Source organism: Aeromonas australiensis (genome assembly GCF_000819725.1).
GTDB lineage: Bacteria > Pseudomonadota > Gammaproteobacteria > Enterobacterales > Aeromonadaceae > Aeromonas > Aeromonas australiensis.
In genome coordinates this window covers 57672-262963 of record NZ_CDDH01000062.1, presented here as the reverse complement: position 1 = coordinate 262963, position 205292 = coordinate 57672, and the positions used below count along the sequence as shown (strand labels likewise).

Sequence of the window (205292 nt, the reverse complement as noted above, 5' to 3'; positions counted from 1 at the left end):
CGACCTTTCGACCTTTCGACAAGCAAGGGCCGCGCACCTGATATATGCAGAGCGTGAGCGAGCATTAGAAAAGTGACAGCTGCTCTCCCGGGCGGATAAATCCCTCCAGCCTGAGCTGAATATGGCGTTTGCCAAGCCCGAGGCGCCTGCTGATGAGGCGAAAGCGCTGGGCCAGCAGATCGGCAAAATGCCCCTCACCGCGCATGCGGGTTCCGAAGGCGGTACTGTTGAGCCCGCCACCGCGGCTGGCTCGCAACTGATTCAAAATAGCCTCCTTCTGGCCCGGATAGTGGGTATCGAGCCAGTCCCCAAATAGCGGCGCCAGTTCGTGGGGTAACCGCAGCAGGATGTAATCGGCGCAGCTGGCACCCGCCTCTGTGGCCGATTTGATGATCTGCTCCAGCTCCGGCTCATTGAGCCGCGGGATCATGGGGGCGGCCAATACCCCCACCTGCACGCCAGCACTGGCCAGCTTCTCGATCACTTTCAAGCGGCCGGCACCCGTGCTGGCGCGGGGCTCCAGCTGTCGGCGCAGGGTTTCATTCAAGGTCGTCACCGACACCATTACCTGACAGAGTCCCTCGCTTGCCAGCTCGGTCAACAGATCGAGGTCGCGCAAGATCATGGCGCTCTTGGTAATGAGTCCGACCGGATGGCGGTGGGCCAGCATCACTGCCAGCAACTGGCGGGTCAGGCCATAGCGCTGCTCGATGGGTTGATAGGGGTCGGTATTGGCGCCAATGAAGATGGTCTGTGGCTGATAGGCCGGTTTGGCAAACTCCCGGCGCAACAGCTCGGCTGCATTGCGTTTGGCAAACAGCTTGCTCTCGAAATCGAGGCCAGGAGAGAGCTCCAGATAGGCGTGACTGGGTCGGGAATAGCAGTAGATGCAGCCATGTTCACACCCCTGGTAGGGGTTGATGGAGCGACCAAAGGGAACATCTGGCGAGCTGTTGTAGCTGATAATGCTGCGTGCATCGATCTCCCGCACCTCGGTGCCGGGTAAAGAGGGGGTAAAGGCGGCATTCCAATCGGACGATTGCCAGCCATCATCGACCGACTCGACAAGGGGGCCGCTAAAACGGTGATCGATATTGTAGGGGCTGCCTCGTCCTGCCATGGTGCTTACCGATACTGTTTATATATACAGTTATTTTGCAGGTGCCCCGGATCAATGACAACAACTGCTGATCGAGCGGGTGCAAAAAGGGTTGGCACAGGGATCTGTTGCTTGATCGCAGCGCTACATTTCGTTTACATAGGTGAAATGAGAACTGGATCACGGAAATCATCATGAGCCCCACCACTTCCCGCTGGTTGTTTATCGGTCTGCTTGCCCTGGTTATCTGGCGTCTGCTTCCGCTCTCCACCGAGCAGGAGATGGCTGCTGCCAACCGTGCCTGGCGTACCGGTCACTTCGATGAGGCGACCCGGATCTGGTCGCCACTTGCCGAACAAGGGTTGCCAAGGGCGCAGGCTCTCATGGGCTGGAGCCATGAAGTGGGGCAGGGGAGCCAGCAGGATATCCATCAGGCCATCAGCCTCTATCGCCAGTCGGCGCAGGCAGGGGATCCCTTCGGCCAATACCGGCTGGCAGAGCTCTATCTGCGCGGTGTTGGGGTCAAGCGTGATCTGCGCCAAGCCTTTCACTGGATGGATCAGGCTGCCCGTAATGGCGATGTCCCGGCCATGCTGAAAGTCGGCGTGCTTCATCTGATGGGGGTCAGCGGCAGGGTCGATCTGCCTCAGGCAAAACAGTGGCTCTATCAGGCGGCGCAAAAGGGCAATAAGTTGGCGCTGCAGGTGCTAGAGGAGCTGAAGCGAGCCGAGGAGGGCAGCAGTCGCTTTGACTTCAATTGGCAATCACTGCTTGGTGAATAGTCGGCAAGCGACTCATTTGGCTGTAGAAATTATCTGCAAATCCGATACAGCGCGCCCGACTTCTGGTAGCATGGCCCCGTTTTGGCTTGGTTTGTCACGTTAGACATGCGTTTTACCTGTCAGGCCGTCTTCGCAAAGTGCTGTGGAGAACCAGAACATCACCTTTTTTTGAATCTCTTTTCCATCCCGCATGTGACCTTTGGTAGGGGTCACCACTGTATAAGGAAACACATAATGCCAATCATTACTCTGCCTGACGGCAGCCAACGTCAATTTGCCCACTCTGTTTCCGTCATGGATGTGGCCGCGGACATCGGTCCTGGTCTCGCCAAGGCGTGCATTGCCGGTCGGGTAAACGGTGAACTGGTGGATGCATGCGAGCTGATCGAAGCCGATGCTTCCCTGGCCATTATCACCGCCAAAGACGAAGAAGGTCTGGACATCCTGCGCCACTCCTGCGCCCACTTGCTGGGTCACGCCATCAAGCAACTTTGGCCCCAGACCAAGATGGCCATCGGTCCTGTCATCGACAACGGCTTCTACTATGACGTTGATCTTGACCGTACCCTGACCGATGAAGATCTGGCTGCCCTGGAAGAGCGCATGCTGGCGCTGGTAGCCAAGGATTACGACGTCATCAAGAAGAAAGTCTCCTGGCAAGAGGCGCGCGATGTATTCGCGACGCGCGGTGAGTCTTACAAGGTCGAAATCCTGGATCAGAACATTGCTCGTGATGACCAACCAGGTCTCTATCATCACGAAGAGTACATCGACATGTGTCGCGGCCCGCACGTGCCCAACATGCGTCACTGCCACCACTTCAAGCTGCTGAAAATGTCCGGCGCTTACTGGCGTGGTGACTCCAACAACAAGATGCTGCAACGTATCTACGGTACCGCCTGGGCTGACAAGAAGCAGCTCAAGGCCTATCTGCAGCGTCTGGAAGAGGCCGCCAAGCGCGACCACCGCAAGATCGGCAAGCAGCTCGACCTGTATCACATGCAGGAAGAAGCGCCGGGGATGGTGTTCTGGCACAACGATGGCTGGACCATCTTCCGCGAGCTGGAAACCTTTATCCGTGGCAAGCTCAAAGAGTACGACTATCAGGAAGTGAAAGGTCCCTTCATGATGGATCGTGTCCTGTGGGAGCGTTCTGGTCACTGGGATAAGTATGCCCAGGCCATGTTTACTACTCAGTCCGAGAATCGTGAATACGCCATCAAGCCAATGAACTGCCCGGGTCACGTGCAGATCTTCAATCAGGGTTTGAAGTCCTACCGCGATCTGCCGCTGCGTATGGCAGAGTTTGGCTCCTGCCACCGTAACGAACCGTCAGGCTCCCTGCACGGCCTGATGCGGGTGCGTGGCTTTACTCAGGATGACGCCCACATCTTCTGCACCGAAGAGCAGGTCATGGAAGAGGTATCAGCCTGTATTCGTATGGTCTATGACGTTTACGGTACCTTTGGCTTCGAGAATATCGTGGTCAAGCTCTCCACTCGTCCGGAGCAACGAATTGGCTCCGATGAGATCTGGGATCGTGCCGAAAAAGCGCTGGCCGAAGCGCTGGAGCTCAACGGTCTGAAGTACGATCTGCAGCCGGGTGAAGGGGCCTTCTACGGTCCCAAGATTGAATTTACCCTGCATGATTGCCTTGATCGTGCGTGGCAATGTGGTACCGTGCAGCTCGACTTTGCCCTGCCTGGTCGTCTGGGTGCCACTTATGTGGGCGAAAACAACGAGCGCCATGTCCCCGTGATGATCCACCGTGCGATTCTGGGCTCTATCGAGCGTTTCATCGGTATTCTGACCGAAGAGTACGCAGGTCTGTTCCCGACCTGGTTGGCACCGACTCAGGCTGTGGTCATGAATATCACGGATAATCAGGCCGATTATGCGGTGAAAGTAGCCAAAGCATTGAATGATGCGGGTCTTCGCGCAAAAGCGGACTTGAGAAATGAGAAAATTGGCTTTAAAATCCGCGAGCATACTTTGAAGCGAGTACCTTTCATGCTGGTCTGCGGCGATAAAGAAGTTGAAGCCGGTAAGATTGCAGTACGGACTCGTAAAGGGGCTGACCTGGGCACTTATCCTGTTGAAGAGTTCATCGCTCTATTGACCCAGGAAGTTCAGACCCGCGGACAAAAGAAAGTGGAGGAATAAGCTATAAAAGGCGGAAAAAAACTGGGCAAGCAACCGCAAGCCCGCGCTCACCGGATCAATGAAGAGATCCGTCTGAAAGAAGTTCGTCTGACTGGGCTGGATGGTGAAGCCATTGGCATCACCTCCATTCAGGATGCATTGAACTTGGCCGCAGAGGCCGGAGTTGATCTGGTCGAGATCAGTCCAAATGCTGAGCCGCCCGTTTGCCGGATCATGGATTACGGTAAATTCCTCTACGAAAAGAGCAAGACCACCAAAGAACAGAAGAAAAAGCAGAAAGTCGTCCAGGTCAAGGAGATCAAATTCCGTCCTGGCACCGACGAAGGCGACTATCAGGTAAAACTACGCAACCTGGTTCGCTTTCTGGAAGACGGGGACAAGGCTAAGGTCACCCTGCGCTTCCGTGGTCGTGAAATGGCCCACCAGGATCTTGGTATCAAGGTTCTCGAGCGCGTCAAGAATGACCTGGAAGAGCTGGCCGTAGTCGAATCGTTCCCGAAAGTCGAAGGCCGTCAAGCTGTGATGGTTCTCGCACCTAAGAAGAAATCTTAAGGCCCACAAGAAATTGACTCATGGGGCTAGCTCCATGAGTCGGTTCGCCTTGCGATTTTGTTGTCACTCACAATGCGGAGTATGAAATGCCGAAGATGAAAACCAACCGGGGCGCCGCAAAGCGCTTCAAGAAGACTGGCTCAGGTCGCTTCAAGTGCAAGCACAACCACCTGCGTCACATCCTGACCAAGAAGAGCAGTAAGCGTAAGCGTCAGCTGGGACCTAAGTTCTTTGTTTCCGCTGCCGACCACAAACGTGTTGTCGCTTGTCTGCCGTACGCATAAGGGGGGATGTGAAAAATGCCAAGAGTTAAACGTGGTGTGACTGCTCGTGCTCGTCACAAGAAAGTAATGAAAGCCGCCAAGGGTTACTACGGCGCCCGTTCCCGTGTTTACCGCGTAGCGGTACAAGCGGTAACCAAAGCTGGTCAGTATGCCTACCGTGACCGTCGCCAGAAAAAGCGTCAGTTCCGTCAGCTGTGGATTGCGCGTATCAACGCTGCAGCCCGTCAGAACGGCCTGTCCTACAGCCGTCTGATCAACGGTCTGAAGAAGGCTTCTATCGAGATCGATCGCAAGATCCTGTCCGATATCGCCGTTCACGACAAAATGGCTTTCACCGCCCTGGTTGAAAAAGCTAAAGCAGCTCTGGTTTAATCCAGTCCTGTTATAAATGCTAAAAGGAGGCTTAGGCCTCCTTTTTTGTATCTGTCATACACGGTATTACATAACTTCTCTCTCTCGTCCATATTCTGTCCGCTGTTTTACGCGCGCGACATATTTCCCCACACAAGGTGATATGTGCTAGTTGACCTCTGCTACAAACAGGTTGATATGCCAACAAACCAATTGCTTGTGCCACTATTTCAATAGTAGCTGTGAGCCGATGAGACTCGCTTGATATAACAAAATGATTTGTAGGGAGAAAAGCCCACCTTAACTATGGTCAGCGAAGGGGCTTTTTTTGTATTATTCCCCTCTTGACCTTATTTAGCCTAAAGGCTCCTGTACCGGGAGTGGTGACGAGGAAGACATGCAACAGCTTGAAGAAGTAGTCGGCCAAGCCAGAGCCGAAATTGAGGGCGTAAACGATATCGCAGCCCTTGACGAAATCCGGGTCAAATATCTGGGTAAAAAGGGCTTTTTTACCGAGCAGATGAAGGGCCTGGGTGCCTTGTCTGCCGAAGAGCGTCCCGCCGCGGGCGCCGTGATTAACCAGGCCAAACAACAGGTTCAAGAGGCGCTGAACGAGCGTCGTGAAGCGCTCGAAGTCGCCGTGCTGAACCAGAAGCTGGCTGCCGAGACCATCGACATCAGCCTCCCGGGCCGCCGCATCGATAATGGCGGTCTGCATCCGGTGACCCGCACCATCGAGCGCATCGAGCGCCTGTTTGGCGAGATGGGCTTCAAGGTTGCCCGTGGCCCCGAGATTGAAGATGGCTTCCACAACTTCGATGCCCTGAACATCCCGGCCCATCACCCGGCGCGTACCGATCACGATACCTTCTACTTCAATCCTGATCTGATGCTGCGTACCCACACCTCGGGCGTGCAGATCCGCACCATGCAGCAGCAACAGCCGCCGATCCGTATCATTGCACCGGGCCGTGTCTATCGTAACGACTATGACATGACCCACACCCCGATGTTCCATCAGGTCGAAGGTTTGCTGGTTGACGAGCATGCCAGCTTTACCGAGCTCAAGGGCATTCTGCACGATTTCCTGCGCAACTACTTCGAGGAAGACCTGACCATTCGCTTCCGTCCCTCCTACTTCCCGTTCACCGAGCCGAGCGCCGAAGTGGACGTGATGGGCAAGAACGGTAAGTGGCTGGAAGTGCTGGGCTGCGGCATGGTGCACCCGAACGTACTGCGTTCCGTTGGCATTGATCCGGAAAAATACTCCGGCTTTGCCTTTGGCATGGGCGTTGAGCGCCTGACTATGCTGCGTTACGGGGTCAATGACCTGCGTGCCTTCTTTGAAAACGACCTGCGCTTCCTCAAGCAGTTCAAGTAAGGGCGAGAGAACATGAAATTCAGTAAATCCTGGGTGATGGAGTGGGTCCGCACCGAGTTGAGTGACAACGCGTTGGCCGAGCAGATCACCATGGCCGGTCTGGAAGTGGACGCTGTGGAAGCGGTGGCTGGCCAGTTCAACAATGTGGTTGTGGGTGAAGTGGTCGAGTGCGCCCAGCATCCGGACGCCGACAAGCTGCGGGTGACCAAGGTCAACGTGGGCGAGGCCGAGCTGTTGGATATCGTCTGCGGTGCGCCGAACTGCCGTCAGGGCTTGAAAGTATGTGTGGCCAAAGTAGGGGCGACCCTGCCGGGTGATTTCACCATCAAGAAAGCCAAGCTGCGTGGCCAGCCGTCTCACGGCATGCTCTGCTCCTTCAGTGAGCTGGGTATTGACGTTGAAGCCGATGGCATCATCGAGCTGCCGGCCGATGCCCCCATCGGCACCGATATTCGTGACTACCTCAATCTGAACGACGTCTCCATCGACGTTGATCTGACTCCGAACCGTGCCGACTGCCTCGGCATCGCCGGTCTGGCCCGTGAAATCGGCGTGCTCAACAGCGTCGACGTGGTCGAGCCGACCTGGGTGCCAGCCGTTGCCACCATTGATGCAACTTTCCCGATCCGGGTTGAAGCGCCGGCGGATTGCCCCCGTTATCTGGGGCGCGTCATCAAGGGGCTGAACCTCAAGGCCCAGAGCCCGCTCTGGATGCAAGAGAAGCTGCGCCGTGGCGGCATTCGCTCCATCGATGCCATCGTCGATATCACCAACTACCTGCTGCTGGAATACGGTCAGCCGATGCACGCCTTCGATCTGGCTACCCTGGAAGGGGAGCTGGTGGTGCGTCGCGCTCATAGCGATGAGCCGATGACCCTGCTCGACGGCAATGAAGTGAAGCTCAAAGAGACCACCCTGGTGATTGCTGATGCCAAAGGCCCTGCCTGTATGGCCGGTATCTTCGGCGGCAACCGCACCGGTGTATCCGAGACCACTACCGACATCTTGCTGGAGTGCGCCTTCTTCGCACCGCTCTCCATCACCGGCCGTGCCCGTGCCTACGGTCTGCACACCGACTCCTCCCACCGCTTCGAGCGTGGGGTGGATCCCGAGCTGCAAGCCAAAGTGATAGACCGTGCAACTCGTCTGCTGCTGGACATCTGTGGCGGTGAAGCGGGTCCGGTCATCGAGGTCAAATCCGATGCCCATCTGCCGAAAGCGGCCCCCATCAAGCTACGTCGTGCCAAGCTCGACAAGGTGATCGGTATCAGCGTGGCGGATGCTCAGGTGGTCGAGATCCTGACCCGCCTCGGCATGCAAGTCACTGTGGATGCTGACGGTTGGACTGCGCTGGCGCCCTCCTGGCGTTTCGATATCGCCATCGAGGAAGATCTCATCGAGGAAGTGGCCCGCATCTACGGCTACAACAACATCCCGAACCTCAAACCCGCTGCCTCTCTGGCGATGGTTGAGCAGGCTGAAGGGCAGGTGACCCTGAAGCGGGTGCGTGACCTGCTGGTTGACCGCGGTTTCCAGGAAGCGATCACCTACAGCTTTGTCGATCCCAAGACCCAGCAGACCCTGTTCCCCCAGAGCGATGCCATCGTGCTGCCGAACCCGATCTCGGTCGAGATGTCCGCCATGCGTGTCTCTCTGTTCCCGGGTCTGGTGCAAGCCGTGGTTTACAACCAGAATCGTCAGCAGCCTCGGGTGCGCCTGTTTGAGCAGGGACTGCGTTTCATCAAGGATGAAAGCGCCGAGAACGGCATCCGTCAGGAGCCGATGCTGGCCGGTATCATCACCGGCAACCAGGGTGATGAGCACTGGGACATCAAAACTCGAGCAGCAGACTTCTTTGATCTGAAAGGGGATCTGGAAGCCGTGCTGGACTTGACCGCCGAAGGGGCCACTTTTAGCTTCGAGCGTACCGAGCACAGTGCCCTGCACCCGGGCCAGAGCGCAGCCATCCTGCGTAATGGCGAGGTGATCGGCCACATCGGCGTGATCCACCCAAGCCTCGAGAAGAAGCTGGGTCTCAAGAGCCGCGCGGTGATGTTCGAACTGGAGCTGGACAAGCTGACCCCGGCCAAGGTGCCGGTAGCTGCCGAGGTTTCCAAGTTCCCGGCCAACCGTCGCGATATCGCGGTGGTGGTAGATGTTGCGGTTCTGGCAGGCGACGTCCTGGCAGTAATTAAAAAAGTTGGCGGAAATCAGGTAGTTGGAATAAACTTGTTTGACGTATACCAGGGTGCTGGTATGGCCGAGGACAAGAAGAGCCTGGCCATCAGCCTTGTACTGCAAGATACCCAGCGCACCCTGGAGGAGAAAGAGATTGCCGAGACCGTAGACAACGTCGTGCGGGCCCTTGGTGAAGAGTTGAATGCATCCTTGAGGGATTGATCTATGGCGCTTACCAAAGCCGACATTGCAGAGCACCTGTTCACCCAGCTGGGGATGAGCAAGCGTGAAGCCAAAGATATGGTGGAAGCCTTCTTTGAGGAGATCAGACAAGCGCTTGAGCGTGGTGAACAAGTCAAGATCTCGGGCTTCGGTAACTTCGATCTTCGCGAGAAGAATCAGCGTCCCGGACGCAACCCCAAGACGGGCGAGGATATTCCTATCAGCGCCCGTCGGGTGGTGACCTTCCGGCCTGGCCAGAAGCTCAAGGCCAGGGTAGAAAATGTTGAACCCAACGAGTGATAAAAAGCCAGGCAGATGCCTGGCTTTTGTTTTCAGATGACCAAATTTCCCGTTTTTTTTCTGGGTGCGTTGCTGGCACAGCCGTTGCTTGCCAAGTCTTTGCAGACCACAGTGCTGCCCCTAGCGCCGGCGACCCAAGCCTATGTGAATTCACTGAGCCAGCTTTCGCTCTGCTATCCTGCGACGCTTCCGCCACCATACCTGATGGCCGAGGGGGGACTGCTCAAGGATCGCCTCGCCCGGTTGCAGGAGCTGTTTCCGGTCCCGCTGGTGCTCAAAGAGCTGCCCGATTGGCAGACATTGCGCACTGGGCTCACAGAGGGGGACTGCGACATCATTCCCTATGTCGGAACCCGCAAGAAGGCAGTGGATGGCATGCGGTTAAGCCGTCCGATGATGGAGACCGATGCCGCCATCCTCTACAAAGGCGAGGATCTTAAACAGGCCCGCTTTTTGGTCTACTCGGTGGCAGACTCTGCCCGTCTGCTCCATGAGCTCTATCCTCATGCGCGCATTATTCCCCTAAAAAGCGGAGAGAAGCTCTACGATGCGCTGCAGAGCGGTAAGGGGGATGCCTATCTGGGGGACTATCTGCAACTGCGCTATCTGATGCGCGAGTATCCTGCCGATGGTTTGCGCCTGCGCCGCCTGTCTGGTGACGACAGGATCATCAGCTATCGCCTGATGATGCGTGATCAGCCACAGTTGGCCAACCTGGTGGACATCCTGATCCGTTATATGCCTGCCGGTACCATTTATACCGATCTGGCCCGTTACCTCGATCAGGGGGCGCTCTATGTCAATCAGCCTCATTTCAGCGATACCGAACAGGCCTGGTTATCCGGCCGCGGGCGCACCATTCGCCTGGTGGTCAATCCAGAGCTGATGCCCTATAGCGGCGTCAACGAGCTGGGGGAGGCGAAGGGGTGGAGTACTGATGTGCTGCGCTGGGTCACTCAGGAGACCGGCCTGAGATTTCAGCTGGTGCCCACTGCCAGCAAGGCGGAGGCAGTAGAGAAGCTGCGCCGCGGTGAAGCGGAGATGATGGCCGGTTTACCGGAATCCCCCGCACTGACGGATGAATTTATCTTCAGCCGGACCATCTCCATCAACCGGTTTGCCTTGGTCAGTAAACGCAAGCTGGTCGACGATCACATCAGCCAGCTCAAGCGGCAGCGTATTCTGGTGCCGGGATCCCTCTACGATCCCTCTTTGCTCGCCCTGCTTGGGGATCAGGAGTGGCTTCGTACCGACGACCTCGAGCAAGGGCTTGCGGCGATCAAACAGGGCAAGGCTGACGCCATGTTGAGCGAGCTTTATCAGCTGCAGTACCCCCAGCGCACCAACTTGCTGGAAGGGCTCAATATCGAGGAGCTGGAAGATCGCTTTGGACTTGGCTTTGCCATCAACAAGAGTCAGACCCTGCTGGCCGGGGTGATGGATCGCAATCTGATGGCCCTGACCAATACCCGGGTCGATGAGCTTAATCAGCGCTGGCGTCGCTTGTTCGTGGTACAGCAGCCCGGCGTGAGTTACGCCGCCTGGTTTGGCTCCATCGCCATGGCATTACTGATCAGCGGTATCGTCATCGGCGGGATCTGGCGCTCTCGCCAGCAACTGGCACGGGAGGTGGCCCAGCGTCACGCCGCCGAACAGGCGCTTGCCCTCGAGAGCGAGCTGCGGGAAACCATGTTTCAGGCACTGCCGGTGCCCGTCTATCTGCGTGACAGTCAGGGCAAGGTGATCAAAGCCAACAAGCAGGGAAGACGGCTGGCCTTGCGCCACACAGAGCAACTGATGCTGCCGCCGGTGCAAGCCCAGAAGAGCGAAGGGGAGTTGGTGCTGGGGGAGCAGATCTTTGCTTATGCCCAGCATCCGCTGCGGCTGGACAAGCAGGCGCCAGCGACCGATCTTATCGCCCTGTCGGATATTAGCGTGCTGCGCGAGCAGGCCCGCTTTCTGCGACAGGCAGAGCGCCGTCTGCGTGCCCTGACCAATACGGTACCCGGTGTGGTGCTGCAATTCATGTTCGAACGAAGAGGAGAAGGGGGCATCGAGTTTATCAGCCGGGGCTGTTACGAGCTGCTGGGGTTGGCTAGTCAGCAGATCCGACGTGAACCCCAGCGGGTGCTGACCATGCTGGATCGCGAGGATCGCCGCCGGGTGCGGCGCGACATGCTCGCCATGCTGCAGGCAGGCAACCCCTTTGCATACACCATGCGTTATCACCATCCGACCAAGGGTCTGCGCTGGTTGCAGCTCTATGGCCGTGGCCGCAGTCAACCGCAGGGTTGGCGCATCTATGCGGTGATGCAGGATGTCACCGACCGGGTCGAACAGGAGCAGGCATTACAACACTCCCATGAGCAGGCGCAACAGGCAGTGCAGGCCAAGGGGCGCTTTCTGGCCGCCATCAGCCACGAGATCCGCACGCCGATGAACGCCATGCTCGGCTTGCTGGAGTGGCTGGCCAGCACTCCTTTGTCGAGAGAGCAAGACTCTGCGCTGGCACGGGTGCGTCAGGCGGGGGATGAGTTGCTCGGCCTGCTCAACGATGTGCTCGACTTTAGCCGCAACGAAAACAGCAAACTCTCCCTCTCGCCCCAGCCCACCGATTTCACCGAGCTGTGCGAACAGGTGGCGGCGGTGCACTGGGCCAAGGCACGGGCCAAAGGATTGCAACTGCGCTTGCAGCTGGATCCGGCTCAGCCAGCCCTGCAGACCCTCGACCCTCACCGGGTACGGCAAGTGCTCCACAACCTGCTCTCCAATGCCATCAAGTTCAGCCTGCGTGGGGAAGTGGTGCTGTGGGCCGAGGTGGTCGCATCGACCTTGCGCTTTGGTGTGGATGATCAGGGACCGGGGATCACCGCCAAGATGCGTACCACGCTCTTTATGCCGTTCGAGCAGTTTGCCATTGAAGGGCAACTGCGGGCGCCGGGCACAGGTCTTGGTCTGGCGATCTGCAAGCAGCTGATCGAGCAGATGGGGGGTCTTATCGATGTCGAGGGGCGCGCCGGTGGTGGTAGCCGCTTCTATTGCGAGTTGCCCCTGAAGCGGGTGCAGCAGGAGCCGGACTGGCAGCCCAATGTGCGGCAGCTGTCGCTCTCTTTACCCCACGATGAGGCGCAGGCACTCTCGCCCTGGCTCAGTCGATTGGGGATCGCCACCGTCAGCAACGCCGTTGAGATGCTGCAAGCGGAGGTGGACGAGAAGGGGCTCTACTATTGGGCCTGGCAAGGGGAGTCCTGGGTGCCCGGGACCATCATCACCCTGCTGCAGCCACGCTTGACCCCGGATCAACCGGTCGCCGGCACCCAGCCCGGGCTTGGCATGCGGGTACTGCTGGTTGAAGATCACGATGTCAATCGCGAGCTGATCAGCCTGCAACTGGGGCAACTTGGTGCCAGCGTCGTCACTGCCGCCAACGGGCAGCTGGCGCTGGAGATGCTGGTGCGCCAAGAGGTGGACGTTGTGCTGACAGACCTGCAGATGCCGGTGATGAACGGGGCCGAGCTGTGCAGGCAATTGCGCCAATCCGCCCGTTGGGCCCGTCTGCCGGTCTATGTGATCACCGCAGATCTCAGTGATCAGGCGGCAAGGGAGCTGCAATCCTGCGGTTGCGATGGCCATCTGGACAAGCCGGTCGCCCTCAAGGAGCTGGCGACCTTGCTGCGTCATATTGCCAGAAAAGGGAGCAATAGCGTTGCCCCGACACCGGTGGCCTCGCTGCTGACCGATGAACTGGCCGCCCTTTATCTGAAGGCTACCCGTGATGATTTGGCCGAACTTGAGCGCTGCAGCACAGAAGAAGATGAAGTTGGCGTGAATGCTGCTTTACACAAGTTAAAGGGGGCCGCCAGAATGGTAGGGGCGACGACGCTGGTGGCGGTCATTGAAGAGTGGCAACAGGCGCCCCATCCGATGCTGCAAGCCAGATTGAACCGGGCTCTGGATGAGTTCAGCCAGCAGTTTTCAAAGAGGGCTCAAGATGATCATCACTGATGAAGAGTTACTGGCGTTGCTCGATTCGGAAGAGCATGAGGCGGCAGGATTTTGCCCCATTGTGCTCTATGCCCTCGACAGCACCGCCCATGAATTGGCCTGCACCATGACATTGCCCCCCTATGTCACGCTGCACCGCACCCGACCGGATGCCTGCTGGCAGTGGGAAGGGCTGTTTGCGGCAGGTGCCATTGCCCTTTACGACCCCGCGGCTCATCAACAGGCGGACTACTTCCCCCAGTTGCAGCAGCATGAGGGAATTTACGCGATTGGCGAGGATTGGCTGGGAGGGCTTGCCGCCAGTTACCGTAACTGGTGCAACTGGCTGGCGGCTAACAAGGTGCTGCTGCTCGAGGATCACCCGTTTCAGGGGATGCAACTGCAACAGACCATCGCCGAGCTGGGGCTCTCCTGTCAGTGGGTGCAGGATGAATCGGCCTGCCTTGCGGCATTGTCGGCGGGGGATATCAGCCTGCTGGTGTGCGATCTCAGCCTAGTGGAGCAAGATGCCATCAGTTTGCTGATGAACCAGCCCCAGTTGCAGGAGGCCGGGCTGCCCATCGTGCTGCTTTCGGCCCATGAGCAGACGCTGATCGATGGTGCCCGCCGCCTGCTGCACGATGCCGGTTTCAATATTCTGGCGGCGCTGGCCAAGCCGCTTGATTGCGACGAGCTGCTCAGGTTGCTGCGTCGACTCTATCTGGGCCCGCTGCGTCAGCAGCGCTTGAGCGGCCAGCGCCGCTCCATCCGCCGGTGGCAGGGGGAGGTGCAGGGTCAGCTTGGGCTGCTTTCCAGTCCCGCGACCCCTCATCCGGTCTGGCTGGCGGTAACGGGTTTGCCCAGCCGCTGGGAGGCGCTCAAGGAGTGGCTGGCAGAGCAGTCGCGCGCCCCATCCGAACTGACCCTGCTGATCCACCGTCGAGACCACCTGCTCGGCAATGCCGATCGTTTCGCGCTGGTGCTGCAAGCCAGTTTGGCGGGGAGCAAGCTGGCGCTGCTGCTCGATAACAGCCAGCATCTGCCATTCGATTTGCTGGAGCGTTTGCCGCTGCAAGCCTTGCTGCTGGGGCAGGGGATCTTGCCGGAGATGGAGTCCTTGACCGGTGACTCCCTGCTGGGACGTTTTATGACCCGGGTCAGGGAGCTGGGGATCGCCATCTATCTGGATGACCCCTACAACCTGCTCGATGCCGAGGTATGGCGAGAGCACGGTATCGCGGGGCGCTGGTAATTATGCCGCGTTATCTCTGCTGGCCACTGAATCGGGAGCGACTTGCCAAAGGATTGGCTGGCTGGCCCCATCCGACTTCCCGGACCGGGTTGCCACTGGCGATGCAGGTCTCCGAGGTGCCTTGCCTGCTGCGCGAGCTGCATGGTGTGGCGCCTGCCCGCATGCTGGCCGCCTATGATGCGCTCAGTGAAGAGAGCATCTATCTGCGCTTTATGCGCCCGAAACGGACACCCTCTGCAGATCAGACCGCGCAATTTCTCAATTATGATCCAGAGACTCAAATATCATTGCTGCTGACCGACCAGGAGGGGGTACCGCTGGCACAAGCCCAATCAATCCGCCGCCGTCACCCGCAACGAGCAGAGTTCTCCTGCATCGTGGCGGATCATTTCCAGCACAAGGGGGCGGGGCGCCGCATTCTGCTGGCGCTGGCACTGCTGGCTCGTGCAGAGGGGATCCGGGAGTGGACCGCGGAAGTGTTGGCCCAGAACCGGCCCATGCTGACCCTGCTCAAGCGCCTTGGCTTGCCGCTGTCCATGGTGACCGGGCGGGAGATGGTCTTTGTCAGGCTGGATCTGACCGTGCTCGATGAGTGGCTGCCTGGACAACCGAACGGGCCTTTTAAGACCAAGGACGAATAGTGACACTTTTTTCCCTGTGCTAAGGTCACATCTATTGTGCGGGGATAGACGGAGCAGCTTATGGCGCACTCATATAAACATATCGTGATCCTGACCGGAGCCGGGATATCAGCAGAATCCGGCATCAAGACCTTTCGTGCCTGCGACGGCTTGTGGGAAGAGCACAAGGTTGAGGACGTGGCGACCCCTGAAGGGTATGCCAGGGATCCCGAACTGGTGCAGCGCTTTTATAACTCTCGCCGCAAACAGCTGCAACAGCCTCAGGTGCACCCCAATCCGGCCCACTATGCGCTGGCCCGTCTTGAGCGGCTGCTGCCCGGTACGGTGACGCTGGTGACCCAGAACATCGACAATCTCCACGAGAGCGCAGGCAGCAAGAATCTAATCCATATGCATGGCGAGCTGCTCAAGGCCCGCTGCCCGGAGTCCGGTCAGGTGATCGAATGGCGCGGTGATCTCCATCAGGACGAACTCTGCTCCTGCTGCCAGTTCCCTCAACCGATGCGTCCCCATGTGGTCTGGTTTGGCGAGATGCCGCTCGGGCTGGATCGCATCTACAACGCGCTGGCCCAGTGCGATCTCTTTATCTCCATCGGCACCTCTGGCGCCGTCTATCCTGCTGCCGGTTTTGTCCATGAGGCAGGCCTCAACGGGGCGCATACCATCGAGCTCAATCTCGAGCCGAGCGAGGTGGGCAGCCAGTTTGACGAAAAACGCTATGGTCCCGCTTCTCTGCTGGTACCCGCCTATGTCGATGAGTTACTGGAGGTGTGCGGTATCCATCAACCGAAGCAGGTCGAGGGGCACAACTGGATGGAGATGCGCGAACGCTAGGGACTTGGCATAGAGGAAAAGCAGAAGGCGACGCGGTGAGTCGCCGTTTTGTTGCACGTTGCTTTTTTCCGGTAGCGGGTGTCCGTTACGGTTGTACGGGCTGGGGCGCGCAGGATTGTCTGATCACCAGATCCGGATCGACGGTGATCAGGTGGTTCTCCACCGCTTCGCCGTTGATCCGCGCCAACAGGCGGGTGACGGCGAGGCGACCCAGCTCCTCTTTGGGCTGGTTGACGGTGGTGAGCGGCGGCGACATAAATTCGGCCAGCGCCACATTGTCATAGCCGACGATGGAGATATCCCGCGGGATCACTAGCCCCGCCTGATGGGCGGTACTGATGGCCCCCATCGCCATCATGTCGTTGCAGACAAAGAGGGCGGTGGGGCGCTCGGGCAATGCCAGCAGACGGGTCATCGCCTGATGGCCGCTGGCGCAATCAAAGTCCCCCTCCTGGATCCAGTCAGGATTGATGGTGAGCCCCGCCTGCTGCAACGCCTGTTCAAAGCCAGCCTGGCGCTGGTTGGCGGGGGCGCGGCTGTGGGGGCCTGTGATACAACCGATGGCGGTATGGCCCAGCTCAATCAGATGGCGGGTTGCGAGATAACCGCCGTGGAAGGAGTTATCGGCGATAAGATCCACATCCTCGCTGACCAGCCCCCAATCCATCACCACCACCGGCAGGCTCTTGAGCCAGTCGAGCTGGTTGAACACCTCTTGTTGTCCCTCGCTGCACATGATGAGCAGGCCATCGACCCGCTTGCGCAGCATCATCTTGAGGTAGGAGAGGGCGGTTTCCGCCTGCCCCTCGGTGTTGCCCAGCATCAGGTTGTAGCCCTGCTCGAAGCAGTAACGCTCCACCCCGCGCACCACCTCGGCAAAGAAGGGGTTGCTGGAGGTGGTGACCAGCATGCCGATACTGTTGGTCTCTTTGACCTTGAGGCTGCGGGCCACCAGACTCGGGGCGTAGTTTAGCTCGCGCATGGCGGTGAAGACCCGCTCCCGGGTCTCCTCGGCCACAAAGCGGGTCTCGTTGATGACATGGGAGACGGTGGTGGTAGAGACCCCCGCCAGCGCGGCCACCTCCTTGATATTGGCCATCAGTGCCCCTGCGCAGTCTGCTCAAGCAGGAAGGTGTCGACCTCCTGCTTGCTCGGGATAGAGCTCTGGGCACCGAAGCGGGTGACGGAGAGCGCCGCCGCCCCGTGGGCAAAGCGCACCGCGCTGTGGAAATCGGCTCCGGCAAGTTCCGCCGCCAGCAGGGCGCCGTTGAAGGTATCGCCCGCGGCTGTGGTATCCACCGCCTTGACCCGAAAGCCCGGGATCAGCTGCTGCTGGGCGTTGCTGCAATAGACCCCCTGCGACCCCAGGGTGATCATCACGTCCGCAATCCCCATCTGGTGGAAGCGGGCGGCCGCCTCGCGGGCGCTCGCTTCATCGGTGACTTTGACGCCGGTCAGCAGCTCCGCTTCGGTCTGGTTAGGGGTGATAAGGTCGACCAGCGCCAGCAGCTCGCTTGAGAGTGGGCGGGCGGGAGCGGGGTTGAGCACCACCCGGGTGCCGTGGGCGCGAGCCAGCCGTGCAGCTTCATGGACGCTTTCGAGCGGCACTTCCAGCTGCAACAGCAGGGTGTGGGCGTCGGCGATCATCGCTTCGTGGTTTTTCACCACGGCCGGGGTGATGGCCCCGTTGGCTTCGGCGGAGATACCTATGCTGTTCTCCCCCTCATCACTCACATAAATGATGGCGATGCCGGTCGGGAGCTTGGGATCGAGCTCGACGGCGCTCACATCGATGCCATCTTTGGCAAAGCCGCTTTTCATCTGGTGGCCGATGGCGTCATCACCGATCCGGGCGATAAAAGAGACTGCGGCGCCGAGGCGGGCGGCGGCCACCGCCTGATTGGCCCCCTTGCCACCCGGCACCACCTGATAGCTGTGACCGGTCAGGGTTTCACCCGGGCGAGGAAAGTGGGGAACGCGCAGTACATGGTCTGCATTGACACTGCCCAGAACGACGAGACGATTCATGTTGATTACTCCTGATGCATCTTGGCTTGAGCACAGAGATTGAGTGAGCACAAGCCGGGAGGCACCGAAATGGCAGAGAACAGGGGAGGCGAGCCTCCCCTTGGGTACTTATTCGCTGATGACTTGCAGCGGAACCGGAATGGATTGCTCGACCGGCTGACCTTTAAGCACCTGGTCGGCGGTCTCGACGCCGATGGCACCGATCAGGGCCGGTTGCTGGGCCACGGTGGCGGCCAGTTTGCCACGGGAAACAGCGGCTTTGCCATCGTCAGTGCCGTCGAAGCCGACGATCATCACCTCTTTACCTGCTGCCTGTACTGCGCGGATAGCACCCAGTGCCATTTCATCGTTCTGGGCGAACACCGCCTGCACGGTTGGATGAGCCGCCAGCAGGTTTTCCATGACGTTCAGCCCCTTGGTGCGGTCAAAGTCGGCAGGCTGGGAAGCGAGTACCAGCAGCTTGTTGGCGGCTACGGCCAGAGCAAACCCTTCGCCGCGGTCACGGGCGGCGGAGGTACCGGCAATCCCTTCCAGCTGGATCACCTTGGCGCCGGTACCCAACTTCTCGGTGATGAAGTCACCGGCCAGTTTGCCACCCGCCACGTTGTCGGAGGCGATATGGGCTTTCACCTCACCCTGCGCGGCGCCGCGGTCCAGGGTCAGTACCGGGATGCTGGCGCGGTTGGCCAGACGAATGGCGTTGCCAACCGCTTCGGAATCGGTGGGGTTGATCAGGATGGCGCCGACCTTGCGCACGGTGAGATCTTCCACGTTGGAGAGCTCTTTGGCCGGGTCATTCTGGGAATCCAGTACCACCAGCTCATAGCCAAGCTCCTTGGCTTTGGCTTCGGCCCCCTCTTTCATGGTGACGAAGAAGGGGTTATTGAGGGTGGAGACCACCATGGCCAGGGTTTGATCGGCAGCCTGGGCGGTGCCCAGCACGGACATGATGGCGGCAGCGAGCAGGGTATTGAGCTTTTTCATCGTTTCATTCCTTGTGTGTGACTTGTCTTATTAACGATTGCTTTTGTTATCGATCATCACGGCAAGCAAGATCACGCTCGCCTTGGCGATCATCTGGTAATAGGAGCTGACATCGAGCAGGTTGAGGGCGTTGTTGAGAAAACCGATGATCAGTGCACCGATCAGGGTCCCCATGATACGCCCCTTGCCCCCCATCAGGCTGGTACCACCCAGCACCACCGCCGCGATGGCATCCAGTTCATACCCCATGCCGGCGGTCGGCTGGGCGGAGGAGAGGCGAGAGGTAACGATAAGCCCTGCCAGTGCCGCCAGCGCGCCGCACAGACCATACACCGCCAGCTTCACCCGATCCACATTGATACCGGAGAGGCGGGTAGCCGATTCGTTGCCACCCAGGGCGTAGATGTAGCGACCCAGACGAGTGTGGTTGAGCATGAACCAGGCGAGCAGGAAGACGATGGCCATTAGCCAGATGGGCACCGGCAGACCGAACAGGTAACCGGTACCGAGCCAGGCGAAGTGATCGGCGCCGTCACTGAAACCGGTGGAGATGGGGCGCCCCTCGGTATAGACCATGGTGACACCGCGCAGGGCGGTCATGGTGACCAGGGTGGCGATAAAGGCTTGCACTTTGCCCTTGGCAATAATGAGACCGCTGATACTGCCCAGCAGGGCGCCGGCGCCCAGAGTGAGGGGCACCACCAGCCAGATCGGCAGCTCCATGGCCACCATGGTGGCGGCCAGCGCACCGCACAGGGCCAGTACCGAGCCGACCGACAGATCAATACCGGCGGTGAGGATAACCAGCGTCATACCGACCGCCATGATGGCGTTGACCGAGGTCTGACGCAGAATGTTGAGCAGGTTGTCGGCGGTGAAGAAGTTGGGGCTCAGGAAGGAGACCACACCAATCAGGACCAGCAGCGCGACCAGGGATTTGTTCTCGATCCACCACGCCTTGCTCATGACGCCACGGCGGGAAAGGGTTTGGGTTGTCATTGGGATGCCTCTTGCTCTGCTTGCCACTGTTTACCGACTGCCGCCGCCATCAGTTTCTCCTGATTGGCATCGCGGGTGTTGAACTCTGCGCTGATGCGCCCTTCGTGCATCACCATGATGCGATCACTCATGCCGAGCACTTCCGGCATCTCGGAGGAGACCAGAATGATGCTCATCCCCTCCTTCTTGAACTGGTTGATCAGCTGATAAATTTCCTTCTTCGCCCCCACGTCGACGCCGCGGGTCGGCTCGTCGAGGATCAGCACCTTGGGCCGGGTCAGCAGCCCCTTGGCGATGGCTACTTTCTGCTGGTTGCCGCCGGAGAGCAGCTTTATCAGCTGATCCTGACTCGGGGTCTTGATGTTGAACAGGCGCACATAGTCGCTCACCGCCTGCCGTTCGGCCTTGCCATCGATCTTGCCGTTGCTGATGAACTCGTCGAGGGCGCACAGACTCATGTTCTCGCGCACCGACAGCTCCAGCACCAGCCCATCGCCTTTTCGATCTTCGGAGATATAGGCGATGCCTGCGGCCAGACCATCCGCCGGGCTTTTGGGCACCAGTGCATGACCGTCCAATGCCACTTCACCGGCGCTGATGGGGCTGGCGCCGTAGATCAGCTTCATCAGCTCGGTACGGCCGGAACCCATCAGGCCGCTAAAGCCCAGAATCTCCCCCTGACGCAGGGAGAAGCTCACCCCGCGCACGCCGGGACCGGCCAGCTCTTTCACCTGCAGGCTGACGGGGCCGAGCTCGCGCTCAAGGCGCGGGTACTGCTCTTCCAGCCGGCGGCCCACCATCATCTCGATGATCTTGTCTTCATCCAGATCGCTTACCGCCTGCTCGCCAATCCACTTGCCATCGCGCAGCACAGTGACCCGATCGCAGATCTCGAAGATCTCCTTGAGGCGGTGGGAGATATAGACGATGCCGCAGCCTTGTTCGCGCAGCTCGCGGATAACCTTGAACAGCTGCTCGGTCTCGGTATCGGTCAGCGCATCGGTCGGCTCGTCCATGATGATGACGCTGGCATCGAACGACAGCGCCTTGGCGATCTCCACCATCTGCTGTTCGCCGATGGAGAGCTCCCCGAGTCGGGTATCCGGCCCGTGCTTGACGCCAAGTCGTGCCAGCAGGCCGCTTGCCCGCTCGCGCAGCTGTTTGTGGTCGATGCTGCCAAAACGGGTACGGGGCTCGCGACCGAGGAAGATGTTGGCGGCAATCGACAACTCCGGCAGCAGGTTCAGCTCCTGGTGGATGATGCTGATCCCCTGATCCTGAGAGTCGCGGGGGCCCTTGAAGTGGACCGACTGACCGCGGTAGCTGACGCTGCCCGCATCGGCCTGATAGATGCCGGTCAGCACCTTCATCAGGGTGGATTTGCCGGCGCCATTTTCACCGAGCAGGGCCATCACCTGGCCCGGATAGACCCGCAGACCCGCTTCGTCGAGGGCGCGCACACCGGGGAAGGTCTTGACGATCCCGGTCAGCTCCAGAATGGGTGAGAGGGGGGAGGTTGTGCTCATTTGCAGCTTCCTTGAAGAGGCCTTCTTTGAAGAATTCAGAACGCCACACCGGCGCAGAGGATCAGGTTGGCGTAGGGAGTCACCTCGCCGCTGCGTACGATCGCCTTGCTCTGGCGGGAGCGGGTTTTGAACTCCTCATGCAGGCAGTATTCGATGGCGATGGGCTTGCCCTGGGTGGCTGCGTGAGCCTCAAGCTGATCGACCAGCGCCTGATGGGCGGCCGGGCTGATCTGCTTGATCTCGCTTGCCATGATCGCTTTCTCCACCACCAGATCGGTGAGCAGGGCGGTTAACACGGTTTCAAGACTGGGCGTTCCCGCCATCAGCGCCAGATCGATCCGCTCCGGACCTGCCGCAATGGGCAAGCCTGCATCGCAGACGGTGATCTCGTCGGTGTGGCCCATCTGTGCCACCAGAGCACTCAGGGGAGCATTGAGCAGTACGCCTCGTTTCATACAGCACCTCATCAGGCCTTGGCCCGTCAATCTGTGAACCGCTAGGCAACCGGTTACGCAACCGGTTGCGTCATGACGCAAAGATAGGCTTTTTACCGGGGAAGGGCTACGGCAAAACCACGGAAATGTGAAAACGATCTCAAAGCCAGAAGAAAGCAGACCTTTGGCTTAACGGCTGTCAATTGGGTTGGCAAGGGGCAGGTGAGCAGCTATAGCGTGAAAGCGGGTGCAGATAGCGAGGGAGGAGCAGGGCTCTGTGTCGGTGGCGTATGCGGTGATCCCCAGAGGATCTGTGCTATGACAACCACCTGGATGGATCATTGACGTAGGCCATGACGACCTGTTCAACGGCGGCAGCCGTTCGTCAACACTGACACATAGCCCCGTCTGTTAGGCTTTAACCAGCGGATTGGGCAGGGGGCATTTGTGCGGCTTCGCTACTCTTCGATATCCAGCAACACCAGAATGGCGCTGTCGCCGCCCCATTCGCGGGGGGCCTGATGGAAGGCGCGCACATTGGGGTGCTGGGCCAGCCAGCTGGGAATGCGCTGCTTGAGAATATGTTTGCCGATGCCGTGCATCACCGAGGCGACGTGAATGTTCTCTTTTTGGCAGAGGGTGAGCAGGGCGGCTAGCTCCTGTTTTGCCTGCTGCTGGTTCATACCGTGCAGATCGAGATAGATCTCCGGCGGATAAATGCCCCGCTTGAGCTTTTTCAGCTCAAATTTTGACACATCTTCCCGCACGTAACGGGTCGGCCCATCGTCCTCGAGATAGGGTTGATACTCATCGCTGAAATAGTGGTCAACCCCAAGCTTTTCGCGGCTTTCGCGCAATTCTCGTTTCTGCTTGACCGGGCGTAACTCGGCCCTTATGGTATCTTGCTTGATTTTCCGGGTACCTTTTATCGCATCGCGGAACAGCAGGGTTTCCTCGTCTGTCGGTGAGGGCGTTTTTTTCATCAGATGCTCATGTATTAGGTATGCGTCTTTGCCCGTAAGGTCGTCTGCGGGGCTCGGGCCGGATATTACTCGACTTGGAGGTGGATTTGGACAAGATATTTATCGATGAGGTGGTTGCCGAGATGCACACCATCCAGGACATGTTGCGTTGGGCCATGAGTCGTTTCAACGACGCCGGGATTTTTTACGGTCATGGCACCGACAACGCCTGGGATGAGGCTGTGCAACTGGTGCTGCCCGCCTTGCATCTGCCACCGGATGTAGACCCGGCCATGCGCCACTCCCGTCTGACTAGCAGTGAACGTCACCGTCTTGCGGAGCTGATCATTCGCCGTGTTCAGGAGCGCGTCCCAGCCGCCTATCTGACCAACAAGGCTTGGTATGCCGGTTGGGAGTTCTACGTGGACGAGCGGGTGCTCATTCCCCGTTCCCCCATCGCCGAGATGGTGGCCAACCGCTTCGCCCCCTTCCTCAACCATGAACCGACCCGGATCATGGACCTGTGCACCGGCTCCGGCTGTATCGCCATCATCATGGCCCACGAGTTCCCGGAAGCGGAAGTGGATGCCATCGACATCAGCATCGATGCACTGAACGTGGCCGAGCGCAATATCAACGATCACGGGCTGGAGCAGCAGGTCATTCCGATCCGCTCCGATCTGTTCCGCGATCTGCCCGCAGGCGACAAGTACGATCTCATCGTCTCCAACCCGCCCTATGTGGACTCCGCAGATATGTCGGATCTGCCGGATGAATTCCGTCACGAGCCCGAGCTGGCGCTGGCCTCCGGCTCTGACGGCCTCAAGCTGACCAAGCGTCTGCTGGCCCATGCCGCCGACTTCCTCAAGGATAACGGCGTGCTGGTGGTCGAAGTGGGCAACAGCATGATCCATCTGGAAGCCCAGTTCCCCGAGATCCCCTTTACTTGGGTTGAATTCGAAAACGGCGGTCACGGCGTCTTTGTAATGACCCGTGACGAGCTGATGCAGTATCAGGATCATTTCGCCATCTACAAGAACTAAGCAGGAGCGCGCATGGCAGGGAACAGTTTTGGTCAACTCTTTCGGGTCACTACCTTTGGCGAGAGCCACGGCCTGGCGCTGGGCGCCGTGGTCGATGGTTGCCCGCCTGGGCTCGCGATAAGCGAAGCGGATCTGCAGGGAGACTTGGATCGGCGCAAGCCGGGCACTTCTCGCTACACCACGCCGCGCCGCGAGCCGGATGAGGTGAAGATCCTCTCCGGGGTGTTTGAGGGCAAGACCACCGGCACTTCCATCGGGCTGCTCATCGAGAACACCGATCAGCGCTCCAAGGATTACTCCGAGATCAAGGATCTGTTCCGGCCGGGTCACGCTGACTACACCTATCACCAGAAGTATGGTCAGCGCGACTATCGCGGCGGTGGTCGCTCCTCGGCACGCGAAACCGCAATGCGGGTGGCGGCGGGGGCCATTGCCAAGAAGTACCTCAAACAGGCGCACGGCATCGAGATCACCGGTTTCCTCTCCCAGCTCGGCCCCATCAAGGCCGAGGCGTTTGACGCGGCGCAGATCGAGCAGAACCCTTTCTTCTTCCCTGATGGGGGCAAGCTGGAAGCGCTCGATCAATACATGCGTGACCTGAAAAAAGAGGGCAACAGCATTGGCGCCAAGGTGCAGGTCATCGCGCGCAATGTGCCGGTGGGCCTGGGTGAGCCGGTGTTTGACCGCCTCGATGCCGACATCGCCCACGCCATGATGGGCATCAATGCGGTGAAAGGGGTGGAGATCGGTGACGGCTTTGCGGTGGTGGAGCAAAAAGGCTCCGAGCATCGTGACGAGATGACCCCGGCAGGCTTTGCCAGCAACCATGCGGGCGGCATTCTGGGTGGGATCTCGTCAGGTCAGGATATCGTGGTAAGCATGGCGCTCAAACCGACGTCCAGCATCACTGTGCCGGGCAAGACCATCAATACCGAAGGCGAGGCTATCGAGATGATCACCAAAGGGCGTCACGACCCTTGCGTTGGTATCCGCGCCGTGCCCATTGCCGAAGCCATGCTGGCGCTGGTGTTGATGGATCACCTGCTGCGCCATCGCGCCCAGAACCAGGGGGTGTTGACCCATACCCCGCAGCTACGCTGATCGCTGTTGCTGCTTATCGGCTGATCGCCCCCTGTTTGGGGAACAAGTTCGACAATACCAAAAAGGCGACCTTCGGGTCGCCTTTGCTATTTCAGGTGATGGCTTATCCCGTCAATGCTTGCGGTGGGTGCGGGTCAACAGATCCGCGGCGCCCGGATCGGCATTGAGGCGACACCTGGGGGGCGAGAACGTGTTGTGGGGGTTGGGCAAGGCATAAATGGCCTCGTTGATTTTGAGGATCTGTTCTTCGCTTACGCTGTTTTTGGCAAACATCAGACTGACCGGCTGGTGGTGCAGCAACAGCTGGCAGCGGATAAACCCTTCGGCCCCCAGTTGAGCCAGCCGGTAGCGGGCGTATTGCCACTCCATGATGATGCCATCGAGGCGGCGAGCCAGCAGCAGATCGATCATCCGCTCATCGGCGTTGTATTCGGTTGCCATTTTAAGCGCCGGGCAGCTATCCATCTGATGCATGGGGCGGGTGCCGCGCAGTTTGCCAATGTTGAGCCCCTTGCTGTGACACAGTTTGGACAAGGTATCGAGAGGCTTCCAGCGATCCTGATGGCCGGGGATCGGGTCATTGCTCAACAGCACATAGGCGCTTTGGCGATAGGGTGCCGAGAAGCGGGCATAGCCCTGGCGCTCCGGCAGGGGCAGGGCGGCCATCGCCACATCCAGCTGATCGTGTTCCACCAGATGCAGTGCCCGCGCCCAGGGCAGCTCGCGAAACTTGGGGGTAAAACCCGCCTGGGTGAGGATCTGGCGGGTCAGGCTGACATCCAGCCCCTCCAGTTCGCCCTGGCTGCCGATCTGGCTGAAGGGGGGCCAATGGCTCCAGGCCACGGTCAGGGTCTGACTTGCTTGCAGAGCAGGGCTCAGCAGAAACATCAGCAGGCAGAGCCTAGCCTGCCAGCTGCCGCGAGGACGATATGGCTTGGTCATGGTTAACCCTCATTATTGTGTGCTATCCCGTGCTGTTGCCCCGCGATCCATGCCTGCGAGGGCTGATATTGTGTTGCCAGATAATAGTGTGGTGCGTGCGACATCAATCCACGGGATTATTCGGGGGGCTGGAGGGTTTTTTTCTGTTCGTGCTGGGAGGAGCATCACATTTTTCTCGTTTATCCCGGGCAACTCCGTTAGACTGCGCCTCTATTCTTTCCCCTTTGCTCTGCTCCCCGGGGAAATCGTTGTTTTCTCAATAGGCCCAGATCTTGTGAGATGGCATCGGCTCAGCAGAGGAGCCCCACCACAAATCCCCGGCGCCACTATCCCTAGCAGGTAACTATGAGTTTTACTTCCCTCGGTCTGGCCGAACCCTTGTTGCGTGCCGTTGCCGAACAAGGCTACGACACCCCGTCTCCCATTCAGCAGCAAGCGATCCCCGCCGTTCTGGCTGGCCGCGATCTGATGGCGGCGGCCCAAACAGGGACCGGCAAGACCGCAGGCTTTACCCTGCCGATGCTGCAACGTCTGATGGAGAGCAAGCGCAAGGTTTCTCCGAACCGCATTCGTGCGCTGGTGCTGACCCCGACTCGCGAGCTGGCCGCCCAGGTGGGCGAGAGCGTGCGTAACTACGGCAAACACCTGCCGATGCGCAGCCACGTGGTCTTTGGCGGCGTCAGCATCAATCCGCAGATGATGGCGACTCGCCGTGGTCTGGACGTGCTGGTGGCCTGTCCCGGCCGCCTGATGGATCTCTACAACCAGAACGCCGTCAAGTTCGACGAGGTTGAGATCCTGGTACTGGACGAAGCTGATCGCATGCTCGACATGGGCTTTATCCGTGACATCCGCCGCATCTTGACCCTGCTGCCGAAGAAGCGCCAGAATCTGCTCTTCTCCGCCACCTTCGCCGATGAAATTCGCGAGCTGGCCACCGGCCTTTTGGACAACCCGGCGGTGATCGAAGTGACCCCGCGCAACAGCACTGCCGAGCGTATCGAGCAGCTGGTGCATCCATGTGACAAGGCCAACAAAATTGCCCTGCTGAGCCACCTTATCTCCAGCAACAACTGGCAGCAGGTGCTGGTCTTTACCCGTACCAAACACATCGCCAACCGGGTTGCCGAGAAGCTGGAAAAAGATGGCATCAGCGCCGCCGCCATCCACGGCAACAAGAGCCAGGGCGCCCGTACCCGCGCGCTGGCCGGTTTCAAGGATGGCAGTGTGCGGGTGATGGTGGCGACCGACATCGCGGCCCGTGGCCTTGATATCGACAAGCTGCCGCAAGTAGTGAACTTCGAGCTGCCCAACGTGGCGGAAGATTACGTTCACCGTATCGGCCGTACCGGTCGTGCAGGTGCTGCCGGTCACGCCATCTCCCTGGTTGCTGCCGATGAAGGCAAGCTTATCAAGGCGATCGAGCGCCTGACCAAGCAGAACATCCCCTGCGAGCAGGTGGCCGGTTTTGAAGCCTCCCGTGAGACGCTCGATAACATAAGCCGTGGTATCGGCGCGCCGCTTCGCAAAGAGCCCCGCGATCCGAGCGAGCAGCGCCGTGCGCCGCGTCCGCAAGGTCAAGGCCAGCGTCAGGGGGCCGGTCGTTCCGCCTCCAATGGCAATGCAGGTGGTGCCCGTACCGGTAACGGTGGCAAGCCCAAGCCGCAAGGTGGTCAGCGTCCGGCTGATGGCGCGGGCAAACCGGCTCAGGCCCGTCGCCCACGTCGTTCAACCCACAACCAGTAAACGGCTCGGGAGCTTGACTCCCCAGCTATGCGGTTGACTGAAAAAGCCCTGCCAATCTGGCAGGGCTTTTTGTTTTTTCAGCCATGTAATCGGCACTGTGTGGTGCTGCGAGAACCGCGTTAGATGGCCGAAAAATACTGCTGTTGCATCGCCAGCCAGCGGCCGTTATTAATAAACGCCAGCTGTACCTTGAGCAGGGCCGAAATTTCCGCCCGATGCTTTTTATCGAGGTAGAGAAAGACCTGCTCTTTGGCAATCTTCTGCCAAGGTGCGGCCAGTGCAGGCTGAGAGGCGGCGCGCATCTTGATGATCCAGTCCACTTTTCCTCTGTGCAGTTGGGCAAGTCCCTGTTTCTCATCGTTCAACCAGATGATCTGATAGCTGCCGAGGTTGCGTTCACACCACTGGATGCCACGCAGGCAGCCAATCACGGCCCCTTTGGCGGGGGGCCAGTTGGGGTTATCCCGTGGCTTGCCATAAATCGCGGCTTCCGAGATGGGGGCTCCGATCTGCAGCAAGTGGGGATGGGTCTGATCAAAGCCCTTGATCCGGGCCATATCACCATCGACAGCATTGTCTGTCTCAATCAACTTTTCGCAGCGGGCATAGGTGCAGGGGACCAACTTAAAATCGATGCCAGCGCGGCCAAACCAGTCATGAATAAAAGGGCGCAATATCGCGGTGTGCTCGACCGCTGCCGCCAGCTTTAGCGGGGTTGCGTGGGCAACAGGGGTCAGCCCGACAAACAGTAACCAGCCAATCCACTTCATATCGCACTCCTGAATCGGGCTTATTTAAGCAGAACTGTGGCGATGATCCGTGCAGTGAAGAATAGCCGATGGGGATGGCAGCCAGACCGCTTCGCCAGCTATTCGTGACGGTTGAGTCAGGAGAGCTACGCCGTGATCAGGATATGGGTTGCGCTCACCAGGATCACAGTGAAGGTCAGTCCTATTCCTGCCACCTGATAATGGAAGTTCTCTGGTGTGCGGCTGATCCCAAAAACGACCAAGCTACAGGGTGAGCAGGGCTACGCAAGCAGGCAGTATGGTCCTGGTATCTGGCTCCCGGTGTGATGATGTCGAGTGGTTGGTGTTGAGGCTTGGCATCTTAATGGCTTGCCTTGATGGCTGTCGTAAATGGCCGTAGCACGACCGTCATCTATTCACTCGCCATTGGCCAAGCGCAGGCGCAAAGCAAACAGCCCTGCCGAGGTGGCAGGGCTGTTTGTTGACCGTGTTGATGGTGGGTAGCGTCCCGTCATGACCCCTCGTAAGGGAGGGAGGAGTGGTGCAGCACGATGCGCACCTTGCCATCATCTCCTTTCTTGAAACCCCAGGTCTTGTCGACCGTAGTCTCCTTGTTATCGCGATCCACCAGATGCACCTTGCCCATGGTCAGCGCCATGTCGCCGTTGATATAGACGGCGGCATTGTCATAGCGATAGCTCTGCCAGTTTTTCAGGGCAAAGCCGCTATCGGCCGGATAGGCGCTGTTGTTGCCGACAAAGTAGGCCAGCGCCCCCTCGCGGGTGGTGCGAAAGGTCTGCTCGCCACCGGCGAGGGTGGGTTTGAACAGCACCGGCCCCTGCTGGTAGCCATAAGCGCTGTCGAGTACCGCCTCGGCTGTGGCTTTGGCGCGCTTAATCCCACCGGCGCGATAGTCATCGCTTATCTTGATAAGCGCCGCGCCCCAACCATCCTGCGCGGCCTTGATCTCCGCCTCGGTGATATTGTTGTTGGCGATTTCGGCGGCGCTAAGTGCGCCGCTGGCGGCAAGCAGGACGAGGGCAAGGGTGCTCTTCTTGAGGTGCAACATCATTGTTTTCAAACTCCTGATAGCGATAAACGAGCGGGCAGTGTAGCGAAGGGGCATGAACGGTTTTTGAACTGACTATTCAGGGTTAGGTAGTAAACAGGTCGGTATATAGCTGAAGGTTTGGGTGTCTATTTGGTAAGGGCCGCTGCCTGAATGAATGGTGATGGCTGTATCCAACGCATTTTTGACCAACAAAAAGCCCCGCCAAACTGATTGGCGGGGCTTTTGCACTTTTGCTATTTGAAGTGGAGCATTGAATGGCGGCAAGGATCAGAGGGCCGGCAGTAGCCCCATGCTGACGCTCACCTGCACACCGACGATCAGTACGCCCATCGCGGCGGCCACTCCCAGCGCCACTACGCCACCCGGGGCGCGGTAGTGGTGGACAGGCGCCTGCTTGCGGCTCTGCCATACCAGCGCCACCGGCAGCAGCACCGCGAGGATCGCCAATGCAATGGCGGCGTAGCCCAGCGCCATGATAAAGCCCTGCGGGAAGTAGAGGGCAAACAGCAGCGGCGGAACAAAGGTGATAAGACCGGTCTGGCTGCGGCCCTGCCAGTTGTCCTTGCGGCGGGTCACCTTGGCCATAAAGTCAAAAAGCCCAAGCGTCACCCCGAGGAAGGAGGTGGCGAGTGCCAGATCGGCAAACAGGTGCATCGCCTGATTAAATGCAGGCCAGCTCACCAGCTTGCCGACATTGGCCAGCAGGCTGTCCAGCGCGCCGCCGGTTTGCAGCAGGGATTGCTGGCCGAGCAGACCGAGGATCGCCACCTGCCACAGCACATAGAGGATCAGCGGCAGGGCAGAGCCCCAGACAAACACCCGGCGCAGCTGCTTGGGACAGTCACCGAGGTAGAGCATCACGCTCGGAATGGAGCCGTGAAAGCCGAACGAGGTGAAGATGACCGGCAGGCCCGCCAGCAGCAAGCCCTGACCAAGCGGCATCGAGAGCAGATGCTGCCCTTCGGTGCGCGGCAGCAGCAGCGCCAGCACAGCTACCATGATCACCAATTTGACGGTGAACATCAGCCGGTTGAGGTAATCCACCGAGCGGGTGCCGACACAGACCATGCCGCCAAACAGCAAGGTAAAGGCCCAGGCAGCTTGCTCCTGGGTAAGCGCCATGCCCGTATCGGCCAGTGCTTGTGCCAGCAGGCTGCTGCCCCCGCTGATGTAGGCGGAGGCCAGCGAGTAGAACAGCATCAGGATGCAGAAGGAGGCGATGCGTTTGCCCCAGGGGCCGAGCAGATGATCCGCCAACTGGTGCAGGTACCACTTGCCGGTGTTAAGGCTGGCCTCTACTTGCAGCATGGCGGTGAAGGCCATCAGGGCCCACAAGCCGACCATCAGCATCAGGGTGGCGGGGCCGCCGAGGGAAGAGGAGGCAAGCGGCAGGGCCAGCATGCCGGCGCCTATGGTGGTGCCGGCAATCAACAGGGTACAACCCAGGGTTTTGGTATTCATGTTATCCATCCGAGCGTAGTGGTGTCAGTGCAAACAGGCGATGTCAGCAGTGGCGTCAACAAGAGGGGGCCAATTGGCGTTATCAGCAGGCGCCTCCGGGGATTGGGCCGGAGGCTAGCAATATCGGAATGGAAACATCTGTACCTGAAACCTGTCAGTTGTAAAAGATGGTTGCCACGTTAGCGGATCAAAATAGCGGAAACAACCCCTTTTATCCTGATCTTGTGCTGGCTTGTGGCAATAAGTGGAAATAAATGATGACAGTGGTAGCTAAGTGCTGAAAAAAGCGCCTGGCTAGGGGCCCCATCTAGGTAAACCGGTCAGGGGGGAGGTAACCCAGATAGGTGCTCTGGGAGTGCCATGTTGCGGCGCAGGTATCGAGTTAGGGAACACAAAGGGGCCATCGGCCAGTCGGTTGTTTGGCAAGAGGAGTCGCGAAAGCATGCGGGTGGGTTGTGGGGAGTAACAATAAGGCTGCCCAGTTCTGGCTGCCTTATTGTCATCTGTTCGCTTTACCCACTCATTGACAACAAGCGGGGCCTGCGATGGAGCGGGTTAACGGCGGCGCTTGAGGGTGCGGCTTACATAGTGCAGCCCGCTCTGGTATTCGCCGTTCACTGCCTTGAGTGCCAGCGCCAGCGCCTGGCTAGCGAGTGCATCGTGCTGCTGGGGCAGGGAGTTGATGCCAAAGGGGAGGAAGTCGAGCAGCCGATCGTCGCCAAAAGTGGCCATGGCGAGCTGGCTCATATCGGTCTCTTGTTCCAGCAGGTAGTCGAGCACCCCCTCCATCAGGATATAGGAAGTAGTGATCAGCGCTTCGGGCAGCTGACCCAGCTGCTGGTGCAGATGTTTGATCAGGCGATACCCCTCAAGGCGGGAGAAGTGATCCCCCTCGCACAGGTGGCGAGTCGCACAGTGGCTGGCGATGGCCTGTTCGAAACCGGCTTTGCGCTCTTGACTGATCGTCAGTGCCGGCAGCGCGGTGATCAAGGCGATGTGGCGCAGGTTAGGGGTGAGCAGGGAGCTGGTGAGATCAAAGCTCGCCTTCTGGTTTTCACTGGCGACGGTGACAAACTTGTCGGCGGCCATCGCCCGGTCGATGGCGAGGATCTGGCTGCCTTGCCCCTGCAATTTGCCGTAGAAGGGGTCGTCCGGCGGCAGGCAACTGGCCACCAGCAGAGCGTCCACATGGCGGCTTACCAGCATATGGGCCAGCTCTTTCTCAGTGTCGGGATCATCTTCCGAGCAGACGATAAGCAGCTGATAGCCCTGTGTCCGCGCCCCCTGTTCCAGCCGTTTGGCCAGCTTGGCGTAACTGGCGTTTTCAAGGTCGGGCAGGATAAAGCCGAGAGTCCTGGTCTGGCCACCACGCAGGGAGGCGGCGCGGCTGTCCGGCTGGTAGTTGTGGGCGGTGACCACGGCCATCACCTTGTCGCGGGTGGCTTGACTGATGCGGTATTGGTCGGCCTTGCCATTGATCACATAGCTGGCCGTGGTGCGCGAGACACCGGCGAGGGCGGCGATTTCATCCAGTTTCATCATATTGGCTCTGTTTGAGTTGCTAGGCCCACGGGCACTGCCGGGTGAGGGCATCGAAAAGTGTGCGCGGGATCATATCATTGAAAACCACGCTTTGTGGGGGCTTGATCAATTTGCTGAAACGATTCAGTCTGAATGTAAGTGAAACGATTCAGCTTGTCAGCAATGAAGATACCCAGTGGCCTGAAAATCGGGCCCGGATCACAGTGAGTTGCGATAGGGTGCATTGTCGATTGACGAGTGACTCGAATGTTCAATTGTGTTGGCCCGGCACGGCCGGAACCTGATGGAGAGTGGTTATGTTGAAGTTGGTGCGAGAGCAGATCTTGCTGGGACAGTCGGTAGTGACCAAGGCCGAGGCGATTGCCCTGCTGGCAGGCAAGCTGGCCGAGGCCGGTCTGGTGGAAGCAGGCTATGTGGATGGGATGCTGGCCCGCGAGGCGCAACACGCCACCTACCTTGGCAGCGGCATCGCCATTCCCCACGGCACCACCGATACCCGCCATCTGGTGAAGCGTACCGGTGTCATGGTGGCCCAGTTCCCCCAGGGTATCGAGTGGGATGAGGGGCAGATCGCCTATGTCGCCATCGGTATCGCCGCCAAGTCCGACGAGCATCTTGGCATCTTGCGCCAGCTCACCCATGTGCTGGGTGACGAGCAGGCGGCAGCCCAGCTCAAAGAGGCCACCGATGCCGACACCATCATCAATATCCTGACCTGCGCCACTGCTGCGAAAGAGGTGCAATACCTGACCCTGGCCGACTTCCCGGCCGATGATCGCGACCAGCTGCTGCTGGGGGCGGCCGCCCGCGCCAAATCGGCGGGCTGGGGCGATGCCGCCATGGTGAGCGCCCTGCTGGCAAGTGAACCGGCCTATCTGGGCGAGGGCATCTGGCTGGCTCGGGCCAATGTTCAGCAAACAGCATCGGGCCAGACCGGTTGGGTGCTGGCCACTCCGAGCTGCACGCTGAACGCAGGGGAGCAACCGGTCAGCGCCCTGCTGTTGCTGTGCGCCGCCGATAGCGGCTATCTGCTGCAACTGGAGAATCTGGCCAAACTGGCGGCTGCCGGTCAACTTGCCACGCTGGCGGGCGGCGAGGGGCTGGCCATGCTGCAAGCGGGCCCCGCGAGCGGTCTTTCCGACACCTTCACCATCATCAACCCCCACGGCCTGCATGCCCGTCCCGGCGCCATGCTGGTCAAGGTGGCCAAAGAGTTTGAATCGGACATCCGGGTTGCCAATCTGGATGGCAGCGGCGAAGCGGTCTCCGCCAAGAGCCTGATGAAGGTGATCGGCCTTGGGGTCAAGTGCGGTCACCGTCTGGCATTTCGCGCCGAAGGGGTGGATGCCGAAGCCGCCCTCAAGGGGATCGGTGAGGCGATCGCCGCAGGTCTCGGCGAGGGGGCGCATTGATGAAGATTGTTACCATTACCCTCAACCCCGCCCTGGATCTCACCACTCGTCTCGAGGCAATGAGCCTTGGCGAGGTGAATCTGGTGAGCGAGGCTTCCTTACGCGCCGCGGGCAAGGGGATCAACGTCGCCATGGTACTCAGGGATCTGGGCCGCGAGGTGGACGTCACCGGCTGGCTGGGCGCTGATAATGAGCAGAGTTTTGTCTCTCTGTTTGCCGAGCGGGCGCTGGATGATCACTTTGTCCGCGTGGCGGGCAGCACCCGCATCAACGTCAAGATCTCCGAGCTGTCTGGTCGGGTCACCGATCTCAATCTGCCGGGGCTCACCATCCAACAAGGGGAAGTGAGTGCGCTGGAACAGGTCATCGACGAGTTGGCTGCGCATGCTGAGTGGTTCGTGCTGGCGGGCAGCCTGCCCAAAGGGGTTGCCCCCGATTACTGCGCTCAACTTATTCGCCTGCTCAAGGCCAAGGGCAAGCAGGTGATCTTCGATTGCAGCGGCGCGGCGTTAAGCGAAGGGATCAAGGCGGCGCCGACCCTGGTCAAACCCAATCTGGAGGAGCTCGGCCAGTGGGCGGGTCGCCCCATCAAGACGCTGAGCGAGCAGGCCGAGTGTGCCCGCGCGCTGCAGGCAAGCGGGATCCCCAACGTGGTCATCTCCAACGGCGCCGATGGCCTGATCTGGTTTGCCCCGGATGCCGTCTGGCAAGCCATTCCACCGCGGATGCAGGTGGTCAGCACCGTGGGTGCTGGCGATTCTCTGGTGGCAGGTCTCGCCCATGGTCTCAGCCTTGGCTGGGCGCCGGAGCAGACCCTGCGGCTGGCTACCGCCGTCTCTGCACTGGCGGTCAGTCAGGTGGCGGTCGGTTTTAACGATATCAATGTGCTCAACCCCTTACTTGAACAGGTGCGCGTACAGCCTCTGGATGAGCTGGCACCGGTTCAATGCCATACCCCCTCAATGGAAAACTCAGGAGATGCCCAATGAAAGCAATTCTGGTTACGGCTTGCCCGGCGGGCATAGCCACCAGCTTTCTCGCTGCCAAACGGATAGAACAGCAGGCCAAACTGGCTGGCTGGGAGCTCACCCTCGATGTCGGCTCCAGCGTGCAACCCCGCCAGGTGCCGAGCAAGGAGCAGATTGCCGCCGTCGACCTGGTGCTGGTTGTTGCCAGCGCTCCGGTGGATCTAGCCGCCTATGACGGCAAGCGGGTCTATCAGGGCAGCATGGATCTTGCCCTGCAGGATCCGGCTGCCTTGCTGGAGGCCGCAACCAGCGGTGCCAGCCTCTATCGTCATCAAGCCGCGCCCGCAGCAGCTAAACCCACCGCCGCTGGCAAGCGCATCGTCGCAGTCACCGCATGCCCGACCGGGGTGGCTCACACCTTTATGTCGGCGGAAGCCCTGGAGACCATGGCCAAGCAGCTGGGTTATCAGATCCGCGTCGAGACCCAAGGCTCGGTCGGTGCCCAGAACGCCCTGACCGCCGAGGAGATTGCATCTGCCGATCTGGTGTTCCTCGCCACCGATATCGAAGTGGACATGGCCCGTTTCGATGGCAAGCCGGTCTATCGCACCAGCACGGGGGCGGCGCTCAAGAAAACCCGTGCCGAGCTCGACAAGGCCTGGACCGAGGCGAAAACCTATCGCCACAGCGGCGCCAGCCAAGCCAAGAAAGAGGAAAAAGCGGGCCCCTACAAGCATCTGCTGACCGGTGTCTCCTTTATGCTTCCCATGGTGGTGGCGGGCGGCCTTATCATCGCGCTCTCCTTTATCTTCGGGATCGAGGCGTTCAAAGAGGAGGGGACGCTGGCTGCGGCCCTGATGCAGATCGGTGGCGGCTCCGCCTTTGCCCTGATGATCCCGGTGCTGGCCGGTTACATTGCCTACTCCATCGCCGATCGTCCGGGCCTCGCTCCCGGTATGATAGGCGGTATGCTGGCAAGCTCCCTGGGCGCCGGTTTCCTTGGCGGTATCGTGGCCGGTTTCCTGGCCGGTTACAGCGCCAAGTACCTGAGCGACAAGGTGCGCCTGCCGGTGACCCTGGAAGCGCTCAAGCCCATCCTGATCATTCCGCTCTTTGCCAGCCTTTTTACCGGTCTGGTGATGATCTACGTGGTGGGTGGCCCGGTGGCCGGCATCATGAATGCCATGACCGAGTTCCTCAACAACATGGGCTCTGCCAACGCCGTGCTGCTGGGTGTGATCATCGGCGCCATGATGTGCTTTGACATGGGTGGCCCGGTCAACAAGGCGGCCTATGCGTTCGGTGTCGGCCTGCTGGCCTCCAAAACCTACGCCCCCATGGCCGCTGTAATGGCCGCGGGTATGGTACCGGCACTGGGGATGGGGATTGCCACCTTCCTGGCCCGCACCAAGTTCATCAAAGCGGAGCAGGAAGCGGGCAAGGCCTCCTTCGTACTGGGACTGTGCTTTATCTCCGAGGGGGCCATTCCGTTTGCCGCCAAGGATCCGATGCGGGTTATCCCGGCCTGCATGGTCGGTGGCGCCCTGACCGGTGCGCTCTCCATGCTGTTCGGCTGTGAGCTGATGGCACCCCACGGCGGCCTGTTCGTTCTGTTCATTCCGCACGCCATCAGCAACGTCATGATGTATATCCTGGCCATTGCCGCAGGCTCGCTGCTGACCGGTGTGGCTTACGCCATGCTCAAGCGCGGTGAAGAGCAGGCCAAGCTGGCAACAGCCTGATAGTTCGTTCTCAATCACAGAAGATGTTCAATGCCGCCCGGTTGCAAAGCCAGGCGGCATTTTTATATACCTTTTAAACAGGCTCGTTGAGCAGCGGTTACTGAGCTCTCGTGTATCAGGGCCTGCGTCTGACTCAGTATCAACACTTAATTTTATGGGGAAGGGCCGTGTCGTGCATAGATTGTGCTGCCGCTAGGATAGGGGAGGAGCTGGCTAGCTCCCGGAAAGCAAATCTATAGCAATCGACAGTTACCTATATGTGCATCTGTGTGGATGCAACCTGAGTTGATCATCAGTTGAACAAGACCTGAGGCAGGTTTGCTATATAACAAACCTCCTCAATTCTGCGAAAGGGGAGTGTTCAGGTTTCTGTATAACCCAATGTCCTGATTGGCCTGTATGCAAGGACCAGAGAGTTCCATATCAAATAGATCTTGCGGCCCATTGCAAACCGTCATCTATACAACTACTTGTATGCCAACAAACAATATTTTAAACAGAAAAAATCAATTGGCTTCATGCTGAACATAGGAGCTTAAGGTTGGCTTGCTCTGTTAGGTGAAAAAGTAAACATGAGTTAACCCTGTGTTCGGTGATAGAGAGATAACAAAACGGTTTTGCCGAGCATAGGCATTCATGTGTCTGCGGGGAAGCGAGAAATAAAAAAGCCACACCGGTTGGTGTGGCTTTTGTTTAGGGGGTCAACCCGGCTTGCTTAGGGGCGACCGGCCGGGCAGGTGGCCACGTTGACGGCGGCAGTGCTGCCACCGTGACGACCTGACGTGTTCACCTCGTTACGTACCAGCGGTGGGTAGTTAACCGGCTCACGGGCTGGCAGGGCTGGGGCTTCGGCAGGGGTTGCCATCGGTGCGGATGCCTTGCGGGCACGCGCCAGCAAACCAGCACCGTGCGCTACCTGCTTGGCGACGACCGGAGTCTCTTCCACCACAACGGCAGCGACAACTGCCGGGGTTTCGACAACAGCAGCGGCTGGCAGCTCGACTGGGGTGGAGACCGGTGCAGCTTCCGCAACAGGCGCTGTTACAGCAGGCACTTCAACAACCGGTGCGGTTTCAACCACTTCAGCGCTAGCCACGTCGGCAACCGGAGCTGCAACAACGGCCACTTCCGGCTCTGCTGCAATCACGACCTCAGCGACAGCTTCAATAACCGGGCTTGCGGCCACATCAGCTTGGGTTGCTTCAACCTGGACAGTGGCCTGCTCGGCTGCTTCTTCAGCAACGGCTTCGACAACCACATGCTCGGTCAGAGCTGCAGAAGCTTGCAGGGCTGCCGCAACGGCTTCAGCGCTCGGGATAGTCACAACGGGTACCACCGGCTCTTCAACCTGCGCTTTGGCAATATCTGCCTGGGCTGCGGTGGTCAGAGTGGTGGTATCTTGCTGTTCTTCCTCACGCTGGCTGCGGACATCATCGTTGATCCGCTTGCGACGCTGGCCTTCGATACGCTGGCTGCGTGGCGTGCGGCGTGAACGGCGCTGGCCTTCACTCTGCTCTTCCTGCTCGTTACCCGGGGTTGCATCGATAACTGTAGCTTGCGCGGGTACTTCGTCAACCGGCAGGGCAGGGGTGTCAGCTGCGGCGACATCGACGCGGATCTGCTTGCGCAGTTGGCGACGTTCGCGGCGCTCGGCCACTTTCTGCTCTTTCTCCTGACGTGGCTGGGCGACAGCTGCATCAACGGCGTCTACCGCGTCAACAACGACTTCAGCACGGGGCTCACGGGGGGCGCGAGGTTCACGGGCCGGACGTGGTGCACGCTCTTGACGAGGTTCGCGAGGCTCGCGCTCCTGACGGGGTTCACGTTCCATGCGCTGTTCGCCACGAGCTTCACGCTCCTGACGCGGCTCGCGCTCTTTGCGGGGACGGCGATTACGGTTTTCACCGGCTTCGCGGTTGCCACCTTCACGCTTCTCGCCAGCTTCCGCATTGTTGCGGTTGCCACGATTGTCATCACGACGAGGACGCTGACCACGGCCGCGACCTTCTTCACGCTGGTGACGTTGACCTTCATCCTTGCGCGCTTCACGAGCCGCAGGTTTTTCGGCGGGCGCTTTCACGTCGGCAGGGGCTGCATCGCTGCTGAACAGGCCGGTAATGCCTTTGATCAGCTTGCTGAAGAAACCGGCTTCGGCAGGGGCCGCAGCAACGGGCGCCGCCGGCTGTTGCGGTGCAACAGGGGCCGGTTGTGCCGGTTGGGCGAAGCCTTGCAGCAGCGGTTGCTCGCGCTCGATCACCTGAGCTTGCTTCGGTTGGTAAACCGGCTTGGCAATCTCGGTTTTCAGCTCATAGCTGGCCGCTTCCGGGATCTCGTTCTGACGAATGCGAGTCACTTCGTAGTGCGGGGTTTCCAGATGCTGGTTCGGAATGATGTAAACACGCACATCATTGCGCTGCTCCAGACTGGCGATGGCGGCACGCTTCTCGTTAAGCAGATAGGCGGCAACATCCACCGGCACCTGACCGTGAACCTGCTCGGTGTTGTCCTTCATCGCCTCTTCTTCGATGAGACGCAGGATGGACAGGGCGAGGGATTCGTTGTCACGGATCACCCCTTGACCCTGGCAACGGGGGCAGATGTGGCTACTTGACTCGTTGAGGGAAGGGCGCAGGCGCTGGCGAGACATCTCCAGCAGACCGAAACGGGAGATCCGGCCCAGCTGGATGCGGGCCCTGTCCTGATGTACCGCTTCACGCAGACGGTTTTCCACTTCGCGCTGATGGCGAACCGGGGTCATGTCGATGAAGTCGATAACGATCAGGCCACCCAAGTCGCGCAGACGCAATTGACGGGCAATTTCGTCGGCCGCTTCCAGGTTGGTTTGCAGCGCCGTCTCTTCGATATCGCCGCCCTTGGTGGCGCGGGAGGAGTTGATATCGATGGAGGTCAGTGCTTCGGTCGGGTCGATCACTATGCTGCCACCGGAGGGGAGGCGTACTTCGCGCTGGAAGGCTGATTCGATCTGGCTCTCAATCTGGAAGTGGTTGAACAGGGCAACTTCACCCTTGTACAGCTTCACACGGTTGAGGAAATCGGGACGTACCAGCTCGATATGGGCCTTGGCGCGTTCGAAAATCACCGGATTGTCGATCAGGATCTCGCCCACATCGCGACGCAGATAGTCACGAATGGCACGCACGATGACGTTGCTTTCCTGGTGGATCAGCACCGGCGCGGCGCGCTCCTGGGAGGCCTTGTGGATGGAGTCCCAGTGGTTGAGCAGAACGTTCAGATCCCACTCCAACTCTTCCGGCGACTTGCCCACACCGGCGGTGCGCACGATCAGGCCCATGCCTTCCGGCACGGTCAATCCACTCAGGGCTTCTTTCAGTTCAGTCCGCTCATCACCCTCGATGCGGCGGGAGATACCACCGGCACGGGGGTTGTTGGGCATCAGTACCAGGTAGCTACCTGCCAGGCTGATAAAGGTGGTGAGGGCTGCACCCTTGGTGCCACGCTCTTCCTTGTCGATCTGGACGATAACTTCCTGACCTTCGCGGACCACTTCTTTGATGTTGGGACGACCCTGATAGGAGTAACCGGAGGGGAAGTAATTGCGGGCGATCTCCTTCAACGGCAGGAAACCGTGGCGCTCAGCGCCGTAGTCGACAAAAGCAGCTTCAAGGCTGGGTTCTACACGGGTGATCTTACCCTTGTAAATGTTCGCTTTTTTCTGCTCGTGTCCCGGACTTTCAATATCCAAATCGTAGAGCTGTTGTCCGTCAACCAGCGCTACGCGCAACTCCTCTTCTTGAGTTGCGTTGATAAGCATTCTTTTCATTGAGTTCTCATTATTGTGTCATTTTGATTTCCTCCATCTGGGTCCTGCCGGCGCCGGCCTCGGGTCTTCAGCATACTGGGGCAACCTCCCGGTTGGGGTATGCATGAGGCGCAAACTAAGGGCGCTCTGGTCATTCCTTCTCGAGAAGGAATGAATAAGGAGGCCGAAATGGAGACAAATAAACGGTGATGTTTGTGTTCTCCATGCGTTGTACCTCGCACCCGGGAACCGTCATGTTCTTCTAGACACGGTGTATCGGGATTGGGTGGCATACTTTTTGGCCACTTAGTACAAGGCTTGAACACAATGACAAAACCTTGTTTATTATCCCATTTAAACCTCTTTTATAGCAAGGCGCCATTTTTCAACAAACCAGCAGCCAAGGGGCGCTGGCAGTGGTAAAATCCGCGCCATGACACAGATACAACAACAAGTGCAGCTGCTCACCATCGAAGCTGAGCATGACGGGCAGCGCATCGACAATTTTCTCAAGACTCAGCTAAAGGGCGTCCCCAAGAGCCTGATCTATCGCATCCTTCGCAAAGGTGAAGTGCGGGTAAACAAAAAGCGCATCAAACCGGAGTACAAACTCTGCGCGGGTGATGAGGTGCGGGTACCCCCCGTGCGCGTTGCCGAGAAGAATGAGCTACCTTCGGCAAACCTCGGTGTTATCCAGCGTCTGGAGAGCCAGATCCTGTTCGAAGACGATGCCATGATCGTGCTGAACAAGCCCTCCGGCATGGCAGTACACGGCGGCAGCGGCCTGAGCTTTGGCGTGATTGAAGGGCTGCGAGCCCTGCGTCCGGAAGCCCGTTTCCTCGAATTGGTTCATCGACTGGATCGCGACACCTCTGGTGTATTGCTGGTTGCAAAGAAACGCAGCGCCCTGCGCAGCTTGCATGAGCAGTTACGCGTCAAGACCATGCGCAAGCAGTATCTGGCGCTGGTGCGTGGCAAGTGGCAGGCTCACGTCAAGGTGGTCAATGCGCCGCTGCGCAAGAACGACCTGCAATCCGGTGAACGGGTGGTGCGGGTCAGCGCCGATGGCAAGCCCTCCGAAACCCGGTTCCGTATCGTACGTCAATTTGCCGAAGCGACCCTGGTCGAGTGCAGCCCCATCACCGGTCGTACCCACCAGATCCGCGTGCACACCCTGCATGCCGGTCACCCGATCGCCTGCGACGATAAGTACGGTGAAGCGGCGTTTGACGAGAAAATGCGCAGCCAAGGTCTGAAACGGCTCTTTTTGCATGCCTGGAAGCTCAGCTTCACCCATCCGGCAGATGGCCGCGAGATGCAAGTAGAGGCGCCGCTGGCTCCTGAGCTCGACAACTTCCTCAACGGCCTGCCCCGCTGATACGCCTGGCGCGCTATAAATATCATGCGGGAGCGTCGGCTCCCGCTTTACACCTACCGCCTATCCTCAAGGTTTAGGGAAGGGCGATACCATGCATCGCCAGTAGTTCGATCAGCCCGATCAGTGGCAGACCGATCAAGGCGTTAGGATCGCGCCCCTCCAGCCCCTTGAATAGCACGATTCCCATTCCTTCGCATTTGAAGCTACCGGCACAATCGAGGGGTAATTCAGCCTCTACATAACGGCGAATGGCAGCTTCATCGAGGTTGCGAAAATGGACGGTGAAGGGTTCCACCAGTTGATGAGCTTCACCGGTTGCGGCATCCATTACGCACAGGCCGGTATAGAAGGTGACGCTGCGGCCCTGGGCAGCCATCAGCTGGGCGATGGCATTGTCGATGGTGCCCGGTTTGCCGAGGATGTGGCCATTGCACATACACACCTGATCAGAACCGATGATCAAACCGTGATCACGCTGTTGGGCGATGGCAGCTGCCTTGGCGCGTGCCAATCTGGCCACCAGCGCGTCAGCTGATTCTCCAGCCAGCGGACGCTCATCAACATCGGGGGCGGCACATTCAAAGGGGAGGCCAAGTTTCTCTAGCAGGGCTTGGCGATAGCGAGAAGTTGAGGCGAGGATCAGATTCTGTGGCATAATCAGGTACCGATGAAAGCGAGTACCGGCATTTTAAGGACTTGTGACGTTAAAATCATCGGCGGTAAGGACTTTTTCCTTTGACTATCAGTTGTTGGACCTATATTATTCGCGCCCTATGCAAAAGGTGAAGTTGCCCGTTAAGGTTGATCCAGTCCGTAGTGCCTTGAAGCTGCTCGATTACATCGGGATAGTGGAAAAGTTGCAGATGCCCAGGCTGGAGGAATCAACCGCTGGCTTGCAGAGTGATATCGATGTATCACTGCACTTTGGCAAAGATGTCCAGAAGTTGACCGTTATGAAAGGCACTGCCCATGCCAAGGTTGACCTGGTTTGCCAACGTTGCGGAGAGACATTCGAACACCTCTGTGAAGCTGAATTTATCTACACTCCGCTGTTCGAAAGAACAAACGAGGAAGAACTGCCGGAAGCTTATGAGCCCATTGAGTTGGATGAAAACGGCGAGATAGATCTTCATCAAATCCTGGAGGATGAACTCATCCTCTCGTTGCCTCAAGAGGCAATGCATTCTCTGGATGCATGCCCCAGAGGAAACATGGAGATGACCTGGGGTGAAATCGAACCTGCTGATGAGCGGCCGAATCCCTTCGCAGTTCTTGAAGAGCTTAAACGTAAGTGAATTTAGGAGTTAGCCTACAATGGCCGTACAACAGAACCGTAAAACCCGTGCCAAGCGTGGCATGCGTCGTTCCCACGATGCGCTGACCACCGCTGCCCTGACTGTTGATCAGACCAGTGGCGAAATTCATCGTCGTCACCACGTGACTGCCGATGGTTTCTACCGCGGTAAAAAGGTAATCGCTTAAGGATTGCCTTTGTCTACGCAAACTGTCGCGCTAGACATCATGGGGGGAGATATTGGCCCCTCGGAAACAGTGCCTGCCGCCGTGCAGGCACTGTCTCTTTTACCCCAGCTAAAACTGATCCTGGTCGGCGACCAGCACCAGACCTCCTCTTTACTGCAGCAACATGGCTTGCTCAATCATCCCCGCGTTCGTTTTGTACATGCATCCCAGGTGGTTGGCATGGGCGACAAGCCGATCGTGGCGTTGCGAACACTGAAAGACTCCTCCATGCGGGTGGTACTCAATCTGGTGAAAGCCGGTGAGGCTGATGCCTGCGTCAGTGCCGGCAATACCGGTGCGCTGATGGCGATGGCTAAATGCGTACTCAAATCCCTACCTGGAGTCGACCGACCCGCCCTTATCAAGGCCTTACCCACACTCACCGGTAAACGAACAGTGATGCTGGATCTCGGCGCCAATGTCAGTTGTGATGCCGATACCTTGTTGCAATTTGCTGTGATGGGGGCGGTTGTGGCTGAAAAGGTAGAAGGCATCCCCTCTCCCCGTGTAGCTCTTCTCAACATCGGCGAGGAGGAGATCAAGGGCAATGACCTGGTGCGCCACAGCGCCGAATTGTTGCGCCAGTGCCATGCTCTCAACTATGTCGGTTTCATCGAAGGGGATCGCATCTTCAGCGGCGAATGCGACGTGATCGTCTGCGACGGCTTTGTCGGTAATGTTGCCCTCAAGACGGCGGAGGGAGTGGTGCGGATGATGGCCAAGTTGGCCGGATATCCCCGCAAGAAACGCACTTTTCTTGGCCGGATCGCCGGATTTATGTTCAAACGGCGCTTTTCTTACCTGAACCCCGACCAGTATAACGGGGCAAGTCTGTTAGGATTGCGCGGCATTGTGGTAAAAAGTCATGGGCGGGCCGAACGGCGCGCTTTGTGTAATGCGATCCTGCTGGCCGCACAAGAGGCCAAACATCAACTTCCACTGCAAATAGCAGATCGCCTTGAAGCTGTCTTCTCTGACAGGGATCTATAAGAACTCTATGCATAGCAAAATTCTGGGTACTGGCAGCTACCTGCCGAGTTCAGTGCGTACCAACGCCGAGCTTGAACAGATGGTTGAAACCAGTGATGAGTGGATCGTGGAGCGCACCGGTATTCGTGAGCGCCGTATTGCCGGAGCTGACGAAACCGTTGCCACCCTCTCTTACCAGGCCGCCCTGCGCGCCCTGGATGCAGCGGGTCTGACCGCTGCTGATCTCGATATGATAGTGCTGGCCACCACCAGCGCTGAAAATGCCTTCCCGGCTGCCGCCTGCGAGCTGCAGGGGCTGCTCGGCGTACCGGGCATTCCTGCCTTTGATGTGGCAGCGGCCTGCGCAGGTTTCACCTATGCGCTCTCCATTGCCGATCAGTTCGTCAAATCCGGCGCCGCTCGCCATGTGCTGGTCGTCGGGGCCGATGTGCTCTCCCGCATGTGCGATCCGCAAGATCGCGGCACCATCATCCTGTTTGGTGACGGGGCAGGGGCTGTGATTGTCGGTGCCAGCGAGACCCCGGGCATCCTCTCTACCCATCTCCATGCCGATGGCCGTTATGGCGAGCTGCTCAAGCTGCCGCACCCTCGTCGCGGCATGCCGGGTGCCGAGCTCGAAGCCTACATGTATATGAAGGGCAACGATGTCTTCAAGGTCGCGGTCACCCGTCTGAGCGAGATCGTCACCGAAACCTTGGCCGCTGCTGGCATTGAGCCGAGCGAGCTGGACTGGCTGGTGCCCCATCAAGCCAACTTCCGCATCATCAGTGCTACCGCCAAGAAGCTGGGTATGAGCCTCGATAAAGTGGTGCTGACCCTCGACAAGCACGGCAATACCTCTGCCGCTTCCGTTCCGATCGCCTTCGACGAAGGGGTGCGGGATGGCCGGATCAAACCGGGCCAGCTGGTACTGCTGGAAGCCTTTGGCGGCGGTTTTGCCTGGGGCTCGGCGCTGGTTCGCCTTTGATCTTCGGCGGGATGGTGTCTCCATCATCCCGTCACCGATTTCATTTTTGTCTTATCTAAAAGGAATCAATGATGACCCAATTTGCCATTGCCTTCCCGGGACAAGGTTCCCAGTCCGTTGGCATGCTGGCCGAGCTGGCCGAACAACATGCCGTGATCAAGGAGACCTTCGCCGAGGCGAGCCAGGTGCTGGGTTATGACCTGTTTGCCCTGGTGATGGATGGTCCGGTTGACGATCTGAACAAAACCTGGCGCACCCAGCCAGCGCTGCTGACTGCCTCTGTCGCCCTGTGGCGCCTGTGGCAACAGCAGGGTGGGGCAACCCCTGCCGTGATGGCGGGTCACAGCCTGGGTGAGTACTCTGCGCTGGTTTGCAGCGGCGCACTCGATTTTGCCGATGCGGTCAAACTGGTCGAGCTGCGTGGTCTGGCCATGCAGGAAGCGGTACCGGAAGGGACCGGCGCCATGGCGGCCATCATCGGTCTGGATAACGAATCCATCGCTGCCAACTGCGAAAAAGCGGCAGAAGGGCAGGTGGTCTCTCCGGTCAACTTCAACTCCCCGGGCCAGGTGGTTATCGCCGGTCACAAAGAGGCCGTTGAGCGTGCCAACGTGCTGATGAAAGAGTCTGGCGCCAAGCGTGCGCTGCCGCTGCCGGTCTCCGTGCCGTCCCACTGCGCGCTGATGAAACCTGCCGCAGAAAAACTGGCAGCTGCGCTGGACGGGATCGAGATCAAGGTTCCAACCATCGCGGTCATCAATAATGTCGACGTATCCTGTGAACAGGATCCGGCCGCCATCAAGCAAGCGCTGGTACGTCAGCTGTTCAGCCCGGTTCGTTGGACCGAGACTGTCGAGCGGATGGCCAATGAGGGGGTTACCCTCGAGATCGAGATGGGACCGGGCAAAGTGTTGACCGGGCTCGCCAAGCGCATTGACAAGCGCGTGGAAGGTATTCACGCCAATGATGCCGCCTCTTTCGAGCAGGCGCTGGCCCAGATCAAGTAACAGGAGCAAGTGATGAGCTTTACCGATAAGGTTGTGTTGGTGACCGGTGCCAGTCGTGGCATCGGTCGTGCGATTGCCGAAACATTCGTAGCCCGTGGCGCGAAAGTGGTCGGTACAGCGACCAGCGAGAGCGGAGCCGAGGCGATCAGCGCCTATCTTGGTGAGAATGGGTGTGGCATGGCGCTGAACGTGACCAGCCAGGAATCCATCGAAGCCGTCTTTGCCGCCATCAAGGCGCGCTTTGGCGACATCGACATCCTGATCAACAACGCAGGGATCACCCGTGACAACCTGTTGATGCGGATGAAAGATGACGAGTGGAACGAGATCATCGATACCAATCTAACCTCCCTTTATCGTCTGAGCAAACCTGTGTTGCGTGCCATGATGAAGAAACGTCACGGTCGCATCATCAGCATTGGCTCCGTGGTCGGCACCATGGGCAATGCCGGTCAGGTCAACTATGCTGCTGCCAAGGCTGGGCTGGTTGGTTTTACCAAATCGTTGGCGCGGGAAGTCGCTTCACGCGGCATTACCGTGAACGCAGTTGCCCCCGGTTTTATCGAAACTGATATGACTAAGGCACTCAACGAGGAGCAGCGTGCCGGCATCATGAGTCAGGTGCCTGCCGCCCGTTTGGGTGATCCAAAAGAAATTGCCGCAGCTGTGGTATTCTTGGCTTCTGATGAAGCAGCCTATATCACCGGCGAAACCCTGCATGTTAATGGCGGGATGTACATGGTGTAATCAATTTGTCGTGAGTTCTGTTCAAATTTGCGATAGTACGCCGAAGTTTGGCACATTTCGTGGTTTGACCAGCGGCAAGCTACTTGCAAACTCACGTCAATTGAATAAACTACCCCAACCAGACGCAAATAGCGTATTTTTAAAGGAAAATTCAGGTCATGAGCAACATCGAAGAACGCGTAAAGAAAATCATCATCGAACAACTGGGTGTTAAAGAGGAAGACGTTAAGAACGCTGCCTCCTTCGTCGACGACCTGGGCGCTGACTCTTTGGATACCGTTGAACTGGTAATGGCGCTGGAAGAAGAATTCGATACCGAAATTCCTGATGAAGAAGCCGAGAAGATCACCACTGTTCAGGCGGCTATCGACTACATCACCGCTAATCAGGAATAAGTTCCTGTTCTGAAAGAAGCGGCCCAAGGGCCGCTTCTTTTGTATTTGTTCCTTTTCAAAACACCTCTCGGAGACTACCTCAGTGTCAAAACGCAGAGTCGTGGTGACCGGCTTGGGGATGCTTTCCCCGGTGGGTAACACTGCCGAATCCAGCTGGCAAGCACTGCTCAACGGGCAGAGCGGCATTTCCCTTATCGAACACTTTGATACCAGCGAGTTTGCAACCCGCTTCGCAGGTCTGGTCAAGGATTTCGATCCCGAGCAGTACGGTATCAACCGTAAAGACGCTCGCAAGATGGACCTCTTCATTCAATACGGCATCGCGGCCGGTATGCAGGCGCTTGATGATTCCGGCCTTGTCATCAATGAAGAGAATGCCGAACGTGTCGGCGTAGCGATTGGCTCCGGTATCGGCGGTTTGGGTCTGATTGAACAGAACCACGAAAGCTTGGTCAACGGCGGCCCGCGCAAGATCAGCCCGTTCTTCGTTCCGTCCACCATCATCAATATGGTGTCCGGTCATCTCTCCATCATCAAGGGACTGCAAGGTCCGAACATCGCCGTGACGACCGCCTGTACCACAGGTACCCATGCCATCGGCATGGCGGGTCGGATGATCGCTTACGGTGATGCCGATGTGATGGTAGCCGGCGGTGCCGAGAAGGCCTCCACTGCGATGGGGATGGGTGGCTTTGCTGCAGCCAAGGCACTCTCCAACCGCAACGACGAGCCACAGAAGGCGAGCCGTCCGTGGGACAAGGATCGCGATGGTTTCGTACTGGGTGACGGTGCCGGGGTCCTGGTACTGGAAGAGTACGAACACGCCAAGGCCCGTGGCGCCAAGATCTATGCCGAGCTGGTTGGTTTTGGCATGAGCGGCGATGCTTACCACATGACCGCACCTCCCGCTGATGGTAACGGTGGCGCCCGCGCCATGAAAAATGCCATCAAGGATGCCGGCATTGCTCCCGAGCAGATTGGCTATATCAATGCGCACGGTACCTCCACCCCGCTGGGTGATGTGGCTGAGCTGCGTGGCATGAAGTCGGTGTTTGGCGAGCACACCAAATCACTGATGGTGAGCTCTACAAAGTCGATGACCGGCCACCTGCTGGGCGCCGCCGGTGCCATCGAGGCGATCATCACAGTGTTGGCCCTGCGTGATCAGGTGGCTCCGCCCACCATCAACCTGGACAATCCGGATGAAGAGTGCGATCTGGATCTGGTGCCCCACGTGGCCAAGCCGGGCAGTTTTGAGTACGCCCTTTCCAACTCCTTTGGTTTTGGCGGCACCAATGGCTCCCTGATCTTCAAACGCGTATAATTTGCCGCAGGGCATAGAGACAGGCCCGATACTGCCGGTATCGGGCTTTTTTTATCGGAGGGATCCCTTTGCTTATCAATGGCATGAAGCTTGATACTATCTCGGCCCATGATAGGGGGCTGGCCTATGGTGATGGTCACTTCACCACCATGGCGGTCAGGGAGGGTCGTGTGTTGCAGTGGCCTGCCCATCTAGCACGACTGCAACAGGCGAATAAGCGGTTGGGAATGGTTGAACCGGACTGGGATCTCTTGACCCGGGAGATCGAAGAGATGGTGGCCGAGCAGCCACAATGCGTGGCCAAGGTGATCCTGACCCGCGGCGAGGGGGGGCGGGGCTATGATGGTAGCGGATGTCGGCACACGACCCGGATTGTCAGCCTGGCGCCATTTCCTACCCACTATGGCCAGTGGCAACAGCAGGGTATCGAGATGGTGGTGTGCCGCCAGCGGATCGGTGATGCGCCCATGCTGGCCGGACTTAAAACCTTGAATCGTCTGGAGCAGGTATTGCTGAAGAGCGAACTTGTCAGCCGAAATGCAGTCGAAGGGATAGTACTTAACAGTCGCGGTTTTCTGCTTGAAGGGGTCAGTGCCAATCTGTTTTGGCGTCGGGGCAAGACGGTGTTTACGCCCGATCTCGCCCGTGGCGGTGTCGATGGCATCATGCGCCGTCAGGTACTGGCGATGCTAAAACAGATGAGTATTGAGTTGCGTGTGCTGGAGGCTCCGTTAGAGTCACTCTGGCAAGCAGAAGAGGTATGGCTCACCAATACTCTGATGGGAGTGGTGCCGGTCAATGGCATCGAGGATATTCAATACCCCACAGCGGTAATGAGTCGTCGTTTACAGGAGCGTTTGGTCATTGAAGTTTAATCGGCTTTACACCCTGCTCGCGGGGGCGGCACTGACAGTTGCCGTCGCCGGGGGCTATGTACACTACAAATGGCAACAGGTGGAGACGCTCACCAACAAAGGGCCGACCCGACTCTTTACGGTGGAGAAGGGCGCCCATGCGGCGCGCCTGATCGCCGAATTGGGGGATGGAGAGCCCAGCCCTTGGGCGGTAAGGCTCTGGCTACGCGGTCATCCCGAACTGGTGGCCATCAAATCGGGTACCTATGAGGTCAAGGAAGGGGCCCCCCTTAAAGAGAGCCTTTCTCTGTTCGCCTCAGGCAAGGAGTTTCACTTCACCCTCACCTTCGTAGAAGGCTCCCGTTTCGAGGATTGGCAAAAGCAGCTCTCCAGCGCCCCTTATCTTGAACGGTTGACCATCGAGCAATCTGAAGCCGACCTGGCGCATGAGCTCGGTATCGAGAATGGCAAGCTGGAAGGATGGTTCCTGCCTGAAACTTACGCCTATACCACCCATGCCAGCGATATCTCGATCTTGCGTCGAGCACATCAAGATATGCAGAGCTATCTGCAGCAGAGTTGGGACAAGCGTCAGGCCAACCTGCCTTACAAAACCCCCTATGAAGCGCTGATCATGGCCTCTATCATCGAAAAAGAGACCGGGTTACCTGAAGAGCGAGCACAGATAGCCTCAGTATTTGTCAACCGCTTGCGTCTGGGTATGAAGCTGCAAACCGATCCTACCGTGATCTACGGTGTGAAGGATCGCTATGATGGCAATATTCGCCGCAGCGATCTGACCGACAAGAACCCCTACAATACCTATGTGATAGATGGTCTGCCGCCCACGCCAATCGCTATGCCGGGCAAGGCCTCCATCGATGCGGCGCTGAACCCCAAGTCGACCGACTATCTCTATTTTGTTGCCAAAGGTGGCGGTGCCCACTATTTCTCCAAGACCCTCGACGAACATAATCGGGCGGTTCGCGAATACATATTGAAGAAACCCTAATGTCTAAATTTATTGTGATCGAAGGATTGGAAGGGGCAGGGAAGAGCTCAGCTGTTCGTTATGTGACTGACTATCTCCAACGCCACGGCATCGACCAGATCGAGTGTACCCGTGAGCCGGGGGGGACGCCGCTGGCTGAGCGGATGCGGGCCATCGTCAAAGAGGTGCACGAAGAGCGCCTCACGATCGAGGCCGAACTGTTGCTGATGTATGCCTCCCGGGTGCAACTGGTGGAGACCCGCATCAAGCCGGCACTGGCCAACGGTCTCTGGGTGGTGGGGGATCGCCACGATCTCTCTTCCCAGGCCTATCAGGGCGGTGGTCGTGGCATCGATGCCAACCTCATCGGTGCCATCAAGCAGGCGGTGCTCGGCAATTTCAAGCCGGATCTCACCCTCTATCTCGATATCGATCCTGCCCTTGGCTTGCAGCGCGCGCGCCATCGCGGCGAGCTGGATCGCATCGAGCTGGAGCAGCTGAGCTTCTTCGAACGTACCCGCAGCCGGTATCTCGAGCTGGCCGCCAAGGATGACACCATAGTGGTGATCGATGCGGCGCAAACGCCGGAACAGGTCAAAGCGGCCATCGAGCGTGCATTGGATCACTATCTGTCGAACGAGCCGCTATGTATCCCTGGCTGATCCCCGACTGGCATGCCCTGAGCCAGACTGCCCAGTCCGGTCGTCTCGGCCACGCCTGGTTGTTGCTCGGCGATCCCGGTCTTGGCAAAGAACAGCTGGCCGAGCGGCTGGCACGTTTGCACCTTTGTCAGCAACCGGATCGCGGAGAGCCGTGCGGTCAATGCCACTCTTGCCAACTGTTTGACAAGGGCAACCACCCGGATCTTGGCACCATCACCCGCGACAGCAAGACCATCGGAGTCGAGGCCATTCGCGAGATCTGCACCCGGCTGCAGGGCTCTGCCCAGCTTGGTCGCGGCAAGGTGGTGATTATTCCTGATGCGGAGCGGATGACCGAATCGGCGGCCAACGCCCTGCTGAAAACCCTGGAAGAGCCGGCTGGCGACAGCTTGCTGTTGCTGATTGCCTCCCAGGTGTCCCGACTGCTCCCAACCATTCTCAGTCGCTGTCACAAACATGTCTGTCAGTTGCCTGCGGAAGGGGAAACAGTACGCTGGTTGGCTGAGCAGGGTCATCAGGCCACTCTGGCTCAGGTGCGGATCTGTCAGGGGGCCCCGCTGCGGGTACTCGACTATATCGAGCAGCAACAGGATGGTACTCGCCGCGAACTGCTGGAACAGTTTGTCGCCCTGAGTCAAAGTCCGGTCAAGGCGACGGCACTGTGCAGCCAGCTTGGTCAGGAGACGCAGGTCAGGTTGCACTGGTTGCAGCTCTTCTTGTGCGATGCCCTGAAAACCCAGGCTGGCTGTGGTCACCATCAGCTGGCAATGCCTGATCTGGCCATCTTGAGTCAACGGTTGGCGGAGCAGCACGCCAGCGAAAAACTGCTGGCGGCAGAACAAGATCTGGTTGCCCTGAAAGCGGCATGTCAGCCGGGTCAGCTCTCCAATCCCACCATCCATTTGATGAACTGGCTCAGTCGCTGGTTATAAGTACCGACAAGCAGAAAGGTTTATATGTTACTCGTTGATTCCCATTGTCATCTCGATCGCCTCAGCTATGGCAGCAAGCAGATCAGCATGGCCGATGTGCTGGCCAAGGCTGCAAAACTGGACGTGGGATATTTTCTCTGTGTCAGTGTGACTCAGGCACAGTTCCCGACCATGCTCGAGGCGATCGCTCCCTATCCCCAGGTGTTTGCCTCTTGCGGGGTACACCCGCTCAATCAGGAACCCGGTGTCGATGCCGAGTTGCTGCTCAAGCAAGCTGCCGATCCACGAGTGGTGGCCATCGGCGAGACCGGGCTCGACTACTTCTACTCACCCGAGAACAAGGAAGTTCAGCAAGCCTCTTTCCGCGAACATATCCGGGTTGCTCGCGCGCTGAACAAGCCCCTGATCATCCATACCCGCGATGCTCAACAAGATACCTTGCAGATCATGCGTGAAGAGGGAGCTGATCAGGTTGGCGGTGTGCTGCACTGCTTCACCGAATCCCTCGAAATGGCACAAGCCGCGATGGCGATGGGGTTCTATATCTCCATCTCCGGCATCGCCACCTTCAAAAATGCGTCTGCACTGCAAGAGGTGGTCAAGGCTCTGCCCCTCGACAGATTACTGGTCGAGACCGACTCGCCCTATCTTGCACCCGTGCCGCATCGGGGGAGGGAGAACGAGCCCGCCTTTGTGCGAGACGTCGCCCAGTTTATTGCCGACCTGCGCCATATTCCGCTTAATGAATTGGCAGAAGCCACCAGCCGAAATTTCTTTGAACTGTTCAAACTGGCGAAAAAATAACAAATAAGCCCCGTTGAACGGGGCTTTTTATATTTCAAATACCAAGCTTATTACCCACCAAAATATCGCCCTTGCACCTTGTTATCTCTCACGCTCAGGCGAGTTTAACTCGTTCCTCCATACAAACGGGCTGAATGATATTCTTGATGTCTCGTTTATCCTAACGTGGCTAAAGGGTATAAAAACAGCATGCTATAAGTATCGATAATATTCATTATCGATACTTGATGTGTGGGGAAGATCCTGTAAGATCCTCTCAAACTTCATATGAATCATAGAGTTCCGTGGCATATCCAACCTTTTCCAATCCAGCACACCAGTCATTACAGACTGTTTTCGATGCGCAGTTAAATAGCCGGGCTCGCCGTTTTTTGCGCAGTGCAAAAGCGGATTCCACCCTCAATGCCTATCAGGCGGACACCCGTATTTTTGTCTTCTGGTGCCAATTGCACGGGCTGGACCCATTGCAAACAACTCATCATGACATTATGAATTTTCTCGCTGATCAGGCTGACGGCGTATTGGCCGACTGGATTTGGCTCGATAAAGAAGAGGGAAAGGGAGAACTGCGTAATGGCGAGCCTCGAAAACCGGCAACTCTGGTGAGACGGCTGGCGGGGATCCGCTATGCCTTCAAGCAGAAAGGGATCCATCCCATGCCCACCGAACATCCCGAAATCAAGGAGATGATGCGCGGCATTGTCAGGTTGGGGGATAACCGCAAGCGCAAAACCGGCGCCCTGACGTTGCAGCCATTGACCCAGGTACTCGATGGCATCGACACCCATGATCTGGCGGGCTTGCGTGATCACACCCTGCTACTGCTGATGTTCAGTGGCGCTTTGCGCCGTTCGGAAGCGGCCCGAATCGAGGTCAGTGATCTCGATTTTGTGGGGAAGGGGATCCGCCTTCGCCTCAAACCGAGCAAGCATCAGCTCCATGAAACCGAGATAGCCTTGATCCCGGGCAAGCACCATTGCCCCGTCTCGGCACTGCAAAAGTGGCTACACAAAAGCCGGATCAGCGAGGGGGCGCTATTTCGGCGCATGAATCGTTGGGGGCAACTGATGGCTGAACCACTCGGTCCCCAGGGCATTAACCTGATGATCAAGCGGCGAACCGGCCAAACCATCGACGATCTCTACGTCAGTGGCCACAGCCTGCGGCGCGGATTTATCACCTCGGCGGTGACTGCCGGCAAGCCGATGAACAAGATCATTGAAGTGACGCGCCACAAGGATATGCGGACCCTGCAGGAGTACTTCGATGATGCCCACAAATTCTCCGATCATGCGCTCGACGGCTTGCTGTGATACGACTGCGCCACTGCATTATTTATGTTAAATGATATCCTATTGATCTAATGATATATTTGTCGCACAGTCAATAGTCCAAGGTGAGAGGGCACTCTTCCAACTGAAGACAGTATCCGGTGAGAGATAACAGATAGAGAAATGGACGATAGCAAGGAGATATGAGCCAAGAAATGAGAGTGCGTGAAGAGCAAGAGGCGAGCCCGCAAAACAATGCCGAGCGGCAGCGCCAACACGTAAAACGCAAGCAGGAGACCCATACCCGATTGCAGTGCTGGATCAGCAATCGCCACACCGAGCGATTGGCCGCGTTGGGACTCCATCTCGAAGACAGTCAGGCATCACTCATCGAGCAGGCGATCGATCTGCTCTACCAACATGAGCTGGGTAGAGAACCCCAGTTTGAAAACAGAGTCGCCACACAGCTCGAAGAGACTGTTGAATAGAGCCAAGAGTGAAGTAACTGCGATAGGTGAAGAGATAAAAAAAGCCAGGTACGAATTCCTTGTACCTGGCATAGGGGAATTGGCTCCTTGCAGAGCCGTGCGCTAACTGGTGTTCGGATTGCCTTAAGCTTAGACAAGGCTCAAGGCTTTTCAAGATCCGCAGAAAAGTTCAACCAGAGTGTGGGTATTTCAGACTCGTTCAAGTGCCTATGCACCGAACAGCCCACTATGCATTGAACAGATTGTTGTCACGCACCAGCTCGCGGGGGAGGGCATTCTTGACCCGACTACCCACCCATTTCCCCATGCCCAGGGTATGCCCCTGATAGCGGACGATCACCTCGCCAACGCCCGCATCCTGTTCTGGCCAGACGTCCCGCCCCATCATGAATTCCCGCGCATTGGCGCTATCCAACTCAACTATCCCCTTGCTCGCTTTATCGCCATAGGCTAGTGCCCACTCATGAGTGAGGCGATAGCCTTTCTTGAAGGTCTCGGCCAACTTGATGCCAATGCGATCGAAGCGCAGCTTGCCTTGCAGCTGATCAAACCGCTGGGGGAACAGCCAGATCTCGTCATTGCGACCAAACAGCTGACCCGGGGGAGCCACGCCAAAGTTGGCTTCAATCTCGCGCAACATGGGCTCGGCCTCTTTGGTTGGAAGCGGCGCAAAGGGGAATTTACCCAGCTTGCCTGGCTTGAACATGGTGTTGGGTACCGAGTGATGCTTGCGCAATCTGGCGACGAAAAAGCCCTCACTGTCGAAGATCTGGGGCCAAACGTGCAGGTATCCTTCGGGTGTACAGGCCTGCTCTGCATGGGGGAACAGGTCGGCCAGCGAGTCAACACTCAAGGCGTCGCCAAACTTCTCCAGCAAGGATTGGCAGACCGCCTGATTCTCCTGTTCACTCAAGGTGCAGGTGGAATAGACCAGTACGCCACCCGGTTTCAAGGCATGGAAAGCGCTCTCCAGTAACCCTTGTTGCACCGCCGCAATCTCATCGATGCTCTCGATGCTCCAGTTGCGCAATGCATCTTCATCCTTGCGCACAGTCCCTTCACCGGAGCAGGGGGCATCGAGCAGGATGGCGTCGAAGGTCTCCGGCAACCACTGGCCAAATACCTTGGCGTCAAAGTGAGTCATCCCCACATTGGTCACGCCGCAGCGCTGGATATTGGCGCTAAGCACTTTCAACCGACTGCTGGAGAACTCGTTGGCAACCAGCATCCCCTGATTGTTCATCAGGGCCGCTATCTGGGTAGTCTTGGAGCCGGGGGCCGCCGCCGCATCCAACAAGATGCCATCCGCTTTGATCTTGTCGCTGGCAAACAGCGCCGTCACCGGCAGCATGGAGCTCGCTTCCTGAATGTAAAAAAGCCCGCTCAAATGCTCGGCGGTGTTGCCAAGGGGCACTGTTTCATCGCTGCGGGTCAGCCAGAAGCCGGTATCACACCAGGGCACGGGGTCGAGCTGCCAACCCAGTGGCTCCATCAGGGCGACGAAGTCGGAGACGGCTATCTTCAAGGTATTGACCCGAATGCTGCGGCGCAGCGGACGTCGACAACTGGCCACAAACTCATCCATCGAGAGATGGGCCGGCATGATGGCCGCAATGTGGCGTAAAAAGTAATCGGGAAGGAAGGTGTTGTCGTGCACTGTGCCGTCTCGTTGACCGAAAAAGAGGGGCGATATCCTATCACAAGGCTAGGAATATTCTGAATCTGAACACCGTCAACAGGCTCCGGAATATAAAAAAGCCCGGCGCGAGGCCGGGCTTGGATGAGATGAGATGAGCAAAGGGTTGGATCAGGGCTGAATGCGTGGGCTCCACGCCAACCACGCTTTCTCGGCTTTGCTGTAGAGCGGATAACTGTGGCCGGCTTTGACGGTCGGCCCCATCTCTTTCTCCGGGGTATTGAAGGCGATGCCGCCAGCCAGTAGGCTCTGCACGGTTTCAACCTCAATGGTACCGCCAGTCAGGCCAATATCCGCTTTGACCCCGGAGACATTCCAGAAGCGCGAGTTGGCCCGCACCAGATGGGCATACTCCTTGTCCACACTGACATCGATCACCACCTCGCTGCCATCCCGAGCCAGCGCCACCTTGGTGACACTGCCCACCACCATCTTGCGAAACAGCAAGGGGCTACCGACGCTCAGGCCATTGACGGAAGGGCTCTTGAGGGTGAGCGCCAAACCCACTGGGTCGACCTGACTCAAGGGGAAACGATCTTTTTCTGCTCCCTTGCCGGGGAGCGCCTCTACAAATGCCCCCTTGAACAGGGTATCGAGGTGAGCAACCCCTCCCAGACCCAGCTTGGCCTGCACCAGGGTAAAGCGAGCACCGGATTGCAGGAAGCGCGCAGCATAGTGACCATCGAGCTCGGCCTTGAAGATCACCTGACCCAAAGAGGGCTCCAGTTCGATCTCTGCAATCTTGCCGATATCGACCCCACGATAGCGGATCGGGCTGCCGATCCCGAGCCCCGGATTGCTCTCTGCCACCAGTGACAGCAGGCGTACCTTGGCCTTGGCTTGCTCCCTGGAATCGAACAGTTGATGACTGCTGCGGCCATTGGCTAACCGATCGAACTCGATGGCACCGCGCAACAGGGTCGCCAGATTACCGACCTTGACCTTGACACCATCTATCCCGACCCGGGTATCAATGGCCGCTTTCTTCCAGAATTGCGGTTGTTGGGCGAGGAGGGGAGCATAGACCCCATCAATCTCGAGTTCGATCTCGACCCCCACTTTGGCGGCACGCAACTGCTTGACCTTGCCCGCCTCCAGCCCCAGGTAGAGCACAGGTGAACCAATGCCGATGCCATCGGCCTGGTCTGCTTTGAGCAACCAGCGTTGTGGTTTGGCATCACGGGTACCGAGCAATGCCAGCTCCTGACTTGGGTAAAGACGATTAATTCGCTCGCCACTGCTGACTTGCAGCAGCTTGACCCCACCCGCCAACCAGGTACTTGCCGGGCTGCTCTCAACCTTGATGCCACTCAGATCAGCGTCTATCCGCAGCGGGGTAGCGCGATAGAAGCGGGCACGATTGAGCAGGTGACCGTAGTTCGGCGCCATCACCAGCTCGACACTGGCATTGCCGCGCGCATCCAGGGTCAGCTGGCTGATGCGGCCAACCTGCAATCCCTTATACCAGACCGGCGCATCCTGATTGAGCCCCGCCAGATCGTCAGCCTGCAGCGTCACCTTGGTGCCGCTCTGCGGGGCACGATCGGTCAGGGTCATCTTGTTGGCGGGTTTTCCAGCCACATAGTCAAGACGAATGGCAGGACCAGAGAGCAGTCGCTCGGCATGCTGCACGCCGGTCGCGGAGAGGGAGACGCTCTCCCACACCAGCTGACTCGTGTCGGTGATGCGATAGGCCTGCTCCGGATTGATCAGCGCCGTGACCACGCGCCCTTTGTCGGTGAGATGAATGGGGTCGATACGACCAATCTCGATCCCTTCATAGAGGATGGCCATCCCCTCTTTAACCGGAAGATCACCAGCCACAATGTCGATACGGGTGCCACGCGCAGCTTCCGCCAGCCCTTTATAGAGGACGAAGGTCTGTCCCTTCTCCGGCTCCGCTGAATCTTTGGGCGAGTCAAAGGCAATGCCGCCGCTCAGGATGGAGGTGAGGCTGCCAGCCTCGACGCTCACCCCGGCCAGACTGAAGGTGCCCTTGATGCCACTGATGTTCCAGAAGCGGGTATCGGCTTTGACCAGATGTTCAAAACGCGGCTCGATCACCAGATCCAGAATGACGTTCTGGTTGTCTTGACCCAGGCGAGTATTGATGACGCTGCCCACCTCGATACCGCGGAAATAGAGCTTGGATCCGATCCCCACCGAGCCCAGCGAATCGGCGGTCAGGTGCAGCATTCGCCCCTGAGCCTGATAACCGGGAGGAGGGCCCTCCAGCGCATCAAAGGTCTCCTCCAGCGGATTGCTTTCACGCCCCGGCTGCACATTGATGTAGTTACCGGAGACCAGGGTATCGAGGCCGGAGATCTCGGTGAGCGACGCCTTGGGACTCACCAGCCAGAAGTCGGACCCTTTGCGGATCAGCGTTCTGGCACGGCTGTCAATCTTGGCCATCACCGCAATCTTGCGGCCATCTTCAGCCAGCTCCAGCTCCTGTACCACGCCGATGGCCACCCCCTGATAACGTATCTGGGTTTTGCCCGGCAAGATGCCGTTGCCCTGGGCGAAGTTGATCTGGATAAGTTGGCCACGGCTCAATACCTGTTGATAGAGAAAGCCACCGGCCAGCAGCAGGGCTATCAGGGGGAGCAACCAGACCGGCGATAACCAGCGACGTTTTTCAATGACGGGTTCAGCCCCGATCATACCGACTCCTTATTGGCTGGATTAAACAGCACATCAGACAAAAACAGAGAATGCATCAACGGGCCGCCTTGTCCCACAGTAAACGGGTATCGAGCATGCGGGCCGACATCATGGTCAGCACCACCACACCGGCAAAAGCAGTGGCACCGGGACCTGCGCTGACACTCAGCAGCACCCCCCGGTCAACCAGCGCCACCATCAGCGAAATCACAAACAGATCCAGCATCGACCAGCGGCCGATAAAATCGATCACCCGATACATCACCAGCTGGCGCTTGCGCCGCACCGGTTTGGCTCGCTGCAGTTGCCAGCAGATCCAGCCCAGCCCCAAAATTTTGCCCACTGGCACCAATATGCTGGCGGTGAGGACAATGGTGGCAATCCCCCCCATCTTGCTGCGATAGAGCATCATGATACCGCTGAAGATGGTATCTGACTGCAGCAGCCCCTTGTTGTAGAAATGAGTGATGGGGAGCAGGTTGGCAGGTAGCAGCATAAAGGTAGCCAGCGTCAGCAAGCCCCATGACCAGGCAAGGGAGTGGGGAGTCCGTACCTGAAGGGTGTTACCGCAGCGAGGACAGACTGCGTGGTAGCGGTAGCGCACCAGCAAGCCACAGGTATGGCAACCGCACAGTCCCATCTCACGGGCGCTGCTCATGTTCTTGCTCCTTTAACGGGATCTGCGCCCAGTAAGGGGCGGGGTCAAACAGGATCAGCAGGGTCATGTTGAGCAACATCAGAATGCCCAGGCTCAACAAGCCGCCACCGAGACGCACGTCGGCAATATCGACCAGTTTGAACAGGGCAACCAGCAGGCTGGCGATATAGACCTCCAGCATGGCCCAGTGGCGAAACACCTCGACCGCTTTCAAGGTAGGGGCAAGGATATGCCAGCGCTTGGCCAGACCCGAGGCCAACGCAAAAATCCCCGCCAATAACCCTACCGGCGCCAGCACGGCGCTCCAGAGCACCAAAGAGGCCACGAAAAACTCACCCTCGCCAAACAGCACCAGGATCCCGCGTAGCAGGTCGGCATCGGAGTTGACGCCTGCCAGACGCAGATAGATCAGCGGCTCCAAAAACGCGGAGGGCAGCAGCAGAAAACCTGTGATGGTCAGGGCCATCAATTGGGAGGGACGAAAGGCATAACGACCATAGAGATGCTGGTGACAACGTGGGCAGTGGGCATGGCGACGCAGCGGCAGTGCTTTGCGCTGGATCAGCAAGTCGCACGCCGGACAGACAATCACGGAACTGGGCTCCATCATACAATTCAACCTGTTGAAGGAATTGGTGAAATTTACCCTAAAACCGGTTTCCTGTCTTGCCTGCGGCCGGAATGTTACGAAAGTATAATTGACGTTAACGTAAACGTGATATTAGATAGCCAGACTAGACAGGTGAAAGGAGTCATGATGTCCAGTTTGTCCCCCTCGGCAGGCCTGCGCTTTCGCACCGCCCTTGCCAACGAAAAGCCACTACAGATCGTCGGCACCATCAATGCCTATATGGCGCTGATGGCCGAGCGCAGCGGTTTTCAAGCGCTTTACCTTTCCGGCGCCGGGGTGGCCAATGCCTCCTACGGCTTGCCGGATCTCGGCATAACCTCCTTGAGCGACGTGCTGATCGATGCCGAGCGGATCACTGCGGCAACCCGGGTGCCGCTGCTGGTCGATATCGATACCGGCTGGGGCGGGGCATTCAATATCGCCCGCACCATCCGCGCGTTCGAGCGGGCCGGAGTGGCGGCCGTGCACATGGAAGATCAGGTGGCCCAGAAACGCTGCGGTCATCGCCCCAACAAGGCGGTGGTGTCGCTGGAGGAGATGTGCGATCGCATCAAGGCGGCGGTGGATGCCCGCGAAAATAGCGACTTTGTCATCATGGCGCGCACCGATGCACTGGCGGTGGAGGGAATTGGCCCGGCGCTGGAACGCGCCGCCGCCTATGTCGCCGCCGGGGCTGACATGATCTTCGCCGAAGCGGTCACCGAACTCGGTCAGTATGATCGGTTCAAGCAGGCGGCCAAAGTGCCGATCCTCGCCAACATGACCGAATTTGGCAAAACCGAGCTGTTTGACAAAGAACAACTGGCCGCCCACGGGGTCGACATGGTGCTCTACCCCTTGAGTGCCAACCGCGCAGCCAATCAGGCCGCCCTCAACGTCTATCACCATATTCGCCAGGATGGCCATCAGCGCGCCGTCGTGGAGACCATGCAGACCCGGGAGTCACTCTACGACTTCCTCGGTTATCACCACTACGAGCAGACACTGGATCGTCTGTTTTCAGCCAAGGAATAGGAGGCAGCTTATGGGACAGCAAAAACCGTTGGGCGGGGCAGGGTTGCGCGGTCAAAGCGCAGGGGAGACCAGTATCTGCACCGTGGGCAAGAGCGGCACCGGCCTGACCTATCGCGGTTATGACATCAAGGAGCTGGCCGACAGCGCCCAGTTTGAAGAGGTCGCCTATCTACTGCTCAAGGGGGAGTTGCCCGATGAGCAGCAGCTTGACACCTATAAGCGCGAACTGCGCCGCCTGCGCACCTTGCCTCAGCCGCTGCTGGAGGTGCTGGAGCGCATTCCCGCCGATGCCCACCCCATGGATGTGCTGCGCACCGGCTGCTCCATGCTCGGCGATCTGGAGCCGGAAGATGGTTTCGAGCATGAGCATGAAGTGGCGGATCGGCTGCTGGCCGCCTTTCCGGGCATTCTGATCTACTGGTACAAGTTCAGCCATGAAGGTATTCGTATCGCCCTCGACAGCGACGAGGAGTGTATCGGTGGCCATTTCCTCGCACTGCTGCACCAGAAGGCACCGAGCGAGCTGGAGCGCCAGGTAATGCATGTCTCCCTCATCCTCTACGCCGAGCATGAGTTCAACGCCTCCACCTTTGCGGCGCGAGTCTGCGCCTCGACGCTCTCTGACATGTTCTCCTGCATCACTGCCGCCATCGGCACCTTGCGCGGACCGCTCCATGGCGGTGCCAACGAGGCGGCCATGGCGATGATCGAACATTGGCAGGATGAAACGCAGGCAAGGCGCGAACTGCTGGCCAAGCTGGCGGCCAAGGAGAAGATCATGGGCTTTGGCCACGCCATCTACCGCACTTCTGATCCGCGCAACGTCATCATCAAGGAGTGGTCGGCCAAGCTTGCCGAAGCGGTGGGCGATGACAGGCTCTATCGCGTCTCCTGCGAGGCGGAGCAGGTGATGTGGGAAGAAAAAGAGCTCTTTCCCAACGCCGACTTCTTCCATGCCAGCGCTTATCACTACATGGGGATCCCGACCAAGCTGTTCACCCCCATCTTCGTCTGCTCGCGGGTCACCGGCTGGTGCGCCCACGTGATGGAGCAGCGCGAGCACAACCGGATCATCCGCCCGAGCGCCGATTATGTCGGCCCGGCCCCCCGTCACTTTGTCTCTCTACAACAACGATAAGGAAATCACGATGTCCGCCAACGTCGACGTCAACCACAGACCCGAGCCCGATCAGGTGCTGGTCGATATTGCCGATTATGTCTGCAACCACCCCATTACCAGCCAGGCAGCCCTCGACACTGCCCGCTACTGCCTGATGGACACCCTTGGCTGTGGCCTGCTGGCTTTGCGCTTCCCCGAGTGTACCAAGCACCTTGGCCCCATCGTCCCCGGCACGCTCGTGCCACATGGTGCTCGAGTGCCCGGTACCCAGCTCTGCCTCGATCCGGTCAAGGCAGCCTGGGATATCGGCGCCATCATCCGCTGGCTCGATTACAACGACACCTGGCTGGCCGCCGAGTGGGGTCACCCCTCCGACAATCTGGGGGGCATTCTGGCCACTGCCGACTGGCTCTCCCGTACTCGCGTGGCCGAAGGCAAGGCGCCGCTCACCATGAGCGATGTGCTGGTGGCCATGGTCAAAGCCCACGAAATTCAGGGGGTGCTGGCGCTGGAGAACTCCTTCAACCGGGTCGGTCTCGATCATGTGGTGCTGGTCAAGGTCGCCAGCACCGCCGTGGTGACCCATATGCTGGGTGGCACCCGCGAGCAGGTGATCGATGCGGTTTCCCAGGCCTGGGTAGATGGCCAGAGCCTGCGTACCTACCGCCATGCCCCCAATGCGGGGTCGCGCAAGAGCTGGGCGGCAGGGGATGCCACCTCTCGCGCGGTGCGCCTCGCCCTTATCACCATGAGCGGCGAGATGGGCTATCCCGGCGTACTGAGCGCGCCCAAGTGGGGTTTCTACGACGTGCTGTTCAAGGGCAACCAGTTCGCCCTGCATCAGGGGTACGGCAGCTATGTGATGGAGAACGTGCTGTTCAAGATCTCCTATCCCGCCGAGTTCCACGCCCAGACCGCGGTGGAGTGCGCCATGAAGCTGCACGAGCAGGTGAAGGGACGGCTGGAGGAGATCGACCGTATCGAGCTCACCACCCATGAGTCGGCCATTCGCATCATCAGCAAGGTCGGCGCCCTCAATAACCCGGCCGATCGGGATCACTGCCTGCAGTACATGGTGGCGGTGCCACTTATCTTCGGGCGCCTCATTGCCGAGGATTACGAGGATGACGTGGCGGCCGATCCCCGCATCGATGAGCTGCGTGGCAAGATGGTGGTACAAGAGGATAAGCGCTACAGCCGCGAATATCTGGAGGCGGACAAGCGCTCCATTGCCAATGCCATCCAGATCTTCTTCAAGGACGGCACTCACACGCCGAAGGTGGAGGTGGAGTACCCGGTCGGCCATCGTCGCCGGCGGGAGGAGGGGATCCCGCTGCTGGTGGAGAAATTCCAGCACAATCTGGCCACCCGCTTCCCGACCAAACGGGTCAGCAACATCCTCGCCCTCTGCCAGGATGGGCCACGGCTTGCCGCCACCCCGGTGCACACCTTTATGGATCTGCTGGTGATCTGACCGCTCTTATATTGGCCAATATATCAAACGAAAAGCGGGCCACTCGGCCCGCTTTGTTATTCTGGCAATTATCCTTCACCGCAGCATTAGGTCAGCACACTGCTGTCGCCATTAAAGAGCGCCGTCATGATGGCGAGCTCGCGACTGGCGATGGTCTCGAGAAAGTCACTGGCACGCCCCATTTGATGACACACCTGATAACCACGCTCGACAAAAGAGAAGAGCTCGCCCAGCCCGGCCAGATGAGCGGGCCCGGATACCAGCTTGAGAGTTGTCCCCAGTAATGGTTTTCTCGCCAACCTGTCCAGCGTCATCCCCAATTCGCTTACCAAGGCGATTTGTTGTTCCCGGCGCGCCTGTTCACCTACGGCGCGATAAGCGATGGCGTAGTGCTCAGCGGTGATAGGGTTGATCCCGCCAATACGGCGCAATGCCACCACCATCAGGTAGTCCAACTCCTCGGAGAGGGCATCGAGCTCTATCGCCTGTGCCAATACTTTGTGGCCGGACTCTGGCAGCAAGCGCTCGGCGGTCGGCATCACCCGCATCACATCAGCATCCCGACGTGCAGTGTCGCCGGGGCCGTAGAGGTCAGTCAGGAAAAAACGGGCGGCAGGGCCATAACGTTCGCTGCTCAGCAGATCCTTATGGGTACGACCAAGCCGATCAGCCTGCCACTGACGTAACGTGTCACGATCATGCATATCTTGTGGATGAGTACGGATCTGCTCGCGCAAGGCAGCCACCCGATTAAGCTGGCGATATAGTCTGCCAAGGGTTGTTTCGTCATTGGGGGGGAAGGACTGGTGGGTCATCGACAACACTCTGATCTGGGGCTAAGGCCTGTCACATGCCATGAAAAATGAAAGGCTGTATGAAAAAGCAGCGCTTTACTGCTCTGCCAAGCGCCAGTGTAGCCTGAAAAAGGGGTCGGGATACACTGGCTGATGCAGCGTCGTCCCCTTGGTTAGCTTCTCTGTTAAGTTAGTCCCATTTATCACAACCCCTCTTTCACTTGTTGTGAACATGTGTTTAATATCAATAGATATTTCATGAACCAGAGTAAGCACCATGTTTCTATACGATTCTCTTGCTGGCAGCAGCTCACTTTCGACCATTCAGGTAAGCCGCCAGCACCCCCTGGGGCTCGCTGGCGTGCGGCTGGCAGCAGAAGCCCTCGCTCTGGATATGAGTGAACGTTATCAACTTGCCTGCGAGTGGTTAGACGAAGAGGAAACCGAACTGCTGTTTCGTGGGGCAGGTGTACAGGGTACGCTGACGCTGGATGAAGATACTCTGCAACTTGATGTACGCCTGGGTTTGTTATTACTGCCGATGCGCAATGTACTTGAACAGGAGATCCTGGATTATGTGGCACACCATTTACCGTGCCCCACCTCGACCTAAGTCATCCAGTACGACCACCTTTAATTTGTAGCAACGGATGCCGGTATTTGGGCGGCATATTTACAGACATCGCCAAGCTGCTCATTAAATGAACTGACTGATACATTTTAGATATTTAAGAAGAGCACCATCTTCTTTTTATATATTGCAGAGCACTCTTTTTAGTATTTTTTCATATCGCTTGTCGTTACTTGGTCATCAATAAAAAATAGCGGTCAGCGAGGATTCATGTTGTAGGGAAACGAGCATGCCATTAAACGAATTTATTTCATGTGTTGACACCGCCTGGCTACGGATGGACAGGCCAAATAATCTGATGCAAATCATCGGCGTGCTGATGTTTGAGGGGGATCTTGACGAGGCCAGGCTGATAAATGGTTTGCGCCATACCATCTCGGTGCAACCCCGCTTCCACCAGCGAGCGGTACTGGAAGGGGGAAGCTACTACTGGCGTCATGATCCGGACTTCGATCTCGACCAGCATCTGAAACGGGTGATCCTGCCGGGTAAGGCTGGCAAGATCGAACTGGAGAAGCTGGTGGCCGACCTTGCCTCGACGCCGCTCAACCACCAGCGCCCCCTGTGGGACATGCACCTGACCGACACCTCGTTGGGCGGCCAGGCATTGGTAGTGCGTATCCATCACGCCATGGGGGATGGTTTCTCTCTGGTGCGAGCCATGCTCACCATGATGGACAACACCCCGGAGGGGGTTGCACGGCGTCCATCCGTTGACTCTCAGGTTGATGACAACAACGAGGAGGAAGAGGAGTGTCACCATGGTAGCCGTCTGGTGCGGGCAGGCCTCAAACTGACCGGCACCCTCTTCTCTAAATATGTCGAGGTCGTCACTCATCCCACCAAAGCGGTGGAATACCTCAAGACCGGCCGCGATGTGGCCAGCGAACTTTGCAACATCGCGACCCTGGGTGATGACTCAGCTTCCCGCCTCAAGGGCAAGACGGGGAGCAGCAAGCGAGTCGCGTGGTCAGAACAGATCCCGCTGCCCGACATCAAGGCTGTGGGCAAGGTGCTGGGTTGCTCGGTCAACGACCTGTTGATTGCGGCCACGGCCGGTGCGTTTCGTCACTACCTGCAAAGCAGGGGGGATGAGGTAGACAATATCCAGATCCGGGCGCTGGTGCCGGTCAATATGCGCGCATCAGATGATAATGGCGCCCTTGGCAATCGCTTCGGGCTGGTGGCCCTGGACCTTCCCATCGATATCGAACATCCGCTGCAGCGACTCTATGCAGTGCGCGACAGAATGCAGGCACTGCGCAGTTCGTTGCAGCCTATCGTGGTACTCAATCTGTTACACGCCCTGGGCATGGCCCCCAAAGCGGTGCAGCAACAAGCGGTCGACCTGCTCGCAGCCAAAGCCAGCGCGGTGATAACCAATGTGCCCGGCCCGCAGCAGACCCTCTATCTGGCTGGCGCCAAGCTGCGGCAGCCGCTGTTCTGGGTGCCGCAGTCTGGAGATATCGGTGTGGGCGTCTCGATCCTCTCTTACGATCACAAGGTGCAACTCGGCCTTATCACCGACAAGAAGCTGGTGCCGGACCCTGATCAGGTAGTGGATCGCTTCGCAGTTGAGTTTGAACAACTGCTGTTGATGGTGTTACTGGAGCCTGAGCTGCTATTCGATCCGACAGGGCTGGACGCGCTGCTGGCATCATAAGGTAAGGGCAGAGAATGAATGAGGCCAACCCGCGGGTTGGCCTCTTGTTTTACTCCCTCTAAGTGGCAGGAGTGGCGGTTAATCTTCCAGCTCTTCCCGTGCCGCCTCGACATCGAGGCGCTCCATGGCATCCATCGGTTCGCACGCGGCCGCTTCGGCATAAAGCGCTTCGGCCGCTTTCAGGCGGCTCTTGCCGTGTAGCATCACCTGAGCATTGGCATACTCCATGCGGGCGATGGCGGAGTCGGGGATCAGCGCCAGCGCCTCCTTGAAGTGACGTTCTGACTCCTCTTTCTTGGCGCCATAGGTCAGGCTGCCGATCATGGCTCCCAGCTTGTCAATAATCTCGGCATGCCAGGCACCGAACGCGATATGGGCTTCCGCGTGGTCGGGTTCGATCTCCAGCGCCTTCTCGAGGCTTACCTTGATCTTGTCACCAATCCCTTGCGACAGCGCCTTGGAGATGGAAATCACCTGGCTATAACGACCCAGCGCCAGAGCATGGAAATACCAGGCATTGGCATTGTCAGGCTGACGCTTTTGCAATTTCTCGGCATGAGTGGCCGCCCGCTCGAAGGCGGCACGCTTGGCATACTTCTCTTCCAGCAAGTAACTGGCGTGGATCACCAGTGCCTTGTTCGCCACGTTCAGACCTGCCTCACCGGCGGCTTCACCAAGGGCAACCGCTTGGGCAAAATCCCCGGCATGGTAGGCTCGCCATGCATCCTGAACCTGCTCATTGTCAGGCCAAGGCTCCGCATCCCCCTGATGGAGTCGATCCCAGTTGTCCGCCAGCTTCTGGCCAGCATAGTCATAGGCCGCATCGGCGTAGGGGAAGGGGACAAATTCGAGTTGTGAAGTGGTCATGCTTGTTCTCCCTTTAGCATGTGAATCAAACCTTGTCGGTATAGTGGTGGGCGAGTGCGCCCAGATGAGTGCGGGCATCAGCCCGCAAATAGGGTGCAACCAGTTGCATGACCTGAAAGACGCCGAGGGCGATATCGGCGTCCGCCTTGGGATGCAGTGCCCGCTGGTAAGAGATCCAGAATGTGCCCACCAGCGCGATATTGGCGGCCAGGGTGTGTAACTGAGCTGCGCTGCCCGCCATCAAGCCCACCGCCTGCAGATGGTTGCAGATAGTCTCGGCGGTCTGCTCTTTACGACGCAGCAGGGCGGAAAAACGCTGTTCGACCTGATGATAACTGCTCATCAGGGTGGCAATGTCGTAGTAGAGAAATCGATAATGCCAGATGGCTTCAAACATCAGGTGAAGGAACAACCAGATATCTTCAGCCTCATCGGAAGGGGTGTTCACGGCGTCCAGCAAGCGGTCCATCTGCTGCTCAAACTCGCTGAACAGCGCATTAACTATCTCTTCCTTGTTGTGAAAGTGGTAGTAGAGGTTTCCCTGGCTTATCTCCATCTCGGCCGCAATGGCCGAGGTGGTGACGCTGGGCTCGCCCAACCGGTTGAAGCAGGCGAGGGCGGTGGTCAGAATGCGCTCCCGGGTACGGCGTTTGGGTTTGCGATCCATGCTACTCCTTTGGTGACGAACGACGAACGCCGTGGCGATAACGATTGATAAGCCAGTCTTGCAGCTGCGCCAATGACTTGTCGAGCGCCGCGACAGTGTTGTGGCGCGGCGTCAGCAAGGTGCGTTCCGGGTCACAGAGCGCCGTCAGATTAAGCTCGAAGCCATGTTTTGCCAGAATCGGCGCCAGCTCGTGGCGGCGTTGCCAGAGATCGTGGCGGGTGTGCTGAAAAGCGTGTTCACAGAGCCGACGGCGATCCCGATAGCTGAACACATTGGTGAAAAACATCTCGCTGTCAGCAGAAGAGGGTTCGAAGAGTAGTGCATCGGCTTGCGGATATTGGTGCCGATATCGATCCATTCCCACGTGCATCCGTGAGTGAATGATGGCGCGGAAGGTCTGTGCCAATACCACGGGCAGGCCGCTCTCTACCAGACTGGCCTGTTCACCGGCCGCCATGGCTGCATCAAAGGGAACCAGCGGGTTGATACAAAACACCAAATCTGCACCCTCCTCCAGCGCAACCGAGGCATGCAACGTCTTGATCAAGGCGCCATCCACGTAGTAACGACCATTGATCAGGGAGGGGGGGAAGAGTCCCGGCAATGCCGCCGAAGCCTGGACTGCCGCCGAGATGGGGATATCATCCAGCCCGGGGCTGCCAAATGCGACCGGATGTCCGGTATCCAGCTCGGTCGCCACAACAAAGAGTCGGCTGTTCAGCTGGCGAAAATCGTTGCTGCGACCCGGGCGGGAAAAAAACTCGGTCAGGATGCGATCCACCCCACGATTGTCAAACAACCCGGTCGGGATCGCCTTGGATAACCCCTGCAATGACTCAAACAGGCTGCGCTTCCAGGGCGCCATCAAATAGCCCACCATACACTCCAGCGCCAGTGGCGGGATCGATGTCAGCCGAGTCATATATTCACGAAATGCCGGGCGCAGCAGAGTGGCAGGGTCAAATATATCGCCAGAGTCATCACTGAGCAGGATCCGCACCAGCTTTTCTGCCGAAAAACCGTTGGCCAGCGCAGAAGCAATCACCGCCCCGGAGCTGACGCCAACATAGATATCGGCCTGCTCAAGGTGCAGGCCCGTGATACTGTCGGAGAGGGCGGCACAGGCACCGATCTCGTAGATGCCTCCCAGCGGTCCTCCGCCAGCAAGGGCGATTGCTACTGTACTCATAGAGCCTCCTCCCTATCCATAGAAAACCGGCCCAGCGCTGGGCATGGGCCGGTGATGATCACTTTTTATCATTAAGGGGTTACGGCAGAACGCTCTCGGCCTTTTCTTTCACCTCTTTGACCGCTTCTTCTGCCGCGGAGAGCAGGTCAGTGGCCTGCTCGACTACCGCTTCTTTAACTTGCGCGGTAACCGGAGCCTTCTTGACCGGGGCTTTCTTTACCGGCGCTCTTTTCGGCGCTGCCGGTTTGGCTTCCGCCACCGGGGTCTCTTCTTCCTGTGCATCGAGCAGTTGTTGCACGACATCGGTCAGCTCGGCCATGCGTTTGGACAGCTTGTCGATATCTTTACGGGTGGGGATCCCCAGGCTGGCAACTGCACGAGCAACGCGATCTTCAAAAACCTGCTCCAGGCGTCCCCAGGTACCAGCCGTCTTGTCTGCCACCGCGGCAATTTTCTCATCTGCGCTCTGGCGAGTTTTGGCTTGCAGCGCTTCGCCTTCCTGCACCAGTGCTTCAAAAATTTTGCCGCCCTCTTCCTGCGCCTTGGCATAGGCACCCAAACCGGCCAGCCAGATCTGTTGGGTGGACTCCTTGATGGTGGAGGTGAGTTGGTTGTCGGTCACTGAACCTGCCAGCGCTTTCAATTTTTTAGCCATGATCTTCTCCTTGAATAACGACAGATAACGTAATGACGACAACATCACTGCATACGGGTTGTGGCATTACTGATTTTCAATTTGAGTCTAGGGGGAAAAAATAGAGGGTTCTACCTAATAACGGAACTACCAGACTGCTGAAATCAGGGGTGGCTCACGAACCGATAATTGCATTGTAAATTGCCATGTGAATCGTGATATATCTAACAGTAAGTAACAGCCAAATAAGTAACAGGACTTACTTTATGAACTATTTCATTACAGGCGCAAGTGGCTTTATCGGGCGTAGATTGGTCAAAAAATTATTCCAACAGCATCCCGACTGTACCGTCTATTTTTTGATGCGCCCTTCTCATCAAGATAAATTGCCAGCACTGTTTGCGTTCTGGAACGTTGATGAATCCCGTGCCGTACCCGTGTTTGGTGATATGACCCTGCCATTACTGGGTGTGTCGTCCGATAAGCAAGAGCAGCTGGTTGGCAAGATCGATCACTTCTTTCACCTTGCCGCCATCTATGACCTCAACGCCAAGGCTGGTCTGCAGCAGCAAGTCAATACCGAGGGCACCCGTCATACGGTGCAACTGGCCGAGCACATTGGCGCTCGCCAGTTTCATCACTGCAGTTCCATTGCCGCCGCGGGTCTGTTCGATGGTCTGTTTCGCGAGGATATGTTTGATGAAGCCGAGCACCTCGACATGCCTTATTTCCAGACCAAACACGAAGCGGAAGGGATCGTCCGCAACGAGTGCACCATTCCGTGGCGGGTCTACCGCCCGGGGATTGTGGTGGGTGACGCCAACACTGGCGAGATGGACAAGATCGACGGCCCCTACTACTTCTTCAAGACTATCCAGAAGCTGCGCCGTCTGCTGCCGCCCTGGATGCCAGCCATCGGGGTGGAAGGGGGCCGTATCAACATTGTGCCGGTCAACTTCGTGGTCGATGCCATGGTGCATATCGCCCATCAGGAGGGAGAGGAGCACAAAACCTTCCACCTGACCGACCCCAACCCGATGCGGGTTGGCGATATGCTGAGCACCTTCTCCCGCGCCGCCCACGCGCCAGAGCCGGCGATCCGCATCAATGCATCCCTTTTTAACTTTATTCCCCGCCACCTGACGGCCATGTTGATGACCATGGCCCCCGTGCGCCGTATCCGCGATGCCGCCATCGCCGATCTGGGGCTGCCCAAGGATGTGTTCCGCCTTATCAGTTATCCCACCCGTTTCGACAATCGCGAAACCCAGCGGGTACTGAAAGGGACAGGCATCGAAGTGCCGCCACTGCACAGTTACGCCTGGCGGTTGTGGGATTACTGGGAGCGTCACCTCGACCCGGAGCTCTTCATCGATCGCTCCCTGCGTGGTCGGGTCGAGGGCAAGGTGGTGCTGGTGACCGGCGCCACTTCCGGCATTGGCCGAGCCACAGCACGCAAGTTGGCAGGGGCGGGGGCCCATGTCATCACCATCGCACGTGATGAACAAAAGATTGCCGAAACCAAGGCGGAGTTTGCCGAGCTGGGGCTGACCATCGAGATCTATCAGGGGGATCTGGCTAATCTGGCGCAAGCCGAGGAGGTGACGACCCGCATCGTAGCCGATCACGGCGGCGTCGATATTCTGGTCAACAATGCCGGTCGCTCCATCCGTCGCTCCATCGAAGACTCCTTTGATCGCTTTCACGATCTGGAGCGCACCATGCAGCTCAACTACTTTGGTGCACTCAAGGTGATCATGGGGGTACTGCCCACCATGATCGAGAAGAAGCGGGGCCACATCATCAATATCTCCTCCATCGGGGTACTGACCAATGCGCCGCGTTTCTCAGCCTATGTGGCCTCCAAATCGGCACTCGATGCCTGGGTGCGTACCGCCGCCTCCGAGTTTGCCGATAAAGGGGTGAGCTTCTCCATCATCAATATGCCGCTGGTGAAAACGCCGATGGTCGCACCGACCAAGGTGTATGAACAGGTACCGATGATGACACCGGAAGAGGCGGCCGATCTGGTGTGCGACACCATCATCAACAAGCATGTTCGTCTGGCGACCCGGCTCGGGGTCTTTGGTCAGGTGATCCATGCGCTGGCACCGCGGGTTGCTCAGGTGATCATGAACACCAGCTTCCGCACTTTTGCCGACCCCAAGGATGGTGACAAATCCAAGGCGACCGCCGATCAGGTTGCCGTCTCCACCCTCATCAAAGGCATTCACTTCTAACCGGGTGATGGGATAAAGCGATCAGCAGGGGCCTGAGCAATCAGGCCCCTGTTTTATTTGGAATAGCAGTTGAAGAACGATTAATGAGGGTCAGACTCGGGACAGCAGATCAAGCAGTAGGTCGGTAGTACGACGGGAGTAGAGCAAAGAGAGATGGCCAATGGCAGGCAACTCGATATCTTCCATCCCAGCCAGACGCTGACGCTCCTGCGGCATCACCACATTGTCGTGGCTGGTGCGCACCGAGATGCCGGGCACGCAAAGCGGCACCGAAGCGAAACGCTGCAACCAGCCGGAACCGGGCTCCATCTCACGGGCATTGGCCCCAAGGCCAAGGGCGGCCAGCTGACTGCCCTGATGGGGGGTCGCCAGGGTGATCAGGCGCGCGACCTTGTCACCACCATGGATAGCAAGATAGTCGCGGCAGACCAGCCCCCCCATACTGTGACCGACCAGCACCAGCTGGTCAGCCCCGGTCTGCGCCAGCACATCGTCAATCCGGGTGGCCAGCAGCGGCACCATCTCATCAATATGACCAAACGGCGGCATCAAGGTAATGGTGGCGACCACATGGCCTGCGGCCTCCAGTCTGGTACGCTGGGTACGCCAGATCCCGCGACTGCAACCGTAGCCATGCACCAGTAATACGGGGCGTACACATGGGCGCAGCCGATCGGATGCCATCAAAACAGGCTCGAACGGAAGCAACCAGGTAAAGGTATAGAGGTAGGCCAGCATCTCCTGAGCCATCATCTTCACCCGACGCTTGGCGCCGATGGCCGGGGAGGGGTAGAAACGGGTAAACAGCCAGCTGCCGAGCACTACCAGACAGCGCAGCCCTAGCAGGGTAAACAGCACAAACAGCAGGGTCAGCAACCAGGGAAGGCCCACGATAAGATGGGCGATGCTCCCAAGGAGCAGCACCTCTACCATCAGCAGGATAAACAGGTGTCGCACTATCGTCATATGACCATGATCCGACCAGTCAGAGGTGGAAGTCAAATGACACTTTTAGACAGCTTGATCCAGCGCCGATTTTATCGCGCCCCCGCGATCGCGTTTTCACTGAGGTTATTTGCAATACTGTATATCCATACATATACTCTATCTATCATCACCGAGAGGAGGCCATCATGGCTGTCGAGATCAAATATGTGGTTGTTCGTGGGGGAGTGGAAAAAATGACCTTTGCCAGCAAAAAAGAGGCCGATGCCTATGACAAACTGCTGGATACGGCCGACGAGTTGATGACCCTGTTGGCCGGCGCTCCGATCGAGCTGGCTCCAGAGCAGCAAGAGAGTCTGGCATTCTACCTGGCAGAGCAGCGTGATGTGCTGCAAACCCTGCTGCGCGGCGGCAAGGTTCAGGCAGGCACGAAAGAGGAAGAGGCTTCAGCAGCCAAGCGCAAGGAGAAGCCGCTCAAACAGGTGGCCTGATTGCACAGAACTGCTATTTCTCGGGATAAACAGCTCAATGCATTCACTTCATTTGCATTTAAAACCATTTTTACGGCTATTTACCCCGAGAATTTTTTAACAAGCGTGCATATCCACTGCATAAATTAATCGTGTGCTGACAGGGCGACGTCAGCCAAACCAACAAGCGAGTAACGAGCAAATGAAGAGGGCATCAGTCGCCCAGCTGACCCCTTTAGCCTCAATCAAACAGCAAGATAGCGCGAAAACACCAACATAAGCCGCAATTATGCATCACGAGCCCTTCTCTATCGTCTTGGCTCACAGGCTCATATCGATTCATCTCATCAGCAACAAGCAACACCATGACTCAACACTCATTATCCTTGCCGCCGGCCATGCCGCTGTTTGACAGCCTGGTTTATTTGGAAGCCGGCAACCCGCAAGTCAATCAATACCTTGCCAACCTCAGCCTCAACGATGTGCCCGATGCCGGGCTGGTGTACGAACTGGCAGTCGACTGGCTGCTGGAGCAGCGTCACAGCGAAAACAACTACAAAACCTATCGCAGCGAACTGACCACCTTTTTGCACTGGTGCTTTCGCGAGGCGGCCATTAGCCCCAAAGATCTCACGCGCCGCATTATGATCCGCTATCTCGACTACTGTCAGGCTCCTCCCGAGGCCTTGATCGCCTATCGCAACGTGGCGCAATTTGTGCTCGACAAGGAGTGGGGGGCGCGCTTGCCCAATCCACAATGGCGTCCGTTTCTGGGCAAACGGGAGCTGGGCCGAACCTTGCCATATCGCCTGAGCGAGCAGGCGATGAAGACCAAGCTCGCTATCTTGTCGGCCTTCTTCCAGTTCCTGATCCAGGAGGAGTACATGGACAGGAATCCCGCCCTGCTACTGCAACGGGTCAAACGACCACAACAGCAGGAGGCCGATGAGCAGGTCCAGGCCTTCAGCGAGTTGCAGTGGTCATATGTGATGCAAGCCGCCGATACCTTGGCTAACGAAAATCCGCAGCAACACGAGCGCAGCCGTTTTCTCACCATTTTGATGTATGCGTGCTATCTGCGGATCTCGGAGGTTGCTGCCAGGCCGGGCTTTACACCTGTGATGGGGCAGTTCAGGCGGGATCGCAAAACCGGCGTCTGGGGCTACTTTATTCCGCAAAGCAAAGGGGGTAAACGGCGTACCGTGGCGGTATCCCAAGCGCTGTTGGCGGCACTCGAACGCTACCGCCGTTTCCTCGGTCTCTCTCCCTTGCCGACACCGGATGAACAGACACCGCTGTTCGTTCGCCATAAAGCGGCAGCCCACGGCCGCGAGCAGGGTGAGCTAAACGCCAACCTGGGAATTCGCCAGCTACGGGATTTGATCATGGTGATCATCGGCAAGGGGGCTGAATTGGCTGAACAGGATGGATTTGCCCAGGATGCGGCCGAAATGCGGCAACTCTCTCCCCATGCGATCCGCCACACCGGGATTACCCATGACATCAACCTGCACGGGCGGCCGCTCTCCCACGTACAAGCCGATGCAGGACATGACAGCATCGACACCACTTCGAAATACCTGCACACCAGCAACAGTGAACGACATGAGAGCGCCCAGCAAAAGCCGCTGGACAGATTAAGTAACGAAGTGAGAGATGACATTCCTAAAGATTCACGATAAGTGAGACATTACCCTGAACTTTACTGTTCATCTTTAGAACAATCCTTGAGTCATTAATGTCTCATCCAAGCAGGTGCGGTTATTTTTACTGATCCGGGATGGCAATCGGTTCAAGGAACCATGGAGTAGTCAGGAACCAGTGCCTGACCAGCACCCCATGCCAAAATGAAAGCGCCGGTTGGGCCGCCTGATTTAATTGATTCGCGTACCACAAGGCCTTTATCGCCAGATAGGGGCCTTGTTCAATTCCATTGATTTGTCACCAATATTCCAGCCCCTTGCTCCTTGTGATTGCCTTAATACACTGGTCACAGGGGAGGGGACTCTCATAGCGAAATCCCTGCGGGCAATCGTCATTATTCTGTGGTGAACAACGATCACCCCAGCCATATCACATGCCAGTAAATCTATCAGGGCGACAGCTGTTCAAGCCCTCCGGGTAGTAATACGGGGGGAATTCCCAGACAGCCATGCTCACACCAGCCACAGGGGAGGGGGGTTATCTCTCACAAGAAGGTTTTTGTCAGTAAAGGCTTGGTTTGCAAGCAATAGCCACAATATCCGTATGGAGCATGCCGCTCAATAGAGAATCTGACTCGAGGTATCGTGATGCAGCTAGAGGAATTTGTTCAATCGGCTATTCAACAAATAGCCAGAGGCGTATCCAATGCGTCTGATGATGTTGCCAGCCTGGGAGGGCGAGTGAACCCTCATGATCACATTGCATCATCATCAAGATCTCCACGTCTTACCAATATAGATTTTGATGTTGCGCTTGTTGTAACTGAGAGTCAGCAATCAGAAGCAGGGGCTAGGCTGTCAGTGATCAACGTTTTGAGCCTTGGTGGAAAGACCCAAGGGAACGACGTATATCAGCAAACTAGCAGGGTAAAGTTCACTGTTGCCGTAGAGCTACCAAAGGATTCAAGTGTCCGAGAAGAGCAAGGTGCTGCTTTACAGATCCCAAGGACTGTAACCGGTTGGTAATGGAGCTTTTCTCATTAGATGCCGATAAACACGGTTATCGGCATCTGTAAAAACGACAAGGTAACGTGACATGGCAAAAGCTAAAAGACAGCCCGACATTATCTATCGTGAGATGATGACTGAAGCGCTCTATCGTCTAGGTTCCGCTGATAAGCTAATGAAAAATAGCAATAATTTTCAAGATAGAGTTCAGGTTGACAGTGCGATTTTGCAGATGCGAAAAGCAATGGAGGCCATTGCTTTTTCTTCAATTGCGCCCAGTGAAAAGCGTTATGAAGACCTTCATAGACATAAAGAAAAGAAAATTGGCGATCACTACCATGCCCAAAAGATCATGACCTCGTTAGCTGCGATCAACCCTGATTTTTATCCAATACCAGTTGTCCCAGCAATTCGTCAGCCAGATGGAAGCTTGCATTTTGGTCGCAAAACAACTGGGTATATGACGAGAAAACGCTTTGAAAACTTCTACGCCCGGCTCGGTAAATATCTGCACACGATAAACCCTTGGGGCAAGGATCCGCAGCTTCATCAGTTGTGCAATGACTTGCCTGCAGCAATCGATGCCGTATACGAGTTGCTGGATCTGCACTTTGCAGTTATCCACATTGAAGAACCAGCCTCAACGCAAATATGGTTCGTTGATGCAAAGCGTGACGGCACAGTAGCTATGACGATAGCAATGGCTGACGGTCGATGTGTGATTCATCCGTCTTGATTGATACCCCTCACGCATGACTGCGCATAATGCATATTATGTTAAATGGCGTATCTTGTTTCCTGTTACCACTTATTGAACTGTGTATAATGGCAACAATTGATCCTATCTTCGACCGGATGTCTTAAGTGGCTGAATTAACATCAGAACAATTAAAACCCGCTTTTGCGATTGAACAGTTCCCCAAGCTCAGTGAGCTTGAGCCCATCCCCTTTGCGGCGCTGCAGCCCAGAGCCATTTCCGGTATCAAGCGTCTGGCCAGTTTTGATGGTGACTGCCCGGTTATGCTGCTTAACGGTTTTCCCGGTGCCGATTACGAAGCTGTCTGTCGTACCCTGATTGCAGACTCCAACGGCAAGGATGGCGACCTGTTCGATCTCTGCTATACCGAGAACCTCAACAATCCGTTCAAGCCTATCTGGTTACGGCTGCAACCCGGTACTGGCGTTGAGTTCTGCGAAATGGTTGGCGAGCTGCTCAAGCTGTTGAGCCACCATCTCGATGCCGAGCGTGTCGTGACCCGCATCATGCGCAAGCAGAACAATGACCCGAAGATCGATGATTTCCTCTCTGACCTGGCCGCCCATGTTGCACTGGGTCTGGAGTTCCAGCATCCGGTGCTGATCAATTTGCTGATCCATCATGAAGATCAGGAAGCCCCCGTTGTGTATGGGCGCGATCTGAACTGGGACACCCTGTTCGGCTCCATCAACTATCAAACCGAGCAAGGCTCGGTGTATGCAAATCAGCACCTTTTGGAGCCAGGCCTGCTACGCCAAGCCAATGGCGGCTACCTGATTTTACAGCTCGATGAACTGCTGGATCAGCCCCACCTCTGGTTCAAGCTGAAAAATGCCATGCAAAAAGGCGAGCTTGACTGGAACGCCTATCAGGAAGGGAAAACCCTGACCCCCTTCTTTGCCCCCGAAGCAACCCCCATCAAACTCAAGCTGATCCTGGTAGGTGATCGACTGGATGTGGCCGAGTTCCAGATGCTGGATCGGGATATGTCCGAGCGCATCTTCCTGCGTGCCGATCTGGTGTCAGAAGTGAATATTGAAGAGGATTTGCAGGAATTTCTGCAGTATCTGGCCTGGGTTCGTCAGCGCTGGAACTTGCTGGATTTCACCCCGGCAGCCCTCACCGCCCTGTGCCGTCACGCCAGTCGTCTCTGTGATCACCAGGAGTGGCTGTCACTCTCCGAGGTGCAGTTGGCCGCCATCATGCGGATGGCTGACAGTCTGGCTCGTGAGCTGGAGGCGGCAGAGGTCACCGATGAGCATATTCGTGGCGCACTGGAGGAGCAGGATTATCGTCTCAACTATCTGGTTGAGCAATCCGATCAGGGGGTTATCGATGGCCAGATCCTGTTGCAAACCGATGGTGAGGAGATTGGCCAGATCAACGGCCTGTCAGTTATCCAGGTATCCGGTCATCCGTATGATTTTGGTGAACCGGTACGCCTGACCGCCACTGTTCATCTTGGTGATGGCGATGTAGCGGATATCGAGCGTAAAGCCGAGCTGGCTGGTCATATCCACGCCAAGGCGATGATGATTATCCATGGTTATCTCTCCAACAAATTTGGCGCAGAGAACCCCTCCCCCTTGTCGGCCAATCTGGTGTTTGAACAGTCTTATCACGAGATTGATGGTGACAGCGCCTCTCTGACCGGCTTGTGTGCCCTGCTCTCTGCCCTCGCCCGCCAGCCCATCTATCAACACTTCGCCGTCACCGGCGCGGTCGATCAGTTTGGCAATGTGCAGGCGGTGGGTGGCGTCAACGAGAAGATTGAAGGCTTCTTCCGGGTGTGCAAGATCCATGGTCTGAGCGGCAAACAGGGCGTCTTGCTGCCCGGCACCAACGCCCAGCAGCTCAATCTGTCGGATGAGGTTATCGCAGCAGTTGACGCGGGCCAGTTCCATATCCACCCAGTGGACCATGTGGAAGAGGCCATTGAGCTGTTGACCGGCTGTGTAGCCGGTGAACCCGATATGCCCGATACCCTGTTTGGCCGCATTCAGGAGCGTCTGGATGAACTCAATGGCACCGCGGCAAAGGTCGGTCTGTTCCGTTCTGTACTGGATCGCCTGTTTAATAGACAGTAACAAAGTGATCGGAGTTGTTTAGCGAACAGGTGTACGCTAAATTGGCTCCGCTTTGATCCATTTGAAGGAAATACCGCGTGACCGTAGACAATACCACCATGGAAGCCCGCCTTTCCCTGTGCGAACAGGGCAAGAACTCTTTTAGCCGTGAAGAGCTGCTGGCTTGCAGCCGTGGCGAACTGTTTGGCGAGGGTAACAGTCAGCTGCCCGCCCCCAACATGTTGATGATGGACCGCATCGTCAAGATCAATGACAACGGCGGTGAGCACGGCAAGGGCGAGATCCTGGCAGAGCTCGACATTACGCCAGATCTCTGGTTCTTCGATTGCCACTTCCCGGGTGATCCCGTAATGCCTGGCTGTCTCGGTCTGGACGCCATGTGGCAACTGGTTGGTTTTTTCCTTGGCTGGAAAGGCGGTCCCGGCAAGGGCCGTGCGCTGGGTGTCGGTGAAGTGAAATTCACCGGCCAGATCCTGCCGACGGCCAAGAAAGTGACCTACAAGATCACCTTCAAGCGAGTTATCAACCGCAAGTTGGTGATGGGCATTGCCGATGGGGTGGTCGAAGTCGATGGTCGTCCTATCTACAGTGCCACCGATCTGAAAGTCGGCCTGTTCCAAGATACCACCGCATTCTGATCTCTCTGATGAGTGGTAACACAGCATTAACGCAAAGGGGCCACAACGGCCCCTTTCCTTTTGTAATGAGTGTGATGAAGTAACTTACTTCATGAAGAGGCCTGAGCCCCGCCCTTCCATGGCTTCTCGCCAACCACCAAGCCAGTGCCCTCGGGCATCCAGACATTGATACGGACATGCTTCTTTCTGTTTGCCAACCACGCCAGCCTGATAACCACGAGCACGCGCTCTTTCCAGACGGTCCCGCTTCTGTCTCTTCATCATCTACGACCCTCTTCGTGGAACAAAAAAAGCGACCAATTTTTCATCGGTCGCTTTCATCTTTACTCCTGCGAGCGCACCGGGTCAAACAAAAATTTCCACCCTAACCGGGCTATGTGACACAAGGCACTGAACTGGATTAAGTTTTAATTACAGGGAACTTACTCCTGATTTTTGAGTCCTTCCAGCTCTTCCCAACGAGCAAACGCCTGCTCCAGCGCGGCTTCAGCGGCGTTGAGCGCATCCAGTTTCGGCTGGGTTTTATCTGCCGGCAGCGAGAAGAACCCAGGCTGGTTGATCTCGCTTTGCAGCGCATCCAGCTCGGCTTCCAGCTGCTCAAGACGAGCAGGCAACCCTTCCAGCTCAAGCTGCAGTTTGTAGGAGAGCTTCTTGCTCTTCTTCGGCGCTTCTGGCGCGGTGGAGACGACCGGCTCGGGCGCCTTGCCCGTTGCGCTCTTGGCCTGCTGCTGGGCACTCTGTTGTTCGCGGGTCGCCATCATGTCGGCGTAGCCCCCCACGTAATCACTGATCCGCCCATCCCCTTCAAACAGCCAGCAACCGGTCACTGTATTGTCGATGAAGCGACGATCGTGACTGACCAGCAGCAGGGTACCGGGGTAGTCGGCCAGCAGCTCTTCCAGCAGCTCCAGGGTTTCTACGTCCAGATCGTTGGTCGGTTCATCGAGGATCAGCAGGTTGCTGGGTTTGAGGAACAGCTTGGCCAGCAGCAGACGGTTCTTCTCACCACCAGAGAGGGCTTTGACCGGTGTACGGGCCCGCTTGGGCTCAAACAAGAAGTCCTGCAGATAACCGAGGATATGACGGGAGCGACCACGCACCATCACCTCCTGCTTGCCCTCCCCGACGTTGTCCACCACGGTCTGCTCGGGATCGAGTTGTTCGCGGTACTGATCGAAATAGGCCACTTCCAGATTGGTGCCCTGACGGACCGAGCCACGAGTCGCCTCAAGCTGGCCAAGCAGCAGCTTGATCAGGGTCGACTTGCCACAGCCATTGGGGCCGACCAGCGCAATCTTGTCACCGCGCAGCACCTGCAGATCCAGCCCCTGGAACAGGGTACGATCGGCAAAATCGAGCCCCAACCCTTCGGCTTCAAATACCAACTTGCCGGAGCGACCTGCCTCATCCAGTTGCAATTTGGCCTTACCCTGCAGCTCTCGGCGTTGGGTCCGCTCCATCCGCATCGCCTTGAGAGCACGTACTCGCCCTTCGTTACGGGTACGGCGGGCCTTGATCCCCTGGCGTACCCATACCTCTTCCTGGGCCAGCTTGCGGTCAAACTCGGCATTTTTCAGCTCCTCGACCCGCAGCCACTCCTCTTTCCCCTGCAGGTACTCGTCATAGTTACCGGGCCAGGAGGTGATCACTCCGCGATCGAGATCGATGATCCGGGTCGCCAGCTTGTGGATGAACTCCCGGTCGTGAGAGATAAAGACGATGGCGCCGCGAAAGTCCTTGAGGAACTCTTCCAGCCAGTTGATGGCTTCGATATCGAGGTGGTTGGTCGGTTCGTCCAGCAGTAGCAGGTCGGGGTCACAGGCCAGCGCACGGGCCAGCGCCACTTTACGTAGCCAGCCACCGGAGAGGCTGTCGAGGGTCACGTCGGGATCCAGCCCCAACAGGGTCAGCACCTGAGTGATACGAGTCTCGAACTGCCAGCCGTTCTGGTAGTCGAGCTGCTCTTGCAGCTCGCTCATCTTGCGAATATTGGCATCTGACGGATCGCTCGCCAGCTCCATGGAGATGTGATGATACTGCTTGAGCAGCTCCCCCACCCCCGCCAGCCCTTCTGCGGCATAGTCAAACACCGTCAGCTCGCTGGAAGCAGGCGGGTCCTGCTCAAGGCGGGTCACTTTCAAATCTTGTTGTAGCACCAGACGACCGTCGTCCAGCGGCAATTCGCTGGCAATGACCTTCATCAGGGTGGACTTGCCCGCCCCGTTGCGGCCAACCAGACAGAGGCGCTCGCCCCGCTCGATGGTCAATTCGGCATTGTCGAGCAGCGGGAAATCACTGAACGACAGAGAGGCGCCGTGCAATGTTAAAAGAGCCATGTGTGTTCCTTATTTCATATGAAAAAAACGGGCAGCAGACTGGGTCTGCCCCCGTTTTATCGTCAAATCACGCTCACCCCTGACGGGCGACCCACCCCTTGAGTTCGGCCAGCGTGAAGGGCCAGCCCAGCTCGCGGCCCGCCTCGTCACACAGCACCGGAATGCGCACCCGATAGGCGGCAAGCCACTGCTCATCGTCCATGATGTCACACTGGCGGGTGGTGGCGGCAAAGCCAGCCTCCTCCACCAGCGCCCACGCCTGCTCGCACAGGTGGCAGCCGTCGGTGTGAAACAGGGTCAGCATCACGCCTCACCTTGCTCCGGTGCATGGGTGATGATCCAGCAGTTGTGGATGTGCTGGTTGCGCTCGAAATCCTTCGGCCGCGTCTTCTGGGTGATGTTTTGGGCCTTGAGACCAGTGGCCTCGAGACCGGCCAGATCCATCTTGAAGTGACGCTTGTTGTTGGAGAAAACCAGAGTGCCGTCCGCCGCCAGCAGGCGCTTCAGATGCTGCATCAGCAACAGGTGATCGCGCTGTACATCGAAGCTCTCGTCCATCCGCTTGGAGTTGGAGAAGGTGGGCGGATCGATAAAGATGAGGTCGTACTGTTCATCGGCTTCAGACAACCACTTCAGGCAGTCAGCCTGGACAAACTTGTGCTGACGGCCCACCAGCGAGTTGAGGCGCATGTTGTCCTGTGCCCAGTTGAGGTAGGTGTGGGACATGTCGACTGTGGTGGTTTCGCTGGCACCGCCAAGACCTGCATGCACGGTGGCACTGCCGGTATAGGCAAACAGGTTCAGGAAGCGCTTGCCCTTGGCCATCTGACCCAGCATACGGCGAGTCTGACGGTGATCGAGGAACAGGCCGGTATCCAGATAGTCGTAGAGGTTGACCCACAAACGGGCACCGTACTCCTGGACTTCCATTCTCTGCTGCTCTGAGTTCAGCTTCTGATACTGCTGTTTGCCTTCCTGACGCTCACGCACCTTCAGGATCACCTTCTCGCCGTCCATGCCGGTCACCTTGATGGCGGCCTGAACCATGTCGAGCAGACGCTGACGGGTCTTCTGGGCGGGGATGTCCTTGGGCGCGGCATACTCCTGCACTACCAGATAGTCCTGATAGCGGTCGATGGCGGCGTTGTATTCCGGCAAGTCGGCATCGTAGATGCGATAGCAATCAAGATTCTCTTTCTTGGCCCATTTCTCGAGGGTTTTCAGATTCTTGCGCAGACGGTTGGCAAAGTCCTGTGCCACCTCTTTTTGCGAGGCCACGGAGTCCAGTGCAATCTGGTAGTTGCGCAGCTGACACTCGAGGGCGCCGTTGAACAGACGATATTGCTTGTCGGCGCGCAGGCGCAGACAGCTAAGCAGCTCGGGGGATGCGGACAGAATGGAGACTTTCCAACCCTGGAAGCTGCGACGCAGAGCATCACCAAGGGCCTGATGCACTTCCAGCAGCGCCGGGAACTCGCCAAGACGCTCGCCATAAGGCGGGTTGGAGATGAGCATACCGACCTGACGGGCCTCCCCTTGAGCTTCTTCCCCTTCAACAGGGGCAGAGATCGGCAGCGGGTTTTCCAGCTTGGTGACGTCGGCCTGCTTGAAGGTGATGAGATGGGCCACACCGGCCGCTTTGGCGTTATCACGGGCTTTGAGCAGCACACGCTGGTCGGCATCACAACCAAACAGTTTGACTTCGCAACGCTGCATGCCACGTTTGGCGCGCACTTGCGCTTCCATCATCAGGCTTTGCCACAGCTCGCTATCGTGCTGCAGCCAGCGATCGAACCCGAAGCGCTCGCGGCGCAGCGCCGGTGCCATGTCGGCGGCGATAAAGGCCGCTTCAATCAGCAAGGTACCGGAACCACACATGGGGTCCATCATGGGCTCACCGGCCCAGCCGCTACGGGCAATCATGGCGCAGGCCAGGTTCTCTTTGAGCGGTGCTTCACCTGTGCCCTGACGATAGAAACGCTGGTGCAGCGCCGGGCCTGACAAGTCCAGCGTGATATTGGCCTTGCCCTTGCCCAAGTGCGCCATGATGCGAATATCCGGCGACTTCTTGTCCACGTCAGGACGCACGTGACCGCGCTTGGTGAAGCGGTCGACGATGGCATCCTTGATCTTCAGGGCGCCATATTGGGTATTGCGAATGGCAGGGTTGGTACCGGTAAAGTCCACCGCGATGGTAGAGGTACCGGAGAAGTGTTCTTCCCAGGGGATGGTGTGGGCACCGAGATAGAGATCCAGATCGTCGTTCATCTGGAATTCGGAGAGCACCAGCACGATACGGGAGGCAAAACGGCTCCACAGGCAGGCTTTGTAACCCACCGCCAGTTCGCCTTTGAAATGGACGCCGGCCACGGTCTCACGGACCTGCTCTGCGCCAAGATTGGTCAGCTCGTCGGCCAACAGGTTTTCCAGCCCCTTGGGGCAGGTTGCAAAAAATTCTTTCATCACGCTCACGGGGAACCCATAAAAATAGTGCCGCATTATACCTCATCAGGCGGGCTGGAGCATGCAAAAGTCGGCGCAAACAACAGGATGGAAACAGATTGATAGGTGGCGAAAAGGTAAAAGGCCCCATGACTAGCCGATGGCGAGATCATGGGGCCAGACATCATTTAGCGGATCACTTCATGCGAGCCTTAAAACGGGGATTGCTTTTGCAAATCACGAACAATTTGCCCCGACGACGCACCAACTGACAATCGGGATGACGTGCCCGTGCGGACTTAAGTGAACAGACAACCTGCATTCAGGACTCCTTCTTGCTTGAAAATGCGCCAAAGCGCTTGTTGAAACGGGCCACACTTCCCTCGCTCGATACCTGCTTCTGCTTGCCGGTATAAAAGGTGTGCGACTGGCTGGAAACATCAAGGGGCACATAGGGATACTCCTTCCCGTCTTGCCACGTATAGCGGCGATCGCTCTTGATGGTTGAGCCGACCAGGAAAAAGGCATCTGCTGCTGTGTCATGGAACAGCACCAAACGATAATCAGGATGAATATGAGGCTTCATGGCAACTCCATTCTGTTATGTTATAACACAACATAAATGAGAATAGCTCTCGTTTCAAGCATAAAATGTCGTATGCAGGCAAGCGCAACAGTGAGTGATGTGTTGATAGTGAGGTGGATGCACTACGCAAGCAGAGAGAAACAAGAGGGAGGCACCATGCTTGCAGCAAGAAACGGCAAGATACTGTGTGGGTCAGAACACAAGATGGAAGTTGATCTAGCAAGCCTCAACAGAGGCGTTATCAAAACCATGAACATCAATGAGAATGAGCAATATGTTCGCAGGTCAATGAAGCATCAGAAACGAGGCACTATTGAGGAGGCAACAGTAAAAACAGGGAGCGGTGTAATCACAGAGATAAAACGATTGATGAAAATATATCAACTGACCTGACGATATTGCTCGGTCACGGTAATACGCGGCTTCATCCGGTTATTCATTACCTTGATCACCCCGAAGCGCGGCAAGGTTTTACTGGTAGTCAACACCAGATCGGCGGTGAGGTTCAAACAGACGCTAGCCTGATCCCCTGCCTCAATCACCATAAATTCGCCGTTGCCGTGCGGTGTATTCATCCAGACCAAATCACCGTTTTGCGGCATCACCAGCGGATGCTGTTCGCTAAAAAACCAGCTTTGCGGCATCAGGGGTTTATAAAAGCGACTGACCGCGATGGCATTGAGCACCAGCTGAACCTGATGGGGGATACTCCAGTCCAGTTCGGCTGCTTTATCCAGCAACTGATAATAGAGGGCGGCATCATCGACACAAAAAGGCTGAGTCGCAAACGAGCTGGGGACAAGTTGTCGCCCTTTATACTCGGTCGCAAATAACATGTTATCAGACAGGTCCAACATCAGACGGTCACTCTGGGCATCATAGTGCCATTGCCAGCTATCGGTCGGTTGGATAAACATGGGGAGCCCTTACTTGACATTTCCTCTATTGACTTTATTCCATGTAGATAAAATCAGCAACGTCAAATAAAGGGCGCCCCCCTATTTCTTATATATTGGTAACGATCTCTTTGACCAAACCGGGTCCTTTATAAATAAAACCGCTATAAATTTGCACCAGACTGGCACCGGCAGCCAATTTTTCACGAGCAGCCATGGCACTGTCGATACCACCCACGCCGATAATTGGCAGGGCACCATGGAGTGCCTTGGCCAGCTGGCGGATCACCTCGGTACTCTTGTGTTGCAACGGCCGGCCACTCAGGCCACCCGCTTCACCGGCATGGGGCATGTCATAAATCATGTCACGCTCCAGGGTGGTATTGGTCGCAATCACGCCATCAATGCCATTCTTTATCAAGGACGCGGCAACCTGATTAATTTCATCCACGCTCAAATCCGGGGCAATTTTAACCGCTAGCGGCACATACTTTTTATATTGGGCGGCCAGCTCTTGCTGACGTACCTTGAGGGCGGCCAGCAATTCATCCAGCGCCTCGCCATATTGCAACGAACGCAAACCCGGAGTGTTGGGGGAAGAGATATTGACGGCAATATAACCGGCGTGATCATAAACCTTGTCCATGCAGATCAGGTAATCATCCTTGCCCTGTTCGATGGGAGTGTCTTTGTTTTTGCCGATATTAATGCCGATGACCCCCTGATATTTGGCCTCTTTTACCTTGGCCACCAGATGATCCACCCCCTTGTTGTTGAATCCCATGCGGTTGATGATCCCCTCTGCCGGAATAACCCGGAACAGGCGAGGCTTGTCATTACCGCTCTGGGGTCTGGGGGTGACGGTACCGACCTCGATAAAACCAAATCCCATGGCACCCAGCGCGTCGATGCACTCACCATCTTTATCCAGACCGGCCGCCAATCCCACCGGATTGGCAAAAGAAAGCCCCATAACTGTGACGGGGCGTTTCGGCAAATGCTGGCGGAAGAAACAATCGAGTGGCGTACCGAGAAGGCGGGGCAAATATTTCATGGAGAGATCGTGCGCCTGTTCCGGATTGAGCTTGAACAGGAAATGCCTGGCGATGGGGTACAACATCTGTGCTCCTTAAAAAAACCCCGGCAACTGGCCGGGGCTTTGGGTGTTATGCCGATGTGCTGCCTGAATCTGGCAATTAAAGTGATCGGCAATTCAACTGGAGCAGGTTCAACTCGCGCAAGGCCACCGAGAACTTGGCGAACTCGTGGGTACTGGTGGTCTTGAAGTCGGCCAACATGTGGGTCCAACGGGACAAGAGTTGCTCATGCTCCGAAATCCAGTCGGCCAGTATGGTAGCGCATTCTCCCTCTCCTTTGCACCCTTGCAGTACCACAGAAGTGAGACTGCGTTGCTGCCAGTCAAGATCTTCGCGGAAGGAGGCCCGCGCCATCGCCTGCCAGTGGTTGCCCACCGGCTGATGGTTGATCTGATCGAGGAACCAGTGCAGATCCAGCTTGGCGCCGAGGCGATAGTAGACATTGGCGGCGCGCAGGATGTCAGTCTTGTGCTCCGCGGCAATCTGCGCCAGATCGAGGCAGGAGAAAAGGCTGCTCATATGGGCGACCTGACGGGCAATAGCCTCGGGCACCCCTTTTTCCATCCATTTGGCAACGCCCTGGCGATGCTCGGCCACTTCGCTCTCGTCCATCACCTCATAGAGGTGTGCGCCGAGGGTCTCGAACGCCGGACGGAAGAAGGCGATGTTGTCGCTGATGCTCCAGCTGCGATTGCGGGCACGCAGGAACCAGCGGGTGGCGCGGCGCACGATGCGGCGGCTGTAGAACATCAGTTCAAGCTGAGTCTGTGCATCCACCAGGTTGTCGCACCCTTCGATATCGCGCCACAGCTGGTTCATGCCAAACACTTCGCGGGCCATGGCAAAGCAGCAGGCCACTTCCGCCACCGAGGCGCCGGTCTCATCCTTCATCCGGCTGGCAAAGTTGAGCCCCATGTCGTTGACCAGCATATTGGCCACCCGGGTCGCGATGATCTCGCCGCGCAATGGGTGCTGGGCCAGTGCCGCACCGAACTGCTGCTGCAGCTTGGCCGGGAAACTGGTCACCAGCATGTTGGCAAGGAAGGGTTCATCGGTCACCTCCGGGCAGTTGAGCTGCTCTTTCAGCACCATCTTGCCGTAGGCCACCAGCACCGCCAGTTCGGGGCGGGTCAGTCCCAGCCCTGCCGCCATCCGCTCGGAGAGATCCTCATCAGAGGGCAGGAACTCCAGCGCCCGATCGAGCTTACCTTCCCGCTCCAGTCCATGAATAAAGCGCTGCTGCTCTTTTAGTTGTTCAGCACCGCGGAAGCTGGTGACCGAAATGGACTGGGACTGGCGATAGGCGTTGGTGATGACAATCTGCGCCACGTCGTCGGTCATCTCATAGAGCATCTGGTTACGCTGCTTGAGAGTCAGATCGCCAGCTGCCACCAACTGGTTGAGCAGGATCTTGATATTCACCTCGTTGTCGGAGCAGTCCACCCCGCCCACGTTGTCGGTGAAGTCGGTGTTGATGTGACCGCCCTGACTGGCGTACTCCACCCGACCCAGCTGGGTAAAGCCGAGGTTGCCCCCCTCGCCCACGATGCGGGCCCGCAGATCGCGGCCATTGACCCGCAATGCGTCGTTGCTGCGATCGCCCACCTCGGCGTCGCTCTCGCGCGCACTTTTCACATAGGTACCGATGCCACCGTTCCACAGCAGATCGACGTTGAGGCAGAGCAGCGCCTTGATCAACTCGTTCGGCGCCATGCTTGCCTTATCGCTACCGAGCAAGGTTTGGATCTCTGGAGTGAGCTTGATGGACTTGGCGGAGCGCAGGAAGATACCGCCCCCTTGTGAGATCAGCTCCCGGTTGTAGTCATCCCAGCTGGAGCCCGGCAGATCGAAAAGACGCTGGCGCTCGACAAAGCTCTTGGCCGCATCCGGGGTCGGGTCAATGAAGATATGCATGTGGTTGAACGCGCCCACCAGCCGGGTGTGCTCGGAGAGCAGCATGCCGTTGCCGAACACGTCCCCCGCCATGTCGCCAATCCCGACGCAGGTGAAGTCAGTGGTCTGGCAGTTGACGCCGATCTCACGAAAATGCCGCTTGACCGACTCCCAGGCCCCACGGGCGGTGATGCCCATCTTCTTGTGGTCGTAACCGACCGAGCCGCCGGAGGCAAACGCATCGCCCAGCCAGTGGCCATATTCGAGGCTTATTTCGTTGGCGATGTCGGAGAAGGTAGCCGTGCCCTTGTCCGCGGCCACCACCAGGTAGTAGTCATCCTCGTCGTGACGCACCACGGATTTGGGCGGGATCACCTCGCCGCCGATGATGTTGTCAGTCACATCGAGCAGACCGCGGATAAACAGGCGATAACAGGCCTTGCCCTCCTCCTGGATAACGGCGCGAGGCGCCCCCAACGGCATCTGCTTGCAGTAGAAACCGCCCTTGGCGCCGACCGGCACGATCACGGTATTCTTCACCTGCTGGGCTTTGACCAGACCCAGCACTTCGGTACGGAAGTCCTCCTTGCGATCGGACCAGCGCAGGCCGCCACGGGCCACCTTGCCCCAGCGCAAATGCACCCCTTCCACCCGAGGCGAATAGACGAAGATCTCGAATTTTGGCAGCGGCAGCGGCATGTCGGTGATGCTGGAGGGCGCCAGCTTGAAGGAGATATAGGGCTTGATGTTGCCTGCCTTGTCCAGCTGGTAGTAGTTGGTGCGCAGGGTAGCGTCGATCATCTCCACATAGCGGCGGATGATGCGATCATCATCCAGGTTGGCGACCTGATCCAGCTTGGCGGCGAGTTGCTCGTGCAGCTTGGCGGATGCCTTGGCATCTTGCGATGGCACCTTGGCATCCTGCTTGCCGGCCGGATCGAGGCGCTGTTCAAACAGGGTAAACAGCAACTGGGCGATGTCGGGGTAGCGGGTAAGCGTCTCTTCGATATAGGACTGACTGAAGGAGACGCCGGTCTGACGCATATATTTTCCATAGGCGCGCAGTACCGAGACCTGACGACCGGTGAGACCGGCACCCAATACCAGTCGGTTGAAGCCGTCATCTTCCAGCTGCTTGTTCCAGATGGCGGCAAACGCCTGCTGGAAGCGCTGCTGGTTCTGCTCCATGTCAAACGGCTGATCACCGTGCAGCAGCATGGAAAAGTCGAGGATCCAGAATATCTCGCCTGCCGAGGTGCGGACCTGATAAGGGGTCTCGCCAATGACGCGCAGCCCCATGTTTTCCAGCATCGGTAATACGTCGGAAAGATGAATGGGCTCGGTGCGGTGGAACAGCTTGAGCCGCACCCGGCGATCGTTCTCCTCCTCCTGGGCGCGGTAGAACAGCATGCCCAGCGGATCGGCTTCGCTCAGGTTATCGAGTGCCATGATGTCGGCCACAGCAGAGCCCGGCAGCACATCCTCCTTGTAGGCACGCGGGAATGCGCAGTTAAAGCGACGACGCAGGTCGTTGCCTCGGGCCTCGCCATAGTGGGAGAGCAACACGGAGTCGAGTCTGTCGTCCCAGCTGCGGGCCGCTTCAATCAGGTTGTTCTGTACTTCGTTCACATCCACATCCACGTTGTTGTTGTTGACCCGCACTATGTAGTGGGTCCGCGCCAGTACGCCCTCGGTGAAGTAGACGTTGAACTCCACCTCCTCGCTGCTGCCAAAATAGTTCTGCAAAATTTGCTGAGTCTTGATCCGCAGCGCCGTGTTGTAGCGCTCCTTGGTGACATAGACCATGCAGGAGAAGAAGCGACCGTACACATCCCGGCGCACAAACAGCCGCAACATGTCGCGCTCCTGCATCTCCAGTACGCCAAGACCGGTGGCCAGCAGCTCCTCTTCACGAGCCTGGATCAGCTCGTCGCGAGGATAGGTTTCCAGCACATTCAGCAACGCCTTGTAGGCATGGGAGCCCTTTTCGTGACCGGAAGCGGCCATGATGCGCTCAAGGCGATGGCTGATGAGCGGGATCTGGGTCGCGCTGGTGTTGTAGATGGAAGAGGCGTAGAGGCCGATGAAGCGATCTTCCCCGATCACCTTGCCCTGATCATCGAAGCGTTTGATGCCGATGTAGTCCACATAGGCAGGACGGTGCACCCTGGACTTGCTGTTGGATTTGGTGAGGATCAGCAGGGAGGGGCTCAGGGCGGCATGACGAGCGCTGGCCGGCATGTTGCCAAGGCGCTGACCTTGGTCCTTGATGGAGTTCTTCATCAATCCCAGGCTGGACTCGGGCTGTGGCAGGATCTCGTGATCACCCTCCACCGCCCTGACGTCGTAACGGCGATAGCCCATCAGGGTGAAGTTGTGGGTAGCCACCCATTTGAGGAAGGCGACGCAGGAGGCTACCTCCTCGTTACTCACGGGCTGCTTGCGCTTGGGCAGCTCGTCGATGATCTCATTGAGCTTGGCCAGCATCGGCTGCCAATCACCGACTGCCAGCGCCACTTCACCTGCGACCGAATGGAGCTCTGCTGCCAACGCCGCCATCTGCTCCTCGCTGGTGAGGTGATCGATCTCGATCAGGAAGGCGGTTTCAACCGAAGTCTGCCCATCGGTGTTGTCGAGCTCCAAAATGGCACCAATTTTGCCATCGGCACCACGAATGAGGTGCAACGGTTGATGCAGCATCATGTGAGCGGTGATATTGAGTCGCTTGAGCGCCATCCGGATGGAGTCCACCAGGAAGGGCGAGTCCTGCAGGATCACCTCGACGATGGTGTGGGGCGATTGCCAGCCGTGACGGGTCAGTTCGGGATTATAGACCCGGATGTAGGGGTCGGTGCCGGTGCGCTGATTGAGAGCATTCCACAGGCTCAGGGCCGCGCCATAGAGATCGCTGTCATTGCGATCGTGCAGATCGGAGCTCGCCATGTTGCCATAAAACTTGGCAACGAAGCGCTCGACCAGAGAGGCGCTGTTTGTGGGTAACTTCTGATGGATCAGGCTGAGAACGTTTTCGAGCAGAACTGAGGTAGGGGCGTCTTTCAATGCCATTTTTATATTCCTTATCGGACGACATTAACCACCGACGCAGAGGCAACCACCCTGGTTACCCGCTGGTGCAGAGTTGTTGCGAAGTGTAATGGCTGGGATAAGGGAAGGCGAGGAAAGGTGCTAACGAGATGTTAAAAACAAGGTGCAGATCACGGCTTAAACTGTGAGAAATTTTGCAAATAACCAATAATACAGAAATTCCCACTACCTTTGTGCCAGTTTGCCGGATAGATAGTGACGCAAAGCAGATAAACAGTCGGTAATCTGTTCGATTTTTGTTAATTTATGCGTTCGAGACTGATAAAGCGGTAATCGTCCTGAGTTTTCAGCCGAAAATAGCCATGCACACCATTCATGGTCACAAAGGGCCGTATTTTTTCTATGCCAAGCTCCAGGGTCAATCCCTGTTCGCTGCGCACCACCAGCCGTCTGGCGTGGCCCTGATACATCAGCATCACCTCATCGCAGCTCAATGAGAGCCTAAAAGTAAACTGCTTCACCCCTGCTCCTGATCAGACGTCACATTGCACAATGGGGGCAGGTGCATTCACGCCCCTGCCCCGTCGACACTTACTGCTGCAGCGCCTTGCTGACCTTCTCGAACAGATCCCGTGCCAGCCCCTCAAGGTTGGCAAGACGGCTCAGTTCGGCGCGGATCAGCGCCTTGCGCCCCTCATCCAGTCGCTTGAACTGAATAAGCGGGGTGATAAGGCGGGAGGCGACCTGCGGATTGACCTCGTTGAGCTCGATCAAGAGATCGGTCAGGAAGCGGTAACCGCTGCCATCCACCGCATGGAACTGCACCTGATTGCTCATGGCAAAGCTGCCGATCAACGCCCGCAGCCGGTTCGGGTTGCGAATGCTGAAGGTGGGGTGATTCATCGCCTGCTTCACTTCGCTAAGCACATCGGCAGCCGGTTTACTGCCGATCAGCCGCAGCCAGTTGTCCAGCACCAGCCCATCCTTGGCCCACTTGCCTTCAAAATCGGCCAGCAGTTCAGCGCGACAAGGTAGCAGATACATGTTGGCCACCTGCAGTGCCGCCAGGGTGTCGGTCATATTGTCGGCAGCCCCATACTGCTGACGTACCAGCATATCGGCGCTACCAACATCGAGGGCGGCCAGATAGCCGAGTACCACCCCCTTGAGCGCACGCTTGGCCATATCCTCATGCGCCACCTGATAGTGTTGCAGCAGCAGGCTGTCATACAGGGGGAGCAGTCGCTCGCCAAAGGTTTGTGCCAGCGAGGTGGTGATCTCGTTGCGCACCTGATGAATGGCATCGATATCAGCCACCTCGAACAGCTCGGCCAGGGTCGCTTCACCTGGCAGCGCCAGGATCTCCGCCTTGAGGGCCAAATCGAGATCGCTGTCGTCCAGAATGGCGACGAATGCGGCCAGCAGGGTTTGGGAGAGCTCAACCCCCTGCCCGTGCTGTACTCGCGCCACCCCGTCGATGACCGCCTTGTTGATCAGCATCTGGGCCGCATCCCAGCGGGCAAACTCGTTGCGGGCAAAGCGCATCAGGAAGGCGAGCGCTTCATCGCTGTAGTCATAGTGCAGCTTGACCGGCGCGGAGAAGTCCCGAAGCAGAGAAGGAACCGGTTTGACGGGCACTTGATCAAATTCGAAAGTCTGCTCCGCTTCCAGCACATCGAGCACGTTGCCGATGGCCTTGCCCTGATACTGCAACGGGATGACGGCACCCTGCTCGTCATAGAGCTCGATATCGAGGGGAATGTGCAGCGGCAGCTTCTGGGGTTGATCCTGAGTCGGTGGAGTATGTTGGCTTACATGGAGTCGATAGATACCGCTGGTAACATCATACTCGTCGGTCACGGTCAGCTCGGGGGTGCCGGACTGGCTGTACCAGCGGCGGAAACGGCCGAGATCCACACCGGAAGCATCCTCCATCGCCTGTACGAAATCATCGCAGGTGGCGGCCGAGCCATCGTGACGCTCGACGTAGAGACGCATACCGGCCTGGAAGGCATCTTCACCCAGCAGGGTGTGCATCATTCGGATCACTTCTGAGCCCTTCTCGTAGACGGTCAGGGTGTAGAAGTTGTTCATCTCGATCACCACATCCGGGCGGATCGGGTGTGCCATGGGGCCGGCATCCTCGGCAAACTGCGGGCCGCGCACGGTACGCACGTTGTTGATGCGATTGACGCCACGGGAGCCCAGATCAGAGGAGAACTCCTGATCCCGGAATACTGTCAGCCCCTCTTTCAGGCTGAGCTGGAACCAGTCTCGACAGGTGATGCGGTTGCCGGTCCAGTTATGGAAATATTCGTGACCGATCACCCGTTCGATACCGTGGTAATCGCTGTCGGTGGCGGTGGCCGGATTGGCCAGCACGAACTTGGAGTTAAAGATGTTGAGCCCCTTGTTCTCCATGGCGCCCATGTTGAAGAAGTCCACCGCAACGATCATGTAGATGTCGAGATCATACTCGAGGCCGAAACGCTGCTCGTCCCAACCCATGGAGTTGATGAGGCTCTCCATGGCGAAACCGGCTCTGTCCAGGTTGCCCTTGTCGACGAAGATCTCGAGGGTCACTTTGCGGCCGCTACGGGTAGCGTAGCTACCTCGCTCCACATCGAAGTCCCCGGCCACCAGCGCAAACAGGTAGCTGGGTTTGGGGAAGGGATCCTGCCACTGCACGAAGTGACGGCCATCGCCCAGATCGCCACTGTCGACCTTGTTGCCATTGGAGAGCAAATAGGGGTATTTGGTCTTGTCTGCCGTGATCCGGGTGCTGTAACGGGCCAGAATATCCGGCCGATCCATGTAATAGGTAATACGGCGAAATCCTTCTGCTTCACACTGGGTGCAGTAGGCATCGCCAGACTTGTAAAGCCCCTCCAGCGCGGTGTTGGCGGCTGGATCCAACAGGGTGACGATGGTCAGCACACATTCGGCCGGCAGATTGAATAGGGTCAGGCTGCTCTCGCCCTGCTCGTAGTGGTCACAGGGAATGCCATCAATGGCAACGCTCTTGAGGCTTAGTTGCTCGCCATCCAGTACCAGTGGCGCATTGTGTTCACCATTGCGGCGAATGCGGGTAATGGCGGTAACCTGAGTCAGCGGCTCCTGCAGTTGGAAATCGAGATCGATGGTGTCGATCCAGTAAAACGGCGCCCGGTAATCCTGGCGATATTTGGCCGTCATGGCCTGAGAGTGATCGGTCATTATTGTCTGCTTCCACGCTTGTTAAAGGCGTGAATGAGGCTGTCATAACCAACTGATGGGGTCAAACTATTTGGATATCACCAGATACGCCAGACAAAAGAAAGGGCGACCGAAGTCGCCCTTGTGCATGAGGGGTTGCCTTGTCAGCTGCGCTTGCTGGCCTTGGCCAGATCCGCCGTGATATTGGCTGCTTCGATAAGGTACTCATCGGGGGCTTCAAAATCAGCGGGCAGTTCATCCAGACTCTTCACCACCGGCTTGCCAAGACGTGTCAGCCGCTCATTGGTCCGTTTGAGCGCTTTCTCATCTTGTTTCGCCTGCTCTGCAACACGCTCCGCTTCGTTGAGAGAGACCGATTTCCTGTTCTTGTCTGCCTTGTAGTCAGCAATATCCTGCATCACATAGGCAAACTCGGGATCCTTGGCGATCCGGGCATCGTGTGCCGACTGCAACTTGGGCAGCAGGCTGGCGAAGTTGCCGAGTGTCTGGTAGTTAGCGGAGGCAATCTTGTCCCACGGCAACGCATTGAACTCACGGCTCTCGCCCGTCTCTTCCGGGGCGACCGGTGTCGGGAAGCTGATATCCGGCGCAACGCCCTTGTTTTGGGTGCTGCCACCGTTAATCCGGTAAAACTTGGCGATAGTGTACTGGACGTGACCCAGCGACTGCTCGTAGAAGTCGTACACCTTGGCCAAGCTGCGATGTTGCTGCACCGTCCCCTTGCCAAACGAATTCTCGCCGAGGATCAGGGCGCGGCCATAATCTTGCATGGCTGCAGCAAAGATCTCGGACGCCGAGGCACTGTATCTGTCGATCAGCACCGACATGGGGCCACCGTAATAGACGTTGCCATCATCATCGCCATTGACCGTGATACGGCCCATATGATCTCGAATTTGCACCACAGGCCCACTGGCAAAGAAGAGACCGCTCAAGGCAGATGCTTCGGTCAGGGCGCCACCGCCGTTACCGCGCAGATCGATGATGAGACCCTCGATCTTCTTCTTGTTCAGGCTGGAGAGCTCCTTGATCACGTCCTCGTGCAGATTGACATAGAAACTCGGGATCTCGATGACACCAATCTTCTTGCCTTCAGCGGTGACCACCTTGGACTTGGCGGCCCGATCTTCCAGGCGCACCTTGTCACGGGTCAGCTCGATCTGCTCGGTCTTGGCGGTTGCGCCCTTACCACGCTGGATCTCCAGCTTGACCTTGCTCCCCTTGGGCCCCTTGATGAGCTCGACCACGTCATCAAGACGCCAGCCAATCACATCGACAATCTTGCCATCTTCCTGCCCTACCCCGGTGATCTTGTCATCGGGTTTGAGGTGGTTGGATTTGGCAGCCGGGCCACCGGGCACCAGAGAACGGATGACCGTGAAGTCATCTTCCGCCTGCAACACGGCGCCGATCCCCTCTAGCGAGAGGTTCATCTCGGTGTTGAATCGATCGGCACTGCGCGGTGAGAGGTAACTGGTGTGCGGTTCAATGGCGCGCGAGAAGGCGTTCATAAAGAGCTGGAAGACATCTTCGCTCTCGGTCTGGGACATCCGCTTGATGGCGTTGTTGTAACGCTTGCCAAGCAGTACCTTGATCTCGGGCCACTCCTTGCCGCTGAGCTTGAGGCTCAGAGCATCGAACTTGACTCGCTGACGCCACAGCTCGTTGAGCTCAGCTTCATCTTTGGGCCAGGCAGCCCCTTCCCGATCAAACTGATAACTGTCGGTCTGGGTAAAATCGAAAGGAGTATCAAGCAGTTTGAGGGCGTATTCGAACCGCTCATAACGCCGCTGCTGACTCAGGTTGAACATCTCGTAGGCGGGTGCCAGACGGCCTCTCTCGAGGTCGCTGTCAAAACCGTTACGGTACTTGTCAAAACGGCTGATATCAGAGGCCAAAAACAGGTTGCGGCTATAGTCCAGATTCTCCAGATATTTATCGAAAATCACGGAGGAAAAGGCATCGTCCAGCTTGAACTGTTTGTAGTGCGAGCGGGTAAACAGATTGGTAATTCGCTTGCTGGCCGTAGCATGTTGACTCTCTTGAGCCAACACAGGCAAATCACTCTCTTTGAGCACCGGCTCGATGGCCTGTGCAAGCCCGGCAAGCGCCAGGCTACAGGCAACGAGGGAAAAACGAATTACGCCATGCTTCAACATGTGTCTCCTTAGAGAACCAGGTGCTCTGATTTGACCCGCACCATCATGCCGGTCTGCAGCTGGACCTGAACATCATCCTTGGTTACTTCCTTGATCGTTGCCGGAACCGGGAATTTACCCATCACGACGCGCACATCCTGACCCACTTTAAGCGTAGCGGCATCCACTTTAACCAGCGGAGCATCAGCGACCGGCGCCTTGGCAGCAGCCTTTGGCTTGGCAGCAACATCCGCTTTCTCAGTTTTGCGCACAGCAGGACGACGGGGCTTCTTGGCCTTCTCATCCTTCTCTTTAGTATTGGTACGACGGCTGGCGAATACACGCTCTTTGCTCTCTTTCAGAGCTTGCTTGGCGTGCTCGATGTGCTCTTCGGTCAGCAGTTCGCCCGGGTTGCCGTCCAGATCAACGCGAGCCTGGCCAGCTTTGAGACCATGCAGGTAACGCCAACTGGAGGTGTATTGACGCAGTGCGGAACGCAGCATGGTCTTGGAGACTCTGGCATCGTCAGCAAGACGCTCGGCCAAATCCTGGAAGATGCCAATCTTGAGCGGCTTGGCCTCTCCTTCAGCAACGAAGCAGGCCGGAAATTTCTCGACCAGGTAGGCAACGATCTCTTTACTGTTCTTCAGCTTCTCAGTGTTTTCCATGTATAACCTTGGCTTTCATATAAACGCACGGGCACGTCCCGAGCACAACAAAGGCCCCATTATAGAGAGCTTGGGGCCTTTTGCGAACCATATAGCAATGACTTAAAGCATGCTTTCCAAAATTTGCACCGTTTCTTCAAGACCAATTCGGTCTTCTTGGTCGAAACGATTAAAAATTGGGCTGTCGATATCGAGCACCCCGATGATCTCGCCACCGCGGCGCAGCGGGATCACGATTTCCGAGTTGCTGGCGCCATCGCAAGCGATGTGGCCATCAAACTGGTGAACATCGTCAATGAGCTGAGTTCTCCCCTCAGCCACAGCAGTGCCGCACACGCCACGACCGACCGGGATACGCACGCAGGCCGGCTTACCCTGAAACGGTCCCAGTACCAGGGTCTCACCCTGCAACAGATAAAAACCGACCCAGTTGATCTCTGTCAGCTCCTGGTTAAGCAGGGCGGACAGGTTGGCCAGATTGGCAATCAGATCGGTTTCCCCCTCGAGCAGCGCCTTGGCCTGCTGGTTGAGGGTGCGATAAAACGGTTGTTTTTCAATCATAATAAAATGCACTTCACTCCCTGATGGTTTGGGGAAGGTAACGCCTGGCCGGGAAATTTCAAATATTTTTTCCACTCCCCCAGCCCCTGGTACCGTTATTCTCGGGCAACGGAAAGCGCCAATTGCTGGCGTTGACCATTACTCCACTCGATATTTAACAACCAGATCATGACGGGTGATGTACAGCTCCCCACCTGGGTCACCCCCTGCCACTGTCCGTCTATTTCTTCAAATCTCACCGGAATAGTACCCATAAACATATCTTTGCCTTCGAGTGTTCCTTTCAGCGGCTTGATGGCCGGATCGCCTCCACTAATAGTGATGACAAAGTCATGTTCGGCGCGCAACGGTAACTCCTTGATGGCGACCGTCAGCAGCTTGTCACCAATCAGCGCGTTACAGCGGGTGTGGGAAAGATCACAAATCTGATCTTTTTTCTGGCCAGCAGGGATGCTGTTATCGGCGGAAAACCAGGTGCGATAAGCGACCAGCGCCAATAACAGCGTCAATACCAGTACGAGGTGCAAAACTTTACGTGCGGTAAGTCTCTCTTTCATCAAAAACAGCCCAATTAAGATGCAATTAAAATAGTTTTTTGTGATCTCGAACAAGGTAAAAAATGGCCATTGCGAGACCGCGCGGAGCCAAATATATCACTGTTTATACTGTTATTTTACCTGTCAGTTCAGTATCATCCCCATGAAGTTTTCATTTAGCCATCTTTTGCTTTTCCTTTCGTTAACAGGTGTTAACAAATGGTTGGCGGTGGCTGATGAAGCCAGTCCGGTAATCCGGATACAAAACCAAACAACAGCAGCATCGGAAGCGGAATATAACGATGAGCCATACAACTAACCATCCTGAGTACAACTACACCGTTGTTCGCCAGTTTACCGTCATGACGATTGTCTGGGGAATTGTCGGCATGTCGGTTGGCGTACTGATCGCAGCCCAGTTGATCTGGCCTGCCCTCAACTTCGAGACCCCCTGGCTGACTTACAGTCGTCTGCGGCCCCTCCATACCAACGCGGTGATTTTCGCCTTCGGCGTCAGTGCACTGATGGCCACCTCCTTCTACGTGGTGCAGCGCACCTGCCAGACCCGGCTGTTTGGCGGTCCGCTGGCCTCCTTCGTCTTCTGGGGATGGCAAGCGATCATCCTCTCAGCGGCGATCTCGCTGCCGATGGGATTCACCTCCGCCAAGGAGTACGCCGAGCTGGAGTGGCCAATCGACATCGCCATCACCGTGGTGTGGGTCGCCTATGCCGTGGTGTTTTTCGGCACTCTGGTCAAACGGACCACTTCCCACATCTATGTGGCTAACTGGTTCTTCGGTGCCTTCATTATTACTGTTGCAGTGCTGCATATCGTTAACAACATGGCAGTGCCGCTCTCGGGTATGAAGTCCTACTCCATGTACTCCGGCGCCATGGACGCCATGGTGCAGTGGTGGTATGGCCACAACGCGGTAGGCTTCCTGCTGACAGCCGGTTTCCTCGGCATGATGTACTACTTCGTACCGAAACAGGCAGGCCGCCCGGTCTACTCCTATCGTCTTTCCATCGTACACTTCTGGGCGCTGATCTCCCTCTATATCTGGGCCGGTCCGCACCACCTGCACTACACTGCGCTGCCTGACTGGGCACAGTCACTGGGCATGGTGATGTCCCTGATCCTGTTCGTGCCCTCCTGGGGCGGCATGATCAACGGCATCATGACCCTCTCCGGCGCCTGGCACAAACTGCGTTACGACCCCATCCTGCGCTTCCTGATCGTCTCTCTCTCTTTCTACGGCATGTCGACTTTCGAAGGCCCGATGATGGCGATCAAAACCGTTAACGCGCTCTCTCACTACACCGACTGGACCGTCGGTCACGTGCACTCCGGTGCGCTGGGCTGGGTTGCCATGGTCTCTATCGGTGCTGTTTATCACCTGATCCCGAACCTGTTCAATCAGGGGCGCATGTACAGCATCAAGCTCATCAACGTTCACTTCTGGCTGGCCACCGTGGGCACCGTACTCTACATCGTTGCGATGTGGATTTCCGGTGTGATGCAGGGTCTGATGTGGCGTGCAGTCAACGATGACGGCACCCTGACCTACAGCTTCGTAGAAGCACTGCAGGCGTCGTATCCCTTCTACTTCGTGCGCTTCCTGGGTGGCTGCTTCTTTGTCACCGGTATGTTGCTGATGGCTTATAACGCCTATCGCACCATCACTGCGCCCAAAGGTTCCCTGGAACCTGTCGCACAGCCAGCATGATTGAAGAGGTCAAGCCATGAGTAACAATAACCGTCACGAAATATTTGAAAAAAGCGTTCCCATGCTGGTGGTCGGCATCATCTTCGCCATCAGTCTGGGGGGCCTGGTTGAAATCACCCCGCTGTTCTTCCAGAAACAGACCACTGAGCCAGTGGAGGGACTCAAACCCTATACTGCCCTGCAGATGGAAGGACGCGACATCTTCATTCGCGAAGGCTGCTCCAACTGCCACAGCCAGATGATCCGTCCATTCCGGGCCGAAACCGAACGTTACGGCCACTACTCGGTCGCCGGTGAAAGCGTGTGGGAGCACCCCTTCCTGTGGGGATCCAAGCGCACGGGCCCAGACTTGGCTCGCGTAGGTGGCCGTTACTCTGATGAGTGGCACAAGGTCCACCTGATCAACCCGCGCGATGTGGTGCCAGAGTCAAACATGCCGGCCTATCCCTGGCTCGACACCACTGTGCTGAGCGGCGAACTGACCGGCCAGAAGCTGGCGCTGTTCCGCGATCACTTCGGTGTGCCTTATACCGATGCCGACATTCAGGGAGCCAGCGAGGCGGTTAAAGGCAAGACCGAACTCGATGCACTGGTGGCCTATCTGCAATCACTGGGTCATGCCCTGAAATAAGGAGTCGGGATATGGATTACGGCACATTTCGCGGCCTGTATACCCTGCTGTTGATCGCCATCATGGTTGGCATCATCGTCTGGGCCTACAGCAAACGCCGCAAGACCTCGTTCGACGAGGCCGCCAATCTGGTGTTTGCCGATGATGAGCCATCCGGTGCTGATAAAAAGAACGCAGGAGCGAAACCATAATGAGCACTCTGTTTAGTATTTTTGTAACCGTCATCACGCTGGGGACCATTCTCGGCTGCTTCTTGCTGCTCATTTGGTGCCGCAAGGACAAGATGGGCGTTGAAGAAGGCCAGTCAATGGGCCACTCCTTTGATGGCATCGAAGAACTCAACAACCCGCTGCCGAAGTGGTGGACCTATATGTTCCTCTTCTTCATCGTCACCGGTCTGATCTACCTGATTGCGTTTCCCGGCCTTGGCAACTTTAAAGGTTTGCTTGGCTGGCAGAGTTCCAATCAGGATGTGCGCTCGCTGGCAGAATCCAAAGCGGCGACCGAGTCGGCCAAGGCAGAAGGTCGCGCGGTGGAGTATGACCGCGAGGTTGCCAAGGCTGATGAGATTTATGGCGCCAAGTTCCGTGAACTCACCTATGAAGCGGACGGCAAAACCTACAAGGAGATCACCGAAATAGCCAAGGATCCCGAGGCTCTGAAAGTGGGTCAGCGTCTGTTCCTGCAGAACTGTTCCCAGTGCCACGGCTCCGATGCCCGAGGTGGCCGCGGGTTCCCGAATCTGACCGACAGCGAATGGCTGTGGGGCGGAGAGCCAGCTCAAATCAAGACCACCATCATGGATGGGCGTCAGGGTATCATGGCTGCCTGGGGCGAGATCCTCGGCAAGGATGGCGTTCAGGAAGTGGCCTCCTATGTGTTGAGCCTCTCTGGTCGCACGGTCAATCTGGTGGAAGCCAAAAAAGGTGAAGCCCGCTTTGTTATATGTGCCGCCTGCCACGGAGCCGACGGCAAGGGTAACGTGGCATTGGGAGCCCCTGATCTGACGAACAACATCTGGCTATATGGTGGTTCTCGTGAGGCGGTGGTGCAGACCATCACCCATGGCCGTCATGGTGTAATGCCAGCATGGAAAGACATTCTGGGGGAGGACAAGGTACACCTGTTGGCCTCCTACGTTTACAGCTTGTCTCATCAACAGTCAGCTAAATAAGGTTCACCCATAACCTTGTAACGTGTGATAAACACGTGATTACACAGCAAAAAGCCTCGACACCTCGAGGCTTTTTGTTATCTTGTGTTGCGTAAAAACCACCCTCTTTGTTAATTATTCGCTTCATGGCAGTAGCAATCATGACCCAAACCATATTCAAACCCTGGTATCGTCAATTCTGGCCCTGGTTTCTCATCGCCCTCCCCACCGCAGCTGTCATTGGTAGCGTCGCTACCGCCATTATCGCCAGCAAGGATGGGGTCAATCTGGTGGCCGAGGACTATTACAAACAAGGGAAAGAGATCAATCAGGACCTAAGCAAGTTTGATCGGGCCGAAGCCCTCAATGTCCGCTTTGTGCTGGAGGTTGACGGCAACCAGCTGACCCTTAAACCCATCAGCGGCGATATTCCCGCAGGACAAGCTCTCTATCTCTCCCTGTTCCACCCAACCCTTGCCGGACGGGACAGCGAACACCTGATCACCGCAGATGCCAGTGGCACCTACCGTTTCCATTTCGAACAGCCCATCGCAGGAAAGTGGCATGTTCGGGTCGATGCTTTTAATCACGAGTGGCGGTTACAAGAGACCGTCCAGCTGCCCACCCAGGCCCCTGTTGAACTCGATCCTAAAGGACGCTAAGCCATGACCGGCTGTTCTCACTGCGGCGAGCCAACTCTCGCCAACGCCACCGACTGCTCGCATCCCTCATTCAGGGAGCCATAAACCATGACCCCTTGCTTTCACTGTAGCGAGCCGGTACCCGCCAATAGTGGCTATTGCCTCGAGATAAAAGGGATTGTGCGCCCCATGTGCTGCCCCGGTTGTCAGGCGGTGGCGGAAACCATCATGGCGTGCGGCCTCGCCAGTTACTACGATCACCGCACCGCTCCCGGCACCAAGGGGGACCTGGTACCCGAAGAGCTGGCGGCCCTCACCCACTACGACCTGGCCGAGATACAGCAGGAGTTTGTTACCGAGCGTGGCACTGGTCGCGAGATCACACGTGAAATCCAGCTGACGGTCGAGGGGCTCACCTGCGCCGCCTGTGCTTGGCTTATCGAACGCCACCTGATGACCTTGGGCGGACTGCGCTACATCAACGTCAACACCACCACCCACAGAGCCCGTATCAAATGGGATCCTGACCGACTTTCGCTGAGCGAGATCCTCAAGGGATTTGCCAAGATCGGCTATCGTGCCTATCCGTTCCAGACCCACAGTCAGGAGGCACTCTACGCCAAAGAGGTACGCAGCTATATGTTCCGGCTGGCGCTGGCGGGGCTGGGCTCAATGCAGGTGATGATGTGTGCCGTCGCACTCTATATGGATTTCTTCATCAGTGTGGAGGAGGAGTTCATGGTCTATTTCAAGTGGATCAGCCTGTTGCTCTCCACCCCTATCATGATCTACTCGGCACAGCCTTTCTACATGGGTGCCTGGCGCAGTCTTAAACAGGGCCATCTGTCGATGGATGTCTCTGTATCGCTGGCTCTGATCGGGGCGTTTGTCGCCTCGATGTGGGCCACCGTGTTCAACACGGGTGAGGTCTATTACGACTCCATCACCATGTTTGTCTTCTTTCTGTTGTTGGGGCGTTTTCTCGAGTTACGGGCCCGGCGCAAGGCCTCGGAGTCGAGCTCAAATCTGGCGCGGTTGGTGCCCATCATGGCGACCCGACTTGATGAAGATGGCGAGCATGAGGTAGCGGCCAAGACCTTGCAGGTCGGCGATCGGGTACGGGTGCTGGCAGGCGCCACCTTGCCGGCAGACGGCATCATTGTGCAAGGACAAGCCAGCCTTAATGAATCCATGCTGACCGGTGAACAGCTGCCCCTGCTCAAGCAGACCGGCGATCAGGTCTATGCCGGCACCATCAATACGGATGCCCCCCTCGAGATACGGGTCAGCCATACCATCGGGGAATCACGTCTGTCCCAGATTATGCGGCTGCAGGATCACGCCCTCGACGATAAACCGGCCATTGCCGAAATGGCGGACGTACTTTCCCGCCACTTCATTCTGGTGCTGCTCTTTATTGCCGCCGGAGTATGGACTTTCTGGCACTTTCATCAACCGGAACAGGCATTCTGGGTTACCCTGGCCGTACTGGTCGCTACTTGTCCTTGCGCCCTCTCGCTAGCCACCCCAACAGCCCTCACCTCGGCCACCGCGCACCTGACGCGAACAGGCATACTGCTGCGCCGGGGACATGTGCTGGATATCCTGACCAAAGCCAATCGCATTGTGATGGACAAGACCGGCACCCTGACCACAGGCGACATCAGTCTGACCGGCATCACCGCCTTGGCTGACGTCAGGGAGGATCGTTGCCTCGCTATTGCCCGGGCACTGGAAGTGCAATCCGAACATCCGATTGCCCGCGCCTTCCTGCTGCCCGCAGGCAGCGTTGAGGTTCTGCCTTCAGCACGCGAAATCACGCCAGTTATCGGTCACGGCGTCACCGGGCTGGTGGATGGTGTGCGTTACCGCATCGGCAGTGCCCGCTGGCTTGGCCTTGATCCGGCGCAAGAGCGTGGTCCAGGTCTGGCGATCTATCTGGCCAACGAACAGCAGATCTTGGCCCGTTTCAATCTGGAAGATACCCTGCGCCCCGATGCCAAGGCACTGATCGCAGCATTCAAGGAGGCTGGTCTGCAAACCACAGTACTCACCGGCGACAGCTCCCTGCAGGCAGATGAGATTGCCCGCGAGCTGGGGGTCGATGAGCTGGTCAAAGGGGTCTCACCGGATGGCAAGCTGGCCTACCTCAAAGCCCTGGAAGCTGACGGGGATATCAGCATCATGGTGGGCGATGGCATCAACGACGCTCCGGTTCTAGCCGGTGCTCACGCCTCGTTCGCCATGGCAGGAGGCACCGATCTGGCCAAAAACAGCGCTGATGCCATTCTGCTGGCTGACGATCTCTCTCGTCTCCTGTCTGCGCGCACGCTGGCACTGCGGACCCGCAAGATCATCAAGGAGAACTTTGCCTGGTCTATCGGCTATAACCTGCTGGTGTTGCCACTGGCCGCCAGCGGTTGGTTGCCTCCTTACCTGGCTGCGGCGGGTATGTCACTCAGTTCACTTATCGTGGTGACCAACTCCATGCGTCTCAACCGATGAGACAGGCCGCGGAAAATCGCTGAACATGTGGCCTGCCTCCGATGCAGGCCACATTTCTCACTGATAGCAGCTGGCCCCCTGCCCGAACAGGGTTACCATAGGGGACGCTTGCCAAGGATAAATACCAAGGTACCTTTCATGAACATCATTTTTGTCCTGATCCCTATCGCTATCCTGTTTGTGATCATCGCAGGGGTCGTCTTCTTCTGGGCCATTCGCTCCGAGCAGTTTGAAGATCTCGATCGGCAGGGCTCCAACATTTTGTTCGACGAAGATCAACCCGCCCGCAAACCTGCAAAGCCTGCTGACCATGACCCACAGCCTTGATATTGCCGGCGCCCTGCTGGTCGGATTGGCCGGCTCCGCCCACTGTATCGGCATGTGCGGTGGTGTCTCCGCCGCGCTCTCCATGGCGATCCCCACCAACAAGCAGCACTTTTGGGGGCGGCTCGCCTATCTGCTCAACTACAACCTCGGCCGGATCCTGAGCTATGTGATTGCAGGTGCACTGGTGGGCGGCCTGCTGGCGACCACCAGCGAGCTGGGCGCTGGCAAACACGCCATCGCCGGATTACGCCTCGTGGCGGCACTATTGATGATTGCGCTTGGTCTTTATCTGGCGGGCTGGTGGCAAGGGATCTTGCTGCTGGAGCGGCTCGGCGCCAGGCTGTGGCCCCACATAAAACCCTTTGCCGGCAAGTTTCTCCCTTTCACCTCACCGCTGCAGGCACTGCCTTTTGGCATGGTCTGGGGTTGGCTCCCATGCGGACTGGTCTACTCCATGCTGACCTGGAGCGCAGCGGCCGGTTCGGCTAGTGGCGGGGCGCTGATCATGCTCTTTTTTGGTCTTGGCACCCTGCCCACCCTGTTTGCACTGGGGGGGCTCGCCGATCGCCTGAGATACTGGCTCACCCTGCGCAGTTTGCGTCTTGGCGGTGCTCTGTTACTCATCATTTATGGCGTTCATACTTTATGGGTAGGGATTGCATCCTTTTGAAACCCTATCCAAAACGGATGAGTTGATGGTAAACTTGTTTGATATAAATCAATTCTTCGTATGAGCCTATGATCCCGGAAAAGAAACCTGGCAGACGTATCCAGAGCGGTGGCTGTGCAATTCATTGCCAGGATTGCAGCATCAGTCAGCTCTGTATTCCTTTCACTCTGAATGACAACGAGCTTGATCAGCTTGATAGTATCATTGAGCGCAAAAAGCCGATCCAGAAGGGTGAAGAGCTGTTCAAGGCGGGTGACGAGTTCAAATCGCTCTATGCCATCCGTTCCGGGACCATCAAGTCTTACACCATCACCGAGCAAGGTGACGAGCAGATTACCGCGTTCCATCTAGCAGGTGATCTGGTTGGTTTCGACGCGATCCACAAGCAGTCACACCCCTCCTTCGCCCAGGCGCTGGAAACGGCGATGGTGTGCGAGATCCCGTTTGAAGTGCTAGATGACCTCTCCGGCAAGATGCCCAAGCTGCGCCAACAGATCATGCGCTTGATGAGCAACGAAATCATGGGTGACCAGGAGATGATCCTGCTGCTCTCCAAGAAGAATGCCGAAGAGCGCCTTGCCGCCTTCCTGCACAATCTGTCGGTACGTTTCTCCGAACGTGGCTTCTCTGCCAAAGAGTTTCGTCTCTCTATGACTCGTGGCGATATCGGTAATTATCTGGGGCTGACCGTCGAGACCATCAGTCGTCTGCTCGGCCGCTTCCAGAAGTCCGGTCTTATCAGCGTCAAAGGCAAATACATTACCGTGCTGGATCAAGTCGCCCTGGGTATGATGGCCGGAGCAACCCGACCCGCCTGCGGCTGATTTCCCTTCTTAGCATCCCACTGACCACCGCTTTCCCGACCGGATCCTTTCTTCTGGAATGTGATCCGGTACATTCCAGAACCCCTCCTCCTGCGCTAAGCTGTAATGGCTAACATTCTGCTGTCATTGGGCTTTTCCAAGGAGGAGAAGATGGTCAAATATCAGAATATTCTGGTGGTTATCAATCCAGAAGAGGAGCGCCAAATCGCTCTCGAACGGGCAGTCAAGATCGCCGAGCTGGACGAAAACGCCCATCTGACCCTGCTGCTCACCATCTATGACTTCTCTTATGAAATGACTGCCATGCTCTCGGTGGACGAGCGACAAGAGATGCGCGACGGCGTCATTGCACAGCGTCGTGAGTGGCTGGACGAGATCCTGACTCCCTATCGGGCAGAGGGGATCGAGTGCGAAGTGAAGGTGGTCTGGCACAATCGTCCCTTCGAGTGCGTGATCCAGCAGGTGCTGGAGCAGCACCACGATCTGGTGGTCAAGGCGACCCACCATCACAGCTTCTTGCAAACCTTCATCTTTACCCCCACAGACTGGCATCTGCTGCGCAAATGCCCCTGCCCTGTGTTGCTGGTCAAGGAAGGTCACTGGCAACGGGGCGGCAACATCATCGCAGCCATCAACTGCTCAAGCGATGACCCGGATCAGAGATTGCTCAACGAGCGGATCACCCAGGAAGGGAGCGACATCGCCGAGCTGCTGGGCTCCAGCCTCTATCTGGTCAACACCTATCCGGGTACCCCGGTCAATGTTGCCATTGAACTACCAGAGTTTGATCCCCGCGCCTATAACGAGGCCATCCGCAAACATCATGAAAACCTGCTGTTGAGTCATGCCGACAAGTTCGGCATTGGTCATCTCTGGACCCGGGTGGCAGAGGGGCTGCCAGAAGAGGTGCTGCCGGATATGGCCGAAGAGCTCGATGCCAATCTGATGATCATGGGCTGTGTCGGCAGAACTGGCCTCTCGGCCGCGCTGCTCGGCAATACCGCTGAACATGTGATTGACCGGCTATCCTGCGATATTTTGATCCTGAAACCCGCAGATTACAGCTGCCCTATCGACCGCCAACGGACGCAATCATAATTGCCTTTTGGCTCGGCACCTTGCCCTCCCCCGGGACATGGCTATAATAACGCGCTTATTTGTGTCCCGGGTTTTACGAGCATGCTAGAAGAGCTGAACGCCAAAGAAAAATACAGTTTCAACAAACTGCAAAAGCGCCTGCGGCGCAACGTGGGTCAGGCCATTGCCGACTTCAATATGATTGAAGAGGGCGACAAGGTCATGGTCTGCCTCTCCGGCGGCAAGGACAGCTTCGGTATGCTCGACATACTGATGAGCCTCAAAGCCAGCGCCCCTATCCATTTCGATCTGGTTGCCGTCAACCTGGATCAGAAGCAGCCCGGCTTCCCCGAGCATGTGCTGCCAGAGTATCTGGACTCCCTCGGCATCGAGTACAAGATTGTCGAAGAGGATACCTACTCCATCGTCAAGGAGAAGGTACCGGAAGGCAAAACCACCTGCTCCCTCTGCTCACGGCTGCGCCGCGGTATTCTCTACCGTACCGCCCAGGAGCTGGGTTGCACCAAGATTGCCCTTGGCCACCACCGCGACGACATTCTCGAGACCCTGTTCCTCAACATGTTCTACGGTGGCAAGCTCAAATCCATGCCACCCAAGCTGGTGAGTGACGATGGCAAGAACGTGGTGATCCGCCCGCTGGCCTACTGCAAAGAGAAAGATCTGATCCGCTACGCTGACGTTAAAGCCTTCCCCATCATTCCGTGCAACCTGTGCGGCTCGCAGGAAAACCTGCAGCGTCAGGCCATCAAGCAGATGATGCAGGATTGGGATCGCCGCTTCCCCGGTCGTATCGAAACCATGTTCACCGCCATTCAGGACGTGATCCCGAGCCACCTGCTCGACCACAAGCTGTTTGACTTCAAGAGCATCAACCGCGACTCCGGTATCATCGATGGCGGCGACAAGGCGTTTGATCCGCCCGAGATGCCAAAGGCGCCGCTGCTGGACATCGACGAGATGGAGATGCTGGATGTGATCGAAGTGCGCTAAGCCAGCATCACAGGGCAAACGCCACGCAAGAAAAAGGAGCGATAAACGCTCCTTTTTTGCTTTCATGATCTACCTGTCATTGAAGTGACAGTGCTGTCGGCCTCATCCCTTGCGCAGCCAGGGGGTCAACCGCAACACCTCACCCTGTAGGCGAAGTTGCCCGGCAGCGAACGCGGCCAGTTGCTCATTGCTCAGCAACAGATGGCCTTCCTGCCAGGGCAGCGCTTCCTGACGGGCGCCATCAATCAGATAAGCAGTGCCGCTCTGCTGTACCAGGGTAATCCGCACCCCTTCCATCTTCGGCAGGAAGTGCTTGCCGACCATGCCCGCCATCTTGTCGAGCAGCGACTGCATCTGCTGCTGACGGGCCGCCAGCTCGGCCAGCGGCAGCTCGGGACCGTTCGGCGCATCGGCCATCACCTGTACCGTCATATCGCAAGTAGCGTGCTCTTCTTTCAGGCCAACAGTCACAATTCCCTTGTCGAGGTTGAGATCCTCATCAAAAGGCAGTCGCAGCTCACTATCGACTGTTACCTCGCCTGCGAGCTCCTTGCTGTCGGTTGCAACCCGGACAAAGGTGAGGCCGCAGCGCTGACCATTTTGCGGATCGGTCAGATAAAACCCCAGCCTGGCGTGGCCAAACTCCCCCTTGGCAAAGGTCTTCATCTGGCTGTAGAAGGTGCTGTATTGCAGATCCAGCATCGGCTCGGCCAGTGCCAAGCCCGGCAGCAAGAGCGTGGCCAGCAGGCTCTGGCGAAAAATCGGGATCACTCCATATCGAGGGGTCATTCAAGTTCCTTTTGCATCATGCATTGAAATGGTTGGGGCCTTCACCCGTCTCCTTCACTTCATTTACCTCTACCGCGACACCGCAGAGATCCCGATAGAGGATCCCCTTGCAGTTGAAATAGAGCGGTGCCACCCAGATAAGGCCCAACCCCATGGGGATCAGAGCAACGAAAAACAGGAGCGCCATCATGCCGTGGAACAACACCAGACTGGGCCAACCACGTAAAAAGAGTCGGAAAGAGACCACAATGGCCTGGGGAGGCGTCAGGCCACGCTCCAGCACCAGCGGTACGGTAAAGAGCAGCCCCATGCCGATCAGGGCCGAAGGAATGAAAGAGAGTACAGCGGGCAGCCCCAGCAGATCGAACAGGGGGCCAAACAAGCTGGTGAGCAGACTGCCGAGCAGGCTTAGCATGCCGAGGCGGACAAAATGGCGGAAGAAGTCAAACACCTGGTTGGCTCTAGCGCGCACGCCGACAGATTGCTGCAAACCCAGCATGTCGAGGGCGCTGGTCATGGGGGCCATCACCACTGTCATCAGCATGCTCAACACCATGGCCACATTCATCTGGCTATCGTCCCCCAGATAGGGCACCAGCAGCACATTGCTGAGCAGGATCCAGATCGCCGTCACTCCGACAATCGCCAGCAGCAGGCCAAAGCCGGTACGGCGGGTCTGTTGCCACCCCTCCTGAAGGACTCCCTTCAGATCAAGGCGATAACCCTGGTTCAGAGAGTGCTCAAGGGAACCGCCAATACGCATTTTATTACTCAATTGACTATCCAATATCGAAAATGACCAAATAAGGTGGCACATTATAGCGGTTTGGCCTGCTATTCGTAGCCGTTTTTCCTGTCCACTTCCGGCCAAAAAGCCTTTAATTTCATGTTCCGGCTGCATAGAATGCGGCCCTCTTTCAACACGATGGCCACTGGCTGGGGTGAGACTGGCGGATGATGAACAATCCACAGGTAATTGTCGCGCTGAACAAGATCAGCAAAATGTACGATGGCAAGGTGATCCTGAGTGACCTTGACCTTGATATCTACGACGGTGAGTTTCTGACCCTGCTGGGCCCCTCCGGCTGTGGCAAGACCACCCTGCTGCGCCTGCTGGCCGGGCTCGAATCGGTCGATGGTGGCACCCTCCATCTGGCCGGGGAGGAGATCACCCATATCCCCGCCGAACACAGGCACATCAACACCGTGTTCCAGAGCTATGCGCTCTTTCCCCATATGACGGTGTTTGAAAACGTCGCTTTTGGCCTTCAGATGCAGAAGGTGCCAGCCAGCGAGATCCGCCAGCGGGTCGAGGAGACGCTGGCCATGGTGCAGCTCACCGAGCTGGCCAACCGCCGCCCGGATCAGCTCTCTGGCGGCCAGCAGCAACGGGTCGCTATTGCCCGCGCCGTGGTCAACAAGCCCCGTCTGCTACTGCTCGACGAATCCCTCTCGGCACTCGACTATAAGCTGCGCAAGCAGATGCAGAGCGAGCTCAAGGCGCTGCAGCGTCGCCTTGGCATCACCTTTGTTTTTGTCACCCATGATCAGGAAGAGGCACTCACCATGTCTGATCGCATCCTGGTGATGGAGGGGGGCAAGATCATCCAGCGCGGCACCCCGCGCGATATCTACGAATCACCAGCCAACCTGTTCGTGGCCCGCTTTATCGGCGAGATCAACGTGATGGATGGCAAGCTGATCAGCCAGCGCGAGCCCGGCATCTGGCAGGCCGAGGTAGAGGGGCGCGAATGCCTGCTCCATACCACCTTGCCGTTCCAGCCAGAGGACAAGGTACTGGTGCTGCTGCGCCCGGAAGATCTGCGCATTCTCGATCAGAACGACGATCGAGGTGGTGCGCTGCGGGGCAACATCAGCGAGCGCAACTACAAGGGGGCTACCCTGGATTCGGTGATCGCCCTCGAAAATGGCAAACAGCTGCTTATCTCCGAGTTCTTCGACGAGGATGATCCCGATTTTGACTACCGCCTCGGTGAGGAGGTGGCGATCCACTGGGTCGACAGCTGGGAGGTGGTGCTGCCCTATGAGCCTCACTAATCTGCGGGTAGCGCACAGCTTTGCCCACAACGGCTTTCGCAACACGGCCATCGCGCTGATCCTGGGCTGGCTGACCCTGTTTGTCTTCCTGCCCAACCTGATGATCATCGGCGTCAGCTTCCTGACCCGGGACGAATCCGAGCTTATCGCGCCGATCTTTACCCTGAGCAACTACGGCCGCCTGCTGGACCCCCTCTACTTTCAGGTACTGCTCCACTCCCTCTGGCTGGCGCTGCTCGCCACCGCCATCTGCCTGCTGGTGGGCTACCCCTTTGCCTGGCTGCTGGCCCATTTGCCGACGCGCATTCGCCCACTGCTGCTATTTCTGGTGGTGGTGCCGTTCTGGACCAACTCCCTGATCCGCACCTATGCACTGAAAGTGCTGCTCGGCACCCGGGGGCTGATCAATGGTTGGTTGCTGGATCTGGGGATCATCGAGCGACCACTGCAGATGATGTATACCGAGGTGGCCGTCATCATCGGGCTGGTCTATGTGCTGCTCCCCTTTATGGTGCTGCCGCTCTACTCCAGCATCGAGAAGCTGGATGGCCGTTTGCTGGAGGCGGCGCGGGATCTTGGCGCCAACGGCTGGCAGCGGCTGGTGCGGATCATCTTGCCCCTCACCCTGCCCGGCATCATCGCCGGTTGCCTGCTGGTGTTCCTGCCCGCCATGGGGATGTTCTATGTCTCCGACCTGCTGGGGGGCGCCAAGCACCTGCTGATCGGCAACCTGATCAAGACTCAGTTCCTCAACAGCCGTGACTGGCCCTTTGGCGCCGCCATCAGCGTGATGCTGACGGTACTGATGGCGCTGTTGGTCTACTGCTACTGGCGGGCGGGCAAACTGCTCAGCAAGAAGGGGGAGCTGGCATGATGCGCGTACTGAAGGCGCTGTTCCTGCTGCTGGTGTTTGGCTATCTCTATGTGCCCATCGGGGTGCTGATCGCCAACTCCTTTAACCTGTCGAAATATGGCATCGACTGGCGCGGCTTTACCCTGGGCTGGTATGAGAAGTTGTTTGCCAGCGCCAGCCTGATGCAGGCGGCCCAGCACTCCCTGACCATCGCCGCCCTCACCGCCACCGCGGCCACCCTGATCGGTACCCTCACCGCAGTGGCACTGTTTCGCTACCGCTTTCGCGGCAAACAGTACGTGAACGGCATGCTGTTCGTGGTGATGATGTCCCCCGATATCGTTATGGCTATCTCTCTGCTGACCCTGTTTGTGGTGACCGGCATTGCGCTGGGCTTCTGGTCGCTGCTGATCGCCCACATCACCTTCTGCCTGCCGTTCGTGGTGATCACCGTCTACTCGCGGCTGTGCGGTTTTGATGTGCGGATGCTGGAGGCAGCGCGGGATCTGGGGGCTGGCGAGTGGATCATCCTGCGCCGCATCATACTGCCGCTGGCGCTGCCTGCGGTGATGGCGGGCTGGCTGCTCTCCTTTACCCTGTCCCTGGACGATGTGGTGGTGAGCTCCTTTGTGACCGGCCCGGCCTACGAGATCCTGCCGCTCAAGATCTACTCCATGGTCAAGGTGGGGGTCTCCCCCGAGGTCAATGCCCTGGCCACCCTGATGCTGGTCGCCTCCCTCGGGATGGTGCTGCTGGCGCAACTGTTACTGCGTAAACGGCAGGGTTGACCCTGCCCGTTTCGTCCCCGCCACCTTTGGCGAACTCTGTCACGGTGGGCCGCAAGGCCCCATCACCCCAAGGAGTTGTTAATGACAATCCAACACCAGGCCGGCGCCCTGCTGGCAGCCGCCCTCACCCTCACCACCCCGCTGCTGAGCCAGAGCGCTCACGCGGCCGACGACAAGGTGGTCTACTTCTACAATTGGTCGGAATATGTGCCGGACGGCCTGCTGGAACAGTTCCAGCAAGAGACCGGCATCAAGGTGATCTACTCCACCTACGAAGCCAACGAGACCCTCTACGCCAAGCTGAAAACCCATGGCGACGGCTATGACGTGGTGGTGCCCAGCACCTACTTCATCTCGAAAATGGCCAAAGAGGGGATGTTGCAGCCGCTGGATCGCGCCCAGCTGCCCAACTTCAAGCACCTCGACCCCACCCTGCTCAACCACGAGTACGATCCGGATAACCGCTACTCCATCCCCTATATCTGGGGCGCAACCGGCATCGGCACCAATACCGACATCATCGAGCAGCCGGTCACCAGCTGGAAGCAGCTCTGGGCACCGGAGTGGAAAGAGAGCCTGCTGTTGATGGACGATGCCCGCGAGGTGTTCCATATCGCGCTGGTGCAGCTGGGCTACAGCCCCAACACCCAGGACAAGGCGCAAATTGCCGAAGCGTTCGAATACCTGAAAAAGCTGATGCCCAACGTCAAGGCATTCAACTCCGACAACCCGGCCGATCCCTTTATCGCAGGTGAGGTCAATATCGGCATGCTGTGGAACGGCTCGGCCTACGGCGCCCAGCGCGAATACCCCTCCATCCAGATGACCTACCCCGAAGAGGGAGCGGTACTCTGGATGGACAACCTCGCCATCCCGGCCAAGGCCAAGCATGTGAAGGAGGCCCACGCCCTGATCAACTTCCTGATGCGCCCCGATGTGGCCGCCAAGGTGGCCGAAGCGATTGGCTACCCGACGCCAGTCAAGGATGCCACTCCCCTGCTCACCCCGGCATTTCGCAACAACCCCATGGTCTTCCCGAGCGACGAGATCAAGCACAAGGGGGTGTTCCAGTCCGATGTAGGGGAGGCCTCCCGCCTCTACGAGCAGTACTTTTTGCAGCTTAAAGCCATGGTGGCGAAGGCAGGTTGAAGCAACACCTCATCGCCATGCATCACGTTCATTGCGTCAAGGGGGCAACATTGCCCCCTCTTTTTTGTCATACAATACTGGCTGCACATGCGCCAAAGGTGCTGAAAACCTGAGCACCTTTACCGCTTACCCACAGCCACGCTGGCACAGGAGCTCTCCCTTCTGAGTCAATCCGCAGCCGGCATAGCAATTGTCCTGGCCATCACCAATACCCACGGATCACCTTTAGCGGGTTCATCACCCTGAGTCCACCATTTGGCCTGATAGACGGCGCCCTTGTAGCTCACCTTGTTGCCCGAGGTATAAACCTTGCTGACCTCCCAGGCTGGCTGACCATCAACGGGTGGATCCACCGGATCAACCGGGGCGGGATCAAGCTTGGCGACGATCCGCACCTTCGGCCAGCTGGCATGGGAACCGTAGAAGTTGGTCACACACTTCTCGTAGTCACCCGGCACCAGCGCGGAATAAGCAGTCTGGAAGCCCACCAACTCGCACTCAAAGGAGTAGCCGCCGGGTCTGTCCGGGTAATATTTCCAGTTACCATCCCAGTTGGTGTAGAGCACGTCGGTGGCGCCGTTGAGATTGAGGCTGCCATAGGGGGTCTGCTGCCAGCAGGTGTTCTTCTCATCCGCCTTGATCGGGATCTGGTAGTGGTTGGCCAGCCCTTCCCAGTAGCGGATGCGATTGACCGGCTGCCCCTTGTCCTTGTTCTGCTCACCGCACTCGATACCGCCGTTGATGACGTTGATAGTGGTGCCAAAGCCATAGCCGATACCGGCGTCAGCTTCCCGTTTGGAAGGTACCCAGGTGCGGTCAATCACGTGCAGCATGGCCGGTTTCGGGGCCTGCGGGGTGAGGAAGAACCAGATGGCAGACGCGAGGTTAAGCCAGGAGTCCGCCACCAGCCCCGGGTTATTGAGCAGCACGGTCGCATCGCCGTCAAACATCGCTTCGGAGAAGGCGCCGTAGTTGAAGTGGTAGGAGAGCTGCTTGGCACCACGGCCGAAGTAACCCTGACCGGTCGCGCAGGGCCACTTCTTGTTCTGCCAATCGCTCTGGCCACAGCCGGTGGTGTAGCCGGTCTGTCCCTCTGACCAGCCCATCTCCCGCACATGCACCAACGCCTGCTGCCACTCCTCCAGTCCCAACGGGTTGTCGGAGACGTTATCCTTGGCAATATGGCCGCCGGTCTCCTGAGAGAAGTGGGCAAATGCCGTCACGATGGATGTTTTACAGATGGCATCTGAATCGCGCCCGTCGGCATATTCGCCGCAGAAGGCCGGAAATTTCCCGATGGCCCGCAAGAAGCGGACATAGGTATATTCCGGCGCAGCCATCTGGGTTAAAAACGCCCACTCATGTTTGGGGAATACTCGCTCAACCCGTTTTACGTTGTCAGGATTGCTTGCCAGACCCGGTTCAATGGCATCGACTATGTCATTTGACCGGGTGGCCAATGCCTTGGCCCATATTCCATACATGGGATTAGCTGTTTTGGCCTTTTCCACAGCGGCCAGATCCGGGGCCGCAATCACATATCCCCCCGCATTTTGCGGATCGGGTTGAATATTCATGGCTGCGCTCATTGCACTGTAACTTGGCAATGTGCAGGCAGCGGCAATCAGCCAGGCACAACGCTTGGGTTTGAACATGGATACCGTCCTTGTTTGGGAATAACGCGCTCCAAGAGTAGGTGCTCCAACAACTAAATTCACGATGAGAATTAAGAAATAAGCAGAATCTGTGAGCCATTTCACCTTGTGCCATTCAGCGCAACTGAAACGACATAAAAGAACTCAAACGATGACCACCTTGGCCTTTTAGTCACCAGTTTTCGGTGGTGCGAGAGGATCTGATGATCTGTCACCAGCTCATTGTTCGTGGTGAAAAAAATGACTGACACCCTCAGCCTGTCAGCCATCATCAAAGTTCAAAAAATACTCAAAAAGCCAGATATCAAGCGCGCACGGCACGGATCAGGATGTTGCGCGGGGTCATGGGTTTGGCGCAGAACTCCCCCACCTCAACCCGATAGCCCTGCTCTTGCAAAAAGAGCGCGCGATCCAGCGCCAACCAAATCTCGAGGGGACGGCGAAACAAGTGGCGCACCAGCTCCATCCGGGCAACATTGCCAAAGCGATGCTCCCCTTGTGCCAAAAAGGCGGGATAGTCGAGCCCGTCGGGCAACACAATCCCTTTGCGCTCAGCAGCCCAAACGCAAAATGCCTCGAAGGTGCCGGTCAGCAGGCTCTTTTGCATATTGGGGACCGGCAGGTACTCATCCACCCCGCGCACCTGACGCTGCAGGCAGTCAAACCCGAGCCGCCACACCACTTCCTGCTCGCGCAGACGAGCGATCCGCGCGCCGCCGGTCACCGTCTCCTGTAGCGGCAACTTGAGATCCGCTTTGCTCAACACCAGCTCGCTGGCCCGAGCCGCTGCCGACAGCGGGCGATAGTGGCTGGTGCGGATCAAGTGATAACAACAGGGAGAGATGGTCACCCCGCTGGCACTGCGCTCGGCCACCCGCTCCAGCAGATGGGTGTGCAACTCCCCGCAAGCATGAAGCGCCATGGCGTGGTGCTCGGGGGCGATCAACGCCGCCGATTCGGGGGCAAAGGCATCGGCGCAGGTAAAGGTCATATTGGCGCCATCCCGCTCGGCCAGCAGCCGACCTTCGTCACAGAGCTGCCCTTGCAGCTCCAGGCTGAGGATCGGAGCCCGTCGATGAAGTGACACCAGCCGTCCAAGATGCCCTTTGCCGGCGCACCACTCCAGATAGGGACCCTGATGGGCAGGCAGACAGGCGGTGAACGACTCGATTTGGGCCTGCTTGCGCCCCGGCATATGCAGTGCCATCTCCTTGCTGCAACTGATGGGCTCAGGGGTAAACGGGGCAAGCTGACTGAGTTGCTGCAGCTCGGCTCCCTCGGCAATCCAGGGGGCAAGAAGACTGCTGAGGGCATCCATATCCGCATCGAGCTCTGCCAACTGGCCGAGCGTCAGCCCATTGAGCAGCGCCGCCAGTTCGGGCGCCTCATCGGCAAAGGCCATGGTCAAATGATGATATGGCTGATATTGCCACCAGCGTCGGTAGCGGATGAGCAGTCGATCCAGTTGTTGAAAACGTTGAGCCAGCACGAATGCCCCCTGCCTTGCAGTCAAAAAGGAGGCTCATTCTAGCGATCCCGCTTTAAATTGCACTCCTGCCGGGCAGTAAACTGTCGTTTGGCATACAGGCAAGGGGACGGCTTAGACCCAGCTTGCAGCCCAACCAGACAAAGTGCAGGGTTTTATGCTATACTCCGCCCCCTCTTTCACGCGCCCCGCCCAACGCGGGTCGCTTTACCAGTAGCTATGGGACCAACAACATGACCATCAACGCCATCCTGCAAGCGCGCGCGGGCGCCAAGTGTGAACTGTGCAGCGCCGAACAGGCACTGACCGCCTTCGTGGTACCTCACTCCCCCGCCAGCGACGCTGAGCACAGCGTTGCTATCTGTGACACCTGCCGCGGCCAACTGGAACAACCGGAGACCCTGGTGGTCAACCACTGGCGTTGCCTGGGTGACAGCATGTGGAGCCAGGTGCCTGCGGTACAGGTAATGGCATGGCGCCAGCTCAAAACACTCTCCGGCAAGGGGGAAGTGTGGGCTCAGGACCTGCTGGACATGATGTACATGGAAGACGAGGCCAAGGCCTGGGCCGAAGCAGGAGTGGCTGACGAAGATGATGACAGCGTACCGACCCTTGACTCCAACGGCGCCGTGCTGCAAGAGGGCGACGCCGTCACCCTGATCAAGGATCTGGACGTGAAAGGCGCCGGTTTTACCGCCAAGCGCGGCACCCTGGTCAAAGGCATCCGTCTGACCAACAACCCGCTCCATATCGAAGGCAAGGTCAACGGCGTGCAGATCGTGCTGGTTGCGGCCTACCTGAAAAAGGCCTAAGCCCGCGCGACTGGGCAGCCGACAAAAGACACCCAAAGCGAGGGAGGCATGATGCCTCCCTCTTCTATTGCATCTGACTCATAAGCCGGTTGCGAACAATCGACATCAGAGCGCCGCTGCTCGGCTTAAGGCCGCTCGCCAGCGGCCAGACGACGGTTGATATCGGCGATAACCGGGGCGATATCTGCAAGGGTATCAATCACATAGTGCGCCCCCGCCGCCCGCAGTTTGGCCTCGGCCGGTGCGCGCCGGGCGGCGATCTCCGCCTCGCTCATGGCGGCAAACTCGTCCCAGGTGGCACCAAATTCGTTGCCGGAAACCGACAATCCCACCGTCCACATGCCCGCGTTAAGCCCTTCGCTGATACCCGGCACGGCGTCATCCACCTTGATGCAGCGATGCACCGCGCTCACTCCGAGCTCGATCACGTTGGCCAGCGCCATCCAGGGGCCGGGGCGACCGCCAGCCTTGAGATCGTCGGTGGCGACCCAGTGATCCGGCCGATAGCCGTGATCGGCCGCAGCAGGTACCAGCGCCTCCATCACCGGACGGGGGTAACCGGAACAGGAGCCGATGCGCAGCCCCTGACCCCGCAGAGCCTCCAGCACCGGCAGCACACCAGGGATGGGGGCAGCAAAGCGGGTCACGGCGGCAATCTGCAGCGGCATAAAGGTGTGATAAATGTGGTCCACCTCGGCGTGGCTCATGGGGTGACCGAAGCGGGCCTGCCAGCGCGCATCCACCGAGGGCAGACGGCCCAGCGCGGCGATATGATCCCACTTGCCAAGGCCCATGGGCTGGCGTGCTTCATCCAGGGTCACGGGGAAGTCATAGGCGCGGGCGAAGGCCTCGACGAAGATGGAGGTAGGGGCGAAGGAGCCGAAATCGACGACGGTGCCAGCCCAGTCGAGGATCAGCGCCTCTAGGTCGGTGATCGGATCTACAGCAATCTGCAAGTCAGTCATGGTGGTATTCCTGTTTCGGTGAAAGTGCGATCTCGCCGAGGGCGCGATCGAGAATGGCGATGGCGCGCACCAGATCGGCGCGGGCGATATTGAGCGGTGGCGAGAGCTGGATGACATTGCCCTGAGAGACCTTGAAGCTGAGCCCCAGCTCCAGACAGCGGTAGAGCAGCCGCTCGGCGGCCTGGCTATTGCGGGTGCGACTCTGATGATCGACCACCAGATCGAGCGCCCAGAGCAAACCGATGCCGCGCACCTGGCCGATCAGCGGGTGACGCTCAGCCAACTTGCCGAGCTCGGCCGCCATAAAGCGGCCATCCTCCTGCGCTTTTACAAGCAACCCCTCTTCGCGGATTGTCTCTATAGTGGCGAGGGCCGCCGCGCAGCCGATAGGGCTCTTCTCGTGGGTGTAGTGACCGAGCGAAATAGCTGCGGCCTGATTGAACCGGTCGCGGGTGATGAGCGCCGCAAACGGTACTACCCCGCCCCCCAGCCCCTTGCCCAGACAGATGATGTCGGGCTCGATGCCGAACTCTTCAAAGCTGAACCAGTGGCCGGTGCGACCCAAAGCATTCGGGATCTCGTCGACGATCAACAGCACCTTGTGGCGATCGCAGATCTCCCGCACCCGCTGCCAGTAGGCCTTCGAGGGCACCTGCACATCGGTGTTGCGGATGGGCTCGGCGATAAAGGCGCCAATGCCACCCTCCTTCTCGATGACGTACTCCAGATAATCGGCGTAGTGCAGGTCATCCCCCTCCCCGCGATACCAGACGCCGCGATAACGGGTGGGGGGCGGGATGCGCTCCACTCCGGCCATCAAGGGGCCCATTCCTGCGCGAAAGCAGGCCTCGCCGCCGACCGAGATGGCATCGAGGGAGGCGCCGTGAAAGGCATCCCAGAGAGACACCACCTTGCTGTTGCCGGTGATGAAACGGGCGAGCTTCAGGGCAATCCCCACCACCTCGCTGCCACCAGGGGCGAACAGCACCCGGTTGAGATCGCCCGGGGCCAGCTCGGCCAGGGTGCGGGCGCAGTCGATGGCGACCTGATGGGTGTAGCGGCGGGGCGCGAACGGCAGATCGGCGAGTTGCTGCTGCACCGCAGCCACCACCCTGGGGTGACCGTGACCCAGCTGATGGACGCTGTTGCCGTGAAAATCGAGATACCGTTTGCCCGATACACTGGTCAGCCAGCTCCCCTGCGCGCGTTCAAGCAGATCGAGACAGGGGGTGGAGAGGGCCTGATGGAGAAAGTAGCGGCTATCCTCCGCCAATCCGGCCTTTACATCTTCGCTCTGGCCCGCCCACCAGCGCGCCCGCCCCGCGCCGAGGTTGATATCCCCTTCGCTATCGGCGCGGCCGCTGCCGTGCAGCTTATGGTCATGCAAATCGCGGCCACGCAGATCACGACCCTGAGCCAGCATGCTGGTCATCGCGCGTCCCCTTGCCAGTAGCAGGCGCTGGCCATGGCGGCAAGCAGATCGCGCACCCGCTCAGGGGTCACGTCGCCGATATTGCCGATACGGAAGCAATCGGCCTGGGAGACCTTGCCCGGATAGATGACAAAACCCTGCCCCTTGAGCCGCTGGTAGAAGTCGGCGAAGCGGTAGTCCGGGTGCGCCGGAGAGTAGAAGGCGGTGATGATGGGAGATTGCCACTGCTCGGGCAGCAGCGGTTCAAAGCCAAGCGCCGCCATCCCCGCCACCAGGGTGCGCTGATTCTCGCTATAGCGCCGATGACGGGCGGCAATGCCCCCCTCTTCGTCCAGCTCGCGCAGGGCCTGGGCAAAGGCGAGTACGGTATGGGTGGGCGAGGTAAAGCGCCACTTGCCCCCCTGCTGCTCCATGGTCTGCCACTGGGCATGCAGGTCGAGGGAGACCGAGCGGGCACGACCGGCGCAGGCCGTGAGCGCCACGCGGCGGGCGATGACGAAGCCAAAACCCGGCACCCCCTGAATGCACTTGTTGGCCGAGCTGATAAGAAACTCGATGCCAAGGCGCCCCATGTCGATGGGGATGCCGCCAAAGCTGCTCATGGCATCGACGATCAGGCGAATGCCACGGCGCTGGCAGAGCTCGGCCACCTCGTCGAGCGGGTTGAGCATGCCGGTGGTGGTCTCGCAGTGCACCATGGCCAAGTGGGTGATCTCGGGGTGGCATGCCAACATCGCCTCAATGGCGGCGGGTTCCGGACGGGTGGTCTCGCCGCAATCGAGCTCATGGTGACGCAGGCCAAGGCAGCGGGCCATCTCCCCCATGCGGGCACCGTAGGCGCCGTTGTTGATGATCAGCAGACACTCATCGACGCCTATCGCCGAGCCCAGCACGCTCTCCACCACATAGCTACCGCTCCCTTGCAGCAGCACGGCGCTGTAGTCACTTTCATATTCAGGGCCAGTTGCCAGCCGCACCAGCTCGCGGCGGATGGGCTCCACCACGCCCTGGTTGTAGTCCGCATCCCAGGTGCAGCTGTCTTGCAGCATGGCGGCGCGCACCGTGGCGGTGGTCGAGAGGGGGCCCGGGGTCAGCAGCAGGTAATCGACGGCGGCGGGGGCCGCAGGAATATGGGTCATGACTTCGCTCCTTTTGGTATATACCAGAATGAGCGCATTGTGGGTAACTGCCCCGCCAAGGTCAAAGGGGTGGGGCTACGTGCAACAAAAAATTCATTTTCAGCGCCGGGATCGCGATAATCTAGAAAGCCTGAACAGAGGTGCGATTCTGGTATCTACCAATGCATCTTGATGTCGCCGTTTAACGACCGCGCAAATGACCTGCCTGTGCCCAGTCGATTGCCCAACGCATTGCACAACTTATTGCATAACTTATTGCAAAACCAGGGATTTTCATGAGCAAACCGCAATATCTGCAGATCAAGGATGCCCTCGCCAACCAGATCCTGGCGGGGGGGCTGGCCCCCAACGACAAGCTTCCCTCCGAGCGGCTGCTGGGGGAACTCTATGGCACCACCAGAGTCACCATCCGCGAGGCACTGGTACAGCTGGAGGCGAACGGCCTTATCTATCGGGAGGATCGCCGCGGCTGGTTCGTCACCCCGCCGCGTTTCAGCCTCAACCCCAGACGCACCTCCAACTTTCACCAGATAGTGCGGGAGCAAGGGGGTGAGCCGCGCACCGAACTGCTGGAGAAAAGCCGCCAGGCGGTGCCGCCCGCGTTGATGGCGCAACTGCAGCTCAAGCCGTTCGACAGCCTCTTTTTGCTCAAGCGGCTGCGCTACGCCAACGGGCGCGCCATCTGCTACTGCGAGAATCACTGCCTGCCAGAGCGAGTGCCCGGCCTGCTGGAGCTGGATCTCAACGGCAGCCTGACCGAGATCTATCAGGCCCATTACGATCTTCACTACGCCCGCATGCAGGTGCGCTTCTTCCCCACCGCCCTGCCGGACGAGGTGGCCAAGGCGCTGGGAGCCACCGCCGGTCTCCCCGCCCTGCGCCTCGAGCGACTCAACTTTGATCAGCACGGCCGGGTGCTCGACTTCGATCTGGAGTACTGGCGCCACGACAGTCTGGAGATCGAGGTGGATACCCAGGATTAGTCACGGATATATCAGGAACAGGAAAACGTCACGGGGCTGTCACGGTCACGTCATAAAAATCCCCTAGCCTCTCGCTCGACCAATCTGGTTTATACCAAGCCAACTTATATGGAGAAGAGGATGAAACAGGGAACCCATCTGCTGGCCGCCGCCGTGCTGGCTGCCATGACCGCCCCGGCACTGGCCGCGACCGATCTCACCGTCTACACCGCCTTCGAACCGGAGCAGCTCAACGAGCTGAAAACCGCGTTCGAGCGCCAGCATCCGGACATCAACATCAAGTGGGTGCGTGACTCCACCGGCGTAGTCACCGCCCGCTTGCTGGCAGAAAAAGCGCAGCCCAAGGCGGATGTGGTGTGGGGACTGGCCGCCACCAGCCTGATGCAGCTCGATCAGCAGCAGATGCTCAATGCCTATGCACCGAAAGGATTGGAGAAGCTCGACAGCCGCTTTCGCGACAGCAGGGCCGAGCCGCACTGGATCGGTCTGGACGCCTTCTTCAGCGCCATCTGCTTCAACAAGGTAGAGGCGGAGAAACAGGGGATCCCGGCGCCGACCAGCTGGGCTGATCTCACCAAGCCCATCTACAAGGGCAAGGTGATCATGCCCAACCCCAGCTCCTCCGGCACCGGTTACCTGAGCGTTGCTGGCTGGCTGCAGACCATGGGTGAGCAGCAGGGCTGGCAATTTATGAACGGCCTGCACCAGAACATCGACCGTTACACCCACTCGGGCTCCGCCCCCTGCAAGCTGGCCGCCAGCGGTGAAACGGTGATCGGTATCTCCTTCGACTTCCCGGCTACCAGCCTCAAAGCCAAGGGTGCCCCCATCGAGGTGGTCTTCCCGACCGAGGGGTCGGGTTGGGATATGGAAGCTGCCGCCATCATCAAGGGCACCCCCAAGCTGGATGCCGCCAAACAGCTGCTCGACTTTGCCGCCACCGAACAGGCCAACGCCCTCTACAACAAATCGTTCGCCGTGGTCGCCATCCCCGATGTGGCCCAACCGAGAGCGGGCTATCCGGCGGATATCAAAGGCCAGATGATCGACAACGACTTTAGCTGGGCTGCCCGCGAGCGTAACGCCATCCTGGCCCAGTGGAGCGCCAGCTTCGACGGCAAGACCGAAGCCAAGCAGTAAGCGTCAAGGGCGGCGGTTTGTTCACGCCAGACACACAGCCGCCAATAAACTGCCAGTCGAAGGCCAACAGCTGTTGGCCTTCACTTTTTGGTTTTAACTTCCCGAGTTTGCATTGCCTTCAATTAGCGATGCTTAGTCCATTCGCACAGTGCCCAGCCACTTGCTGGTGACCCGATCTCATTTGACTGTCATCAAGCTGTCATCCCCCGATCACCTGACCGTCACACTTCACCCGCAAACTGGTATATACCAAATCAGTAGCGAGTCGAACCATGACCCAGCCCTATCTGGACATTCAACATCTCAACAAGCAGTTCGGTGCTTTTCAGGCCCTCAAGGGGATCTCTCTGACCATTGAGCCGGGGGAGTTTATCTGCTTTCTCGGCCCCTCCGGCTGCGGCAAGACCACCCTGCTCAGAGCCATCGCCGGGCTGGATCTGCCGGACAGCGGCGAGATCTGGCAAGGGGGACGCAATATCTCCCAGCTGCCGCCCCAGCAGCGCGACTTTGGCATCGTGTTTCAGTCCTATGCCCTCTTCCCCAACCTGACGGTGGCCCAGAACATCGCCTTCGGCCTTGAGAATCAGGGGCTGGCACGGGATCTCATCAAGGAGCGGGTCGATCACTGGCTGGGGCTGGTGGATCTCACTGCCCAGTCCCACAAATACCCGAGCCAGATCTCAGGCGGCCAGCAGCAACGGGTGGCGCTGGCCCGGGCGCTCGCCCTCTCCCCCGGCCTACTGCTGCTGGACGAACCGCTCAGCGCCCTGGATGCGCTGGTGCGCACCCATCTTCGTAGCGAGATCCGCGCCCTGCAGCAGCGCCTTGGCATCACCACCATCATGGTGACCCACGATCAGGAAGAGGCGCTGACCATGGCCGATCGCATCGTGGTGATGGAGGGTGGCCGCATCGTGCAGGTGGGCACCCCGCAGGAGATCTACCACCAGCCTGCCAGCCGTTTCGTGGCAAGCTTTGTCGGCACCATGAACTTCCTCGAGACCCTGGTGCTGAGCCCCACCCAGGTGCGCTTAAACGAACAACCGCTGACACTTGCCAACCAGGCCGCGGCAGGCAACAAATTGCAGGTGGCAATCCGCCCCGAGGCGATCACGCTAAGCGCGCCGAGCGAGCCGTATCTTGGCCAACATGGCGTTGAAGCAACCATCGAACAGGTGGAGTTTCTCGGCGCTGCCCAGCGGCTTATCTGCACCGCCGACACCTATCTTGGTCCGCAGCAAATTCTGGTGGAGCGCCCGACCCACGGACTGCCCCACCACGAACAGGGGGGCTGGCGCAGCGGCATGCGCTGCTCGCTGCACTGGCCCGCCGGAGCGATGCAGCTGTTTGAAGGAGAGCGCCCATGACAGCCCCTTTTGCGACCTCCTCCCTGCTGCCACCAGTGACAGCCCGCCAAGACTCTCGCTGGCAGCGGCTCTGTCGCGGCTGGAGCCGGGATCAGCTGCTGCAACTGATCCTGCTTCTGCTTGGCATTGCCCTGCTCACCGGCGGCCTGCTACTGCCGCTGCTCACCATGTTGCAAAAGAGCCTGCAGGATGAAAACGGCCTCTGGGTGAGCTTTGCCAACTTCAGCGCCTACTTCGACTCCCCTCATCTGGGGCGCACCATTGGCAACACCCTCTGGCTCGGGGTGCTGATCACCGCGCTGGTGGTGACCATCGCTTTTGGCTACGCCTATGCCCTCACCCGCACCTGCATGCCGGGCAAGAGCCTGTTTCGCCTCATCGGTTTGATCCCGCTCCTGATGCCCTCCCTGCTGCCCGCCATCAGCCTGGTCTACTGGTTTGGCAATCAGGGGATCGCCAAGGGGCTGCTCGGTGGCGAGAGCATCTACGGTCCCATCGGTATCGTCATTGGCCTTGGCTTCTGGTGCTTCCCCCACGCCCTGATGATCCTCATCACGGCGCTAGGCCAGAGCGACGCCCGCCTCTATGAAGCCTCCCGGGTGCTGGGCAGCAGCGGCTGGCGCACCTTTGTCACCGTCACCCTGCCTACCGCCCGTTATGGCCTGCTCAGCGCCGCCATCGCCGTCTTCACCCTTACCATCTGCGACTTCGGGGTAGCCAAGGTGATTGGCGGCCAGTACAGCGTGCTGGCTACCGACATCTACCGGCAGGTGATCGGAATGCAGAACTTTTCCCTCGGCGCCGTTGCCAGCGTCACCCTGCTGCTGCCGGCACTGTTGAGCTTTGCCCTGGAGCACAGGGTACGCAGCAAGATGCAGGAGCAGAGCAGCACCAAGGCGGTGCCCTATCAACCCAAACCCCATCGGCTGCGTGATCTGCTGGCGCTCGGCTGGTGCACGCTCTGGGCCCTGCTGTTTCTGGCGCTGGTGGGGATGGCGGTTTACGGCTCTCTGGTGCAGTTCTGGCCCTACAACCTCGCTCTGACGCTGGATCACTACGCCTTTGACAGCAACAGCGTCTATGGCTGGCAGCCCTTTACCAACACCTTGAAACTGGGCCTCTATACCGCGCTTATCGGCACCGTGCTGGTGATGGTGCTGGCCTGGGCACAGGAGAAGGGACGCCACTTCGCGCCGCTGCGCCAGTTGCTGCATCTGCTCGCCATGCTGTCGCTGGCGGTGCCCGGCATGGTGCTGGGGCTGGGTTACATCTTCTTTTTCAACGGCAATCCGCTCTTTGGCAGCCTCTATAGCACTCTGCCGCTGATGGTGCTCTCCTGCGTCATCCACTACTACACGGTGGGCCATATGACGGCGCTGACCAGCCTCAAGCAACTGCCCAAGGAGCTGGAGCTGGTGGCCATCTCATTGCGCATTCCGCTCTGGAAGGCGTTCTGGCGGGTCACCCTGCCCGCCTCCCTGCCAGCGCTGCTGGAGATCTTTATCTATCTGTTCGTCAACGCCATGACCACCACCTCGGCGGTGATCTTCCTCTATTCGAGCGACAGCGTGCTCGCCTCCATCGCCGTGCTGAACATGGAGGATTCCGGCGATACCGCCGCGGCCGCCGCCATGGCCACCCTGATCCTGCTGGCCGCCGCCACCGTCAAGCTGCTCCAGCTCTTTTTGAGCCGCGCCCTGCTGGATCGCACCCAGCGCTGGCGCCACCAATAACCTTATCGAGGAGTCATCATGTCCACTCTCCCCTTCTGGCTGGCCGAAGCGCTCGCCGCCGAACAACCCGCACAACCCACGCCACTTCACGGCAACCACGAGGCCGATGTCTGCATCGTCGGTGGCGGCTTTACCGGGCTGTGGAGCGCCATCGCCCTTAAACAGGCCGAGCCCCACCTGCACGTCATAGTGCTGGAAAAAGATCGCTGCGGCAGCGGCGCCTCCGGGCGCAACGGCGGCTGCCTGCTCACTTGGTCGGCCAAGTATTTGACCTTAAAGCGCCTCTTTGGCGAAGAGCAGGCAGCCTGGCTGGTACAAAGATCCGAGCAGGCGGTACACGAGATCGCCCACTTCTGCGCAGCGCACAACATAGAGGCTGAGCTGAGGGTCGAGGGCACTTGCTACACCGCCACCAGCGAGGCCCAGCGCGGCCTGATGGAGCCGGTATTGCAGGAACTCAAACGCGCAGACCTTAACCAGTGGCAAGTGATTGAAGAGGATAAACTGGCGAGCCAGAGCGGCTCCCACGTTCATCTGGAGGGGCTCTACAGCCCCCACGCCGGTTCGGTGCAACCGGCACTGCTGGTGCGCGGCCTGCTGCGGGTGGCGCGGGAACTGGGGGTCGAGGTTTATGAACACTCCCCCATGCAGCGCCTTGAGGCGGGTCAGCCTGCACGGGTGCAAACGCCTCAGGGTGAGGTGCGTGCCCGCAAGGTGGTGTTGGCCCTCAACAGCGCCATGACGGCGCACTTTCGCGAGTTTCGCCGCAGCATAGTGCTGGTCTCCTCCGATATGGTGATAACCGACCCCGCGCCGGATGCACTGGCCGCCCAGCAGCTTGCGCACGGCCGCTCCGTGGTGGATGGCCGCACCTTTGTCCACTACTACCGCGCCACCCCGCAAGGGCGGCTGATGCTGGGCAAGGGGGGCAACACCTTCGCCTTTGCCAACCGCCATCTGGCCGAGTTCGATGCCCCCAGCCGTTATCTTGCCCCCCTCACCCGCACCCTGCGCCGCTTCTTTCCGGCGCTCAAAGAGGTGCCCATCGCCGCCAGCTGGTGCGGCGCCTCCGACCGCTCGGTGGATGGCCTCCCCTTCTTCGGCCACTGGCGAGGGCAGCCCAATATCGTCTATGGCCTCGGCTATTCCGGCAACGGGGTGGCCCAGAGCTGGATCGGCGGCCAGATCCTGGCGGCCCTAGTGAGAGACGAGGTGCGGGAGGAGGACAAACCGTGGCGCGACTGCGCCCTGGTCAGCGGCCCGCGCGGCTATTTTCCGCCCGAGCCATTCCGCTGGCTGGGGCCATGGCGGTGCGCAACGCCATCCGGCGCAAGGAGCGGGCGGAAGATGAGAACCGCCCGGTGGCCTGGTATGACAAACAGCTGGCCAAACTTGCCGATGCCGCAGGCAAAGCGGACAAATAGCCACCCTTTCAGGTTCAGCCATGTCAATCGCGAGCACAGTGCCAGGCGGAAAAAGCAGATCGGCGAGCCCTGCTCAGACATCTTTGCAGCATAAAAAGGCGCATCCGGATGGATGCGCCTTATTTAGCTAACACAGCCGTTAACCGGCAGCGGAAACGGTCACTCAGGAGGAGAGCTTGCCATCCAGCTCGGCAATCTTGGCCGACCAGTAGGCTGGGCCGGTTTCGTGGATATTGTTGCCTTCGGAGTCGACCGCTACGGTCACCGGCATATCTTCCACTTCAAACTCGTAGATAGCTTCCATACCCAGGTCGGCAAAGGCCACCACGCGGGCTTTCTTGATCGCCTTGGCCACCAGATAGGCGGCGCCACCAACGGCCATCAGATAAACAGCCTTGTGCTGCTTGATGCTCTCGACGGTTTTCGGGCCACGCTCGGATTTGCCGATCATCCCGATAAGGCCGGTTTCACCCAGCATCATCTCGCTGAACTTGTCCATCCGGGTGGAGGTGGTGGGGCCAGCCGGGCCAACTACTTCGTCACGCACCGCATCAACCGGGCCAACGTAATAGATGAAGCGGTTGGTGAAATCGACCCCTTCCGGCAGCCCTTCGCCATTTTTCAGCATGTCGGCGATACGCTTGTGGGCGGCGTCGCGGCCGGTGAGGATCTTGCCGGAGAGCAGCACGGTATCACCGCTCTTCCAGCTGGCAAGCTCAGCCTTGGTGATGCCGTCGACGTTGACGCGGCGCACGTTGCCACCCGCTTCACGGGTGATCTCCGGCCAGTCGCTCAGTGTCGGCGGCGTCAGTTCGGCGGGGCCTGAACCATCCAGCTCGAAGTGAACGTGACGGGTGGCGGCGCAGTTGGGGATCATCACCACCGGATTGGAGGCAGCGTGAGTTGGCGCGGATTTCACCTTCACATCCAGCACAGTGGTAAGACCGCCCAGACCCTGGGCACCGATCCCCAGCTTGTTGACCTTGTCGTAGAGCTCGACCCGCAGCTTCTCTTCGGTGGTCTTGGGGCCGCGGGCGATCAGCTCCTGAATGTCGATGTGCTCCATCAGGGCCTCTTTGGCCAGCACCGCCGCTTTCTCGGCGGTACCGCCGATACCGATGCCCAGCATGCCGGGCGGGCACCAGCCTGCGCCCATGGTCGGCACGGTTTTCAGCACCCACTCGACGATATCGTCAGAGGGGTTGAGCATCACCATTTTGGATTTGTTCTCGGAGCCGCCGCCTTTGGCCGCGATGCTCACTTCCACCTTGTTGCCGGGGATCATGTCGATATGCACCACGGCAGGGGCGTTGTCCTTGGTATTCTTGCGACTGCCGGCCGGATCGGCCAGCACGGAGGCGCGCAACGGGTTGTCAGGATTGGTATAGGCACGACGGGTCCCTTCATCCACCATCTCCTGCACTGTCATGTCGCTGTCCCACTGCACTTGCATGCCGATCTTGACGAAACAGGTCACGATGCCGGTGTCCTGGCAGAGGGGGCGATGACCTTCGGCGGACATGCGGGAGTTGATCAGGATCTGGGCCAGCGCATCTTTGGCGGCCGGGTTGGCTTCCCGATCATAGGCAGCCTTGGCAGCCTGAACGAAGTCGAGGGGGTGGTAATAGGAGATGTACTGGAGGGCATCTGCGATAGAATCGATGAAATCCTGTTTTTTTATAATGCTCATATCATCCTCACTGGTCCTTGTCTCTGCCACAGAGCAGGGCAAGGGCTTCCATATGATGGCCGTGCTGACGTGCTGGCTAAAAACTATCAACCAGCAAAAAACGAACGACACGGCAGTTTTTTCTTAAGTCACCGATACCTATGATACGCTTGCCCACCAGCACCGACTAGGGTTCGGGAACTAAACTGTTGCCTGTGTAACATAAAATGACGCCAACACTTCATATCCATCATCTAGATCATCACGCTGAACTCCATCAGCTTTTTGCCCGCCTGCAACATCAGCCGTGGGCCATGTTGCTGGAATCGGCGGGGCCACTCGGCACCGATAACGGCTTTGATATCATTAGCGCCGATCCGCTGGCGACCCTCGAGACCCGTGGCGAGGTAACCACTCTGCGTGCCGGGGCGGATATCAGCAAACACCACGAAGATCCCCTCGCCCTGCTGGCCCATACCCAGCAACAGCTGCTGGGGGATCTGGAACTGCGCGCCACCTCCCTTCCCTTTATTGGCGGCGCCCTCGGTCTGTTTGGCTATGATCTCGGCCGTCGCTTCGAGCGACTGCCGGAACACGCCGCCGCCGATATCGCGGTGCCAGACATGGCGGTGGGCATCTACGACTGGGCGCTGCTGCGCAATGTGGCGACCGGTGACTGGCAACTGGTGCACTGGGGGGATGAAGCGGGCCTTGCCAACCGGCTGGCCTGGCTTGAACAGCAACAGGCCACACCGGCCCCCGCTTTTGCCTTGCAGGGGGCGTGGCAGAGCAATATGAGCCGCGCCGAGTATGGCGAGAAATTTGCCCGCATTCAGGAATATCTTGCCGCAGGGGATTGCTACCAGATCAACCTGACCCAGCGTTTCAGCGCCCCCTATCAGGGGGATGAGTGGCAGGCCTATTGCCTGCTGGCAAGCGCCAACAAGGCCCCCTTCTCAGCCTTTATCCGCCTGCCGGAGAGCGCGCTGCTGAGCCTCTCCCCCGAGCGGTTTCTGCTGCTTGATGGCCGTCATATCGAGACCAAACCCATCAAGGGCACTCGCCCTCGCCACCCCGATCCGGCGACCGATCGACAAGTCGCGCTGGCGCTGGCGCAGGCGGACAAGGACAGATCAGAGAATCTGATGATCGTTGATCTGCTGCGCAACGACATCGGTCGGGTCAGCCGGCCGGGCTCGGTCAGCGTGCCTCATCTCTTTGCGGTGGAGTCGTTTCCGGCGGTACATCATCTGGTCTCCACCATCCACGGTGAGCTCGATACACGTTGGCAAGGAGTCGATCTGCTGCGTGCCTGTTTCCCGGGTGGCTCCATCACCGGCGCCCCCAAGATCCGCGCCATGGCGATCATCGAAGAGCTTGAGCCCCAGCGCCGCAATGCCTATTGCGGCAGCATCGGCTATCTCAGCCAGCATGGCCGGATGGACACCAGCATCTGCATTCGTACCCTGATCGCCGAAGCGGGTCGTCTGCACTGCTGGGCCGGTGGCGGCATCATCGCCGACTCCGATGCCGACAGCGAATATCAGGAGACCTATGACAAGGTCGCCCGCATTCTGCCGCCCCTCTCGGCACTGTAACCCTCCCACTGTCAGGCCAACGCACAGGAGAGCTCCCCGCCATGGATCGCCACGAACTGCTAACCCGCTTCCAGTTGCAGCAACCCGCACCAGCCCATCGTCTGGCCATTGGCGGGCTCAGTCCGGCGGCGGTGCTGATCCCTGTGGTGGAGCGCAATGAAGGACTCACGGTACTGCTCACCCGGCGCAGTACCCGGTTGCGTCACCATGGCGGGCAGATCAGCTTTCCCGGTGGACGACAGGATCCCGGCGACGAGAACCTGATTGCCACGGCGCTGCGGGAGACCGAAGAGGAGCTCGGTATTCCACCGCAGTTGGTCGAAGTGATCGGCACCCTCAACCCGCTCAATACGGTGTCACGATTCGAGGTACTGCCGGTGCTGGGGCTGCTCGATAGCCACTATCCCCTCATTCTGAGTCCGGATGAGGTGGATCATGCCTTCGAAGTACCCTTGATCCATTTGCTGGATCGGCACAACCACATCCCCCTGAACCTCGCCAGAGGGGGAAAACAGCACACCATCTACTGGATCCCTTGGCAACAGCACTTTATCTGGGGGGCCACCGCCAGCATGATCAACCAGCTAGCCCAGCAGCTATCAAAATAACATCTCATTTACACACCGTAGAGCAACATTTAATCATTAACATTAAACTAACAAGACAAATGATAAACAAAATTTGATTTTTTACTGTTTTGATCACGTTTCTGCAAGAAAGTGAGGGTTTTCACTCCATGGAGATGAATTTGATCAACATTTTCTCCGGGAAAGATCGTATCCTTGCCGCCGATTTAATAAGAACCACACATTCGGGGTGAGATAGATGTCAAACACAGTCACTGGCACGCAGGGAGTTGCGGCCTCAACAGAGCAAGGGATCAGCTCTACTCAAGCTACTCGTTGGCAAAAACGCGACTCTACCTGGGTCATCAGCCTGTTCGGGACCGCGGTTGGCGCGGGGATCCTGTTCCTGCCGATCAACGCGGGTATGGGCGGTTTCTGGCCGCTGGTGGTGATGGCGCTGCTGGTGGGCCCCATGACTTATCTGGCCCACCGTGGTCTGGCCCGCTTCGTACTCTCCTCCAAAAAGCCCAATGCCGACATCACCGAAGTGGTGGAAGAGCACTTTGGCGTGGGAGCCGGTAAATTAATCACCCTGCTCTACTTCTTCGCCATCTACCCCATCGTGCTGATCTACGGCGTGGGTATCACCAACACCGTCGAAAGCTTTATGGTCAACCAGTTGCAGATGAGTGCCCCGCCCCGCTGGATCCTCTCCATCGTGCTGATCATGGGCATGATGTCGGTGATGCTGGCCGGTGAGAAACTGATGCTGAAAGTGACCGAGTTTCTGGTTTATCCGCTGATCGTCATTCTGGCCGGTATCTCTTTGTACCTCATTCCGGACTGGACCGGTGCCGCGCTGGAGCAAGTGCCCTCTGCCAAGGATTTCGCCACCACCCTGTGGCTGACCATCCCGGTACTGGTTTTCTCCTTCAACCACAGTCCAGCCATCTCCAGTTTCTCTTTGGCCCAGCGCCGTGACCACGGTGAGCAAGCCGTCGAGAAAGCCGATGCCATCCTCAAACGTACCGCCATGGTACTGCTGGGCTTCGTGATGTTCTTCGTCTTCTCCTGCGTGATGAGCCTGACTCCGGCCCAACTGGCAGAAGCCAAAGCCCAGAACATCGCCGTGCTATCCTATCTGGCCAACCAGCACGAGAGCCCCCTTATCTCTTACTTCGGTCCGCTGGTTGCGTTCGTTGCCATCGTCTCCTCCTTCTTCGGTCACTATCTGGGTGCCCGTGAAGGTCTGAAAGGGATGATCATGCAGAACCTGCGTAACTCCGGCAAAGAGCCGAACGCCAAGAAAGTCGAGATGTTCATCATCGCCTTCTTCATCCTGACCCTGTGGGGCACAGCCATTGCCAACCCCTCCATTCTGGGCATGATTGAATCGCTGGGCGGCCCCATCATCGCGACCATCCTGTTCATCATGCCGATGTACGCCATCAAGCGCGTACCGGCCATGGCGAAATATCAGGGCCATATCAGTAACGTATTCGTGACTGTGATGGGCATGACCGCCATCTCCGCCATCCTCTATCAGCTGGTCGGTTAATCCCCCCAACCTGCCGCTGATCACAAAAAGCCAGCCGAATAGTCGGCTGGCTTTTTTAGCTCCGCGTTCTGAGCCTCCGTGATGTCTCAGCTCCCTCTTTATTATCCTCCACTCTCTTTGCTCAGCAGCGCCTTGGCTGAACATGCCCGAGAGTTCACCATAAACGCTCCCATGCCCGCAGAACACTATCACCAACTCGTTTACTTCCCCCTCCCGTGATGGCGTATCTGCCAGGGCTAATCTGCCGCAGCCATACATTTCCGCTCATTGGTGATGCAGCCATATCTCTCAACTCCGGATTATCCCATGTCAATCACGCTCTTCAGCTCGGGCGAGCTTGCAAAAAAGATGCATAGCGCACAACAAAAGAAGGGAACAATACCCAAAGTGATAGGTATAAAGAGCAAGATATGCGCTGAACAAGGGCGGCAGAATGCCCGGCATATCAGCCAAAGAGCCTGCTTAAAGAGGAAAAGAGAGCAAATCCGGCAATAAAAAGCGCCCTCCGAAGAGGGCGCAAGTGTGTTGCAAAACTGACCTTTACTGGATCAGGCTTCGCGGCTCGCTATCGGAGCCACATCCAGCAGGGTTTCATCTTCGGCCATGCAGGCCGCAGCGGTGAAGAGTACGTCGGTGGAGCTGTTAAGGGCTGTCTCGGCAGAATCCTGCAGCACACCGATGATAAAGCCGACAGCCACCACCTGCATGGCGATGTCATTGCTGATGCCAAACAGACTGCACGCCAACGGGATCAGTAGCAAGGAGCCACCGGCGACACCGGATGCGCCACAGGCGCTGACCGTGGCAACCACAGAGAGCAGCACGGCCGTTGCCATATCCACTTCCATCCCCAGGGTATGTACCGCCGCCATGGCCAGCACTGTGATGGTGATGGCCGCACCGGCCATGTTGATGGTGGCACCCAGCGGGATGGAGACCGCGTAGGTATCTTTGGGCAGACGCAGTTTGTCACACAACGCCATGTTGACCGGGATGTTGGCGGCAGAGCTGCGGGTAAAGAAGGCGGTCACGCCGCTCTCTTTGAGGCAGGTCAGCACCAGCGGATAGGGGTTGCGCTTGATCTTCCAGAAGACGATCAACGGGTTGACCACAAAGGCGATAAACAGCATGCAGCCGATCAGCACCACCAGCAGTTGGGCATAGCCAAACAGGGCGTCGAAGCCGGTCTCTGCCAGCGTGGAGGCAACCAGACCCAGAATACCGAGCGGGGCACAGCGGATCACCGCTTTCACAATGGTGGAGACACCGTGAGAGAGGTCGGTGATCAGCACCTTGGTGCTCTCGTTGGCATGGCGCATGGCGATACCCAGACCGATAGCCCACGCCAGGATCCCGATATAGTTGGCATCCAGCAACGCCCTGACCGGGTTAGTCACCACGTTGAACAGCAGGGTCTGAAGTACCTCGGTGATCCCGCCTGGCGGGGTGATCTCGGCGGTATTCGCCACCAGATGTAGATTAGTGGGAAACAGGAAGCTGGCGATCACCGCCACCAAGGCAGCGGCAAACGTACCAAACAGATAGAGCACCAGCAGCGGGCGAATATTGGTCTTTTGACCCTGCTTGTGGCCGATAATAGCTGCCATCACCAGCACAAATACCAGTAACGGAGCGACCGCTTTCAGCGCGCCGACAAACAGAGCGCCGAGCAGACCTGCCGTTTGCGCCCACTCGGGTGCAAATAGTGCCAGCAAGATACCGAATACCAGACCAACCAGGATCTGGCTGACCAGACTGGTGCTATTGACCAGCCGAAAGAGGGGGTGTTGTTGTGTCATCAAAAATGTCCCTAAGCACCGCAGTGCATGAATCATGAGTCCTGTCTGCAACCCCCATCGGGAAACCCCTGTCCCCCGAGTGGGATGTCTGTGGCCAGCCTTCTGTCGGGCCGCTCCGCCAGTCACCGGATTGCATAACGGAATATCCCATTCACTCTCTTTTTTTTCCAGCAACTCACCAAAAAATATTCCGTTTTCATCACAAAAAACCGCAACAAAAGCTTAACCGCAGCGCAACCACCCATTTTTGTACATTTTATCGACACTCTCTACCTTCCATTTTTACGCCCATTCCTGTCCCATCCGTGACCGATGTGACTGTGCTATCATCCCCCCATTTGCTGCGGAGCCTTGCCATGATCCCATCCCTGCTCAACCACTATTTTGGTTTCTCCGCACTCAGGCCTGGCCAGGAGGCGGTGATCAGCCGGGTGCTGGCTGGCCAGAGTGCCGCCGCCATCTTTCCCACCGGATCCGGCAAGTCCCTCTGTTATCAGCTGCCCGCCCTCGCCCTGCCTCACCTGACCCTGGTTATCTCGCCCCTGCTGGCACTGATGCACGATCAGCTCGCCTTCCTCAAAAGCAAGGGAATAAGCGCCGCCACCCTCGACTCAAGCCAGAGCCCGGAGGAGAGCCGACGAGTGATGCAGCAGGCGCTGGATGGCCAGCTCAAGATCCTGATGATCTCGGTGGAGCGACTCAAGAACGAGCGCTTTCGCCGCTTTATCCAGCAAGTGCCGCTCTCGCTGCTGGTCGTCGATGAGGCGCACTGTATCTCGGAGTGGGGCCACAACTTTCGCCCCGACTACCTCAAGCTGCCGAGCTATCGCCATGAGCTGAAGATCCCGCAGGTGTTGCTGCTGACCGCCACCGCCACACCGGCGGTGATTCAGGATATGCAGACCAAATTCGGCATCGAACCGGAGGGGGTCGTGGTCACCGGTTTCTACCGATCCAATCTTGATCTGGCGGTCATTCCCCTGGCGCCCGAGGCGCGAGATAGCTGGCTCGTGCAGGAGTTGGCCAACGATCCGGCGGCCCCCACCATCGTCTACGTCACCTTGCAACACACCGCCGAAGCCTGCGCCGAACAGCTCATTGGGCAAGGGATCAACGCCCGCGCCTATCATGCCGGACTCGATTCGGCGCTGCGCAGTCAGATCCAGCACGACTTCATGGCAGGCAAGGTGGCTTGCATCGTCGCCACCATCGCCTTTGGCATGGGGATCGACAAAGCGGATATCCGGCGGGTCATTCACTACGATCTGCCCAAATCTATCGAAAATTACAGTCAGGAGATTGGCCGCGCCGGACGGGATGGCCAGCCATCACACTGTATCGTGCTGGCCAATCAGAGCCAGCTGCCGGTGCTGGAGAACTTCGTCTACGGCGATACGCCAGATTTGAGTGCCATCCTCCAGCTGCTTGCCATCATCAAGCAGAGCGGGGCCGAGTGGGAATTCACCCTGCTGCGCCTATCTAACGACACCAACATTCGCCAACTGCCCCTCAAAACCCTGCTGGTCTATCTGGAAATGGCGGGCATCATCACTCCGGCCTACAGCTATTACGCCGACTACCGCTTCAAATTTGTGCTGGATAAAGGCGAGATAGTGAGCCGCTTCAATCCGGAACGCCGCCAGTTTCTGGAGCAGCTGTTCGCCTGTGCCCCGCAAGCGCGCAGCTGGTGCACCATGGACTTTGACGCCCTCTGGCAAGGTTATCAGGGTGAGCGGCAGCGGGCTGTGGCCGCGCTCGACTACCTGCAACAGCAGGGCTGGATCGAACTTGAAAGCAAGCAGATGACCGAGGTCTACCGGATCACCCGTCAGGGATGGAACAACGAACAAGAGGCAAACGCCCTGCACGCCCTGTTCCTGCAAAAAGAGCATAGCGAGCTGGCCAGACTGCAAGCCATGCTCGACTTTTTCACCTCGGATGAGTGCCTGAGCCACCGCCTCGCCCGCTATTTTGCCGATGAGTTGGCGCCAGTTCATTGTGGCCACTGTTCGGTTTGTCGTGGTGAGGTAGCCCATCTTCCTCCCCTGCCCCAACTGGCCATGCCAAACGAGGGGGGGATCCGCGCCTGGTGCGATCCGCTCATTGCCAAGACCGGTTCGGTGGATGCTCGGGTGCTGGCCCGTTTCCTGTGCGGTATCGCCACACCGCTGACCAGCCGGGTCAAGGCCAAATCGCTGGCGGGCGCAGGTCAGCTGGCCGCACACCCGTTTGCCCGCGTCCTGGCGGCAGTGCAACAAGCCTATCCTTAAGTGTTTATCACTGACAGCCACAACTCCCGCTGACAGCAATACCTCTTTGGCTAACGCTAAAAAAGAAGACCCTCGCGGTTGCGAGGGTCAAGCCAACGGAAACGTGCTTAAACAGAGCTTGGTGAGGCAACCGTCAACTCTCTTGCTAAAGCCTCTTGCTGCTCACACATGGCCAATCTAGGGCACCCAAAATGTAGCGTCAATGTAAAAATTAGAGCAAAAGACCTATCCCGGGCGATTTACGTTGACGTATACGTAATGATTTTTTTGTTTATATCCCTGCCAACCCGCACTGTAACTGCCCTCTATCTTTTCCCCTCTTCTCTTTATTCGATCTGTTTTCATTTTCCGAAAAACATTTATTTTTTATGTCTTTGACATTTACCTCACTATCATGGCAAAAATAATTTAACAGTCAGTAACATAGCGGTGTTGTTGACTGACCCTCCCCGCACAAGGACCGGGCAGGTTTCTTCACAATTTAACCTATCAACCGTAATGGATTACTGGAGGCTGTTGACTAGGCTTTAAAAGCACACAACACAAAAGCAGTCATCCACTTTTTTCAGGGTAAGCGACTATAACGAGGGCAAAGTTATGGGCATATTCGAGCATTACCAACAGCGATATGAAAAAGCGAGAGAAGAGGAATATACCATCCAGGAGTTCCTGGATATGTGTAAGCAGGACAAAGCCTGCTACGCCTCTGCCGCCGAACGTCTGCTGACCGCCATCGGTGAGCCGGAGATGGTAGACACCTCAGCCAACCCCAGACTGAGCCGACTCTTCTCCAACCGCGTCGTGGCACGCTATCCCGCCTTCAAAGATTTCTACGGGATGGAAGAGGCCATCGAACAGATCGTCTCCTACCTCAAACACTCCGCCCAAGGGCTGGAAGAGAAGAAACAGATCCTCTATCTGCTGGGCCCGGTTGGCGGCGGTAAATCCTCACTGGCAGAGAAACTCAAATCCCTGATGCAGAAAGTGCCCATCTATCGCATCAAGGGCTCACCGGTCAATGATCACCCCTTCTGCCTGTTCGATATCGAAGAGGATGGCGAACTGCTGGAGAAAGAGTACGGCATCCCGCGCCGTTACCTGCGTCCTATCATGTCACCCTGGGTTGCCAAGCGGCTGCACGAGTTTGGCGGCGACATCACCAAGTTCAAGGTGGAGAAGGTCAACCCCTCCATCCTCGATCAGATCGCCATTGCCAAAACCGAGCCGGGGGATGACAACAACCAGGATATCTCCTCACTGGTCGGCAAGGTCGACATCCGCATGCTGGAGCACTTCGCCCAGGATGATGCCGATGCCTACTCCTACTCAGGTGCGCTGTGCAAGGCAAACCAGGGGGTGATGGAGTTTGTGGAGATGTTCAAGGCGCCCATCAAGGTGCTGCACCCGCTGCTGACTGCAACCCAGGAGGGGAACTACAACGGCACCGAGGGGCTCTCCGCCCTCCCCTTTGACGGCATTCTGCTGGCCCACTCCAACGAATCCGAGTGGCAGCAGTTCCGCAACAACAAAAACAACGAAGCTTTCCTCGACCGGGTCTACATCGTCAAGGTGCCTTACTGCCTGCGCGTCTCGGAAGAGGTGAAGATCTACGAGAAGCTGCTGATCAACAGCGAACTGACCGAGGCCAAGTGCGCCCCGGGCACCCTCGAGCTGCTGGGCCAGTTCTCGGTACTGTCACGGCTGAAAGAGCCGGAGAACTCCAGCATCTACTCCAAGATGCGGGTCTATGATGGCGAGAGCCTCAAAGACACCGATCCCAAGGCGAAGAGCTATCAGGAGTATCGCGACTACGCAGGTGTGGATGAGGGGATGAATGGTCTCTCTACCCGCTTTGCGTTCAAGATCCTCTCCCGCGTCTTCAACTTCGACCACGCGGAAGTGGCCGCCAACCCGGTGCACCTCTTCTATGTGCTGGAGCAGCAGATCGAGCGCGAACAGTTCCCGCAAGAGCTGCATGATCGCTACCTTGAGTTCATCAAGGGCTATCTGACCCCGCGCTATGTGGAGTTCATCGGCAAGGAGATCCAGACCGCCTATCTCGAGTCCTACTCCGAGTACGGCCAGAACATCTTCGATCGCTACGTCACCTACGCCGACTTCTGGATCCAGGATCAGGAGTACCGTGACCCCGAAACCGGCCAGCTGTTTGACCGCGCGTCCCTCAACAGCGAGCTGGAGAAAATTGAAAAACCTGCCGGGATCAGCAACCCGAAAGATTTCCGCAACGAAATCGTCAACTTCGTGCTGCGTGCCCGGGCCAACAATGCAGGCCGTAACCCCAACTGGACCAGTTACGAGAAGCTGCGCACCGTGATTGAGAAGAAGATGTTCTCCAACACGGAAGAGCTGCTGCCGGTTATCTCCTTCAACAGCAAAACCTCGGCCGAGGAGCAGAAGAAGCACGATAACTTTGTCGAACGGATGATGGAGAAAGGCTACACCCGTAAACAGGTGCGCCTGCTCTCCGAATGGTATCTCAGGGTACGTAAGTCATCCTGACCCTGACTGTTCAAGGGGGAGTTATGGCGCATTTTATCGACCGCAGGCTCAACGGCAAAAACAAAAGCGCTGTCAATCGGCAGCGCTTCATCCGCCGCTACAAGAAGCAGATAAAACAAGCGGTCTCGGATGCTGTCTCCAAGCGCAGCATTCAGGACGTAGACAAGGGCGAGAGCATCAGCATCCCGACCAAGGATATCGGCGAGCCCCATTTTCATCAGGGGCACGGCGGTAAACGGGAGATGGTGCATCCCGGCAATGATCAGTTCGTCTCCGGTGACAAGATTGACCGCCCCAAAGGAGGGGGCGGCGGCCAGGGTTCCGGCGAGGGACAAGCATCCAATCAGGGTGAAGGGGCCGATGATTTCGTGTTCCAGATCTCCAAGGATGAGTATCTCGATCTGCTGTTTGAAGATCTGGAGCTGCCCAGGCTGCAGAAAACCCAGCTCAATCAGCTGATGGAGGTGAAAACCTACCGTGCGGGCTACACCTCCAACGGGGTGCCCGCCAACATCAACGTGGTGCGTTCCCTGCAAAATTCGCTGGCGCGGCGCATGGCGCTGCAAGCAGGCAAGAAACGCCAACTGCATGAACTGGAAGAGCGGCTGGCCCTTCTGGCCGCCGATCCTAACGAACACTTTGCCGAAATTGCCCTGCTCGAGAAGGAGATCAGGGAGCTGAAACGACGGATCGATGCGGTGCCATTTATTGACACCTTCGATCTCAAATTCAACAACTTCGTCAAGCGGCCCGTCCCCTCCAGTCAAGCTGTGATGTTCTGTCTGATGGACGTCTCGGGCTCCATGGATCAGGCCACCAAGGAGATGGCCAAGCGTTTCTATATCCTGCTCTATCTGTTTCTGAGCCGGACTTACAAGAATGTAGAGGTGGTCTATATCCGCCACCACACCCAGGCCAAGGAAGTGGACGAGCACGAGTTCTTCTACTCCCAGGAGACAGGCGGCACCATTGTCTCCAGTGCGCTCAAAATGATGAATGAGATCATCAACGAGCGTTACCCGGCCAACCAGTGGAACATCTATGCGGCGCAGGCATCGGACGGTGACAACTGGGCAGATGACTCACCGCAGTGCCGGGAGATCCTGATTCGGGACATCATGCCAAGGGTGCGGTACTACTCCTATATCGAGATCACTACCCGTGCCCACCAGACCCTGTGGCACGAATATGAGTCGGTAGCCAGCCAGTTCCCCCACTTTGCGATGGAACATATTCGCAAGGTCGAGGATATCTATCCGGTGTTCCGCGAGCTGTTCAAGAAACAAGCGGCGTGAGGAGGTCACATGATCGAAACTGAAAAACGTGTAGCGCCACTGGATGACGGACCAGACTGGAACTTTAATCTGCTGGAGAGCTACCACCAGGAGATCGCCCGGGTCGCCCGTTTCTACAAGCTGGACACCTACCCCAACCAGATCGAGGTGATCACCGCCGAGCAGATGATGGATGCCTACTCCAGCGTCGGCATGCCCATCGGCTATCAACACTGGTCGTTCGGCAAGCGCTTTATCCACACCGAGCGCAACTACAAGCGCGGCCAGATGGGGCTGGCCTACGAGATCGTCATCAATTCCGATCCCTGCATTGCCTACCTGATGGAGGAGAACACCATGCCGATGCAGGCGCTGGTGATGGCCCACGCCTGCTACGGTCACAACTCCTTCTTCAAGAACAACTACCTGTTCAAGGCATGGACCGATGCCTCCTCCATCATCGACTACCTGCTGTTTGCCAAAAAATACATCACCGAGTGTGAAGAGAAGCACGGTATCGAGGCGGTGGAGCAGTTGCTCGACTCCTGCCATGCCCTGATGAACTTCGGGGTCGATCGCTACAAACGCCCCCAGAAGATCTCGATGGCTGAGGAGAAGCGGCGTCAGAAGGCGCGGGAAGATTATCTGCAGACTCAGGTCAACGAGCTGTGGCGTACCCTGCCCAAACAGCATAAAGCCGCGGGGGTAGAGGACAGGCGCTACCCCGCCGAACCTCAGGAGAACATTCTCTACTTTATCGAGAAGAATGCCCCCCTGCTGGAGCCCTGGCAGCGGGAAGTGGTACGCATAGTGCGCAAGATCAGCCAGTATTTCTATCCACAAAAGCAGACCCAGGTGATGAACGAGGGGTGGGCCACCTTCTGGCACTACACCATCCTCAACCACCTCTATGACGAGGGCAAGCTGAGCGATCGCTTTATGATGGAGGTGCTGCACAGCCACACCAACGTGGTCTATCAACCGGCCTACAACAGTCGCTACTACTCGGGGATCAACCCCTATGCACTGGGGTTTGCCATGTTTACCGACTTGCGCCGCATCTGTGAGGATCCGACCGAGGAAGATAGATACTGGTTCCCCGACTATGCCGGCAGTAACTGGGTCGAAACCCTCCACTTTGCCATGCAGAACTTCAAGGACGAGAGCTTTATCAGCCAGTTCCTCAGTCCCAAGGTGATGCGGGATATGAAGCTGTTCGCCATTGATGACGACGATCTGAAGAACTATCTGAAGGTCTCCGCCATCCACAATGACGAGGGGTACCGTCAGGTGCGCAATACCCTGTCGGCCCAGTACAACCTGAGCAATCTGGAACCCAATATTCAGGTCTACAACGTCGCCGTGAAGGGGGATCGCTCCCTCACCCTGCGCTATGTGCCCCACAACCGCATCCCCCTTGGTGACTCACGCCATGAGGTGCTCAAGCACCTCCATCAGCTGTGGGGGTTCGACGTGGTACTGGAGCAGGATAACGGCGAGCTGCCGCCCGATATCATCGGCCGCTGCCCGGAGCGAAAATCGGGTATCTGACTCGTTATTTCATATCTCGACGACCCACTTCGGTGGGTCGTTTTTTTGGTTCATTTCGGCCTTCATTGCTACCAACATCATCTGTGCCCAAAGCAAACCATCCGAGCACACCACAACATAAAAAGAGGCCCGCATGGGGTGCGGGCCTCTTGATCTTGTGGTTAATCGGCAGCGGGTATCAATAAAAGGTCTGCTGCTCTGCGGCCATCGCCTTGAGACGGGCACAGGGGGCAAACCGATCGCCATGGCGCTTCTGGTAATACTCCAGACGGCCAACCAGATGATCAATCCCGAGGGTGTCCATATAGCGGAACGGACCGCCAAGGAAAGGCGGGAAACCGATGCCGAAGATGGCCCCGATATCGCCATCACGGGCCGAGGCCACCACACCGCTATCCAGCGCCATGGCCGCTTCGTTGAGCATCAGCAGCACGCAACGCTCGGCGATCTCCTGCCGGGCCAGCTTGGCAGACGGCTTGATACCGAGCACGCCATAGACGCTCTCGTCCACCGTCTTCTTGCCCTCTTTGCCAGTCAGCTTGTTGCGCGGTGCCGCCTTGCCGTAGAGGTAGAAGCCCTTGCCGTTCTTGCGTCCCTTGCGATCGTCTTGCAATAGCTTGTCGAATGCCTTGGGCGCCTGGAACTGCTCGCCGCCCAGCTCTTTTTCGAGGATGGGAGAGATCTTGGCGCCAACATCGATCCCCACCTCGTCGAGCAAGGTGATGGGGCCAACCGGGAAGCCAAAGTCCAGTAGTGCGCTATCCAGCACCTCCACCGGCTCCCCTTCCAACACCAGTCGCGCCGCTTCATTCATGTAGGGGGCAAGGATGCGGTTGACGTAGAAACCGGCTTCGTCCTTCACCACGATAGGGGTTTTGCCCTGAGCACGGGCAAAGGCCAGGGTGGTGGCGACCGTCTCGGCACTGGTGCCCGCATGGGGGATGATCTCCGCAAGCGGCATCTTGTCCACCGGGCTGAAGTAGTGCAGCCCCACGACTCGCTCCGGATGCGCCGCCTCTGCCGCAATCTGGTTGATGGGCAGGGAGGAGGTGTTGGAGGCAAACACTGTGTGTTCACCGCACTCACGCTCCACGTCTTTCACCATCTGGTGTTTGAGCGCAAGATCTTCAAACACCGCTTCAACCACCATGTCGACCCGGTGGAAACCGGAGTAGTCGAGGGTGCCGGTCAGCAGGTTCATCTGCTTTTCCAGCTCGCTGCGCAGAATATGACGGCGCTTGAGCTTCTTGGCCAGAATGTCGTAGCTGTAGCGCATGGCATTACCGATCCCGGCGCTAGCCACATCCTTGATCCGCACCGGCACCCCCGCCTTGGTGGCGGTGACGAACGCGATGCCACCGCCCATCAGACCACCGCCCAGCACAGCGGCATATGCCACCTTGCGCGGCTCGGCCCCCTGATAGGTGACCTCTTTCTTCATCTCGGTGGTGGCAAAGAAGATGGACCGCAGCGCCGCAGACTCGGCAGTCATCACCAGCTCGCCGAAGTGGCGGGATTCAGCGGCCAAACCGGCCTGCATCCCCTCCTCCACCCCGATGCGCACAACGTCCAGGATCCGCTCTGGCGCCGGGTAGTTGCCACGGGTCTTGGCTTTCACCCCCTTGCTGGCCTGATCAAACAGCACCTTGCGACCCAGCTTGTTGGTCTCCAGTACCTTGCCCTGCAGATCCCGCTTCAACTGATGGCGGGGTTTGCCCTTCTTGGCCAGCTTGATAGCGGCATCCAGCAGAATGGAGGGCGGCACCACATCGTCCACCAGCCCCAATTTCTTGGCTTGTTTGGCCCGCACCTGCTTGCCGGTCAGCATCAGATCAAGCGCCTTGGCCACCCCGATAAGGCGCGGCAGACGCTGGGTACCGCCAGAGCCTGGCAGCAAACCGAGCTGAACTTCCGGCAATCCCAGCACAGATTTGCCGTGATCGGTCACCACCCGACCATGACAGGCCAGCGCCAGCTCCAGCCCGCCACCGAGGCAGGGGCCGTGGATGGCGGCGATCACCGGAATGGTCAAGGATTCGATCTCGGCAAAGATCTCCTGCCCTTCCCGCGACAGGGTCTCGGCATCCTTGGCACTGGTGCAGGCGGCCAGCATGGTGATATCAGCACCGGCGATGAAGGAGTCCTTCTTGCCGGAGGTGATCACCAGACCGATCAAATCCTTGTTGCGTTTCACTTCGGCCAACACGGTGCGGATCTCCTCCACAAAGGCAGCCTTGAGGGTATTCATGCTCTCGCCCGGCACATCCATGGTGAGGATGCCGATGCCATCTTTGCGAACATCCAGGGAAAAAGTCTTAGCGCTCATCATTCAACCTCCAACACCATAGCCACGCCCAATCCACCCGCCGCACAGGCGGTGTTGAGCCCCAATCCCCCGCCGCGACGACGCAGCTCGTGCAGAGTCTGGGTGATCATCCGCGCACCGGTCGCGGCAAAGGGGTGGCCATAGGCCAGCGAACCACCGAGGACGTTGAACTTCTCCATGTCCACCTCGCCGATGGCCTGATCGCGTCCCAGCTTGTCGCGGGCAAACTCGTGGCTGGCAAACATCTTGAGGTTGGCCAGAGTCTGGGCGGCAAAGGCTTCGTGCATGTCGATCAGGGTCAGATCGCCGAGGGTGATACCGGCACGATCCAGCGCCAGCGGGGTGGCGTAGGATGGGCCCATCAGCATGTCCTGCCACACATCGATGGCCGAGAAGGCGAAGCTGCGGATATAGCCAAGCGGCTCGAGACCCAGCTCCTTCGCCCGACCTTCCCGCATCAGCAACACGGCGGCGGCGCCGTCGGTGAGCGGGGTGGCGTTCGCCGCAGTGACTGTGCCATGGACCCGGTCAAACACCGGCTTGAGCTTGGCGTAACTCGCCAGATCCGAGCTTTCACGGATATTGTTGTCCCGCTCCAGCGGTGACTTGTAAGGCGGTACATGGGCGGTAAACACCTCGCCGCTGAGCTTGCCATCGGCCCAGGCCTGCGCCGCCAGGGTGTGGGAGCGATGCGCCAGCGCATCTTGCGCCTCGCGGCTGATCTGGTGGCTCTTGGCCATCTGCTCGGCGGTCTGCCCCATGGAGAGGCCAGTCGAATACTCGGCCACAGCAGGCGGCACCGGCAGCAGATCCTTGACCCGCAGCTGACGCAGAATGTTGAAGCGCTGCTGCAGATTGCGCGCCTTGTTGAGATCCACCAAAGCGCGGGCCAGCTTCTTGCTCACTCCGATAGGCAGTACGGAGGAGGAGTCAGCACCGCCAGCGATGGCGATGTCTACGGTACCGGCCATGATGGATTCGGTGACGTTGGCCACCGCCTGAAAGCTGGTGGCGCAGGCGCGGGAGACACTATAGGCATCGGTATTAACGCTCATGCCGGTACCGAGCACGATCTCGCGAGCAATGTTGGGTGCTTCCGGCATCTGAACCACCTGACCAAACACCAGCTGGTCGATAAGCGTGGGATCGAGATCGGTACGGGCGAGCATCTCGCTCACCACCAGTTTGCCGAGATCGACTGCAGGCACGCCATGAAAGGCGGTAGCCTGCTTGGCAAAGGGGGTACGCAGCCCCGCCACGACGGCAATCCGTTCGCCCTGGCGAGTCGTCAGTTTCAATGGCTGTTTCATCCTGGCTCCTTGGTTTAAAAGGCAGAGGTCTGACCTCATTGCGCCACATCTTAACAATCCAATCACAAGTTTCATACAGCTGATTGAAACTAAATTAAGCACGGCAAGCCCCCTTTGCTCGCCCTTGGGGAGCAACTGGAGTATAAAAAGATCAACTTCCATAAAAACAACGGGTTTATCGCATGGCAGCGGCCGAGTTCAGCGCACTTAGGGACTATCTTGGCAGTCAGATTTTGGGGCAGGAGGAGCTAATAGAAGGGCTCCTGATCGCCCTGTTATGTGAAGGACATGTGTTAATCGAAGGGGCCCCCGGCCTTGCCAAAACCCGCGCCGTCAAGGCGCTCGCTGGCGCCGTCGAAGGGCGTTTTGCCCGTATCCAGTTTACTCCCGACCTGCTTCCCGCCGATCTCACCGGCAGCGAGGTGTTTCACCCGCAGGATGCCAGCTTTGTATTCCAGCCCGGCCCCCTCTTCAATCATCTGGTGCTGGCGGACGAGATCAACCGGGCACCGGCCAAAGTACAATCGGCGCTGCTAGAAGCCATGGCCGAGCACCAGATCACCGTGGGCAAAAAGAGCTGGCGACTGCCGCCTCTCTTTATGGTGGCCGCCACCCAAAACCCCATCGAGCAGGAGGGGACCTATCCCCTGCCGGAGGCCCAGCTAGACCGCTTTCTGCTCAAGCTGATGGTGGATTACCCAAGCCCCACCATGGAGCTCGCCATCTTGCAGCTCAACGCCAGCGGCGAACAGCTTGGCGCAGCGCCAGTGACCCTCAGTCAGACCAGCTTGCAACGTGCCCGCAGCGACGTGCTGGCGGTCACCATGCAAAGCCGACTGGAGCACTATCTGGTGGAGCTTGTCTGCGCCACCCGCCCGGGCAGCGGCCTTTGCCCTGCCCTTGAGCCATTGATTGCCGTGGGGGCCAGCCCCCGCGCCACGCTGGGGCTGGCTCGATCCGCCCGTGCTCGTGCCTGGCTTGCCGGGCGTGACTATGTGCTGCCGGAAGATATCCAGTTGCAAGCCTATCCGGTGCTGCGCCACCGCCTTATTCCCAGCTATCAGGCGCTGGCCGACAATCTGGATAATGACATCCTGATCGCCCAACTGCTGGATCAGGTACCATGCCCCTAGATCCCTGCCTGCACCCCGACATCGCTCTGTCGCTGCCGCGGCTGCTCAATATCCGGCTATGGGCAAAAGCCCGAGGCCGGCCGAGAACAGGCAAAAGCAGCAGCGAACGCGGCAAACCGGGCCGCTCCCCCGGACTCACGTTTCGGGAGCTGCGCGCCTATCAGGCCGGTGACGAGGTACGCCATATCGACTGGCGGGTGACGGCCCGCCTCGGTCGCCCCTATACCCGGCTCTATAGTGAGGAGCTGGATCAGGCGCACTGGCTGCTGCTCGATCTCTCTCCTGCCATGTATTTCGGCTCTACACTGCAGCTCAAGGCACGGCTGGGATGCGAGCTGGCGGCCGCCCTGATCTGGCAAGGGGAGAAGCAGCACAATACCCTGATCTGCCACGGGCTTATCTCCCATCACCAGAGCCAGCGCGGCAGCGTGCTGCCCCTGCTCGAATCCCTCTGCCATCACTATCAGCAAGGGCTGGCCCGCCGGGCGCTTTCTCACTCGCTGGCCGACACCTTGTCCGGCGTGAAGCTGCCTCACGGCGCCAAGCTGACGATCATCACCGATCACAGACCCTGCGAGTCGGCGCTCTGTCAGCAATTGCAACTGCTCTCCCGCCGCCACGATATTCACTATTGGCAGATCCGCGACCCCCTCGAAGCGACCCTACCCCCTAATGGCCAGCTGCCGGTGGCCATCGACCGGCCAGGGCAGCACTATCAGGGCTGGCTGGATGGGGGCCATGCCGGTTTCTCCCGTCGCTACCAGCAAGCCGCCGAACAGCAGTTGGCCCACAGCAAGCAGCAGCTGTTGCCGCTGGTGCAGCGCCTCTATCTGCTCGATAACAGCCAGACGCTACAACAGCAGTGGCAGGAGGGGTTATGTCATCAGGGATGATCCCCTCTGCCGAGCTCAACAGCGCCAGCACCACCTCAGAGACCATCACCCCACAGCTGCTCGCCCTGATGCGCGACATCCACCCGGGGCCGGACCTGATTGAACAGAGCCTGGACCCCAGAGTGCAGGCGCTATTGTGGCTCCTGATCGCCAGTTTTCTTCTGCTTCTGATCGTCCTAGTGGCCCGCAGAGTAATGCGTTACCGCCACTGGTGTCGCCAGCTGGAGGGAGATCCGACGCTATTGGTGGCGCGTATACAGGAGGCCCTGCGTCATGAAGCAGTGCAACGCTGGCCCGAGGCGCGCCAGCTGCAGGGAGAGGCGTGGCTCGCCTTTGTCGACCGTCACGGCAGCAGTGATTTTGGCCAATTCGCCCCTCATTGGAGCCGTTGGCTCTATGGCAACCAGAGCCCGAGCCGCGCGCAGAGCGAACGGTTGCAGCAGGCTTATCGGCGCTGGGGTCAAACCCTCTTCTTACGCCGCTCCCCCCGCTCAAGGGACAAAGCCGCGCGGAGGCATCCATGATCCTGGCCTGGCCCTGGTTTGCCCTGGCCCTGGCGCTGCCCTTGCTGGTGTGTTTCGCCTTGCCGCCCCTGCGCCAGGGTCATCTGGCTCACCCCGGGTTTGCGTTGCTGCGTCCTCATGCTGGATTACCGCTCTGGCGCGCCATGCTGCTCTGGTGTGCCCTTATCCTCGCCCTCTGCCGCCCCCAGTGGTGGGGAGAACCGGTTATCCGCTATGAAGGGGGGCGGGATCTGCTGCTGGCGGTAGACCTGTCAGACAGCATGCGCACCCCTGATATGCTCGATAACGGCGAGCAGCAAGCACGGCTGACAGCGGTGCGCCAGCAGATCAAGGCGCTGATCGCCAAACGGGCCGGAGACAGGGTGGGCCTCATCGTCTTTGCCGATCACGCCTATCTGCTCTCTCCCCTCACTCAGGAGATCCCGGCGCTACTGACCTTGAGCGACGAGCTCGATTTTGATCTGGTCGGCCGAACCACCGCCCTTGGCGAAGCCATCCAGCTGGCACGTCAGCATGGGGATCCGGGTCGCCCCACCGCCCTGCTGCTGGTCACTGATGGTCGCAATACCGCAGGCAACGCTGACCCACTGCAGGAGGCCAAACTCGCCACGGCGCAAGGCATACGGATCTATACGCTGGGGGTCGGGGCCGATCCCGATACCTTTATCCAACCCTATGATGAGGCAGGCAGCGGTCAGGCCGATCCCAGCAGCGAACTGGACGAGCCGCTCCTGAAAGAGCTGGCCCAGACAGGCCAAGGGCGTTACTTTCGGGCGCGAACCCAGAGCGATCTCGATGCCATCAACGCGGCTCTCAATGCCCTTGAACCGGCCCCCATGCCCGTAGCCCATTATCAACCGGTGATCGAGCTCTACCCCTGGCCGCTGGCTCTGCTGGGTGGCTTGCTGCTGCTGCCGGCAGGGCGTGGCAAGCTGGAGTTGCGTATGGTGCGTAGCTGGCTGGCACGAGGCGCACGCAGATGGAGCTGATCTTGCTGCGCCCCCTGTGGCTGATCGCACTCATCCCCTGGCTCTGGCAAGGATGGCACCGCCGTCGCCAGCCCCCGCTGCTCGCACCTGCGATGCAGGCTTATCTGCTGCCAACATCCCCCCCTCAGCGTCCCTGGCTCTGGTTGGCTACCCTGCCCGTGATTTTGGCCCTGAGCGGGCCGGCACTGCGCAGTGAATTACAACAGCAGCCTGCGGCGCCACTCGATATCTGGCTACTGGACTTGTCACGCTCAATGAGCGCCACCGACCTCAAACCGGATCGGGCGACCCGGGTCAGATGGCAGTTGCAACAATTGCTGAGCCGCGCCAAGGGCGAGCGCATTGCCCTGATCGTCTATGCCGGTGATGCCTACCTCGCCATGCCACCAAGCCGGGATCATCAGGCCCTTTCGCTGCTGCTGCCCGACTTGCGCCCTGCGATCATGCCGCTGCAGGGTAGCAACCCGGCACGGGCCGTTGAGCTTGCCATCAAGCTGCTGAGCCCAGGTGAGCAAGCGCGATTGCTACTCATCACCGACGACCTCACTACCAACCAGATGGCCCAAATCGCTACTCTGTGGCCCTGCCAACAGCGCCTGCTTTGCCGCGATAACCCGTCGGCACGCCTCGATATTTTGCTCGCCAACAGCGGTCAACCGGCCCCCATGCCCACCATCCCGGCCAATGAGCTGGGTTTTGCCACCCGGGTGCCTGCACAGTTGCCCGCTCCCGATAGTCAGGCCATTGCCGCGCTGGCCAATCGCCTCGGCGGTGAGCTGCAGTGGCTTGGCAACGACCCGCCCCGCTTTGCACCACTCCCTACCACTACCTCGGCCCTCACCCCGGCACCACAGGATCTTGGCCCCTGGTTGCTGATCCCCTTGTTACCACTGGCCTTGCTGGCCAGAGTCGGCGCCCGGCTGATAATGGCGCTGATGGTGGGAGCTCAGCTGCTTGTACCGCAAGATCTGCAAGCAACAGAGAGGGGGGACCTGCAAGCGATGCAGGCTTATCAAGAGGGGGATTTTCAGCGGGCGGCCCGCACCTTTAACGATCCGGTCTGGCGCGGCAACGCCTGGTATCGGGCCGGAGCCTACCGGCAAGCCATCACAACCTATCAGGAAGCAACGAGCGCCACTGCCCACTACAACCGCGGCAATGCCCTGCTGCAACTGGGGGAGCTTGCGGCCGCCAAAGAGGCCTATCTGGCCGCTCTGGCGCTTGAACCCGGCCATGAAGATGCGCTCTATAACCTCTCACTGTTACAGGGAGGAGCGGCCGCTGCTCTCGACACCAGCAGCAAACAGCCCGAACCAGCGGCTGCTCAGCAGGCGACGGCAATGCCCTTGCCACCCTCTCCCCCGGTGTTGCTGCTGGAGCAGCGTCTGCGCAAAGAGGCGCTGCGCCGGGATCTGATCAAGGTGGAGTCCCCCTGGTGAGGTGGGCAGGATGGGGACTGTTGCTCGCACTGGTGAGTCCACTTGGCTGGGCCCTCCCTCCTCGCGCAGAGCTACTGCCGGGGACGGACCCCGGCGATTGGCTGCTGATCATCGAAGCGGATGGCGAGCGCCAGAGCAGTGAACTGGAGATCACCCCCCTACTGCGCCAATTTGCCGTGGGCAGAGTGACCATGAGCCGGGTCAACACCCCGGTACAACAACTGACTCGCTGGCAGATCCCTTTGCACCAGAGCAATTCACCCGCAGCTACCGAGGTGGTGATTGCCCCGCTCAAGCTGGGAAATGAGTTCACCCCCTCACTCACCCTGCCATCGAGAGCAACGCAAACAGCGGCGCTGCCACAACCCCCTGCCCCCTCGCCCCTCGAGATGCAAGCCAGCCTTGATCATCAGGGCCCGCTCTATCCTGGCCAACCGGTGATCTACCGGCTGACCCTTTGGCTGCCCACCAGCATGCAAAACCCGGCGCTGAGCGAGCTTAGTTCTGCCCACTTCACCATCCGTCGCCTCGGTAGCGACGAGTGGATCGCCCCCGCTCAGGCGGGTCTGCCCGGCAGGCTCACCCGCAGCTGGCTTATTCAAGCAAACGCGCCGGGACTCTGGCACCTCGAGTCGCCCCGCTTGCAGGGGCAGCTCACGCAGCAAGGGGGCCAGCCGCAAAGGCTCTCGGCCCGCGCGGCACCACTCGAGGTTCGGGTGGACAAGGCCCCCGCCACACCGGTGGCCACCCGGCTGACCCTGAGCCAACGGCTTGAACCGGCCACCACGGGGGAAGTGGGTGAACCGCTGATCCGGATCCTCACCCTGACCATGGAAAACGGTGACAGCGGCCAGATCCAGCTTGCCCCACTGATGGTCCATCAACTGCCCGCAGGGGTGCAGGCCCATCCCGATGGCGAGCAACAACAGGAGCGTTACCGCGACGGCAAACTGCTGTTTGAGCGACAATGGCGCCAGACCCTAGTCGCGGAGCAGAGCGGCGACTATCTGCTCCCTCCCATTGACCTGCCCTGGTTTAATACTCAAAGTGGCCGGATTGAGCAGGCCAGCCTGCCCGCCATCTCGTTGACGTTTCAGAGAGCGACAAATCGACAACCTGATAAGCAGCCATCGCAGATGGCACTGCAAGAGAGCCTTTGGTGGGTCGTGCTGGCCCTGGCGCTACGAGCGCTATGGCGCCACAGCCCCCGCTGGCGCGCCTTCTATCGACTGCAACGCACCCTTGGCCAACACCAGCCGGACGCCAGCCGCAAGGCACTGATCCAGTGGGCGACCTTACGCTGGCAAGTCTCCTATTATCAATTAGGCCAGTTGCCTGACGCTCGGCATAATCGGGTCAACAACGCGCTCACCGCACTCGAGCGAGCCTGTTTTGCACGGCCCTCTTCTGGCCCGCCCATCGAGTGGCGCGCTCTGGCGCGTTCCCTCAGGGCAGATGAAACCGCCGGTATTGCACACCTGATTTACCTGCTGGCGCAGGGGAGTTCCCACCCCCACCACCACGCCCCCTGACAAGGATTGCCCTATGGCACTGCTTTTTTTTAGAAAAAAACGGGCTCAGCCGCATATTGGCGGAAATGATCCGGCCACTTCGCCGGTCTCTGATCCCATGGCTGACAAACAAACCAAATTTGAAGCACTGGTTCATGCGCTGCATGGCGATCTCTACCGGTATGCCTACTGGCTGACCCGGGATCCCAACGTGGCGGAAGATCTGGTGCAAGAGACCTTCCTGCGAGCATGGAAGGCGATTGACACCCTGCTGGACGACAAGGCGGCCAAGGGGTGGCTTATCACCATCCTCAGGCGCGAAAACGCCCGTCGCTTCGAACGCAAGCAACTTGAACTGGTTGATCTCGATGATCACCCGCAGGCCCACCCAGACGCCCTGCACAGTGAAGAAGAGATGGAAAACGAGTGGTTACGCCGCCATATTGCCAGACTACCCGATGAGTATCAGGAGCCACTGCTGCTGCAAGTCGTGGGAGGCTTTAGTGGTGAAGAGATCGCCGAGATGCTCGGTCTTAACAAAAACACCGTCATGACCCGACTGTTTCGTGCTCGTAACCAGATCAAAGAAACATTGGAACAGAAAAAACCAGCAAGAGGACACGGACATGGATGAACTCGAGTTTCGCCGCAACGCCATGATCCAGCCTGACGATCAGCAACCCGACTTTCTGTCGGCAGCCAATGCCAGCCAGAATAATCAACACTATCTGGAAGAGATGAAGCGGCTCGACCGTGCGCTGCACAAAGCCATGGCGGTAGAGGTACCAGCCGGGCTGGCCGAACGGATCCTGCTGCGCCAGGCACTCTATCAGGATGATTCTCCATCATCTGGTGAACCACATGCCACTGCGGCCAACACGCCTGTTCCTTCTTCATCCGGAACCTCATGGAGCCAACTTGCTATGGCTGCATCAGTGGCATTCTTGCTCGGCATGAGTACACGCTGGCTCACGCTGCCCACAGAGAGCAGCACACCACCTTCCCTCGCCCAGATCGCCATGGCTCACGTCTATGAAGAGGCACCATTCATCGCGGGAATCGATGAAGGGGTCAATCTGCACAATATCAATAGCAAAATGGAGAAGTATGGCGCGACCATGAGTGGCATGGATGGGCTAAAGGTCACCTATGTGAATCACTGCGCTTTTTACCAAGGGCCAGCACTGCACATGGTCATCGAAGGTGAAATGGGGCCCGTCACCCTGTTTCTGGTCCCCAAACATGTTCCCCTGAGCGTGCAACCCCGATTTGAAGATGGCACGCTCAAAGGTGAGATAGTGCCATTAAAAGGGGCCAACATGGTACTGATTGGTCAGATGAAAGAGTCTCTCGAACCCGTCTCTGCACGGCTCAAAGCCAAGTTACACTGGTCTATTTAACAACTGCGCCACCACACACCGACCCCGCCATCTGGCTTGCTTGATGGCGGTTTTCTATCTGTTCCCCTCTTGTTCCCCGCAAATTCCGATAAATATCACAAAATAGACAAAAAAAATTTTGTGAGCCAGATCGTCCTTTTTGACTAAAAAATCGCCTCAAGCTGCTGAAACTGATGAATTAAACATCTAGTTAAAACAAATGATTAACACATTGATCACTTTTATGTATTCTGCTGTCACTGGTCTGATTTCTTACCTCCTACCAGACCCATAGAATCACGCCAGTAATGATTGGGAAGAAGCTGAAATAAAAACGGATTTTGTCGGGGTTTGCATGGAACGTGCAGCCAATATCGGCAAAAAAATCTGCCTACAAGAGAGAAAACCATGACGACAACTATTTTCAAGAAGAGCCTGATTGCCGCCACCATCGCGCTGGCCACCGGTCAAGTCCATGCCGCGGCATTCCAGTTGAACGAGCACTCCGCCTCCGGTCTGGGTCGCGCCTATGCCGGTGAAGCGGCTATCGCTGACAACGCCTCCGTACTGGCCCGTAACCCGGCTGCCATGACCACCTTTGACAAGATGGCGGTTGCTGTCTCCGGCACCTATATCAAACCGGATGTGGATGTAGATGGTGCGATGAAATCCCCGATTCCACTCCCGAGTCTCAATGGCCCTGCAAGCGAAGAAGGCATTGCGCCAGCAGCATTCGTACCTGCCTCCTATTTTATTCAACCATTGAATGACCAGTGGGCATGGGGCCTGGCCCTTTTCTCCAACTACGGTCTCGCAACCGAGTACTCTAAAACAAACCCTGCTGGGGCTGGTGCCGGTGATACCTCACTGATCACCGTGAACCTCAACCCCAATGTTGCCTATAAAGTTAACGAACAGTTCAGTATCGGTGCCGGTATTAATGCGGTTTATGCAAAAGCGGAACTGAATCGATACGCCGGTGGTCTAGCACCGGCTCTTTCTCTCCCCCTCCAGATGGGTGGGACAGGGATCAAACACAATGCTGATACCAAAATTGCCAGTCTGAAAGGTGATACTTGGGGCTTTGGCTGGAACGTCGGCACTCTCTATGAAGTTAATGAGAACAATCGCTTCGCCCTTACTTATCGCTCACAAGTAGACCTCAGCTTTGATGGTGACTTTAATGGCACAGCTTCGGGTTACCAAACCGTTGACGGCAACCTGAAGCTCGATTTGCCTGCTCAAGCTGAATTTGCCGGTTACCACCGTCTAAACCAGCAGTTTGCCGTTCACTACTCCGTTAACTGGACTGACTGGAGCGCCTTCCAGGAACTGAAAGCGACGAGTGGTGCCTGTAATGACGGAACGCCTGGTCAGTGTTTACAAAAAGACGAGAAATTCAAAGATTCGATGCGTTATGCCATCGGCGGCACCTGGTATATCAACCCGGCTTGGGAAGCGCGTCTGGGCTTCGCCTATGATAAGTCTCCGATTGAAGCCGAATACCGTAGTCTGAGTATCCCTGACTCTGACCGTATCTGGTATAGCGCCGGCGCCACCTACCACCTCAATCAGGATATGAGCCTGGACTTCGGTCTGACCTATATCGATGGCAAGAAGGTAAATGTCGATGAAGGGATCCCTAAGCACGATAGCCCCACTCGCTGGCAAGGAACCTCCCATGGTGATGCCTATCTGGCATCTGTTGGCTTCAATATGAAGTTCTGATGATTGATAAATGAAAAGAGCGCCGGCAGGCGCTCTTTTTTTATCCACAAAAACCATTTCGGCGCACACATGTAGCACACATGTGTTTATTTTTCTTTTTTAATCAAACTATTAGACCGTACCATCTCAGCATTAAATCTTGTTTTATCCAGCCCCCTGCCATTCTCGTTGCCTTACTGGTCAGACCATATAAAATCCTGCCTCCAATCACATAACCTATTGAACCTTCGGGTAACAGCAAGGATTTTGCCATGCATCCCATCATCAAACCGTCTGCCATCGCTCTGCTGATCTTGGCTAATCAAGCCCACGCCGCAGGCTATCAGTTAGCCGAGCAGTCTGCCACTGGCCTTGGCCGCGCCTTTGCCGGTGAAGCAGCCATTGCGGACAATGCTGCAGTAGTGGGCCGCAATCCCGGCGCTATCACCCGTTTTCGTAGCCCAACCCTTTCTGGCGGTGTGATTTATCTGAAGCCAGATGTCAATATCGAGGGTCAGGTGCACGACATGTTCGGCCCCCAGAGCGCCAGTGCAAACGATATCGCGGATGATGCCTGGATCCCCAACCTCTATTTCATTGCGCCGATTAACGAGCGTCTGAGCATGGGGCTATCTGCCACCTCTCACTATGGCTTGGGGATCGAGATGCCCCAGGGTTATCACGCCGGTCATTTCGGTAATGTGTCTGACATCAGAACCGTCGATTTGGGGAGTGCGCTGGCTTATCGCGTCAGCGACATGCTCTCCATTGGGGTGGGGCTCTCTCTCATTCAGGGAGAAGGGGAAGTGGGCGGCACCTATCCGACAACCCTCACCAATGGTCAAAGCGTCATTGCCAAGCATGTTAAAGGTGATGGCCGCGAACTGGGCTGGAACACAGGTATTCTGTTGACCCCTAGCGAGCAGACCCGGATAGGCCTCTCCTACCGCAATGGTGTCGATCTGAAGCTCAAGGGAGATGCCACTCTGAGTAAGCCGGTGGCGCCGGGTAAATTTGTAAGCATCAGCGATCAAGGCAATCTGGTGCTGCCGCTGCCCGCGACAGCTGAGCTGGCGGTATTCCAGCAGATAAACGATAAACTGGCGATCCATAGCAGCATCAACTGGACCGACTGGAGCAAGTTTACAGCGTTGACGGCCAATCTCGATCACCTCGGTACCCTGCCCATTAAAGAAGAGCACTGGGAAGATAGCTGGCGCTATGCTCTGGGGATGACCTATCAACTGAATGCCAAATGGCAACTTCGCTCCGGTCTCGCCTATGATCAGAGCCCGGTGCCTGCAGCCAATCGCACTATCTCGATCCCCGATGCAGATCGGTTTTGGTACAGCCTGGGGATGGGGTATCAGTTCACCCCCGACCTGACTGTGGATCTGGGGCTGACCCTGCTCGATGGCAAGAAAGTAGAGGTGCATGAAAGCTTCACCCAAGGCAGCTATCAATCCCGCTTTGATGGTACCTCCGAAGGGGATGCCTGGCTGGCTGGCGCACAATTGAGCTATCTCTTCTAAATTCCTTTCCCACAGAAAAACACTATGCCAATTACTGCCTTACCGAACAGGACCAAAACTGGCATAGTGTTCTGCAACACCATAAAATCAACCCAGTACCCATACTGGAGCAAGGCATGTATTCCTACGTAGCCAGACAGCCTATCCTCGACAGAGATCTCAATACCCACGCCTATGAGCTGCTCTTTCGCGATAGTCTGAATAATGTCTTCCCGAGTATCTCCTCCCAACAGGCGACGTCTCGCCTGGTGGTCGAACAGTTCCTGCAACAAAATATCGATCAGCTGCTGGGGGGCCGCCCCTGCTTTATCAATTTCCCCCACTCACTGCTGCTGGAGGGATTGGCAGAGTGTCTGCCGCCCGAAAAGGTAGTTATTGAAATTCTGGAGGATGCAGCACCGGACGATGCACTGCTGGAGAAGGTCAAACAGCTCCATAGACTGGGCTATACGCTGGCGCTTGATGATTTCACCATGTCGCCGGATTGGGAGCGCTTCCTACCCTTTATCCATATCATCAAGTTTGACCTGCGAGCGACATCACTTTTTCAGATCAAGGTGTTTATCAAGCGTCATCAAACGCTGGGACTTACTTATCTGGCAGAAAAAGTAGAAGACAAGGCGGAGTTCGAACGGGTAAAACAGCTGGGGATCCAGCTGTTCCAGGGCTTTTTCTTCAGCCGCCCAGAGATGGTCAAACAAGCCACCATGGAGCCGGCTCAGGTTGTGGTAATGCAGTTACTCAATGTGGTCAATGAGGCAGAACCGGATATCAACAAGATTGAGCAGCTACTCAGCCAGGATATCTCTCTGTCCGTCAAGTTGCTGCGTTATGTCAATCACCTAAAAGGCCATGCAAATCCAATCTCTTCGTTTCGCCAAGCGGCCATCTATCTGGGCAACACTCAGCTAAAGCGCTTTGTCTCGCTGGTGGCCGCGACCAGCGCGGGCAAGGGCAAGAGCGCCGAACTTTACCAGATGTCGATGGTTCGCGCCCGCTTCTGCGAGCTACTGGCCCACGCCCATACCCCGACTCAACAAGCACAACAAGCCTTTATCACCGGCCTCTTCTCCCTGCTGGATGTCCTGATGGAGCAACCGATGGACAAACTGCTCGGTACAATTCCCCTGATTGACGATATCCACGAAGCCCTGCTCGAGCGCAAGGGCAATCTGGGTTTCTATCTCGCGTTTTGTGAAGATTACGAGAATGCCAACTGGTCACAGGTGACGGCCAGAACAGCACACCTTGGCTTGAATGAGGACAAGGTGAGCCATCTTTATCTTGCGGCAACGACCTGGGTGAATGAGCAGCTGCAAGCGATGGACGCTACCGATTAATTCGCTTCATGGTTCACCTCGACTGCGATGGCGGTCGCCTCACCGCCTCCGATACAGAGCGCGGCCACGCCTCGCCGTAAACCCCGCTGCTGCAGCGTAGCAATCAGCGTCACCAGAATACGTGCACCACTCGCCCCCAGCGGATGACCGAGCGCACATGCCCCACCATGCACATTGACCTTGTGATGAGGAATGCCGACCCCGCTCATGGCCAGCATGGTAACCATGGCAAAAGCTTCGTTGATCTCAAACAGATCGACCTCTTCCACCGACCATGCCAGACGCGCCAGCAACCGTGAAATGGCGCCAATGGGCGCAGAGGTAAATTCGGCGGGCAATGCCGCGTGGCTCTGATAACCGACGATCCGTGCCAGCACGGGTACCTGCCAGGCTTGCGCCGTGGCGCCATCCATCAATATCAGCGCCGCCGCACCGTCCGAGATAGAGCTCGAATTGGCTGCCGTAATGGTGCCCTCCTTGCCAAACGCTGGCTTCAGGGTAGGGATCTTCTCCGGTCTGCCCTTGCCGGGCTGCTCGTCTTCGGCCAGCAACAAGCGCTCACCGCGATAGACGCTTGTCAGTTCGGACACAAACGCACCGGCTTGCTGCGCATCGCGGGCACGCTGCAACGACGCAAGAGCAAACTCATCCATGGCAGTGCGGGTCAAACCGGCCAGCTCGGCGCTGCGCTGGGCATGTACTCCCATCAGCTGGCCATCATAGGCATCTTGCAAACCATCGAGGAAGAGGTGGTCCAGCACCTTTTGATGCCCCATCCGAAAGCCACTGCGGGCGTTATCCAGCAGATAGGGGGCACGGCTCATGCTCTCCATCCCTCCCGCTACCACCACCCTATTGTCACCAAGGCGGATGGTATCCGCCGCCAACATCACTGCTTTCATGCCGGAGCCGCACACCTTGTTGACCGTAGTGGCAGGCACCCTGTCTGGCAGCCCCGCTTTCAACATGGCCTGTCGAGCAGGTGCTTGCCCCACGCCTGCCGCCAGCACATTGCCCATAAATACTTCATCGACCTGCTCCGGACGCAGCCCGCTTTGCTGCAGTGCCGCCTCGATGGCACAAGCTCCCAACTCAGGCGCAGTCACCTCTGCCAATGCCCCCTGAAACGCCCCCATCGGCGTCCGTTTTGCCGCCACAATTGCAATATCCATTTGCCTGCCTCTTTTGTTACATGGCCATAACATAGGGGTTCTGACGCGATGGAACAAGAGTTGCAGTGCAGTTTACGTTTAGGTAAGGTGCAGACAGGATTTAGTTCGCCAAGAAGTCTGTATGAACAACAAGGATGAAAGACGGCGCTTCAGCATCAGTGAGCTGGCCCGGGAATTTGATATTACGACGCGCAGTATCCGTTTCTACGAGGATCAGGGGTTGCTCAATCCCGCCAGAGAGGGGCAGACTCGCATTTATAGCAAGCAGGATCGGGTTCGCCTCAAGCTCACCCTGCGCGGCAAGCGGCTTGGATTCAGCCTCGCCGAGATCCGCGAGCTGTTTGACCTCTATGATGCTGACAAGAGTAGCCGTACTCAGCTGCAGACCATGCTGGGACTGGTTGAGGAGAAACGGGAGACGCTACAACAGCAGATGGAAGATATCAGGATGGTGCTGCTGGAGCTGGATGCTGCCGAGCAGCGCTGCCAACATGCACTGAGCCAGCTGGGATAACCCCTGTCATCGCTGATCAGGTAACCTTTTCAGCCAGCTCACAAGATATCAAATAGCAAAAAGCCACTCCGGAGAGTGGCTTTTCTTCGACCTGACGGTTCGCGATTAAACGCGAACGAAGTCCAGGTGGATCAGCTTGTAACGTACCGGGTGACGCTGGATAGCTTTCACTTTTACGTTAACTTCTTCACCGTTGATAACCAGAGTCAGGACAGACTCATAGAATTCCGGCTTCTCTTGAGCCAGAACCATTTTCTTGTGGTCAACAGTGATGGACAGGGCTTCTTTGCCTGCACCGTAAACGATGGCAGGAACTTGGTCAGCGTGACGCAGGCGGCGGCTCGCACCTTTCCCCAGGTCAGAACGGACTTCAGCTTGGAATACGAAAGACATAATATGTATCTCTTTTGGATGAATTTATGGTGCTAACTGCGACCGGTCAGCACCTCGCAAAACGAGCGCGAATACTACCACGGGCCAAATTCGGATACAAGGCAGCGACTCTGCATTTAGCGCCCTTGCTCCAGCAGAGCAAATTGCAGCTGACGCTGGGCCGGACTCAGGGCATCGAACTGCGCCAGGGTCTCGGCACGCGGGCAGTAGAGACCATCCCCCGTTCTGACCCGGATACTCTTGCCAAGCTGCGGTTGATTCTCTGCCACCATCGCCAGTAAATAGCTGTAGGTATCAACCCCCTTGGCACTGGATAGCTGATGGGCAATACGCCACAGCGTCTCCCCCGCGCTAACCTGATGACACACCATTTTTGACCCGCCAGCAGCCGGGGGCGCAAGGGTGAACGCGGCATTATTCTCGTCAGAGGATAACGCTGCCGAGCCGTTGGCAAGTCGCTCCCCGGCCATCCCCGCGGTACCAATTGTCATGTCCAGCTGAACCAGCAAAGGCTCACGGTCAACGGACGTAAATCGGTTCACCCCGTCAAGCCCTCTTTGGGGAATGCGAAACTCGGCAATAAAGGGCGTGATGGACGGTAAATGATCAACAGGCAAACCACTTCCCTGCAGCCCTATCGCAACATCCTGGCCAGGAGAGACACCATAAGCCATTTCGTCAATGCGCTTGAGTCTGGCCAGATAGGCCTTGGAGAGCTCGGCCTCCCCCTCGAACAGATCAAAGGGTGGCACCAACCGGGCAGGAAAGAGGATCTGCCAGCGACCATGCTGCTGCTTCTGGGCCAGTGGCGGAAACTGATTACCACGCCAGGCCACAAACATGGCTGGCGGGGTACGCGCCAGTGGGTAATATTCCGGGTTCAATTGTACCCAGGTTTGTTCGGCGATGGGGTGATAACCACTGATCATCACTTGCGCCACACTCAACCAAATCCCCAGCATCCTTGCCTCCCTGACTTGCGGTTGGAAGGGGCTACCTGACTGGCAACCCCAACTCATCACCGGCTATCACACAGCTAAAACAGCCAGCTAGCAGCTTAGCACTGAGCAATGGCGTTCAGCACCCGTTTATCGGAGACCGGATACGGAGTCCCCAGATTCTGGGCGAAGAACGATACCCGCAGCTCCTCGATCATCCAGCGGATATTGGCCACCTCGGCGGGAATAAGCTGGGATTTGGGGATCTTGGCCAGCAGCGCCTTGTACTCCGACTCCACGCTGTGCACTTTGAGCATGTAGACCCGATCCCGGTTGGGATCGATGGCGAGCTTCTCGAGGCGACGCTCGATGGCCCGCAAATAGCGCAACAAGTCAGGCAACCGCTGCCAGCCGGTCTCGGTGACAAACCCCTTGTGAATAAGGTTGCCGAGCTGCTGCTGGATATCCGACATGGCAAAAGCGGTGTCGAGCTGCATCTTGCCCTTGAGCCGCTTCTTGATCTCATGGGAGAGCGTCAGTACGGCTTCCACCTGCTTGGCCACCTCCACCACTGCATCGTTGAGCTCGGCGCGGACAAACTCCTTGAGCGCCTCGAAACCGGCCTCGTCCCACGCCATGCCGCCATGCTGCTCAATCAGCTTGTCGCAGCCGCAGGCGATGCAGTCGTCAATCAGCTCCGCCACCTTGCCAAACGGGTTGAAATAGAGCCCGAGCTTGGCCTTGTTAGGCAGCTTCTCCTGCAGATACTTGATGGGAGATGGTACGTTGAGCAGCACAAGTCGGCGCTGGCCCGCCCACATCAGCTGCTGCTGTACCACAGGGCTCTCCACCAGCTGGATGGCGACCGAATCCTTCTCGTCTACCAAGGCCGGATAGGCCTTCACCTCGAAGCCGCCGCGCTTCTGGCTGTACTCCTGGGGCAGCTCGCCAAAGCTCCACAGAGTGAGGCCGGATTGTTCGATGTCATCATCCGCTACTTGCGACAGGGTCTCCTGCACCTTGCCACGCAGGGACTCTTTCAATGCCTCCAGATCTTTGCCTTCCGCCACCTTCTTGTGCTTGTCATCCACCACCCGGAAGGTGAGTTTCAGGTGATCGGGCACCGCAGCCCAGTCCCAGGATTCACGGGGCACGGTGACGCCAGTCATACGGCGCAGTTGGCGCTCCATCTCGTCCAAGAGCGGCCCCTGCTCGGGGTTGATACTGGCAAGCAGCGCATCGGCATAGTTCGGCGCCGGCACAAAGTTCTTGCGCATCGGCTTGGGCATCGACTTGATGAGGGCCACCAACAGCTCGTGACGCAGCCCGGGGATCAACCACTCGAACCCCTTCACCTCCACCTGGTTCAGGAGCGGCAGCGGAATATGCAGGGTCACACCGTCCGCCGCCTCCCCCGGCTCGAACTGATAGGTCAGCTTGAGCTTGAGGCGCCCCTGCTGCCAGAAGTTGGGGTAGTCGAGATCGCTGATGTGGGCCGCATCCCCCTTCATCAGCATCTCTTTTTCGAAGTTGAGCAGCTCGGCGTCCTGCTTTTGCGCCTCTTTCCACCACTTGTCGAAGTGGCGGGCGGACATCACCTCCTCCGGCAGACGGGCATCGTAGAAGCGGAACAGGTCCTCGTCATCCACCAGAATGTCGCGCCGACGGGATTTGTGCTCCAGCGCCTCCACCTCGGCCAGGAGCTTGCGGTTATCGCTAAAGAAGCGGTGACGGGTCTCGAAATCCCCCTCCACCAGGGCGCGGCGGATAAACAGCTCGCGGCACAGCGCCGGATCAATACGGCTAAAGTTGATGGTGCGCTCGTTGACCAGGGTCAGGCCATAGAGGGTGACCTTCTCCTTGGCCATCACGGCGCCGTTTTTCTTCGACCAATGGGGGTCGCTGTGGTGCAGCTTGATGAGGTGGCCTGCCAGCGGCTCCACCCACTCGGGCTCAAGCTTGGCATTGATGCGGGCGTAGAGACGGGAGGTTTCCACCAATTCTGCGGCCATCACCCACTTGGGCGGCTTCTTGAACAGACCCGAGGCCGGGAACAGGTGGAAGCGGCCGTTGCGGGCGCCAAGGAATTCGGGTTTTTCCAGATCCTTGTTGCCGATATGACTCAACAGGCCGGTCAACAGGGCGCAATGCACCGTTTTGAAATCCGCCGGCTCCTGATTAGCTTTAAAACCAAGCTCCTTGACCGTCTGGCGCAGCTGGAAGTGGATGTCCTGCCACTCGCGCACCCGCAGGTAGGAGAGAAACTCCTTCTGGCACATGCGCCGGAACGGATTGCTGCCAAGGGCATCCTGCTGCACTTTCAGGTAGTTCCACAGATTGACGAAGGCGAGGAAGTCGGAATCCTTGTCTTCAAAACGTCTGTGCTGCTCATCGGCGGCCTGCTTTTTCTCCATGGGTCGCTCGCGTGGATCCTGAATACTGAGGGCAGCAGTGATCACCATCACCTCGCTCAGGCAGCCGGTCTGCGCCGCGCTGATCACCATCTTCGCCAGACGGGGATCAAGGGGAATGCGCGAGAGCTGGCGACCGGTCTCGGTCAGCTGCAGTTTGGCTTCGCGCTCGCCGGGTGCGGGCAGCTCGCGCACCGCCTCCAGCTCTTTCAAGAGAGTCAGGCCATCCTTGATATGGCGTGACTCGGGTGGCTCAACGAAGGGGAACGCCTCCATATTGCCCAGACCAAGTGCCAGCATCTGCAAGATGACGGAGGCCAGGTTGGTGCGCAGGATCTCGGGGTCGGTAAAGGCGGGACGGCTGTTGAAATCCTCCTCCGAATAGAGACGGATACAGATACCGTCCGCCACCCGACCGCAACGCCCTTTACGCTGATTGGCGCTGGCTTGGGAGACCGGCTCGATGGGTAGGCGCTGCACCTTGGTGCGCCAGGAGTAGCGGCTGATGCGGGCGGTGCCCGGATCGATAACGTAACGAATGCCCGGCACCGTCAGCGAGGTCTCCGCCACGTTGGTGGCCAGCACGATGCGCCGACCGGCGTGTTGCTGGAACACCTTGTTCTGCTCGGTGTTGGAGAGACGGGCGTAGAGCGGCAGCACCTCGGTGTCGCGCAGATTGAGCTTGCGCAGGGCATCGGCGGTATCGCGGATCTCCCGCTCGCCATTCATGAAGATAAGAATATCCCCGAGCCCCTCGCGGGCCAGCTCCTCCACCGCATCGAAGATACCCTGCAGCTCGTCGCGCTCTTCCAGCCCTTCGTTCTTGTCACTGCTTTTTTTATCAACAAATAGCGGACGGTAGCGCACCTCCACCGGATAAGTGCGGCCGGAGACCTCGATCACCGGCGCCTTGTTGAAATGACGGGAGAAACGCTGGGGGTCTATGGTGGCCGAGGTGATGATCACCTTGAGATCGGGGCGCTTGGGCAGCAGCTGTTTGAGATAACCCAGAATGAAGTCGATGTTGAGGCTGCGCTCGTGGGCCTCATCGATGATGATGGTGTCGTACTGGGTGAGCATCCGGTCGTTCTGGATCTCCGCCAGCAGGATACCGTCGGTCATCAGCTTGATGTGGGTCTGCTCACTCACCTGATCGGTAAAGCGCACCTTGTAGCCCACGTAATGCCCGAGTTCGGACTCCATCTCCTCGGCAATGCGGGCCGCCACTGTACGAGCTGCAAGGCGCCGTGGTTGGGTGTGACCGATAAAGCCCTTCACTCCGCGCCCCAGCGCCAGACAAATTTTGGGGATCTGGGTGGTTTTGCCCGAGCCGGTCTCCCCGGCAATGATCACTACTTGATGTTCTTGAATGGCTTTGGCGATCTCCGCCTGTTTCTGGCTGACCGGCAAATTGTCCGGATAGGTGACCTTGGGTACGCCCGCCAGACGGGCCTGATAACGCGCCTGTGCCGCATCCAGATCGGCGGCAATAGTCTCCAGCACGGCGGCCTGTTTGCCCTCAGGCAGCTTCTTGGCCCCGTGCAGACGGCTGGAAAGGCGGCGGGCGTCGAGATTCATGCAGACGGATAGACGGCGACGCAGCGCCTCGATTGAGAGAGACAAGGTACAACTTCCTTAATAGAGAGCCCGGTATGGGGCCATATCGATTAGCTGCGAGCGATCCTAAAGAGCGAGCGGGAACGGTGCAAGCCTTAACATTGGATCTACCAGCCAGTACCCATTCAACAGTTAGTTGAATAGATTAGTAAGATGGCATACTTTGGTGCAAGATAGGCCCCGACATAGCCAAGGCAAGCCGAAGCTTGCCTTGTTAAAGGGAGAAATGGGAGATCATCCGTGGGCGTGATGCACGAAACAGGTGGTGAGCTGGGTATGGATGGCCTGTATCACATTGTGGCGGTTTATCACCCCGAGCAGGCGTCCCTCCTCCACCACCGGATATATCTTCGGCTTTTGCCCCATCATCATTTCAGCCAGCGCCAAAATGGTGGTATCGGGCCCTACCGTCAATACCTCTTTGCGCATCACATCCTTGACTTGCGCCACTTGCTCGCAGTGATAGGCCTCCTTGAGCAGTACGGCAATACAATCCTGCTCAGAGATCCAGCCGATCAGAGTACCCTTCTCATCCACCACGGGGCCACCCAGTTGGTGACTATTAAGGAATTTATCGACTGCTGCTTGCACCATCATCTCGGCTTTGAAGGTAATGGGTCTACTCTGCATATAATCCTTGGCTTTTAGCGATTCCATATATCAACTCCCCTACGGTAGTTCATCCAGTTAGCGTCTTGCGCGCCGATGCCGGCACCATGCACGGCTTGCTCCAAGCATAGCTGGCTCACAGCAGGATGGGACAGCAGCCAGCCGCAGGATGCCAACCTCAAGCGCCATGGTGAATGCTGGCAGATGGAATGCCCCCCATCCTGCTCCTCATGACGATGGCTGCCCAGCGGGCAATCTTCTCGACCTTTATATGGCGCAAGAACGGGTAAGTCTCGAAGCTGTGGGGATTGATGACGACCCGCTCCCTCTGCGTCAGACTGGCGGATTTGTCGAAGATCTCGTCAGGTATCCTGAATTTTCCCAGTTCAGACAGCATGGTCGCGCCTGTTTCTACCTTGCTCCCAATAAAAAATCCCCACCCGAGGGTGAGGATTTTTTATTGGAGGCGCAATCTTGCGGCTTATTGTGCCAACAGATGACCTACCAGCTCATGACGCCACCCTTGCAGTAGCATCGGCTTGTCGCTGCGGGCCCGCTCTTCATCGTTCATCCGCCAACTCCAGGTGAAGTACTGGTGGATGATCTTCTTGCTGGCAATCAGCTCGGGCGGAATATTGCTGGCCTTGGCCTTCTCTTCCACCATAGCCTTTATGCGCTTGAGTTCAGCCTTGTACTGGGGGAAGTCCACCAACCGGCGAATGGGCTCGGGCCAGCTGTCAGGCTCGCTCTGCTGCGCCTTGGCGACGATATCAAGCATCCGCTTGCCGTGGATCTTGATCTCGATGGGCGAGAGGCCCAGCTCGTTGAGATCCCGCAGGGAAGCAGGACGACGCTCCGCCACCTTGAACAGGTGCAGCTCTTTCACCACAAAGTTGAGGGCCAGATCCCGGCGCACCGCCTCTTGCTGGCGCCAGGCGGCCAGCTCACGCAGGATGGCAAGCTCGCGGCGACCCAGTTGCCAGGCGTTGACGATGTCGAGATAAGCCTGACGGGGATCGCTACCCTGGGTCTTGCGAGCGGAGTGGTTCTGACACTCCTGCTCGAACCAGGCAAACTTGCCGCTTTCCCGCAGTTTGGCCATCACCTTCTCGTAGAGCGGCATCAGGTAGAAGACATCCGCCGCCGCGTATTCGAGCTGACGCGGTGTAAGCGGGCGGGCCAGCCAGTCGGTGCGCGCTTGATCTTTTTCCAGCTCGATCCCGAGAAATTCGTTCACCAGCGCACCAAAGCCGACCGAAACGCCGTAACCGAGAAAGGCGGTAGCCAGCTGGGTGTCGTGCATCTGGTTGGGCAGGTGGCCCGCCTGATGCTGGATCAGTTCCAGATCTTCGCCAGAGGCGTGCAAAATGGCGATCTGCCCTTCCCTGCCCAGTCGCTGCCAGAGGGGGGAGAGATCCAGCGTCAGCGGATCCAGCAGCGCCAGTTGCTCGCCGTCATAGATCTGGAACAGACCAAGCTGGGGATAGTAGGTGCGGGTGCGAACGAATTCAGTATCGATAGCCAGGGGAACGTCGGCCAGAGCAGCGAGATAGTGCTCAAGTTCGGTTTGCTGAGTGATAAGTTGATAGTGCATCTGTGCCTGCGCGGTTGATCAGGGCCAAAAAGAAAAAACCGTGGGCTGACCCACGGCTTTGCATAACAACGGTGCTGGTTTGCAGAAGATTCTGCAGCCACAGTCCGGTTATTGCTTGGCAATCTCCTCGTCGCGCAGAACGCGGCGCAGGATCTTGCCCACATTGGTCTTGGGAAGTTCGTCACGAAATTCTACCAGTTTCGGCACCTTATAGGCAGTCAGATGTTTGCGGCAGTGGGCAATAATCTCGTCCTCCTGCAATGTTGCATCTTTCTTGACCACAAAGATCTTCGCCAGCTCGCCAGAGACCTTGTGCGGCACGCCGACCGCGGCCACTTCCATCACTTTCGGGTGCAGGGCAACGACATCTTCGATCTCGTTCGGATAGACGTTGAAACCGGAGACCAGGATCATATCCTTCTTGCGATCAACGATCTTGAAGAAGCCCTGCTCGTCGCACACCGCGATATCACCGGTACAGAGCCAGCCATCCTGCATCACCTCGGCGGTCGCCTCGGGACGTTGCCAGTAGCCGGTCATCACCTGCGGGCCACGCACCTGCATCTCGCCCGGGGTGCCGAGGGCATGGATCACCCGGCCGTTGTCATCCACCAGTCGGATCTCGGTAGAACAGACCGGCAGGCCGATGGAGCCGTTGTAATCGGTCAGATCGTAGGGACAGACGCTCACCAGTGGCGAACACTCGGTCAGGCCATAGCCTTCCAGCAGCGGGGTGTCGGTCAGCGTCTTCCACTTCTCCGCGACCGCGCGCTGCACCGCCATGCCGCCGCCTATGGTCAGTTTGAGCTTGTCAAAGGCGATCCCCTGAAACTCTTCGTTGTTGACCAGCGCATTGAACAGGGTGTTAACCCCGGTAATGCAGGTGAAGGGGTACTTCTTGATCTCTTTGACAAACCCCGGGATGTCGCGCGGGTTACTGATCAGCAGGTTGTAACCGCCGATACGCATAAAGAGCAGGCAGTTCACGGTCAGGGCAAAGACGTGATAGAGCGGCAGCGCGGTGACCACGAACTCCTTGCCACGCTCCAGCATGGGGCCGTAGACGCCGAGGCACTGCTCGACGTTGGCAATCATGTTGCGATGGGTCAGCATGGCCGCTTTGGAGAGGCCGGTGGTGCCACCGGTGTACTGCAGGAAGGCGAGATCGTCGTTGGTGATCTCCGGCTTGATGTACTGCAGGAAACGACCCTTGGAGAGGGCCTGACGCATGGTGGTGGCGTGGGGCAGATTGTATTTCGGCACCAGCTTCTTGACGTACTTGACCACGAAGTTGACCAGAGTGCCCTTGGCCAGCCCCAGATTGTCCCCCATCCGGGTCAGGATAACGTGCTTGATCGGGGTGTCGTAGACCACCTTTTCCAGGGTATGGGCGAAGTTGGAGACGATGACGATGGCTTTGGCACCGGAGTCTTTGAGCTGATGCTCCAGCTCGCGCGGGGTATAGAGCGGGTTGACGTTGACCACGATCATGCCGGCGCGCAGGATGCCGAACACGGCGATGGGATATTGCAGCAGGTTAGGCATCATCACCGCAACCCGATCCCCTTTCTCCAGCTTCAGCTCGTTTTGCAGGTAGGCAGCAAAGGCGCGGGACTGCTCTTCCAGACGGCGGTAGGTGATGGTTTGGCCCATGTTGACGAAGGCGGGCTGATCGGCAAACTGGGTCACCGAGGATTCGAACATCTCGACCAGGGAGCTGTATTGGTCTGGATTAATCTCGGCGGGGACCCCTTCCGGATAACGTTTCAGCCAGACTTTTTCCACAAACTTCTCCTGCATAACTAGCACCTGTGCGCTCACTGTGTTGCCTCCGTCCCGGTTCACATCCATTTTAATCGGTTGTTTTAAGCTGATGCTCTAATGCCGCACATATTTACACAGCGCAACATCAATTAACAGCAAATTAACAACAGAAAAATGTGAGGGAGAAAACAAACCTGGAATTATTGAAAGCTGGCGATTCTACCGAACTTGACAAAACTTTACGATACAAACGGCCGTATCAACCGAATTTTCCATATGAAAATGATGGTTTCCACCCAATATGACCCGCTCGATCTGCTGGAAGGCATCCTGACGGGACAGCCATTGGGCTTCAAGCGCAACAAATCCCTGCTCCCCCTGAATCAACAGCACCGGACAACGGATAGCCGCCATCAATGCCCGAGCTTGTCCTTCGCTCATTCTCAGGGGTGAAAGATCCCGCAAACGGGGGTCGCTGCGCCAGTACCAGCGCCCTGCCCGCTCTTCAAGCTGCCGTTCACAGATAAGACGCGCCGCCTGCGGCCTGATATCCGCCACTTTGCAACGGGCAGCGACAGCTTCATCGATGGAGGCAAAGCCGTTGGCATTGCGCTCCCGGGTGCGGCTGCGGTTTAAAATTGCACGTCGCAGCTGGGCAGGTACCTCCTCATCGGGCTGGCTCAGCGGCCCCAGCCCCTCCAGCATGATCAACCGCTCCACCTGTTCGGGGAACACCCCGGCATAGGCGGAGGCGATCAGCGCCCCGAGGGAGTGACCGAGCAGAGTGAAACGCGACCACCCTGTCGCCTGCACGATCTGGTAGAGATCGTCCAGCCAGTCGACAAAGACATAAGGGGTGGTTTTGTGATCGGAGTGACCGTGCCCCGGCAGATCGACACAGATGAGGTGAAAATCACCCAGATGCGACGCCAGCGGCAAGAAGCTGGCACTGTTGTCGAGCCAGCCGTGCAGGGCAATCAGCAGGGGTTTGCCCTGCTGAGCCTGATCCGCGAGTTGATTCTCAAGCAGGGCCACCTGCCGACCATCTGCCAAGGTGAGCTGACGTTCGTGCAGAGTGCTTTTGATGCCGTTGATCATGGCAAGCCTTAGCGACGCAGCGGCCGTCTCGGCCAGAAGGGATCATAGAAGGGGTCGTAGAAGTAGGGGTCCATATAGCGCACCTCCACCTCCTTGACTGGCGGCCATAGCTTGCTGCCCGTCACATTGAGCACCGAGAAGCGGTACTTGTGCTCGCCAATCTGGCTATCCACCGGTTGGCCTATGGTGCCAAGCACTGTCAGGCTGCGCCCCTTGGCGTAGAGGGTCGGATCGACAAAACCCTTCATGATGGCCAGAAAACGGCCCGGGCTCTGTTCGGTCTGCTCCGGCACGCCGTTGGATTTAAGCGGCAGATAGACCACTTCAATAACGCTCTGATCCGCCTTGTTGTGCACCGCCGAGATAACGCCGCTCCAGCGGGCCGGTTTGCCCTCCATCCCGCCAAGGGCTGGCTGATAGGCCACCAGCTGATTTTCGGGCTCATAGGCCAGCTCCCTGGGGACCGAGCTGCAGGCCCCGAGCAGCAGGGCCAGCGCCCCGACCACCATAGTACGTTTCATCATGTCGCTTCTGGTATTACGCATCATGTCACTCTCCTGTTGCCGGCGTGGCCCGTCGGGCCACCCGCTTGTGTTGCAGCTGATGAGCGGCAAGAGCGACATGCTGTCAGTGCTCCTGCCCTTATTCGCGACCCGGCAGTTTTTTCCAGGTCACCTTGTCACGCAAATAAACCGGCGTCGCCTGCTCCACCGGCACCGCCTCCCCCGCCAGCCAGGCGGCGCGGGCCAGCGGCAGCATGTCTTCTGCCGCCGGGAAGCGCACCTGACTCACAGCCAGCTCATCGGCCAGACCACTCAGGGTCTCGCCATAGGTTTCAAAACCGGTGCCGACGCAGGTCACCCGACCCGCCAGCTTTCCACGGACGTCAACCAGTGCCGCGGGTTCGCTCACCACCTCGTCCCCCACCAGCTGCATGCGGCCATCAATGAGCTCATAGCGGCCGAAATAGACCTCGTTCATCCGCGCATCGATGGCGGTCAGCACCTGCTGGGCGCCATCCCGTCGATAGGCGCCTTGCGCCATGGCGGCCAGGGTCGAGATGCCAATCAGCGGCACACCCGCACCAAACGCCAGACCTTGCGCCACACTGATACCGATCCGCACGCCGGTAAAGGAGCCCGGGCCGCGGCCAAACGCGATGGCATCGAGGTCACTCAAACTTATCCCGGCATCCTCTAACACAGCCTGAACCATGGGCAGGATTTTTCGGGTGTGATCCCGTGGCGCCTCCTCCCAGCGGGAGAACAGCTTGTCACCCACCAGCAAGGCGGCGGAGCAGGCTTCGGTGGCGGTATCAACGGCCAGGATCTTCAACTCGTTCATGCTTTCCAATCTCTATAAAATCAGTCAATTACATAACCGGCAAGCGAGATATGCTCACCCGTTGTTCAAATCTGTTAGCTGGCGGCACACTTATTCACCGCGTTCAGAGCGATCGAAAAAACGCCCCAGCGTTCCCAACTCCCGGGTGCGAGGGATGGCGGGCAGACTCTTGATAAAGGTGGCGCCGTAAGGTTTGTTGACCATTCGTGGATCACAGATCACCAGCACGCCGTGATCACTGCGATCACGAATAAGCCGCCCCACCCCCTGCTTGAGGGCAATCACCGCCTTGGGCAACTGCAGCTCGGCGAAGGGATCCCCCCCCTTGAGTTTGCAATCATCCACCCGCGCCTTAAGCAGCGGATCATCGGGGCTGGCAAACGGCAGTTTGTCGATGATAACACACGACAACGCCGCCCCTCGCACGTCGATCCCCTCCCAGAAACTGCTGGTCGCCACCAGCACGGCGCGGCCATTCTCGACAAACTCCTTGAGCAGCCGCTGCTTGTTGTCCTCCCCCTGCAACAAGACGGTACGGCCAATCTCCCGGCGCAGCACCTCGGCTACCTGACGCATCACCTGATGGCTGGTGCAGAGGAAGAAACAGCCCCCCGGCGTCTTGTTGATCAGCGGGATCATCAGATTGGCCAGCTGCTCGCCACGGCCAAAGGCATTGGGCTCCGGCAGATAACGGGGCACACAGAGCCGCGCCTGCTCGCCATAGTCGAACGGACTGTCGAGAATAAGCTCAGCGCTGCCCGCCAGCCCCAGCTCGGCCTTGAAGTGATCAAACCGCATATCCACCGTCAGGGTAGCGGAGGTGAAGACCCAGGCTACCTCCGGTTTTTGCACCTCGGCACTGAATCGCTCGGCCACCGATAGCGGCGTCAGATTGAGGGTGAAATGAAGCCGCGAGCAGTCGTACCAGTAGGAGAAACCGGTCTGGTTGACCGCCAGCACCTCGCCAAGACGGGTGCGCAGTTCACTGATGCGCTCGAAGGCGTGATCCAGCTGCTCGCCCCGGCCGAGAGCCAGTTTGAGCACTTCGTAGCAAAGCCCGATGGCATCGTTGAGACGAGCCAAGGCCTGACCCCAGAGCGGCTGGCGCAGCATGTCGCGGGTATTGCCGCGACCGCCATCCACTCCGAAGGCGAGCCGTAAATCCTGACTGGCGATGGCAAGCCTGTCCGCCGCCTTGCCGAGCTGGGCCATGTCGTGCGCCTCAGCCCGATAGGCCAGCTGGATATCCTGCGCCAGATCCTGAATCGTTCGGCTGCCCACCGACTTGCCGAAGTAGTTGGTGGCGATCTCCGGCAGCTGGTGCGCCTCGTCAAACACATAGACTTGCGCCTCCGGCACCAACTCACCAAATCCGGTGTCTTTCACCGCCATATCGGCGAAGAAGAGGTGGTGGTTGATCACCACCACCTGGGCATCCATGGCGCGGCGTCGGGCCACCACCAGATGGCAGTCGTCGTAATAGGGGCAATCGCGACCGAGGCAGTTGTCGTTGGTGCTGGTGACGTGGGCGAGGATCTCGGCGTTCTCCTGCAATCCCGGAATATCCCCCACATCGCCGTTATCAGTGGCGGTGGACCAGGATTTGACCTTCACCAGATCGTTCAGGATTTCAGGCTTTTGCAGATGGGATTCGCTCAAGAGACGGTTCATCCGCTCGATGCAGAGATAGTTGCTGCGCCCCTTGAGCAGGGCCACCGGCGGGGTGTAGGAGAGCGCGCCGGTGATGGTCGGGAGATCCCGATAGAAGAGCTGCTCCTGCAGGTTCTTGGAGCCAGTGCTGATCACCACCCGCTTGCCGGACTCCAGCGCCGGCACCAGATAAGCGTAAGTCTTACCGGTACCTGTCCCCGCCTCCACCAGCAGACGGCCACCACTCTTGATGGCGCGCGCGACCGCTTCGGCCATCTCCAGTTGGGGAGCGCGGGCTTTGAAACCGTCGATATGGCTGGCCAGAGGGCCATCTGGCTTGAACAGGGTCTGGATGGTCAAAAGGGCGTCCCGCAGCAAAAGCGGCCATTATGCCAAAAGCGCGGCAAAAGCGGGACAGATAATCTGCCTAGACGAACAGATCGATCTGATGTTCGGGATCCGGCTTGTGATCGTCCTCCTCCGCCTTTGGCTGATCACGCTTGGCGGGGGTGCTATACGCCTGCTGGCGCTGCTGGGAGTCACTGTTGTCAGTGCCGGTCTTGCGCAGCTTATGCTTCTTGCTGATCTGGGTCACCTCCCGCTTGATGTCATCGGGATTCGGGGTCGCAGGCGCCCGAGGCAAAATAGGGAACAACAGGTCCTGGCTGGGCATGATGGCGACTCCTGCAGGGGGTTATAGTCTAGTTATCGACCAGAAAACCGTTTTCGCCACTTTAATCGATCAAATCACAATTTCGGGTTGCATTTTCTGTCAAGGCAGGTAGTTTAAATCAGGCGTCAATTACGACATCTTATTTTGTAAAGGATTGATTACATGCAGTTCACCACCCTGAAGACTCATCACCACCATCATCATCCCGACTAGTCTTTCAGGAGGTTGACTGCTGGAGGACACTTAACTGGTGACTTCCAAAAGGACCGCAAGATTCATAAACCCTCGGAAGCACCCACTTCCGAGGGTTTTTCGTTTTTGACTAGAAGGAAATCGAGCAATGGAAACACAACGTCTGCGTATCGCCATGCAAAAGTCCGGTCGTCTGAGCCAGGACTCCCAAGCCCTGTTCAAGAGCTGTGGCCTGAAAATCAACCTGCGCGAGCAGCGCCTTATCGCCCATGTCGAGAACATGCCCATCGATATCCTGCGGGTGCGTGATGACGACATCCCGGGCCTGGTGATGGAAGGGGTGGTCGACCTTGGTATCATCGGCGAGAACGTGCTGGAAGAGGTGCAGCTTATTCGTGCCTCCCAAGGCCTCCCCTTCGAGGTCAAAACCCTCAAGCAGCTGGACTTTGGTGGCTGCCGCCTCTCGCTGGCGGTGCCGGAAGATGTGACCTACACAGGGCCAGAGAGCCTGGCCGGCAAGCGCATCGCCACCTCCTACCCCGGGCTGCTCAAGCGCTTCTTTGACGAAAAGGGGCTCGGCTTCAAGAGCGTGATGCTGGGCGGCTCGGTGGAAGTGGCACCGCGCGCGGGTCTCGCCGATGCCATCTGCGATCTGGTCTCCACCGGTGCAACCCTGGAAGCCAATGGCCTGAAAGAAGTAGAAGTGATCTACCGCTCCAAGGCGGTATTGGTACAGGCCCCCAACCCCTTGTCCGATGCCAAGCAGCAGCTCATCGACAAACTGCTGCCCCGCATTCAGGGGATGCAGCAGGCCCGCGAGAGCAAGTACATCATGCTGCACGCCCCCAAAGAGAAGCTCGATGCCATCACCGATCTGCTGCCGGGTGCCGAGCGCCCCACCATCATGCAGCTGGCCGGTGACACCAATCAGGTGGCGCTGCACGTCGTCTCCAGCGAGACCCTGTTCTGGGAGACCATGGAGCAGCTCAAGGCCCTCGGCGCCAGCTCCATTCTGGTGCTGCCCATCGAAAAAATGATGGAATAAGGAAGGGACATCATGCAGACCCTGATCTGGAAGACCCTCTCCCCCGCCCAGCAGGCCGACGTGCTGACTCGCCCGGCCCTCAATGACGAGGCCGATATCGGCGCCGTGGTGCGGGATATCATCGCCGCGGTGCGTAGCCGTGGCGATGAGGCCCTGCGCGAGCTGAGCCTGCGCTTCGAGCGCGCCCCTCGTGAACAGTTACGCGTCAGCGAGTCCGAGATTGAAGCCGCCTGCGCGCGGCTGGATGACGACATCAAAAGCGCCATCGAAGCGGCCATTGCCAATATTCGCACCTTCCACGCCGCGCAAGTGCAGCCAGTGGTACGGGTGGAGACCCAGCCCGGGGTGGTGTGCGAGCTGCGCACCCAGCCCATCAGCCGGGTCGGTCTCTATGTGCCGGGGGGCAGCGCGCCGCTCCCCTCCACCGTGATGATGCTGGCTATTCCGGCTGCGATCGCCGGTTGCCGTGAAGTGGTGCTCTGTACCCCGTCTCCGGCCAGCGACGAGATCCTGTTTGCCGCCCGCGCCTGCGGGGTCGAGAAGGTGTTCGCCATTGGCGGCGCCCAGGCCATCGCCGCCATGGCTTATGGCACCGAGAGCATCCCCAAGGTGGACAAGATCTTCGGTCCGGGCAACGCCTATGTGACCGAAGCCAAGGGCCAGGTATCCCGCGACTGGCGCGGCGCCGCCATCGACATGCCGGCTGGCCCCTCCGAGGTGCTGGTGATTGCCGACGAGAGCGCCAACCCGGCCTTCGTGGCAGCAGATCTGCTCTCCCAGGCCGAGCATGGCCCCGACAGCCAGGTGGTGCTGGTCACCACCTCGCCGCTGCTGGCCGACGCCATCGCTGGCGAAATCAAGAGCCAGTTGGCCAAACTGAGCCGCCGGGATATCGCCGCCCAGGCGCTCGGCAGCAGTCTGGTGATCCTCTGTGACGATCTGGCCGAGGCGTGTGCTATCTCCAACGCCTACGCGCCGGAGCACCTGATCGTGCAGACCCGCGCCCCGCGCGACCTGCTGGATAAACTCGAGAACGCCGGTTCTATCTTCCTCGGGGCATGGACCCCCGAGTCGGTCGGCGATTACGCCAGCGGCACCAACCACACCCTGCCTACCTATGGTTATGCCCGCACCTGTTCGAGCCTTGGCCTCGCCGATTATCAGCGCCGCTATACGGTGCAGGAGCTGAGTGAGCGCGGTATTCAGGGCCTTGGCCCTATCGTCGAGCGTATCGCCGAGGCCGAGGGGCTCGATGGCCACAAGAATGCCGTGACGCTGAGATTGAATGCACTGCAAAAGGAGCGGATATGAAAAATACCGCTCCAAGAGGGCTCGATGCCCCCACCAATAATGCCGTCACCCTCAGATTGAGCGCCCTGGCCGCCGCGCCCCAACCAACAGCACAGCAGAAGGATTTGTCATGAGCATTGCCAATCTGGCGCGCCGCGTGGTGCGGGCCCTCACTCCCTATCAGTCAGCCCGCCGCATCGGCGGCAAGGGTCATGTCTGGCTCAACGCCAACGAGGCGCCGCAGGCCTATCCCTTTACCATCGAGGGGAGCCGTCTCAACCGCTACCCCGAGTGTCAACCGGCCGAGGTGGTGAACGGGTATGCCGCCTACGCCGGGGTCAATCCCGATCAGGTGCTGGTGAGCCGTGGCGCCGACGAGGCCATCGAGCTCTTGATCCGCACCTTCTGCGAAGCGGGTGAAGATCAGATCCTCATCTGCCCGCCCACCTACGGCATGTACGCCATCAGCGCCGAGACCTGTGGCGTGGGGATTGTCGAACAGCCGCTGACCGCCAGCCGCCAGCCTGACTGGCCCGCCATCGCCGATCGTCTCGGCGATGTGACGCTGGTGTTTCTCTGCTCCCCCAACAACCCCACCGGGGATCTGGTGGGTCGCGACGGTCTTATCGCTTTGCTGGAAAAAGCCCGGGATCGCGCCATCGTGGTGGTGGACGAGGCCTATATCGAGTTCTGCCCCGAGGCATCCGTGGTGGACCTGCTGACCCGCTTCCCCAATCTGGTGGTGACCCGCACCCTCTCCAAGGCCTTTGCCCTGGCGGGGATCCGCTGCGGCTTTACGCTGGCCAGTCCCGAGGTGATCGCCATGCTGGCCAAGGTGATCGCCCCCTATCCCATCCCCGAGCCCATCGCCCAGATCGCGGCGCAGGCCCTCTCCCCCATGGGACTGGAGCTGATGCGCGAGCGAGTGGTAGCGCTCAACAAGCAAAAAGCTGCCTTCAAGGCAGAGCTGGCAACGCTTGCCTGCGTTAAGGAAATATTCGAGGACAAGGGCAACTTCGTGCTGGTGCGCTTTGTGGATGGCGCCGCCGTCTTTGCCGCCATGAAGGCTGCCGGCATCATTCTGCGGGATTTCTCCAACAAGCCCGGCCTTGATAACAGCATTCGCGTCACCATCGGCTATCAGGGCGAGATGGATGCCGTGCTGGCCGTACTGCGTGATCTGCCCTCTCCCACTTTGTAAGACAAGGATGTAGCGATGAAGACCCCGTTTTTGTTTATCGACCGCGACGGCACCCTGATTGAAGAGCCGGTGACCGACAAGCAGGTGGATAGCCTCGCCAAGCTGCGCTTCGAGCCCATGGTCATTCCGGTGCTGCGCGAGTTGCAGGCCGCTGGCTACGTACTAGTGATGGTGACCAACCAAGATGGGCTGGGCACCGCCAGCCTGCCGCTGGAGAACTTCCAGCCCCCTCACGACCTGATGATGCACCTGTTTGAATCGCAAGGGGTGACGTGGGAACAGGTGCTGATCTGCCCCCACTTCCCCACCGACGGCTGCAGCTGCCGCAAGCCCCACCTCGGGCTTGTGAAGGCGTATCTCGCCTCGGGTCGTATCGACTTTGCCAACTCCTTCGTGATTGGTGATCGCCAGACCGATCTGCAGCTGGCCGAGAATATGGGTATTGGCGGTATTCGCTACCACCCGCAGGATCACGACTGGCTCGCCATCCGTGATCAGCTGCTCGCTGTTCTCAGTCCAAATAAGGGCCGCGTAGCCTCGGTGGAGCGCAACACCAAAGAGACCCGCATTCAGGTAGCGGTAGATTTGGACCCTTCTGACACAAACAAGATCGGCGGCAACCAGATCGCCACCGGCATCGGTTTTTTTGATCATATGCTGGATCAAATTGCCACCCACGCCGGTTTCCAGCTCAAGCTGAACGTCAGCGGCGATCTCCATATCGACGATCACCACACGGTAGAGGATGTGGGGCTGGCGCTAGGTCAGGCGCTGCGTCAGGCCCTTGGCAACAAGCGCGGCATCGGCCGTTTCGGCTTCGTGCTGGCAATGGACGAGGTGCAGGCAGTGATCGATGCGCGCCCGCTGACCGAGCAGGAGGTGAGCACAGCGCTGGATTTGAGCGGCCGCCCCTACTTCGTCTTCGACTGCCCGAGCGGCTTTGGCCGCGACAACGTGGGCGAGATGGCCACCGAGATGGTGCCCCACTTCTTCCGCTCGCTGTCGGACGCCATGGCCATCACATTGCAGATGAAGGTGGGCAGCGGCAACACCCACCATCAGGTAGAGGCACTGTTCAAAGGCTTTGGCCGCGCCCTGCGTCAGGCCATTCGGGTAGAAGGAAGCGATCTTCCCTCCAGCAAGGGAGTGCTGTGATGGATGTGAGCAAGCAGAAGCTGGTCATTATCGATACCGGCTGCGCTAACCTGGCCTCGGTCAGAATGGCGTTCGAGCGCCTCGGCGTGCAGCCGCTGGTCTCAAGCGTGGCGGCCGATATCGAGCAGGCGGACAAGCTGATCCTGCCCGGCGTCGGCACCGCGGTAGCCGCCATGAAAAACCTCAACGAGCGGGGGCTGGTGCCCCTTATTCGCGCCGCCAAACAGCCGCTGCTGGGCTTTTGCCTCGGTATGCAGATGCTGGCAGAGGCCTCCGAAGAGAGCATGGGTACGGATGACTCGTCAGAGCGGCTTATCGACTGCCTTTGCATAGTGCCGGGCAAGATCCGGCTGATGGAAGTGGGCACTTTACACCAGTCAAGCATGCGCCTGCCCCATATGGGCTGGAACCAGATTGAGCATGACGAAACCCATCCTCTGCTCAAGGGGATCCCGAGCGGCAGCTACTTCTACTTCGTTCACTCCTATGCGCTGGAGGTGACCGAGGCGACACTGGCGACCTGCGACTACGGCAACCCTTTTACCGCGATTGTCGCCCGTGACAACTTCTTCGGCGCCCAATTCCACCCGGAGCGCTCAGGCGCAGCCGGTGCCCGTTTGCTGCAAAATTTTCTGGAGCTGTGACTAGCATGATCATTCCCGCAATTGACCTTATCAACGGTCAGGTAGTTCGCCTCTATCAGGGGGACTACGAGCAGAAGACCGAATACAGCAGCAGCCCGCAGGCCCGCTTCGATGAATATGTCTCCCAGGGGGCGGTGCAGCTCCATCTGGTGGATCTGGACGGTGCCAAGGATGCCAAGGCGCGCCAGCTGCCCCTGCTGACCCAACTGCTGTCAGCCACCGAAGCGCCGGTGCAAGTCGGCGGAGGCGTGCGCACCGAACAGGATGTGGCGGATCTGCTGGCCGCCGGTGCCAGCCGGGTGGTGATTGGCTCCACCGCCGTCAAATCCCCGGATCTGGTGGCCAGCTGGATGGAGAAATATGGCCCCGAGCAGATAGTGCTGGCGCTGGACGTCAATATCGATGAGCAGGGCAATCGCCATATCGCGGTGGCAGGCTGGCAGGAGAACAGCGGTGTGACCATAGAGGCGCTGATCGAGCGCTTTCTCCCCGCCGGGCTCAAGCATGTGCTCTGCACCGACATCAGCCGTGACGGCACCCTGGCTGGCACCAATGTCGAGCTCTATCGGGATCTCTGCGCACGCTACCCGAGCGTTGCCTTTCAAGCCTCCGGCGGCATTGGCGGCATCGCGGATATCGAGGCGCTCAAGGGCTCCGGCGTCAAGGGGATCATCCTTGGCCGCGCCCTGCTGGAGGGCAAATTCTCGGTAGGTGACGCCATCGCCTGCTGGCAAGCTCCCGCAGCCGATACCAGAGGAGGCAACTGATGCTGGCAAGACGCATTATCCCCTGCCTCGACGTGAAAGATGGCGTGGTGGTCAAAGGGGTACAATTTCGCAACCACGAGGTGATGGGCGGGATTGTCGAGCTGGCGCGCCGCTACGCCGAAGAGGGCGCTGACGAGCTGGTGTTCTATGACATCACCGCCTCCAGCGATGCCCGGGTGGTAGAGAAGAGCTGGGTGAGCCGGGTGGCGGAGGTGATCGATATCCCCTTCTGCGTCGCCGGTGGCATCAAAAGCGTGGAGGATGCCCGCCAGATCCTTGAATTTGGCGCCGACAAGGTCTCCATCAACTCTCCGGCGCTGGCCGATCCGACCCTGATCAGTCGACTGGCCGAGCGCTTTGGCGTGCAGTGCGTAGTGGTGGGCATTGACTCCTACTTCGATGCCGACACGGGCCACTATCAGGTCAAACAGTTTACCGGCGACGAGAGTCGCACCCGCACCACTGCCTGGCACACTCTCGACTGGGTGCAGGAGGTGCAAAAGCGCGGCGCCGGCGAAATCGTGCTGAACGTGATGAATCAGGACGGCATGCGCCAGGGTTATGATCTCGACCAGCTCAAGCTGGTGCGCAGCGTCTGCAAGGTGCCGCTGATTGCCTCCGGCGGCGCCGGTGCCATGGCGCACTTTCGCGATGCCTTTACCCTCGCCGATGTGGACGGGGCGCTGGCCGCCTCTGTGTTCCACAAGGGCCTAATCCCCATTCCCGAATTGAAACGCTGGCTGAAAGCCGAAGGAGTCGCCATCCGTGAATAATCAAGAGATTGCAAACCAGATACCGCTCGTGGAGCGGCTCGACTGGGCTAAATGTGATGGCATGATCCCCGCCATCGTCCAGCACGCCGCCAGCGGCGAGGTGCTGATGCAGGGCTTTATGACCCGCGAGGCGCTGGAAAAGACCCAGGCCACCGGTCAGGTCACCTTCTTTAGCCGCAGCAAACAGCGGCTCTGGACCAAGGGTGAAAGCTCGGGCAATGTGCTCAAGCTCGTCGCCATCAGCACCGACTGCGATCAGGACTCTCTGCTGATTGCCGCCAACCCCGTCGGCCCCACCTGCCACAAGGGCACAACCTCCTGCTTTAACGGCCACCCGCTGCCACCCCTCGGTTTTCTGGCTGAGCTGGAGCAGGTGCTGGCTTCTCGCAAAGGGGCCGATCCGGCCACCAGCTACACCGCCAGCCTCTACGGCAAAGGCACCAAGCGCATCGCCCAGAAGGTCGGTGAGGAAGGTGTCGAAGTGGCGCTGGCCGCCATGGCCAAGGATCGGGAGGAGCTCATCAACGAATCCGCCGATCTGCTCTACCACCTGACCGTGCTGCTGCAAAACGAAGGGCTGGGATTACAGGATATCGTTCAGCGGCTTTATAAGCGGCACAATAAATAGATGTTCATATTGCTGAACGGGCTCTGTAGCTCGTTCAGCTCCATCTCTCAGCACACGATCAATCAGGTTTACCCACCCCTCACTCCCCAAACTAACAGTCATCAATGATCACAGGGCCCTTAAAATAGTGATTTAAAGACCTGTTTGTTACCCTTTCTACCACTCGGGCTGGCGTATTTGACTACCGGGCAATTTCTCTGCTGCTGGCCCACGATGCCGGGCCGATATAGGTGGGACGGTTATCTGCATAACCACAGACTCAGTTGATTTCCTTTGACCACAGCAACGATGACAATCGTGTGATATGACGCAGACATTGCGTAAAAAATGCGAAATATGGCGTGAAGAGTGCTTAATTTAAAGCAGTTGATACAAATTGGCCCCGTATACACAGGCCCCATTGCTCAAGGATGGCCAATCCCATGAAGGATGACCCCTGCCCCACCCGATTGCAGCACGAGCTGGATCATCTCAGATCCATCTTTAACGAGATGGGCGCCTACCTCTTTACCAAGGATCTGGCTGGCCGCTACATCTATGCCAATCAGGCGGTGCTGGATCTCTTTGGCTGCACCCTGGCCGAACTGCAAGGCAAGGATGATCACGCCTTTTTTGACCTCGACGTCTCGGAAGAGCTGCAACGAAATGATCGCCAGGTGCTGGAGCAGCAGATCGCTATCGCCCGGGAGGAGGTCAACTACCTCAAACCAACGAGGGAAAAACGGGTCTACTGGAGCGTGAAAAAGCCGATGTACGACCGGGATGGCAAGCTGATCGGCTTGTGCGGCATCTCCACCGATATCACAGAACACAAGCTGATTGAGTCACAGTTGACGGAGCAGCACCAACTGCTGGAGATCATCCTGGCCAACGTTGATGCCCATATCTATATGAAAGACAGTCAACATCGCTTTCTCTACGTCAACCAGAAGGTGTGTGCCCTGCTCGGTCTGCCCGCCGAACAGATCATCAATCGGCGCGATGACGAGGTGATCCCGGCCACCAGCGCCTGCCAGATGTGGCAGCTGGACAACCGGGTGTTCGAAACCGGTGAGCTGCAAGCCGGTGAAGAGTCGCTGAGCGATAGCGAGGGCAAGCAGCACTACTACTGGTCGGTCAAAGTTCCCTTCAAACTGGCTGATGGCACCCCCACCCTGATTGGCATCTCCTCCGATATCACCGAGCTGCACCAGCTCAAGGAGCAGCTGCACCAGCAGTCGGTGCGCGATGGCCTCACCGGTCTCTACAACCGCCGTTTCTTTTTCGAACTGTGCGAGAAGAACCTCAGTCTGGACATGCGCCACCACCTCACCTCGGTGCTGATGGTACTGGATGTGGATCAGTTCAAATGCATCAACGATCGCTTCGGTCATCCCCTTGGGGATAGCGCGCTGGTGCATCTGGGCAAGGTGATGCAATCGGTGCTGCGTAGCGAAGATGTGCTGGCCCGCATCGGTGGCGACGAGTTTGCCATCTTGCTGCCCAACACCATTCTCTCGGCTGCGGCATCCCTGGCCGAACGGCTGCGCAAGCGGGTGATGCAAAGCCCGCTCCCCCTGCCCGACGGGGATGTGCTGGTTATCACCATCAGCGCCGGACTGGTGGAAAATAGCAAGGGAGAACAGATGGAGAGTCTCTACGCCCGCGCCGACCAGATGCTTTATCAAGCCAAGCAGGAGGGTCGCAACTGCGTTGCCTGCAAGACCCCCTAGCCATACAACGGGAGGGCCAGCAGCCCTCCTTTCTCCCTCGTATCTCCCTCCTATGAATGGCTGTGTTGGCGCCTTACGAACAGGCGGCTATCCCAGCTGTTTGCGCAGCACAAACTTTTGCACCTTGCCGGTCGAGGTCTTCGGCAGCGGGGTAAAGATGATCCGCTTGGGCGCCTTGAAGTGGGCCATCTGCTCACGGCAAAAGGCGATAAGCTCCGCCTGGGTGGTCTCTCGCCCCTCTTTCAATTTCACGAAGGCGCAGGGCACCTCCCCCCACTGCTCATCGGGCATGGCGATCACTGCCGCTTCGTCCACATCGGGATGGCGATAGAGCACATCTTCCACCTCCAGACTGGAGATATTTTCGCCGCCGGAGATGATGATGTCCTTGGATCTGTCCTTGACCTCCACATAGCCATCCGGGTGCCACACCGCCAGATCGCCACTGCGAAACCATCCCTCTGCCATCGCCTCGGCGCTGGCCGCCGGATTTTTCAGATAGCCCTTCATCACCACATTTCCCCGCAGCACTATCTCCCCCATGGTTTTGCCATCTTTGGCCACCGGCTCGCCAGTGATCGGATTGATGACCCGCATCTCCCCCTGCAGGGGGGACGCGACGCCCTGCCGGGCCTTGAGGCGAGAGAGCGTGGTGGCATCCTGACCTTGCCAGCTTCTTTGCGGTTCGCACAATACGCAGGGGCCATAGGTTTCGGTGAGGCCGTAAACGTGGGTCACGTTTATCCCCATCGCCTCCATGCCGGCGATCACGGTGGCGGGGGGCGCAGCGCCGGCGGTCATCACCTTGATGGGGTGATCCAGCCCCTGCTTGAGTGCCGGATCGGCATTGTTGAGCATATTGAGCACGATGGGCGCTGCGCAAAAATGGCTCACCTTGTGCTCGTGCAGCGCCTCATAAATGGCGGCGGCCTGCACATGGCGCAGACAGACGCTTACCCCGGCGGTCGCCGCCAGCGTCCAGGGGAAGCACCAGCCGTTGCAGTGAAACATCGGCAAGGTCCAGAGGTAGACGGGATGTTTGGGCAGCTCCCAGGAGAGCACATTGTTGATGGCGTTGAGGTGGGCACCACGGTGGTGATAGACCACCCCCTTGGGGTTGCCGGTGGTGCCGGAGGTGTAGTTAAGGGAGATAGCCTGCCACTCATCTTGTGGCAGCCAGCCGGGCTCATCGCCATTACCAGTGGCAATAAAGGCCTCATAGTCGAGGTCACTGATAAGCGCCCCCTCCCGGTAGAGGGGATCGTCGATGGCGATAACCAGCGGTGGGTGCTCCAGCAGATCCAGCGCCTTGCGCACCACAGGGCCGAACTCCCTGTCCACCAGCACCACCTTGCTCTGGGCATGTTGGAAGATAAAGGCAATCGACTCGGCATCGAGCCGGGTATTGATGGTGTTGAGCACGGCGCCGCTCATGGGCACCCCGAAGTGCGCTTCGAACATCGCCGGGATATTGGGCGCGACGATGGATACTGTATCCCCCTCCCCGATGCCGCGCAGCCGCAGAGCCGAAGCCAGCTGACGGCAACGGCGGGCAGTCTCGCCCCAGCTCTGGCGCAGCGAGCCGTGGATCAGCGCCGGATAGTCGGGATAGACCCGCTCCGCCCGCCCCAAAAAGCTGATGGGGGTCAGGGCCTCGAAATTGGCGGCGGTTTTGACAAGGTCGCGCTCATAGATGTTCTGCACTGGCATCGGATCCCTTCCTCACAGGTGGCACAAAACGGGCAGTTTCGGGATGATTCAGAGATCAGCAAGGGACATGGGCATCCTGCCCGTCACTGGTCTCTTATGGGGATGACAGCCTAACAGTGAGCCTGCGGCGGCAGGTATTAGCAAAACGTCTTAGAGGAAGAGCCGAAGAGGTGTGCGGGACGAGTACGGGCAAGCGAGCAGCCCCCGCCAATGGCGAAGGCTTTACCTCAATCATCGTTAGTGACGTACCCGCCCCTGCTGGCGGAAGCAGTAGAGTTTAAGGCTGATATCGGCGATATCGGCGGGGAGCTCCTCTCCCTGTTCGGCCAGGGGCCGGTAGAGGGATGAGAGCAGGCGCTCCGCTTGCTGCGCCGTGATGATGTTGGCCTGAATGGCCGGGGTGATCCAGCTGGGTAACATTGACATATCTCCCCCTCGTTGATCCGGTGATCTCGGGTGAACATCTCCATTTCAGGTCTTACGCGGCAATCTGCCGATCCGTTCACCCTCTGCCTCACCCAATCAAAGCAAAATGCTTGCCGTATTCTCTTATCGGCATGTGCTCAATGGTGCTGTAGCCATTTATCAGCCACTTGCGTGGCCCTACGCAACAACTGAGGGCACAGTCACACGCGTCACCTTGCGCGTGAGCCGTCAACGCTTTGCCACTTTTGCATTTTGCTTCCTGCTTGCCTGGCAAACTGTGACTCAAATTGCTCTTTATCATCTTGATAGCACCTACCAGCCGCCGGAAACTGCCCATTTTTAGCCCGTTGTCGCCAAAGTCAGACACTTTTTGCGGCGGCTGTTTTTTGACCTTGCCAACGGCTGTCGCAGAGCCATTCCCCTCCCCTTGTCCGGCCAAGCGGTTGTGACAAGATGGCGCCAGATTGGAACAGCCCATACGGGTATGCAGGAGAACCATAAAATGAACAGATCCATGGTGGCAGGTATCGGTATTGGCATCGCCTCGGCCCTGGCGCTCTCGGCGGCGGCCAGCGGCTCCCTCTTTACACCCCAGCCCACCTTTGCCGAGGTGATCGGCAGCAAGCCGATCACCGAGACCATCAAGACTCCCCGACAGGCGTGTCACAACGTCACCGTGACTCACCGCAAGCCGGTACAGGATGAGCACAAGATCCTCGGTACCGTGGTGGGCGCGGCGCTGGGTGGCGTAGTCGGCCACCAGTTTGGTGGCGGCAGCGGCAAGAAGGTGGCCACCGCCGCCGGAGCCGTCGCGGGGGGTTATGCCGGTAATCAGGTGCAGGGCAATATGCAGGCGGGCGATACCTACACCACCACCGAGCAGCGCTGCAAAACCGTGCAGGATACGAGCGTCAACACCATCGGTTATGACGTGACCTATCGCCTCGCCGGTCAAGAGGGGGTGATCCGCATGAAGCAAGCCCCCGGCGCCACCATTCCGGTCAAAGATGGCAAACTGGTGATCGACCAGCCCAAAGTGTGATTTTTCCTGGCGTCAGTTAGCAGCAGGCCCGCCTCTTTCGAGGCGGGCCTGCTGTTTTTGAGCGGCTTGTTTCCCGCTGTATCCAACATCGGCTCTTAAGCTCATTACGCTCAGGCTGCAGCACCTTTCATCACCCCACCACATTCTGATAGCCGGTACTGCCATGTTGCTGACCCAGCGATGCTATAGCGCGGCGGCGCTGCTTTACCGGGCCACTATATGCTAACCGTGCACTGCTCGGCTCAATCCATCCCGTCGCAACAGCCCTTCCCACTGCTCCAGCGTACTTTGGTAGGTATCCACCGCGTTGTAATGAGCCTCGGCATGCAGCCTGGCATGATGGCCAAGTCGCTTGACCACCTCGGGCATGGTATTGAGGCTTGCCAGCACCCGTGCCAGATCGCCGGGATCGTTTGGCTGATATTTGCGACACTCAACGCCATCGGTCAGCTGTTGATCCCACCAGGCGCCGTCGGCCGGGATCACCACACAGAGCCCCGCAGCCATCGCCTCCAGAATGGAGAGACCAAACGGCTCTTGCTGACTGGTTGAGACAAAAATGCCGCATTGAGATCGGATCTCGTCAAGATTGGGCGGACTGGGGTACCAGTGGGTATCTGGCAATTGTGGCTGGGGCTGGCTGCAGGGCTGCAGCGTGCCCTTGGGCTGCAGATAACACACCGTTAATGGCGGACGCGCATCGACGAGCATCTGATGGGCTGCCAGCATTATATCCAACCCCTTCCAGCGCAACAGGGATGCCGCCCACAGGATCCGGGATCCACCAGCCGTTGCCGTCGGCCACTCCCGCTCGCTCAAGCCGTTGATAAATGGCTGCCAGTGTGACGGAAAGTCCCTCTTGCCAAGGCGGGTAAGCAGCGCCGTTAAAGAGCCCTGTGCAGAGTGCAGATAAAACACCGCACTGGCCCGTTGCAGTGCTCTGGCAGAGAGCCCCGAGCACCCCACAGGCCCATGGATCAGTTGAACTACCTGACAGCGCAACCAGCGGGCCGCCCAGTAACTGCACAGATCCACCCCGGGCCCGGAGGCAGCCAGCAAGCATTTGACTGCCCCCAGACGCCACGCCAACCAGACAATCGCCATGGTCTGCCACCCCTGCTTGAGCAGATAACCGATGCCGGACTCCCGCCCTTTCAATATCCGGGGCAACCAAAAGGGGTGATGCTGGCAACGGGGCCAGGAGTCGGGATCCTGGGTCAACACATGGCATGTGAGCTCGGGCATCCGTTTGGCCAGCTCATCGAGCATCACTTCGGTCGCTACCTTGGAGCCCCCGCGAAACGGGATAGGGTCCACCACCAGGATCTTGCCGTTGACCGGTATTGTCTCTGCTCTCATCGAGTGATGCTCCTTATCCAGCCAAAACCCGCCTGCAATTTTGCAACCCCATTCGCCAGCCCTCCCGTCAGCATGTTGCGCCCTTTGGCGGCTAGCCTACGCCCCGCCCAGCGGACGATGGCGCCATAGGGTGATTGCAATGTACTGCGCCAGCGACCAGCCAGCGCGGCGTCCCACACCGCCGTGACGCCATCGACATAGCGCGCTACCGTGAACAGTTGCGCGGCACGCAGCTGAGCGGCCCGCCCCATCGCACATCGGCGTTGCGGATTGCTCAATTGCCGCCAGTGATCAGCCATCTCGGCCCAATCCCCCGGGGTCGCCAGCAAGCCGGTCACCCCCTCCTCCACCACTTCAGGGATGCCGCCCACCCGATAGGCGCTGACCGGGAGCCCCAACATACCCGCCTCCGCCAACGTCAGACCAAACACCTCCTCACGGGCTCCGGAAACCAGCAGATCCACCCCGCCCCGCAAGATAGCCGCGCTGTCTGGCCGCTCCCCTAAAAAGTGGACCCGATCCCCCACCCCGAGCTCGACAGCCAACGCCACCAATGCCTCCCGCTCCGGGCCGCTGCCAATGACCAGCAATTGGGCCTCCTCCCCCGATGCCATCAGGGCAGCCAGCGAGCGGATCAGCAGATCAATCCCCTTGCGTTTGATCAATGAGCCGATGGTCGCAATGATCAGATCCCCCGGGGGCAAGCCCAGCACGCCAACGATCGGCCAGTGAGCACCGGTATTCAGGCGAGCGGCATCCACCCCGTTGGGTACCCGGATCAACCGATCGGCCGTGCAGCCATCCTGGCGCCAACCGGTCAATACCGGCTCACTCACCCCGATCAGCACGTTTGCCTGATGAACCCGCAGGCTGAATCTGTCTCTGGGCTGGTAACGGGCATGGAGGTGACACACCAGGGGTACCTGCAACGCCCGACAGACTCCCGCCAGCCACTGGCAAGGGGCCGCGCTGTTGGCGTGCACCAGCCCGATCTGCCGCTCGGTGATGAGCTCTCTGGCTCGCCGGGAGAGGCGCCGATGGGCTGCAAGATCAAAACGGGGTGCCTGCCACCCCAGCAGCAGGGTGAACGGCTCGACTATGGTTTCTACCCCGAGGGTCGCCGCCTCTGTCGCCAGAGCCGGGCTATTGCACCAGAGCAACGGCGTAAACCGGCTGCGATCGAGGTGGGCCAGCAGATCCAGCAGGCAGCGTTCGCTGCCGCGGATCCAGTCCTCTCCGTAGTGCACCAGCAAAACCGGGATTGTCTTCATCATTTTGCTCCCTTTGGTAACGCTGCCGACAACCGGGTTGCCCCTTGGTCATCCTCATTGACCTGCCCTTCGCTGGCTGCCTGCTGCACATATTTGATGGCGGCGACAGCCAGCGCCAATTCCAGATAGATGGGCCAGGTAAATCCCTGGGTCAGGAAAGAACCCGAGATGACAAACCCCACCATGCTGGCCATCACCCCCTGCATCGTGGTGATCACTGCAGGAGGCATGCCAGCGAGCTGACAACGCCAACAACTGCGCAGGGTTACTGTCACCATGCCGATAAAGAGCGCCAGACCGACAAAACCGGTTTCTGCCAGCACCCCGAACCAGGTGGAGTGCACCGCATGATTCAGTCCATCCCAGTGGGGGCTGTAGAAGAAGTAGTTGTAATAGAAGTTGGACAAGCCCACCCCCACCAGTGGATGGGCCAGCGCCATCCCCCAGGCCGCTTGCCAGGCGTAAATCCGCCCCATGGCCGAGGCATCAATCCCGCTCTCGGCCGCCCCGCCGGAAGCCCGACCGCTGATCCCGGCGGCGGCAAACAGCACCACCAGCGCGACCATACCCAGGGAGATCAACAGGGTTTTCGACTGCACTCGCTGCCAGGCGAACAGGCCGCCAACGGCGCAGATACCCAGCAGACCGCCGCGACTCTGGGTGGCGATAATAGCGGCCGCAGTCAGGACAAAGCCGAGCCCCCCCAATAAACGCCCCCCGACCCCATTGCCCTGATTGAGTAACAAGCTAAGGGAGAAACCGGCAGGAAAGAGCAGCACCAGTGCCAGATCGTTGGGATCCCCCAGCACAGAGCCCAGCTCGCGCCCTATGGTCACCCGAGTGCCCTCCACCAACCCAATCCCGCTCGCCTTGTTGTAGAGGGCCACCAGCGCAACCAGACAACCGGCGGCCACAAAGACCCGCACTGCCAGCGCAAAGTCTTCCGGTCTGCGCACCAACCAGGCGGTGGCCAGGGTCATCAGATAGACCTTGCTGTAACTGCCGGTCCAGGTGGCGATCGCCTCGCCCCGGTTGCTGGCAAACAGCACGCCAATGGAGACCATCACAAAGAATGCCGTCAACCAGCTCAAGGGTTGGCTCCAGTAAGGCTTGATCCGGCCGGTCAGTACAATGTGCCAGAGCAGTGCACCGATGGCGGCCAGCGAGAAGAGCAGCGGGATCTTGAGGGGATAGAGCGGGGGGAACACCTCATGCAGCCGAAAGAAGGAGAAGGTGACAAACCCCAACACCATCAAAAACGGCCAGCGCAGGGCAAACCAGATGGCGGGAATGGCAAGGCCAATCACCGGCAGCAGCAAGGGATGAGGCAACCGCCACCAGAGCAGGGCCAGCACCAGACAGATGGCGCTTGCCCAAAGGGCTGGCGCTAGACGAGCCATGATCCTGCCCACCATTGGCCAAGCCAGACCATCGCCAGCGCCCCGAGCGAACTGGCCCACAGGGTGGAGAGGCGATACGGCAGCGGCAACAAGCGCTGACTCACCAGATAGAAGGCCAGCGCCCGCACCAGATAGACCAAAAGCAGGGTCCAGATCACCCCATCGACCCCGAAACGGGGAATAGTGAGTAAAAAGCCAACCACACCGAGCACACTGCAACCCAGATTGATCACCATCTGGGCATTGCTCTTCTCGCCGCTAAAGCAACCGACATTGAGCAAGTCCGAGACATTGCGCACCGCCATGCCCAGCACCAGCAGTGGTATATAGGCGATCGCCCCGTGATAGCTCTCCGGGGTCAGCCAGCGAATCAGCAAGGGCGCCGTGAGCCCGACGATACCTGCGGTGAGAAAGCCCAATGCCGAGCCCATCACGCTGTAGTGGGCATTGAGCCGCAGTCCATCCGGCTCACGCAGCAGCATAAACCTGCGGGGATACCACCAGAGGGCAAAGGGTTGCAGCAACAGCCCCACCGCCAGCGCCAGTTTGCCCGCCACTGCGTAGTAGGCCAGTTGCACCTCGCCCACCACATCAGCCAGCAGCCAGCGATCCAGCCCGCTCAGGGCAAAGCCTGCCAGCCCGCTCACTACCAGTGGCAGCCCATAGCGCAACAGCGGCCGATAATGTTGCCAGTCAAAACGGATCCCGCTATCTCGCCACAGCCAGAAGCTCAGCAGCAGCGCCAGTGCGATGCAGGTCAGGGTGCCGGAGGCCAACACGCCACTCACCCCCCACCCCAGCCAGAGCCACCAGGCCGTGAGCAGCGACTGGATCACCGCCTTGCCTGCGGTTGCCACGAAAAAGAGCCGCGCCTGATTGCGCATCCGCAGCCACGCCAGCGGCACCCCGATCACCCCTTCAAACGGCAGGGCGCACAGCACCCAGCGCACATCCGCAAGGCGGGTTTCCACCGGCAGCCAGGCTTGCACCACAGGTGCCAGCAGCCAGAGTAGCAGCAGACTGGCCAGAGCAATCAACCAGACCAGACCGAACATGCGGGCCACCACCTGCTGGCGCGCCTGCTCATCTTGCGCCAGTCCGGCAAAGCGATAGAGGGCATCCACCAGGCCAAAGCCCAAAATAAGGGAGCCCAGATTGATGAGGGTCAGCAGCACCTCCAGCTGACCGTATTCACGAGGCAGCAGCTGATGGGTCAACACCGGCAGCATCAGCAGGGAGATCCCCTTCATCAAGAGCAAGCCGACGGCGTAATAGAGCATGGCTATCTGGTTCACACCAAGTTTCATAAGGCCTCCCAGCCACCACAAGCATCCAGCTCCGAGTCAGCTAACGCTGATGCAAAGCCCACGCCACTCACACCAACCCAGAGGGGATCGCCCCCCGGCGTGGCTCGAGCCCAGTGGCAAAGCCAGAACAAGCTCAGAATGAGACTGCAAATTGCGTTTTGCACAAGATTGTGCTGCAAATTGCACTGCCCCAACGAGTCGCCTCCGCCATTGCTCCATTCAGCGCCAGCATGCTCTTGTTGGCCCGATCCCTGCTTGGTTAGCAACAGGCAACGGACTGCACCAGAGGGAGAGGTCACCATGAATATCATCAACCTGCACCGGATAAAAAGCTGGGCCAAACAGGGAGAGACGCCCCTTGCCCGCCGGATATGGTGCCTGGCCAAAAGCGCCCGCCACTGGTCATTCCCCGTGATCCCGCCCCTGCACCGACTGCTTTATCGGCTCTATCTGCTTGGCAGCAACGCGCTGGCAACCCTGACCCGCACCCTCTGGTGGACCCCCTTGTTTCAATCTCGCCTGACGGCCCCCGCCCCACGCCTCTACCTCTATGGTGGCATCCCCTATATCAGCGGTCCGGTTGCCATCGAAATAGGCGCCGACTGCCGCCTCAGCGCCGCTATGACCATCAGCGGCCGGGCATCAAGCCAGACCCCAAGTCTGGTGATTGGCCGCAATGTCGGGATTGGCTGGCAAACCACTCTGGCGGTGGGCAGCAAGATAGTGCTGGGGGATAACGTCAGAATTGCAGGGCGCGCCTTTCTGGCGGGCTACCCGGGGCACCCGGTCAATGCCCGTGAGCGCGCCCTTGGTAAACCGGATCTGGATGAACAGGTGGGGGCCATTGTGCTGGAGCAGGATGTCTGGCTCGGCACCGGGGTGATGGTAATGGCAGGCGTCACCATAGGCGCCGGCACCATTGTCGCCGCAGGCAGCGTCGTCACCCGGGATCTGCCCGCCGGCGTGCTGGCTGCCGGGGTACCGGCCACCGTACTGCGCCCCTTGCAATCACAGGATCACAGCGACCCCGCACACACCTCGGAGGCCTTTGCATGAAACCACATTCATTGCCGCAACTGGTGGTGCTGGGCGAGGATTGGGGCCAGCACCCCTCCAGCACCCAGCATCTGATCAAACGTCTGCTGCCCGATTATGACGTGCTCTGGGTCAACTCCATCGGCCTGCGCTGCCCCCGCTTTACCCTCCATGATCTCACCCGCATCGGCCGCAAACTGGGGGCCGTGCTGCGTGGCGCACGCCATGCTGGCGGCCAGTCAGTTTCGCCATCCGACGCCTGCCGCCCCCGGATATTGCCACCGCTAGCCTTGCCACTGCCCGGCAGTCGGCTGGCAGGCAAGATCAATGGCCACTGGCTGGCGGCGCAGATCCGGCGCCAGCAGCCCGCGCTGGATCGCCCCTTGCTCTGGATCTCCCTGCCCAGCGCCGTCGATCTGATTGGCAAGCTCGAAGAGCGCGCTGTCATCTACTACTGTGGCGATGACTTCTCGGCACTGGCCGGGGTGGATCATCAGGCCATCGCTCACTGCGAGGCCCGACTGGTGGAAAAAGCCGATCTCATTCTGGCCGCCAGCCCCGCGCTGGCCAGCCGCTTTCCCCCCCATAAAACCCGGCTGCTCAGCCACGGCGTGGATCTCGAGCTGTTTATGCCCCCCAGAGCGCGTCCGGCGGATCTCCCCTCCGGCCGCCCCATTGCCGGATTTTACGGCAGCCTGAGTGACTGGATTGATATCCCCCTGCTGGCAGAGACAGCCGCCGCCCTGCCCCACTGGGATCTGGTGCTGATTGGGCCGGTCCAGACCGATATCTCCCCCCTCAAGGGGATCCCCAATATCCATCTGCTGGGGCCCCGCCCCCACCACACCCTGGCGGCCTATGCCCAGCACTGGCAAGTGAGCTTGCTGCCCTTTGTCGACAACGCCCAGATCCGTGCCTGCAACCCACTCAAATTACGCGAATATCTGGCCGCAGGGCGACCCATCGTCAGCACCGATTTTCCGGCACTCGATGGTTATCGGGATCAGATCCAGCTCCCCCACGATGGGGAGAGCCTGGCCGAGGCCATCAATCGGGCCGCCTTTGATCAATCCAATCCGGGCTGGTTTCAGGAGAGTGGCTGGGAAGGGCTTACCCGCAGCGAAGGGCGCCACACCCGCCAACAGCAGGTGGCCCAGCAAAGCTGGGATCACAAGGCTGCCGAGCTGAGCAACTGGCTAAAGGGATTATGGGGATGAACAAAGGGCTCTGGTTGGTTCTGTTGCTCTGTGGTAACACAGCGATAGCCGCCACCCGGCTGGAGGGGCAGACTCCGCTGCCCCTGACAGGCAGCCAGACACCCCAGCGGCTCGAACTGAGTGGCCACAGTTGGCCGGTGGGTAGCGACGATGAACTGGTGATTGAGGGTCATAACCCCAGCGCCCGCCCGCAAATCATGATCCTGCGTATCGACGATAACGCCTCGGTCAACTACCGCAGCCGGGTCAATCTGGAGCGGATTGTCGCCCCAGGCCCCTTTACCCAGCGCTTTGCCCTGAGTGAATGGCGCACCAGCCAGCCCAGAGCACTGGCGCTGGACAAACTCACCAAGCTCTATCTCTTTATGGCCGATAACGCGCCAGCACTGACCATCCACCGTTGGAACTGGGAGCCGGGTTTGACCTTGCCCACAGACACCATCGCGCTGGATCTGGGGGCGGCCACCGCCCCCCGCTTTACCGGCTTTGAGACCCTGAGCCCGGGGGATCCCCGGCTGCTTGGCCATCCCACCGCCATCTTGCGCCCCTCTGGCGATGCTCTGGTGCGCGATGGGCTGCGCAATCTCGACGGCGTACGGCTGGAGGTCGCCAAGGGGCGCTACCAACTCACCCTCTGGCTGGATGATCCCGGCGAGTGGGAGTACCTGCCCCACCCCTTCGAGCGCAGTGTACTGGTCAACGATGAACCGGTATGGGCCGAGCAGTGGCAACCACAGGAGTGGCTAACGCAGCGCTATCTGGCAGGGCAATCCCGCGAGGCGTTGCCAAATCCGGATCCCTGGCAGCTGTTCGGGGCCCGTCAGGGGGGCCCGGTCCATGTCACCCTGAACCACCCCGGCGGCCCGCTCACTATCACCCTGGTGGGCCACTCACCGGATGCCAAATACCTGGCGGGGCTGCTGCTTGCACCCTATCCGGCCCCCACCAGCAAAGTGGCTCTCCCGAATAGTGAGAAAGATCTCGCCATATTGGCCGACGCTACCGCAACCGTGCTGACCAAACAGCGCCAGCTGTTTTTGGAAAAGTGGACCCTGGCCCCCTATTCACCCGCACCTGTTCCGGCACACCTCAGCCTTACGCCCATTCCGGATGCCGCCCCCACCCTGCACATCGCCCCGGCATCTGCAGCCGCTGCGTTGCAGCACGCATCCCAACCGGTACTGGCTGCCAGAGGTAGCCAGCTGCTGCTGGAGTTTGCCATTCATGCCAACGCCGATGACCCGGCCCCACTCTTGGTGATCCAGCCACCTCAAGCTGACCAGCTGACGCTGCCACTCACCCCCTACTACGGCAGATGGCAGCTGGTTCGCCCGCAGGCAAGCGGCACCTTGTTGACCCCCTCGGATCAGGAGCTGGTCGAGGGGATCGCCGGGCTCACCCTAAAGGCCGGCGTCCCACGGCGATTGGTACTGCAGGTAAGCGTCCCGCGTAACGCCCCTGCCGGCCCCTATCAGGGCAATATTCAGCTGCTGAGCCAACAGCAACTGGTGCAGTTACCGCTGACTATCGAGGTGCTGCCACTGACCCTGCCCGCAGCCAGCAAGCCGGTCGGAATCTATGTAGAAGCCCCCCCTTATCTGAACTGGCTCAGCCCCACCCCCGAGGCGCGGCAGCAGCAGATTGCCGCGGCCAGTCGCTGCGATCTGGCGCGGCTCGCCAAGCTGGGGATCAGCGGCCTCTCGCCCGCGCTGCCACAAGATGAGGCAGGGATGCGTGACATCATGGGGGAAGCGGCCGGGCTCGGCTTTGTACCGCCCCTGCTGGCCTATACCCCGCTCAAACGCTGGGGCAGTGACCTCGCCAGCCAGCTTGCCCAGTGGCAGGCGCGGCAACAGGCGCTGACCGCCAGCGGCTTGCCGCCGCTGGCATGGAGCCTGTTTGATGAGCCCGATCTTGCCACCCTGCCCGCCATCACCACCCTGGCGCGGGAGATGAAACGGCGGGATCCGGCGGTGATCCGCGCAGGCCACTTCAACCATCCCGGCCAGGTACCGCTGCTGGCAGAGGTGGAGATAGCCCTGATCAACGCAGGCTTTGGCGCCGACAAAAGCGATGTGGAGCGAGTACGCCAGCACCAGGTCACCCCCTGGTTTTACAATCTGGGTACCCCGCGCGCCGCCGGGTTTTACCTGTGGCAAAGCGGCGCAGAGGGCTATTTGCAGTGGCATGGCCGCATGCCCACCGCCCTGCCCTATGACCCCACCGACGGGCGGGAGAGCGACTTTATGCTGCTCGGCCCACAAGCCTGCGAGGCGCCACGTCTCTCCCATGATCTGTTGCTGTTGCAGCAAGCCATCGAGGATCTGCGCTGGCTCGCCTGGCTGGAGCAGGCCGCCCGCTATCAGGTAGAAGCCGCCCTGCTGCAGGAGCGCCTGCGGGCCCAACTGCCGACCCGCTGGCTCATGGCAGAACAACTGCCTTCAACCACCTGGATCCAGTGGCGCCGCGAGATTGAACAGCTGGCCAAGGGATTGAAAACATTGCAAACTGATGTCCATTCATCCCCCTGAAGTGACTGTATATGGCCAACCCGACTTCCCGCGCTCCCCTCCAGGTCAGCGCCCTGCCTCGCCTGTTACTCCTGATGCTGCCGCTGCTGATCCTCACCGGTTGCGCCCGTCAGGAGCCGGTCAATGAGACCCTGCCGATCCTCAACCAGTTGCGGGAACAGCAACTGGCCGAACAGCCCCAGCTACAACTGCAGTACCAGCAAGCGGAGACACAACTACCAGCGGATCAGGAGCAGCAGTTGCATCAGTTTTTGGGACGCAAGGATCCGGCCCGGATTGCGCTGATAAGCGGCCCCGGGTTGCAAACCGACATGCTGGAGAGTGCGCGGACAGCGAGCGCACGGCTGACCGCCCTCACCCGCTTGCTCGGGTCTCGCGCCATTGAGCTGGAACCCCGCTATGACCCCATGCTGGCCCCCAATACCTTGCTGATCCGCATTCTGCCAAATGGAGAATCGGGGTCTGTCACCCCATCGGCGGCACAATAAGATCAAGGCAGGAGGTGGGCAAAGCCACCCGATAGAGGGGATAAGGGGCCAGCCCCCATAATTTGCGCCAACCCTGGGTAAGGCGATATGAAAGGAGCGGTGGGCTCTGGTACAGCTCGCCTAAAAACATCACCCCCTGACTCATCCCCACGCCCGCCAACGTTACCGACATCGCCTCACTATCCGGCGCCACCAGCATGGCCTGCAACAGGCCGTCACAGCGGGGATGAGCCAGCTGATAACTGACATAGGTGCCGCCCAATACCGGCGTGGCCACCCGCAAACGCCAGCCCAGCTGGACCAGCTCCAGCAACATGGGCTTGGCCCCCTCATTGGCCGCCCGGTTCTGATAACGCCACCCCATGGCGGCAGCACTGAGCAGCGCCACCAGCAACAGCAGCAGATATCCCTTAGACACGCCGGCCATCACGCCTCCTTGCACAGTGCATCGTTAACCGCAATTGCTACTCCGGCGCCAGCAACAGAGATCCTGCTAGAGGGCATCACGCGGGCGCCCACGGATAAACAGGATACTCATCACCAACAGCATAATGACCCACTGATAGAGCTGGGCCCAACTACCGTTATGAAGCCACTCATACCAGCGCAGATCCAGGCTCATCAGCACCAGCCGCAACTGGTTGGCCCCGATATAGAGCAGGCAGACCAGCAGCAACAGGGGCCACTGCCGGTGCAATGGGCGCTGCGGTGCCAGCCAGCAGCTGGAGATAAGCCAGGCGATGATCACCAGATAGAGCTGGGAGAAGGATGAACACCCCTTGAGCACAATCAGCGCATGGCCCCCCAACCGCTCGATGCGGTTGCCATCAAGGTGGATCTGCCACCCCAGCAGCTGCAACCACTGGCCCACCCCCCAGGCATCGAACGCCAGCACCGGGCCAGAGAGCAACGCAAACACCTGCTGCCCCCACAACACCGCCACGGTCAACGCGAGCACAATCTGCAGTACCGCCCGCTCATCGCGACTCTGATGACGGCGCCACAGCGAGGCCACCAGCAACAGACAGGCCAGCGCCTTGCAACTGGCACTGGGGATCATGATCAGCAGGATAAAGAGCGCCAGCGCCAGCGGATGCGGGCGCCAGCTCGGTGCAACCCGCGATGCAATTTGCCACCAGACAGCAATTAGCAACACCACCAACAGGTTGAAGTGACCCGTATTGAGCCATACCATGCCCCACTGATTGGCCAGACCAAGCAATAGCCAGTTGGGTGCCCACTGCCAGGGACGGATCGCCATCGCAACTCCTGCCGGTTATCAACACGCTTGAACGCTTTCGCAAGTTCCATGCCTGCCCAGCCTCCCCCAAACAAAATCAAGTCAGAGCATGCAACAAAGCTGGCACGGTTTATTCATTCCCCCTACTGGCACTCGCGCCAGGGAGAAGGAGTGAGCAATGAAACTCAAACCGTTGGCAGGGCTGCTGGGGATGCTATGGTTCAGCTCCCCGGTGTATGCCTTGATCCAGGTCGATACCGAACTGCAACTGCTGATGGATGTCTCCGGCAGCGTCAGTGCATCGGAGTTCAATTTGCAATTGCAAGGCTATGTAAACGCCTTTTACAACCAGGAGGTACAAAGCGCCATCCTCGATACCAGTGATGGCAAGCTCGGCTCTATTGCCGTGCAGATGATCATGTGGAGCGGCTCGACCCAACAGAGCGTGATGACTGACTGGTTCCACCTCTACGACATGACCTCCATCAACAACTTCGCCGCCACCCTGGATTCACTGGTGCGCCCCTTTGCCGGGATGACGGCGCCGGGGTCCGCCATGGCTTTTGGTGGTTTGCAGTTTGATACCAATAACTTCACCGCCACCAGACAGGTGATGGATGTGTCGGGAGACGGCATCCAGAATGCCGGATTGGATACCGCTACCGTGCGGGATCAGCTGCTTGCCTCCGGCATTGATACCATTAACGGCATCACCATCGGCCAGGACTATGCCGACGGTGTGCTGCAAGATTGGTATCTCAACAACGTGGTCGGCGGCAAAGATGCCTTTGTTATCAATGCCACCACCTTCGCCGACTTTGGCCATGCCTTGCAGCTCAAGCTGGCAGCCGAGATCAAAGGGGGCATCATTCCCGAAGGAGCACTGGCCGCCCCCATCGAGGAGATCCCGCTGGCCGCCCAGCTGCTGCTCGGTATGCCGCTACTGCTGGCATGGCGCTATCAACGCCGTAATCAGGGACGCCTGCAGCCCGCCAACGGGCAGCTGGTACCTGCCATCGGCTAATGAATCACCCCGTGTATCACGATGAGGGAGCCATAGCTCCCTGATTTTTGCCGGCGGCGATGACCTCAATGCCGAGTACAAAGGCTAGACACCCTGACGACATTCGCCCGATTGACCAATATGCCAGGTCTGACCATATCGCTGCTGCGCAGCTTATTCTGAGGGCAACAATGATAACGCCTCCAGAGTTGATGCGATGAGTTCTCTCTTGCCCAGCGCCTGGCGTAAAGAGAGTGCCTCTGACAGCACGGCGCGAGCGTTGTCATAGACACCGGTCTGTGCGAGAGCCTTGCCAAGATGATGCAGTGCGAAATGCCGCTTAAGGGAACTTGGTTGCAGCCGACCGACTACTTGAGTGGCCAAGCTGACAGCTTCGTCCGCACGGTCGAGCCGCTGCAAAACCTGCACCAGGCGTAGTTCTGAGCTAACGCGAGCAGCATCGTCCTCTGAAACCATCTGCGCGGAGATCACCTCTCGGAGAATGGCCTCTGCCTGAGCGGCTCGTCCCACACATAGCAACATAAAGGCGGCAGCGCTCCGAGCTCTTGAAGCGTCTTGTGATAATGCAGCACAGGGATGTAGGTCGAGGGACTGATTGGCAACAGCCTGCATGGCTACTGGGTCTACCGCTTCAGGAAGCAGGTAAGGAGCGTACAAACGGTATTCCGTACCGGTACCTGCGACACAAAACGTGTAGTCATAAGAGTGCTCTATGGATGGGTTCATCCGTCCTCACTTTGAAATAAGCTGCATCACAGAACCTACGCGCTGGTTATTTAAGCCAACACTCCTCTAGCTTAAATGTATGATGATCAAAGTCGATTGTCCCTCGCACACCCAATGGGGTTACCAGCATCGGATGTGTATGACAACTATCAAAGCCATAAAATATGGGGACATCTTTACCTGCTAACACTTCGATTAAAACGTCTAGCGGTGTTCTACCTGTGCCTTTGTTGTCAAATAATTCATGCTTGCCCAATATGATCGCACCAACTCGCTCAAGAACATTGCACGCTGCGAGATGTGCAAACGAGCGCTCGACATTTTCGATACCTTTTAGAGAATCCTCTATGAGTAAAATATCGCCCACTTCAATCTCTGGCATGTATCGACTCCCCCAGATCCCCGCCATGGTGTTGAGGTTTCCGCCAATAACTCTGCCGGTGACTTTACCTTTACCGATAAACTGCCACTCATTCGGATAAACGGGTTTAGCTGAATGCTGAGTTTCCCAATCATGCTTAATATCTGTCCATGTGGCGGGCATTGAATATTTATATTCATTCGCCCCTGAGCATAACAGATCAATAAAAGCGTGAAAGGTGTCATCAACCAATGGGGGATACTCACCAAATGATGCGACTAAAGCTGGCCCATAAAATGTGATGAGTCCAGTCTGAGCATAAATACCAAGCAGTAAGGCTGTCACATCTGAGTAGCCAACAATGATCTTGGGATCATTTTTTAAGGCAGCATAGTCGATATATGGCAACAATGAATTACTATTACTACCACCTATTGTAGACATGATGCAACGGATATCCGGATCCCGAATAAGTTGATTCAATTCTTCAGCACGCTCTCGAATCGAGCCAGAACGATAATAATCAGATTGCCCCGTCAGCGAACCTACAACTAACTCAAATCCCTGTGCCTCAAGGTAAGCTCTTGCTCTTTGAAATCGATTTGGCGCAAAGGTGGTGGCCGGTGAAGATGGTGAGAAAAACCCAATTTTATCTCCAATATTTAAAGCCTTGGCATATAACACTTACCGCTATCCTCCATAATTTTAATAAGCAAAATAACGCCCGCCTAAGGGGCTGGCAACGCATTACCACCAAACTTAAACACAACAACTGCAACCACCGCGGCTCAATGGGGCTGGAACCGACATTCCACACCTGATTGGTTTTTTTCGGCGACGATACCTACACGTTCACAACAAATGGCAACATCGAGGTGTTGGGGGTTGAGGCTGGGGCAAAAGTTAAAATGCTCGGATTCATACTTCCCCCCCCGTGAAATGATGTGAACTGTTACCCAACAGAGCATTATCACGTGGCAACGTGAATGAAGTCACTGGTTTTCTCAATTCAATTCTGCTTGTGTGAACATCATCACCATTTAAAATGCAAAAATTAGGTGCGGAATGACGGCTTGAAGCGTTTGTTATGCACGTGCATCTGACCAAACAGAAAACCCGCTACCACTTGGCTCTGCAAAATGAAAACGGAAACCACCAAGGAACGAAGTGAAAATGGCACGTATTTACTAATCGCCCTTAAACGTTTCGTTATACGGTTGGTAGTTCAATAGCTTGATAGCATGGTTGTGAAAATAATCGTCAATTTCGAGTACCGAAATACTCCCTGCACCAAGCTTATAATCAATGTATGCCATACTTTCAATATCGATCATTTGGAAAGCAGCAATGACAAAGCTAGCTGAGAATCCATGCGCAACGACAATAATATTTTCATTACTATGATTAAAAACTGATTTTACAAAATCAATCACCCTAACCGCCAAGTCTCTTGGTGATTCTGCCCCCTCACAAATACGATGGTCGAGGCGATTCCCTTTTTTAGGTGGAAAGCGTATTAGCTTATTATGCTGATCTTGTGGCAATCCCTCATTTTTACCGAAAGACATTTCTCTTAAGCGACTGTCCAAATGGATTTTAGCGTCACTACAGAGAATCTCGGCAGTCTGCCTTGCTCTATTAAGGCCTGATGAAAAAACATCATGAATGCTAGGATTAAAACCCAGCTCAACAATTTTTTCTTTAATTAGTTTGGCTTGTTCTACACCTTTTTCAGTTAATTCAGAGTTGTACCAACCTCCAACCAAGCGATCAACACTGTGGCTGGCTTCTGAATGAGTAACTAAGCATATTCTTTTCATTACATAACCTTATTTGAAACCGCATAACGCCCGCCTAAGGGGCTGGCAACGCATTACCACCAAACTTAAACACAACAACTGCAACCACCGCGGCTCAATGGGACTGGAAACGCCACGCGTTGACACTCCCTCTTGAGGCGTTTGTTAAATTGCAATTGCTCGCCGCTTTGATTG

The 205292-nt window shown here is 58.3% G+C and carries 177 protein-coding genes, 2 pseudogenes and 1 other annotated feature (1 of these 180 only partly in view); of the genes and pseudogenes, 102 read left to right on the top strand and 77 right to left on the bottom strand.

Annotation, left to right across the window (positions count from 1 at the left end):
* Positions 1 to 64 precede the first annotated feature (64 nt).
* On the bottom strand, positions 65 to 1120 hold the full coding sequence (locus BN1117_RS10785; RefSeq protein WP_040097235.1) for a PA0069 family radical SAM protein: 1056 nt from the start codon (positions 1118 to 1120) through the stop codon (positions 65 to 67).
* A gap of 173 nt (positions 1121 to 1293) precedes the next feature.
* Here BN1117_RS10785 and BN1117_RS10780 point away from each other — a divergent pair, with 173 nt between their 5' ends.
* From BN1117_RS10780 to cobB, 12 genes are all read left to right on the top strand, one after another.
* Positions 1294 to 1881, top strand: coding sequence for a tetratricopeptide repeat protein (locus tag BN1117_RS10780; RefSeq protein ID WP_040097233.1), 588 nt, complete (start codon positions 1294 to 1296; stop codon positions 1879 to 1881).
* A gap of 234 nt (positions 1882 to 2115) precedes the next feature.
* Complete coding sequence (gene thrS, locus BN1117_RS10775; protein ID WP_040097231.1) at positions 2116 to 4044, top strand: threonine--tRNA ligase; 1929 nt, start codon at positions 2116 to 2118, stop codon at positions 4042 to 4044.
* A gap of 3 nt (positions 4045 to 4047) precedes the next feature.
* Complete coding sequence (gene infC / locus BN1117_RS10770) at positions 4048 to 4596, top strand: translation initiation factor IF-3 (RefSeq protein ID WP_026034907.1); 549 nt, start codon at positions 4048 to 4050, stop codon at positions 4594 to 4596.
* Between the two features lie 86 nt (positions 4597 to 4682).
* The gene (gene rpmI, locus BN1117_RS10765) at positions 4683 to 4880 is read left to right on the top strand and encodes a 50S ribosomal protein L35 (protein WP_005300673.1); all 198 of its coding nucleotides are present in this window, start codon (positions 4683 to 4685) and stop codon (positions 4878 to 4880) included.
* A 15-nt stretch (positions 4881 to 4895) separates the two neighbouring features.
* Positions 4896 to 5252, top strand: a complete 357-nt coding sequence (gene rplT / locus BN1117_RS10760) for a 50S ribosomal protein L20 (protein WP_005336687.1) — start codon at positions 4896 to 4898, stop codon at positions 5250 to 5252.
* Positions 5253 to 5628: 376 nt separating this feature from the next.
* Positions 5629 to 6612: a phenylalanine--tRNA ligase subunit alpha gene (gene pheS / locus BN1117_RS10755; protein ID WP_040097229.1), complete on the top strand. Its 984-nt coding sequence runs from the start codon at positions 5629 to 5631 to the stop codon at positions 6610 to 6612.
* Positions 6613 to 6624: 12 nt separating this feature from the next.
* Positions 6625 to 9012: a phenylalanine--tRNA ligase subunit beta gene (gene pheT, locus BN1117_RS10750; protein WP_040097227.1), complete on the top strand. Its 2388-nt coding sequence runs from the start codon at positions 6625 to 6627 to the stop codon at positions 9010 to 9012.
* A gap of 3 nt (positions 9013 to 9015) precedes the next feature.
* Positions 9016 to 9312, top strand: a complete 297-nt coding sequence (gene ihfA, locus BN1117_RS10745) for an integration host factor subunit alpha (protein WP_005300715.1) — start codon at positions 9016 to 9018, stop codon at positions 9310 to 9312.
* Positions 9313 to 9327: 15 nt separating this feature from the next.
* Positions 9328 to 13317, top strand: coding sequence for a response regulator (locus BN1117_RS10740; protein ID WP_052441495.1), 3990 nt, complete (start codon positions 9328 to 9330; stop codon positions 13315 to 13317).
* On the top strand, positions 13304 to 14548 hold the full coding sequence (locus tag BN1117_RS10735) for a response regulator (protein ID WP_040097225.1): 1245 nt from the start codon (positions 13304 to 13306) through the stop codon (positions 14546 to 14548). The genes BN1117_RS10740 and BN1117_RS10735 overlap by 14 nt, the downstream gene beginning before the upstream one ends.
* 2 nt (positions 14549 to 14550) lie before the next feature.
* Positions 14551 to 15189 carry a GNAT family N-acetyltransferase gene (locus BN1117_RS10730; protein WP_040097223.1) on the top strand — a complete coding sequence of 213 codons (639 nt, stop codon included), beginning with the start codon at positions 14551 to 14553 and terminating at the stop codon, positions 15187 to 15189.
* A 60-nt stretch (positions 15190 to 15249) separates the two neighbouring features.
* Positions 15250 to 16023 (top strand): Sir2 family NAD+-dependent deacetylase, encoded by a 774-nt coding sequence (cobB, locus tag BN1117_RS10725; RefSeq protein WP_040097221.1) that lies wholly within the window; start codon positions 15250 to 15252, stop codon positions 16021 to 16023.
* Between the two features lie 85 nt (positions 16024 to 16108).
* Here the strand turns inward: cobB and BN1117_RS10720 are convergent, their stop codons facing one another.
* The 7 genes from BN1117_RS10720 to smrB form a co-directional block, all read right to left on the bottom strand.
* Positions 16109 to 17122, bottom strand: a complete 1014-nt coding sequence (locus BN1117_RS10720) for a substrate-binding domain-containing protein (RefSeq protein WP_040097219.1) — start codon at positions 17120 to 17122, stop codon at positions 16109 to 16111.
* Positions 17122 to 18051: a ribokinase gene (gene rbsK, locus BN1117_RS10715; RefSeq protein WP_040097217.1), complete on the bottom strand. Its 930-nt coding sequence runs from the start codon at positions 18049 to 18051 to the stop codon at positions 17122 to 17124. The genes BN1117_RS10720 and rbsK overlap by 1 nt, the downstream gene beginning before the upstream one ends.
* Positions 18052 to 18159: 108 nt before the next feature.
* On the bottom strand, positions 18160 to 19035 hold the full coding sequence (gene rbsB, locus BN1117_RS10710; protein ID WP_040097215.1) for a ribose ABC transporter substrate-binding protein RbsB: 876 nt from the start codon (positions 19033 to 19035) through the stop codon (positions 18160 to 18162).
* Positions 19036 to 19065: 30 nt separating this feature from the next.
* The gene (rbsC, locus tag BN1117_RS10705; protein WP_040097213.1) at positions 19066 to 20034 is read right to left on the bottom strand and encodes a ribose ABC transporter permease; all 969 of its coding nucleotides are present in this window, start codon (positions 20032 to 20034) and stop codon (positions 19066 to 19068) included.
* Positions 20031 to 21560, bottom strand: coding sequence for a ribose ABC transporter ATP-binding protein RbsA (rbsA, locus tag BN1117_RS10700; protein WP_040097210.1), 1530 nt, complete (start codon positions 21558 to 21560; stop codon positions 20031 to 20033). Before rbsA ends, rbsC begins: the two co-directional genes overlap by 4 nt.
* Positions 21561 to 21595: 35 nt before the next feature.
* Positions 21596 to 22015, bottom strand: coding sequence for a D-ribose pyranase (gene rbsD, locus BN1117_RS10695; protein ID WP_040097208.1), 420 nt, complete (start codon positions 22013 to 22015; stop codon positions 21596 to 21598).
* Between the two features lie 437 nt (positions 22016 to 22452).
* The gene (gene smrB / locus BN1117_RS10690; protein ID WP_040097206.1) at positions 22453 to 22977 is read right to left on the bottom strand and encodes an endonuclease SmrB; all 525 of its coding nucleotides are present in this window, start codon (positions 22975 to 22977) and stop codon (positions 22453 to 22455) included.
* 86 nt (positions 22978 to 23063) lie between these two features.
* Here smrB and prmB point away from each other — a divergent pair, with 86 nt between their 5' ends.
* Complete coding sequence (gene prmB, locus BN1117_RS10685) at positions 23064 to 23999, top strand: 50S ribosomal protein L3 N(5)-glutamine methyltransferase (protein ID WP_040097266.1); 936 nt, start codon at positions 23064 to 23066, stop codon at positions 23997 to 23999.
* Between the two features lie 12 nt (positions 24000 to 24011).
* Entirely contained in the window at positions 24012 to 25100 is a 1089-nt protein-coding gene (gene aroC / locus BN1117_RS10680) for a chorismate synthase (RefSeq protein WP_040097204.1), read from the top strand.
* A 111-nt stretch (positions 25101 to 25211) separates the two neighbouring features.
* Here the strand turns inward: aroC and BN1117_RS10675 are convergent, their stop codons facing one another.
* Positions 25212 to 26042, bottom strand: a complete 831-nt coding sequence (locus BN1117_RS10675; protein ID WP_040097203.1) for a substrate-binding periplasmic protein — start codon at positions 26040 to 26042, stop codon at positions 25212 to 25214.
* Positions 26043 to 26387: 345 nt separating this feature from the next.
* On the opposite strand from BN1117_RS10675, the gene BN1117_RS10670 reads away from it, so the two are divergent.
* On the top strand, positions 26388 to 27788 hold the full coding sequence (locus BN1117_RS10670) for a DEAD/DEAH box helicase (protein WP_040097201.1): 1401 nt from the start codon (positions 26388 to 26390) through the stop codon (positions 27786 to 27788).
* A gap of 119 nt (positions 27789 to 27907) precedes the next feature.
* Here BN1117_RS10670 and BN1117_RS10665 read toward each other — a convergent pair whose 3' ends face one another.
* From BN1117_RS10665 to cra, 4 genes are all read right to left on the bottom strand, one after another.
* On the bottom strand, positions 27908 to 28558 hold the full coding sequence (locus BN1117_RS10665; protein ID WP_040097199.1) for a hypothetical protein: 651 nt from the start codon (positions 28556 to 28558) through the stop codon (positions 27908 to 27910).
* Between the two features lie 490 nt (positions 28559 to 29048).
* On the bottom strand, positions 29049 to 29609 hold the full coding sequence (locus tag BN1117_RS10660; protein ID WP_040097197.1) for a hypothetical protein: 561 nt from the start codon (positions 29607 to 29609) through the stop codon (positions 29049 to 29051).
* A 267-nt stretch (positions 29610 to 29876) separates the two neighbouring features.
* Entirely contained in the window at positions 29877 to 31070 is a 1194-nt protein-coding gene (locus BN1117_RS10655; protein ID WP_040097195.1) for an aromatic amino acid transport family protein, read from the bottom strand.
* A gap of 555 nt (positions 31071 to 31625) precedes the next feature.
* Complete coding sequence (gene cra, locus BN1117_RS10650; protein ID WP_040097194.1) at positions 31626 to 32612, bottom strand: catabolite repressor/activator; 987 nt, start codon at positions 32610 to 32612, stop codon at positions 31626 to 31628.
* A 296-nt stretch (positions 32613 to 32908) separates the two neighbouring features.
* Here cra and fruB point away from each other — a divergent pair, with 296 nt between their 5' ends.
* Genes fruB through fruA form a run of 3 tightly spaced genes read left to right on the top strand, consistent with a single transcriptional unit; the run spans position 32909 to position 36734 of the window.
* Entirely contained in the window at positions 32909 to 34024 is a 1116-nt protein-coding gene (gene fruB / locus BN1117_RS10645) for a fused PTS fructose transporter subunit IIA/HPr protein (protein ID WP_040097192.1), read from the top strand.
* Complete coding sequence (pfkB, locus tag BN1117_RS10640; protein ID WP_040097190.1) at positions 34024 to 35013, top strand: 1-phosphofructokinase; 990 nt, start codon at positions 34024 to 34026, stop codon at positions 35011 to 35013. Before fruB ends, pfkB begins: the two co-directional genes overlap by 1 nt.
* Entirely contained in the window at positions 35010 to 36734 is a 1725-nt protein-coding gene (gene fruA / locus BN1117_RS10635) for a PTS fructose transporter subunit IIBC (protein ID WP_040097189.1), read from the top strand. The genes pfkB and fruA overlap by 4 nt, the downstream gene beginning before the upstream one ends.
* A gap of 715 nt (positions 36735 to 37449) precedes the next feature.
* Here fruA and rne read toward each other — a convergent pair.
* Positions 37450 to 40536: a ribonuclease E gene (rne, locus tag BN1117_RS10630; protein WP_040097187.1), complete on the bottom strand. Its 3087-nt coding sequence runs from the start codon at positions 40534 to 40536 to the stop codon at positions 37450 to 37452.
* A 412-nt stretch (positions 40537 to 40948) separates the two neighbouring features.
* Between rne and rluC the strand changes: the two genes are divergently transcribed.
* Positions 40949 to 41893, top strand: a complete 945-nt coding sequence (rluC, locus tag BN1117_RS10625; protein ID WP_005351815.1) for a 23S rRNA pseudouridine(955/2504/2580) synthase RluC — start codon at positions 40949 to 40951, stop codon at positions 41891 to 41893.
* Between the two features lie 73 nt (positions 41894 to 41966).
* Here rluC and BN1117_RS10620 read toward each other — a convergent pair whose 3' ends face one another.
* The gene (locus BN1117_RS10620; RefSeq protein WP_040097185.1) at positions 41967 to 42548 is read right to left on the bottom strand and encodes a Maf family protein; all 582 of its coding nucleotides are present in this window, start codon (positions 42546 to 42548) and stop codon (positions 41967 to 41969) included.
* A gap of 118 nt (positions 42549 to 42666) precedes the next feature.
* Between BN1117_RS10620 and yceD the strand changes: the two genes are divergently transcribed.
* From yceD to BN1117_RS10545, 15 genes are all read left to right on the top strand, one after another.
* Positions 42667 to 43188: a 23S rRNA accumulation protein YceD gene (yceD, locus tag BN1117_RS10615; RefSeq protein ID WP_040097264.1), complete on the top strand. Its 522-nt coding sequence runs from the start codon at positions 42667 to 42669 to the stop codon at positions 43186 to 43188.
* Between the two features lie 19 nt (positions 43189 to 43207).
* Positions 43208 to 43375 carry a 50S ribosomal protein L32 gene (rpmF, locus tag BN1117_RS10610; protein WP_005300935.1) on the top strand — a complete coding sequence of 56 codons (168 nt, stop codon included), beginning with the start codon at positions 43208 to 43210 and terminating at the stop codon, positions 43373 to 43375.
* A 9-nt stretch (positions 43376 to 43384) separates the two neighbouring features.
* Positions 43385 to 44404: a phosphate acyltransferase PlsX gene (plsX, locus tag BN1117_RS10605; RefSeq protein WP_040097184.1), complete on the top strand. Its 1020-nt coding sequence runs from the start codon at positions 43385 to 43387 to the stop codon at positions 44402 to 44404.
* A 7-nt stretch (positions 44405 to 44411) separates the two neighbouring features.
* A complete protein-coding gene (locus tag BN1117_RS10600) occupies positions 44412 to 45371 on the top strand; it encodes a beta-ketoacyl-ACP synthase III (RefSeq protein WP_040097182.1) in 960 nt (319 codons plus the stop codon).
* A gap of 71 nt (positions 45372 to 45442) precedes the next feature.
* Positions 45443 to 46378, top strand: coding sequence for an ACP S-malonyltransferase (gene fabD / locus BN1117_RS10595; RefSeq protein ID WP_040097180.1), 936 nt, complete (start codon positions 45443 to 45445; stop codon positions 46376 to 46378).
* Positions 46379 to 46390: 12 nt separating this feature from the next.
* Positions 46391 to 47125: a 3-oxoacyl-ACP reductase FabG gene (gene fabG / locus BN1117_RS10590; RefSeq protein ID WP_040097179.1), complete on the top strand. Its 735-nt coding sequence runs from the start codon at positions 46391 to 46393 to the stop codon at positions 47123 to 47125.
* 158 nt (positions 47126 to 47283) lie between these two features.
* Positions 47284 to 47520, top strand: coding sequence for an acyl carrier protein (gene acpP, locus BN1117_RS10585; RefSeq protein ID WP_005300909.1), 237 nt, complete (start codon positions 47284 to 47286; stop codon positions 47518 to 47520).
* Positions 47521 to 47602: 82 nt separating this feature from the next.
* A complete protein-coding gene (fabF, locus tag BN1117_RS10580) occupies positions 47603 to 48844 on the top strand; it encodes a beta-ketoacyl-ACP synthase II (RefSeq protein WP_040097177.1) in 1242 nt (413 codons plus the stop codon).
* A gap of 68 nt (positions 48845 to 48912) precedes the next feature.
* Entirely contained in the window at positions 48913 to 49719 is an 807-nt protein-coding gene (pabC, locus tag BN1117_RS10575; RefSeq protein WP_040097175.1) for an aminodeoxychorismate lyase, read from the top strand.
* Positions 49709 to 50710 carry an endolytic transglycosylase MltG gene (gene mltG / locus BN1117_RS10570; RefSeq protein WP_040097174.1) on the top strand — a complete coding sequence of 334 codons (1002 nt, stop codon included), beginning with the start codon at positions 49709 to 49711 and terminating at the stop codon, positions 50708 to 50710. The genes pabC and mltG overlap by 11 nt, the downstream gene beginning before the upstream one ends.
* Positions 50710 to 51351, top strand: a complete 642-nt coding sequence (tmk, locus tag BN1117_RS10565) for a dTMP kinase (protein ID WP_040097172.1) — start codon at positions 50710 to 50712, stop codon at positions 51349 to 51351. The genes mltG and tmk overlap by 1 nt, the downstream gene beginning before the upstream one ends.
* Complete coding sequence (gene holB, locus BN1117_RS10560; protein ID WP_040097170.1) at positions 51336 to 52283, top strand: DNA polymerase III subunit delta'; 948 nt, start codon at positions 51336 to 51338, stop codon at positions 52281 to 52283. Before tmk ends, holB begins: the two co-directional genes overlap by 16 nt.
* A gap of 24 nt (positions 52284 to 52307) precedes the next feature.
* Entirely contained in the window at positions 52308 to 53087 is a 780-nt protein-coding gene (locus BN1117_RS10555; RefSeq protein ID WP_040097168.1) for a TatD family hydrolase, read from the top strand.
* Positions 53088 to 53371: 284 nt separating this feature from the next.
* On the top strand, positions 53372 to 54400 hold the full coding sequence (locus BN1117_RS10550) for a site-specific integrase (RefSeq protein WP_040097166.1): 1029 nt from the start codon (positions 53372 to 53374) through the stop codon (positions 54398 to 54400).
* 161 nt (positions 54401 to 54561) lie between these two features.
* The gene (locus tag BN1117_RS10545) at positions 54562 to 54846 is read left to right on the top strand and encodes a RepB family protein (RefSeq protein WP_040097164.1); all 285 of its coding nucleotides are present in this window, start codon (positions 54562 to 54564) and stop codon (positions 54844 to 54846) included.
* A gap of 226 nt (positions 54847 to 55072) precedes the next feature.
* On the opposite strand, the gene rsmF is transcribed toward BN1117_RS10545, so the two are convergent.
* The 4 genes from rsmF to BN1117_RS10525 all read right to left on the bottom strand — a co-directional run bounded on the left by rsmF (position 55073) and on the right by BN1117_RS10525 (position 60474).
* On the bottom strand, positions 55073 to 56503 hold the full coding sequence (gene rsmF / locus BN1117_RS10540; RefSeq protein WP_040097162.1) for a 16S rRNA (cytosine(1407)-C(5))-methyltransferase RsmF: 1431 nt from the start codon (positions 56501 to 56503) through the stop codon (positions 55073 to 55075).
* 150 nt (positions 56504 to 56653) lie between these two features.
* Positions 56654 to 59206 carry an MlaD family protein gene (locus BN1117_RS10535; RefSeq protein WP_040097160.1) on the bottom strand — a complete coding sequence of 851 codons (2553 nt, stop codon included), beginning with the start codon at positions 59204 to 59206 and terminating at the stop codon, positions 56654 to 56656.
* A gap of 55 nt (positions 59207 to 59261) precedes the next feature.
* Entirely contained in the window at positions 59262 to 59864 is a 603-nt protein-coding gene (locus BN1117_RS10530) for a paraquat-inducible protein A (protein WP_040097158.1), read from the bottom strand.
* Positions 59848 to 60474, bottom strand: coding sequence for a paraquat-inducible protein A (locus BN1117_RS10525; RefSeq protein WP_040097156.1), 627 nt, complete (start codon positions 60472 to 60474; stop codon positions 59848 to 59850). Before BN1117_RS10525 ends, BN1117_RS10530 begins: the two co-directional genes overlap by 17 nt.
* A 147-nt stretch (positions 60475 to 60621) precedes the next feature.
* Here BN1117_RS10525 and prpB point away from each other — a divergent pair, with 147 nt between their 5' ends.
* The 3 genes from prpB to BN1117_RS10510 are packed head-to-tail and all read left to right on the top strand — an operon-like array spanning position 60622 to position 64103.
* Positions 60622 to 61509 (top strand): methylisocitrate lyase, encoded by an 888-nt coding sequence (gene prpB / locus BN1117_RS10520; protein ID WP_040097154.1) that lies wholly within the window; start codon positions 60622 to 60624, stop codon positions 61507 to 61509.
* A 10-nt stretch (positions 61510 to 61519) separates the two neighbouring features.
* Positions 61520 to 62647, top strand: a complete 1128-nt coding sequence (prpC, locus tag BN1117_RS10515; RefSeq protein ID WP_040097153.1) for a bifunctional 2-methylcitrate synthase/citrate synthase — start codon at positions 61520 to 61522, stop codon at positions 62645 to 62647.
* A gap of 10 nt (positions 62648 to 62657) precedes the next feature.
* Positions 62658 to 64103, top strand: coding sequence for a bifunctional 2-methylcitrate dehydratase/aconitate hydratase (locus BN1117_RS10510; RefSeq protein WP_040097151.1), 1446 nt, complete (start codon positions 62658 to 62660; stop codon positions 64101 to 64103).
* Positions 64104 to 64189: 86 nt separating this feature from the next.
* Here BN1117_RS10510 and BN1117_RS10505 read toward each other — a convergent pair whose 3' ends face one another.
* The gene (locus BN1117_RS10505; RefSeq protein ID WP_040097149.1) at positions 64190 to 64918 is read right to left on the bottom strand and encodes a DUF8198 family protein; all 729 of its coding nucleotides are present in this window, start codon (positions 64916 to 64918) and stop codon (positions 64190 to 64192) included.
* Between the two features lie 256 nt (positions 64919 to 65174).
* Here BN1117_RS10505 and BN1117_RS10495 point away from each other — a divergent pair, with 256 nt between their 5' ends.
* Complete coding sequence (locus BN1117_RS10495; protein WP_040097145.1) at positions 65175 to 65510, top strand: polyhydroxyalkanoic acid system family protein; 336 nt, start codon at positions 65175 to 65177, stop codon at positions 65508 to 65510.
* A 247-nt stretch (positions 65511 to 65757) separates the two neighbouring features.
* On the top strand, positions 65758 to 67191 hold the full coding sequence (locus tag BN1117_RS10490; RefSeq protein WP_040097144.1) for a wax ester/triacylglycerol synthase family O-acyltransferase: 1434 nt from the start codon (positions 65758 to 65760) through the stop codon (positions 67189 to 67191).
* A gap of 78 nt (positions 67192 to 67269) precedes the next feature.
* On the opposite strand, the gene BN1117_RS10485 is transcribed toward BN1117_RS10490, so the two are convergent.
* The 4 genes from BN1117_RS10485 to BN1117_RS10470 form a co-directional block, all read right to left on the bottom strand.
* On the bottom strand, positions 67270 to 68058 hold the full coding sequence (locus BN1117_RS10485; RefSeq protein WP_040097142.1) for a tetratricopeptide repeat protein: 789 nt from the start codon (positions 68056 to 68058) through the stop codon (positions 67270 to 67272).
* A 25-nt stretch (positions 68059 to 68083) separates the two neighbouring features.
* The gene (locus BN1117_RS10480; RefSeq protein WP_040097140.1) at positions 68084 to 68725 is read right to left on the bottom strand and encodes a TetR/AcrR family transcriptional regulator; all 642 of its coding nucleotides are present in this window, start codon (positions 68723 to 68725) and stop codon (positions 68084 to 68086) included.
* A gap of 1 nt (position 68726) precedes the next feature.
* Positions 68727 to 69914: a patatin-like phospholipase family protein gene (locus BN1117_RS10475; RefSeq protein ID WP_040097139.1), complete on the bottom strand. Its 1188-nt coding sequence runs from the start codon at positions 69912 to 69914 to the stop codon at positions 68727 to 68729.
* Positions 69915 to 69993: 79 nt separating this feature from the next.
* The gene (locus BN1117_RS10470) at positions 69994 to 70569 is read right to left on the bottom strand and encodes a phasin family protein (protein ID WP_040097137.1); all 576 of its coding nucleotides are present in this window, start codon (positions 70567 to 70569) and stop codon (positions 69994 to 69996) included.
* Between the two features lie 245 nt (positions 70570 to 70814).
* Here BN1117_RS10470 and BN1117_RS10465 point away from each other — a divergent pair, with 245 nt between their 5' ends.
* Positions 70815 to 72788: an SDR family oxidoreductase gene (locus BN1117_RS10465; protein ID WP_040097135.1), complete on the top strand. Its 1974-nt coding sequence runs from the start codon at positions 70815 to 70817 to the stop codon at positions 72786 to 72788.
* A gap of 90 nt (positions 72789 to 72878) precedes the next feature.
* Here BN1117_RS10465 and BN1117_RS10460 read toward each other — a convergent pair whose 3' ends face one another.
* On the bottom strand, positions 72879 to 73754 hold the full coding sequence (locus tag BN1117_RS10460) for an esterase/lipase family protein (protein WP_040097134.1): 876 nt from the start codon (positions 73752 to 73754) through the stop codon (positions 72879 to 72881).
* 167 nt (positions 73755 to 73921) lie between these two features.
* Here BN1117_RS10460 and BN1117_RS10455 point away from each other — a divergent pair, with 167 nt between their 5' ends.
* The 6 genes from BN1117_RS10455 to fabA all read left to right on the top strand — a co-directional run bounded on the left by BN1117_RS10455 (position 73922) and on the right by fabA (position 80336).
* Positions 73922 to 74224 carry a YebG family protein gene (locus tag BN1117_RS10455; RefSeq protein ID WP_005345480.1) on the top strand — a complete coding sequence of 101 codons (303 nt, stop codon included), beginning with the start codon at positions 73922 to 73924 and terminating at the stop codon, positions 74222 to 74224.
* A 377-nt stretch (positions 74225 to 74601) separates the two neighbouring features.
* Positions 74602 to 75885 carry a tyrosine-type recombinase/integrase gene (locus BN1117_RS10450; RefSeq protein WP_209435239.1) on the top strand — a complete coding sequence of 428 codons (1284 nt, stop codon included), beginning with the start codon at positions 74602 to 74604 and terminating at the stop codon, positions 75883 to 75885.
* A 609-nt stretch (positions 75886 to 76494) separates the two neighbouring features.
* Positions 76495 to 76872 (top strand): hypothetical protein, encoded by a 378-nt coding sequence (locus BN1117_RS19455; RefSeq protein ID WP_156129950.1) that lies wholly within the window; start codon positions 76495 to 76497, stop codon positions 76870 to 76872.
* A 70-nt stretch (positions 76873 to 76942) separates the two neighbouring features.
* Positions 76943 to 77590 carry a hypothetical protein gene (locus BN1117_RS10445; RefSeq protein ID WP_052441492.1) on the top strand — a complete coding sequence of 216 codons (648 nt, stop codon included), beginning with the start codon at positions 76943 to 76945 and terminating at the stop codon, positions 77588 to 77590.
* 128 nt (positions 77591 to 77718) lie between these two features.
* The gene (locus tag BN1117_RS10440) at positions 77719 to 79698 is read left to right on the top strand and encodes a Lon protease family protein (protein WP_040097131.1); all 1980 of its coding nucleotides are present in this window, start codon (positions 77719 to 77721) and stop codon (positions 79696 to 79698) included.
* A gap of 77 nt (positions 79699 to 79775) precedes the next feature.
* Positions 79776 to 80336 carry a 3-hydroxyacyl-[acyl-carrier-protein] dehydratase FabA gene (gene fabA / locus BN1117_RS10435; protein WP_040097129.1) on the top strand — a complete coding sequence of 187 codons (561 nt, stop codon included), beginning with the start codon at positions 79776 to 79778 and terminating at the stop codon, positions 80334 to 80336.
* Positions 80337 to 80420: 84 nt separating this feature from the next.
* On the opposite strand, the gene rmf is transcribed toward fabA, so the two are convergent.
* The 6 genes from rmf to BN1117_RS10415 all read right to left on the bottom strand — a co-directional run bounded on the left by rmf (position 80421) and on the right by BN1117_RS10415 (position 85700).
* Positions 80421 to 80600: a ribosome modulation factor gene (rmf, locus tag BN1117_RS19045; RefSeq protein WP_185378225.1), complete on the bottom strand. Its 180-nt coding sequence runs from the start codon at positions 80598 to 80600 to the stop codon at positions 80421 to 80423.
* Positions 80601 to 80758: 158 nt separating this feature from the next.
* Positions 80759 to 82672, bottom strand: a complete 1914-nt coding sequence (gene uup / locus BN1117_RS10430; RefSeq protein WP_040097127.1) for an ATP-binding cassette ATPase Uup — start codon at positions 82670 to 82672, stop codon at positions 80759 to 80761.
* A 73-nt stretch (positions 82673 to 82745) separates the two neighbouring features.
* Positions 82746 to 82976, bottom strand: a complete 231-nt coding sequence (locus BN1117_RS10425) for a glutaredoxin family protein (protein ID WP_040097125.1) — start codon at positions 82974 to 82976, stop codon at positions 82746 to 82748.
* Positions 82976 to 85171, bottom strand: coding sequence for a bifunctional 23S rRNA (guanine(2069)-N(7))-methyltransferase RlmK/23S rRNA (guanine(2445)-N(2))-methyltransferase RlmL (gene rlmKL / locus BN1117_RS10420; RefSeq protein ID WP_040097123.1), 2196 nt, complete (start codon positions 85169 to 85171; stop codon positions 82976 to 82978). The genes BN1117_RS10425 and rlmKL overlap by 1 nt, the downstream gene beginning before the upstream one ends.
* Before the next feature lie 139 nt (positions 85172 to 85310).
* Complete coding sequence (gene ykgO, locus BN1117_RS19040) at positions 85311 to 85436, bottom strand: type B 50S ribosomal protein L36 (RefSeq protein ID WP_005336596.1); 126 nt, start codon at positions 85434 to 85436, stop codon at positions 85311 to 85313.
* Complete coding sequence (locus BN1117_RS10415; RefSeq protein WP_040097121.1) at positions 85437 to 85700, bottom strand: type B 50S ribosomal protein L31; 264 nt, start codon at positions 85698 to 85700, stop codon at positions 85437 to 85439.
* A gap of 156 nt (positions 85701 to 85856) precedes the next feature.
* Between BN1117_RS10415 and BN1117_RS10410 the strand changes: the two genes are divergently transcribed.
* A complete protein-coding gene (locus BN1117_RS10410) occupies positions 85857 to 86093 on the top strand; it encodes a hypothetical protein (RefSeq protein ID WP_040097261.1) in 237 nt (78 codons plus the stop codon).
* Here the strand turns inward: BN1117_RS10410 and BN1117_RS10405 are convergent.
* The 9 genes from BN1117_RS10405 to BN1117_RS10365 form a co-directional block, all read right to left on the bottom strand.
* Complete coding sequence (locus tag BN1117_RS10405; protein ID WP_040097120.1) at positions 86081 to 86617, bottom strand: cell division protein ZapC; 537 nt, start codon at positions 86615 to 86617, stop codon at positions 86081 to 86083. The genes BN1117_RS10410 and BN1117_RS10405 overlap by 13 nt on opposite strands.
* An 88-nt stretch (positions 86618 to 86705) precedes the next feature.
* Complete coding sequence (gene pyrD / locus BN1117_RS10400) at positions 86706 to 87716, bottom strand: quinone-dependent dihydroorotate dehydrogenase (RefSeq protein ID WP_040097118.1); 1011 nt, start codon at positions 87714 to 87716, stop codon at positions 86706 to 86708.
* A gap of 76 nt (positions 87717 to 87792) precedes the next feature.
* Positions 87793 to 92652: an NAD-glutamate dehydrogenase gene (locus tag BN1117_RS10395; protein ID WP_040097116.1), complete on the bottom strand. Its 4860-nt coding sequence runs from the start codon at positions 92650 to 92652 to the stop codon at positions 87793 to 87795.
* A 278-nt stretch (positions 92653 to 92930) separates the two neighbouring features.
* On the bottom strand, positions 92931 to 93152 hold the full coding sequence (locus BN1117_RS10390) for a DUF2835 domain-containing protein (protein ID WP_040097115.1): 222 nt from the start codon (positions 93150 to 93152) through the stop codon (positions 92931 to 92933).
* A gap of 70 nt (positions 93153 to 93222) precedes the next feature.
* On the bottom strand, positions 93223 to 95847 hold the full coding sequence (gene pepN, locus BN1117_RS10385; protein ID WP_040097113.1) for an aminopeptidase N: 2625 nt from the start codon (positions 95845 to 95847) through the stop codon (positions 93223 to 93225).
* A 143-nt stretch (positions 95848 to 95990) separates the two neighbouring features.
* Positions 95991 to 98006, bottom strand: coding sequence for a carboxy terminal-processing peptidase (gene prc, locus BN1117_RS10380; protein ID WP_040097112.1), 2016 nt, complete (start codon positions 98004 to 98006; stop codon positions 95991 to 95993).
* 8 nt (positions 98007 to 98014) lie between these two features.
* Entirely contained in the window at positions 98015 to 98653 is a 639-nt protein-coding gene (gene proQ, locus BN1117_RS10375; RefSeq protein WP_005351923.1) for an RNA chaperone ProQ, read from the bottom strand.
* A 102-nt stretch (positions 98654 to 98755) separates the two neighbouring features.
* A complete protein-coding gene (locus BN1117_RS10370) occupies positions 98756 to 99214 on the bottom strand; it encodes a GAF domain-containing protein (RefSeq protein WP_040097110.1) in 459 nt (152 codons plus the stop codon).
* A gap of 95 nt (positions 99215 to 99309) precedes the next feature.
* Complete coding sequence (locus tag BN1117_RS10365) at positions 99310 to 99771, bottom strand: hypothetical protein (protein ID WP_040097259.1); 462 nt, start codon at positions 99769 to 99771, stop codon at positions 99310 to 99312.
* 281 nt (positions 99772 to 100052) lie between these two features.
* Between BN1117_RS10365 and ccoN the strand changes: the two genes are divergently transcribed.
* The 11 genes from ccoN to ttcA all read left to right on the top strand — a co-directional run bounded on the left by ccoN (position 100053) and on the right by ttcA (position 110316).
* Positions 100053 to 101477, top strand: coding sequence for a cytochrome-c oxidase, cbb3-type subunit I (ccoN, locus tag BN1117_RS10360; protein WP_040097108.1), 1425 nt, complete (start codon positions 100053 to 100055; stop codon positions 101475 to 101477).
* Positions 101478 to 101493: 16 nt separating this feature from the next.
* Entirely contained in the window at positions 101494 to 102108 is a 615-nt protein-coding gene (ccoO, locus tag BN1117_RS10355) for a cytochrome-c oxidase, cbb3-type subunit II (protein ID WP_040097106.1), read from the top strand.
* Positions 102109 to 102119: 11 nt separating this feature from the next.
* The gene (locus BN1117_RS10350) at positions 102120 to 102299 is read left to right on the top strand and encodes a CcoQ/FixQ family Cbb3-type cytochrome c oxidase assembly chaperone (RefSeq protein ID WP_040097105.1); all 180 of its coding nucleotides are present in this window, start codon (positions 102120 to 102122) and stop codon (positions 102297 to 102299) included.
* Positions 102299 to 103282: a cytochrome-c oxidase, cbb3-type subunit III gene (gene ccoP, locus BN1117_RS10345; protein WP_040097103.1), complete on the top strand. Its 984-nt coding sequence runs from the start codon at positions 102299 to 102301 to the stop codon at positions 103280 to 103282. The genes BN1117_RS10350 and ccoP overlap by 1 nt, the downstream gene beginning before the upstream one ends.
* A gap of 140 nt (positions 103283 to 103422) precedes the next feature.
* Positions 103423 to 103923 (top strand): FixH family protein, encoded by a 501-nt coding sequence (locus BN1117_RS10340; RefSeq protein WP_209435237.1) that lies wholly within the window; start codon positions 103423 to 103425, stop codon positions 103921 to 103923.
* A gap of 87 nt (positions 103924 to 104010) precedes the next feature.
* Positions 104011 to 106407 (top strand): heavy metal translocating P-type ATPase, encoded by a 2397-nt coding sequence (locus BN1117_RS10335; RefSeq protein ID WP_040097102.1) that lies wholly within the window; start codon positions 104011 to 104013, stop codon positions 106405 to 106407.
* Between the two features lie 138 nt (positions 106408 to 106545).
* The gene (gene ccoS / locus BN1117_RS10330) at positions 106546 to 106734 is read left to right on the top strand and encodes a cbb3-type cytochrome oxidase assembly protein CcoS (protein WP_040097100.1); all 189 of its coding nucleotides are present in this window, start codon (positions 106546 to 106548) and stop codon (positions 106732 to 106734) included.
* On the top strand, positions 106718 to 107404 hold the full coding sequence (locus BN1117_RS10325) for a sulfite exporter TauE/SafE family protein (protein ID WP_040097098.1): 687 nt from the start codon (positions 106718 to 106720) through the stop codon (positions 107402 to 107404). The genes ccoS and BN1117_RS10325 overlap by 17 nt, the downstream gene beginning before the upstream one ends.
* A gap of 68 nt (positions 107405 to 107472) precedes the next feature.
* A complete protein-coding gene (locus tag BN1117_RS10320) occupies positions 107473 to 108228 on the top strand; it encodes an FNR family transcription factor (RefSeq protein WP_040097097.1) in 756 nt (251 codons plus the stop codon).
* Positions 108229 to 108378: 150 nt separating this feature from the next.
* Positions 108379 to 109326, top strand: a complete 948-nt coding sequence (gene uspE / locus BN1117_RS10315) for a universal stress protein UspE (RefSeq protein ID WP_040097094.1) — start codon at positions 108379 to 108381, stop codon at positions 109324 to 109326.
* Between the two features lie 81 nt (positions 109327 to 109407).
* On the top strand, positions 109408 to 110316 hold the full coding sequence (gene ttcA, locus BN1117_RS10310; protein WP_040097092.1) for a tRNA 2-thiocytidine(32) synthetase TtcA: 909 nt from the start codon (positions 109408 to 109410) through the stop codon (positions 110314 to 110316).
* Between the two features lie 102 nt (positions 110317 to 110418).
* Here ttcA and BN1117_RS10305 read toward each other — a convergent pair whose 3' ends face one another.
* Complete coding sequence (locus BN1117_RS10305; RefSeq protein WP_040097090.1) at positions 110419 to 111105, bottom strand: DUF2987 domain-containing protein; 687 nt, start codon at positions 111103 to 111105, stop codon at positions 110419 to 110421.
* Between the two features lie 16 nt (positions 111106 to 111121).
* Complete coding sequence (locus tag BN1117_RS10300) at positions 111122 to 111868, bottom strand: DUF2189 domain-containing protein (protein WP_040097089.1); 747 nt, start codon at positions 111866 to 111868, stop codon at positions 111122 to 111124.
* 191 nt (positions 111869 to 112059) lie between these two features.
* Here BN1117_RS10300 and potA point away from each other — a divergent pair, with 191 nt between their 5' ends.
* The 4 genes from potA to BN1117_RS10280 all read left to right on the top strand — a co-directional run bounded on the left by potA (position 112060) and on the right by BN1117_RS10280 (position 115953).
* On the top strand, positions 112060 to 113163 hold the full coding sequence (gene potA, locus BN1117_RS10295) for a spermidine/putrescine ABC transporter ATP-binding protein PotA (protein ID WP_040097087.1): 1104 nt from the start codon (positions 112060 to 112062) through the stop codon (positions 113161 to 113163).
* A complete protein-coding gene (potB, locus tag BN1117_RS10290) occupies positions 113150 to 114037 on the top strand; it encodes a spermidine/putrescine ABC transporter permease PotB (RefSeq protein ID WP_052441491.1) in 888 nt (295 codons plus the stop codon). Before potA ends, potB begins: the two co-directional genes overlap by 14 nt.
* Complete coding sequence (gene potC, locus BN1117_RS10285) at positions 114034 to 114804, top strand: spermidine/putrescine ABC transporter permease PotC (RefSeq protein ID WP_040097085.1); 771 nt, start codon at positions 114034 to 114036, stop codon at positions 114802 to 114804. Before potB ends, potC begins: the two co-directional genes overlap by 4 nt.
* Before the next feature lie 81 nt (positions 114805 to 114885).
* Entirely contained in the window at positions 114886 to 115953 is a 1068-nt protein-coding gene (locus BN1117_RS10280; protein WP_052441489.1) for an extracellular solute-binding protein, read from the top strand.
* Positions 115954 to 116120: 167 nt separating this feature from the next.
* Here BN1117_RS10280 and BN1117_RS10275 read toward each other — a convergent pair whose 3' ends face one another.
* Both BN1117_RS10275 and BN1117_RS10270 read right to left on the bottom strand, forming a co-directional pair.
* Positions 116121 to 117608 (bottom strand): chitinase, encoded by a 1488-nt coding sequence (locus BN1117_RS10275; RefSeq protein ID WP_082032587.1) that lies wholly within the window; start codon positions 117606 to 117608, stop codon positions 116121 to 116123.
* 304 nt (positions 117609 to 117912) lie between these two features.
* Positions 117913 to 119134: pseudogene (locus BN1117_RS10270) on the bottom strand (methyltransferase).
* 193 nt (positions 119135 to 119327) lie between these two features.
* On the opposite strand from BN1117_RS10270, the gene BN1117_RS10265 reads away from it, so the two are divergent.
* Complete coding sequence (locus tag BN1117_RS10265) at positions 119328 to 119906, top strand: PhnA domain-containing protein (RefSeq protein WP_040097081.1); 579 nt, start codon at positions 119328 to 119330, stop codon at positions 119904 to 119906.
* 125 nt (positions 119907 to 120031) lie between these two features.
* On the opposite strand, the gene phnX is transcribed toward BN1117_RS10265, so the two are convergent.
* From phnX to phnW, 3 genes are read right to left on the bottom strand one after another with little or no spacing between them, the layout of a single operon-like run.
* Positions 120032 to 120871, bottom strand: coding sequence for a phosphonoacetaldehyde hydrolase (gene phnX, locus BN1117_RS10260; protein WP_052441487.1), 840 nt, complete (start codon positions 120869 to 120871; stop codon positions 120032 to 120034).
* Positions 120864 to 122303: an aspartate aminotransferase family protein gene (locus BN1117_RS10255; protein WP_040097075.1), complete on the bottom strand. Its 1440-nt coding sequence runs from the start codon at positions 122301 to 122303 to the stop codon at positions 120864 to 120866. The genes phnX and BN1117_RS10255 overlap by 8 nt, the downstream gene beginning before the upstream one ends.
* Entirely contained in the window at positions 122300 to 123442 is a 1143-nt protein-coding gene (gene phnW / locus BN1117_RS10250; RefSeq protein ID WP_040097073.1) for a 2-aminoethylphosphonate--pyruvate transaminase, read from the bottom strand. Before phnW ends, BN1117_RS10255 begins: the two co-directional genes overlap by 4 nt.
* Positions 123443 to 123717: 275 nt before the next feature.
* Between phnW and phnR the strand changes: the two genes are divergently transcribed.
* The 5 genes and pseudogenes from phnR (at position 123718) to BN1117_RS10225 (ending at position 130089) form a co-directional block, all read left to right on the top strand.
* Positions 123718 to 124425, top strand: a complete 708-nt coding sequence (gene phnR / locus BN1117_RS10245) for a phosphonate utilization transcriptional regulator PhnR (RefSeq protein WP_029303195.1) — start codon at positions 123718 to 123720, stop codon at positions 124423 to 124425.
* Positions 124426 to 124545: 120 nt separating this feature from the next.
* Complete coding sequence (locus BN1117_RS10240; protein ID WP_040097071.1) at positions 124546 to 125565, top strand: putative 2-aminoethylphosphonate ABC transporter substrate-binding protein; 1020 nt, start codon at positions 124546 to 124548, stop codon at positions 125563 to 125565.
* Positions 125566 to 125837: 272 nt separating this feature from the next.
* Positions 125838 to 126932 (top strand): putative 2-aminoethylphosphonate ABC transporter ATP-binding protein, encoded by a 1095-nt coding sequence (locus BN1117_RS10235; RefSeq protein WP_040097069.1) that lies wholly within the window; start codon positions 125838 to 125840, stop codon positions 126930 to 126932.
* Positions 126929 to 128665: a putative 2-aminoethylphosphonate ABC transporter permease subunit gene (locus BN1117_RS10230; RefSeq protein WP_040097067.1), complete on the top strand. Its 1737-nt coding sequence runs from the start codon at positions 126929 to 126931 to the stop codon at positions 128663 to 128665. Before BN1117_RS10235 ends, BN1117_RS10230 begins: the two co-directional genes overlap by 4 nt.
* Before the next feature lie 18 nt (positions 128666 to 128683).
* Positions 128684 to 130089, top strand: a pseudogene (locus BN1117_RS10225) (FAD-dependent oxidoreductase).
* A 163-nt stretch (positions 130090 to 130252) separates the two neighbouring features.
* Here BN1117_RS10225 and BN1117_RS10220 read toward each other — a convergent pair.
* A complete protein-coding gene (locus BN1117_RS10220) occupies positions 130253 to 131779 on the bottom strand; it encodes a fumarate hydratase (protein WP_040097065.1) in 1527 nt (508 codons plus the stop codon).
* Between the two features lie 293 nt (positions 131780 to 132072).
* Here BN1117_RS10220 and pabB point away from each other — a divergent pair, with 293 nt between their 5' ends.
* The 3 genes from pabB to BN1117_RS10205 all read left to right on the top strand — a co-directional run bounded on the left by pabB (position 132073) and on the right by BN1117_RS10205 (position 135480).
* Positions 132073 to 133356: an aminodeoxychorismate synthase component I gene (gene pabB / locus BN1117_RS10215; protein ID WP_040097063.1), complete on the top strand. Its 1284-nt coding sequence runs from the start codon at positions 132073 to 132075 to the stop codon at positions 133354 to 133356.
* 41 nt (positions 133357 to 133397) lie between these two features.
* Positions 133398 to 133964, top strand: coding sequence for a CoA pyrophosphatase (locus BN1117_RS10210; RefSeq protein ID WP_040097061.1), 567 nt, complete (start codon positions 133398 to 133400; stop codon positions 133962 to 133964).
* Positions 133965 to 134181: 217 nt separating this feature from the next.
* Positions 134182 to 135480 carry a serine/threonine transporter gene (locus BN1117_RS10205; protein WP_040097060.1) on the top strand — a complete coding sequence of 433 codons (1299 nt, stop codon included), beginning with the start codon at positions 134182 to 134184 and terminating at the stop codon, positions 135478 to 135480.
* 548 nt (positions 135481 to 136028) lie between these two features.
* Here the strand turns inward: BN1117_RS10205 and sstT are convergent.
* Positions 136029 to 137279 carry a serine/threonine transporter SstT gene (gene sstT, locus BN1117_RS10195; RefSeq protein ID WP_040097057.1) on the bottom strand — a complete coding sequence of 417 codons (1251 nt, stop codon included), beginning with the start codon at positions 137277 to 137279 and terminating at the stop codon, positions 136029 to 136031.
* Positions 137280 to 137635: 356 nt separating this feature from the next.
* Between sstT and BN1117_RS10190 the strand changes: the two genes are divergently transcribed.
* From BN1117_RS10190 to BN1117_RS10175, 4 genes are all read left to right on the top strand, one after another.
* Entirely contained in the window at positions 137636 to 139549 is a 1914-nt protein-coding gene (locus BN1117_RS10190) for a RecQ family ATP-dependent DNA helicase (RefSeq protein WP_040097055.1), read from the top strand.
* Between the two features lie 597 nt (positions 139550 to 140146).
* Positions 140147 to 142069, top strand: coding sequence for a PrkA family serine protein kinase (locus BN1117_RS10185; protein ID WP_040097053.1), 1923 nt, complete (start codon positions 140147 to 140149; stop codon positions 142067 to 142069).
* Between the two features lie 23 nt (positions 142070 to 142092).
* Positions 142093 to 143364, top strand: coding sequence for a YeaH/YhbH family protein (locus BN1117_RS10180; protein WP_040097052.1), 1272 nt, complete (start codon positions 142093 to 142095; stop codon positions 143362 to 143364).
* 9 nt (positions 143365 to 143373) lie between these two features.
* Positions 143374 to 144894: a SpoVR family protein gene (locus BN1117_RS10175; protein WP_040097050.1), complete on the top strand. Its 1521-nt coding sequence runs from the start codon at positions 143374 to 143376 to the stop codon at positions 144892 to 144894.
* 178 nt (positions 144895 to 145072) lie between these two features.
* On the opposite strand, the gene fadJ is transcribed toward BN1117_RS10175, so the two are convergent.
* Together fadJ and fadI are read right to left on the bottom strand one after the other, a co-directional pair.
* Positions 145073 to 147220, bottom strand: coding sequence for a fatty acid oxidation complex subunit alpha FadJ (gene fadJ / locus BN1117_RS10170; protein WP_040097246.1), 2148 nt, complete (start codon positions 147218 to 147220; stop codon positions 145073 to 145075).
* A complete protein-coding gene (gene fadI, locus BN1117_RS10165) occupies positions 147220 to 148530 on the bottom strand; it encodes an acetyl-CoA C-acyltransferase FadI (protein WP_040097048.1) in 1311 nt (436 codons plus the stop codon). Before fadI ends, fadJ begins: the two co-directional genes overlap by 1 nt.
* A 182-nt stretch (positions 148531 to 148712) precedes the next feature.
* On the opposite strand from fadI, the gene BN1117_RS10160 reads away from it, so the two are divergent.
* From BN1117_RS10160 to BN1117_RS10110, 11 genes are all read left to right on the top strand, one after another.
* Positions 148713 to 149663: an AAA family ATPase gene (locus BN1117_RS10160; protein WP_040097046.1), complete on the top strand. Its 951-nt coding sequence runs from the start codon at positions 148713 to 148715 to the stop codon at positions 149661 to 149663.
* The gene (locus BN1117_RS10155) at positions 149654 to 150556 is read left to right on the top strand and encodes a DUF58 domain-containing protein (RefSeq protein WP_040097045.1); all 903 of its coding nucleotides are present in this window, start codon (positions 149654 to 149656) and stop codon (positions 150554 to 150556) included. The genes BN1117_RS10160 and BN1117_RS10155 overlap by 10 nt, the downstream gene beginning before the upstream one ends.
* Positions 150541 to 151080 (top strand): DUF4381 domain-containing protein, encoded by a 540-nt coding sequence (locus BN1117_RS10150; RefSeq protein WP_040097043.1) that lies wholly within the window; start codon positions 150541 to 150543, stop codon positions 151078 to 151080. The genes BN1117_RS10155 and BN1117_RS10150 overlap by 16 nt, the downstream gene beginning before the upstream one ends.
* Positions 151077 to 152069, top strand: a complete 993-nt coding sequence (locus tag BN1117_RS10145) for a VWA domain-containing protein (RefSeq protein ID WP_040097042.1) — start codon at positions 151077 to 151079, stop codon at positions 152067 to 152069. The genes BN1117_RS10150 and BN1117_RS10145 overlap by 4 nt, the downstream gene beginning before the upstream one ends.
* Positions 152060 to 153508 (top strand): VWA domain-containing protein, encoded by a 1449-nt coding sequence (locus BN1117_RS10140; protein WP_040097040.1) that lies wholly within the window; start codon positions 152060 to 152062, stop codon positions 153506 to 153508. The genes BN1117_RS10145 and BN1117_RS10140 overlap by 10 nt, the downstream gene beginning before the upstream one ends.
* Before the next feature lie 20 nt (positions 153509 to 153528).
* Complete coding sequence (locus tag BN1117_RS10135; protein WP_052441486.1) at positions 153529 to 155040, top strand: BatD family protein; 1512 nt, start codon at positions 153529 to 153531, stop codon at positions 155038 to 155040.
* A gap of 13 nt (positions 155041 to 155053) precedes the next feature.
* Positions 155054 to 155653 (top strand): sigma-70 family RNA polymerase sigma factor, encoded by a 600-nt coding sequence (locus tag BN1117_RS10130; RefSeq protein WP_040097036.1) that lies wholly within the window; start codon positions 155054 to 155056, stop codon positions 155651 to 155653.
* Positions 155646 to 156419, top strand: coding sequence for a DUF3379 family protein (locus BN1117_RS10125; RefSeq protein WP_040097034.1), 774 nt, complete (start codon positions 155646 to 155648; stop codon positions 156417 to 156419). Before BN1117_RS10130 ends, BN1117_RS10125 begins: the two co-directional genes overlap by 8 nt.
* Positions 156420 to 156806: 387 nt before the next feature.
* The gene (locus BN1117_RS10120; protein WP_040097032.1) at positions 156807 to 158126 is read left to right on the top strand and encodes an outer membrane protein transport protein; all 1320 of its coding nucleotides are present in this window, start codon (positions 156807 to 156809) and stop codon (positions 158124 to 158126) included.
* 251 nt (positions 158127 to 158377) lie between these two features.
* The gene (locus tag BN1117_RS10115; RefSeq protein ID WP_040097030.1) at positions 158378 to 159637 is read left to right on the top strand and encodes an outer membrane protein transport protein; all 1260 of its coding nucleotides are present in this window, start codon (positions 158378 to 158380) and stop codon (positions 159635 to 159637) included.
* A 116-nt stretch (positions 159638 to 159753) separates the two neighbouring features.
* Entirely contained in the window at positions 159754 to 160977 is a 1224-nt protein-coding gene (locus tag BN1117_RS10110) for an EAL and HDOD domain-containing protein (protein ID WP_040097028.1), read from the top strand.
* Here the strand turns inward: BN1117_RS10110 and BN1117_RS10105 are convergent.
* On the bottom strand, positions 160974 to 162149 hold the full coding sequence (locus BN1117_RS10105; protein WP_040097026.1) for a thiolase family protein: 1176 nt from the start codon (positions 162147 to 162149) through the stop codon (positions 160974 to 160976). The genes BN1117_RS10110 and BN1117_RS10105 overlap by 4 nt on opposite strands.
* A gap of 121 nt (positions 162150 to 162270) precedes the next feature.
* On the opposite strand from BN1117_RS10105, the gene BN1117_RS10100 reads away from it, so the two are divergent.
* A complete protein-coding gene (locus BN1117_RS10100) occupies positions 162271 to 162663 on the top strand; it encodes a MerR family transcriptional regulator (RefSeq protein WP_040097024.1) in 393 nt (130 codons plus the stop codon).
* 105 nt (positions 162664 to 162768) lie between these two features.
* Here the strand turns inward: BN1117_RS10100 and rplY are convergent, their stop codons facing one another.
* From rplY to BN1117_RS10040, 12 genes are all read right to left on the bottom strand, one after another.
* On the bottom strand, positions 162769 to 163056 hold the full coding sequence (rplY, locus tag BN1117_RS10095; RefSeq protein ID WP_040097023.1) for a 50S ribosomal protein L25: 288 nt from the start codon (positions 163054 to 163056) through the stop codon (positions 162769 to 162771).
* Positions 163057 to 163172: 116 nt separating this feature from the next.
* Positions 163173 to 164018, bottom strand: a complete 846-nt coding sequence (locus BN1117_RS10090) for a hypothetical protein (protein WP_040097021.1) — start codon at positions 164016 to 164018, stop codon at positions 163173 to 163175.
* Between the two features lie 95 nt (positions 164019 to 164113).
* Positions 164114 to 168028: an ATP-dependent RNA helicase HrpA gene (gene hrpA / locus BN1117_RS10085; protein WP_040097019.1), complete on the bottom strand. Its 3915-nt coding sequence runs from the start codon at positions 168026 to 168028 to the stop codon at positions 164114 to 164116.
* A gap of 228 nt (positions 168029 to 168256) precedes the next feature.
* A complete protein-coding gene (locus tag BN1117_RS10080) occupies positions 168257 to 168679 on the bottom strand; it encodes a CBS domain-containing protein (protein ID WP_040097018.1) in 423 nt (140 codons plus the stop codon).
* Positions 168680 to 168809: 130 nt separating this feature from the next.
* Entirely contained in the window at positions 168810 to 169028 is a 219-nt protein-coding gene (locus BN1117_RS10075) for a hypothetical protein (protein WP_040097016.1), read from the bottom strand.
* Positions 169029 to 169112: 84 nt separating this feature from the next.
* Positions 169113 to 170225: a ribonuclease D gene (gene rnd, locus BN1117_RS10070; RefSeq protein WP_040097014.1), complete on the bottom strand. Its 1113-nt coding sequence runs from the start codon at positions 170223 to 170225 to the stop codon at positions 169113 to 169115.
* A gap of 108 nt (positions 170226 to 170333) precedes the next feature.
* The gene (gene fadD / locus BN1117_RS10065) at positions 170334 to 172010 is read right to left on the bottom strand and encodes a long-chain-fatty-acid--CoA ligase FadD (protein ID WP_156129952.1); all 1677 of its coding nucleotides are present in this window, start codon (positions 172008 to 172010) and stop codon (positions 170334 to 170336) included.
* 198 nt (positions 172011 to 172208) lie between these two features.
* Positions 172209 to 173087: an alpha/beta fold hydrolase gene (locus BN1117_RS10060; protein ID WP_040097011.1), complete on the bottom strand. Its 879-nt coding sequence runs from the start codon at positions 173085 to 173087 to the stop codon at positions 172209 to 172211.
* A gap of 8 nt (positions 173088 to 173095) precedes the next feature.
* Positions 173096 to 173611: a Slp family lipoprotein gene (locus tag BN1117_RS10055; protein WP_040097244.1), complete on the bottom strand. Its 516-nt coding sequence runs from the start codon at positions 173609 to 173611 to the stop codon at positions 173096 to 173098.
* A 118-nt stretch (positions 173612 to 173729) separates the two neighbouring features.
* Positions 173730 to 174431 carry a tRNA (adenosine(37)-N6)-threonylcarbamoyltransferase complex dimerization subunit type 1 TsaB gene (gene tsaB, locus BN1117_RS10050; protein ID WP_040097009.1) on the bottom strand — a complete coding sequence of 234 codons (702 nt, stop codon included), beginning with the start codon at positions 174429 to 174431 and terminating at the stop codon, positions 173730 to 173732.
* A 90-nt stretch (positions 174432 to 174521) separates the two neighbouring features.
* Positions 174522 to 176441 (bottom strand): DNA repair helicase YoaA, encoded by a 1920-nt coding sequence (gene yoaA / locus BN1117_RS10045; RefSeq protein WP_040097008.1) that lies wholly within the window; start codon positions 176439 to 176441, stop codon positions 174522 to 174524.
* A gap of 67 nt (positions 176442 to 176508) precedes the next feature.
* A complete protein-coding gene (locus tag BN1117_RS10040) occupies positions 176509 to 176754 on the bottom strand; it encodes a hypothetical protein (protein ID WP_040097006.1) in 246 nt (81 codons plus the stop codon).
* 188 nt (positions 176755 to 176942) lie between these two features.
* Positions 176943 to 177071 (top strand) — a sequence feature (His leader region).
* A gap of 23 nt (positions 177072 to 177094) precedes the next feature.
* Here BN1117_RS10040 and hisG point away from each other — a divergent pair.
* The 9 genes from hisG to BN1117_RS09995 all read left to right on the top strand — a co-directional run bounded on the left by hisG (position 177095) and on the right by BN1117_RS09995 (position 186161).
* Positions 177095 to 177991, top strand: coding sequence for an ATP phosphoribosyltransferase (hisG, locus tag BN1117_RS10035; protein WP_040097005.1), 897 nt, complete (start codon positions 177095 to 177097; stop codon positions 177989 to 177991).
* A gap of 12 nt (positions 177992 to 178003) precedes the next feature.
* Complete coding sequence (gene hisD, locus BN1117_RS10030) at positions 178004 to 179302, top strand: histidinol dehydrogenase (RefSeq protein WP_040097003.1); 1299 nt, start codon at positions 178004 to 178006, stop codon at positions 179300 to 179302.
* Positions 179303 to 179411: 109 nt separating this feature from the next.
* Positions 179412 to 180482 (top strand): histidinol-phosphate transaminase, encoded by a 1071-nt coding sequence (hisC, locus tag BN1117_RS10025; RefSeq protein ID WP_040097002.1) that lies wholly within the window; start codon positions 179412 to 179414, stop codon positions 180480 to 180482.
* A gap of 15 nt (positions 180483 to 180497) precedes the next feature.
* The gene (gene hisB, locus BN1117_RS10020; protein ID WP_040097000.1) at positions 180498 to 181637 is read left to right on the top strand and encodes a bifunctional histidinol-phosphatase/imidazoleglycerol-phosphate dehydratase HisB; all 1140 of its coding nucleotides are present in this window, start codon (positions 180498 to 180500) and stop codon (positions 181635 to 181637) included.
* A complete protein-coding gene (hisH, locus tag BN1117_RS10015) occupies positions 181637 to 182281 on the top strand; it encodes an imidazole glycerol phosphate synthase subunit HisH (RefSeq protein WP_040096998.1) in 645 nt (214 codons plus the stop codon). Before hisB ends, hisH begins: the two co-directional genes overlap by 1 nt.
* A gap of 5 nt (positions 182282 to 182286) precedes the next feature.
* Positions 182287 to 183048, top strand: coding sequence for a 1-(5-phosphoribosyl)-5-[(5-phosphoribosylamino)methylideneamino]imidazole-4-carboxamide isomerase (gene hisA / locus BN1117_RS10010; protein WP_040096996.1), 762 nt, complete (start codon positions 182287 to 182289; stop codon positions 183046 to 183048).
* On the top strand, positions 183048 to 183821 hold the full coding sequence (hisF, locus tag BN1117_RS10005) for an imidazole glycerol phosphate synthase subunit HisF (protein ID WP_040096994.1): 774 nt from the start codon (positions 183048 to 183050) through the stop codon (positions 183819 to 183821). The genes hisA and hisF overlap by 1 nt, the downstream gene beginning before the upstream one ends.
* Entirely contained in the window at positions 183814 to 184449 is a 636-nt protein-coding gene (hisIE, locus tag BN1117_RS10000; protein ID WP_040096992.1) for a bifunctional phosphoribosyl-AMP cyclohydrolase/phosphoribosyl-ATP diphosphatase HisIE, read from the top strand. Before hisF ends, hisIE begins: the two co-directional genes overlap by 8 nt.
* Before the next feature lie 422 nt (positions 184450 to 184871).
* Entirely contained in the window at positions 184872 to 186161 is a 1290-nt protein-coding gene (locus BN1117_RS09995; protein WP_040096990.1) for a sensor domain-containing diguanylate cyclase, read from the top strand.
* 87 nt (positions 186162 to 186248) lie between these two features.
* Here BN1117_RS09995 and BN1117_RS09990 read toward each other — a convergent pair whose 3' ends face one another.
* The 3 genes from BN1117_RS09990 to BN1117_RS09980 form a co-directional block, all read right to left on the bottom strand.
* A complete protein-coding gene (locus tag BN1117_RS09990; RefSeq protein WP_040096989.1) occupies positions 186249 to 187871 on the bottom strand; it encodes an acyl-CoA synthetase in 1623 nt (540 codons plus the stop codon).
* Between the two features lie 237 nt (positions 187872 to 188108).
* The gene (locus BN1117_RS09985) at positions 188109 to 188297 is read right to left on the bottom strand and encodes a hypothetical protein (RefSeq protein WP_040069812.1); all 189 of its coding nucleotides are present in this window, start codon (positions 188295 to 188297) and stop codon (positions 188109 to 188111) included.
* Positions 188298 to 188385: 88 nt separating this feature from the next.
* Complete coding sequence (locus tag BN1117_RS09980) at positions 188386 to 188796, bottom strand: hypothetical protein (RefSeq protein ID WP_040096987.1); 411 nt, start codon at positions 188794 to 188796, stop codon at positions 188386 to 188388.
* Positions 188797 to 188799: 3 nt separating this feature from the next.
* Between BN1117_RS09980 and BN1117_RS09975 the strand changes: the two genes are divergently transcribed.
* Entirely contained in the window at positions 188800 to 189339 is a 540-nt protein-coding gene (locus tag BN1117_RS09975) for a glycine zipper 2TM domain-containing protein (RefSeq protein ID WP_040096985.1), read from the top strand.
* Between the two features lie 222 nt (positions 189340 to 189561).
* Here BN1117_RS09975 and BN1117_RS09970 read toward each other — a convergent pair whose 3' ends face one another.
* Genes BN1117_RS09970 through BN1117_RS09955 form a run of 4 tightly spaced genes read right to left on the bottom strand, consistent with a single transcriptional unit; the run spans position 189562 to position 194676 of the window.
* On the bottom strand, positions 189562 to 190698 hold the full coding sequence (locus tag BN1117_RS09970) for a glycosyltransferase family 4 protein (RefSeq protein WP_040096983.1): 1137 nt from the start codon (positions 190696 to 190698) through the stop codon (positions 189562 to 189564).
* On the bottom strand, positions 190695 to 191972 hold the full coding sequence (locus tag BN1117_RS09965; protein ID WP_244463535.1) for a glycosyltransferase family 4 protein: 1278 nt from the start codon (positions 191970 to 191972) through the stop codon (positions 190695 to 190697). Before BN1117_RS09965 ends, BN1117_RS09970 begins: the two co-directional genes overlap by 4 nt.
* On the bottom strand, positions 191969 to 193369 hold the full coding sequence (locus BN1117_RS09960; RefSeq protein WP_040096980.1) for an O-antigen ligase family protein: 1401 nt from the start codon (positions 193367 to 193369) through the stop codon (positions 191969 to 191971). Before BN1117_RS09960 ends, BN1117_RS09965 begins: the two co-directional genes overlap by 4 nt.
* Complete coding sequence (locus BN1117_RS09955; RefSeq protein WP_040096979.1) at positions 193357 to 194676, bottom strand: lipopolysaccharide biosynthesis protein; 1320 nt, start codon at positions 194674 to 194676, stop codon at positions 193357 to 193359. The genes BN1117_RS09960 and BN1117_RS09955 overlap by 13 nt, the downstream gene beginning before the upstream one ends.
* A gap of 300 nt (positions 194677 to 194976) precedes the next feature.
* On the opposite strand from BN1117_RS09955, the gene BN1117_RS09950 reads away from it, so the two are divergent.
* Genes BN1117_RS09950 through BN1117_RS09935 form a run of 4 tightly spaced genes read left to right on the top strand, consistent with a single transcriptional unit; the run spans position 194977 to position 199947 of the window.
* Positions 194977 to 195732 carry an acyltransferase gene (locus BN1117_RS09950; RefSeq protein ID WP_040096977.1) on the top strand — a complete coding sequence of 252 codons (756 nt, stop codon included), beginning with the start codon at positions 194977 to 194979 and terminating at the stop codon, positions 195730 to 195732.
* Complete coding sequence (locus BN1117_RS09945; RefSeq protein ID WP_040096976.1) at positions 195729 to 196928, top strand: glycosyltransferase; 1200 nt, start codon at positions 195729 to 195731, stop codon at positions 196926 to 196928. The genes BN1117_RS09950 and BN1117_RS09945 overlap by 4 nt, the downstream gene beginning before the upstream one ends.
* Positions 196925 to 199459, top strand: coding sequence for a hypothetical protein (locus BN1117_RS09940; protein WP_040096974.1), 2535 nt, complete (start codon positions 196925 to 196927; stop codon positions 199457 to 199459). Before BN1117_RS09945 ends, BN1117_RS09940 begins: the two co-directional genes overlap by 4 nt.
* An 11-nt stretch (positions 199460 to 199470) precedes the next feature.
* Positions 199471 to 199947, top strand: a complete 477-nt coding sequence (locus tag BN1117_RS09935) for a hypothetical protein (RefSeq protein ID WP_040096972.1) — start codon at positions 199471 to 199473, stop codon at positions 199945 to 199947.
* Here the strand turns inward: BN1117_RS09935 and BN1117_RS09930 are convergent.
* Together BN1117_RS09930 and BN1117_RS09925 are read right to left on the bottom strand one after the other, a co-directional pair.
* A complete protein-coding gene (locus BN1117_RS09930; RefSeq protein WP_040096971.1) occupies positions 199925 to 200374 on the bottom strand; it encodes a hypothetical protein in 450 nt (149 codons plus the stop codon). The genes BN1117_RS09935 and BN1117_RS09930 overlap by 23 nt on opposite strands.
* A gap of 66 nt (positions 200375 to 200440) precedes the next feature.
* Positions 200441 to 201208, bottom strand: a complete 768-nt coding sequence (locus tag BN1117_RS09925; RefSeq protein ID WP_040096969.1) for an archaeosortase/exosortase family protein — start codon at positions 201206 to 201208, stop codon at positions 200441 to 200443.
* A 157-nt stretch (positions 201209 to 201365) separates the two neighbouring features.
* On the opposite strand from BN1117_RS09925, the gene BN1117_RS09920 reads away from it, so the two are divergent.
* Positions 201366 to 202211, top strand: coding sequence for a DUF1194 domain-containing protein (locus BN1117_RS09920; RefSeq protein ID WP_040096968.1), 846 nt, complete (start codon positions 201366 to 201368; stop codon positions 202209 to 202211).
* A gap of 153 nt (positions 202212 to 202364) precedes the next feature.
* On the opposite strand, the gene BN1117_RS09915 is transcribed toward BN1117_RS09920, so the two are convergent.
* The 4 genes from BN1117_RS09915 to BN1117_RS19035 form a co-directional block, all read right to left on the bottom strand.
* Entirely contained in the window at positions 202365 to 202937 is a 573-nt protein-coding gene (locus tag BN1117_RS09915) for a hypothetical protein (RefSeq protein WP_040096966.1), read from the bottom strand.
* Positions 202938 to 202983: 46 nt separating this feature from the next.
* Positions 202984 to 203982 (bottom strand): S66 family peptidase, encoded by a 999-nt coding sequence (locus BN1117_RS09910; protein WP_040096964.1) that lies wholly within the window; start codon positions 203980 to 203982, stop codon positions 202984 to 202986.
* A 503-nt stretch (positions 203983 to 204485) separates the two neighbouring features.
* Complete coding sequence (locus BN1117_RS09905) at positions 204486 to 205118, bottom strand: histidine phosphatase family protein (protein ID WP_052441482.1); 633 nt, start codon at positions 205116 to 205118, stop codon at positions 204486 to 204488.
* A 144-nt stretch (positions 205119 to 205262) separates the two neighbouring features.
* Positions 205263 to 205292, bottom strand: the end of a protein-coding gene (locus tag BN1117_RS19035; protein WP_082032585.1) for a PhzF family phenazine biosynthesis protein. 711 nt of this gene lie beyond the right edge of the window; only the last 30 of its 741 coding nucleotides appear in the window; its start codon lies beyond the right edge, outside the window; its stop codon occupies positions 205263 to 205265.

Coding starts and splice junctions, on each gene's coding strand:
- BN1117_RS10555 (WP_040097168.1), top strand. CDS start 52,308: ATGTTACTCGTTGATTCCCATTGTCATCTCGATCGCCTCAGCTATGGC.
- BN1117_RS10525 (WP_040097156.1), bottom strand. CDS start 60,474: ATGATGGAGCCCAGTTCCGTGATTGTCTGTCCGGCGTGCGACTTGCTG.
- BN1117_RS10495 (WP_040097145.1), top strand. CDS start 65,175: ATGTTTCTATACGATTCTCTTGCTGGCAGCAGCTCACTTTCGACCATT.
- rbsC (WP_040097213.1), bottom strand. CDS start 20,034: ATGACAACCCAAACCCTTTCCCGCCGTGGCGTCATGAGCAAGGCGTGG.
- aroC (WP_040097204.1), top strand. CDS start 24,012: ATGGCAGGGAACAGTTTTGGTCAACTCTTTCGGGTCACTACCTTTGGC.
- BN1117_RS10545 (WP_040097164.1), top strand. CDS start 54,562: ATGAGCCAAGAAATGAGAGTGCGTGAAGAGCAAGAGGCGAGCCCGCAA.
- BN1117_RS10240 (WP_040097071.1), top strand. CDS start 124,546: ATGAAACAGGGAACCCATCTGCTGGCCGCCGCCGTGCTGGCTGCCATG.
- BN1117_RS10120 (WP_040097032.1), top strand. CDS start 156,807: ATGACGACAACTATTTTCAAGAAGAGCCTGATTGCCGCCACCATCGCG.
- rmf (WP_185378225.1), bottom strand. CDS start 80,600: ATGATGAAGAGACAGAAGCGGGACCGTCTGGAAAGAGCGCGTGCTCGT.
- ccoS (WP_040097100.1), top strand. CDS start 106,546: ATGAACATCATTTTTGTCCTGATCCCTATCGCTATCCTGTTTGTGATC.
- BN1117_RS10475 (WP_040097139.1), bottom strand. CDS start 69,914: ATGAGTACAGTAGCAATCGCCCTTGCTGGCGGAGGACCGCTGGGAGGC.
- BN1117_RS10130 (WP_040097036.1), top strand. CDS start 155,054: ATGGCACTGCTTTTTTTTAGAAAAAAACGGGCTCAGCCGCATATTGGC.
- BN1117_RS10415 (WP_040097121.1), bottom strand. CDS start 85,700: ATGAAGCCTCATATTCATCCTGATTATCGTTTGGTGCTGTTCCATGAC.
- uup (WP_040097127.1), bottom strand. CDS start 82,672: ATGGCTCTTTTAACATTGCACGGCGCCTCTCTGTCGTTCAGTGATTTC.
- BN1117_RS09950 (WP_040096977.1), top strand. CDS start 194,977: ATGAATATCATCAACCTGCACCGGATAAAAAGCTGGGCCAAACAGGGA.
- holB (WP_040097170.1), top strand. CDS start 51,336: ATGTATCCCTGGCTGATCCCCGACTGGCATGCCCTGAGCCAGACTGCC.
- BN1117_RS10100 (WP_040097024.1), top strand. CDS start 162,271: ATGAACAACAAGGATGAAAGACGGCGCTTCAGCATCAGTGAGCTGGCC.
- BN1117_RS10055 (WP_040097244.1), bottom strand. CDS start 173,611: ATGATGAAACGTACTATGGTGGTCGGGGCGCTGGCCCTGCTGCTCGGG.
- ccoP (WP_040097103.1), top strand. CDS start 102,299: ATGAGCACTCTGTTTAGTATTTTTGTAACCGTCATCACGCTGGGGACC.
- BN1117_RS10305 (WP_040097090.1), bottom strand. CDS start 111,105: ATGACCCCTCGATATGGAGTGATCCCGATTTTTCGCCAGAGCCTGCTG.
- ccoN (WP_040097108.1), top strand. CDS start 100,053: ATGAGCCATACAACTAACCATCCTGAGTACAACTACACCGTTGTTCGC.
- BN1117_RS10110 (WP_040097028.1), top strand. CDS start 159,754: ATGTATTCCTACGTAGCCAGACAGCCTATCCTCGACAGAGATCTCAAT.
- BN1117_RS09980 (WP_040096987.1), bottom strand. CDS start 188,796: ATGGTTCTCCTGCATACCCGTATGGGCTGTTCCAATCTGGCGCCATCT.
- ttcA (WP_040097092.1), top strand. CDS start 109,408: ATGCTAGAAGAGCTGAACGCCAAAGAAAAATACAGTTTCAACAAACTG.
- BN1117_RS10470 (WP_040097137.1), bottom strand. CDS start 70,569: ATGGCTAAAAAATTGAAAGCGCTGGCAGGTTCAGTGACCGACAACCAA.
- ccoO (WP_040097106.1), top strand. CDS start 101,494: ATGAGTAACAATAACCGTCACGAAATATTTGAAAAAAGCGTTCCCATG.
- rne (WP_040097187.1), bottom strand. CDS start 40,536: ATGAAAAGAATGCTTATCAACGCAACTCAAGAAGAGGAGTTGCGCGTA.
- potB (WP_052441491.1), top strand. CDS start 113,150: ATGAGCCTCACTAATCTGCGGGTAGCGCACAGCTTTGCCCACAACGGC.
- BN1117_RS10730 (WP_040097223.1), top strand. CDS start 14,551: ATGCCGCGTTATCTCTGCTGGCCACTGAATCGGGAGCGACTTGCCAAA.
- BN1117_RS10300 (WP_040097089.1), bottom strand. CDS start 111,868: ATGCGTATTGGCGGTTCCCTTGAGCACTCTCTGAACCAGGGTTATCGC.
- BN1117_RS10150 (WP_040097043.1), top strand. CDS start 150,541: ATGTCATCAGGGATGATCCCCTCTGCCGAGCTCAACAGCGCCAGCACC.
- pepN (WP_040097113.1), bottom strand. CDS start 95,847: ATGACCGATCACTCTCAGGCCATGACGGCCAAATATCGCCAGGATTAC.
- BN1117_RS10510 (WP_040097151.1), top strand. CDS start 62,658: ATGTCCGCCAACGTCGACGTCAACCACAGACCCGAGCCCGATCAGGTG.
- hisF (WP_040096994.1), top strand. CDS start 183,048: ATGCTGGCAAGACGCATTATCCCCTGCCTCGACGTGAAAGATGGCGTG.
- rplT (WP_005336687.1), top strand. CDS start 4,896: ATGCCAAGAGTTAAACGTGGTGTGACTGCTCGTGCTCGTCACAAGAAA.
- BN1117_RS10455 (WP_005345480.1), top strand. CDS start 73,922: ATGGCTGTCGAGATCAAATATGTGGTTGTTCGTGGGGGAGTGGAAAAA.
- phnX (WP_052441487.1), bottom strand. CDS start 120,871: ATGACTGACTTGCAGATTGCTGTAGATCCGATCACCGACCTAGAGGCG.
- BN1117_RS10160 (WP_040097046.1), top strand. CDS start 148,713: ATGGCAGCGGCCGAGTTCAGCGCACTTAGGGACTATCTTGGCAGTCAG.
- BN1117_RS10280 (WP_052441489.1), top strand. CDS start 114,886: ATGACAATCCAACACCAGGCCGGCGCCCTGCTGGCAGCCGCCCTCACC.
- BN1117_RS10080 (WP_040097018.1), bottom strand. CDS start 168,679: ATGGAATCGCTAAAAGCCAAGGATTATATGCAGAGTAGACCCATTACC.
- ihfA (WP_005300715.1), top strand. CDS start 9,016: ATGGCGCTTACCAAAGCCGACATTGCAGAGCACCTGTTCACCCAGCTG.
- hisD (WP_040097003.1), top strand. CDS start 178,004: ATGCAGACCCTGATCTGGAAGACCCTCTCCCCCGCCCAGCAGGCCGAC.
- BN1117_RS10340 (WP_209435237.1), top strand. CDS start 103,423: ATGACCCAAACCATATTCAAACCCTGGTATCGTCAATTCTGGCCCTGG.
- thrS (WP_040097231.1), top strand. CDS start 2,116: ATGCCAATCATTACTCTGCCTGACGGCAGCCAACGTCAATTTGCCCAC.
- pfkB (WP_040097190.1), top strand. CDS start 34,024: ATGAAGATTGTTACCATTACCCTCAACCCCGCCCTGGATCTCACCACT.
- BN1117_RS10230 (WP_040097067.1), top strand. CDS start 126,929: ATGACAGCCCCTTTTGCGACCTCCTCCCTGCTGCCACCAGTGACAGCC.
- potA (WP_040097087.1), top strand. CDS start 112,060: ATGATGAACAATCCACAGGTAATTGTCGCGCTGAACAAGATCAGCAAA.
- BN1117_RS10490 (WP_040097144.1), top strand. CDS start 65,758: ATGCCATTAAACGAATTTATTTCATGTGTTGACACCGCCTGGCTACGG.
- sstT (WP_040097057.1), bottom strand. CDS start 137,279: ATGACACAACAACACCCCCTCTTTCGGCTGGTCAATAGCACCAGTCTG.
- hisC (WP_040097002.1), top strand. CDS start 179,412: ATGAGCATTGCCAATCTGGCGCGCCGCGTGGTGCGGGCCCTCACTCCC.
- BN1117_RS10235 (WP_040097069.1), top strand. CDS start 125,838: ATGACCCAGCCCTATCTGGACATTCAACATCTCAACAAGCAGTTCGGT.
- BN1117_RS09940 (WP_040096974.1), top strand. CDS start 196,925: ATGAACAAAGGGCTCTGGTTGGTTCTGTTGCTCTGTGGTAACACAGCG.
- BN1117_RS10145 (WP_040097042.1), top strand. CDS start 151,077: ATGATCCTGGCCTGGCCCTGGTTTGCCCTGGCCCTGGCGCTGCCCTTG.
- hisH (WP_040096998.1), top strand. CDS start 181,637: ATGGATGTGAGCAAGCAGAAGCTGGTCATTATCGATACCGGCTGCGCT.
- uspE (WP_040097094.1), top strand. CDS start 108,379: ATGGTCAAATATCAGAATATTCTGGTGGTTATCAATCCAGAAGAGGAG.
- fruB (WP_040097192.1), top strand. CDS start 32,909: ATGTTGAAGTTGGTGCGAGAGCAGATCTTGCTGGGACAGTCGGTAGTG.
- BN1117_RS10785 (WP_040097235.1), bottom strand. CDS start 1,120: ATGGCAGGACGAGGCAGCCCCTACAATATCGATCACCGTTTTAGCGGC.
- BN1117_RS19455 (WP_156129950.1), top strand. CDS start 76,495: ATGCAGCTAGAGGAATTTGTTCAATCGGCTATTCAACAAATAGCCAGA.
- BN1117_RS09955 (WP_040096979.1), bottom strand. CDS start 194,676: ATGAAACTTGGTGTGAACCAGATAGCCATGCTCTATTACGCCGTCGGC.
- rbsB (WP_040097215.1), bottom strand. CDS start 19,035: ATGAAAAAGCTCAATACCCTGCTCGCTGCCGCCATCATGTCCGTGCTG.
- BN1117_RS09905 (WP_052441482.1), bottom strand. CDS start 205,118: ATGAAAAGAATATGCTTAGTTACTCATTCAGAAGCCAGCCACAGTGTT.
- BN1117_RS10140 (WP_040097040.1), top strand. CDS start 152,060: ATGGAGCTGATCTTGCTGCGCCCCCTGTGGCTGATCGCACTCATCCCC.
- BN1117_RS10365 (WP_040097259.1), bottom strand. CDS start 99,771: ATGAAAGAGAGACTTACCGCACGTAAAGTTTTGCACCTCGTACTGGTA.
- BN1117_RS10265 (WP_040097081.1), top strand. CDS start 119,328: ATGACCATCAACGCCATCCTGCAAGCGCGCGCGGGCGCCAAGTGTGAA.
- BN1117_RS09915 (WP_040096966.1), bottom strand. CDS start 202,937: ATGAACCCATCCATAGAGCACTCTTATGACTACACGTTTTGTGTCGCA.
- BN1117_RS10105 (WP_040097026.1), bottom strand. CDS start 162,149: ATGGATATTGCAATTGTGGCGGCAAAACGGACGCCGATGGGGGCGTTT.
- BN1117_RS10485 (WP_040097142.1), bottom strand. CDS start 68,058: ATGACCACTTCACAACTCGAATTTGTCCCCTTCCCCTACGCCGATGCG.
- BN1117_RS10535 (WP_040097160.1), bottom strand. CDS start 59,206: ATGATCGGGGCTGAACCCGTCATTGAAAAACGTCGCTGGTTATCGCCG.
- BN1117_RS10090 (WP_040097021.1), bottom strand. CDS start 164,018: ATGCTGGGGATTTGGTTGAGTGTGGCGCAAGTGATGATCAGTGGTTAT.
- BN1117_RS10720 (WP_040097219.1), bottom strand. CDS start 17,122: ATGGCCAATATCAAGGAGGTGGCCGCGCTGGCGGGGGTCTCTACCACC.
- BN1117_RS10320 (WP_040097097.1), top strand. CDS start 107,473: ATGATCCCGGAAAAGAAACCTGGCAGACGTATCCAGAGCGGTGGCTGT.
- BN1117_RS10060 (WP_040097011.1), bottom strand. CDS start 173,087: ATGATCAACGGCATCAAAAGCACTCTGCACGAACGTCAGCTCACCTTG.
- BN1117_RS10275 (WP_082032587.1), bottom strand. CDS start 117,608: ATGTTCAAACCCAAGCGTTGTGCCTGGCTGATTGCCGCTGCCTGCACA.
- pheT (WP_040097227.1), top strand. CDS start 6,625: ATGAAATTCAGTAAATCCTGGGTGATGGAGTGGGTCCGCACCGAGTTG.
- fabD (WP_040097180.1), top strand. CDS start 45,443: ATGACCCAATTTGCCATTGCCTTCCCGGGACAAGGTTCCCAGTCCGTT.
- phnR (WP_029303195.1), top strand. CDS start 123,718: ATGAGCAAACCGCAATATCTGCAGATCAAGGATGCCCTCGCCAACCAG.
- rluC (WP_005351815.1), top strand. CDS start 40,949: ATGACACAGATACAACAACAAGTGCAGCTGCTCACCATCGAAGCTGAG.
- BN1117_RS10600 (WP_040097182.1), top strand. CDS start 44,412: ATGCATAGCAAAATTCTGGGTACTGGCAGCTACCTGCCGAGTTCAGTG.
- BN1117_RS10665 (WP_040097199.1), bottom strand. CDS start 28,558: ATGAAGTGGATTGGCTGGTTACTGTTTGTCGGGCTGACCCCTGTTGCC.
- rpmI (WP_005300673.1), top strand. CDS start 4,683: ATGCCGAAGATGAAAACCAACCGGGGCGCCGCAAAGCGCTTCAAGAAG.
- BN1117_RS10530 (WP_040097158.1), bottom strand. CDS start 59,864: ATGAGCAGCGCCCGTGAGATGGGACTGTGCGGTTGCCATACCTGTGGC.
- BN1117_RS10325 (WP_040097098.1), top strand. CDS start 106,718: ATGACCCACAGCCTTGATATTGCCGGCGCCCTGCTGGTCGGATTGGCC.
- BN1117_RS10185 (WP_040097053.1), top strand. CDS start 140,147: ATGGGCATATTCGAGCATTACCAACAGCGATATGAAAAAGCGAGAGAA.
- acpP (WP_005300909.1), top strand. CDS start 47,284: ATGAGCAACATCGAAGAACGCGTAAAGAAAATCATCATCGAACAACTG.
- BN1117_RS10115 (WP_040097030.1), top strand. CDS start 158,378: ATGCATCCCATCATCAAACCGTCTGCCATCGCTCTGCTGATCTTGGCT.
- BN1117_RS10480 (WP_040097140.1), bottom strand. CDS start 68,725: ATGGATCGCAAACCCAAACGCCGTACCCGGGAGCGCATTCTGACCACC.
- BN1117_RS10505 (WP_040097149.1), bottom strand. CDS start 64,918: ATGACCCACCAGTCCTTCCCCCCCAATGACGAAACAACCCTTGGCAGA.
- BN1117_RS09970 (WP_040096983.1), bottom strand. CDS start 190,698: ATGAGAGCAGAGACAATACCGGTCAACGGCAAGATCCTGGTGGTGGAC.
- BN1117_RS09925 (WP_040096969.1), bottom strand. CDS start 201,208: ATGGCGATCCGTCCCTGGCAGTGGGCACCCAACTGGCTATTGCTTGGT.
- BN1117_RS10450 (WP_209435239.1), top strand. CDS start 74,602: ATGCCGCTGTTTGACAGCCTGGTTTATTTGGAAGCCGGCAACCCGCAA.
- cobB (WP_040097221.1), top strand. CDS start 15,250: ATGGCGCACTCATATAAACATATCGTGATCCTGACCGGAGCCGGGATA.
- BN1117_RS09975 (WP_040096985.1), top strand. CDS start 188,800: ATGAACAGATCCATGGTGGCAGGTATCGGTATTGGCATCGCCTCGGCC.
- BN1117_RS10405 (WP_040097120.1), bottom strand. CDS start 86,617: ATGTTTATCCAACCGACCGATAGCTGGCAATGGCACTATGATGCCCAG.
- smrB (WP_040097206.1), bottom strand. CDS start 22,977: ATGAAAAAAACGCCCTCACCGACAGACGAGGAAACCCTGCTGTTCCGC.
- BN1117_RS10445 (WP_052441492.1), top strand. CDS start 76,943: ATGGCAAAAGCTAAAAGACAGCCCGACATTATCTATCGTGAGATGATG.
- BN1117_RS10675 (WP_040097203.1), bottom strand. CDS start 26,042: ATGACCAAGCCATATCGTCCTCGCGGCAGCTGGCAGGCTAGGCTCTGC.
- BN1117_RS10075 (WP_040097016.1), bottom strand. CDS start 169,028: ATGCTGTCTGAACTGGGAAAATTCAGGATACCTGACGAGATCTTCGAC.
- BN1117_RS09965 (WP_244463535.1), bottom strand. CDS start 191,972: ATGATGAAGACAATCCCGGTTTTGCTGGTGCACTACGGAGAGGACTGG.
- BN1117_RS10155 (WP_040097045.1), top strand. CDS start 149,654: ATGCCCCTAGATCCCTGCCTGCACCCCGACATCGCTCTGTCGCTGCCG.
- fabG (WP_040097179.1), top strand. CDS start 46,391: ATGAGCTTTACCGATAAGGTTGTGTTGGTGACCGGTGCCAGTCGTGGC.
- BN1117_RS10335 (WP_040097102.1), top strand. CDS start 104,011: ATGACCCCTTGCTTTCACTGTAGCGAGCCGGTACCCGCCAATAGTGGC.
- fruA (WP_040097189.1), top strand. CDS start 35,010: ATGAAAGCAATTCTGGTTACGGCTTGCCCGGCGGGCATAGCCACCAGC.
- BN1117_RS10180 (WP_040097052.1), top strand. CDS start 142,093: ATGGCGCATTTTATCGACCGCAGGCTCAACGGCAAAAACAAAAGCGCT.
- rplY (WP_040097023.1), bottom strand. CDS start 163,056: ATGTCTTTCGTATTCCAAGCTGAAGTCCGTTCTGACCTGGGGAAAGGT.
- BN1117_RS10660 (WP_040097197.1), bottom strand. CDS start 29,609: ATGATGTTGCACCTCAAGAAGAGCACCCTTGCCCTCGTCCTGCTTGCC.
- BN1117_RS10655 (WP_040097195.1), bottom strand. CDS start 31,070: ATGAATACCAAAACCCTGGGTTGTACCCTGTTGATTGCCGGCACCACC.
- BN1117_RS10370 (WP_040097110.1), bottom strand. CDS start 99,214: ATGATTGAAAAACAACCGTTTTATCGCACCCTCAACCAGCAGGCCAAG.
- BN1117_RS10255 (WP_040097075.1), bottom strand. CDS start 122,303: ATGACCAGCATGCTGGCTCAGGGTCGTGATCTGCGTGGCCGCGATTTG.
- rbsD (WP_040097208.1), bottom strand. CDS start 22,015: ATGAAACGAGGCGTACTGCTCAATGCTCCCCTGAGTGCTCTGGTGGCA.
- rbsK (WP_040097217.1), bottom strand. CDS start 18,051: ATGAATCGTCTCGTCGTTCTGGGCAGTGTCAATGCAGACCATGTACTG.
- BN1117_RS10040 (WP_040097006.1), bottom strand. CDS start 176,754: ATGCCCAGCCAGGACCTGTTGTTCCCTATTTTGCCTCGGGCGCCTGCG.
- ykgO (WP_005336596.1), bottom strand. CDS start 85,436: ATGCAGGTTGTCTGTTCACTTAAGTCCGCACGGGCACGTCATCCCGAT.
- BN1117_RS10350 (WP_040097105.1), top strand. CDS start 102,120: ATGGATTACGGCACATTTCGCGGCCTGTATACCCTGCTGTTGATCGCC.
- BN1117_RS10395 (WP_040097116.1), bottom strand. CDS start 92,652: ATGGCATTGAAAGACGCCCCTACCTCAGTTCTGCTCGAAAACGTTCTC.
- BN1117_RS10190 (WP_040097055.1), top strand. CDS start 137,636: ATGATCCCATCCCTGCTCAACCACTATTTTGGTTTCTCCGCACTCAGG.
- BN1117_RS09920 (WP_040096968.1), top strand. CDS start 201,366: ATGAAACTCAAACCGTTGGCAGGGCTGCTGGGGATGCTATGGTTCAGC.
- BN1117_RS09995 (WP_040096990.1), top strand. CDS start 184,872: ATGAAGGATGACCCCTGCCCCACCCGATTGCAGCACGAGCTGGATCAT.
- BN1117_RS09960 (WP_040096980.1), bottom strand. CDS start 193,369: ATGGCTCGTCTAGCGCCAGCCCTTTGGGCAAGCGCCATCTGTCTGGTG.
- BN1117_RS10125 (WP_040097034.1), top strand. CDS start 155,646: ATGGATGAACTCGAGTTTCGCCGCAACGCCATGATCCAGCCTGACGAT.
- potC (WP_040097085.1), top strand. CDS start 114,034: ATGATGCGCGTACTGAAGGCGCTGTTCCTGCTGCTGGTGTTTGGCTAT.
- prpC (WP_040097153.1), top strand. CDS start 61,520: ATGGGACAGCAAAAACCGTTGGGCGGGGCAGGGTTGCGCGGTCAAAGC.
- prpB (WP_040097154.1), top strand. CDS start 60,622: ATGTCCAGTTTGTCCCCCTCGGCAGGCCTGCGCTTTCGCACCGCCCTT.
- pyrD (WP_040097118.1), bottom strand. CDS start 87,716: ATGTTGTACCCCATCGCCAGGCATTTCCTGTTCAAGCTCAATCCGGAA.
- fadJ (WP_040097246.1), bottom strand. CDS start 147,220: ATGAGCGCTAAGACTTTTTCCCTGGATGTTCGCAAAGATGGCATCGGC.
- BN1117_RS10460 (WP_040097134.1), bottom strand. CDS start 73,754: ATGACGATAGTGCGACACCTGTTTATCCTGCTGATGGTAGAGGTGCTG.
- hisA (WP_040096996.1), top strand. CDS start 182,287: ATGATCATTCCCGCAATTGACCTTATCAACGGTCAGGTAGTTCGCCTC.
- pabB (WP_040097063.1), top strand. CDS start 132,073: ATGTTGCTGGAATCGGCGGGGCCACTCGGCACCGATAACGGCTTTGAT.
- BN1117_RS10205 (WP_040097060.1), top strand. CDS start 134,182: ATGTCAAACACAGTCACTGGCACGCAGGGAGTTGCGGCCTCAACAGAG.
- cra (WP_040097194.1), bottom strand. CDS start 32,612: ATGATGAAACTGGATGAAATCGCCGCCCTCGCCGGTGTCTCGCGCACC.
- BN1117_RS10220 (WP_040097065.1), bottom strand. CDS start 131,779: ATGAGCATTATAAAAAAACAGGATTTCATCGATTCTATCGCAGATGCC.
- phnW (WP_040097073.1), bottom strand. CDS start 123,442: ATGACCCATATTCCTGCGGCCCCCGCCGCCGTCGATTACCTGCTGCTG.
- BN1117_RS10735 (WP_040097225.1), top strand. CDS start 13,304: ATGATCATCACTGATGAAGAGTTACTGGCGTTGCTCGATTCGGAAGAG.
- prc (WP_040097112.1), bottom strand. CDS start 98,006: ATGTTGAAGCATGGCGTAATTCGTTTTTCCCTCGTTGCCTGTAGCCTG.
- rbsA (WP_040097210.1), bottom strand. CDS start 21,560: ATGAGCACAACCTCCCCCCTCTCACCCATTCTGGAGCTGACCGGGATC.
- BN1117_RS10425 (WP_040097125.1), bottom strand. CDS start 82,976: ATGCTGACCCTGTTTCACACCGACGGCTGCCACCTGTGCGAGCAGGCG.
- rlmKL (WP_040097123.1), bottom strand. CDS start 85,171: ATGCGGCACTATTTTTATGGGTTCCCCGTGAGCGTGATGAAAGAATTT.
- BN1117_RS10620 (WP_040097185.1), bottom strand. CDS start 42,548: ATGCCACAGAATCTGATCCTCGCCTCAACTTCTCGCTATCGCCAAGCC.
- BN1117_RS09935 (WP_040096972.1), top strand. CDS start 199,471: ATGGCCAACCCGACTTCCCGCGCTCCCCTCCAGGTCAGCGCCCTGCCT.
- BN1117_RS10175 (WP_040097050.1), top strand. CDS start 143,374: ATGATCGAAACTGAAAAACGTGTAGCGCCACTGGATGACGGACCAGAC.
- BN1117_RS09945 (WP_040096976.1), top strand. CDS start 195,729: ATGAAACCACATTCATTGCCGCAACTGGTGGTGCTGGGCGAGGATTGG.
- pheS (WP_040097229.1), top strand. CDS start 5,629: ATGCAACAGCTTGAAGAAGTAGTCGGCCAAGCCAGAGCCGAAATTGAG.
- BN1117_RS09990 (WP_040096989.1), bottom strand. CDS start 187,871: ATGCCAGTGCAGAACATCTATGAGCGCGACCTTGTCAAAACCGCCGCC.
- BN1117_RS09985 (WP_040069812.1), bottom strand. CDS start 188,297: ATGTCAATGTTACCCAGCTGGATCACCCCGGCCATTCAGGCCAACATC.
- tmk (WP_040097172.1), top strand. CDS start 50,710: ATGTCTAAATTTATTGTGATCGAAGGATTGGAAGGGGCAGGGAAGAGC.
- rpmF (WP_005300935.1), top strand. CDS start 43,208: ATGGCCGTACAACAGAACCGTAAAACCCGTGCCAAGCGTGGCATGCGT.
- hisB (WP_040097000.1), top strand. CDS start 180,498: ATGAAGACCCCGTTTTTGTTTATCGACCGCGACGGCACCCTGATTGAA.
- rnd (WP_040097014.1), bottom strand. CDS start 170,225: ATGCACTATCAACTTATCACTCAGCAAACCGAACTTGAGCACTATCTC.
- hisG (WP_040097005.1), top strand. CDS start 177,095: ATGGAAACACAACGTCTGCGTATCGCCATGCAAAAGTCCGGTCGTCTG.
- tsaB (WP_040097009.1), bottom strand. CDS start 174,431: ATGAACGAGTTGAAGATCCTGGCCGTTGATACCGCCACCGAAGCCTGC.
- fadI (WP_040097048.1), bottom strand. CDS start 148,530: ATGAAACAGCCATTGAAACTGACGACTCGCCAGGGCGAACGGATTGCC.
- BN1117_RS10780 (WP_040097233.1), top strand. CDS start 1,294: ATGAGCCCCACCACTTCCCGCTGGTTGTTTATCGGTCTGCTTGCCCTG.
- proQ (WP_005351923.1), bottom strand. CDS start 98,653: ATGGAAAACACTGAGAAGCTGAAGAACAGTAAAGAGATCGTTGCCTAC.
- BN1117_RS10740 (WP_052441495.1), top strand. CDS start 9,328: ATGCCTGGCTTTTGTTTTCAGATGACCAAATTTCCCGTTTTTTTTCTG.
- yceD (WP_040097264.1), top strand. CDS start 42,667: ATGCAAAAGGTGAAGTTGCCCGTTAAGGTTGATCCAGTCCGTAGTGCC.
- BN1117_RS10465 (WP_040097135.1), top strand. CDS start 70,815: ATGAACTATTTCATTACAGGCGCAAGTGGCTTTATCGGGCGTAGATTG.
- BN1117_RS09930 (WP_040096971.1), bottom strand. CDS start 200,374: ATGGCCGGCGTGTCTAAGGGATATCTGCTGCTGTTGCTGGTGGCGCTG.
- BN1117_RS10410 (WP_040097261.1), top strand. CDS start 85,857: ATGCTTGCAGCAAGAAACGGCAAGATACTGTGTGGGTCAGAACACAAG.
- BN1117_RS10210 (WP_040097061.1), top strand. CDS start 133,398: ATGGATCGCCACGAACTGCTAACCCGCTTCCAGTTGCAGCAACCCGCA.
- BN1117_RS10670 (WP_040097201.1), top strand. CDS start 26,388: ATGAGTTTTACTTCCCTCGGTCTGGCCGAACCCTTGTTGCGTGCCGTT.